At 50.3% G+C, this 227,923-nt stretch carries 230 protein-coding genes, 2 tRNA genes, 6 pseudogenes and 1 riboswitch (1 of these 239 cut by a window edge); of the genes and pseudogenes, 157 read left to right on the forward strand and 81 right to left on the reverse strand.

Annotation, left to right across the window (positions count from 1 at the left end):
* Positions 1–693: 693 nt before the first annotated feature.
* From C2M36_RS02585 to C2M36_RS16765, 6 genes are all read right to left on the reverse strand, one after another.
* On the reverse strand, positions 694–1,245 hold the full coding sequence (locus C2M36_RS02585) for a hypothetical protein (RefSeq protein WP_105253572.1): 552 nt from the start codon (positions 1,243–1,245) through the stop codon (positions 694–696).
* A gap of 133 nt (positions 1,246–1,378) precedes the next feature.
* Positions 1,379–2,362 (reverse strand): hypothetical protein, encoded by a 984-nt coding sequence (locus C2M36_RS02590; protein ID WP_105253573.1) that lies wholly within the window; start codon positions 2,360–2,362, stop codon positions 1,379–1,381.
* On the reverse strand, positions 2,355–2,900 hold the full coding sequence (locus C2M36_RS02595) for a hypothetical protein (RefSeq protein ID WP_105253574.1): 546 nt from the start codon (positions 2,898–2,900) through the stop codon (positions 2,355–2,357). Before C2M36_RS02595 ends, C2M36_RS02590 begins: the two co-directional genes overlap by 8 nt.
* 129 nt (positions 2,901–3,029) lie before the next feature.
* Positions 3,030–3,782, reverse strand: coding sequence for an abortive infection family protein (locus C2M36_RS02600; RefSeq protein WP_105253575.1), 753 nt, complete (start codon positions 3,780–3,782; stop codon positions 3,030–3,032).
* 35 nt (positions 3,783–3,817) lie between these two features.
* Positions 3,818–4,960 carry an RES family NAD+ phosphorylase gene (locus C2M36_RS02605; protein WP_105253576.1) on the reverse strand — a complete coding sequence of 381 codons (1,143 nt, stop codon included), beginning with the start codon at positions 4,958–4,960 and terminating at the stop codon, positions 3,818–3,820.
* A gap of 111 nt (positions 4,961–5,071) precedes the next feature.
* Entirely contained in the window at positions 5,072–5,428 is a 357-nt protein-coding gene (locus C2M36_RS16765) for a 4-fold beta flower protein (protein ID WP_138562977.1), read from the reverse strand.
* A 568-nt stretch (positions 5,429–5,996) separates the two neighbouring features.
* Between C2M36_RS16765 and lexA the strand changes: the two genes are divergently transcribed.
* The 5 genes from lexA (at position 5,997) to C2M36_RS02630 (ending at position 11,072) form a co-directional block, all read left to right on the forward strand.
* Positions 5,997–6,614, forward strand: a complete 618-nt coding sequence (lexA, locus tag C2M36_RS02610) for a transcriptional repressor LexA (protein WP_105253577.1) — start codon at positions 5,997–5,999, stop codon at positions 6,612–6,614.
* A gap of 316 nt (positions 6,615–6,930) precedes the next feature.
* The gene (gene coxB, locus C2M36_RS02615) at positions 6,931–8,064 is read left to right on the forward strand and encodes a cytochrome c oxidase subunit II (RefSeq protein ID WP_105253578.1); all 1,134 of its coding nucleotides are present in this window, start codon (positions 6,931–6,933) and stop codon (positions 8,062–8,064) included.
* Positions 8,061–9,635, forward strand: coding sequence for a cytochrome c oxidase subunit I (gene ctaD, locus C2M36_RS02620; RefSeq protein WP_105188077.1), 1,575 nt, complete (start codon positions 8,061–8,063; stop codon positions 9,633–9,635). Before coxB ends, ctaD begins: the two co-directional genes overlap by 4 nt.
* The gene (locus C2M36_RS02625; RefSeq protein ID WP_105188076.1) at positions 9,636–10,178 is read left to right on the forward strand and encodes a cytochrome c oxidase assembly protein; all 543 of its coding nucleotides are present in this window, start codon (positions 9,636–9,638) and stop codon (positions 10,176–10,178) included.
* Positions 10,179–10,196: 18 nt separating this feature from the next.
* Entirely contained in the window at positions 10,197–11,072 is an 876-nt protein-coding gene (locus tag C2M36_RS02630; protein ID WP_105188075.1) for a cytochrome c oxidase subunit 3, read from the forward strand.
* Here the strand turns inward: C2M36_RS02630 and C2M36_RS02635 are convergent.
* The gene (locus C2M36_RS02635; RefSeq protein WP_105188074.1) at positions 10,972–11,274 is read right to left on the reverse strand and encodes a DUF2909 family protein; all 303 of its coding nucleotides are present in this window, start codon (positions 11,272–11,274) and stop codon (positions 10,972–10,974) included. The genes C2M36_RS02630 and C2M36_RS02635 overlap by 101 nt on opposite strands.
* Positions 11,275–11,303: 29 nt before the next feature.
* Between C2M36_RS02635 and C2M36_RS02640 the strand changes: the two genes are divergently transcribed.
* Genes C2M36_RS02640 through C2M36_RS02660 form a run of 5 tightly spaced genes read left to right on the forward strand, consistent with a single transcriptional unit; the run spans position 11,304 to position 15,047 of the window.
* Positions 11,304–12,035, forward strand: coding sequence for an SURF1 family protein (locus C2M36_RS02640; protein WP_105253579.1), 732 nt, complete (start codon positions 11,304–11,306; stop codon positions 12,033–12,035).
* The gene (locus C2M36_RS02645) at positions 12,022–12,525 is read left to right on the forward strand and encodes a transmembrane cytochrome oxidase associated protein (RefSeq protein ID WP_105188072.1); all 504 of its coding nucleotides are present in this window, start codon (positions 12,022–12,024) and stop codon (positions 12,523–12,525) included. The genes C2M36_RS02640 and C2M36_RS02645 overlap by 14 nt, the downstream gene beginning before the upstream one ends.
* Before the next feature lie 10 nt (positions 12,526–12,535).
* A complete protein-coding gene (locus C2M36_RS02650) occupies positions 12,536–13,525 on the forward strand; it encodes a COX15/CtaA family protein (RefSeq protein WP_105253850.1) in 990 nt (329 codons plus the stop codon).
* An 18-nt stretch (positions 13,526–13,543) separates the two neighbouring features.
* On the forward strand, positions 13,544–14,452 hold the full coding sequence (gene cyoE / locus C2M36_RS02655; protein ID WP_105253580.1) for a heme o synthase: 909 nt from the start codon (positions 13,544–13,546) through the stop codon (positions 14,450–14,452).
* Positions 14,442–15,047, forward strand: a complete 606-nt coding sequence (locus tag C2M36_RS02660; protein WP_105253581.1) for an SCO family protein — start codon at positions 14,442–14,444, stop codon at positions 15,045–15,047. The genes cyoE and C2M36_RS02660 overlap by 11 nt, the downstream gene beginning before the upstream one ends.
* A 9-nt stretch (positions 15,048–15,056) precedes the next feature.
* On the opposite strand, the gene C2M36_RS02665 is transcribed toward C2M36_RS02660, so the two are convergent.
* Complete coding sequence (locus tag C2M36_RS02665; protein WP_199883006.1) at positions 15,057–16,088, reverse strand: polysaccharide deacetylase family protein; 1,032 nt, start codon at positions 16,086–16,088, stop codon at positions 15,057–15,059.
* Between C2M36_RS02665 and dinF the strand changes: the two genes are divergently transcribed.
* On the forward strand, positions 16,068–17,402 hold the full coding sequence (gene dinF / locus C2M36_RS02670; RefSeq protein ID WP_105253582.1) for an MATE family efflux transporter DinF: 1,335 nt from the start codon (positions 16,068–16,070) through the stop codon (positions 17,400–17,402). The two genes, C2M36_RS02665 and dinF, sit on opposite strands and share 21 nt — an antisense overlap.
* Here dinF and C2M36_RS02675 read toward each other — a convergent pair.
* Together C2M36_RS02675 and nfuA are read right to left on the reverse strand one after the other, a co-directional pair.
* Positions 17,347–17,643: a hypothetical protein gene (locus tag C2M36_RS02675; protein WP_234399077.1), complete on the reverse strand. Its 297-nt coding sequence runs from the start codon at positions 17,641–17,643 to the stop codon at positions 17,347–17,349. The genes dinF and C2M36_RS02675 overlap by 56 nt on opposite strands.
* Positions 17,621–18,196, reverse strand: coding sequence for a Fe-S biogenesis protein NfuA (gene nfuA, locus C2M36_RS02680; RefSeq protein WP_105253583.1), 576 nt, complete (start codon positions 18,194–18,196; stop codon positions 17,621–17,623). The genes C2M36_RS02675 and nfuA overlap by 23 nt, the downstream gene beginning before the upstream one ends.
* Before the next feature lie 150 nt (positions 18,197–18,346).
* On the opposite strand from nfuA, the gene C2M36_RS02685 reads away from it, so the two are divergent.
* Complete coding sequence (locus C2M36_RS02685) at positions 18,347–20,914, forward strand: M14 family metallopeptidase (protein ID WP_105253584.1); 2,568 nt, start codon at positions 18,347–18,349, stop codon at positions 20,912–20,914.
* A gap of 80 nt (positions 20,915–20,994) precedes the next feature.
* Here the strand turns inward: C2M36_RS02685 and C2M36_RS02690 are convergent, their stop codons facing one another.
* Positions 20,995–21,684, reverse strand: a complete 690-nt coding sequence (locus C2M36_RS02690) for a ComF family protein (protein WP_105253585.1) — start codon at positions 21,682–21,684, stop codon at positions 20,995–20,997.
* An 89-nt stretch (positions 21,685–21,773) separates the two neighbouring features.
* Here C2M36_RS02690 and bioH point away from each other — a divergent pair, with 89 nt between their 5' ends.
* Together bioH and C2M36_RS02700 are read left to right on the forward strand one after the other, a co-directional pair.
* Positions 21,774–22,520, forward strand: a complete 747-nt coding sequence (gene bioH, locus C2M36_RS02695; RefSeq protein ID WP_105253586.1) for a pimeloyl-ACP methyl ester esterase BioH — start codon at positions 21,774–21,776, stop codon at positions 22,518–22,520.
* A 63-nt stretch (positions 22,521–22,583) separates the two neighbouring features.
* Positions 22,584–22,892, forward strand: coding sequence for a hypothetical protein (locus C2M36_RS02700; protein ID WP_105253587.1), 309 nt, complete (start codon positions 22,584–22,586; stop codon positions 22,890–22,892).
* Positions 22,893–22,953: 61 nt separating this feature from the next.
* On the opposite strand, the gene C2M36_RS02705 is transcribed toward C2M36_RS02700, so the two are convergent.
* From C2M36_RS02705 to C2M36_RS02715, 3 genes are all read right to left on the reverse strand, one after another.
* On the reverse strand, positions 22,954–25,287 hold the full coding sequence (locus tag C2M36_RS02705; RefSeq protein WP_105253588.1) for a Tex family protein: 2,334 nt from the start codon (positions 25,285–25,287) through the stop codon (positions 22,954–22,956).
* 135 nt (positions 25,288–25,422) lie between these two features.
* The gene (locus C2M36_RS02710) at positions 25,423–26,001 is read right to left on the reverse strand and encodes a CBS domain-containing protein (protein ID WP_105253589.1); all 579 of its coding nucleotides are present in this window, start codon (positions 25,999–26,001) and stop codon (positions 25,423–25,425) included.
* A gap of 37 nt (positions 26,002–26,038) precedes the next feature.
* Positions 26,039–26,353 carry a hypothetical protein gene (locus tag C2M36_RS02715; RefSeq protein ID WP_105253590.1) on the reverse strand — a complete coding sequence of 105 codons (315 nt, stop codon included), beginning with the start codon at positions 26,351–26,353 and terminating at the stop codon, positions 26,039–26,041.
* A 76-nt stretch (positions 26,354–26,429) separates the two neighbouring features.
* Between C2M36_RS02715 and greB the strand changes: the two genes are divergently transcribed.
* From greB to envZ, 3 genes are all read left to right on the forward strand, one after another.
* Positions 26,430–26,912, forward strand: a complete 483-nt coding sequence (gene greB, locus C2M36_RS02720) for a transcription elongation factor GreB (protein ID WP_105253591.1) — start codon at positions 26,430–26,432, stop codon at positions 26,910–26,912.
* A gap of 100 nt (positions 26,913–27,012) precedes the next feature.
* Positions 27,013–27,732 carry an osmolarity response regulator transcription factor OmpR gene (gene ompR / locus C2M36_RS02725; RefSeq protein ID WP_105188058.1) on the forward strand — a complete coding sequence of 240 codons (720 nt, stop codon included), beginning with the start codon at positions 27,013–27,015 and terminating at the stop codon, positions 27,730–27,732.
* On the forward strand, positions 27,733–29,052 hold the full coding sequence (gene envZ / locus C2M36_RS02730; protein WP_105253592.1) for a two-component system sensor histidine kinase EnvZ: 1,320 nt from the start codon (positions 27,733–27,735) through the stop codon (positions 29,050–29,052).
* A gap of 150 nt (positions 29,053–29,202) precedes the next feature.
* Here envZ and C2M36_RS02735 read toward each other — a convergent pair whose 3' ends face one another.
* The 3 genes from C2M36_RS02735 to hslR form a co-directional block, all read right to left on the reverse strand.
* Positions 29,203–30,741: a phosphoenolpyruvate carboxykinase gene (locus tag C2M36_RS02735; protein WP_105188056.1), complete on the reverse strand. Its 1,539-nt coding sequence runs from the start codon at positions 30,739–30,741 to the stop codon at positions 29,203–29,205.
* A 270-nt stretch (positions 30,742–31,011) separates the two neighbouring features.
* Complete coding sequence (gene hslO, locus C2M36_RS02740; protein ID WP_105253593.1) at positions 31,012–31,860, reverse strand: Hsp33 family molecular chaperone HslO; 849 nt, start codon at positions 31,858–31,860, stop codon at positions 31,012–31,014.
* Positions 31,861–31,868: 8 nt separating this feature from the next.
* Positions 31,869–32,270, reverse strand: coding sequence for a ribosome-associated heat shock protein Hsp15 (gene hslR / locus C2M36_RS02745; RefSeq protein ID WP_105253594.1), 402 nt, complete (start codon positions 32,268–32,270; stop codon positions 31,869–31,871).
* 213 nt (positions 32,271–32,483) lie between these two features.
* On the opposite strand from hslR, the pseudogene gspC reads away from it, so the two are divergent.
* The 13 genes and pseudogenes from gspC to C2M36_RS02810 all read left to right on the forward strand — a co-directional run bounded on the left by gspC (position 32,484) and on the right by C2M36_RS02810 (position 44,555).
* Positions 32,484–33,406: pseudogene (gene gspC, locus C2M36_RS02750) on the forward strand (type II secretion system protein GspC).
* Between the two features lie 23 nt (positions 33,407–33,429).
* Positions 33,430–35,496, forward strand: coding sequence for a type II secretion system secretin GspD (gene gspD, locus C2M36_RS02755; protein WP_105253595.1), 2,067 nt, complete (start codon positions 33,430–33,432; stop codon positions 35,494–35,496).
* Between the two features lie 52 nt (positions 35,497–35,548).
* Positions 35,549–37,045 (forward strand): type II secretion system ATPase GspE, encoded by a 1,497-nt coding sequence (gene gspE / locus C2M36_RS02760; protein ID WP_442792638.1) that lies wholly within the window; start codon positions 35,549–35,551, stop codon positions 37,043–37,045.
* A complete protein-coding gene (gene gspF / locus C2M36_RS02765; RefSeq protein WP_105253597.1) occupies positions 37,045–38,277 on the forward strand; it encodes a type II secretion system inner membrane protein GspF in 1,233 nt (410 codons plus the stop codon). Before gspE ends, gspF begins: the two co-directional genes overlap by 1 nt.
* Positions 38,278–38,321: 44 nt before the next feature.
* On the forward strand, positions 38,322–38,744 hold the full coding sequence (gspG, locus tag C2M36_RS02770) for a type II secretion system major pseudopilin GspG (RefSeq protein WP_105253598.1): 423 nt from the start codon (positions 38,322–38,324) through the stop codon (positions 38,742–38,744).
* A 2-nt stretch (positions 38,745–38,746) separates the two neighbouring features.
* Positions 38,747–39,331 carry a type II secretion system minor pseudopilin GspH gene (gene gspH, locus C2M36_RS02775; RefSeq protein WP_105253599.1) on the forward strand — a complete coding sequence of 195 codons (585 nt, stop codon included), beginning with the start codon at positions 38,747–38,749 and terminating at the stop codon, positions 39,329–39,331.
* Complete coding sequence (gene gspI / locus C2M36_RS02780; RefSeq protein WP_234399078.1) at positions 39,328–39,735, forward strand: type II secretion system minor pseudopilin GspI; 408 nt, start codon at positions 39,328–39,330, stop codon at positions 39,733–39,735. Before gspH ends, gspI begins: the two co-directional genes overlap by 4 nt.
* Positions 39,736–39,740: 5 nt before the next feature.
* Positions 39,741–40,529 carry a type II secretion system minor pseudopilin GspJ gene (gspJ, locus tag C2M36_RS02785; protein WP_105253600.1) on the forward strand — a complete coding sequence of 263 codons (789 nt, stop codon included), beginning with the start codon at positions 39,741–39,743 and terminating at the stop codon, positions 40,527–40,529.
* A complete protein-coding gene (gspK, locus tag C2M36_RS02790) occupies positions 40,519–41,514 on the forward strand; it encodes a type II secretion system minor pseudopilin GspK (protein ID WP_105253601.1) in 996 nt (331 codons plus the stop codon). Before gspJ ends, gspK begins: the two co-directional genes overlap by 11 nt.
* Positions 41,511–42,716: a type II secretion system protein GspL gene (gspL, locus tag C2M36_RS02795; RefSeq protein WP_158678846.1), complete on the forward strand. Its 1,206-nt coding sequence runs from the start codon at positions 41,511–41,513 to the stop codon at positions 42,714–42,716. The genes gspK and gspL overlap by 4 nt, the downstream gene beginning before the upstream one ends.
* A complete protein-coding gene (gspM, locus tag C2M36_RS02800) occupies positions 42,713–43,183 on the forward strand; it encodes a type II secretion system protein GspM (RefSeq protein ID WP_105253603.1) in 471 nt (156 codons plus the stop codon). The genes gspL and gspM overlap by 4 nt, the downstream gene beginning before the upstream one ends.
* Before the next feature lie 2 nt (positions 43,184–43,185).
* Positions 43,186–43,950 (forward strand): type II secretion system protein N, encoded by a 765-nt coding sequence (locus tag C2M36_RS02805; protein WP_105253604.1) that lies wholly within the window; start codon positions 43,186–43,188, stop codon positions 43,948–43,950.
* Complete coding sequence (locus C2M36_RS02810) at positions 43,950–44,555, forward strand: UPF0149 family protein (protein WP_105253605.1); 606 nt, start codon at positions 43,950–43,952, stop codon at positions 44,553–44,555. Before C2M36_RS02805 ends, C2M36_RS02810 begins: the two co-directional genes overlap by 1 nt.
* A 34-nt stretch (positions 44,556–44,589) precedes the next feature.
* Here the strand turns inward: C2M36_RS02810 and C2M36_RS02815 are convergent, their stop codons facing one another.
* A complete protein-coding gene (locus C2M36_RS02815) occupies positions 44,590–44,787 on the reverse strand; it encodes a hypothetical protein (RefSeq protein WP_105253606.1) in 198 nt (65 codons plus the stop codon).
* Between the two features lie 6 nt (positions 44,788–44,793).
* Positions 44,794–45,135, reverse strand: a complete 342-nt coding sequence (locus C2M36_RS02820; protein WP_105253607.1) for a hypothetical protein — start codon at positions 45,133–45,135, stop codon at positions 44,794–44,796.
* Positions 45,136–45,348: 213 nt separating this feature from the next.
* Between C2M36_RS02820 and ccoG the strand changes: the two genes are divergently transcribed.
* Genes ccoG through C2M36_RS02840 form a run of 4 tightly spaced genes read left to right on the forward strand, consistent with a single transcriptional unit; the run spans position 45,349 to position 49,065 of the window.
* The gene (gene ccoG / locus C2M36_RS02825; RefSeq protein WP_105253608.1) at positions 45,349–46,782 is read left to right on the forward strand and encodes a cytochrome c oxidase accessory protein CcoG; all 1,434 of its coding nucleotides are present in this window, start codon (positions 45,349–45,351) and stop codon (positions 46,780–46,782) included.
* A gap of 1 nt (position 46,783) precedes the next feature.
* On the forward strand, positions 46,784–47,761 hold the full coding sequence (locus C2M36_RS02830) for a serine/threonine protein kinase (RefSeq protein ID WP_105253609.1): 978 nt from the start codon (positions 46,784–46,786) through the stop codon (positions 47,759–47,761).
* Between the two features lie 34 nt (positions 47,762–47,795).
* Positions 47,796–48,416, forward strand: coding sequence for a thiol:disulfide interchange protein DsbA/DsbL (locus tag C2M36_RS02835; RefSeq protein WP_105253610.1), 621 nt, complete (start codon positions 47,796–47,798; stop codon positions 48,414–48,416).
* Between the two features lie 16 nt (positions 48,417–48,432).
* Complete coding sequence (locus tag C2M36_RS02840) at positions 48,433–49,065, forward strand: thiol:disulfide interchange protein DsbA/DsbL (RefSeq protein WP_105253611.1); 633 nt, start codon at positions 48,433–48,435, stop codon at positions 49,063–49,065.
* 50 nt (positions 49,066–49,115) lie between these two features.
* On the opposite strand, the gene trmA is transcribed toward C2M36_RS02840, so the two are convergent.
* Complete coding sequence (gene trmA, locus C2M36_RS02845; RefSeq protein WP_105253612.1) at positions 49,116–50,213, reverse strand: tRNA (uridine(54)-C5)-methyltransferase TrmA; 1,098 nt, start codon at positions 50,211–50,213, stop codon at positions 49,116–49,118.
* A gap of 680 nt (positions 50,214–50,893) precedes the next feature.
* On the opposite strand from trmA, the gene C2M36_RS02850 reads away from it, so the two are divergent.
* From C2M36_RS02850 to C2M36_RS02870, 4 genes and pseudogenes are all read left to right on the forward strand, one after another.
* A complete protein-coding gene (locus C2M36_RS02850) occupies positions 50,894–51,949 on the forward strand; it encodes an OmpA family protein (RefSeq protein ID WP_105253613.1) in 1,056 nt (351 codons plus the stop codon).
* Between the two features lie 260 nt (positions 51,950–52,209).
* The gene (gene acnB, locus C2M36_RS02855; protein ID WP_105253614.1) at positions 52,210–54,807 is read left to right on the forward strand and encodes a bifunctional aconitate hydratase 2/2-methylisocitrate dehydratase; all 2,598 of its coding nucleotides are present in this window, start codon (positions 52,210–52,212) and stop codon (positions 54,805–54,807) included.
* A 233-nt stretch (positions 54,808–55,040) separates the two neighbouring features.
* The gene (locus C2M36_RS02865; RefSeq protein WP_105253616.1) at positions 55,041–55,673 is read left to right on the forward strand and encodes a 2OG-Fe dioxygenase family protein; all 633 of its coding nucleotides are present in this window, start codon (positions 55,041–55,043) and stop codon (positions 55,671–55,673) included.
* A 9-nt stretch (positions 55,674–55,682) separates the two neighbouring features.
* Positions 55,683–56,920: pseudogene (locus C2M36_RS02870) on the forward strand (cysteine desulfurase-like protein).
* A gap of 57 nt (positions 56,921–56,977) precedes the next feature.
* Here the strand turns inward: C2M36_RS02870 and C2M36_RS02875 are convergent.
* On the reverse strand, positions 56,978–57,682 hold the full coding sequence (locus C2M36_RS02875) for a 2OG-Fe(II) oxygenase (protein ID WP_105253617.1): 705 nt from the start codon (positions 57,680–57,682) through the stop codon (positions 56,978–56,980).
* Between the two features lie 28 nt (positions 57,683–57,710).
* Between C2M36_RS02875 and C2M36_RS02880 the strand changes: the two genes are divergently transcribed.
* Positions 57,711–58,115 (forward strand): acyl-CoA thioesterase, encoded by a 405-nt coding sequence (locus C2M36_RS02880; protein ID WP_105253618.1) that lies wholly within the window; start codon positions 57,711–57,713, stop codon positions 58,113–58,115.
* Here C2M36_RS02880 and C2M36_RS02885 read toward each other — a convergent pair.
* A complete protein-coding gene (locus C2M36_RS02885) occupies positions 58,112–59,047 on the reverse strand; it encodes a hypothetical protein (protein WP_105253619.1) in 936 nt (311 codons plus the stop codon). The two genes, C2M36_RS02880 and C2M36_RS02885, sit on opposite strands and share 4 nt — an antisense overlap.
* Before the next feature lie 50 nt (positions 59,048–59,097).
* Positions 59,098–61,923 (reverse strand): excinuclease ABC subunit UvrA, encoded by a 2,826-nt coding sequence (gene uvrA, locus C2M36_RS02890; RefSeq protein ID WP_105253620.1) that lies wholly within the window; start codon positions 61,921–61,923, stop codon positions 59,098–59,100.
* Between the two features lie 295 nt (positions 61,924–62,218).
* On the opposite strand from uvrA, the gene C2M36_RS02895 reads away from it, so the two are divergent.
* The 4 genes from C2M36_RS02895 to C2M36_RS02910 all read left to right on the forward strand — a co-directional run bounded on the left by C2M36_RS02895 (position 62,219) and on the right by C2M36_RS02910 (position 66,030).
* Positions 62,219–63,586 carry an MFS transporter gene (locus C2M36_RS02895; RefSeq protein WP_105253621.1) on the forward strand — a complete coding sequence of 456 codons (1,368 nt, stop codon included), beginning with the start codon at positions 62,219–62,221 and terminating at the stop codon, positions 63,584–63,586.
* A gap of 19 nt (positions 63,587–63,605) precedes the next feature.
* On the forward strand, positions 63,606–64,250 hold the full coding sequence (gene ssb / locus C2M36_RS02900) for a single-stranded DNA-binding protein (RefSeq protein ID WP_105253622.1): 645 nt from the start codon (positions 63,606–63,608) through the stop codon (positions 64,248–64,250).
* Positions 64,251–64,447: 197 nt separating this feature from the next.
* A complete protein-coding gene (locus C2M36_RS17055) occupies positions 64,448–65,521 on the forward strand; it encodes an EAL domain-containing protein (protein ID WP_105253623.1) in 1,074 nt (357 codons plus the stop codon).
* A gap of 5 nt (positions 65,522–65,526) precedes the next feature.
* Positions 65,527–66,030 carry an EAL domain-containing protein gene (locus C2M36_RS02910; protein WP_105253624.1) on the forward strand — a complete coding sequence of 168 codons (504 nt, stop codon included), beginning with the start codon at positions 65,527–65,529 and terminating at the stop codon, positions 66,028–66,030.
* On the opposite strand, the gene C2M36_RS02915 is transcribed toward C2M36_RS02910, so the two are convergent.
* Positions 66,014–66,922 carry a 1-aminocyclopropane-1-carboxylate deaminase/D-cysteine desulfhydrase gene (locus tag C2M36_RS02915; protein ID WP_105253625.1) on the reverse strand — a complete coding sequence of 303 codons (909 nt, stop codon included), beginning with the start codon at positions 66,920–66,922 and terminating at the stop codon, positions 66,014–66,016. The genes C2M36_RS02910 and C2M36_RS02915 overlap by 17 nt on opposite strands.
* Positions 66,923–67,321: 399 nt before the next feature.
* On the opposite strand from C2M36_RS02915, the gene C2M36_RS02920 reads away from it, so the two are divergent.
* From C2M36_RS02920 to tldD, 8 genes are read left to right on the forward strand one after another with little or no spacing between them, the layout of a single operon-like run.
* Positions 67,322–68,365 carry a rod shape-determining protein gene (locus C2M36_RS02920; RefSeq protein WP_105253626.1) on the forward strand — a complete coding sequence of 348 codons (1,044 nt, stop codon included), beginning with the start codon at positions 67,322–67,324 and terminating at the stop codon, positions 68,363–68,365.
* The gene (gene mreC, locus C2M36_RS02925; RefSeq protein WP_105253627.1) at positions 68,365–69,213 is read left to right on the forward strand and encodes a rod shape-determining protein MreC; all 849 of its coding nucleotides are present in this window, start codon (positions 68,365–68,367) and stop codon (positions 69,211–69,213) included. Before C2M36_RS02920 ends, mreC begins: the two co-directional genes overlap by 1 nt.
* Positions 69,206–69,682, forward strand: a complete 477-nt coding sequence (gene mreD / locus C2M36_RS02930) for a rod shape-determining protein MreD (protein WP_105188023.1) — start codon at positions 69,206–69,208, stop codon at positions 69,680–69,682. The genes mreC and mreD overlap by 8 nt, the downstream gene beginning before the upstream one ends.
* Positions 69,683–69,684: 2 nt before the next feature.
* Entirely contained in the window at positions 69,685–70,242 is a 558-nt protein-coding gene (locus C2M36_RS02935) for a Maf family protein (protein WP_199883007.1), read from the forward strand.
* A gap of 1 nt (position 70,243) precedes the next feature.
* On the forward strand, positions 70,244–71,716 hold the full coding sequence (rng, locus tag C2M36_RS02940) for a ribonuclease G (protein ID WP_105253629.1): 1,473 nt from the start codon (positions 70,244–70,246) through the stop codon (positions 71,714–71,716).
* Positions 71,716–75,543 (forward strand): YhdP family protein, encoded by a 3,828-nt coding sequence (locus C2M36_RS02945; protein WP_105253630.1) that lies wholly within the window; start codon positions 71,716–71,718, stop codon positions 75,541–75,543. Before rng ends, C2M36_RS02945 begins: the two co-directional genes overlap by 1 nt.
* Positions 75,540–76,370 carry a carbon-nitrogen hydrolase family protein gene (locus C2M36_RS02950; protein WP_105253631.1) on the forward strand — a complete coding sequence of 277 codons (831 nt, stop codon included), beginning with the start codon at positions 75,540–75,542 and terminating at the stop codon, positions 76,368–76,370. Before C2M36_RS02945 ends, C2M36_RS02950 begins: the two co-directional genes overlap by 4 nt.
* On the forward strand, positions 76,367–77,806 hold the full coding sequence (tldD, locus tag C2M36_RS02955) for a metalloprotease TldD (RefSeq protein ID WP_105253632.1): 1,440 nt from the start codon (positions 76,367–76,369) through the stop codon (positions 77,804–77,806). Before C2M36_RS02950 ends, tldD begins: the two co-directional genes overlap by 4 nt.
* Positions 77,807–77,862: 56 nt before the next feature.
* On the opposite strand, the gene yjgA is transcribed toward tldD, so the two are convergent.
* Positions 77,863–78,375 (reverse strand): ribosome biogenesis factor YjgA, encoded by a 513-nt coding sequence (yjgA, locus tag C2M36_RS02960; protein ID WP_105253633.1) that lies wholly within the window; start codon positions 78,373–78,375, stop codon positions 77,863–77,865.
* 181 nt (positions 78,376–78,556) lie between these two features.
* Here yjgA and pmbA point away from each other — a divergent pair, with 181 nt between their 5' ends.
* Together pmbA and C2M36_RS02970 are read left to right on the forward strand one after the other, a co-directional pair.
* Complete coding sequence (gene pmbA / locus C2M36_RS02965; protein WP_105253634.1) at positions 78,557–79,906, forward strand: metalloprotease PmbA; 1,350 nt, start codon at positions 78,557–78,559, stop codon at positions 79,904–79,906.
* A gap of 136 nt (positions 79,907–80,042) precedes the next feature.
* A complete protein-coding gene (locus C2M36_RS02970) occupies positions 80,043–80,459 on the forward strand; it encodes a VOC family protein (RefSeq protein WP_199883008.1) in 417 nt (138 codons plus the stop codon).
* 45 nt (positions 80,460–80,504) lie between these two features.
* Here C2M36_RS02970 and mgtE read toward each other — a convergent pair whose 3' ends face one another.
* The 12 genes from mgtE to C2M36_RS03030 all read right to left on the reverse strand — a co-directional run bounded on the left by mgtE (position 80,505) and on the right by C2M36_RS03030 (position 89,828).
* Complete coding sequence (gene mgtE, locus C2M36_RS02975) at positions 80,505–81,863, reverse strand: magnesium transporter (RefSeq protein ID WP_105253636.1); 1,359 nt, start codon at positions 81,861–81,863, stop codon at positions 80,505–80,507.
* 161 nt (positions 81,864–82,024) lie between these two features.
* Positions 82,025–82,291, reverse strand: coding sequence for an HPr family phosphocarrier protein (locus tag C2M36_RS02980; protein ID WP_105188013.1), 267 nt, complete (start codon positions 82,289–82,291; stop codon positions 82,025–82,027).
* Between the two features lie 5 nt (positions 82,292–82,296).
* Positions 82,297–83,142, reverse strand: coding sequence for an RNase adapter RapZ (gene rapZ, locus C2M36_RS02985; RefSeq protein WP_105188012.1), 846 nt, complete (start codon positions 83,140–83,142; stop codon positions 82,297–82,299).
* A 118-nt stretch (positions 83,143–83,260) separates the two neighbouring features.
* Positions 83,261–83,707 carry a PTS IIA-like nitrogen regulatory protein PtsN gene (gene ptsN / locus C2M36_RS02990; protein ID WP_105253637.1) on the reverse strand — a complete coding sequence of 149 codons (447 nt, stop codon included), beginning with the start codon at positions 83,705–83,707 and terminating at the stop codon, positions 83,261–83,263.
* A 1-nt stretch (position 83,708) separates the two neighbouring features.
* Positions 83,709–83,996: a ribosome hibernation promoting factor gene (gene hpf, locus C2M36_RS02995; protein WP_022945550.1), complete on the reverse strand. Its 288-nt coding sequence runs from the start codon at positions 83,994–83,996 to the stop codon at positions 83,709–83,711.
* A 25-nt stretch (positions 83,997–84,021) separates the two neighbouring features.
* A complete protein-coding gene (locus C2M36_RS03000; RefSeq protein WP_105253638.1) occupies positions 84,022–85,509 on the reverse strand; it encodes an RNA polymerase factor sigma-54 in 1,488 nt (495 codons plus the stop codon).
* 23 nt (positions 85,510–85,532) lie between these two features.
* Positions 85,533–86,258: an LPS export ABC transporter ATP-binding protein gene (gene lptB / locus C2M36_RS03005; RefSeq protein WP_105253639.1), complete on the reverse strand. Its 726-nt coding sequence runs from the start codon at positions 86,256–86,258 to the stop codon at positions 85,533–85,535.
* Entirely contained in the window at positions 86,255–86,785 is a 531-nt protein-coding gene (gene lptA, locus C2M36_RS03010; protein WP_105253640.1) for a lipopolysaccharide transport periplasmic protein LptA, read from the reverse strand. Before lptA ends, lptB begins: the two co-directional genes overlap by 4 nt.
* Positions 86,775–87,329, reverse strand: a complete 555-nt coding sequence (gene lptC, locus C2M36_RS03015; RefSeq protein WP_105253641.1) for an LPS export ABC transporter periplasmic protein LptC — start codon at positions 87,327–87,329, stop codon at positions 86,775–86,777. Before lptC ends, lptA begins: the two co-directional genes overlap by 11 nt.
* A complete protein-coding gene (gene kdsC / locus C2M36_RS03020; RefSeq protein WP_105253642.1) occupies positions 87,326–87,877 on the reverse strand; it encodes a 3-deoxy-manno-octulosonate-8-phosphatase KdsC in 552 nt (183 codons plus the stop codon). The genes lptC and kdsC overlap by 4 nt, the downstream gene beginning before the upstream one ends.
* Positions 87,877–88,845, reverse strand: a complete 969-nt coding sequence (locus C2M36_RS03025) for a KpsF/GutQ family sugar-phosphate isomerase (protein ID WP_105253643.1) — start codon at positions 88,843–88,845, stop codon at positions 87,877–87,879. The genes kdsC and C2M36_RS03025 overlap by 1 nt, the downstream gene beginning before the upstream one ends.
* 11 nt (positions 88,846–88,856) lie before the next feature.
* A complete protein-coding gene (locus C2M36_RS03030) occupies positions 88,857–89,828 on the reverse strand; it encodes a calcium/sodium antiporter (RefSeq protein ID WP_105253644.1) in 972 nt (323 codons plus the stop codon).
* Between the two features lie 203 nt (positions 89,829–90,031).
* Between C2M36_RS03030 and C2M36_RS03035 the strand changes: the two genes are divergently transcribed.
* Genes C2M36_RS03035 through murA form a run of 7 tightly spaced genes read left to right on the forward strand, consistent with a single transcriptional unit; the run spans position 90,032 to position 94,684 of the window.
* Entirely contained in the window at positions 90,032–90,826 is a 795-nt protein-coding gene (locus tag C2M36_RS03035) for an ATP-binding cassette domain-containing protein (RefSeq protein WP_105253645.1), read from the forward strand.
* Entirely contained in the window at positions 90,826–91,614 is a 789-nt protein-coding gene (gene mlaE / locus C2M36_RS03040) for a lipid asymmetry maintenance ABC transporter permease subunit MlaE (RefSeq protein WP_442792636.1), read from the forward strand. The genes C2M36_RS03035 and mlaE overlap by 1 nt, the downstream gene beginning before the upstream one ends.
* Positions 91,615–91,626: 12 nt before the next feature.
* Positions 91,627–92,181, forward strand: coding sequence for an outer membrane lipid asymmetry maintenance protein MlaD (mlaD, locus tag C2M36_RS03045; RefSeq protein ID WP_105253646.1), 555 nt, complete (start codon positions 91,627–91,629; stop codon positions 92,179–92,181).
* 5 nt (positions 92,182–92,186) lie between these two features.
* Complete coding sequence (locus tag C2M36_RS03050; protein WP_105253647.1) at positions 92,187–92,864, forward strand: MlaC/ttg2D family ABC transporter substrate-binding protein; 678 nt, start codon at positions 92,187–92,189, stop codon at positions 92,862–92,864.
* The gene (locus C2M36_RS03055; RefSeq protein ID WP_105253648.1) at positions 92,857–93,150 is read left to right on the forward strand and encodes an STAS domain-containing protein; all 294 of its coding nucleotides are present in this window, start codon (positions 92,857–92,859) and stop codon (positions 93,148–93,150) included. Before C2M36_RS03050 ends, C2M36_RS03055 begins: the two co-directional genes overlap by 8 nt.
* Before the next feature lie 5 nt (positions 93,151–93,155).
* Complete coding sequence (locus tag C2M36_RS03060) at positions 93,156–93,413, forward strand: BolA family protein (protein ID WP_105253649.1); 258 nt, start codon at positions 93,156–93,158, stop codon at positions 93,411–93,413.
* A gap of 11 nt (positions 93,414–93,424) precedes the next feature.
* On the forward strand, positions 93,425–94,684 hold the full coding sequence (gene murA, locus C2M36_RS03065; protein WP_105253650.1) for a UDP-N-acetylglucosamine 1-carboxyvinyltransferase: 1,260 nt from the start codon (positions 93,425–93,427) through the stop codon (positions 94,682–94,684).
* Positions 94,685–94,753: 69 nt separating this feature from the next.
* Here the strand turns inward: murA and C2M36_RS03070 are convergent, their stop codons facing one another.
* The 3 genes from C2M36_RS03070 to C2M36_RS03080 all read right to left on the reverse strand — a co-directional run bounded on the left by C2M36_RS03070 (position 94,754) and on the right by C2M36_RS03080 (position 97,866).
* Positions 94,754–95,836: a trypsin-like peptidase domain-containing protein gene (locus C2M36_RS03070; protein ID WP_105253651.1), complete on the reverse strand. Its 1,083-nt coding sequence runs from the start codon at positions 95,834–95,836 to the stop codon at positions 94,754–94,756.
* A gap of 104 nt (positions 95,837–95,940) precedes the next feature.
* The gene (locus tag C2M36_RS03075; protein ID WP_105253652.1) at positions 95,941–97,293 is read right to left on the reverse strand and encodes a DegQ family serine endoprotease; all 1,353 of its coding nucleotides are present in this window, start codon (positions 97,291–97,293) and stop codon (positions 95,941–95,943) included.
* 120 nt (positions 97,294–97,413) lie between these two features.
* Positions 97,414–97,866 (reverse strand): YhcB family protein, encoded by a 453-nt coding sequence (locus tag C2M36_RS03080; RefSeq protein ID WP_105253653.1) that lies wholly within the window; start codon positions 97,864–97,866, stop codon positions 97,414–97,416.
* A 100-nt stretch (positions 97,867–97,966) separates the two neighbouring features.
* Here C2M36_RS03080 and zapE point away from each other — a divergent pair.
* The 12 genes and pseudogenes from zapE to C2M36_RS03140 all read left to right on the forward strand — a co-directional run bounded on the left by zapE (position 97,967) and on the right by C2M36_RS03140 (position 108,566).
* A pseudogene (gene zapE / locus C2M36_RS03085) lies at positions 97,967–99,054 on the forward strand (cell division protein ZapE).
* Positions 99,055–99,299: 245 nt separating this feature from the next.
* Complete coding sequence (rplM, locus tag C2M36_RS03090; RefSeq protein ID WP_105187995.1) at positions 99,300–99,728, forward strand: 50S ribosomal protein L13; 429 nt, start codon at positions 99,300–99,302, stop codon at positions 99,726–99,728.
* A 13-nt stretch (positions 99,729–99,741) separates the two neighbouring features.
* Positions 99,742–100,131, forward strand: a complete 390-nt coding sequence (rpsI, locus tag C2M36_RS03095; RefSeq protein WP_105187994.1) for a 30S ribosomal protein S9 — start codon at positions 99,742–99,744, stop codon at positions 100,129–100,131.
* A 474-nt stretch (positions 100,132–100,605) separates the two neighbouring features.
* On the forward strand, positions 100,606–101,202 hold the full coding sequence (gene petA / locus C2M36_RS03100; RefSeq protein WP_105253654.1) for a ubiquinol-cytochrome c reductase iron-sulfur subunit: 597 nt from the start codon (positions 100,606–100,608) through the stop codon (positions 101,200–101,202).
* Positions 101,202–102,467: a cytochrome b gene (locus tag C2M36_RS03105; protein WP_105187992.1), complete on the forward strand. Its 1,266-nt coding sequence runs from the start codon at positions 101,202–101,204 to the stop codon at positions 102,465–102,467. The genes petA and C2M36_RS03105 overlap by 1 nt, the downstream gene beginning before the upstream one ends.
* Positions 102,464–103,201 carry a cytochrome c1 gene (locus C2M36_RS03110; RefSeq protein ID WP_105253655.1) on the forward strand — a complete coding sequence of 246 codons (738 nt, stop codon included), beginning with the start codon at positions 102,464–102,466 and terminating at the stop codon, positions 103,199–103,201. The genes C2M36_RS03105 and C2M36_RS03110 overlap by 4 nt, the downstream gene beginning before the upstream one ends.
* Before the next feature lie 141 nt (positions 103,202–103,342).
* Positions 103,343–103,969 carry a stringent starvation protein SspA gene (gene sspA, locus C2M36_RS03115; protein ID WP_105253656.1) on the forward strand — a complete coding sequence of 209 codons (627 nt, stop codon included), beginning with the start codon at positions 103,343–103,345 and terminating at the stop codon, positions 103,967–103,969.
* A complete protein-coding gene (locus tag C2M36_RS03120; RefSeq protein ID WP_105253657.1) occupies positions 103,969–104,454 on the forward strand; it encodes a ClpXP protease specificity-enhancing factor in 486 nt (161 codons plus the stop codon). Before sspA ends, C2M36_RS03120 begins: the two co-directional genes overlap by 1 nt.
* A gap of 220 nt (positions 104,455–104,674) precedes the next feature.
* On the forward strand, positions 104,675–105,193 hold the full coding sequence (gene aroK / locus C2M36_RS03125; RefSeq protein WP_105187988.1) for a shikimate kinase AroK: 519 nt from the start codon (positions 104,675–104,677) through the stop codon (positions 105,191–105,193).
* Positions 105,194–105,213: 20 nt separating this feature from the next.
* Complete coding sequence (gene aroB / locus C2M36_RS03130; RefSeq protein ID WP_105253658.1) at positions 105,214–106,284, forward strand: 3-dehydroquinate synthase; 1,071 nt, start codon at positions 105,214–105,216, stop codon at positions 106,282–106,284.
* Positions 106,284–107,582: an AAA family ATPase gene (locus C2M36_RS03135; RefSeq protein ID WP_105253659.1), complete on the forward strand. Its 1,299-nt coding sequence runs from the start codon at positions 106,284–106,286 to the stop codon at positions 107,580–107,582. Before aroB ends, C2M36_RS03135 begins: the two co-directional genes overlap by 1 nt.
* A gap of 105 nt (positions 107,583–107,687) precedes the next feature.
* Positions 107,688–108,566: a Dam family site-specific DNA-(adenine-N6)-methyltransferase gene (locus C2M36_RS03140; RefSeq protein WP_105253660.1), complete on the forward strand. Its 879-nt coding sequence runs from the start codon at positions 107,688–107,690 to the stop codon at positions 108,564–108,566.
* Here the strand turns inward: C2M36_RS03140 and C2M36_RS03145 are convergent.
* Together C2M36_RS03145 and C2M36_RS03150 are read right to left on the reverse strand one after the other, a co-directional pair.
* Positions 108,522–108,701, reverse strand: a complete 180-nt coding sequence (locus tag C2M36_RS03145; protein WP_105253661.1) for a DUF2970 domain-containing protein — start codon at positions 108,699–108,701, stop codon at positions 108,522–108,524. The genes C2M36_RS03140 and C2M36_RS03145 overlap by 45 nt on opposite strands.
* Before the next feature lie 12 nt (positions 108,702–108,713).
* The gene (locus tag C2M36_RS03150; RefSeq protein WP_105253662.1) at positions 108,714–109,022 is read right to left on the reverse strand and encodes a hypothetical protein; all 309 of its coding nucleotides are present in this window, start codon (positions 109,020–109,022) and stop codon (positions 108,714–108,716) included.
* 257 nt (positions 109,023–109,279) lie between these two features.
* Here C2M36_RS03150 and rpe point away from each other — a divergent pair, with 257 nt between their 5' ends.
* The 11 genes from rpe to speD all read left to right on the forward strand — a co-directional run bounded on the left by rpe (position 109,280) and on the right by speD (position 119,511).
* Positions 109,280–109,954: a ribulose-phosphate 3-epimerase gene (gene rpe, locus C2M36_RS03155; protein WP_105253663.1), complete on the forward strand. Its 675-nt coding sequence runs from the start codon at positions 109,280–109,282 to the stop codon at positions 109,952–109,954.
* Positions 109,951–110,613, forward strand: coding sequence for a phosphoglycolate phosphatase (gene gph / locus C2M36_RS03160; RefSeq protein ID WP_105253664.1), 663 nt, complete (start codon positions 109,951–109,953; stop codon positions 110,611–110,613). The genes rpe and gph overlap by 4 nt, the downstream gene beginning before the upstream one ends.
* A gap of 16 nt (positions 110,614–110,629) precedes the next feature.
* Positions 110,630–111,634 (forward strand): tryptophan--tRNA ligase, encoded by a 1,005-nt coding sequence (trpS, locus tag C2M36_RS03165; protein ID WP_105253665.1) that lies wholly within the window; start codon positions 110,630–110,632, stop codon positions 111,632–111,634.
* 69 nt (positions 111,635–111,703) lie between these two features.
* A complete protein-coding gene (locus tag C2M36_RS03170) occupies positions 111,704–112,285 on the forward strand; it encodes an anthranilate synthase component II (RefSeq protein WP_105253855.1) in 582 nt (193 codons plus the stop codon).
* Positions 112,286–112,295: 10 nt separating this feature from the next.
* The gene (locus tag C2M36_RS03175; protein WP_105253666.1) at positions 112,296–113,456 is read left to right on the forward strand and encodes an HDOD domain-containing protein; all 1,161 of its coding nucleotides are present in this window, start codon (positions 112,296–112,298) and stop codon (positions 113,454–113,456) included.
* A gap of 353 nt (positions 113,457–113,809) precedes the next feature.
* Complete coding sequence (locus C2M36_RS03180; RefSeq protein ID WP_105253667.1) at positions 113,810–115,009, forward strand: aspartate aminotransferase family protein; 1,200 nt, start codon at positions 113,810–113,812, stop codon at positions 115,007–115,009.
* Between the two features lie 106 nt (positions 115,010–115,115).
* Positions 115,116–116,135, forward strand: a complete 1,020-nt coding sequence (gene astA / locus C2M36_RS03185) for an arginine N-succinyltransferase (RefSeq protein WP_105253668.1) — start codon at positions 115,116–115,118, stop codon at positions 116,133–116,135.
* Positions 116,136–116,147: 12 nt separating this feature from the next.
* Positions 116,148–117,617: a succinylglutamate-semialdehyde dehydrogenase gene (gene astD, locus C2M36_RS03190; RefSeq protein ID WP_105253669.1), complete on the forward strand. Its 1,470-nt coding sequence runs from the start codon at positions 116,148–116,150 to the stop codon at positions 117,615–117,617.
* A 122-nt stretch (positions 117,618–117,739) separates the two neighbouring features.
* On the forward strand, positions 117,740–118,108 hold the full coding sequence (locus C2M36_RS03195; protein WP_105253670.1) for a DUF3802 family protein: 369 nt from the start codon (positions 117,740–117,742) through the stop codon (positions 118,106–118,108).
* Between the two features lie 93 nt (positions 118,109–118,201).
* Positions 118,202–118,609, forward strand: a complete 408-nt coding sequence (locus C2M36_RS03200; protein ID WP_105253671.1) for an OsmC family protein — start codon at positions 118,202–118,204, stop codon at positions 118,607–118,609.
* Positions 118,610–118,704: 95 nt separating this feature from the next.
* Positions 118,705–119,511 carry an adenosylmethionine decarboxylase gene (gene speD / locus C2M36_RS03205; RefSeq protein WP_105253672.1) on the forward strand — a complete coding sequence of 269 codons (807 nt, stop codon included), beginning with the start codon at positions 118,705–118,707 and terminating at the stop codon, positions 119,509–119,511.
* 17 nt (positions 119,512–119,528) lie between these two features.
* Here the strand turns inward: speD and C2M36_RS03210 are convergent, their stop codons facing one another.
* Positions 119,529–120,428: a phosphoribulokinase gene (locus C2M36_RS03210; protein ID WP_105187972.1), complete on the reverse strand. Its 900-nt coding sequence runs from the start codon at positions 120,426–120,428 to the stop codon at positions 119,529–119,531.
* A gap of 138 nt (positions 120,429–120,566) precedes the next feature.
* Here C2M36_RS03210 and C2M36_RS03215 point away from each other — a divergent pair, with 138 nt between their 5' ends.
* Positions 120,567–121,460, forward strand: a complete 894-nt coding sequence (locus tag C2M36_RS03215) for a hypothetical protein (protein ID WP_105187971.1) — start codon at positions 120,567–120,569, stop codon at positions 121,458–121,460.
* Here C2M36_RS03215 and C2M36_RS03220 read toward each other — a convergent pair.
* The 5 genes from C2M36_RS03220 to C2M36_RS03240 form a co-directional block, all read right to left on the reverse strand.
* Positions 121,457–122,131, reverse strand: a complete 675-nt coding sequence (locus C2M36_RS03220) for a hypothetical protein (RefSeq protein ID WP_105253673.1) — start codon at positions 122,129–122,131, stop codon at positions 121,457–121,459. The genes C2M36_RS03215 and C2M36_RS03220 overlap by 4 nt on opposite strands.
* A gap of 6 nt (positions 122,132–122,137) precedes the next feature.
* Positions 122,138–122,491, reverse strand: coding sequence for a DUF2750 domain-containing protein (locus C2M36_RS03225; RefSeq protein WP_105253674.1), 354 nt, complete (start codon positions 122,489–122,491; stop codon positions 122,138–122,140).
* Positions 122,492–122,497: 6 nt separating this feature from the next.
* A complete protein-coding gene (locus tag C2M36_RS03230; RefSeq protein ID WP_105253675.1) occupies positions 122,498–123,070 on the reverse strand; it encodes a glutathione S-transferase family protein in 573 nt (190 codons plus the stop codon).
* Positions 123,071–123,156: 86 nt separating this feature from the next.
* Positions 123,157–123,438: a peptidylprolyl isomerase gene (locus C2M36_RS03235; protein ID WP_105187967.1), complete on the reverse strand. Its 282-nt coding sequence runs from the start codon at positions 123,436–123,438 to the stop codon at positions 123,157–123,159.
* Between the two features lie 95 nt (positions 123,439–123,533).
* Positions 123,534–124,076, reverse strand: a complete 543-nt coding sequence (locus C2M36_RS03240) for a glutathione peroxidase (RefSeq protein ID WP_105253676.1) — start codon at positions 124,074–124,076, stop codon at positions 123,534–123,536.
* Positions 124,077–124,155: 79 nt separating this feature from the next.
* On the opposite strand from C2M36_RS03240, the gene C2M36_RS03245 reads away from it, so the two are divergent.
* Positions 124,156–124,647, forward strand: coding sequence for a GNAT family N-acetyltransferase (locus tag C2M36_RS03245; protein ID WP_105253677.1), 492 nt, complete (start codon positions 124,156–124,158; stop codon positions 124,645–124,647).
* On the opposite strand, the gene asd is transcribed toward C2M36_RS03245, so the two are convergent.
* Together asd and rsgA are read right to left on the reverse strand one after the other, a co-directional pair.
* The gene (gene asd, locus C2M36_RS03250; RefSeq protein WP_105253678.1) at positions 124,636–125,502 is read right to left on the reverse strand and encodes an archaetidylserine decarboxylase; all 867 of its coding nucleotides are present in this window, start codon (positions 125,500–125,502) and stop codon (positions 124,636–124,638) included. The genes C2M36_RS03245 and asd overlap by 12 nt on opposite strands.
* A gap of 116 nt (positions 125,503–125,618) precedes the next feature.
* Positions 125,619–126,677 carry a small ribosomal subunit biogenesis GTPase RsgA gene (rsgA, locus tag C2M36_RS03255; RefSeq protein WP_105253679.1) on the reverse strand — a complete coding sequence of 353 codons (1,059 nt, stop codon included), beginning with the start codon at positions 126,675–126,677 and terminating at the stop codon, positions 125,619–125,621.
* Between the two features lie 116 nt (positions 126,678–126,793).
* On the opposite strand from rsgA, the gene orn reads away from it, so the two are divergent.
* The 4 genes from orn to C2M36_RS03275 all read left to right on the forward strand — a co-directional run bounded on the left by orn (position 126,794) and on the right by C2M36_RS03275 (position 128,513).
* On the forward strand, positions 126,794–127,339 hold the full coding sequence (gene orn, locus C2M36_RS03260) for an oligoribonuclease (protein WP_105253680.1): 546 nt from the start codon (positions 126,794–126,796) through the stop codon (positions 127,337–127,339).
* Positions 127,340–127,546: 207 nt separating this feature from the next.
* Positions 127,547–127,622: transfer RNA gene (locus tag C2M36_RS03265), tRNA-Gly, on the forward strand.
* 133 nt (positions 127,623–127,755) lie between these two features.
* Positions 127,756–127,831: transfer RNA gene (locus tag C2M36_RS03270), tRNA-Gly, on the forward strand.
* A 259-nt stretch (positions 127,832–128,090) separates the two neighbouring features.
* Positions 128,091–128,513: a hypothetical protein gene (locus C2M36_RS03275; protein WP_105253681.1), complete on the forward strand. Its 423-nt coding sequence runs from the start codon at positions 128,091–128,093 to the stop codon at positions 128,511–128,513.
* Positions 128,514–128,550: 37 nt separating this feature from the next.
* Here C2M36_RS03275 and queG read toward each other — a convergent pair whose 3' ends face one another.
* A complete protein-coding gene (queG, locus tag C2M36_RS03280) occupies positions 128,551–129,717 on the reverse strand; it encodes a tRNA epoxyqueuosine(34) reductase QueG (protein WP_105253682.1) in 1,167 nt (388 codons plus the stop codon).
* 123 nt (positions 129,718–129,840) lie between these two features.
* Between queG and C2M36_RS03285 the strand changes: the two are divergent.
* The 18 genes and pseudogenes from C2M36_RS03285 to rplI all read left to right on the forward strand — a co-directional run bounded on the left by C2M36_RS03285 (position 129,841) and on the right by rplI (position 146,964).
* Positions 129,841–131,216, forward strand: a pseudogene (locus C2M36_RS03285) (NAD(P)H-hydrate dehydratase).
* A 7-nt stretch (positions 131,217–131,223) separates the two neighbouring features.
* The gene (gene tsaE, locus C2M36_RS03290; RefSeq protein ID WP_105253683.1) at positions 131,224–131,694 is read left to right on the forward strand and encodes a tRNA (adenosine(37)-N6)-threonylcarbamoyltransferase complex ATPase subunit type 1 TsaE; all 471 of its coding nucleotides are present in this window, start codon (positions 131,224–131,226) and stop codon (positions 131,692–131,694) included.
* Positions 131,687–133,027 (forward strand): N-acetylmuramoyl-L-alanine amidase, encoded by a 1,341-nt coding sequence (locus C2M36_RS03295; protein WP_105253684.1) that lies wholly within the window; start codon positions 131,687–131,689, stop codon positions 133,025–133,027. The genes tsaE and C2M36_RS03295 overlap by 8 nt, the downstream gene beginning before the upstream one ends.
* Positions 133,028–133,035: 8 nt before the next feature.
* Positions 133,036–134,865 (forward strand): DNA mismatch repair endonuclease MutL, encoded by a 1,830-nt coding sequence (mutL, locus tag C2M36_RS03300; protein ID WP_105253685.1) that lies wholly within the window; start codon positions 133,036–133,038, stop codon positions 134,863–134,865.
* A gap of 6 nt (positions 134,866–134,871) precedes the next feature.
* Entirely contained in the window at positions 134,872–135,789 is a 918-nt protein-coding gene (miaA, locus tag C2M36_RS03305; RefSeq protein ID WP_199883009.1) for a tRNA (adenosine(37)-N6)-dimethylallyltransferase MiaA, read from the forward strand.
* A 79-nt stretch (positions 135,790–135,868) separates the two neighbouring features.
* Positions 135,869–136,129, forward strand: a complete 261-nt coding sequence (gene hfq / locus C2M36_RS03310) for an RNA chaperone Hfq (RefSeq protein WP_105253687.1) — start codon at positions 135,869–135,871, stop codon at positions 136,127–136,129.
* Positions 136,130–136,147: 18 nt separating this feature from the next.
* Complete coding sequence (hflX, locus tag C2M36_RS03315) at positions 136,148–137,431, forward strand: ribosome rescue GTPase HflX (protein ID WP_105253688.1); 1,284 nt, start codon at positions 136,148–136,150, stop codon at positions 137,429–137,431.
* 145 nt (positions 137,432–137,576) lie between these two features.
* Positions 137,577–138,749, forward strand: coding sequence for an FtsH protease activity modulator HflK (hflK, locus tag C2M36_RS03320; protein ID WP_105187954.1), 1,173 nt, complete (start codon positions 137,577–137,579; stop codon positions 138,747–138,749).
* A gap of 2 nt (positions 138,750–138,751) precedes the next feature.
* On the forward strand, positions 138,752–139,630 hold the full coding sequence (hflC, locus tag C2M36_RS03325) for a protease modulator HflC (RefSeq protein ID WP_105187953.1): 879 nt from the start codon (positions 138,752–138,754) through the stop codon (positions 139,628–139,630).
* A gap of 63 nt (positions 139,631–139,693) precedes the next feature.
* Positions 139,694–139,888 (forward strand): DUF2065 domain-containing protein, encoded by a 195-nt coding sequence (locus C2M36_RS03330; protein ID WP_105253689.1) that lies wholly within the window; start codon positions 139,694–139,696, stop codon positions 139,886–139,888.
* A gap of 114 nt (positions 139,889–140,002) precedes the next feature.
* Positions 140,003–141,319 (forward strand): adenylosuccinate synthase, encoded by a 1,317-nt coding sequence (locus tag C2M36_RS03335; protein WP_105253690.1) that lies wholly within the window; start codon positions 140,003–140,005, stop codon positions 141,317–141,319.
* A 117-nt stretch (positions 141,320–141,436) separates the two neighbouring features.
* Positions 141,437–142,060 (forward strand): tetratricopeptide repeat protein, encoded by a 624-nt coding sequence (locus tag C2M36_RS03340; protein WP_105253691.1) that lies wholly within the window; start codon positions 141,437–141,439, stop codon positions 142,058–142,060.
* 121 nt (positions 142,061–142,181) lie between these two features.
* A complete protein-coding gene (rnr, locus tag C2M36_RS03345) occupies positions 142,182–144,623 on the forward strand; it encodes a ribonuclease R (protein ID WP_105253692.1) in 2,442 nt (813 codons plus the stop codon).
* Between the two features lie 12 nt (positions 144,624–144,635).
* Positions 144,636–145,370, forward strand: a complete 735-nt coding sequence (rlmB, locus tag C2M36_RS03350) for a 23S rRNA (guanosine(2251)-2'-O)-methyltransferase RlmB (protein WP_105253856.1) — start codon at positions 144,636–144,638, stop codon at positions 145,368–145,370.
* 177 nt (positions 145,371–145,547) lie between these two features.
* Entirely contained in the window at positions 145,548–145,889 is a 342-nt protein-coding gene (gene rpsF / locus C2M36_RS03355) for a 30S ribosomal protein S6 (RefSeq protein ID WP_105187948.1), read from the forward strand.
* 18 nt (positions 145,890–145,907) lie between these two features.
* Positions 145,908–146,237, forward strand: coding sequence for a primosomal replication protein N (gene priB / locus C2M36_RS03360; RefSeq protein ID WP_105253693.1), 330 nt, complete (start codon positions 145,908–145,910; stop codon positions 146,235–146,237).
* Positions 146,238–146,248: 11 nt separating this feature from the next.
* Positions 146,249–146,476, forward strand: coding sequence for a 30S ribosomal protein S18 (rpsR, locus tag C2M36_RS03365; RefSeq protein ID WP_010386263.1), 228 nt, complete (start codon positions 146,249–146,251; stop codon positions 146,474–146,476).
* Between the two features lie 35 nt (positions 146,477–146,511).
* Complete coding sequence (gene rplI, locus C2M36_RS03370) at positions 146,512–146,964, forward strand: 50S ribosomal protein L9 (RefSeq protein WP_105187946.1); 453 nt, start codon at positions 146,512–146,514, stop codon at positions 146,962–146,964.
* A 625-nt stretch (positions 146,965–147,589) separates the two neighbouring features.
* On the opposite strand, the gene C2M36_RS03375 is transcribed toward rplI, so the two are convergent.
* A complete protein-coding gene (locus tag C2M36_RS03375; RefSeq protein ID WP_105253694.1) occupies positions 147,590–148,555 on the reverse strand; it encodes a hypothetical protein in 966 nt (321 codons plus the stop codon).
* A gap of 558 nt (positions 148,556–149,113) precedes the next feature.
* Between C2M36_RS03375 and C2M36_RS03380 the strand changes: the two genes are divergently transcribed.
* The 8 genes from C2M36_RS03380 to C2M36_RS03415 all read left to right on the forward strand — a co-directional run bounded on the left by C2M36_RS03380 (position 149,114) and on the right by C2M36_RS03415 (position 157,550).
* On the forward strand, positions 149,114–149,677 hold the full coding sequence (locus tag C2M36_RS03380; RefSeq protein WP_105253857.1) for an RNA polymerase sigma factor: 564 nt from the start codon (positions 149,114–149,116) through the stop codon (positions 149,675–149,677).
* A complete protein-coding gene (locus tag C2M36_RS03385; RefSeq protein ID WP_105253858.1) occupies positions 149,670–150,161 on the forward strand; it encodes a hypothetical protein in 492 nt (163 codons plus the stop codon). Before C2M36_RS03380 ends, C2M36_RS03385 begins: the two co-directional genes overlap by 8 nt.
* Positions 150,162–150,170: 9 nt before the next feature.
* Positions 150,171–151,136 (forward strand): DUF4097 family beta strand repeat-containing protein, encoded by a 966-nt coding sequence (locus tag C2M36_RS03390; protein ID WP_105253695.1) that lies wholly within the window; start codon positions 150,171–150,173, stop codon positions 151,134–151,136.
* 136 nt (positions 151,137–151,272) lie between these two features.
* A complete protein-coding gene (dnaB, locus tag C2M36_RS03395; RefSeq protein ID WP_105253696.1) occupies positions 151,273–152,652 on the forward strand; it encodes a replicative DNA helicase in 1,380 nt (459 codons plus the stop codon).
* Between the two features lie 5 nt (positions 152,653–152,657).
* A complete protein-coding gene (gene alr, locus C2M36_RS03400) occupies positions 152,658–153,737 on the forward strand; it encodes an alanine racemase (protein WP_105253697.1) in 1,080 nt (359 codons plus the stop codon).
* Positions 153,738–153,938: 201 nt separating this feature from the next.
* Complete coding sequence (locus C2M36_RS03405; protein ID WP_105253698.1) at positions 153,939–154,919, forward strand: FHA domain-containing protein; 981 nt, start codon at positions 153,939–153,941, stop codon at positions 154,917–154,919.
* A 14-nt stretch (positions 154,920–154,933) separates the two neighbouring features.
* Positions 154,934–156,793: a serine/threonine-protein kinase gene (locus C2M36_RS03410; RefSeq protein WP_105253699.1), complete on the forward strand. Its 1,860-nt coding sequence runs from the start codon at positions 154,934–154,936 to the stop codon at positions 156,791–156,793.
* A gap of 19 nt (positions 156,794–156,812) precedes the next feature.
* Positions 156,813–157,550 (forward strand): tetratricopeptide repeat protein, encoded by a 738-nt coding sequence (locus tag C2M36_RS03415; RefSeq protein WP_105253700.1) that lies wholly within the window; start codon positions 156,813–156,815, stop codon positions 157,548–157,550.
* A gap of 7 nt (positions 157,551–157,557) precedes the next feature.
* On the opposite strand, the gene C2M36_RS03420 is transcribed toward C2M36_RS03415, so the two are convergent.
* The 4 genes from C2M36_RS03420 to C2M36_RS03435 form a co-directional block, all read right to left on the reverse strand.
* Entirely contained in the window at positions 157,558–158,106 is a 549-nt protein-coding gene (locus C2M36_RS03420; RefSeq protein ID WP_105253701.1) for a hypothetical protein, read from the reverse strand.
* Positions 158,107–158,208: 102 nt separating this feature from the next.
* A complete protein-coding gene (locus C2M36_RS03425; RefSeq protein ID WP_105253702.1) occupies positions 158,209–158,640 on the reverse strand; it encodes a secondary thiamine-phosphate synthase enzyme YjbQ in 432 nt (143 codons plus the stop codon).
* Positions 158,637–159,104, reverse strand: coding sequence for a chemotaxis protein CheX (locus C2M36_RS03430; RefSeq protein WP_105253703.1), 468 nt, complete (start codon positions 159,102–159,104; stop codon positions 158,637–158,639). Before C2M36_RS03430 ends, C2M36_RS03425 begins: the two co-directional genes overlap by 4 nt.
* A gap of 35 nt (positions 159,105–159,139) precedes the next feature.
* The gene (locus C2M36_RS03435; RefSeq protein WP_105253704.1) at positions 159,140–159,574 is read right to left on the reverse strand and encodes a transcriptional repressor; all 435 of its coding nucleotides are present in this window, start codon (positions 159,572–159,574) and stop codon (positions 159,140–159,142) included.
* Between the two features lie 114 nt (positions 159,575–159,688).
* Here C2M36_RS03435 and C2M36_RS03440 point away from each other — a divergent pair, with 114 nt between their 5' ends.
* The 6 genes and pseudogenes from C2M36_RS03440 to C2M36_RS03465 all read left to right on the forward strand — a co-directional run bounded on the left by C2M36_RS03440 (position 159,689) and on the right by C2M36_RS03465 (position 164,086).
* Entirely contained in the window at positions 159,689–160,297 is a 609-nt protein-coding gene (locus tag C2M36_RS03440) for a MarC family protein (protein ID WP_105253705.1), read from the forward strand.
* Positions 160,298–160,392: 95 nt separating this feature from the next.
* A complete protein-coding gene (gene dusA / locus C2M36_RS03445) occupies positions 160,393–161,397 on the forward strand; it encodes a tRNA dihydrouridine(20/20a) synthase DusA (RefSeq protein WP_105253706.1) in 1,005 nt (334 codons plus the stop codon).
* 143 nt (positions 161,398–161,540) lie between these two features.
* Entirely contained in the window at positions 161,541–161,744 is a 204-nt protein-coding gene (locus tag C2M36_RS03450) for a PspC domain-containing protein (RefSeq protein WP_105253707.1), read from the forward strand.
* 101 nt (positions 161,745–161,845) lie between these two features.
* Positions 161,846–162,322: a copper chaperone PCu(A)C gene (locus C2M36_RS03455; protein WP_105253708.1), complete on the forward strand. Its 477-nt coding sequence runs from the start codon at positions 161,846–161,848 to the stop codon at positions 162,320–162,322.
* An 8-nt stretch (positions 162,323–162,330) separates the two neighbouring features.
* Positions 162,331–163,317: a DUF2333 family protein gene (locus C2M36_RS03460; protein ID WP_105253709.1), complete on the forward strand. Its 987-nt coding sequence runs from the start codon at positions 162,331–162,333 to the stop codon at positions 163,315–163,317.
* Between the two features lie 11 nt (positions 163,318–163,328).
* Positions 163,329–164,086, forward strand: a pseudogene (locus tag C2M36_RS03465) (TIGR04219 family outer membrane beta-barrel protein).
* Positions 164,087–164,146: 60 nt separating this feature from the next.
* Here the strand turns inward: C2M36_RS03465 and C2M36_RS03470 are convergent.
* The 3 genes from C2M36_RS03470 to C2M36_RS03480 form a co-directional block, all read right to left on the reverse strand.
* Positions 164,147–164,707 (reverse strand): SRPBCC family protein, encoded by a 561-nt coding sequence (locus C2M36_RS03470; RefSeq protein ID WP_158678847.1) that lies wholly within the window; start codon positions 164,705–164,707, stop codon positions 164,147–164,149.
* A 188-nt stretch (positions 164,708–164,895) separates the two neighbouring features.
* Positions 164,896–165,681: an META domain-containing protein gene (locus tag C2M36_RS03475; protein WP_105253711.1), complete on the reverse strand. Its 786-nt coding sequence runs from the start codon at positions 165,679–165,681 to the stop codon at positions 164,896–164,898.
* A gap of 106 nt (positions 165,682–165,787) precedes the next feature.
* Positions 165,788–166,354 carry a PhnA domain-containing protein gene (locus C2M36_RS03480; RefSeq protein ID WP_105187923.1) on the reverse strand — a complete coding sequence of 189 codons (567 nt, stop codon included), beginning with the start codon at positions 166,352–166,354 and terminating at the stop codon, positions 165,788–165,790.
* 220 nt (positions 166,355–166,574) lie between these two features.
* On the opposite strand from C2M36_RS03480, the gene C2M36_RS03485 reads away from it, so the two are divergent.
* Complete coding sequence (locus C2M36_RS03485; RefSeq protein ID WP_105253712.1) at positions 166,575–167,192, forward strand: paraquat-inducible protein A; 618 nt, start codon at positions 166,575–166,577, stop codon at positions 167,190–167,192.
* On the opposite strand, the gene C2M36_RS03490 is transcribed toward C2M36_RS03485, so the two are convergent.
* From C2M36_RS03490 to C2M36_RS03500, 3 genes are all read right to left on the reverse strand, one after another.
* Entirely contained in the window at positions 167,189–168,676 is a 1,488-nt protein-coding gene (locus tag C2M36_RS03490; RefSeq protein ID WP_105253713.1) for a Ppx/GppA phosphatase family protein, read from the reverse strand. The genes C2M36_RS03485 and C2M36_RS03490 overlap by 4 nt on opposite strands.
* On the reverse strand, positions 168,663–170,741 hold the full coding sequence (gene ppk1 / locus C2M36_RS03495; RefSeq protein ID WP_105253714.1) for a polyphosphate kinase 1: 2,079 nt from the start codon (positions 170,739–170,741) through the stop codon (positions 168,663–168,665). Before ppk1 ends, C2M36_RS03490 begins: the two co-directional genes overlap by 14 nt.
* Positions 170,742–170,849: 108 nt before the next feature.
* Positions 170,850–171,350 (reverse strand): glycine cleavage system protein R, encoded by a 501-nt coding sequence (locus tag C2M36_RS03500; protein ID WP_105253715.1) that lies wholly within the window; start codon positions 171,348–171,350, stop codon positions 170,850–170,852.
* A gap of 314 nt (positions 171,351–171,664) precedes the next feature.
* Between C2M36_RS03500 and C2M36_RS03505 the strand changes: the two genes are divergently transcribed.
* The 10 genes from C2M36_RS03505 (at position 171,665) to C2M36_RS03550 (ending at position 182,612) form a co-directional block, all read left to right on the forward strand.
* Complete coding sequence (locus C2M36_RS03505; protein ID WP_105253716.1) at positions 171,665–173,896, forward strand: ABC transporter permease subunit; 2,232 nt, start codon at positions 171,665–171,667, stop codon at positions 173,894–173,896.
* Positions 173,897–173,912: 16 nt separating this feature from the next.
* A complete protein-coding gene (pstA, locus tag C2M36_RS03510) occupies positions 173,913–175,562 on the forward strand; it encodes a phosphate ABC transporter permease PstA (RefSeq protein ID WP_105187916.1) in 1,650 nt (549 codons plus the stop codon).
* 29 nt (positions 175,563–175,591) lie between these two features.
* Positions 175,592–176,416 (forward strand): phosphate ABC transporter ATP-binding protein PstB, encoded by an 825-nt coding sequence (pstB, locus tag C2M36_RS03515; RefSeq protein ID WP_105253717.1) that lies wholly within the window; start codon positions 175,592–175,594, stop codon positions 176,414–176,416.
* A gap of 59 nt (positions 176,417–176,475) precedes the next feature.
* Positions 176,476–177,177, forward strand: a complete 702-nt coding sequence (gene phoU, locus C2M36_RS03520; RefSeq protein ID WP_105253718.1) for a phosphate signaling complex protein PhoU — start codon at positions 176,476–176,478, stop codon at positions 177,175–177,177.
* Positions 177,178–177,443: 266 nt separating this feature from the next.
* Entirely contained in the window at positions 177,444–178,121 is a 678-nt protein-coding gene (locus tag C2M36_RS03525) for a TIGR00153 family protein (RefSeq protein ID WP_105253719.1), read from the forward strand.
* Positions 178,122–178,193: 72 nt separating this feature from the next.
* Positions 178,194–179,462, forward strand: coding sequence for an inorganic phosphate transporter (locus C2M36_RS03530; RefSeq protein ID WP_105253720.1), 1,269 nt, complete (start codon positions 178,194–178,196; stop codon positions 179,460–179,462).
* A gap of 99 nt (positions 179,463–179,561) precedes the next feature.
* Positions 179,562–180,476, forward strand: a complete 915-nt coding sequence (locus C2M36_RS03535; protein ID WP_105253859.1) for a hydrogen peroxide-inducible genes activator — start codon at positions 179,562–179,564, stop codon at positions 180,474–180,476.
* A 114-nt stretch (positions 180,477–180,590) separates the two neighbouring features.
* Positions 180,591–181,133 carry an RNA polymerase sigma factor gene (locus tag C2M36_RS03540; protein WP_105253860.1) on the forward strand — a complete coding sequence of 181 codons (543 nt, stop codon included), beginning with the start codon at positions 180,591–180,593 and terminating at the stop codon, positions 181,131–181,133.
* Entirely contained in the window at positions 181,126–181,731 is a 606-nt protein-coding gene (locus C2M36_RS03545; protein WP_105253721.1) for a hypothetical protein, read from the forward strand. The genes C2M36_RS03540 and C2M36_RS03545 overlap by 8 nt, the downstream gene beginning before the upstream one ends.
* Positions 181,728–182,612, forward strand: coding sequence for a hypothetical protein (locus C2M36_RS03550; protein WP_105253722.1), 885 nt, complete (start codon positions 181,728–181,730; stop codon positions 182,610–182,612). The genes C2M36_RS03545 and C2M36_RS03550 overlap by 4 nt, the downstream gene beginning before the upstream one ends.
* A 73-nt stretch (positions 182,613–182,685) precedes the next feature.
* Here the strand turns inward: C2M36_RS03550 and C2M36_RS03555 are convergent, their stop codons facing one another.
* Both C2M36_RS03555 and C2M36_RS03560 read right to left on the reverse strand, forming a co-directional pair.
* Positions 182,686–182,889, reverse strand: coding sequence for a hypothetical protein (locus C2M36_RS03555; protein ID WP_105187907.1), 204 nt, complete (start codon positions 182,887–182,889; stop codon positions 182,686–182,688).
* Between the two features lie 287 nt (positions 182,890–183,176).
* On the reverse strand, positions 183,177–185,678 hold the full coding sequence (locus C2M36_RS03560; RefSeq protein WP_105253723.1) for a two-component system response regulator: 2,502 nt from the start codon (positions 185,676–185,678) through the stop codon (positions 183,177–183,179).
* Positions 185,679–185,818: 140 nt separating this feature from the next.
* Here C2M36_RS03560 and queA point away from each other — a divergent pair, with 140 nt between their 5' ends.
* The 7 genes from queA to C2M36_RS03595 all read left to right on the forward strand — a co-directional run bounded on the left by queA (position 185,819) and on the right by C2M36_RS03595 (position 194,387).
* Positions 185,819–186,859 carry a tRNA preQ1(34) S-adenosylmethionine ribosyltransferase-isomerase QueA gene (gene queA / locus C2M36_RS03565; protein ID WP_105253724.1) on the forward strand — a complete coding sequence of 347 codons (1,041 nt, stop codon included), beginning with the start codon at positions 185,819–185,821 and terminating at the stop codon, positions 186,857–186,859.
* A 224-nt stretch (positions 186,860–187,083) separates the two neighbouring features.
* On the forward strand, positions 187,084–188,208 hold the full coding sequence (gene tgt / locus C2M36_RS03570; protein ID WP_105253725.1) for a tRNA guanosine(34) transglycosylase Tgt: 1,125 nt from the start codon (positions 187,084–187,086) through the stop codon (positions 188,206–188,208).
* Positions 188,209–188,288: 80 nt separating this feature from the next.
* On the forward strand, positions 188,289–188,627 hold the full coding sequence (gene yajC / locus C2M36_RS03575; RefSeq protein WP_105253726.1) for a preprotein translocase subunit YajC: 339 nt from the start codon (positions 188,289–188,291) through the stop codon (positions 188,625–188,627).
* A 13-nt stretch (positions 188,628–188,640) separates the two neighbouring features.
* Complete coding sequence (gene secD / locus C2M36_RS03580) at positions 188,641–190,500, forward strand: protein translocase subunit SecD (RefSeq protein WP_105253727.1); 1,860 nt, start codon at positions 188,641–188,643, stop codon at positions 190,498–190,500.
* A 12-nt stretch (positions 190,501–190,512) separates the two neighbouring features.
* Positions 190,513–191,457, forward strand: coding sequence for a protein translocase subunit SecF (gene secF / locus C2M36_RS03585; RefSeq protein WP_105253728.1), 945 nt, complete (start codon positions 190,513–190,515; stop codon positions 191,455–191,457).
* Between the two features lie 142 nt (positions 191,458–191,599).
* Positions 191,600–193,468 (forward strand): bifunctional diguanylate cyclase/phosphodiesterase, encoded by a 1,869-nt coding sequence (locus C2M36_RS03590; protein ID WP_105253729.1) that lies wholly within the window; start codon positions 191,600–191,602, stop codon positions 193,466–193,468.
* Positions 193,469–193,631: 163 nt separating this feature from the next.
* Entirely contained in the window at positions 193,632–194,387 is a 756-nt protein-coding gene (locus tag C2M36_RS03595; RefSeq protein ID WP_105253861.1) for a DUF2884 family protein, read from the forward strand.
* Between the two features lie 63 nt (positions 194,388–194,450).
* Here C2M36_RS03595 and yacG read toward each other — a convergent pair whose 3' ends face one another.
* From yacG to trmL, 9 genes and pseudogenes are all read right to left on the reverse strand, one after another.
* On the reverse strand, positions 194,451–194,690 hold the full coding sequence (yacG, locus tag C2M36_RS03600; protein WP_105253730.1) for a DNA gyrase inhibitor YacG: 240 nt from the start codon (positions 194,688–194,690) through the stop codon (positions 194,451–194,453).
* Between the two features lie 64 nt (positions 194,691–194,754).
* Positions 194,755–196,434, reverse strand: a complete 1,680-nt coding sequence (pilB, locus tag C2M36_RS03605) for a type IV-A pilus assembly ATPase PilB (RefSeq protein WP_105253731.1) — start codon at positions 196,432–196,434, stop codon at positions 194,755–194,757.
* A gap of 116 nt (positions 196,435–196,550) precedes the next feature.
* On the reverse strand, positions 196,551–197,144 hold the full coding sequence (gene coaE / locus C2M36_RS03610; protein WP_105253732.1) for a dephospho-CoA kinase: 594 nt from the start codon (positions 197,142–197,144) through the stop codon (positions 196,551–196,553).
* Positions 197,137–198,027, reverse strand: a complete 891-nt coding sequence (locus C2M36_RS03615; RefSeq protein ID WP_325050521.1) for a prepilin peptidase — start codon at positions 198,025–198,027, stop codon at positions 197,137–197,139. The genes coaE and C2M36_RS03615 overlap by 8 nt, the downstream gene beginning before the upstream one ends.
* Before the next feature lie 8 nt (positions 198,028–198,035).
* A pseudogene (locus C2M36_RS03620) lies at positions 198,036–199,263 on the reverse strand (type II secretion system F family protein).
* A 97-nt stretch (positions 199,264–199,360) separates the two neighbouring features.
* Positions 199,361–201,055, reverse strand: coding sequence for a type IV-A pilus assembly ATPase PilB (gene pilB / locus C2M36_RS03625; RefSeq protein WP_105253733.1), 1,695 nt, complete (start codon positions 201,053–201,055; stop codon positions 199,361–199,363).
* Positions 201,056–201,136: 81 nt separating this feature from the next.
* A complete protein-coding gene (locus C2M36_RS03630) occupies positions 201,137–201,583 on the reverse strand; it encodes a pilin (RefSeq protein WP_105253734.1) in 447 nt (148 codons plus the stop codon).
* Positions 201,584–201,955: 372 nt separating this feature from the next.
* Entirely contained in the window at positions 201,956–202,798 is an 843-nt protein-coding gene (nadC, locus tag C2M36_RS03635) for a carboxylating nicotinate-nucleotide diphosphorylase (protein ID WP_105253735.1), read from the reverse strand.
* 22 nt (positions 202,799–202,820) lie between these two features.
* Positions 202,821–203,285 (reverse strand): tRNA (uridine(34)/cytosine(34)/5-carboxymethylaminomethyluridine(34)-2'-O)-methyltransferase TrmL, encoded by a 465-nt coding sequence (gene trmL / locus C2M36_RS03640; protein ID WP_105253736.1) that lies wholly within the window; start codon positions 203,283–203,285, stop codon positions 202,821–202,823.
* 187 nt (positions 203,286–203,472) lie between these two features.
* On the opposite strand from trmL, the gene C2M36_RS03645 reads away from it, so the two are divergent.
* Entirely contained in the window at positions 203,473–204,336 is an 864-nt protein-coding gene (locus tag C2M36_RS03645) for a cation diffusion facilitator family transporter (protein ID WP_105188095.1), read from the forward strand.
* 132 nt (positions 204,337–204,468) lie between these two features.
* Positions 204,469–204,915: an REP-associated tyrosine transposase gene (locus C2M36_RS03650; protein ID WP_105253737.1), complete on the forward strand. Its 447-nt coding sequence runs from the start codon at positions 204,469–204,471 to the stop codon at positions 204,913–204,915.
* A gap of 33 nt (positions 204,916–204,948) precedes the next feature.
* On the opposite strand, the gene C2M36_RS03655 is transcribed toward C2M36_RS03650, so the two are convergent.
* Complete coding sequence (locus C2M36_RS03655; RefSeq protein ID WP_105253738.1) at positions 204,949–205,788, reverse strand: 23S rRNA (adenine(2030)-N(6))-methyltransferase RlmJ; 840 nt, start codon at positions 205,786–205,788, stop codon at positions 204,949–204,951.
* A 265-nt stretch (positions 205,789–206,053) separates the two neighbouring features.
* Here C2M36_RS03655 and zapB point away from each other — a divergent pair, with 265 nt between their 5' ends.
* Genes zapB through C2M36_RS03670 form a run of 3 tightly spaced genes read left to right on the forward strand, consistent with a single transcriptional unit; the run spans position 206,054 to position 207,594 of the window.
* Positions 206,054–206,275, forward strand: coding sequence for a cell division protein ZapB (gene zapB, locus C2M36_RS03660; protein ID WP_105253739.1), 222 nt, complete (start codon positions 206,054–206,056; stop codon positions 206,273–206,275).
* Entirely contained in the window at positions 206,275–206,565 is a 291-nt protein-coding gene (locus C2M36_RS03665; RefSeq protein WP_105253740.1) for a cell division protein ZapA, read from the forward strand. Before zapB ends, C2M36_RS03665 begins: the two co-directional genes overlap by 1 nt.
* Positions 206,566–206,601: 36 nt before the next feature.
* Positions 206,602–207,594, forward strand: a complete 993-nt coding sequence (locus tag C2M36_RS03670) for an MBL fold metallo-hydrolase (protein WP_105253741.1) — start codon at positions 206,602–206,604, stop codon at positions 207,592–207,594.
* Positions 207,595–207,652: 58 nt separating this feature from the next.
* Here the strand turns inward: C2M36_RS03670 and C2M36_RS03675 are convergent, their stop codons facing one another.
* On the reverse strand, positions 207,653–210,439 hold the full coding sequence (locus C2M36_RS03675) for a S9 family peptidase (protein WP_105253742.1): 2,787 nt from the start codon (positions 210,437–210,439) through the stop codon (positions 207,653–207,655).
* Positions 210,440–210,602: 163 nt separating this feature from the next.
* Between C2M36_RS03675 and C2M36_RS03680 the strand changes: the two genes are divergently transcribed.
* The 7 genes from C2M36_RS03680 to C2M36_RS03710 all read left to right on the forward strand — a co-directional run bounded on the left by C2M36_RS03680 (position 210,603) and on the right by C2M36_RS03710 (position 217,568).
* The gene (locus C2M36_RS03680) at positions 210,603–211,046 is read left to right on the forward strand and encodes a YaiI/YqxD family protein (RefSeq protein WP_105253863.1); all 444 of its coding nucleotides are present in this window, start codon (positions 210,603–210,605) and stop codon (positions 211,044–211,046) included.
* 23 nt (positions 211,047–211,069) lie between these two features.
* A riboswitch (TPP riboswitch) is annotated at positions 211,070–211,187 on the forward strand.
* Positions 211,188–211,316: 129 nt separating this feature from the next.
* Positions 211,317–213,266, forward strand: a complete 1,950-nt coding sequence (thiC, locus tag C2M36_RS03685) for a phosphomethylpyrimidine synthase ThiC (RefSeq protein WP_199883010.1) — start codon at positions 211,317–211,319, stop codon at positions 213,264–213,266.
* A complete protein-coding gene (locus C2M36_RS03690) occupies positions 213,266–214,270 on the forward strand; it encodes an FAD-dependent oxidoreductase (protein WP_105253744.1) in 1,005 nt (334 codons plus the stop codon). The genes thiC and C2M36_RS03690 overlap by 1 nt, the downstream gene beginning before the upstream one ends.
* A gap of 11 nt (positions 214,271–214,281) precedes the next feature.
* Positions 214,282–214,479 (forward strand): sulfur carrier protein ThiS, encoded by a 198-nt coding sequence (thiS, locus tag C2M36_RS03695; RefSeq protein WP_105253745.1) that lies wholly within the window; start codon positions 214,282–214,284, stop codon positions 214,477–214,479.
* Positions 214,480–215,271: a thiazole synthase gene (locus C2M36_RS03700; protein ID WP_105253746.1), complete on the forward strand. Its 792-nt coding sequence runs from the start codon at positions 214,480–214,482 to the stop codon at positions 215,269–215,271.
* A gap of 7 nt (positions 215,272–215,278) precedes the next feature.
* Positions 215,279–216,823 (forward strand): thiamine phosphate synthase, encoded by a 1,545-nt coding sequence (gene thiE, locus C2M36_RS03705; protein ID WP_105253747.1) that lies wholly within the window; start codon positions 215,279–215,281, stop codon positions 216,821–216,823.
* Positions 216,813–217,568, forward strand: coding sequence for a HesA/MoeB/ThiF family protein (locus C2M36_RS03710; RefSeq protein WP_267894652.1), 756 nt, complete (start codon positions 216,813–216,815; stop codon positions 217,566–217,568). Before thiE ends, C2M36_RS03710 begins: the two co-directional genes overlap by 11 nt.
* Before the next feature lie 69 nt (positions 217,569–217,637).
* Here C2M36_RS03710 and C2M36_RS03715 read toward each other — a convergent pair whose 3' ends face one another.
* A complete protein-coding gene (locus C2M36_RS03715) occupies positions 217,638–218,561 on the reverse strand; it encodes a manganese-dependent inorganic pyrophosphatase (protein WP_105253748.1) in 924 nt (307 codons plus the stop codon).
* A 128-nt stretch (positions 218,562–218,689) separates the two neighbouring features.
* Between C2M36_RS03715 and C2M36_RS03720 the strand changes: the two genes are divergently transcribed.
* Positions 218,690–219,178 carry a hypothetical protein gene (locus C2M36_RS03720; RefSeq protein WP_105253749.1) on the forward strand — a complete coding sequence of 163 codons (489 nt, stop codon included), beginning with the start codon at positions 218,690–218,692 and terminating at the stop codon, positions 219,176–219,178.
* A 6-nt stretch (positions 219,179–219,184) separates the two neighbouring features.
* Positions 219,185–219,994 (forward strand): bifunctional DNA-formamidopyrimidine glycosylase/DNA-(apurinic or apyrimidinic site) lyase, encoded by an 810-nt coding sequence (mutM, locus tag C2M36_RS03725; protein WP_105253750.1) that lies wholly within the window; start codon positions 219,185–219,187, stop codon positions 219,992–219,994.
* A gap of 73 nt (positions 219,995–220,067) precedes the next feature.
* Here the strand turns inward: mutM and C2M36_RS03730 are convergent, their stop codons facing one another.
* The 4 genes from C2M36_RS03730 to C2M36_RS03745 all read right to left on the reverse strand — a co-directional run bounded on the left by C2M36_RS03730 (position 220,068) and on the right by C2M36_RS03745 (position 223,679).
* Positions 220,068–220,559 (reverse strand): DUF3299 domain-containing protein, encoded by a 492-nt coding sequence (locus C2M36_RS03730; protein WP_105253751.1) that lies wholly within the window; start codon positions 220,557–220,559, stop codon positions 220,068–220,070.
* A gap of 7 nt (positions 220,560–220,566) precedes the next feature.
* Complete coding sequence (locus tag C2M36_RS03735; RefSeq protein ID WP_105253752.1) at positions 220,567–221,835, reverse strand: ABC transporter permease; 1,269 nt, start codon at positions 221,833–221,835, stop codon at positions 220,567–220,569.
* Positions 221,822–222,520, reverse strand: coding sequence for an ABC transporter ATP-binding protein (locus C2M36_RS03740; protein ID WP_105253753.1), 699 nt, complete (start codon positions 222,518–222,520; stop codon positions 221,822–221,824). Before C2M36_RS03740 ends, C2M36_RS03735 begins: the two co-directional genes overlap by 14 nt.
* Positions 222,521–222,602: 82 nt before the next feature.
* A complete protein-coding gene (locus C2M36_RS03745; RefSeq protein ID WP_234399080.1) occupies positions 222,603–223,679 on the reverse strand; it encodes a CDP-glycerol glycerophosphotransferase family protein in 1,077 nt (358 codons plus the stop codon).
* 400 nt (positions 223,680–224,079) lie between these two features.
* Between C2M36_RS03745 and C2M36_RS03750 the strand changes: the two genes are divergently transcribed.
* The 4 genes from C2M36_RS03750 to C2M36_RS03765 all read left to right on the forward strand — a co-directional run bounded on the left by C2M36_RS03750 (position 224,080) and on the right by C2M36_RS03765 (position 227,728).
* Positions 224,080–225,180, forward strand: a complete 1,101-nt coding sequence (locus tag C2M36_RS03750; RefSeq protein WP_105253754.1) for a phosphoribosylaminoimidazolesuccinocarboxamide synthase — start codon at positions 224,080–224,082, stop codon at positions 225,178–225,180.
* A 201-nt stretch (positions 225,181–225,381) separates the two neighbouring features.
* Positions 225,382–226,461 (forward strand): CDP-glycerol glycerophosphotransferase family protein, encoded by a 1,080-nt coding sequence (locus C2M36_RS03755; protein WP_105253866.1) that lies wholly within the window; start codon positions 225,382–225,384, stop codon positions 226,459–226,461.
* Positions 226,451–226,855, forward strand: coding sequence for an adenylyltransferase/cytidyltransferase family protein (locus tag C2M36_RS03760; RefSeq protein ID WP_105253755.1), 405 nt, complete (start codon positions 226,451–226,453; stop codon positions 226,853–226,855). The genes C2M36_RS03755 and C2M36_RS03760 overlap by 11 nt, the downstream gene beginning before the upstream one ends.
* A gap of 45 nt (positions 226,856–226,900) precedes the next feature.
* Positions 226,901–227,728, forward strand: coding sequence for a sulfurtransferase (locus C2M36_RS03765; RefSeq protein ID WP_105253756.1), 828 nt, complete (start codon positions 226,901–226,903; stop codon positions 227,726–227,728).
* A gap of 34 nt (positions 227,729–227,762) precedes the next feature.
* Here C2M36_RS03765 and C2M36_RS03770 read toward each other — a convergent pair whose 3' ends face one another.
* Positions 227,763–227,923, reverse strand: the final stretch of a protein-coding gene (locus C2M36_RS03770; protein WP_105253757.1) for a class 1 fructose-bisphosphatase. 808 nt of this gene lie beyond the right edge of the window; the window shows 161 of its 969 coding nt (coding positions 809–969); its start codon lies beyond the right edge, outside the window; it ends in the stop codon at positions 227,763–227,765.

The raw sequence follows: 227,923 nt of genomic DNA on the forward strand, positions 1-227,923 counted from the left end.
CCTGATAACTATCAATACTTCCAACGTGAGCTGGTGTTACTTTTGTTAGAGCGTTTGCCACTTAGGGAGCTAATAAAAGGGAATGAGTAAGGCTCAAGCCTGAACTGAATTAACTAAATGGTGTTATTTTCTAGAAAGCAAAAAGGGCAGTTTTCTATATGACCGAAACCTAAGCTATTCGTAATGGCTCTTATAAGGACTATTGCGGCACAAAAACGTCCATAATAGATCATATATAGCCTATTAGAGCGTCACGTAAATTTCTGGCTCGCACACGGCAATACCTCTTCATGTAACGAGCGCTTACTGCTATACGATTTCGCCTGCTGCATTGGAAAGCCAACTGGGAAAAGGCTTCTTATCCTCTATAATTCAAGCTGTATGGCTCTACCTTGGCGATACAGCCCCACCAGATACTGTCTTGATTGAGCCCTTTGCTGGTTTTCCTTTTCGCCTTCTTTCCTGTGCTTGTTTCTTTATCTTCTCAGCTTGCTTCTGGTTTCGATTTTGTCACGTTTCATAGCAACTAGTTTTATAGCTTCAGCCCTAGTAAGGTGCGGCTCTTTTATCATAATTCGCTCAACTGCATCGTCAATTTTTGCCACCCGTCATTCTCCAAATACAGCTAACGCCTAAATCAGGTTCGCCGTAGGCATCACCTGGATTTTCTTGTTAGGCATTTTTTGTGGGATTCTACTTCCATGAAGCACGAACATGTGTGCCATTGCCTTTTGGAAGGTTTTTCCTTGCAATTATCTGACTTTCAAAAGAGAAGTCTTCGTTTATTTTAACTATCAACAGTTTATTAAAGTTGCCAGAACGCTTAACTTTTACTTCATCTACTGCTTTTTCTGGAGAAATTGTTTTTATTTCAATAAAGTCATTGCCGAGTTTGCCATCAGAACCTTTGGTATGCGGTTTATGCCGCTTAATACCATAGTGAATTTCAGCAAAAAGTTCTCCCAACTCGCCCCAAATTTGTAGATAACGATTCGTTAATGAATGAAATACTGCCGCATTATGTACAAGGTCTTCAAATACTTCTATCAGTTCAGGATTAACATGTAGATTTTCATCTGTTAGTTCTGAATCATCTAACTTTTCCCATTCATCTGAACTAAAACCGAATTCTTCAAGATTGATTGAGTGATCATATGGGTTATATCCACAAGCCGCAGCATCTGCGATTTGATCAGGACTATAACCTTCATTGTGCATATCGTGTAAGAAATCCCAATCACTCATACTTCTCTCTTTTTACTGTGGATGTGAATAAAGTGCCTAACGCCCGCAATAAGGTGTGCCCCACGGAACTAACAAAGCGCACTGAACTTCATACCAAAACCGCCGAGTGTAACGCATCACCTTGATTGCTTTGTTATGTGGCATTTTCCTCAGCCAACAAATGAATCACCGTACCATGAATGTCACTGATCAAGTGTTCTTTCTGTTCAAAAATGCAACTTATATAGTCCTTAAATTCCTGTAGAGTATTCAGTTTTAAACTGATCGCTCGTAACACCGCATCTTGACACCTTGCAGTCCCCATCAACATGACTTGACTGTAGAAACAAAGTTGTTGTGGCGTATAATCAATTTTTCTTGATCCGTGATGTATTGAATCGTTGCGCAAAATCCTGATTTGTTCTAATGCGTCTGACAACCTTTTCCCTGTAATCGCATATTTATCATGACTCTCTAGCTTATCTTTTATGCCACCATCGAGATACTGACATGACTTTCCATTTGGAAACCCAAGAAACCACCTAATGTAGGGCGCAACGTTATCATTTTGGCCTTCTTTCAATAAAGCTTCCACGGCAAACCAATCAAAAATCACTTTGAGATGTAAATTTTTTTCATGCTTACTATGCCTAGACCAATGTAGTGATTTTTTATACCGCTCAGTTAACTCATTATCATGCAATAATACATATTGTGTTTGGTTACATGTTTGTACGATTGACGGTTGCCGTATAAACACATTCCCAAAATCATATGATTTTTTTCTAGTCAAGAGTTCAATTTTTGATGTTTCTAGGTTCTTAACAAAGCCACAGTTAGATAGAGCAAGGTTGCTCATTGTGTATTCCCGTGACTTTAAATCTAGTAATTCAGTAAATTTATCATCAGCAATAGATACCGCATCATTTATATTATTGGCGCGAACTATACAACAGATGCGCGCATTTAGCGCAATATCTAAATCTTGATTATTCTCCTTAATTGAATTCTCAATCAAAGCTCTTTCTTTATCAGTGTCAGCTTTTGGTGGTCTAATTTCAATATCACGATATACGAAAGTACTTGGTAAACACGGACCAGAATTTTCTAAAATCTTTACAACTAAAAAATTAGCCATTTGCAACTCTCACTAATTGATCACACAGCTTTTCATATGCTATTTTTTTAACATTAGTTTCAGTTTTTTGGTCCAACTTAAGACTATTTTTTCGTAAAAATATGAGCAAAGACTTTATATTTCTTATACTGCGGTTGAAAAATATCGATTCAACTAAAATAGGAAAGTAGCCCTTATCAAATTTCAATATTGGTAACAACTCGTTAATCGTAGCTTCTAAATAAATTGAGTGCTGAATAGAATAGAAATATTTGACCCTTAACTTTAATAACTCTTCTTTGCATTTTTTGTTTTTCGATAAGAAGTCATCGTACATTACTACATTTTTATAATTAAAAGATCTAATAGCAATTTCATAACCTAATGCGTGTACCTGACGGTGCTCAGGCTTGAGCATGAGTAACTCTTCTTGAAAAAAAGCCGCCTCAATTACCCTATCATTTTTCAAGAGAGACTTTATATAACTCGACAATAATATGTGTTTTTTCTTATCCCCCGAGCTGAGGTACTTACTTTCATGCCTCTCTATATCTTCCATATCATTCTCTCAAATTTCTTACTGATTAAACTCGCCACATAACGCCCTGTTAACAGGCTAAAAACAGTTGGTTTAAATTAGCGACAAAGGAGCAAAACCAACTGTTTTTTGTCCTTGTTTAACAGATTGTTAAGTTTCTATTGCGTCAAAAGTTGAGATTAAAAACAATGCCATTGTTCCTGCCAAGTTAACAGCTAACTCTGCATGTCTTGGTTTTGGTTTGACTGCTCTAGGACTTGAGCCATGCGCATCCCCATGTTTATTTCTAAGAGAACCTAAACCGTTTACTATACCTGAGCACCCTCCTAATATTTGTTTAAATATTTTTTCGGAATGTTGATCAGGAGAAAGATTAAGCTCTTTTGCAGTTATCTTATATAGCTCAGATAATTCGATATTGGTTTCATTAAAGTCAATATTTTTTGCATGCAATATATGCTTGCAAACTGACTCTAAAATACTTCTTGATATTGTTATTGCACCTTCCGGATCTTGAGCTTTTCGTTCTAATGCTTTTTGCCAAGCAAAATGAATACCATCAGAATCAAATTTACTTAAAACTTCATCAATACTTTTTGCTGCGGGTAAAGTCTGTTTAGTTTCTAGGTATTCTAGAAGTGGATTTATTTCATCATATAAGAATTGCCTTCTCTCTGCATAGGATGGGAATTTATTTTTAATGTATTGCCAAAATTGATCAAGGTTTCTATTGGTTTTTACCCAGCGAGGAAGAATTTCAGCATAATTGGGGTTAGACATCAGATGCTGACGCATCAATAAATAATGATTGTCATCAGCATCACCACCAGTCGCTCGCGCTAACAGTATGCTTTGAAAATATTCTGCACGCTCAAAATCATTATTAATGAATTCAATTTCCATTTACATCAATACTCCATGAGTAAGCTAATAACTTTTTAAGAATATATCTCATCATCTGAGATAAGCTTGAGTGTTTCTAATGTATATTTGACTTGTTCGACCTCGACAACTTCAGAATCTTCATTTGTATAACTAACTATTGAAGGGTCAAATAGAACAATATTTTCGCCATTGCCTACTGTGCTATTAAACATAATTCCATCAAAGCCCATCTGACGTATACAATCAGCTATTAATTGTGTAAAGGAGTATTGCTGCCTTTCTGACGGTGGGATTACTTTGTTCATAAAATTAGATAGGGTATTCAATGGAATATATGTATCCAAAGATTCATCAGATGAATAAAAGTGAAGTAATTGGCTTTCAGACAAGTTAAATATTTTAGCTTTATTTGATAATGCAAACTTACCAATTGACACTTGATCGCCAGGATGAGGTCGTACTTCTGAAACCGCAGTGTACTTATCAGTAGCACAATAAAAAAAAGCTACACCAGGTCGATTAATTCTTCCTGCACTTGCCATTAAGGGAGGAGGAGAGCCTATAGCACTTTCTGTATAAGGTGTGAAATGGTATTCAGTCTCAAAACCACCGCCTAAAGATCTTTTTTTGTCAGATATTCCTACACGTGCACGATAAAAAGTTGCCCCTTTTTCTAAACTAATTTTTGCTACATCAGCAAATTTAGCTAATATTTTTAAGAGTTCTTTTTCTACCTTAAAGTAATTTTCAGATTTTAATCTATTCGCCAATTTGACTAAGCTTATGTCGGACGATGATTTAATTGATTCCAACAACATATTTTGCATCCCATCAGGTCCATAACCTGCAAAAATAGAGATCCCTTTATCATAATCTTCATAAACAGGGCCTTCTGTTATCGAAAGAACCAACTCTTCGTAAATATCTTCAGACAAAGCTCTTTCTTGTTCAAAGAAAACATTGTCTTCTCCATAAAATAAGCACTCGAGTCCATCTCCTCCCCAATGCCTGTTGTATTCCCATTCAGAGAAATTAAATCGTAATACTGCTTTGACTAATGAAAAAAAATCACGGTCTTCGAAATCTATTGATAAATGTTCTTCTTCACAAAGGGTGCAAGTATTTTTTGAACCATTTTTTATTATTAATTTCTTTATATTTTTATCTTTAACGCACTCAACACATACTTGTGACACAGAACCTCCGAGAAACTTAACGCCCGCATAAGGGGCTGATAATAGTTTGCTAAAATGTGAAGCGAAGCGGAACCGAGCAAACTGTTAGCAGTCCCATGCTTAATGCGCTTGTTATGTGTTAAAGTATGTTGCTAGATCGCTTTGAGACCAACCACCACGTCCTGGTTTCCCTGGAGTACCACTAAATCCAGGACGCCCGGGTTTACCTGCAAACCCAGGAGTTCCTGGTGTGCCTCCCATACCCGGACGGCTTGGTAATGAACCAGTTGAATTACGTGTAAAACCTAACGCACTATTTCTATTATCATAAAGTACACCACCTTCGAACCAGCCAACATGTTGGCCGCGAAGTGTATAAACATTATTTCCACGAACCCAAGCGATTACTTGACCACGATTATTTCGAAAACAATCATCGTTGAAAATGATAGTGGCTTGTCCATTTCTTCCGAAAACCCAATCTGACATAAGAACTCCCTGACACATAACAATTTAATATCGAGCGATTGGGTCGTTTTTCTGCCGCAATTTGTCTCGTTTTTGTCCTATGACCATTGATAGCAAATTTAGGAAGTACTTACCAGCGTTGATGTTTCGCTACATTGCTCTAAACGTGGACACGACAAAAACGACCCATTGGGTCGTTTTCCTGACTATAGGATAAACTCAACGAGTATGGATGTATAAACAGTAATTTCGGTGGAAGGATGAACGTCAGCTTTTCCCCTTGCCTGACTATCACTACACCTAGCACCGCCGCGGCTTTCGATAGCTTAGTTCCAAGTATGGTAACAAACTAATAAGTTAGGTGGATAAGCATCAATTTCTCAACCATCCTTTAGTTAGAGCTTAAGTAGACCTAAGTCGCTAGATACCCCATCACTCTTTGAGCATTTAAAAGGTTTATTGTTAATGGATTTTTTTGGAAATAAATTAAACGCCACAAATGGGGGTGGCAAATTCCTTGAATTTATTTGCGATTTTCTGACAACTGTATATACTCACAGTTAAATGTACTGTATGGAAAACCAGTTGTATGCGCCCTTTAACTAAACGCCAATCGCAAATTTTAGAGCTGATCAAAGTCTTTATTAAAGATACCGGCATGCCGCCGACGCGCGCCGAAATTGCACAAACGCTGGGCTTTCGCAGTGCCAATGCCGCCGAGGAGCATCTGAAGGCGCTGGCCAAGAAAGGGGTGATCAAGATGAAACCCGGCGCCAGCCGCGGTATTCAGCTGGTTGAGGAAGAAGAGCCGGAGCAATTAGGTTTACCCCTGATTGGTCGCGTTGCCGCCGGTGAGCCCATTTTGGCCCAGGAACATATTGAGAGTCACTGCCAAATCGACCCTACGTTATTTAAGCCTGCGGCGGATTATCTGCTGCGCGTAAACGGCATGAGTATGAAGGATATCGGTATTCTTGATGGCGACCTGCTGGCGGTACACCGTGCTCAGGTGGCCGAGAGCGGTCAGGTGGTGGTGGCCCGTGTCGGTGAAGACGTGACGGTAAAACGTTTGGAAAAGGCCGGTCGCAAGGTGTTACTGCACGCTGAGAACGATGAGTTTGCCCCCATCGAAGTCGATTTAGAACATGAATCCTTTAATATTGAGGGTTTAGCGGTTGGTGTAATTCGAAACGCCGACTGGATGTAGGTTTTACCCCACTTTTAGCCCCCGATAGGCCGTTTATTGGGGGTTTTACGGCGCTTTTCTCCTTTCTTTCCTTACGCGCTAACAGATTGAATATCCCCCAAATATTTATTTAAAAAAGAAAAACTAAAACGCTTCATTTCTTGCTATTCACTCAATTCTTGACTAATTGGTTATATTACAGGCTTTGCTGGTTGCTTTTTGCGCACTTTGTTTGCAGTAAATTGAATCGGCCAGTCCAAGCATAATAATAACGAAGAATGGCTAGCAGTAATTGCCTCTTCCCTTTTTGCGTTGCGCGTAGTTAAGGAGATGGTACATGAAGCAGCTTTGCTCCCTCATGTTGCTGTGTCTGTTTGTTCCCCAGTTGGCCTTTGCTAACAGCAAGTACAACTTGCGCCCCGGGGTGACGGATATCAGCGAGAATGTTTACCAGTTGCATATGACGATATTTATCATCTGTTGTGTAATTGGGGTGATCGTATTCTCGGTCATGTTTTGGGCCTTGCTCAGGCACCGGAAATCCAAGGGCGCTACCGCCGCCACCTTCCATGAAAGCACCAAGGTCGAAATTCTTTGGACCGCGATCCCATTTTTAATTCTTATCGGCATGGCGGTGCCCGCGACCAAAACCCTGATTGCCATGGAAGACACCTCCAAGGCGGATGTCACCATTAAGATCACCGGCTCGCAGTGGAAGTGGCATTATGAATACATGGGCCATGATCTGGGCTTTTATTCGCTGCTGGCCACGCCCCAGGGGCAAATTAAAAACGCAGAAGCTAAGGGCGAAAACTACCTGTTGGAGGTGGATAAACCCTTGGTGATCCCCACAGGCAAAAAAGTGCGGTTCCTGATGACCTCGGACGATGTCATCCACTCCTGGTGGGTGCCGGACTTCGCGGTGAAAAAAGACGCCAACCCGGGCTTTATCAACGAGGCCTGGACCAAGGTTAACGAAGCGGGTATCTATCGCGGCCAATGTGCCGAGCTGTGTGGTCAGGACCACGGCTTTATGCCCGTGGTGGTTGAAGCGAAATCCCCTGAGGAGTTCGATACCTGGCTGGCGGAGCAAAAACAAGCGATGTTGGACCAGGCCGATGCCGATGCTGCCTTGCTCGACCAAACCCTGTCTCATGAGGAGCTCATGAGCACTGGTGAGCAGGTGTATATGACCCGCTGCGTAGCCTGTCACCAACCGACGGGTCTCGGCGTTCCCGGAGTATTCCCGGCAATCAAGGGCAGCCCAATCGCGACCGGCGAAATCAAAGACCACATCGATATCGTGGTACAGGGTAAACCGGGTACGGCCATGCAGGCGTTTGTTAGCCAGCTCACTATTAAAGAGCTCGCGTCCGTTGTTACTTACCAGCGTAATGCCTTTGGTAATGACACCGGCGATACGGTGCAACCGAGTGCGATCCAGGCCTTTATTGATGGGGAAGAACAATGAGTACAGCAGCTGCAACACATGAACATCACGGGCCTGCGACCGGCATTAAACGCTGGCTCTTTACCACTAATCATAAAGACATAGGCACGCTTTACCTGCTGTTTTCCTTGCTGATGTTTTTAACCGGCGGCGCCATGGCCATGGTCATTCGCGCCGAGCTATTCCAGCCGGGATTACAATTGGTTGACCCGCATTTCTTTAATCAGATGACCACGGTGCATGGCTTGATCATGGTCTTCGGTGCGGTGATGCCGGCTTTTACCGGCCTGGCCAACTGGATGATCCCCATGATGATCGGGGCGCCGGACATGGCCTTGCCGCGCATGAACAACTGGAGCTTCTGGATCCTGCCCTTCGCCTTTGCCATTTTGCTGATGTCGCTGTTTATGGATGGGGGCGGCCCGGCCTTCGGCTGGACCTTCTATGCGCCGCTGTCGACCACCTACAGCAATGACAACACCGCGCTGTTCGTGTTTGCCATCCATATCATGGGCGCCAGCTCCATCATGGGGGCGATTAACGTCATAGTGACTATTGTCAACCTGCGGGCGCCGGGCATGAAGTGGATGAAACTGCCGCTGTTTGTGTGGACCTGGCTGATCACCGCCTTCCTGCTGATTGCGGTGATGCCGGTGCTGGCGGGGGCAGTGACCATGGTACTGACGGATAAATACTTCGGCACCGACTTCTTTAACGCCGCCGGTGGTGGCGATCCCGTGATGTTCCAGCACATTTTCTGGTTCTTCGGTCACCCCGAGGTGTACATCATGATCTTACCGGCATTCGGTATTATCTCGACCATAGTGCCCACCTTCTCGCGCAAAAAACTCTTTGGCTACTCTTCCATGGTGTATGCCACCGCGTCCATCGCCTTGCTGTCCTTTGTGGTCTGGGCGCACCATATGTTTACCACCGGCATGCCGCTGGCCGGTGAGCTTTTCTTCATGTACTCCACCATGCTGATATCCGTGCCCACCGGGGTGAAGGTGTTCAACTGGGTGGCGACCATGTGGCGCGGCTCCATCAGTTTTGAAGCGCCCATGATGTTTGCCATCGCCTTTATCGTGCTCTTTACCCTGGGTGGCTTCTCCGGCCTGATGCTGGCGATTACGCCGGTGGACTTCCAATACCATGATACCTACTTCGTGGTGGCGCATTTCCACTATGTGTTGGTTACCGGGGCGGTGTTCTCCATTATGGCCGCGGCCTATTACTGGCTGCCGAAATGGACCGGGCATATGTACAGCACCACGCTGGCGAAGTGGCACTTCTGGATGTCGCTGATCAGCGTCAATGTGCTCTTCTTCCCCATGCACTTTGTCGGCCTGGCGGGCATGCCTCGTCGTATCCCCGACTATGCGCTGCAGTTTGCCGACTTTAACGCCATTATCAGTATCGGCGGCTTTGCCTTTGGTCTGTCGCAGCTGCTGTTTGTGGCCGTGGTGTTTAAATGCATTAAAGCCGGTGAAAAAGCACCCGCTAAGGTGTGGGACGGAGCCGAGGGCTTAGAGTGGCAAGTGGCCTCACCGGCGCCGTATCACACCTTTGAGACGCCGCCCGAGGTGAAATAAATGAACCATATGCCGCTGTTAAGAAAGCTGCTGTTAACTACCCTGGCCATGTTTGCCTTCGCCTTTGCGCTGGTGCCCTTGTATGACGTGTTCTGCGATGTCACCGGCCTCAATGGCAAGCCCTCCATGGAGCAGGCGCAGCAAAGCCAAAGTGTGGATAACAGTCGCGAGGTGACGGTGAGCTTTACCACCCATGCTCAAAGCGGCGCGCCCTTTAAGGTCAGCGCCCGGCAGCAGGCGGTGGTGGTCAAGCCCGGCGAGATGAGTGTGGTGACCTTTGCGGCGGCCAATACCAGCGATCAAGCCCGGGTGATGCAGGCCATTCCGTCTGTCTCTCCGGGGTTGGCGGCAAAATACCTGCATAAACTGGCGTGCTTTTGCTTTGACCAGCAAACCCTGCAGGCCAACGAACAACAAGAATATCAATTAAGGTTTTATGTCGATCCGGCGTTACCCCCCGAATACGAGGAGCTAACGTTGTCATATACGCTTTTTGATATCAGCGCCAAGCATCCCGAGTCGTTAGTGGCGTCGGCGCGATAACCCAAATGAGGCATGAATATGAGTGAACAGTATGAAAAGTACTATGTGCCGGCGCAAAGCCCCTGGCCGATAGTCGGCGCGGTGGCATTGTTTTTTATCGCCGCCGGCGCGGGGTTAACCGTGATGCAAATGGAGCAGGAAAGCAGCCATGGTCAGTACCTGTTATTTTTGGGTATTGCCGTGTTGCTCTATATGCTGGTGGGCTGGTTTCGTAATGTCATCAGCGAATCCCATGGCGGTCTTTATTCGATGCAGATGGACCGCTCCTTTAGACAGGGCATGAGCTGGTTTATCTTCTCCGAGGTGATGTTCTTTGCCGCCTTCTTTGGTGCCTTGTTTTACGCCCGCATGCTGGCGGTGCCCTGGCTCGGTGGTGATGGCAACAATGTGATGACGGGTGAAGTGTTATGGCCCGAGTTTACCGCCGTCTGGCCGCTGGAAAACACCCCGGGTGGCACCACCACTCAGGCCATGGGCTGGCAGGGGCTGCCCCTGATCAACACCATTATCCTTTTGGTGTCCTCGGTGACCCTGCAGTTTGCCCACACCGCCATAGAAAAAGACCAGCGTAAGCCACTGACCCTCTTCCTGCTGTTGACCATAGTTCTTGGTGCCTGCTTTCTGGGCCTGCAAGCCTATGAATATGTGCATGCCTATCAGGATTTAGGTCTGAAGCTGGATTCCGGCATATACGGCAACACCTTTTTCTTGCTCACCGGTTTCCACGGCCTGCATGTGACCTTGGGGGCCATCATGCTCACCGTGGTCTTTATTCGCGTATTGAAGGGTCACTTTAGTAGCGAAAAGCATTTCGCCTTTCAAGCGGCGGCCTGGTACTGGCACTTTGTAGATGTGGTGTGGCTGTGCCTGTTTGTATTTGTGTATGTGTTGTGATCGGTGATGGATTAAAGCGCAGCAGACCAAACTGCTGCGCCAGCAAAATAATGATGAGTACCAGGATGCACAGGGCGACGCGCTTGCCCAAATAGCGCGACATAGGCACCTTGTTATCGGATTTTATCATCGCCAGTAAGGCACGGAAAAGGGTGTAAATGACGAGCAACAACAGCGCAATAATTATAATTTTAATAAGCACGGTACGGATACTCCGAGGTTGGTGGTTGAGTGTTTACAGGTAAGCTTAGCGCAATTTTATGGACTGGGTTGGTTATCCTTGCGGTAACTGTTTGTACTCGCTTGGGTTTTTGGCAGCTTGAACGGGCGGACCAAAAGCAGGAGCGACAACAGCTGCTGGATTCCTGGTCGGCACAGGGGGTCATGCCTTTAACCAAGGCGCTGCGTTATATCGAAAGCGAAGACGCCACCGGTTTGCAGGTAGGCTTCGATGCCAAGCTGCAGCGTGAATACTGGCTGCTGGACAATCAGGTGTATCAGGGCCGGGTCGGCTACGATTTGCTGGCACTGGCCTTGGCTCCGGGCTCCAGCCACTGGCTGGTGGTCAATCTGGGCTTTGTGCCGGCGCCAAGTGCGCGCAGTGAGCTCCCCGCCATTGAACTGCCAGCGCAGATCACCCTGCGCCAGGCGCTGGTCAAAGAAGGGCCGCTGGCGCAGTTTACCCTGAGCGACAGCCAGGCGGAGCAGGGTTGGCCTAAACGCATTCAACAGATTACCATCACCCAGATGAGCGAGCAAACCCGCAAACCCATTCACCCTTTTATGGTCTATACCCAGCACCAAGTCGAGGGCATAGGCGCCATCCCCCATTATCAGCCGGTCACCATGTCGGCGGATAAACACAGGGCTTACGCCTGGCAGTGGTTTTTAATCGCCCTGGCGGCCCTGGTGATTGCCGTAAGTGCCTATTGGCGAGCAAGGAGAACGCATGCAGCTACCTAAACCCCTTCTGTTATTTATCGGCTGCTTTTTGCTGCCCATTGTGGCCGCCGTGGCGGTTTTGTATTCCGGCTGGTTGCCCGGCCATCAGAGCAATCAAGGCCGACTGATGAGCGAGCAGGTGGAGCTGAGCGACTGGCAGCAATACCCGCCGTCGCCCTGGACCATCGCCCTGGTCAATACCGACCCCTGTCAGGGCTGCGTGCAGCAATGGCAAGACTTGCAGTCCCTGTATGTAGCCCTGGGTAAAAATCAGGATAAGGTGCGTATTGCCGTGTTAGGGAAGGAGGCCCCCAAGGTGGGCACCATGCCCAGCATTCATATCAGCAGGGCACCGGCGCAGTTGAACGCCGGTAGCCTGTATTTAATCGATCACCATGGTTTGGTGGTCCTGGAGTATGACTATGCTCCGCAAGCCGACGCCAACCGCTTGGTACACAAGGGGTTGTTGAAGGACTTAAAAAAACTACTCAATTATGCGCGCAGCAGTTAAAGAGGCCAGTATGACAAAAAACTATAAATTTCTGGTGTTAAGTACGGCGTTATTGGCCGTGTTGGTGGTGGGTCTGGGTGCTTATACCCGTTTGAGCGATGCCGGGCTGGGGTGCCCGGATTGGCCCGGCTGTTATGGCTTTTTAACCGTGCCCGATAAGGCCCATGAAATCGCCGCGGTACAGGAAAACTTCCCCGGCATGGAGGTGGATCAGGGTAAGGCGCTCAAGGAAATGGTGCATCGCTACTTCGCTGGCACTCTGGGGCTGTTGATCCTCGCCATTGCCATGTATGCCTGGCGTCATGGCAAACGCATCCATATGCCGGTACGTTTGCCCACGGTGCTGTTGCTCTTGGTGATCTTTCAGGCCATGTTGGGCATGTGGACGGTGACCATGAACCTGCAGCCCCTAGTGGTGATGGGCCACCTGCTCGGTGGCTTTTCCATCGCCAGTCTGCTGTGGCTCTTGTATTTACGTTACTACAGTCGCCCCGTGCCCGGCGGCGATGCCGGTGCTAAGGCGCTGCAGGGCTGGAGCATGGCAGCCCTGTGCATGGTAATAGTGCAGATTGCCCTGGGAGGCTGGTTGGCGGCCAACTATGCCGCCGCTCACTGTGTTGGTTTTCCACTGTGTGAAGGCAGCGAGGCGTTCTCCCTGGCCGAGGTGTTCCACTTGCCTATGGAGCACGCCAATTACGAGTATGGGGTGCTCTCCTACGAGTCGCGCATGTCCATTCATCTGCTGCATCGCTTTGGCGCCTTGATGACCCTGCTGATTGTTGGCACCGCCATGAGGCGGGTATATAAGGGCGCTTATTCGCGCACCATTAAAAATGCGGCGCTGGCGGTCTGTGCCGCCTTGACGACTCAGCTTACCCTGGGAATTGCCCTGATCTATTTGCAGATCCCCTTGTTGATGGCGCTGGCGCATAACCTGATGGCTCTGCTGTTGCTGCTCACTCTGGTGCGGCTGTGCTATTTACAAAAACGAAAATGTTAGGCGCGAAGGAGAAGAATTATGAGTAAAGCAATAACCCTAACCCCCTCTCTGTCGCACTGTGCAAGCTGGCGCGACTACCTGGCCATGTGCAAGGGCAAGGTGGTGCTGATGCTGGTGCTGACCGCCTGGGTTGGCCTGGCCCTGGCGCCGGATACGGGCCGCTCCTGGATGCTGCAGCTGATCAGCCTGCTAGGCATTGGCCTGTTATCGGCGGCGGCGGCGGTGATCAACCATATCGTCGACCGTGAAATCGACTCCAAAATGGCGCGCACCCGCCACCGTCCGGTGGCGGTAGGTAAGGTTAGCGAGGGTCGAGGCTTTGCCTTTGCGGCGGTGATCGGTGGCATTGGCTTTGTTGCCCTGGTCGGCGCTGCCAACTGGCTGACCGCGCTGCTGACGCTGCTGGCCTTGGTTGGCTATGCGGTGGTCTATACCCTGTTTCTGAAACGGGCGACGCCACAAAATATCGTGATTGGTGGTTTGGCCGGTGCTATGCCGCCGTTATTGGGCTGGGTTAGTGAAACCGGGCAGTTGGCCGCCGCGCCTTGGCTTTTGGTGATGATCATCTTTGCCTGGACGCCGCCGCACTTTTGGGCCCTGGCCATTGCCCGTGAAGCGGATTACCGCCGCGCCAATATTCCCATGCTGCCGGTCACCCATGGCATTGATTTTTGTAAAACCTGTGTGCTGGGTTATACCGTATTGCTGGCTTTGGTGTGTGTGTTGCCCTATCTGATTGGCATGTCCGGGCTCTTCTATTTAGTGGCGGCGTCGGCGCTTAACCTGATGTTTATCGCCTATGCCTGGCGTTTAAAGCGCGAGCCTCAGCATCAGTCGGCAATGCGTGTTTTTAAGTTCTCTATCCTGCATTTAATGTTACTCTTTGTCGCATTATTTATTGATAAGTGGGTATTTTATGTCGCTTAAATGGTGTCTGATCGGAGCGCTGACGGGATTGACGCTGGGTTGCTCTAAGCCGGAGTTACAGGTCGAAGCCTTGGTCTATGAGCAACCGCGGGTCATTAATGCCTTTAGTTTGGAAGATCAGCATGGTCAGCCCGTGGGCGTGGTCGATCTGCAGGGCCAGTGGGACTTGCTGTTCTTAGGCTACACCAGCTGCCCCGATGTCTGCCCCATGACGCTGGCGAAACTGCGCCAGGTCGACACGCAAGTAAATCGCAACGACCTTAATGTGTGGTTTGTCTCCGTGGATCCCCAGCGTGATACCGCCGCCAAACGCCGCCAGTACATCACCTACTTTAACCCTCAGTATAAGGCGGTTTCGGCGCCGCATAAGCAGCTCTACCCCTTTGTGCAGAACCTGGGGCTGATGTATGCCATTAGCGAACAGCAAGAGGGCGATTATCTGGTGGACCACAGTGCGTCTGTGGTGCTGGTGGACCCGCATGGGAAGATCCGCGCCATCTTTAAGCCCGAATTTGTCGCCGGCTCGGTACCGACCATCAATACCGAGGTCATGGTACGCGAGCTAAAGGCGATTATTGACTATTACCCCGGTTAGCACTCGGTATCAGCCCTGGGTGATCACCCAGGGTTGCGAAAACCATAAATAGCGTCCCGATTTTTGCTGCGAGGGCGCGGTGCAGTTATAGCGGGCGCGGCCGGGTTTTAAATCCTGCTTGGCCTGTACCATCACCCGATTACCATCCAACCAGGTCAGCTCGGCTCGGCCCTGGCCGGAAACATAACAAGCAAACTGATTGTTATGAAAGCCCTTTTTGGCAAACTCCAAGGTGACTTTGGGGCGCGGCTCGGCGGTCACCGTATCGCTGTAGTCGATCTTTGCCAGGGCAAAGGGCAGGGAATCCAGCTTGGTCGCCAGGGTTTCCAGGTCGGCATAAAATCCCGATGCGGGAAAGCGCGGCAAACGGGTAAAATCATTATCTGGGCCCAGGGCGCCCGAGTGCTGACCTATGCCGACATAACCCAATTCCTTCACCAGCTGCTGCAGTGCCTTGTCGAACTCGCCATAGGGATAGGCCAGGTATTTCAGGCTGTAGCCTATTTCTTCTTCGATCCGCTTTTCGGCACTGGTGAGGTCGGTTTTAATGCGACTACGCCATTGCTCTTCGCTTTCACCCTCGAGGCGATGATGAAGATAATCATGGCGACCGCTGTGGTTGGCGATCAGAGCGCCCTGCTTGCTGAGCTCCTTGAGTTGGGCCCAGGTCATCACATAGCCCTGCTGTTCGTCGATCAGGGCGGGATTGACGAAGATGGTGTAGGGGTAGCCAAATTCCGCCAGTATCGGGGCGGCCTGTTCGATATTATTGTCATAGCCGTCATCAAAGGTGATGGCCAGGGTTTTATCGTCAAAGGTTTGCCCTTGTTGCAGGCCGCTTAGCAGTGCATCCAGGGCAACCACCTTATAATCGTGTTGCTGCAAATACTGTAAATGGGCGCGAAAAGTATCGGCTTCGACACTGGTGACCTTGGGCAGGGTTTTACTGACGTGATGATACTGTAAAATAACCGCTGCCTGGGCAGAGGCGCCAACCAGGGCGCATAAAGAGAAGAACAAATGGGACAATTTTCTATACATAACAACACTCACCATAAAAGCTTATTGCTGCTCGCCGGGCCCATGATTCTATCTAATATCACGGTGCCTTTGCTAGGCCTGGTTGATACCGCAGTGATCGGCCATCTCGGCAGCGCCCATTATTTAGCAGGTATTGCCCTGGGCGCAACGGTTATTTCCATGTTGTTTTGGCTCGCCGGCTTTTTGCGTATGAGTACCACCGGGCTTATCGCCGCCGCCTTTGGCGCCGAACACAAGCAAGAGCTGGTGCAGGCGCTGCAAAAAAGCCTGCTGCTGGCGCTGGCGGTGGCGCTGCTTCTCCTGCTGCTGCAAAAACCCCTGGGGGCGCTGATGGCAGTGTTGGCCGATGCCTCGGAGCAGACCATGGAGCAGGCCTTTAATTATTTTTATATTCGTATTTATAGCGCCCCAGCGGCCTTGGCGAACCTGGTGCTGCTGGGTTGGATGCTCGGCGTGCAATACGGGCGCGGGCCATTTTTACTGGTGCTGCTCACCAATGTCGTTAACATCGCCCTGGATATTCTCTTTGTGGTTGGCTTTGGCTGGGGCGTTAAGGGGGCGGCGCTGGCCTCGGTGATCGCCGATTATTGTGCCCTGGCCTTTGCCCTGTGGTTGGTGTCGCGATTGTTTGCCAAGCTGCATCTGCGCTGGTGTTGGTCCTTTGGTGCCCGCTTGTTACAACTGGGTGCCTTGTTGCGCCTCAATGGCGATATTTTCCTGCGCTCCTTAATGCTGCAGCTGTGTTTTAGCTTTATGACCTTTTACGGTGCTCGCTTAGGGGATGTGGTCTTGGCCGCCAATGCGGTGCTGATGAACTTTCTGCTGTTGATCAGCTTTGCCATGGATGGCATTGCCTATGCCGCCGAGGCCAAGGTGGGGCAGGCAAGAGGGGCACAGTGTGTACGCCGAATTAAAATGTGGGTAAGTATTAGCTTACAGTGGGGCGCATTATTTGCGGTTCTTTACGCCCTGGGCTTCTATGTTTTTGGGGAGCAGGTGATCCGTTTGCTGACCGATGTGCCCGAGGTCAATAGCCTGGCCATCGCCTATTTGCCCTGGCTGGTCCTGATGCCGTTGATCGCCATGAGTTGCTTCTTATTCGACGGGATTTTTGTTGGTCTGATGCGCGCCAAGGATATGCGCAATACCATGATGCTTTCCGCCGCGGTGGGTTTTTTCGGCGTCTTTGTGTTAACTCAAGGCTGGGGCAATCACGCCCTATGGGCGGCCATGACCGCCTTTATGGCGCTGCGCGGCATTAGCCTGGCGGTGCGTTATCGTCAGTTGGTAAAGGCGGATGCGTTGCTGCAATAACCTGAGCGAAGCGATTGGCAAAAATGCCGAGATACCCCCAGATTGCGAAAAATAACGCCACCACGAGGAATAACAGGCCGGGAATTTGCCACCAGGGCTGATAAAAGTAGCCCAGTGCAATAAAGGCGACGGCAAGGGCAAACAGCCCAAGGCCAATCAGGAAGCGTTTGAGGCTGCGCTTGGGCTCTGAGCCCAAGCGATAAATCAGCGCTGCAAACTTAGTAGTAGGAGTGGTCGCCACGGTTGTGTTCGGTAATATCACGGACACCGGTGATTTCGCTGAATTTAGCGATCATTTCCTTCTCGATGCCCTCTTTTAGCGTGACATCGATCATAGAACAACCATTACAGCCGCCGCCAAACTGCAGCACGGCAATGCCTTCTGCGGTGATCTCAACCAACTGCACCTGACCGCCGTGGTTAGCCAACTGAGGGTTTACCTCGGTTTGCAGCATGTGCTCAACCTGCTCTTCCAGCGAGGCATCGTCTGATAGCTTACGGGCCTTGGCATTAGGTGCCTTAAGGGTCAATTGCGTGCCCATTTTATCGGTTACGAAATCGATTTCCGCTTCTTCTAGAAAAGGCGCACTTTCTTTGTCTACTACCGCATCAAAACCGTTGAAGTTAAGACGAATGTCATCTTCTTCAACCGCATCGGCCGGGCAATACGACACGCCACATTCGGCTTGAGAGGTACCAGGATTGACAACGAATACACGGATATTGGTGCCATCTGCTTGTTCTGAAAGCAGTTTTGCAAAGTGACTTTGCGCGGTTTCTGAAATTGTGATCATAGTAACAACACTATACTTGACTGTTTTACTCGGTTAATGGCTATAATACTCCGCTCGTCGCGTTGTCGCCAGTGTTGAACGTAAAAAGTTGGCTTAATTTTAAGCCGATGGTAGCGTGAGAATATGGTTTTTTAAATTCACTGTTATCTAATGCGCCGAATTCTATTTTTATTGTTAACGGTCTTTGCTTCATCCCTGGCGGCACAGCCGCTGAGCTATTACTTTGGTGATGAGGTTCAATTTGATCCCAAGGTGCCGACCCCGGCATCGGTGTTAGGTTATGAGGTTGGCCAGTGGCATGTGCGCCACGACCAGCTGGTTTATTATATGCGCGAGCTGGCCGAGCACAGCGATCGCGTGCAAATTCAAACCATAGGCTACACCCATGAGCAGCGTCCTTTGGTGATGCTGACCATAGCCGCTCCGGAGCGCTTGGCCAATATTGAACAGGTACGACAGGCGCATCTGGCCCGAGTGACGGGTGAAAGCAGTGATGCATCTGCAACTGCACCCGCAGTTGCACCGGCAGTCATGTACATGGGTTACAGTGTCCATGGTAATGAACCCTCGGGCAGTAATGCTTCGCTTCTGGTCGCCTATTATCTGGCCGCAGCACAAGATACGCGCGTTGAGCGCCTGTTGCAGGAAACAGTGATCCTGCTCGACCCCTCGTTAAACCCGGACGGACTGGCACGCTTTGCCAACTGGGCCAATTCGAATCGCGCCATGGTGCCGAGCGCCGATCCCAATACTCGCGAGCACAATGAAAACTGGCCTAGCAGCCGTACCAACCATTACTGGTTCGATCTCAACCGCGACTGGTTATTGCTCCAGCACCCGGAATCGCGCGCCCGTATCGCCCAGTTCCAGGCCTGGCAGCCCAATGTGCTGACCGACTTTCATGAGATGGGACCAAACAGCACCTTCTTCTTCCAGCCGGGCATTCCAACACGTAAAAACCCGCTGACGCCGGAGAAAAACGTGGGTTTGACCAAGGCCATCGCCGAGCACCACGCCCGTATTCTCGACAGCCATGATCGCCTCTATTTTACCGAGGAAGCATTCGATGATTTTTACGTGGGTAAGGGCTCGACCTACCCGGATGTAAACGGCAGTGTGGGTATCCTTTTCGAGCAGGGCAGCAGCCGTGGTCATGTGCAAGACACCATTAATGGTCGCTTGGAGTTTCCATTTACTATTAAAAACCAGCTACTGACTAACTTCTCTACCTTTGATGCCGTGCTCGAAAAGCGCGAGCAGTTACTCGACTACCAGGCGGACTTTTTCAAGCAGGCGACGAAACTGGCCGATAAGGACAAGGTAAAAGGCTATGTGGTCAGCGCCCCTAAAGATTCGACGCGCCTGCATAGTTTCCTGGCGATTTTGGCGCAGCATCAAATCCAGGCTTATGCCCTAGAGGAAGACGCGAGCATAGACAAACAGCGCTTCAGCGCACAGAGCAGCTACTTTGTGCCCTTAGCGCAGCGTCAGTATCGCTTGATCAAAAGCATATTTAGCGAGCAGCAGAACTTTGTCGATAACACCTTCTATGATGTTTCCGGCTGGACCTTGGCCCATGCCTTTAACCTGGAATTTAAGGCGCTCGAGAGCGTTCGTGGTGTGGATGTTGCGACACAGCCCTGGTCACCGCGCAGCAGTGCGTCGCAACAGGAGTTGCAGCCCCATTACGCTTTTGCCTTTGAGTGGTTCGACTATCACGCCCCTAAACTGCTAACCAAGCTGTTGCAGCAGGGGATTGAGGCGCGTGTCGCCCTGGCGCCCTTTACCGCCAGCAGTGACGGCCAAAGCCGTGATCTGGCCGCCGGTTCCATAGTGGTAGCCGCCGGTCTGCAGCAGCGCGATGACTGGTTAGCAGTCTTAAAGCAAGTCAGCGCCGAATTTGATATTGATGTGTACGGCATCGACTCCGGCTTGACCAGTCGTGGTGTCGACCTGGGTTCGCGCCAGCTCGCCCCGGTGAAGTTGCCTAAGGTCCTGCTGGTAGGCGGTGAGCAGAGCAGCCAGTATGAAGTGGGTGAGCTCTGGTATTACCTTGACCGTCATGTGGGCCTAACACCGAGTATTATTGAGGCCGATGAACTGACCAAGGTCGATCTTAATGCCTACACCCATATCGTTTTTGCCAACGGCCGTTACGGAACTCTGGAAAAGTCATTTAAAGCCGAGCTGCATACCTGGGTACGCCACGGCGGTGTGGTCTGGGGTCATAAGGGCGGGGCGCAATTCCTGGCCGATGAGCAGCTGTTAAAGGCCAGCTACTTGTCACGTAAGGATATGGCTGCGGCGTTTTCCACCGAGGGCCTGCATTATGGCGACAGAGATATGTTGGCGGGCAAGCAGCGTATTGCCGGCGCTATCTTCAATACCAAAATCGATCTCAGCCACCCCCTTAGTTATTCACTAACTAGGGATGAGTTGCCGGTGTTTAAAAACAGCACCTTCTTGCTCGAGCAAATGCCCGCGCCCTTCGTCAATGTGGCGACCTACACGGAAAAACCCTTGCTAGCCGGCTTTACTCATGAGCAAAATCTGGCGCAAATCGCCAAGGGCGGCGCCATCTTGGCCCACAGCTATGGCCGCGGTGCCGTGGTGGCCATGACAGACAATCCGGTATTCAGGGGCTTTTGGTATGGCACCAGCCGTATTTTCAGTAATGCCTTGTTCTTTGGCGTCCACATAGACGCCAATGCCGAGTAAACTTTATTCTTAAAGTATTGGTACTCTCCTAAGTAAAAGCCGACGTCCTAGTCGGCTTTTTTATATTAAGTGAATGGGTATTATGTCTTGGCGGTCAGGCAGACGACCCAGGCCGACACCGAGCGTGCCCCTGCCGCCTTAAGCTGCTTGGCGGCGCTATCCAAAGTCGCTCCCGTGGTCAGCACATCATCTACCAAAGCAATATCAAGGTTGCGCACATCGGCGTGTACACTAAAAGCATGGGCCAGGTTTTTTCGCCTTTGCCGAGCATTGAGCTTGGCCTGCGTCCGGGTGCCGTGGCGCCGCCGTAATAGGTTAGCGGCAAATAATGGCTGTGGCAGGGCGTCTTGCCACAGTCGCACCACCTGATTAAACCCCCGCCAGATTAGCCGCGAGGGTGCCAGCGGAATAGGGGCGACCAGGTGTGGCCAATGCCAGTCTGGCAGGCTGGCCAAGCGAGCAAAGTGATGGGTCAATAAGGCGGATAGCGCTACTTGGCGATACATGCGTTGCTGGTACTTATATTGTTTTAACCAGGTCGACAGGGGCGGGCGATACCAGTCCAGTGCCTGCAAGCTGTCGATATGGCGCAGTGGAAATTGTCGTTGAATATCGGCGCGCAGAAGTAAATCTTCCTGCAAGGCGGCGTTGATGCCAACAAAGGCATTGATGCAATGACTGCATATTTGTTGTCCGGCCCCAAGGGGCTGAGCACAGAGCTGGCAGTATTGCGGGAACAGCCAGGCACAGGCTTTTGTGAATGCGTCCATTGCATAAGCCTTTATTCGCGTTAATAATGCAGGTGTCGGCGCGTAATGCGCGACGGGGCTTTAATAATAGTGGATGCGGAACAGCTTAAATGCAAAAACAACTGGTGTTGCTTCATGGTTGGGGTATGAACCGTGAAGTATGGGAATTGATCAGCCCAGAGCTTAACTTTATTTTTGACGGCGATGTGCGGGCGCTCGACTTGCCCGGCTATGGTCATGCCCAACCGCCACAGGGCGAAGGGTTTCACTCGGATCTGCCGACCATGGCCAAGCAGCTAGCGGATCAACTGCAAGACGGTTCCATCCTCGCCGGTTGGTCTCTCGGTGGTCTGGTTGCCCTGTATCTGGCCCATTTTTATCCGCACAAGGTGAGTAAGGTGATTTTAATCGCCTCAACGCCATTCTTTAGTCAAAGCCCAAACTGGCCGGGGATCAAGAACTCGGTGTTGGAGCAATTTAATCAGCAGTTAATCGAAAACAGTGCCAAAACCATAGAGCGTTTCCTTGCTATTCAGGCCATGGGCAGCGAGTCGGCACGCCAGGATATCAAACAACTGAAGAAGCTGATCCAACAGGCGCCCAGTACCTCGGAGCAGGTGTTGAAGCAGGGGCTGGAAATTCTGGAATATCAGGATCTAAGGCAAGAATTTGCGCACCTGAAGCAGCCCGTAGGGGCTATTTTCGGGCGCCTGGATGCCCTGGTGCCTTACAAAGCCATCGAGCAAATGCAGAAATTACGACCGCATTTGGAAATCGAAGTGTTGGACAAGGCGTCGCATGCTCCTTTTATCTCCCATAAGGACGAGTTTGTTGCGGCCCTAAAAGCCATGCTTTAGTCGGGTTTTATTCGCACGTTTTTTGCGCAACAATAGCCAAAGGAGCAGCCTTGGAGAAAGTTGATGGCGGTAGCAATGATTTTTAATGCGGGAGTGGACGGTTTTGCCCGTGCACAGCAAGACGCGACGCAGGCCAGTGCCAATATTAACCGCGCCACCACTGGCCAGCTAGATGCACAGCAATTGCAGCTGGGGCGTCAACCTCAGGGCGCCAGCAATGGCGAAACCCTGATAGCTCCTGTGGCAGAAACGCCCCGTGTTGAGCAGGAACTGGTGAATTTACAGGTCGCCGAGTTGCAGGCCAAGGCCAGCGCCCGGGTGATTAGCAGCGCCGATGAGCTATTGGGCACCATTATCGATATTCGCGCTTAGCAGCCAATTACAAGCATAAAAAAACGCAGCCTAGGCTGCGTTTTTTCGTTGTTTTATGGCATTACTTTTTCAGCTTGGCAAAGGCTTCGGCAAAGGCGTTGCCCATGGCGGCATTGCCCTGATCCTTATTGCGGTTGCGATTATTGCCCTTGTTGCTGCTGGTCGCGGCCTTCTTCGCCGCCGGCTTAGACGTGCTCTTGGCACCCGCGCCGGCACCCGCAGCAGGCAACTCGTCATTAAGACGCATGGTAAAGCTGATACGCTTACGAGCACTATCGACTTCCATCACCTTCACCTTAACGATATCGCCGGCCTTCACCACTTCGCGGGGATCGCTAATAAACTTGTCGGTCAGTGCCGAGATATGCACTAGACCATCCTGATGCACACCGACATCGACAAAGGCACCAAAGTTGGCGACGTTCGACACCACGCCCTCAAGCACCATGCCCGGTTTGAGATCGTTGATGGTTTCTACACCGGCTTTAAACGCCGCGGTTTTAAACTCGGGACGCGGATCGCGACCGGGTTTATGCAGTTCGCTGATGATGTCGGTGACCGTCGGCAGACCGAATTGCTCATCGGTGTAGTCCGCCGCATTTAAGCTTTTCAGCACCTCGGCATTGCCGATCAAATGGGCGATGTCCTGATCGTTCGCGGCACAAATATTCTTAACCAAGGGATAGGCTTCCGGGTGCACCGCAGAGGCATCCAGGGGATCGGCGCCACCGACGATACGCAGGAAGCCGGCGCTTTGTTCAAACGCTTTGGGTCCTAAACGCTCAACCTTTTTCAGCTCGCTACGTTTAGCGAAGGCGCCATTGCTATCGCGGTATTTGACGATATTCTGCGCCAGGGTTTTGTTTAAGCCGGAAACGCGTGTGAGCAGAGGTACCGAGGCGGTGTTCACATCAACGCCAACGGCATTTACACAGTCCTCAACCACGGAAGTCAGGGTTTGTCCTAGCTGGCTTTGCGAGACATCGTGCTGGTATTGACCCACCCCTATTGATTTAGGCTCGATTTTTACCAGCTCAGCCAGGGGATCCTGCAGGCGACGGGCGATGGATACGGCACCGCGCAGGGAAACATCAAGATCCGGGAACTCCTGAGCGGCGAACTCGGATGCCGAATACACGGAAGCACCGGCTTCGCTGACCATGATCTTGCTTAATTTTAACTCCGGCGCTGCCTTGAGCAGCTCGGCGACCAGTTTATCGCTTTCGCGACTGGCGGTGCCGTTACCTATGGCGATCAGCTCAACCTTGTGCTGGCGGCACAATTGCTCCAGCGTACGCAAGGATTTATCCCATTGGTTTTGCGGCGCATGAGGGAAGATGGTGCAGGTACCCAGGAGCTTGCCCGTGCTATCGACCACGGCAATCTTACAGCCGGTACGTAGACCCGGATCCAGGCCCAAGGTGACCTTGGCACCCGCCGGGGCCGCCATAAGCAGATCTTTAAGGTTTTTGGCGAATACATCAATGGCGCCGGTTTCGGCCTGCTCGCGCATATTGGCAAGAAACTCATTTTCCAAATGCAGCGCCAGTTTCACCTTCCAGGTCCATTGGGCTACCTGTGCCAGCCATTTGCTCGCCGCCTTGCCTTCGATGGCGAGATCGAAATGACGGGCAATCATGTTAACGCACAGGGCATGACCGTCTTCGCTTTGTGCATCCGGGTTAATGCTCAGCGCTAACACTCCCTCGTTACGGGCACGTAACATGGCCAAGGCGCGGTGTGATGGAATACTGGCGATGGCTTCGCTGTGTTCAAAATAATCCTGATATTTGGCACCGGTTTTTTCCTGGCCGGCGATCACGGCACTGCTGATATGACCATGCTGTTTGATATGGCTGCGTAGTTTGGCCAGCAGTTTGGCGTCTTCGGCAAAGCGTTCCATCAGGATATAGCGGGCGCCGTCGAGGGCCGCTTTGCTATCGCTTACGCCCTTGTCGGCGTCGACAAAACGAGCGGCTTCGCTTTCTGGCTCCAGGTTGGCGTCGTTAAGCAAGGCATCCGCAAGCGGCTCAAGGCCCGCTTCAATGGCTATTTGACCCTTGGTACGGCGCTTGGGTTTATAAGGAAGATACAGGTCTTCAAGTTCGGTTTTGGTCGCGGCGGCGGCAATGTCGGCGGCCAATTGCGGCGTTAACTTATCTTGTTCGCTAATGGTTTTAATGATGAATTGGCGACGCTCTTCGAGTTCGCGCAAATAACCCAAACGTTGCTCCAAGGTGCGCAGTTGGGTGTCGTCCAGGCCACCGGTGACTTCTTTACGGTAGCGGGCAATAAATGGCACCGTAGCGCCTTCATCTAAAAGCTTAGTTGCTGCTAGCACTTGCTGTTCTTGCGCTTGTAATTCCTGCGCCAGAACGGTGGTGAGATTAGCCATTAATAACCTTATATCTTGATGCCCGTATAAGGGCGAATACGAGTAAAATTAACTGGATAATATCACAGCTTGGCACGAACGGCAGGGCAAATTTGTCGTTCGTGCCGTGCATTTTGAGCGGGCTAAAACGCCCTGTTAGTGAGGGTGTTCAACGCTGGCAACCACGTCCTGAAATGACTGTGCCACCGGGGTAATATCCAAGCCCATATTCAGGGTCTTGGCGATTTTACGGGCGCAGAGAATACCGCGGATTTGCTCATTCTCGGTTACCAACAGATAGAAGCTACCGGTTTGCTCCATGGTGCTAAGCACGTTGCCTAACGACGTATTGCGCACCGCCAGCATGGAAATGCAGGGCAACACATGCAGGGAGCGCATTACATCATGCACCATCAGCTCGCTGGGTTTTAGCCCGAGTTGCAGGGCTTGTGTGGTTACGCGAATACTTTGTAGCTCGACGCTGGAAGTGACCCCGATCACCTGGCCTTGCTCGTTCAGCACCATCAAGGCATCGGTGGGTGTGTTGCTGGCCAGTTTACGTGCCGCTGTGAGCGGGGTGTTGGCTTGAACACAAATGGGGCTTTGCAAGGTGAAGTCTTGTAAAAGGCTTAATGCGCCGCTATTAGCATCGAGTTGTAAATGTGGTTCATTTGCGGTCGCCAATTGAGCGCCGTCGACAACATGGTGAGTACGTAGTGATTTAAAATTAGTCATGATCTTTCTCCAAAAAAATTGTAAATAAAACAGTTTCTTAAGAGAAGTAGGGCGGTGCTCTTTGTTGTGCTACTGTGATCACGCGACGATTAAGCACAACGCTAGGCACAACAACCACAGGCGTATTAACTAACGCATGTTGCTTGATTGAGGGTGCTAACGGATACTCGGGGTCGTGATCATTGTCACTATCATGATTGATATTTTGTGCCGTATCGACCTTGATGGTAAGGCTATACTGGTCACTGGTATTGGCGGCTGAGGTAAAGAGGTGTTGGCTTGCGAGCAGGCCGGTTAAGGCGAATAACGCAAACACAAATAGCAGGTTGTACTTTAAGTTGTACTTTTGCATACCACTACCTGCCTTTAAAATTACCACATAGGGTAAATATGACCCTTTTTATATGAACGAAAACTGAACATTATTTATGAAAACGAAATTAATCACCCGTCGCGGCTATCAACAACTGCAGAGCGAACTCGATCATTTATGGCGCAGCGAGCGCCCCGAAGTGACCAAAAAAGTGGCTTGGGCGGCAAGCCTTGGCGATCGCTCTGAAAATGCCGACTATCAATATAATAAGAAGCGATTACGAGAAATTGATCGCCGAGTCAGATACTTACGCAAGCGCTTAGATGAGCTTAGGGTGGTGGATTACAGTCCACAGCAAGAGGGTAAGGTGTTTTTTGGCGCCTATGTGGAGGTTGAAGACGAGCAAGGCGAAGTGCTGGCCTTTCAAATCGTCGGCCCAGATGAAATCTACGATAACAAGGCCGTGGTTTCCATTGATGCCCCCATGGCTCGCGCTTTGTTGAAAAAGGAAGTCGATGACGAGGCCTGGGTGAACACGCCTAATGGTCGAAAGTTGTGGTATATCAATAGTATTCGCTATCAGCAAGGTGAAGAGTAAGGCGGAAAACAAATGTAACAATCTTCTTAACCTTGGGCGTTTCCCAACTCGGGTATTTCGCATATAGTTAAGGTTACAACAAGAACAATTAAGCAAGAACATGGGACAAGAAACCACCAAAATCCTCGTTGTCGATGATGATATGCGTCTGCGCAGCCTGTTAGAAAGATACTTGGTTGAGCAGGGCTTTATTGTGCGCAGTGCCGCCAACTCCGAACAGATGGATAAGCTGCTGGAGCGAGAAAACTTTCACCTCATGGTGCTTGATTTAATGCTGCCGGGTGAAGATGGCCTGTCGATCTGTCGTCGTTTACGGCAAAAGGAAAACGAAATTCCAATTGTCATGCTGACGGCGAAAGGGGACGAGGTGGATCGCATTATCGGGCTCGAGCTTGGTGCCGATGATTATATCCCTAAGCCCTTTAATCCCCGTGAGTTATTGGCCCGTGTAAAGGCGATTTTGCGTCGTCGAGCCAAAGAGGTACCCGGTGCTCCGTCCGCCGAAGAAAACCTGGTGAAATTCGGTGAATTTGCCCTTAATCTCGCGACCCGTGAGATGACCCGAGGGGATGAAGTGATTTCCCTGACCAGTGGCGAGTTCGCGGTACTCAAGGCCTTGGTATCGCATCCCCGTGAACCATTAAGCCGGGATAAGTTGATGAACCTGGCCCGAGGTCGTGATTACAGCGCCCTGGAGCGCAGTATCGATGTGCAGGTGTCGCGCCTAAGACGAATGATCGAGGTGGACGCCGCCAATCCGCGTTATATCCAAACCGTGTGGGGGCTAGGTTACGTCTTCGTACCCGACGGCAATAAATAGATGCATTTACTTCCTCGCAGCGCCTTTGGACAAACGGTTTTCCTGGTTGGCGCCCTGTTGCTGATCAACCAGGTGGTGTCCTATGTGGCGGTGAGCTTCTATGTGGTGAAGCCGACCATAGAGCAAGTGAATATCATGCTTGCCAAGCAGGTAAAAACCGTGTTTATTGGCGTTAATGATGGCGTTGAGGTAAGCGATAAGGTGTCTAAGCGTTTCCTCGAGGAAACCGGCATCGAGATCTTAACCCAGCGCGACGCCTACATTAATGGCTTAGGTGAGGCGCGGGAGTACTCCATGCTCTCAAACATCATGTCGCAACAGCTCAATGGTTCGGCGCGGGTGCGTATCAGCCAAACCGACCCCTTGGTTTATTGGATAGAGCCGCCACAAGCGCCCGGTTATTGGGTGCGGGTGCCGCTCTCCGGCTTTACCGAAGCCAATATCGAGTTTTTAACCTTCTACTTGACCAGTATCGGCTTTCTCAGTGTGCTTGGCGGCTGGCTCTTTGCCCGTCACCTCAACCGCCCGTTAAAGGCTTTGCAAGAGGCGGCGATCAAGGTGAGTAAGGGCGATTTCAGTACCGAGGTCGATGAGCAGGGCTCCACGGAAATGGTGGAAGTGACTCGGGCGTTTAATAAAATGTCCCGCGGCATTGCCGCCCTCGAGCAGGACAGACGCTTATTGATGGCCGGTGTGTCCCATGATTTGCGCACCCCCCTAACCCGGATTCGCCTGGCGACGGAAATGATGTCCGACGACGAAGACTACCTGCGTGAAGGCATTATTCATGATATCGAAGACATGAATGCCATTATCGATCAGTTTATCGAATACCTGCGTCACCACGATAAGGGTGATTATCAAAGCGAAGACCTTAACGCCCTCGTGGAAGAAGTGGTGCATGCGGAGCAGCAGCATGGTCGGGTGCAGGGGCGGGAAATTAGCGCTCATCTTAACCCCAGTTTGCCCAATGTGCCCATGAGTCATGTGGCCATTAAGCGGGTGCTGACCAATATGATCGAAAATGCCCTGCGGTACTCCGATGACGATATCCAGGTGGTGACCCACTATAACGCCCGGAAGACCCATGTGTGTGTAAGCGTTAAGGACAGAGGCCCTGGCATTCCCGAGTCGGAGCTGGAAAAGGTGTTTGCACCCTTTACCCAGGGCGATCAGGCTCGTGGCAGTGAGGGCAGTGGCCTTGGCCTGGCGATAATTAAGCGCATTATTACCATGCATAATGGTCGGGTGGAGTTAAGAAACCGCAAGGAAGGCGGTTTGTGTGCCACCATCTACCTACCCATAAAAACGTCTGAATAAAGTCGTTTTTACACCCTCTTTGCTTCCTTTTGCCCTTGCGCCGGGCACTCCTTCCACTGATTGCGCCAGAGTCTAATAACAAAAACGCCAGCATAAAGCTGGCGTTGGTGCGAATTCTCAGCGCAATGGCTAAGTTAAAGAAGTTGACCCTTAGCTATTAGGGCCAGCTTGCTTAATGGCATCAGATACGTCGTACTTAGCAAAGTTCTCGTTAAAGTCGTTCGCTAGTTTCTGTGCGTATTCTGCGTATTTCTCTTTGTCGTTCCAAGTGTTGATTGGGTTTAGAACCGCGCTATCAACGCCAGGTACGGCTACCGGTACGTCTAGGTTTAGTACGTCGATGTGCTGAGTTTCAACGTCGGCTAGTGCGCCCGATACGATGGCATCAACAACGGCACGGGTAGTCGGGATGTCGAAACGCTTACCAACACCGTAAGGACCGCCAGTCCAACCTGTGTTTACTAGGTATACCTTGGCACCGAACTCACGTACGCGCTTCATTAGAAGCTCTGCGTATACGCCAGCTGGGCGAGGGAAGAAAGGTGCGCCGAAACAAGTAGAGAAGGTTGATTCGATATCAGACGTTGAACCGATTTCAGTTGAACCTACTTTCGCAGTGTAACCGCTTAGGAAGTGGTAAGCCGCTGCTTCTTCGCTTAGTACAGAAACAGGAGGTAGTACACCGCTTACGTCACAAGTAAGGAATACCACGGCCTTAGGCTCACCGGCACGGTTTTCTTCTTTACGCTTGGCTACGTGCTCAAGTGGGTAAGCGGCACGAGTATTTTGCGTAAGTGATGAGTCGGTGTAATCAGGAGTACGCTTGTCATCAAGTACAACGTTCTCAAGGATGGTGCCGAAGCGGATAGCATCCCAGATCACTGGCTCGTTTTTCTGTGACAGGTCGATACATTTCGCGTAACAACCGCCTTCGATGTTAAATACGCTGCCAGGTGCCCAACCGTGCTCGTCATCACCGATTAGGAAACGGCTTGGATCCGCTGATAGAGTTGTTTTACCAGTACCAGATAGACCGAAGAATAGGGCGGTGTCGCCAGCTTCGCCTACGTTTGCAGAGCAGTGCATTGGTAATACACCTTTTGCTGGAAGTAGGAAGTTCTGTACTGAGAACATAGATTTCTTCATTTCGCCCGCGTAGTGCATACCAGCAAGTAGTACTTTACGCTCTGCGAAGTTGATGATTACCGTTCCGTCACTGTTAGTACCGTCACGCTCTGGCTCACATACGAACGAAGGTACATTAAGGATTTGCCACTGTGGCATGTTGGCCTTGTTGAAGTGCTCAGGCTGGATGAACATGTTTTTAGCGAAAACATGGTGCCAAGCAGTTTCAGTGGTTACAACGATTGGTAGGTAGTGCTCTGGGTCTGCACCTACTTCAAGGTGAGAAACGAAGTGGTCGTTTTGAGACACATGATTCTCAACTCGCTCCCAAAGGGCGTTGAATTTATCGGCATCGAAAGGACGGTTTACGTTACCCCATTGGATATCGTTCTCGGTGCTAGGCTCTTTAACGATAAAACGATCGTTAGGAGAGCGACCGGTACGACGACCAGTTTTGGCCACGAAAGCTCCGTTAGCAGCAAGAGAACCTTCACCACGGCGAATTGCCTGCTCGATTAGTTCTGCGGTTGTAAGATCAACAAAACGAGTAGCGCTTGAAGTCATTTTTTTACCTAAAAGTTGTGAGAGATTGAACGGTTAATCTAAAGCTGTGTGAGAGTGCTTTATATGCAAATTATAGTAACAGATGGTTTGTGCATATACGAGCTTTGAAGTCGCTAAAAATGCCCGTTTTAGGTGAAAAAACATGAATAATTTCAGTGATACCGGTGTCATGAAAAATGCATGTTTTATTGATACCGGTGTCATATTTACCCATAAAAAAACTCGGGTTTGGCCGACCCGAGTTTTTTTATGGGCTCTAATTAGCCCGGATTAATTAAAAATCGCTTTGATTTGTTCTTCGTTAAAACGGTAATCGGTTAAGCAATAATGACAGCTGATCACTATCTCGCCGTTTTCCTTCACGTCGGCGAGCAGCTCATCCTGGCCGATGTTAACTAGGGCATCCATGGTCTTTTCACGGCTACAGGTACACTTAAAACGAACCGGCTGGGGTTCGAACAGCTGCGGGTTGTCTTCGTGATACAGGCGGGTCAGCACGGTCTGGGCATCGAGGGTCAGTAGCTCCTCGTCGGTGACTGTGTCGCTGAGTGTTTCCAAATGGCTGAAATCGGCTTCCGATTTATCTCCCTGATGCACAGGCAATACCTGTAAGAACAAGCCTGCGGCGCGCTCGTGTCCTTCGCTCACATCGGTGGCAAACCACAGACGCGTGCGCAGTTGTTCAGACTGAGCAAAATACTGCTCAACACATTTAGCCAGGGTCTCGTGCTCCAGCGGCACTATGCCCTGGTAACGCTCGCCCTTGACCGGGGTGATGGTGATGATCATATGACCCTTACCCATCAACTCAAGCAGGTTGTCGCCTTTTACCTCGCCCTGCATACGGGCAACGCCGCGCATATTTTGCTCGTGGTCACCATTAATAGCGGCAAATTTAACCGGGCCATCGCCTTGGATTTGCACATTAATATGGCCTTGAAACTTTAAGGTTGCCGTGAGTAAAGAAGTCGTTACAAAGAGCTCGCCCAACAGCTTTTTAACCGGGTCCGGGTAGTTGCGTCCTTCCACCATTTTGGTGAAAGCGTCACTTACTTGCACCAACTCGCCGCGTACGTCGAGTTGCTCAAAAATATATCGATATAATAAGTCTTGCTGCATGTGTATCTCTATCTGGCTTTAAACTTGATCAGTTCACGGCGCTGTTTTTTATCCGGCTTGTGATCTGGATGCGGTGCAAAGAAGGCGTTATTTTTCCGGGCTAGCGCGTTTTCTTCGCGTTGTTGCTTACTTTGCTCTGTTTCCTCATAGCAAGTCACTGCAATGGGGGCGGCCACGCGTTTTTCAAGTAATTTAAGCACCGTAATTTGCTTTTCATCGAAGCCTTGGGCAAGGCGAATTTTCGCGCCTACTTCAACCAATTTACTCGGTTTACAGCGTTGCCCGTTGTAATGCACTCGGCCGCCTTGCACCATCTCGCGAGCAAGGGCGCGGGTCTTATAAAGACGAACCGCCCAGAGCCACTTGTCTATGCGTACCTGGTCGGCTTTTTGTTCGGGGGTTTTAGTCACTGTGTTTGGCCTAATTGCAAGCCCATATAAAGAGGGGCAAAGTTAACATATAAGCAAGTGTAAAAAAAGTTGGCAAGATTGTAATACAGATGCCTTACTTAGTTTATATAGTCGTTGCCCAATTTTACATATTGCTACAGTACGCGCTTGTTGAACGCAGGTGATGAATGTACTATGTGGCGTTAGTTAACATAATGATAATAGTGAACAGTTTTGGATTTAGCCCAACTACAACAAAGGCTTAAACAGCTTCCACAGACGAAGATTGTGACTGCTATAGTGCTGGCTACGACAATATATTGTGGCTATTTAGCGGCTTCGTTGGTGTGGTTACTGTGGCCACAACCGCAAGTTACGGCGGTTATGCCGCCGGCGACGGCCTCGTCGACGGCAAAAAATGGCGTCAATATTGCCGCTATCAAGGCGGTGAAATTATTTGGTGATGCTGCGGCGGTAGTGCAGGAGCAGCCCAAGCAAGAAGTCATCAGCACGCTCCCGAAACACGTTTAAGCATTAATCTGACCGGGGTTGTGGCGGCCACCGATGATAACAGTGCCGGTTTGGCCATTATCGAATCGCAAGGCAGTCAGGAAACCTACGGAATAGATGATGTGATCAAGGGCACCCGAGCGAAACTGGCGAAGGTTATGCCCGATCGTGCCATTTTGGACGTTAATGGTCGTTTTGAAACCCTGATGCTTGATGGTATCAGTTTTACTAAAACGGTCAGTATGCCGGTTCCGGCAAGCAAGGAGCCACAACGCTCCGGTCCTAGCCGGCAGCAGGCAAAGCAAAGTGTTAATGCCACCACCAATCCCGAGCTCAAAGCAGCGATAAAACAAAAACGCGAAGAGGTATTGGCGGATCCTGGCAAGCTAACGGACTATATTCGTGTTAGTCCGGTGCGCAACCAAGGGCAGTTGCAGGGATACAAGTTAAGCCCGGGTAAAGATCCCCAACTGTTTAAGCAGATGGGCTTAGAGAATAATGATATTGCTGTTGCGATTAATGGCTATCAACTCACCGATATGAAACAAGCAATGGCGGCTTTGCAGGAGCTTCGTTCAAGTACAGACGCGGCGATTACGGTCAACCGTAATGGTCAGCTTATCGACGTGCAATTTAGCCTGCAATAATCACAAGTGTGGAGAGAAGAATAATGGGCGCGAAATTTCGCACAAAAATTTTCAAAGGGCTGGCCAAATACGGTGCGCTCTTTTTTGCCGCTGGTATTAGTTTAAACCTGTATGCAGTTGAGTATGCGGCAAATTTTAAAGGAACGGATATTAATGAATTCATTAATATCGTTGGTAAAAACCTCAATAAAACCGTAATCATCGATCCCAATGTTAGGGGTAAGATCAATGTCCGCAGCTACGAATTAATGGATGAAGAGCTGTATTATCAATTCTTCCTCAATGTACTGGAAGTGCACGGTTTTGCTGCGGTTGAAATGCCAAACGGTATTCTTAAGGTAGAAAAAAGCTCGGACGCGAAAAAGTCTAATGTTCCGGTGATCGGCGAACAAGACGGTATCGGCGGCGATATGCTGGTGACTCGCGTGGTGCGAGTGAAAAACGTAACCGTGCAAGAGCTGGGCCCGCTTATTCGCCAATTCAGCGACCAAAAAGACGGCGGCCATGTTACCAACTTCAACCCATCGAACGTTATGATGCTGACCGGCCATGCCGAGTCGGTTAACCGTCTGGTAGAGATCATTCGCTTGGTTGACCAAGCCGGTGATAAGAGCGTTGACATCGTCCGCCTTAAGCACGCGACCGCCGGTGATGTGGTGTCTGTGGTCGACAATATTTTTAAAGACAACGGCAAGGGCAGTGTGCCGGACTTTCTAATCCCGCGGGTAGTGGCCGATGAGCGTACCAATAGCGTGATCGTCAGCGGCGAGGGCCAGGCCCGTACCCGTGCCATCGAATTGGTAAAGCGCCTTGATAACGAGCTGGAAAGCACGGGTAACACCAAGGTGTTCTACCTGAACTACGCCAAGGCCGAAGACTTGGTCACCGTACTGCAAGGTGTGAGTAAATCACTGACCGAAGAACAACAGGGCGCCGCCACCAACCAACGTGCATCGCGCCGAAGCCGCGGTGACATCAGCATCGAAGCCCATAGCGATTCTAACTCATTGGTTATTACCGCGCAGCCGGATATGATGCGCTCGCTTGAGAAAGTGATAGAGCGCTTGGATATCCGCCGTGCTCAGGTCTTGGTTGAAGCCATTATCGTTGAAGTATCGGAAGGCGACGGCATTAACTTTGGTCTGCAATGGATCACCGAAGAAGGTGGCATGCTGCAGTTTAATAACGGTACTACTGTGCCCGTGGGTTCATTGGCCGTGGCCGCCGAGCAAGCGCGAGATGAAACCATTATTGATAACGTGATTGGTTCAGAGAATGGCACGGTTACACCGATTGAACGTACGCAAGAAGGTGATCTAGGCCCATTGGCCGCGCTGCTAGGCGGTATCAATGGCCTGGCCATGGGTATTGTCCGAAACGACTGGGGCGCCATTGTGCAAGCGGTATCCAATGATACCAACTCGAACATTCTGGCGACGCCGTCGATCACCACCATGGACAACGAAGAAGCGTCCATGATCGTGGGTCAGGAAGTTCCGATCATCACCGGCTCATCCACCGGCAGTAATAACGATAACCCATTCCAGACCGTAGAGCGCCAGGAAGTGGGTGTGAAACTGAAAGTAACACCACAAATCAACGATGGCTCGGCGGTACAACTGACAATCGAGCAGGAAGTATCGAACGTGGCCGGTTCTACCGCAGTGGATATCTCTATCAACAAGCGTGCCATCACTACGACCGTACTAGCCGATGACGGCGGCATGGTGGTGCTAGGCGGCTTAATCGATGAAGACGTGCAAGAGAGTGTTTCTAAGGTGCCATTGCTGGGTGATATTCCGGTGCTGGGCCACCTGTTTAAGTCGACCAGTACGGCCAAGCGTAAGCGTAACCTAATCGTCTTTATTCGCCCGACCATCTTACGCGACAGCGAAAGCATGAACCGCCTTAGCCACAGCAAGTATAACTTTATTCGCGGCGAGCAGTTAAAGCAGGACGATGATGGCATCGACCTTATGCCATTCGAGAAGGTACCTATGCTTCCTGAGTGGGACGACGCCCTGGTGTTGCCACCGACGTACGAAGAATACCTGAGAGAACAGAACAAGGCTGAGCGTAACAATGACTGAGCAAGTGGCCAATGATGCCTCACCTGAGGCGCTGGTTAGCGACGAAGAGCTGATGGAAGTATCCGAGGTGCTCGCCGCAGCGCCTTTGCGACTTCCCTTTGCTTATGCTCGGCGCTTCCTGGTGTTGCTGGTCGAAACTGACGAGCAATTGGTGTTGTACTACGCCAATGAACTGGACGCACAGGTGATGTTAGAAGTGCGCCGCTTCGCCGGCCGCGGTTTTGTGGTGGAAAAGCTCGCAGAAGATAAATTTGAGCTGCTGTTGGAAGCGTCTTATCAAAGAGACAGTTCTGAAACCCAGCAGATCATGGAAGATATCGGCAACGAGGCCGATCTTTTCTCCCTGGCCGAAGAGCTGCCGCAAACCGAAGATCTGTTGGCCGGCGACGACGATGCACCGATCATCAAGTTGATCAATGCCATGCTCGGCGAAGCCATTAAAGAAGGTGCCTCGGATATTCATATCGAAACCTTTGAGCAGGATCTGGTGATTCGTTTTCGTGTCGATGGCGTGCTCAAAGAAGTGCTTAAGCCAAACCGTAAATTGTCGTCGCTACTGGTGTCGCGTATTAAGGTTATGGCCAAGCTGGATATCGCCGAAAAGCGGGTGCCACAAGATGGCCGTATTAGTTTACGAATTGCCGGACGTGCCGTAGATGTGCGGGTATCAACCATGCCATCAAGCTTTGGCGAGCGTGTGGTACTGCGTTTATTAGACAAAAATAACGCCCGCCTGAATTTGCACGATCTAGGCATGACGGAGCGCAATCAGGAGTTGTTTGCCGAACTTATCCGCAAGCCACACGGTATTATTCTCGTTACCGGTCCAACGGGTTCAGGTAAGAGTACGACTTTGTATGCTGGGATGAGCGCCATCAACAGTAAAGATCGTAATATCTTAACCGTTGAAGATCCTATCGAATATGAAATTCCGGGTATCGGCCAGACACAGGTTAATCCTAAGGTGGATATGACCTTTGCTCGTGGTCTACGTGCGATTTTGCGTCAGGATCCGGATGTGGTGATGGTTGGTGAGATCCGTGACCTAGAAACGGCGCAGATCGCCGTGCAGGCCTCATTAACAGGTCACTTGGTATTATCGACCCTGCACACCAACACTGCCGCTGGTGCTATTACCCGTATGGAAGACATGGGCGTTGAGTCCTTCTTGCTTTCTTCTTCCTTGCTTGGAGTCTTATCGCAGCGCTTAGTGCGTACCTTGTGCAAGAGTTGTAAACAGCCGCATCAGGCCGATGCCAATGAATGCCAATTGCTAGGTGTAAGTGCCGAGCAGGCGCCCATCATCTACCGCGCCGTCGGTTGTGAAGAATGCAATTACAACGGCTACAAGGGCCGAACCGGTATCCATGAGCTATTGATTGTTGACGACCATATTCGTGAGCTTATCCACAATGGTAAGGGCGAACAATCGGTTGAGAAATACATTCGCCAGTATAGCCCGAGTATTCGCGGCGACGGGTGTACCCGTGTACTGGCCGGCAAAACCACTCTCGAAGAAGTATTACGGGTTACCCGTGAGGAGCAATAGTGGCGGCGTTTGAATATCGAGCTCTGGATGGCAAAGGCAAAGAAAAAAAAGGCATTTTAGAGGCCGATACCGCAAAACAGGTACGTCAACAACTGCGCGATAAGGGCTTGATGCCTTTAGCGGTTGAGCTGGCGGCCTCGCAGGAGAAAGCCAGTGCTGCAAAAACTGGCATGTTCAGCGGCCTGTTTAAGGCGAAAATCGCCACTGCAGATTTGGCCCTTATCACCCGCCAGTTGGCGACCCTGATTCAATCGGCACTGCCTGTAGAAGCTGCGGTAATGGCGGTGGCCGAACAGTGTGAAAAGCCTCGTCTAAAGAAGATGCTGATGGCGGTCCGCTCCAAGGTGGTCGAGGGGTATACCCTGGCCGATGGACTGGCGGAGTTTCCTCATGTTTTCGATAACCTCTATCGTTCCATGGTGGCCGCAGGGGAAAAATCCGGACACTTGGATCAGGTGTTGAATCGCCTGGCGGATTACACCGAGCAACGTCAGTATATGCGCTCGCAAATCGTGCAGGCCATGGTGTATCCCACCATACTGGTGGTGTTTGCCATTGCCATTGTCTCTATCTTGCTAGGTACCGTGGTGCCCGAGATCTTAAAGACGTTTGAGAAATCCAAACAGGCCCTGCCCTGGACCACGGAATGGGTTATGGCGGCCAGTGAGTTCGTACAGAATTACTGGTTGTTGACCCTGGTGGTTGTGGTGGCGATCGTGGTGACCATCAAACAGGCGTTGAAGCGTCCGCATATTCGCTTTTGGTACCACGCCCGATTATTGGCCATGCCCGGCTTAGGCAAGGTCAGTCGCGGCTTGAACACGGCGCGTTTTGCCCGCACCTTGAGTATTCTTTCTTCCAGTTCGGTGCCCCTGCTTGAAGGCATGAAGATCTCCGGCCAGGTGTTGGAAAACGATAAGATTAAACAGGCGGTGGCAGAGGCGGCGACCCGGGTCAGTGAAGGCGCCAGTCTGCGCGCTTCGTTGGAACAGTCTAAACTCTTCCCGCCAATGATGCTGCATATGATTGCCAGTGGTGAGAAATCCGGTGAACTGGAGCAAATGCTGGAGCGTGCCGCCGACAACCAGGACCGCGAGTTTGAGACCATGGTGAATGTGTCATTAAAACTCTTAGAGCCGGCAATGATAGCCAGCATGGCGCTTATTGTGCTATTTATCGTAATGGCAATATTGCAGCCAATCATGGCAATGAACAAGGCAATTGGCTTATAGTGGCCAAACAAACACAGATTTCAGTAAATTTAGAGGTACGAACAATGAGAAAGCAGTCTGGTTTTTCATTACTTGAAGTGATGGTGGTATTGGTCATCATAGGTATGATCATGTCGATTGTAGCCCCGAATATCATGGGCCAAAAAGAAGAAGCCGATCTGGATAAGGCGCACCTGGATATTCAACAAATTGAAGACGCGCTAAACATGTATAAGCTGCGTGTTAATACCTATCCAACAACGGAGCAGGGCTTGGAAGCGTTAGTAACCAAGACCAGCATTGAGCCGATTCCAAAGCGTTTCCCTGAAGGCGGCTTTATCAATGAATTGCCGTTGGACCCTTGGGGTAATCCTTATCAGCTAATCTACCCAGGTGAAATCGGTAAGATCGATGTGTTTTCTATGGGCCCGGACGGTGAAGCGGGCACCGAGGACGATATCGGTAACTGGGACGAAGAAGAGCGCTAAGCATGAAGGCGGTGAATCATCGAGCCGGTTTTACCTTAATCGAAATCCTGGTGGTGCTGGCAATTATTGCGTTCAGCGCCAACATGATTGTGTACAGCATTGATGATTCACGCCACGACGAATTAGAACAAACGGCGTTTGCTTTGCAAACCAGCATTAACTTTGCTTCCGAATACGCCATCCTTAATCAGCGTCAGCTCGGCTTGTTTATCGATGACGACAATGGTTATGAGTTTATGGTTTATGGCGAGCAAAAATGGCAGCCGTTGGATGACAGTGACGGCGTGCTTAAAGGTAAAAAGCTGGAGCCCGATTTCTCTCTGACTTTGAATCAAGAAGACCTTCCCTGGGCGCAGGATAGTCTGCTCAATGAGGTTGATTGGCAGCAGTTATTGGGAGCCGACGATGATGACTTTCTTGAGCTGCAAAAAATGCAAATTCCCCAAGTGATGATCCTCTCCTCCGGTGAAATCAGTCCATTCCAACTGCGCCTTGCCTTACAGAATACGGATGAAGATCTTGCCCCTTACATTATTGAAGGGGAATTTATGGCGCCGGTAAGCCTGTACCAAGAAGAGCTGCAATGATGGCTCAGTATATTTCTCGTCTGGCCAACCGCTGCGGTGGCTTTACTCTTATTGAGGTCCTGGTGGCACTGAGTATCTGCGCCATGGCCGGGATCGCCGCCATGCAGATCAGTGGCGAACATATTAATCACCTCGGTGCCATTGAAGAGCAAACCTATGGCTCCTGGGTGGCGGAAAACCAGCTGGTGGAAATTCGCGCCCAAGGGGATAACTGGAACGCCAAAAGCGGTGCCAAAGGTAAAACAGAGCTGGCCGGGTTGACCTGGTATTGGCAACAGGAAGTCATACGCACCGCCGACAGCAGCTTTGTGAAGGTGGTGATCACCGTATTTACCGATGAACAGCATGAGCAATTTGCCTACGAGCTTGCCACCTATATCGATAAAGAGGCGAGCCGGACGTGATGAGAATGCAGAGCCGCTCAGCCAGTGGCCATAGCCAACGGGCTTTTACCTTGGTCGAGGTGCTTGTGGCGCTAGGGGTCATGGCCTTCATTATCGCTGCCACTCATCAGATTTTTGAGGTCAGCACGCGCACCAAGGATATGTCAGAAGAGACCCTGGACCAGATATCGCGTTTGCAGACGGTTTTTCGGGTGATGGAGCAGGACTTTAGTCAGATTAGTAAGCGCAAGGTGCGCAATGAAGCCGGCGATTTTCAGGAAAAATACCTGTTACACGAACGTTTTTTATTCGGCAGCGAACTCGATGGCATTGCCTTTGTTCGCAATGGCTGGACCAATCCCGGCTATTTATTACCTCGCAGTGAATTACAAGCGGTAGCCTACCGCGTGCAGGAAGGGCGTTTAGAGCGCTTATATCGCCTTTATGTCGACCAGCTGGATAGCAGTGAGCCACGCGTGCAGGTGCTGTTGCAGGACGTCGAAGATTTTAGCTTTGAGTTCTTCGACGGCCAGTCACAAAAATGGCAGGAGCAGTGGCAGCAAGAGCAGCTGCCCAAGGCGGTAGCGGTGGATCTGCTCTTAAAAGAAGGTGACCCAATTCGTCGTCTATTTTTACTGGCGGGTCAGGGAGCGGATATCCCAGTGCAGCAAGGCGGCTCAGGAAACAATTCAGGCGCTGGTAACCAGGGTGGCGGCCAAGGCGGTAGCCAGGGTGGTTCTCAGGGCGGAAATAATAATCAAGGCGGCAATAACCGAGGTAACGGTGGTTCGACGGGAGGCTCTTATGGCAGCTAATCGTCATAACCGCGGCGCGGCCCTGATAATTGTTTTATTTATTGTGGCACTGGCCGCGACCATTGCCGCACAAATGAGCATTAACCTTATGGTTCAGGTGCAAAAGTCTTCGAATCTCAACGACTTTCGCCAGGCTAAATGGTATGCCTATGCGGCGGAGGCCCTGGCGCAAAAGGTGTTGCGCGAAAGTATCGAAGAAGAGCCGGATAAAATGCACCTGCAGCAAAGCTGGGCGTTGGCGGCCAACACCCCGTTCCCGGTGGATAACGGCACCATTGAGGGTGAAATAAAAGACTTGCAGGCCTGTTTAAACTTAAATGCGCTACGGGCTGAGCCCCAGTCGCAAAACGGTGGTTATGTAAAATCTAATCCGGCCCATAAGGCCCTGCTCGAGTTATTAAAAGAAATTGATGATTTGCCCAGTGATGAGTCCGAAGAGGCGATGGCCGACAGTGTCTTCGATTGGGTGGATGAAGACAGTATTACCATGCGCTCAGGTGCCGAGGAAGACGAATATTTATCGCGGGATGTGCCTTATTTAACCGCCAATAACTTTTTTGCCGACATTTCCGAGCTGCGCTTGGTTAAGGGCTTTAACCCCCTGGCAATGCGCAAATTGGCACCCTATGTGTGTGTGATCCCGGGCAGTGAGGTATTTGCTCTGAATGTAAATACCATTAACGAAGATCAGGCCTTGCTTCTTGCTGCTATGATTGAAGGGTTGGACGAGTCATCGGCGCAGTCGGTGATCAGTGCTCGCCCGGAAAAAGGCTTTGATTCGCTGAGCGACTTTGTTAACGAGGTAACCCAGCAAGGGGGCCGAAATGTTGACGCGGATAATGGTCAGTTTGTGCTGAAAAGTTCGTATTTTCAATTACAAACAACCGCAACTTTTGTCGAGTTTGAGTTTACTATGACGTCGCTATTACAAATAAATAATAAAGAAATTTCAATTATGGCGCGAAAATTTGGAGGCGTGCAGTGAGAGAATCCTTACTGATCCACGTGGGCGAGCGCCCAGACCAGCCCATTCACTGGCTGGTATATAATCCCGCAGAGGATGAAATTATCGCCAGCGGCCACTTGGTCGATGCCGCAGCCTTATCCGGACTTACGGACAAGGCGCGCAATCGCGATTGCACTTTGGTGGTCCCCTGCGCTCAGGTACAGCTGCAAAGCGTTAAACTGCCGGCAAAGTGGAACCGCAAGCTGGCACAGGCCTTACCATTTATGGTGGAAGAGCAGGTTACGGTCGATATCGACAGCCTGTTTATCGCTCATGGTAATGCCTATAGCGAGGCAGAAAACCATTTTATCAATATCGCCTTGGTCAATAGACAGTGGTTGCAAAACTGGTTGGAGCTATTTGCCGAGGCCGATATAGAGGTGGCAAATGTGTACGTTGATGCCCTGTTGCTACCCGAGCCCGCAGCGCAAAGAGCCAGTGCGATAGCCATTAACGATGACAGCTTCTTGGTGCGCAGTGGCCAGTGGCAGGGGGCACAATTGGAACCGGGCTGGGCGGCGAGTTACTTGACCGCGGCCGGGGTGGAAGTCCTGGATTTATTCAGCCCATTACCTAGCGGCGAATTGGCGGTGGAAACCCAAAGCCATGAAGATAAATTCGAATTGCCTTTGGCCATGTTTGCTAAGGCCACGTCACCTCTCAATCTGCGTCAAGGCGCGTTTGCCTACAAGAAAAAAAGCAGCGGTTGGATAAAGATATGGCGTCCGGCCATGGTGGCAGCAGCTGTGACCTTGGTCTTTATGCTTGGCGTAAAGGGTGCGCAGTGGTACCACTATGCCACCCAGGCCGAGTCGGTGCAGCAACAGGTGGTAAGCAGCTATGAGTCGGCCTTCCCCGGCACAAAGGTGCGCCCACACCTTATTCGCAACCAGATTAAAAATGCGCTAGGCGGTCAAAGCCAGGATGGCGGTGCCGAATTCCTGATGATGTTGCAGGATTTCGCCGATATTGTGCAGCAGAGCAACGAGTTTGTGACGCAAACGCTGCGTTTTGACCAGCGCCGGAATGAATTACGGGTTGGCGCCAGAGCCAAAGATTTCCAAAGTTTTGCGCAGGTCAAAGGGCGATTAGAGCAGCGTGGTTTTAGCGTTGATCAGGGATCTTTAAATAACGATGGCGAAAGCGTGGTGGGTGAGTTACGCATAAGGGGCGAACAATGAGTGCATTAACGAATTATTGGCAATCATTGAAGCCACAAGAACAGCGCTTGCTAAGCATTGCCGGTGTTATTTTTATTATCTTCTTCTTTGTTATGGTGATCTATCGACCGCTCAATAATGCCGTTGCCGACGCCAAACAAGAACTGAGTAAACAACAAGAGCTGCTGCAGTTTGTGCAGCAAAGTGTGGTTCAAATTAAGGCTAAGGGCGGCTCCGTTAAAGCCGTGTCTGGTGGCAATGTTACCCAGGTGGTGAACAGCACACGTTCGCGCTATCAAATTGAGATAAGCCGAATGCAGCCCAGTGGTGAAGGTTTGCGTCTAAATATAGACAGCGTGCCCTTTAATCAACTCTTGGCCTGGTTGGACGACATAGTCAAGAATCATGGCGTGACCATTAGTAATATCGAGCTGTCTTTGGACCCTAAACCGGGCTATGTCCGCGTAAGTCGTATTGTTCTGGAGTAACTATGTCTGTTAAGAAAATCAGCGGTCTAGCCGTTGTATTTGTAGTATTTTTGCTGGTTTTCGCCATCGCTTTGTTACCCGCGTCGGTGGCCTTGGAATGGTTTAAAAAGGACCTACCCCCAGGCTTGCAATTGGGGCCGGCCACGGGAACCATCTGGCAGGGCCAGGTGCATGGCGTGCGCTATCAGGGTCAGTATGTGAGTACAGTGAGATGGCAGGTGCAGCCGCTGGCGCTGCTGCAGACTAAGCTTAATACGGACCTGGTGCTGGGTAATAAGCGTAATGCCAATGAGCTTTCGGCTCAGGGTCAATTGGTTTATGGCCTGTTTAACAAAGAGTTGCAACTGCATGATGCGCAAGCGCGATTATCGCTCGAGCAAGTGTTACAAAGAGTGCGCCTACCCATACCGACAGAGGCCAAGGGGCGCGTGTTTGTGGAGTTGGATAACTACCAGCTTGGTGAGCCCCATTGCCAGGCCTTGGCCGGTACCATCAGCTCTGCGGATATCAATGTGAAGGGTCGTAACGGTTGGTTTAGTATTGGTGAACTTGAAGGTGAACTTGGTTGTGTGAATGGCGCTGCTAAGGTGACCGTTACCAAGGAAAACCGTCTGGGCTTACAGGTTGACGCCGGCTTTGATGAGCGTGGCCAGTTTAGCGTTAACGGCTTTATTAAGCCGGATGCTGGTCTGCCTAAAGACGTGCATGATGCGGTACAGTTCCTTGGAGCGCAGGGCGCCGATGGTCGTTATCGGATCAATTTCTAATGAATGATGAGTTGTTAACGTCTTTGCGCGAATACCTTAGCGCGGCCGACAATGCCATGCCATTGGCTCAGGTTCAGGGTTATCTCTTTGCCCTGGTTTGTGCGCCAGCTCCCATCGAAGAGGAGGTGTGGCTGCGCGAGGTGCTCGGCGGCGATGCCCTCGCATGCGATGAAACTGTGCTATTTGCGCTCATGGGTCTGCATCAAAAAGTAAGCGAACAGGTGTATGAGAGCGGCTTTAAACTCACCGAGAATATTCAGGTGGCACAGCGCTGGCAGGACAATCTGCTTGCCGATGCCGACTTGCATCAGTGGGCGAAAGGTTTTGTGCTTGGTGTGAATTATTACCTCGAGCCCCTGCTCAGTGCACCTTCTTGCCCCGAGCAATGCAAAGAAATGCTCGCTCAGGCGGTCACCGTACTTGGGCTCTTTGCCGACGCCGAACAATTTAGCGCGCACGCGGCAAGCAGCGGTCAGGGTGAGCAAGCGTTTAACGATGCGCTTGTTGATATGATGGCCGACTTTAGCCTGGGATTCGCTGAGCTCATAGAGCTTACCGCGGTACAAAGTGGTTTATTTGATGACGAGCCGCACTGGGAAGCTTAACCCCGCCATTTTCGCTATGTCTTCTTGTGGGAGCTTAGCCGAGTTGCAGTAACAGGTCGGTGCAGCCTTTCGCGCAGCGGGCCCTGGCATAGCCAGGCTCGGCAAGTTGCAGGCTAATGACGCCCTGGCATCGCTTACAGAGTACGGTTTTACCCTTGCTCAGTTGCTGCAGCAAACGCTTTTGCTCAGCAAACGAGTCGCCTTGCTTTTTATTGAGTGCTGAAAAGTCCATGCTTACCTAGTGTGTCGCGGCGATAATGGTGCAGCTTTGCAGTAGGTCGTCACCATAGAAGAACTGATTTAATTCCCTATTTTTACAATATTGCTTTTCCCAGTTATGCATACTGCGGACCGTTTTAAAGCTTTCGGCTAGGTGGGCGTCTTGCTCTTTGTTTAAGTTGAGTTGCGAGCGGATCTCGGTCAGTGCATGCTTTGCCTTCACTTCCCGCTGGACCTGAGTCGAGTCACTTAAATCCGACACCACCGTGCCAAGAATTTTATCACGGGGATTTTTGATCAACGGATGATCAACACTCAGCAGTGCTAACAAAATAACGACCAACAGTAATAACTTCTTCATGAGTAAACCTTGATCTAGGTGGCTACGGGTACGCTGATAGTGTAGTAAACTCTGTGTTTTAAAGGCAAGCTTTATAAGGCGCTTAGGGCGAAATATAACGCCTTACCTGCATCATTTTGGCGGTTGAATTGATATACTTGCCCCAAAGCACCAGCCTAATTACCGATTAGGCGAGTTTGCCCATTCCTATATCCCTGGCGTTGAGGAACTAAGATGGAAAAAGAGCAGCGGATCAAGGTAAAAAACATACCCAGTGACGTGAAAATCGAAAAGCCCAGTGAGGCCGAATACGATAGATTTAATCCCCGCAACCGCATTTATGTCCGAGCCGTCACCGGATTACACCAGTTGCTAAGGCAGCGTATCGGCCTGGTCGGCATGCTTGCCTTTATGTTGTTGCCATGGATTAACTACAACGGCCAGCAAGCGGTGCTCTTCGATATTGGCAATCAGCAGTTCAGTATCTTTGCTCTGACCTTCTGGCCGCAAGACTTAACCATCTTAGCCTTTATCTTTATGATCGCCGCCTTTGCGCTGTTTTTGGTCACCACCTTTTATGGCCGTGTCTGGTGTGGTTATACCTGTCCGCAAACGGTGTGGACCTTCATCTTTATCTGGTTTGAAGAAAAATTCGAAGGCACCGCCAACCAGCGTAAAAAACTGGATCAGCGTTCTATGGACTTTGATAAGTTCTGGCGCAAAATGGCCAAGCATGGCAGCTGGCTGCTATTCTCCTTGTATACGGCCATCACCTTTGTCGGATATTTCACGCCTATGCGTGAACTGGTGCCGGACTTTGTGACCCTGTCGGTGGGCGGCTACGCGCTGTTGAGTATTGTCGTGTTTGCCCTTTGTACCTATGGTAATGCGGGCTGGATGCGGGAAATTATGTGTTTGCATATCTGCCCCTATTCGCGTTTCCAGTCGGCTATGTTCGACAAAGACACCTTTACCGTAAGCTATGACGCTAAGCGTGGTGAAAACCGCGGTCCTCGTGGGCGTAAACAAGACCCCAAAGAGCTGGGTCTGGGTGATTGTATCGATTGTAACCTGTGTGTGCAGGTATGTCCGACCGGCATCGATATTCGTAATGGTCTGCAATATGAATGTATCAACTGCGGTGCCTGTATCGATGCCTGTGACGGGGTTATGGACAAAATGAACTACCCTCGCGGGCTTATCTCCTATACCACGGAGCGCAACCTTGAGGCTTCTGCCGAGAAAACCAAGCCGGTGCGCGGCAAGTTGGTGGGTTACTCGATTATTCTCTTTATTCTTATTGGTGCGTTGGCCGCCAATATCGCTATGCGGGTACCCATGGATCTGGATATTATTCGCGACCGCAATCAGCTGTTCCGCGTTAATGTCGATGGTCTGGTGGAAAATACCTACACCCTTAAGGTGTTAAACAAGGCCCAGGTGGAGCAGCAGTTCCGGGTTGAGGTTGAAGGGTTGGAGCATTATCAGGTAATAGGTCAGCTGGAGTTTACCGTCGCACCGGGACGCTCTCATGATGTGCCTCTATCCGTGGTTATTGATCCCTATGACCTGAAAAAGCCGATGACGGAGTTTAATTTTGTGCTTTATCCGGTGGCTGACCCCGAGACGCAAATTAAACAAAGCAGCAACTTCTTTAAAGGTCGTTAAGGTGAGTGAATTTAGTTTTGCCTCTTTAACCCCGGATACCATTTTGGATGCCTTCGATGAGGTGGGCATCTACGCCGAGTCGGGCCTGTTGGCGCTCAATAGCTACGAAAATCGCGTCTATCAGTTTATGGCCGAGGACAAGCGTCGCTACGTCGCAAAGTTCTACCGTCCCGAGCGTTGGAGCAACGAGCAAATCCTGGAAGAGCACAGCTTCAGTGCCGAGCTTCAAGAGGCCGAGGTACCCGTGGTGGCGCCGCTGAGCATAGAAGGTCAGACACTGTTTGAACATCAGGGTTATCGCTTTACACTATTTCCCAGCGTCGGGGGGCGCCAGTTTGAGATGGATAACCTCGACCAACTTGAACAGCTTGGGCGTTTAATCGGCCGTATGCACAAGGTCGCAGCAGCAAAACCCTTTGCTTCGCGGCCGGTACTTGGGTGTGACGAATACCTTCATCAAGCCAAGGTTCATTTGCAGCACAGTAATTTGGTAAGTGAGGCAATGTCTTTACCTTTTTACACCGTGCTCGAACAGGTTATCGACAAAGCTAGCCGCTTATACCAGAGTGTTGATACTATACGCTTGCATGGCGACTGCCATGCTGGCAACATTCTCAGGTCTGCTGATGATATGCTGACCTTTGTTGACCTGGATGATAGCCGTCAGGGTCCGGCAATACAGGATCTATGGATGATGCTCAGTGGTGATAGGCACAGTCAGCTGATTCAGCTTGATACCCTGGTCAATGCCTATGAGGAATTCGCTCATTTTGAGCACGGCCAGTTGCGCTTGATAGAGCCGATGCGCGCCATGCGTATGGTGCATTATATGGGCTGGATTGCCAAACGTTGGCAGGACCCGGCATTTGAACGGAACTTTTCTTGGTTTGCACAAGACAAATACTGGGAGCAGCAAACTCTGGCATTAAAAGAGCAACTGGCGGCGTTGGACGAGCCTGCGCTTAAATTGATGCCATAAGCGCGCAGCCAAATTGAATTTAAAAGAGACGATTATGATAAAAACACTAACACGTTCGTTATTACTACTTTGTTTACCCGTAGCCGCCTGGGCTGCGGACTTTAAAGCCGGTGAGCATTACCAAGTGCTCGACACCAAGGCTTCAGAAAATGACAAGGTAACCGAATTCTTTTCTTTTTACTGCCCTCATTGCTATCGCCTTGAGCCGGCGGTCGATGCGCTAAAGGGCGCCTTGCCAAAAGACGTACCTTTGATTAAAAGCCATGTAAACTTTTTACGGTTAGACAAAGCGGCGCAAAATCGCCTGACTACGGCTTACCTGATTGCCGAACAAGAAGGTAAGGGCGAGCAGGTTGCCGCCGCTATTTTCAAAAGTATTCACCTTCAACGTGAGCCCCTGCAATCTCAACAAGCGGTAGAAAAATTACTGGCAGAGCAGGGAATTAGCGCCGAGCGTTATGCCATGCTTTCGACCAGCATGCCGGTATTAGCCGGTGAGAAAGCGGCGCTGGAAGCACAAGAAGCCTATACCAAGGCTGGTGCCCTAACGGGCGTGCCTACCATTATTGTTAACGACAAATACAAGGTGCACGTACACACTGTGAAGTCGCAACAAGAGCTTAATGAGCTCGTTAACCACCTTTTAGAAAAATAATTTGGAGAATAAAGGTATGAAGAAGTTTATCGCCCTAGCCCTAATGGTGCTGGCATTACCTTTGACAGCATTGGCAGCTCAGTTCGAAGAGGGTACTCATTATGAAGTGGTCTCCGAGCGTGCCAGCCGTAAACCGGAAGTAAAAGAGTTCTTTTCTTTCTATTGCCCGGCTTGTAACGCCTACGAGGGCTTGCTTAAAGATGTTAAGCCTAAAATTAACGAAGGCGTGAGCTTTAAGCGCAGCCATGTAAACTTTATGGGTGGCCGCACCCCGGAAAACCAGGATATGCTTTCACAAGCGCTGGCAACGGCCAGTGTTTTACCAGAAAAAGAATTATTGGTTGCCGCCATCTTTAACCATATTCACAACAAGCGCTCCAAGTTTAATGAAGTGGCCGATGTGAAAGACGTATTTGTGGCCAATGGCGTTGATGCCGAAAAGTTCGACAAGTTATTTGAAGGCTTTGCGGTACGCACTAAAGCCTCAAAGATGCAGCGCGATCAAGAATACTATAAAGAAAAGGGTGCCCTTAAAGGCGTGCCTACCTTTATCGTAAACGGTAAATATCGTTTGATCTTAGGCCGTGATTCTGGCGTTACCGAGCCGGAAGATATTGCCGAGCTGATCAACTTTTTAGCCAAGAAGTAAGTACAGCCCATGATAAAAAAACCGCATCTTGATGCGGTTTTTTTATGTCTTTATTTACGTGTTAGGTAGACCCCGGATTCCACATGATGGGTGTAGGGGAATTGATCAAAAATAGCAAAACGGGCGATTTCATGGGTTTGCGTCAGTATCTCCAGATCGCGTTCCAGGGTCTCCGGGTTACAGGAAATATAGATGATATTGTCGTACTCGCTGGTAAGCTTACAGGTCAGCTCATCCATGCCGGCCCGCGGTGGATCGACCAATATGGTTTGGCAGTCATAGCTATGCAGGTCGATATTGCCCAAGCGGGTAAAGGTGCGTTCCTTACGCATTGCCTGGGTAAACTCTTCGCTACTCATACGGATAATATCCAGGTTCTCGACCTTGTTGGCGGCAATATTATATTGCGCCGAGTGTACCGATGACTTGGAAATTTCCGTGGCCAGTACGCGATTAAACGAACCAGCCAGGGCGATTGAGAAGTTACCATTTCCACAGTAGAGCTCAAGGAGGTCATTGCTCAAGGGGGCGCAGATATCCTGAGCCCAGGCCAACATACGTTCATTAACCTTGGCATTGGGTTGGGTAAAGCTGTTTTCTACCTGCTGATAGGTATAGCTGTGACCATTAACCTCAAGTTCTTCAATCACGTAATCAGTGGCCAGTACCTGCTTTTGTTTGCGGGCGCGACCAATAAGCTCGACATTAAAGCGTCGCTGCAGTCGGGTTTGCAACTCCTGTGCTGCGGCTAGCCACTGCTCATCTAACGGCTTGTGGTAGAGCAGGCTGATCAGAGCGTTACCGCTAAGGGTAGTTAGATAATCGATTTGAAACAGCTTACGGCGCATCACCTCGTTATCTTTGAGCTCGGCGATCATAGCGCTCATTAGCTCATTGATCAGCTCGGCACCCGGGTCGAAGCGCTCAACGCGCACTTTTTCTTTGCTCTGTTGATCGAACATAATGTGGTAAAGGTCATCGCCATCGTGCCAGACGCGGAATTCCGCACGTTGCCGGTAATGTTTCGGGACCGAGGCAAATACTTCTAACTTATTGACACCAAAGCGAGAAAATTGGGCAAGAATGCGCTCTTCTTTTTCTGCTAATTGCTGATCGTACCCTGACTCGTCGATTTCTATTACTGGCATGAAAACCTCTACTAATGTATGTGCGCCGCTATTGTAGGTAGCTGCGCCCAATTGTCCAGTAACAAGTGCCATATTCTTGTGCGTTTTTTCTACAGTTTTGTTTTCGAACCCAAGGGCTGAAGGGTTTAGCAAGGGCCTTATCCTACCTGAACACCTTGCGTGTAAACTAATGTGTCGAAATGCATTTAATGAATAAACCTGGCAAACGGGTCTAATCGCTATTAGCCGTTATTACCTCCGTTAGGTGCATGTTTTCAAATTTGGTACTGAGGTTTAACGGCTGCGGTTAAATAAACCCCAGTTCTTGGACAGGGCCGGTGATAAGTGGCTTTGCTCATAAATTGCACTTTGCAAAGTGCCGGGATTTTTACTACTTTTATACTAAAATCATCTTATATTCAGGAACATAATGCTTTAATATAACCTACCTGATTAAGTTAAGAAGCGAAGTTACTTAATTAGTCTACAATGTAGATGTGTTGGAACCTGTTAGCTCGGATCTAGACCTGGTGTGTATAGCACCTGCGATAAAAGCAAGAAATGTCGGCTGATAGATTAATGAATCATCGGAATATAACTAAGTAAGAGGCACAAGATGGACCCCTTACTTGGCGCATTAAGCATGTAAATGACCTTGCCTTAATGTGCATAATCGATAATCGTAAAATGGGATGGAAACAATGAAAATCAAATCACTTTCTGCAGCTATCGTATTAGCAATGGCATCACAAGCGGCCGTTGCTGAAGAACATAAAAACCCTCACGAAGGTATCCACATTGGTGTGTTTGCCGATTACTTCTGGGCTGACTGGGATAACATTCAGGGCGCAACCCCTGCCAATGTAGCTCTTGGTGAGTCTTTCGGTTCAGGTATCGAAGTAGGCTACCGCTTCAACGAGTACTGGACTGCACGTCTAGAATTTGCAGCCCTGGAACTTGATAAAGAAAACACAAATAACCATAAAACCGGTGAGCGTTACGGTGCCGATGTACTGTACCACTTCAACGACACTTTCTATGGTGTACTAGGTGCGAAGAAGTTTGACGTATATGACGACTTTAACGCGGCGAACCTAGGTTTCGGTTTCCGTAACCACTTTCTTTACAACTGGGCATTCTTCGGTGAAGCCAATTACTACGAAGGCTTAAACCAGAACCACTCAGATTTCGGTCTAAAACTGGGCGTTAGCTACCACTTCGGTGACAAGCCCGAGCCTAAAAAGGTAGAGCCAGCACCGGTAGTTGTTGCTCCTAAGCCAGAGCCAAAAGACACGGACAAAGACGGCGTACTTGATGCCAACGATAAGTGTGCAAACACACCTATGGAAGATGCAGTAGATGCGTCTGGTTGTACTCGTTACATGGAAAAGGGTGACAAGGTTAGCTTGTTAGTGCGTTTCCCGCACGACAACTCTGACGTAAACCAGCGTTACTTGGATGATATCCAGAAAGTAGCTGATTTCATGAATAAGTACCCGCAAACTAACGTACTACTTGAAGGCCATGCTTCAGCGGTAGGCGATGCCGGTTACAACAAAAAGCTTTCTAAGAAGCGTGCTGACGGCGTTGCTAAGCAACTAATCAATGATGGTATCTCGGCTTCTCGTGTTGAGACCGTTGGTATGGGTGAAGAGCGTTTGCTTAACCCTGCAAACACCAAAGAAGCTCACGCTGAAAACCGTCGCGTTGAAGCGCACATCTCAGTTACTGAGCGTGTAAGCATCAAACGTAACTAATAGTAGGTTATTACCAACCTATAATGAAAAGCCCGGCGGATGCCGGGCTTTTTGCAAATAATTATTACTCAACATTCACAGGTATATAGTTTTCCTGCCTCTTACATTCACACCATTTATAGCGACTATTTTGCTACTAGGCGGCGACGCCAATTTTCTTCTATCTTTAAAGCCTTTATAATTGCTATCGTGTCAAAATTCTATAAGTAGTATGGACGCGTCGAAGTCTGCTACTTTCACGTCACCAAGAGGGCATAATTGTGCTTCAAGAATATCGTAAACATGTTGAAGAGCGTGCAGCCCAAGGTATTGTGCCTGCACCATTAGATGCTCAGCAAACTGCTGACCTGATCGAATTAATCAAAAATCCACCTGCCGGTGAAGAAGAGTTTATCCTAGACCTTCTTGTTAACCGTGTACCGCCTGGCGTAGATGACGCCGCCTATGTAAAAGCGGGCTTCCTAGCCGCCGTTGCAAAAGGTGAAGCGCAGTCGCCACTAATTAATAAAGAAAAAGCGGCAGAGCTACTTGGCACCATGCTAGGTGGTTACAACATCGAGCCTATGGTTGGTCTGTTAGACGACGCTGAGCTAGCGCCGATCGCCGTTAAAGGCCTATCACACACCCTGCTTATGTTTGATGCCTTCTACGACGTAGAAGAAAAAGCCAAAGCGGGTAACGAATTTGCTAAGCAAGTCATCGAGTCTTGGGCAAACGCCGAGTGGTTCCTTGAGAAGCCGGCTGTGCCAGAGAAGATCTCTGTAACCGTGTTCAAGGTAACCGGTGAAACTAATACAGATGACCTTTCTCCTGCTCCAGATGCCTGGTCTCGTCCGGATATCCCACTGCATGCACTGGCTATGCTTAAGAACGAGCGCGATGGTATCAACCCAGATAAAGCCGGTGAAATCGGTCCAATCGCCCAGCTTGAAGAGCTTAAAACCAAGGGTCTACCACTAGCGTACGTAGGTGACGTTGTAGGTACGGGTTCATCACGTAAGTCGGCGACTAACTCGGTACTTTGGTTCATGGGTGATGATATTCCTCACGTACCAAACAAGCGCGTTGGCGGTGTATGTCTAGGCGGTAAGATCGCTCCTATCTTCTTTAACACCATGGAAGACTCAGGTGCACTACCTATCGAGTTGAACGTTGATGACATGAATATGGGTGATCAAATCGATATCTACCCGTATGAAGGTGTGGTTAAGCGTCACGGTACCGACGAAGTTATCTCTACGTTCAAGATGAAGTCAGACGTGATCCTTGATGAAGTGCGCGCCGGTGGCCGTATTCCACTAATCATCGGTCGTGGTCTAACAGACAAAGCACGTGCATCTCTAGGTATGGAAGCCGAAGACATCTTCCGTAAGCCTGCTCTTGTTACCGATTCTGGTAAGGGCTTCACCCTGGCTCAGAAGATGGTTGGTAAAGCATGTAACATGCCTGGCGTTCGCCCTGGTCAATACTGTGAGCCTAAGATGACCACGGTTGGTTCGCAAGATACCACAGGTCCTATGACTCGTGACGAACTGAAAGACCTTGCTTGTCTTGGCTTCTCTGCTGACCTAACTATGCAGTCTTTCTGTCACACGTCTGCGTATCCTAAGCCTATCGACGTAAACACGCACCACACACTACCTGATTTCATCATGAACCGTGGTGGTGTATCGCTACGTCCAGGTGACGGTGTAATCCACTCATGGCTAAACCGTATGCTTCTTCCTGATACCGTAGGTACAGGTGGTGACTCGCATACTCGCTTCCCTCTAGGTATTTCATTCCCAGCGGGTTCTGGTGCGGTTGCATTCGCAGCGGCAACAGGTGTTATGCCACTGGATATGCCAGAGTCGGTACTAGTACGTTTCAAAGGCGAAATGCAGCCGGGCATCACACTACGTGACCTAGTACACGCAATTCCTTACTACGGTATCAAGCAAGGCCTGCTTACCGTTGAGAAGAAGGGTAAGATCAACGAATTCTCTGGTCGCGTACTAGAGATCGAAGGTGTTGAGCACCTAACCGTTGAGCAAGCGTTCGAGCTGTCAGATGCCTCTGCCGAGCGTTCAGCCGCAGGTTGTACCGTTAAGCTAAGCAAAGAGTCTATCTCTGAGTACCTAGAGTCAAACATCGTTATGCTTAAGTGGATGATCGCTGAAGGCTACGGTGATGTACGTACTATCGAGCGTCGTATCAACGCGATGCAAGAGTGGTTGGCTAACCCTGAGCTTATGGAAGCCGACAAAGACGCAGAATACGCGCACGTAATTGAAATTGACCTGGCGGAAATCAAAGAGCCAATTCTTTGTGCTCCTAATGACCCGGATGACGCACGTCTTCTTTCAGACGTAACTGGCGAGAAGATCGACGAAGTATTCATCGGTTCATGTATGACTAACATCGGCCACTTCCGTGCCGCTGGTAAGCTGCTAGACAACTTCGGTGGTCGTCTACCAACCCAACTTTGGGTTGCACCACCTACTAAGATGGATAAAGACCAACTTACCGACGAAGGTTACTACGGTATCTTCGGTCGTGTAGGCGCGCGTATCGAAACTCCAGGATGTTCATTGTGTATGGGTAACCAAGCACGTGTTGCTGATAAGGCAACGGTTGTTTCTACCTCTACTCGTAACTTCCCTAACCGTCTAGGTACAGGTGCAAACGTATTCCTTGCGTCTGCCGAGCTTGCAGCGGTAGCCGCAATTCTAGGTAAGCTGCCTACACCTGCGGAATATCAAGAATACGCGGAGAAGATCAACGCAACAGCGGCTGATACGTACCGTTACTTGAACTTCCACAAGATGCCTCAATACACGAAGAAAGCGGATAACGTGATTATCCAGCAAGCCGTGTAATCAGCATTGGTGATAAAAGCCCGCTTACCTGGCGGGCTTTTTTATGTTTAAAATTCGTTAAAATAGAATATGGTTTTTCGTAATTTTTAATATTGTTAATGTGTAATTCTTTAAACTTAAATTTAAAGGTTTTTTTATTCAAATTGATATCAAAATTGTCGCTAAATGAAATCAAACCTGCGACGGAAATAGCTTAAAATCCCCGCCAATTTTCTTATCAAGGCAGGATCTTTATGACTTCGTTAAATAACCAGAACCTTCTGCAACTTCGTTTCATTGACCAGTCTCATATTGACGCGGTAAAGCCTTCTTTCGACCATCTTCCCGATAACCCCTATGCCGATGGTGCCTTCCGTAAGCGTCGTTATTCAGTGATCAAGGTGCAACAGGGTGAACTCACCCTTCAGCCTACTAAAGCCTTTGTACAAGATGATTCCATCAATACCTTCCAGGGCAATGTTGAGCGTACCTACGAAAACCTCGACGCAGACTTGCTCGCCAGCGAAGGCATGAAGCGCATTGTGGCCGAGTTTATTGCCATGACAGGTATCGACGCCGATCGTGATATCGAAATTCACCAGTTCCGTATGTTGGCCATCGACAGCGATACGCCGCCGGCTCCAGAAGGTATTCATCAGGATGGCTTTGACCATGTGTGTATATGCGGTGTGTCTCATGAAAACATCGCCGGTGGCGAGCTATTGGTGTATGAGCACAAAGAAGCCAAGCCGTGTTTCAAGATGGAAATCAAAGACGGCATGTTCGCACTTATCGACGATCGCCAGGTGTGGCACAACGCCACCCCCATGAATAAGCTGGATGAGTCGAAGATCGGCTACCTTGATTGTTTTGTGCTGACTGCGTAAGGAATGATGATGAATCTAGTCTCTCTACGTAGCCAGTTTCCAGCCTTAATGCAGCAAGTAAACGGCGAATCGCCAATCTTTTTGATGGCCCGGGTGGCGCACAAGTCCCCCAATCGGTATTGGATGCCATGGCGGCTTACCTGGGTTTTTACAATTCAAACCTGGGCGGCGCGTTTTTCTCCAGCGATAAAACCGTGGCGGTGATGAGCCAAGCCCGTCAGGCCATTGCCGACCTGCTTAACAGCCCAAGCCCGGAGCAAATCGTCTTCGGCGCTAACATGACCAGTTTGACCTTTAGTTTTAGTCGCGCTATTTCACGCGGCTGGCAAAGTGGCGACGAGATCATAGTGACCAATGCGGATCACTTCTCCAATGTGTCTTCGTGGCGTCAGGCCGCCGAGGATAAAGGAGCCACTGTGCATGCGCTGCGTATTAACGAAGCGGATTGCACCCTGGATATGGCGCACTTCGAGTCATTGCTTAATGCCAATACCAAGCTGGTCGCCGTAACCTATGCGTCGAACACCACGGGCTCAATCAATGATGTGAAGCGTATTATCGAGTTGGCGCATCAGCATGGCGCCTTAGTGTACGTGGATGCGGTTCACTATGCTCCACATGAGCTGGTGGATGTGCAGGCACTGGATTGTGATTTCCTTGCCTGCTCGGCCTATAAGTTCTTCGGCCCCCATGTAGGCATTGTTTATGGTAAGCGTGAGCATTTGGAAAACTTCACCCCATACAAGGTAGAGCCGGCGAAAGATGTAGTACCGGGTCGTTGGGAAACGGGTACGCAAAGCTTCGAAGGCCTGGCCGGTGTGGTTGCCGCTGTTGACTATATTGCTTCGTTGAGCGGCCTGGATGCGCAACTGCCGCGTCGTCAGCGTCTTGAAGCGGCATTTGCCAACAGCAAAGAGCACGAAATGGCATTAAGCAAGCACTTCCTTGCACGGCTAAAAGAATTTCCGCAGATCAGTCTATTCGGTATTGATGATATGGAGCGTTTGGCCGAGCGTACGCCGACCTTTGCCCTTACCTTTGATGGCTTAGAGCCACGTCAGGTATCCAAGTTCTTAGGCAAGCAGCATGTCTGTGTATGGGACGGTAACTTCTATGCCCAGGGTTTGTGTGAGCAATTAGGTGTAATGGACAAAGGCGGTGTGGTACGTATCGGTTGTATGCATTACAACAGCATCGAAGAAATCGACCGCTTATTTACCCTGTTCGGCGAGCTACTCGGCTCATAGCGCTGCGCTCTGTTAAAAAGGCTGCCTAGGCAGCCTTTTTTGATCTTGGGCGGTGGGTTATTTTTGTGGTTGGCCGTAGATTTGCTCGGCGCGATTAAATAACACCCAAGAGGTAAGAATGTACTTATCATTCGACAAGGGCTTATTACCCCTGTGGGTATGGGTAAAGTAGGCCGGTGCGACCACCATGGTGCCGCGTTTTGGGGCGATTTTACGGTTTTGATAGTAAAACTCGGTTTCGCCGCCTTCGCTGACATCGTTCAAGTAGAACATAAACAGCAGTACTCGGTGCAAGGCTTCGTTGTGGCCGGTTTGCGGATAGACCTCACTGTGCCAGTAAGGATACCCGCCCTTATTGATCTCGTATTTCTGCGCTTGAATACTGCCTAAACGAAACAGCTGTTGCATCAAGGTGCCCAGTTGCGGTTTCGCCACTTCTTCAAAGTTGTCCTGGTTCAGGGCCACCGGTTTACCGGTTTTTGGATGGAAGACCTGTAAGCCAAAGGCGCCAATCATCATAAACAAATGTTCTTCAACATAGCGCATCACGTGTTGTGCGGTGACCTGCTGAATGTGCTGCAAGTGCTGCTGGTACTCTGGGTGAGCATTGAGGTAAAGGTCTTTACTGTCTTTTTTACTTAAATCTATGCCCCCAGAGGTGGTACCCTGCTTCAAATGCGGGCTCTGCTCGAACAGGTCGATAAACTGACTACAAAAAGTGTCACTAAGCGCGTTATCATAAACGCCAATGAAGTCTGTCATGACTGCAACCTTACCTATTGGAATTATTATGCTTATTGAAAAAGTTCAGCCCAGATTTAGTGAAACGGATGTCCTCGGGCACATTAACAATACAGTACTACCGGTGTGGTTTGAAGCCGCCCGCACGCCTATTTTTAAAATCTTTACCCCAGATCTTAATCCACATCAATGGCGCTTGATTGTTGCTAAGGTGGAAGTGACCTTTTTGGGCGAGCTTTTCTATGGCCAGGAAGTGGAAGTGAAAACCATGATCGAGCGCATCGGCTCCAGCTCTTTTGTGATCAAACAACAAGCTTGGCAGCATGGGCAGTGTTGTGCCGAGGGTAAGACGGTGATGGTGCGTTATAACTTCGAAAACAAAGCGTCACAAGCCTTAAGCGAAAACGAAAAGTCGCAACTTAGTCAGCATCTCGAGACGGCGCAAGAGCGTTAGGGAGTGGCGGGAAAGGCCGGAGACACACACCGTTTTGTTTCAAAGCGAACACCATACTGCGCTTGCTCATCCTCGAAGAGCTCAACAATTTCATAATCATTGAGCTCAACCACCTTACTATTTTTGCTTTTCGCGCAGCGCGAGAAGCTGTCTGCCTCCCAATTGTAGGCAAACTGGGCAACCAGGATTTTGATCCATTTGTCGGAATCCTTGCCCGGCTCGGCAATGTTTGCTTCAAGGTGCATGGTCGCCGGTGCCTCTTGTGTTTGTTCTGCATTGGGTTCTTGCTCCTTACTCATCTCTTTTTCAAAGCTCGCACTGACCTGATCTATGACATCACCCGCATTGTTGAAATCCCCTGAGGTTACCACTAGGTTGGCCGTGACAAGAACACATAAAACAAAGCGGGCTATGGCGGTTTGAATGGGTCGTTTCGTGCTGTCCAAGAAGTGCAAGCCAAAGCGCTGGAAAGGTCGGAGTAAGAGTAACACCAAGATGTAAAGGGGAAGCACCAGCTGGAGAAGAAGCAAGGCGATAACCGAAAGCGCTAACATCCAACTGGGCAGGTACAGCAAGATAGCAAAGTTATGGGTATAGTCGAAATGGCTTGCCGCCACGCCGGTGACTTCATTTACCGTGCCAGCTGCATTCGCCAGCACAAAATTGGCTATGGTACCGTAAAACAGTAAGAGAATGGCTTTACCGGGAAGTGAGTGAAAAAGCTGAAGAAAGCGCGGCCAGAACTCAATGGTTAAAGCCGCCACTGTGCATGCCGTTGTCAGCCAGATACTGACGGGAGAGAGCAACAAAGCGACCGCGTACAGGCGTTGTGCCAGGGTCAATGCTTGCCAAAATTTTTTAAAGCCTAGTTTAAGGTTTCTCGTATTTCGGGCTGTTTTTGCTTTGAGGCGTAATAATAAGGGGGCCGTCATGATAAGCCTGAATATTTTCTTTATTTATTCAGACTTTACCCCTTAATTGCTTATTTTGCCAACAATGGCTTGAGATAGTGCCCGGTATGGGAGCGCTCATGTGCAGCTACCTCTTCCGGGGTACCGGCGACGAGAATTTCACCGCCACCGCTGCCGCCTTCCGGCCCCAAATCAACAATCCAGTCGGCGGTTTTGATCACATCCAGGTTATGCTCAATCACCACTATGGTATTGCCGTGGTCGCGCAGGCGGTGCAATACCGTCAGCAGTTGCTGAATATCATGGAAGTGCAGGCCGGTAGTGGGCTCATCCAAGATATACAGGGTTTTACCCGTGTCGCGCTTGGACAGCTCTCGGGCCAGTTTCACACGCTGCGCCTCACCGCCGGATAAGGTGGTTGCCGCCTGTCCCAGGCGAATATAGGACAAGCCCACATCCATCAGGGTTTGCAGCTTACGATTGATAGCAGGAATGGCATCGAAAAATTCGCGCGCGTCTTCCACCGTCATTTCCAGCACCTGATGGATGTTTTTACCCTTGTAGAGGACTTCCAGAGTTTCGCGGTTATAGCGTTTGCCCTGACACACATCGCAAGGCACATACACATCCGGCAGGAAGTGCATTTCCACCTTGATCACGCCATCGCCCTGACAGGCCTCACAGCGTCCGCCCTTAACGTTAAAGCTAAAGCGACCTACCTTGTAGCCACGCGAGCGTGACTCTTGAGTGCCGGCGAAAAGTTCACGTATGGCGGTGAAAATACCCGTATAGGTGGCCGGGTTTGAGCGTGGCGTACGGCCGATAGGGCTTTGGTCGATATCGATAACCTTATCGAAATGATCCAGGCCGGTAATTTCTTTATGCGGCGCCGGCTCAACCGCGGTGGCGCCGTTGAGCTCGGTGTGTGCCACCTTAAACAAGGTGTCATTAACCAGGGTCGACTTACCCGAACCGGAGACTCCGGTAATACAGGTCATCAGGCCGAATGGGATGCGCAAGTCGACATTCTTGAGGTTATTGCCGGTGGCGCCAAACAGTTCCAGCCATTTCTCGTTAGTCGGGTGGCGCTCCTTGGGCACGGCGATTTCCTTGACGCCGCTGAGGTATTGGCCGGTTAACGAGTCCGGATTATTCATGATGTCGTCGCGCGAGCCTTCGGCCACCACGTGGCCGCCATGGACACCGGCGCCCGGGCCGATATCGATAATGTAGTCGGCGGCGCGAATGGCGTCTTCATCGTGCTCCACCACTAGTACTGTATTGCCGAGGTCGCGCAGGCGCGTCAGGGTTTGCAGCAGGCGGTCGTTATCGCGCTGGTGCAAGCCGATAGAAGGCTCGTCCAACACATACATAACCCCGACTAGGCCGGCACCTATCTGGCTGGCTAGACGAATACGCTGGGCTTCGCCCCCGGAGAGGGTATCGGCACTGCGCTCCAGGGATAAATAGTTCAGGCCGACATTGACTAAGAAGGATAAGCGGTCGCGAATTTCTTTAAGGATCTTATCGGCAATCTGTGCTTTTTGGCCACTGAATTCCAGGCTGTCGAAATAGTCGAAGGCCTGGCCTATGCTCATCAGGGTCACCTTAGGCAGGTTAGTCTCGTCGATAAAGACGTTACGTGCTTCCTGACGTAAGCGTGAGCCGCTGCAACTGGGGCAGGCCTGTGAGGTTTGATACTTGGCCAACTCCTCACGCACCGAATTGGACTCGGTTTCATGGTAGCGGCGCTGCATATTATTGAGCACGCCCTCGAATTCATGATTACGGGTGATTAGATCGCCGCGGTCGTTACGATAATGGAAGGCGACCTTGTCCTTGCCAGAACCCTCCAGTACCACCTTTTTGGCCTCATCACTTAAATTTTGGAAGGGCGTATCCAAATCAAATTGATAATGCTCGGCCACAGATTGCAGCATTTGGAAATAGTAGAAGCTGCGCTTGTCCCAGCCCTTAATGGCACCACCGGCGAGGCTTAGCTCGGGGTTATGCACCACACGGTGAGGGTCGAAATACTGGCGTACACCTAGACCATCACAGGTTTGACAGGCACCGGCCGGGTTATTGAAGGAGAATAGTCTTGGCTCAAGCTCGCTCATGGCATAGCCGCAGCTTGGGCAGGCAAAGTTGGCGGAGAACACCAGCTCTTCTTCAAGGGAATCATCCATGGCGGCCACCTGGGCAACGCCACCGGAGAGCTCCAGCGCGGTTTCGAAGGACTCGGCTAAACGTTGTTGCTGCCCTTCTTTCACCTTTAAGCGGTCAACCACCACTTCTATGGTGTGCTTTTTATGTAGCTCTAACGGCGGAGGATCGGACAGGTCACAGACTTCACCATCGATGCGAGCGCGGATATAGCCTTGTGCTGCCAGTTGCTCAAGCAGCTTAACATGCTCACCCTTACGGTTTTTCACCACGGGTGCCAACAACATCAGCTTGCTGCCCTCGGGCAGGGCTAGGACGTGATCCACCATCTGGCTGATGGTTTGCGCCGCCAACGGCAGGTGATGGGTTGGACAGCGTGGCTCGCCAACGCGGGCAAACAACAAACGCAGGTAATCGTATATCTCGGTGATGGTGCCCACGGTTGAACGCGGGTTATGGGAAGTCGACTTCTGCTCGATGGAAATAGCCGGCGACAGGCCTTCAATATGATCCACATCGGGCTTTTCCATCAGCGACAAAAACTGACGCGCGTAGGCCGATAAGGACTCCACATATCGTCTTTGCCCTTCGGCATACAGGGTGTCGAAGGCGAGGGACGATTTGCCCGAGCCCGATAATCCGGTAATGACGATCAACTTATCCCGAGGTATGGTTAGGTTGATGTTTTTGAGGTTATGGGTGCGTGCACCGCGAACTTCGATATTATCCATTCTCCGCCTGTTTCCCGAGCTGCTTATTAACCTGTAAGTATCGCATAGTTTGGCATTACTTAGCGACGCTTTCTTGTCCTTTCGTCTGGCCGACACGCGCTTAGCTTATAAGCAAGTCCGGGAGATTTGGATCACTCTTGAATGATCCGGGTGGCAACTTAAGGCGCCGCAAAGCGGCTCTTATTCATGCCTTGGCTCTGGCTAAATTCGTTGCCAGGCATGTCCTAATGGCGGGCGATTATGCTATCATCGCCGGCCAAGATAGTATTTGTCATCAGCTGATTATTAATCCGTCATGTCTGCATCCCATTTAAATAGTGTTGAAAAGCGCGCCGCGCTGTCGCTGGCGAGCGTCTTTGCCTTTCGTATGCTTGGCCTCTTTATGTTGATGCCGGTGCTGGCCATTTATGGTCAGGATCTCAGTGGCTTTTCGCCTTTGTGGATCGGGCTTGCCATCGGCGCTTACGGCCTCACGCAGGCGCTGCTGCAAATTCCTATGGGCTGGCTATCCGACCGCTTCGGTCGTAAACGCATTATTATTGCCGGATTAATTATCTTCACTCTGGGCTCAGTGATCGCGGCTTTAGCAGAGTCCATGTATATGCTGACCCTGGGGCGAGCGCTGCAGGGCATGGGTGCTATTGCCAGTGCCTTATTGGCCTTGGCCGCCGATTTAAGCCGCGACGAACAGCGCCCCAAGGTGATGGCGGTGATTGGCATGAGCATCGGCATGAGCTTTGCGATAGCCATGTTGCTCGGTCCCATGGTGGCGGCCAGCTTTGGTGTCTCCGGTATTTTTTGGTTAACGGCAGCACTGGCGCTGGTGGGAATGGCCATTGTTGTGTGGCTGGTACCGAGTGCGGTTAACCGGGCCCCAAAGGGGGAAACCTCGGTGACCTTGGCGGATGTGGGTAAGCTGATCCGTCATCCGGATCTGGCCCGTTTGGACTTGGGGGTGTTGTTTTTGCACCTAACCCTGACCACCATTTTTGTATCCTTGCCGCCGCAGCTAATTAAAGACGGTTTACCAGCTGCTCAGCATTGGCAGCTGTATATTCCTGTGTTTATTTTATCTTTTGTGCTTATGGTGCCTATGATGATAGTAGCGGTGGCCAAGCAAAAGGAAAAAACACTGTTTTTGGTGGCCATCCTGATGTTGACTGCCAGTATGCTGGGCTTGGTGATTGGAGCCAGCTCTGTCTATATGATAGCCCTGTGTATGGTGTTGTATTTTATCGCCTTTAACTTTTTAGAGGCGACCATGCCTGCCCTGGTATCGCGTCAGTCTCCGGCTAACCAAAAGGGTTCGGCCATGGGCGTGTTCTCATCATCCCAGTTTATCGGGGCCTTTTTGGGCGGTATTCTGGGTGGTTTTGTGGCTCAGCGTGGCACCCCTGAGATGGTGTTTGCGGCCGCCGCCTTGGTTGGGTTAATATGGTTCGTCATTGCTGTAAAAATGCGAGTACCGCCGCGTAGTAAAATTATCAGTTTGCTAAGTGCAGTTGGCAGCGAACAGGATGCACAACGATTAGCGGCGCAATTGGTGGAGCTACCGGGCGTGCTTGAAGCCACGGTGGTATGTGATGAAAACCGTAGCTACCTTAAGGTAGACGAGAAGAAATTTGATTTACAGGCGGCTCAAGAGCTGGTCGCCTCAGCGTAAAAAGTAGGAGTATATATCCATGGCGCGCGGTATTAATAAAGTGATTTTAGTGGGCAACCTGGGTCAAGACCCTGAAGTTCGCTACATGCCTAACGGCAATGGCGTTGCTAACATTAGCATCGCGACCAGCGACAGCTGGAAGGATAAGAACACGGGTCAAATGCAAGAGCGTACCGAATGGCACCGCGTGGTATTGTTCGGTAAATTGGCCGAGGTAGCCGGCGAGTACTTACGTAAAGGCTCACAGGTTTATATTGAAGGTAAATTACAAACTCGTAAATGGACCGACCAAAGCGGTCAGGAAAAATACACCACGGAAATCGTGGTCGACGGTTTCGACGGCAAAATGCAGATGCTGGGCGGTCGTGGTGAGAATCCAGGTGGCGGCCAAGGCGGTTACCAAGGTGGTCAACAGCAAGGCGGCTTCGGTGGCGGCCAGGCACAAAACCAGGGTGGCCAGCAAGGTGGTGGTTATGGCCAATCACAACAGCAAGGCTATGCACAGCAGGGTAACCAAGGCATGCAGCAAGCTGCTCCACAACAAGGTGGCCAGCAAGGTGGCCAACAAGGCGGCTTTGCTCCTAAGCCACAAAATGCTCCTCAAGGTGGCGCTGCTAACCCAATGGAACCACCAATCGATTTCGATGACGATATTCCGTTCTAAGGTGAATCGGCTTGCTTAAGCAAGCTTATTGAAATCTAGATAGTTTCTTCTGAAGGCCCCGTAATACGGGGCTTTTTTATGGTCTCGCACTTGAGCTTCCCCTATACATGGACAACACTTTAGTCATGAGTAACTAAGACTAATAGACCTTGGGTTTGTCCATTTTTACAAAGTATCAAAGGCTTGGCTTAACCTGCATGATTGGAGCACTGGTGATGGTGTTGATCAACGCCATTTTGGTGTGGGCCTTGATGCAGGAACGGCAATCACAATTACAGCAACTGGAAACACGGCTTGAGCAATTGGGCAGTGTCAGTGAGCAGGTTGTGTCCTCGGCCTTGGAGCCTTATGGCTTATCGAGCAAGGCGCAAAAGGGCAGCTTTGTGATGCCGGTGCAATTTGATCTGGCATTGAGCTCAGGGTCGCTCAAGGTTTACAGTAAGCCATTGTGGCTGCAGCACAGCCATTGGTTTATTGCCATTAATGTCTTGTTGCTTATTTTCTTATGGCGCACGGTACATTGGCTGCGCGAGACCGAGTGGCGTTCGGCCAGGGCGCTGACTCGTAACGGCGGACAGAAAAAAGAAGCCGCTGATAAAGACACGCCCCCGGCCAGTGCCAATATGTTGGGAGTCAACCAGCTTCATCAGAGCGTTTTTGCTATTGTTTATTGCCAGCGTTTGAGCTCGGTGGCGTCCGGGATTGCCAGTTTATTCGAAGCCCTGCTGCAAGAACAGTTGCAGCATCAGCAACGGGTGTCGGTGAGCATACTTAATTCGGGTTGCTTTGCCATTACGGTTAAAGAGGTGGCCTATAAGCAGCTGGAGAGTCACCTGCAAAATTTCAGTGCCATGGCGCTAAAATGCTGCCGTAGTCTATTGCCCGATCTACGTCGTTCCGAGGTCAAAGTCGGTCTCTGTAACTATCGCAGTGGTGCCGATCAGGCGGTGGTGTACCAGCTTTGCCAATCGGCACTAGCACTGGCTCGCCAGAGTGAACATAAACATTGTTACCGCATTCCCTTTAGTCATAATCACTCCATGTTACTGGCCGCCAAGTCGTGTTCCTTGGTCGATGCCATCAACAACGAGCAATTCGTGTGTTTCTTCCAGCCGGTGTTCGACTTGTACAATGAGGAAATTATTCATCACGAAACCCTGCTGCGCATTCGCCACCCTCAGCTTGGGCTTATTTCTCCCGAGTATTTACTCAGTCACAGCACGCCCGAAAGTGCCGCGCGCAGCGTGGATATTGCCGTACTCAGGCGTTAGAAACCATGCTTAAGAGCGAGCAGCTCCTGGCCGATATTAGTTTAAATATTCACCCCAGCTCCTGGCTTGATGACGATTTTTGGCGGCGTTTAGGGGAGTTTTTAGAGCAACACCCCAGGGTCTGCTTGGAATGCCCGGCGGCCTTGTTGGCCAAACAACCCAGGCTGATCGCTAAGCGTTTAAAAAGTACTCCGCCCTGCCAGCGTGGCGTTATTGTTGATCAGTTAAGCAAGTGGCCCACCGATGCTTTAAACACCCTGAAGGTGCCCATTAAGGCGATTAAGTTGGCTAGCGAATTGATCAGTCATGTGGATACGGACAGGCATATTCTGCGCCGGGTTTTATCTTATGTCGCCAATGCTCAGCGTTTGGGGATCACTGTTTACGCGGTCGGCATTGAGCGCCATCAACAGGCCGAGGTACTTAAACAGCTGGGAGTGCAAGGCGCGCAAGGTTTTTATTTTACCGGCACCATAAATCAACTTAGCGCCTTCAATTTGCCCCAATAAGGCCGCGATACCTGAGCCCGTCCTTGCCCTGCAAACCACCAGTATGAATGGCAATAATATGACTGCCACTGGGAAAGTAGTCCTGCTCTATCAATTGCCAGAGGGCATAGAGCATTTTACCGCTGTAGATGGGCTCGAGGGGCACCTTGTGGGTGCGTTCGAACCATTGGCAAAAGCGCCATAGCTCGGGGCTAAAACGTCCATAACCAGCATCGTGATGATCACAGAGTAAACGCCAATCGCAGTTGGGACTAGGTTGCAGCTTGGCGATTTGCGTTTTTAGGTATTCGGCATTTTTCAATACCGCTATGCCCATGACCTGGGTCTGTGTTTGCCCGGACAGCAACCCCGCCAGGGTGCCGCCACTGCCGGTGGCACAGACTAAAAACTGATGTTCCGGCAGGCTATTGGCCAGCTCAGCGACCCCCTTTAAGGCAGCGGCATTGGTTCCGCCTTCGGGTAGGATAAAAGCCTTGGTAAAGCGCTGCTGTAATTGCTCTAGATACTCCGGGCTATTGCGCTGGCGATATTCGATGCGAGTGACTGGATGCAGTTGCATGCCGCAGGCCTTGGCGAAGCGTAGCGTCGGGTTACGTTGATCCAATTGCGGGCCGCGTACTATGGCTCTCGTTGAAAGGCGGAATATTTTGCCGGCGGCAGCACTGGCGTAAAGGTGATTGGAAAAGGCGCCGCCAAAGGTCAGCAGTTCCGATTTTCCGGAGTGAGCGAAGGCGACCAGGTTGTACTTTAACTTACGCCACTTGTTGCCATGGATAATGGGGTGCAGCAAATCGTCACGTTTAATACTTAAGCGAACACCGTGTTTGGTTAGCAACGCATCCTGAATCTGCTGCAGGGGGGATTCGGGGATTGTATTTTCGACCAGGTTCATGGGTAACCCTGTTTACTCGCTATGGGTATTTACAATGTGGATGCTGCGCTATTATCCGTTGCAACCAGGGTAAAAGCCAGTCTCAACCTAGGATCCGACACTTTTATCCCAGAGTCAGCTACTGTTAAGCGCAGAGGTGGACAATGGGCGCCCAATGGCGGCGCCTGCGCTGAAGAAGTAGAGCTGTCGTGCATTGCTTTGCGCAGCTTGTCGCAGGCGGGTCAGCACTATACTACTTTATGCGTATGTCGCCAGATGCCGTCAAAGTTGTGCACATACGGCGCTTAACGCGCTGTTTTTTAGAAACCAAAGCAAGCTTTATGTTGCCGCGACGCAGTTGCATTGGTAAAGTGTCCCAAGCTTTCAGATAATAAGAATTTTCAAAGGTCAACCAGTCCCATGTTCAAGAAACTCCGTGGTCTTTTCTCCAACGATCTATCGATCGACTTGGGTACAGCGAATACCCTGATTTATGTAAAAGAAGAAGGCATCGTCCTTAACGAACCTTCGGTAGTAGCCATTCGCCAAGAACGTGCTGGTGGACCGAAAAGTGTGGCTTCGGTGGGAACTGAAGCAAAACAAATGCTAGGGCGTACTCCGGGTAATATTAAAGCCATTCGTCCCATGAAAGACGGCGTTATCGCCGATTTTTATGTGACCGAAAAAATGCTTCAGCACTTTATTAAGCAAGTGCACAACAATAATTTCTTGCGTCCTAGCCCACGAGTCCTAATTTGTGTGCCCTGTGGCGCTACTCAGGTTGAAAAACGTGCTATTCGCGAGTCGGCCATGGGAGCCGGTGCCCGCGAGGTGTACCTTATCGAAGAGCCGATGGCGGCAGCCATTGGTGCCGGATTACCGGTATCTGAAGCAACGGGTTCTATGGTGGTCGATATCGGTGGTGGTACCACGGAAGTTGCCATTATTTCATTGAACGGTGTTGTGTATTCATCATCGGTGCGCATCGGTGGTGATAAGTTTGATGAAGCCATTATCAACTATGTACGTCGTAATTTTGGTAGCCTGATCGGTGAAGCCACGGCGGAGCAAATCAAGCATGAGATCGGTTCGGCCTTTAAGACCGACGAAGTGAAAGAAATCGAAGTACGTGGTCGTAACCTGGCCGAAGGTGTGCCGCGTTCGTTCACACTGAACTCGCACGAGATCCTAGAAGCCCTACAAGAGCCGTTAATGGGCATAGTGAGTGCCGTGATGGTGGCGCTGGAGCAATCGCCGCCAGAGTTGGCATCGGATATTTCTGCACACGGCATGGTCTTAACCGGCGGTGGCGCACTACTGAAAGATTTGGATCGCTTACTGATGGAAGAAACCGGCATCCCTGTAGTGGTGGCCGACGATCCTCTGACCTGTGTGGCTCGAGGCGGCGGTAAAGCCCTGGAAATGATCGATATGCACGGTGGTGACGTATTTAGCTACGACTAATGAATCTATTATTTGGTCGCACTATTTCAATGCAACTGCGATTAACCATCGCAGTTGTGCTTAGTGTCATACTTATCCTTGGGGATCGCTACACCAGCGGCGGAACCGCAGTCCGTACCTCGCTTAATACCCTGGTCAGTCCTTTGCTTTATCTGGCTAATCTTCCCTATGAGTTGCTTTCGACCAGCGCTAAAAATCTGACCTCCCGCGATCAACTGCTAAAAGAAAACGAAGCCCTAAAAAACAAGCAATTATTGCAAAGCGAACAGTTGCAGCAATATGCCTTCTTGGCCCAGGAAAACGAAAAGCTGCGCGCCTTATTGGGTTCAAATCCACGACAGCAGCAAGGTAAACTGGTTGCCCAGGTGTTATCCGTACACTCGAATCCTTACAGTCACCAGGTGGTGATCAATAAAGGGACCTCGGATGGTTTGCGCGAAGGCCTGGCTGTTATCGATGAGCTGGGTGTGGTTGGTCAGGTGATCCAGGTCGGCGCTAGCACCAGCCGCGTCTTGCTGATCACCGATACCACCCATGCTACCCCGGTGCGAGTGCTGCGCAACAATGTGCGCACCGTGGTTGAGGGCATGGGTAAGATCTCCAGCGTTAAACTCTCTCATGTCCCCCATAGCTTGGATATTCGCATTGGCGATGTGCTGTTAAGTTCGGGACTTGGGGAGCGCTTTCCCGAGGGCTATCCGGTTGCTGTGGTAACCCATATTAATCGTGATGAGGGTCGCCCCTTTGCGCAAATCTACGCGCAGCCAGTGGCGCAGCTCGATCGCATTCGACTATTGCTGGTGTTAACCGATACACCCCAGATGCAAGAGGTAAAGATCGATGAGTAAGCAGTATGGGCTCATTGTCTTAAGCGTCTTTTTCTCCTTGGTGATGGCGCTGATGCCCTTGCCGATTTCCATGGAATCGTTTCGTCCCGACTGGGTACTTCTGGTTTTGATGTATTGGTCTTTGGCCCTGCCACACCGCGTCAATATCGGTGCAGCCTGGGTAACCGGGTTGATCATCGACCTGGCTACCGGCTCTCCGCTTGGGGTGCACTCGCTCACCTACGCGGTGACCATCTACATCACCGCCAGCAATTACCAAAAGCTGCGTAATTTTTCGATTTGGCAGCAAGGCTTATTAGTGGCCGTATTCCTGGCCTTGCATCACCTGTTGCAGTTCTGGCTCCATCACTTTCTTTTGGATGTCTACTTTTCGCCACAATACCTGTGGCCGGTATTAACCGGTGCCATTTGTTGGCCCTGGCTGTTTTTGCTGCTGCGTAAATACCGACGTCATTTTCGGATCCGTTAATCATGAAGCCAATCTATCTTGCCTCGCAGTCGCCTCGGCGCCGCGAGCTTTTAGCGCAACTGGGCGTTGAATTTGAACAGTTTTCCGTGGATGCCGACGAGCGCCCCCTGAATGGCGAAAGCGCCTTGGCACTGGCCGAGCGACTGGCTCGCCTCAAGGCTGAAACCGGCGTTGCTCTTGGCTATCACGACCGCCCGGTGCTGGGCAGCGATACCGTGGTGGTATGCGACGGGCAAATCATGGGTAAACCGCGTGACTTTGACGACTTTGCAGGCATGATGGGCCAACTCAGTGGCCGCAGTCATGAGGTGCTGACCGCGGTGGCCCTGGCGGACACAGAGCACACTAGGAGTGTGGTGGTACGCACTCAGGTCACCTTCAAGCAACTGAGCGAAGCGGAAATAGCCGCCTACTGGCACAGTGGCGAACCGCATGACAAGGCCGGAGGCTACGGCATTCAAGGGCGCGCGGGGGCTTTTGTCACCCACCTTAGCGGTAGCTATTTTGCGGTGATGGGGTTACCTTTGTATGAGACACAAAAATTACTAGCTGAATTTTAGCATGAGCTCAGAATTACTTATTAATGTGACTCCCAGTGAGAGTCGCGTCGCCTTAATCGAAAATGGCGTGCTGCAAGAAGTCCAGGTTGAGCGTATTGGCAACCTGGGTATCGTGGGTAACATTTATCTTGGCAAGGTGAGCCGCGTATTGCCCGGCATGCAGGCGGCGTTTGTCGACATCGGCCTTGATAAGGCTGCATTTTTACATGCATCGGACATAGTCAACAGCGCCTCCTTTGAGGACGGGCTCGACGAACAGCCGGTGAAAAAGGTGCAGGACATTCGCGAGCTGGTACGTCAGGGCCAGCATATTATGGTGCAGGTGGTCAAAGACCCCATCGGCACCAAGGGCGCTCGATTAACCACTGACATCACCATACCCTCTCGCTACCTGGTGTTTATGCCGGACGCTACCCATGTGGGTGTTAGCCAACGCATCGAGAGCGATGAGGAGCGCCTGCGTCTTAAAGACATAGTCGCCCAGTACAATGATGAAAACGGTGGTTTTATCGTGCGTACCGCTGCCGAAGGGGCGAGCGAGCATGAGCTTAAGCATGATGCCGAATTCCTCAAGAAGCTTTGGCAGAAGATCGTTGAAAAGCGCAAGAAAACGCGCAAAGAAAGCATACTCCACGAAGATTTAAAGCTGGCGTTTCGGACCTTGCGTGATTACGTCGGCGAGGACATGGAGCGCATTCGTGTCGACTCCAAGCTGACGTATCAGGAGTTGGTGAACTTTACCGAAGAATTTGTGCCCCACCTTCACAAGGTACTGGAATATTATCCCGGTGAACGCCCCATTTTTGACTTGTTCGACGTTGAGAATGAAATTCAAAAGGCACTGCACCGCAAGGTAGAGCTGAAGTCCGGTGGGTATCTTATTATCGACCAGACCGAAGCCATGACCACGGTGGATGTGAATACCGGCGCCTTTGTCGGCCACCGCAACCTCGAAGAAACCATTTTCAACACCAATATTGAAGCCACTAGTGCTATCGCCCGCCAGTTGCGGTTGCGTAATCTTGGCGGCATCATCATTATCGATTTTATCGATATGATCTCCGATGAGCACAAACGACGGGTATTGCACTCTTTAGAGCAGGCGTTGTCTAAGGATAGAGCCAAGGCCAATATCAATGGCTTATCGGCGTTGGGGCTGGTTGAAATGACCCGTAAACGCACCCGCGAGAGCCTGGAGCATATTCTCTGTGGCGTGTGCCCTTCCTGTGCCGGTCGTGGTTCGTTAAAAACGGTGGAAACCGTGTGTTATGAAATCCTCCGTGAGATTGTGCGCGTTAATCGCGCCTATGATGCCGACAAATTTATGGTGTATGCCTCGGCGGCCGTCAGTGAAGCGCTAATCAACGATGAATATCACAATCTTGCCGAGTTAGAACTCTTTATTGGTAAGCAAGTGATTATTCAAACCGAAAACCTGTATAGCCAAGAGCAGTTCGATGTGGTGATGATGTAGTGAACGCCAGGTCGGTTTGCTTTTTTTGCGTCACAAAAATTTGGCAACTCAGCGCCATTATTTTGGTGCTGTTGGCCGTGCTTGTATCGCTATTAAAATACAGTTTGCCCTATGCCAATGACTACCGAGTCCAGGTCGAGCAGTTTCTTGGCGAGCAGCTTAACGCCGATATCTCTATAGGTTCACTGAGCGCCAGTTGGCAGGGCAATGGCCCGGCCCTGGTCGTCAATGAAGTGGGCTTTGCCGATAACGCCGAAGCGCCGATCAGCGTCAGTGTGGGGCAAACCCGCCTCCATATCAATTTGTGGCAATCCCTGCTGCACAGACAATTACGTTCTAATTATTTTGTCTTGAATGGCTTTAAGGCCAAAATCGACGCCCGACAGTTATTTACTAACGAGCAAAGCAGTAATAACTCTCAGCAACAAGCGTTGATAGAAAGCCTGTTCCTCGGTGCCTCCGGGCACTTTGCCATAGAAGACAGCGAACTTAATATCATCAGCCTGGATAACCGCAACCACCGCATTTTGTTAGAAAACCTGGTGTGGGAAAACCGCCTCGATGGGCATTATGCCGAGGGGCAGGTAAGCCTGCCCGGGATTGAGCAGAACTCTTTGGAGGCGCGGCTCAAATTATCCGGTGAAACTCTCGGAGGGGTGTACGGTGACCTCTATGTGCAGGCGCAAAGCCTGGATGTTTCGGGTTGGCTAAACGATTACCTGCGCCCCGAGCTTGAGGAACTGCAATCGGATTTGAATATTGAATCCTGGCTGCATTTTGCCGGTGGACGCCTGACCGACGTGCAGGTATTAACCCATCCTAGCAAGTTGTCCTGGCGCAACGGTGAACAAGAGGAATACCTTGAGTTGCAGCAAGGCATGGTGCGAATTCACCCTCAGGCTAAGGGGTGGCGCGTACGCACATCCGGGTTGCAGCTCAGTGACGAGCAGTTCCAGTGGTCACCGCTGATCTTCGATGGTTTGTTTAGCGATGAGCAAAAGGTATGGGTGCAGGATTTGGATATCTCCATGGTCTCCACCTTTGCCCGTCTGGCCAAGGGGGAAGCCTTGCAGGGGTTGCTGTCTATCCAGCCTCAGGGTTTTATCAACGAGGGCTTCTTTCACTGGCAAAACACCGATCAGTGGCGCCTGTGGTTTGCTGCCGAGCATCTGGGGTGGTCTGGTATTCATGGTATTCCCGGGGCGCAGGATCTTAGCGCGACGGCACATATCACCAATGAAAAAGGGCTCTTAAGTGTGCAAGGGAGCGACAACCACCTGCTCACCGGTGATACCTTTAGCCAGCCTCTGGCCTATCAACAACTGATAGCGGAAATAGCCTTTTATAACCATGGTGATTATTGGTCAATTGAAAGCGACAACGTACGTTTAAGCAATGATGATCTGCAACTGGTGAGCGAATTTGCTTTGCGTCTTGAGGCGCAGCCTAACCTGGACTTATACGCGGAAATCAGTGGTGGCAGTGCCGCCAGTGCCGGGGCCTATTTCCCCGTGCCCTATATGCACAAAAATTTGATCGACTACCTTAACGGCGCTATTAAGGGGGGTGACATGCGCTTTGCCCAGGTGCTGATGCAGGGGCCGATCGCCGAGTTCCCATACACCGAAAACCAGGGCCGCTTTATTGTTAAGGCCGAGGTCGATAACGCCAAATTCGCTTTTGCTCCCCAATGGCCGGCGCTGGATGAAATAGGCGTTAGCCTGAACTTCGACAACCAGCGCATGGATATCTACAGCCGGGAAGGGGAGTTGTTAAATTTAAGCCTGGACAGCAGTGTGCATGTCTACCTGGAAGACTTGCTCAATGCTGAGACCCTGTTTATTGATATTAACGAGCAGGTCGACGCGCCCGAATTACAACCGTTTTTTGCCGACACGCCCTTGGCCAAGCCGCTGGCAACCGTGTTCGAGGTGATCCAGGCCCAGGGCAGCCTAGCCGGGCAGTTACAACTGCAAATCGACCTTAAGGGCGGTGGTGTGCTGGCAAAGGGCGATGTTGAGTTTGCCGGCAATCCGGTGTATCTGGCGCAGCCCGGTTTGAACCTGCAAGACTTACGTGGTCGTTTGAGTTTTGCCAACGATCGTATCGAGATCAAAGAAGCCAGCGCTCGTTGGCAGGGAATGCCGCTCACCATTAGTTTGCTGGGGGCGCAAGAAGGCGACAGCTATAACACGGATATCGAGCTTACCCTGGAAGCGGATACGGCCAAGCTGGAGCAAAGCCTGAATGGCCTGCTGGCGCCGCAACTTAAGGGTAAAACGCCATTGAATGCTCATCTACAACTGAGGTTTGACGAACAGGGCTTTAATTACGAGGCCCATGTGCAAAGCGACCTTATTGGCATTAGAAGCAGCTTACCTGCGCCTTACAATAAACAGGCGCAAGAGGTATTACCCCTTAATGCGCTGATCCAGGGTGATGATATCTCCAATTTGATCATGGCCGAGCTCGATGGTCAGCTGTATTTCAACGGTATTTTAGATAATGGCAGCGGGCGGATGAGCAATGCTCACCTGATCGTCGGCGAGCAAAATCTGGGCCTGAATCAACAAGGTTTCGATGTGTCTATAAACCTGCCGCAGGCGGATGTGCTGCAGTGGCAACCGGTGATAGACAATATTATTAGCGTCTCGAGTCGTCCTGCAAGCGGCGCCTCCGTGATGCCTCAATTACATAAGGTGGCAGGACAAATTGGTCAGGCGCAGTTAGGTCCTGTGCCCTTTAACGAACTGGAATTTACCCTGGTGCCGACCCCAGGGGCGATGGATCTAAAGCTGACCGCCAAGGAATTACGGGCGCGAGTGGACATCCCAACCGGTGAGCAGCCCAGAGATATTCATATTCAAGCCGATTACCTGCGCGCTAATGTGCCTACGGCGCAGGAGCCGGATAGCGAGCAGGTCGCAGAAGAGCCTGAGCAAGATTTAAGCTGGCTGGGGCGCCTGCCGGCGGTGCGCTTTGAGTGCAGCGACTGTCGCCTCAATCAGTATCAACTGGATAAGGTGACGATGGCCTTCGAGGGCGACGGGCAGCAGCTTAATATTAAAAGCCTAGTCGTTGATAAGGGCGAGCATATCTTACGTGCCGATGGTATCTGGCGAGATGGTCAAACGGCACTGCAAGGCGAGTTTAACAGCGATGATATCGGCGAGTTGTTCGATGAATTCGATATCACCTCTACGGTTCAGGACTCGAATGCCAGCATGGATTTTGCCTTGCATTGGCAAGGTGCACCCTATGACTTCGATATCCCCAGTTTGGGTGGCAATATCGAATGGCGCCTCGGAGACGGGCATTTAAGCGAGATCAGTGATGGCGGTGCTCGGGTCTTTTCACTGCTGAGCTTGGACTCACTGGTGCGTAAGCTGAAACTGGACTTCCGTGATGTATTTGCCAAAGGCTTTTTCTACAACAGCATGGAAGGCAGCATGCAGTTGGCCAGCGGTATTGCCTATACCAAGGACACTAAAATGGACGGTGTGCCCGCGGATTTAACGATTCAAGGTTATGCCGATCTTAACAGCCAAACCCTTAATTATGATCTCTCTGTGGCGCCCCAGGTCACATCCAGCCTGCCGGTTATCGTGGCCTGGATGGTCAATCCGGTGACCGGCCTGGCGGCCTTAGCGCTGGATAAGGTGATCCACTCAGCAAGGGTGATCTCCGAGATTAAGTTTAAGATCAGTGGCCCCATGAGCGACCCACAGGTGATAGAACTTGACCGTAAGAGCCGTGAAGTGACCTTACCCCAGGCGGCCCAAAACGAACCGCCGGAAGATGGCGATCTGGAGCCTCAGCCACAGTGATTATTCATGCCCTGCAACTATGCGCCCAAAGCGACGCCGAAGTGAACTTCGCTGCGGTGCAAACCTTGATAGCCAAATTGCCGCCGCAGCGTCCCGCTCTGGTGTGTTTACCGGAGAGTTGGCTGTGCTTTGCCAAACACAGCGAGCAGGTTCTGGCCGTGGCCGAACAGCATCAAGCCTGGCGCCAACGTTTGGCTGAGCTGTGTCGAGAGCAAGGTATTTGGCTGGCCGCCGGCACCCTACCCGTGATGAGCGTCAGCGGTCGCTATTATGCCGCCTCTTTGCTTATTGACGATCGGGGCGTTGAGCGTGCCCAGTACAATAAAATCCACCTCTTCGATGTCACCGTCGCCGACAGCACAGGCAATTACCGCGAGTCTAAGCATACCCAGCCCGGCGAGCAGGTCGTGGTGGCCGACACGCCTTTTGCGCGGCTGGGACTCAGTGTGTGTTATGATATGCGCTTTAGTGAATTATATCGGGCGCAAGTGCAACAAGGCGCCGATGTGCTGCTTATTCCCAGTGCCTTTACCGTGCCCACCGGCCGTGCCCATTGGCATACCTTGTTGCGGGCCCGAGCCATTGAAAGCCAGGCCTATGTGGTGGCCGCCGGTTTATATGGCCGTAATGGCACCGAGCACAATCATGACAATGGCCGCGAAACCTATGGCCACAGTGTGATAGTGTCGCCTTGGGGCGAGATCCTTGCCGAGCGCGACCATGGTCCAGGTTGGATTAGCGCCACCCTGGATAGCAACGAATTAAATCAATGCCGTGAGCGTATGCCGATGGCCGCTCACCGCCAAGCGAGAAAAGTAATTTTATGAGCCAAGTAGAGCACAATCTCTTAACCCAGAGTCATATTGACCGTGATGATCTCGCCAAAGCCCTTGCCTATATTCACCAGCACAAGGTGGATTATGCCGACCTGTATTTTCAATCGAGCTATAACGAGTCCTGGGTATTGGAAGATGGCCTGGTAAAAGAAGGCAGCTACAACATAGAGCGTGGTGTTGGCGTGCGCGCTATCAGCGGTGAAAAAACCGGTTTTTCCTATTCCGATGCCATTAATCTTGAGGCTATTAATAATGCCGCCATGGCCGCGCGCAGCATTGCCGATGCCGGTCAGGATGGCAAGGTGCAGGTCTTTAGCGAGCAGGATGTAAAGCGCCAGTTTGAACCCATGCAGCCCATCCAAAGCATGAAGGATGCGGACAAGGTAGCCCTGCTTCATGAAGTGGAAGATTATATCCGTCAACTGGCCCCAGAGGTTGAGCAGGTGGTTAGCTCCATGTCGGCGGTTTATGAAGAGGTGTTGATTGCCGCCAGTGATGGCACCTTTGCTACGGATATTCGTCCGCTGGTGCGCTTGAACTGCTCTGTATTGCTGACCAAGGGCGAACGCCGTGAGCGCGGCGGTGCCGGTGGCGGTGGTCGCACAGATTTTCATTACTTTAAAGAGTTGGTTGAAGGTAAGCCGCGCTGGATGCACTACGCTGAGGACGCGGTGCGCATGGCGCGCGTGAATCTTGAAGCCATAGATGCTCCTGCGGGCACCATGCCGGTAGTGTTAGGCGCAGGCTGGCCGGGCGTGCTGCTGCATGAAGCGGTAGGCCATGGCCTGGAAGGCGATTTCAACCGTAAAGGGGCGTCGGCCTTTAGCGGTAAGATAGGTCAACAGGTGGCTTCAGAGCTCTGCACCGTGGTTGATGATGGCACCATGGCCGATCGTCGCGGTTCTTTGAATATCGATGATGAAGGGACGCCTGCCGGTTATAACGTGCTGATTGAGAAGGGTATCCTTAAGGGCTATATGCAGGATAAGCATAACGCCAAGTTGATGGGGGTAGCGCCTACCGGTAATGGTCGCCGTGAGTCTTATGCTCACCTGCCCATGCCGCGTATGACCAACACTTATATGTTGGCCGGTGAGCATTCACAGGCGGATATTATCGCCTCGGTCGATAAGGGCATCTATGCGCCTAACTTCGGCGGCGGTCAGGTAGACATTACCTCGGGTAAATTCGTGTTCTCCGCTTCGGAAGCCTACTTAATTGAAAACGGTAAGATCACCACACCGATTAAGGGCGCGACCCTGATAGGTAACGGCCCGGAGGTGATGAAGCAAATCTCCATGGTCGGTAACGACCTTGAGCTCGATAAGGGCGTGGGCGTGTGTGGTAAGGACGGTCAAAGCGTGCCGGTTGGCGTGGGTCAGCCGTCGCTGAAAATTGACCAGCTTACCGTGGGCGGCACGGCTTAAGATAATAAAAAAGAAAAAGGCAGCCTAGGCTGCCTTTTTTCGTTTAGGCCTCAGGCCTAAAGCATTAAATCTTTAAGGATCTGGAATAGCTCTTTAAAGGCCTTGCCCGGCTTTTCCTGTTTAACCTCTTTTGCCGCCTGACGAATAAGCTGGCGCATACGTTGGCGCTCCAGCTGCGGGTATTCCTCTAGCAGGGCATTAAGACTGGCATCGCCCTGGGCGATTAGATCATCACGTGTTTGCTCGATATGATTGATGATCACGTCTTTTTGGTTGTTCTTATTGGTAATAATGGCCATTGCCTGATGAATGTCTTCGACATTGGTGGTGCTACGCAGGGTTTTGGCAATATAGTTTAAGTGTCGACGGTAGGCGTCCTTTTTATCCTTCAAACGGTCGGCCAGGTCCATCGCAGCTTCCAAGTCGGGACTAAGCGGAAGCTTCTCGCGTTGCTTTTTCGATAGATTAGCAATCTCTATGCCTAGCTCATGGTACTCCATGGCATCGCGCTTAAGCTCGCTTTTAGATACGTAAATAATCTCTTCTTCGGGTTGCGGTTTTTTGGCCATACTGGTCTCGACTAATGCACTTTGTCGTTATTATACCAATTCGTTTGGGTAAGTGGTTGGAAAATTGCGCGAGGCTGGTTAACACCGTGAGCAAAGTGCTGGCGGCTAGGCATGATATCACTAAATTAGTGGGATGCTTTGTGGTAGGCTAGGGTCATTAGATCCAAGAGCGAAACGAATTATGCAAGAAAACGAATCTGCGGCGATTTACCAGCAAATCGACGAAGTAAAAGACGCCGTCAGTGAAGTCTTAGAGCAGGCCAAAAAGCTTGGAGCCACGGCCGCCGAAGCGGCGATGTCGAGCACCAGTGGTTTGTCTGTGAGCACCCGCTTGGGCGAAGTCGAGACCATCGAATTTAACCAAGATGGCGGCTTGGGTGTGAGTGTTTATGTGGGCAACAAGAAAGGCTCGGCATCAACCGCAGACCTTAGCCCACAAGCCTTGCGCTCGGTGGTAGAAAAGGCCATTGAAATTGCCAAGTACACCTCGGAAGACCCATGCAATGGCCTTGCCGATGCCGAGCTATTGGAGATGAGCCCGCCGGATCTGGATCTTTACCATCCTTGGCAGGTGACGCCGGAGCAAGGCATTGAAATTTGTCAGGAAGCGGAGCATGCAGCGCTGAACTTTGATGCGCGCATCGTCAACTCAGATGGCGCCAGTTTCAGCAGCCATCAGGGCCTGCGCGTATATGGCAACAGCCATGGTATGTTGGCTGGTTTCCCGCGTACCCGTCATAGCATCAGTACCATGGTGATAGGTCAGGAAGGGGAGCACATGCAGCGAGACTCGGCCTACACCATAGCCCGTGAGCAAAGCGGCCTGAAGGCGGCCAGCGAGGTGGGCCTGGAAGCGGCCAGCGAAACCCTGGCCCGCTTAAATAGTCAAAAGTTGGGCACCATGAAGGTACCGGTGATTTTCCGTGCCGATGTGGCCAACTCATTGTTTGGCCATCTCGTTGGGGCCATAGGTGGTGGCGCCTTGTATCGTAAATCCAGCTTCTTGCTTGATAGCCTAAATACTAAGGTGTTCAGCGATATAGTTAATATTAGTGAGCGCCCACACTTGCTTAAAGGCTTTGCGTCGTCACCCTTTGATTCTGAAGGGGTAAAAACTCAGGACCGTGAAATTATTCACGGCGGTGAGCTAAAAACCTATCTCCTGGCCAGCTATGCAGCTCGCAAAATGGGTATGACGGCAACCGGTCACGCCGGTGGCATTCATAACTGGCTGGTGGAACAAACTCACCAGGACTTAAAGGCACTGCTGAAACAGATGGGACGCGGTTTATTGGTGACCGAGTTGATGGGTCAGGGTGTTAATACAGTGACCGGTGATTACTCCCGCGGCGCTGCCGGTTTCTGGGTTGAAAACGGCGAAATTCAGTATCCGGTGAGTGAAATTACCATAGCCGGTAACCTTAAAGATATGTTTAAGGGTATCGTCGGCATAGGTGGCGACATCGACCCGCGCGGTGGGGTACTCACCGGCTCAGTGCTGATTGAGCAAATGCAGATAGCCGGCGAATAATCCCAGCATCTATTTCTCGAATAGCTTTAAAGCGCCTGATGGGCGCTTTTTTTCATTTTATGCTTTACCTTAACTTAAGTTGAGGTTTTACAGTCTTTCCTAAGTTAAATAATGAAAACCAAATTAGGAGAGAGTGATGTACTTAGAACATGTGAATTTAGTGGTCACGGATATCAATGAATCGCTGCGCTTTTATCGCGCTGCCTTCCCGCACTGGCAGGTACGCAGCAAGGGCGAAGGGACTTGGTCCGGTAAACCGCGTAATTGGCTGCATTTTGGCGATGAGTATCACTACATTGCCTTGAGCGATAACGGCGAGGGTGAAAATCGTGACTTAGCGGGGCACCAGCCCGGCTTGGCGCATTTCGCCTATGTCACTCAGGATATCGAAGGGGTGATAGAGCGCTTGCAGCATGCGGGCTTTGCTATCGCCAAAGACGGGATGGATAACCCCTATCGTCGCAATGTGTATTTTATCGACCCCGCGGGTTTTGAAGTGGAGTTTGTGCAATACCTGACGGATATTCCAGAGCTGCGTAATAATGAACTGTGAACTCGCACAAAAAAGCCCAGCATGTCTGGGCTTAGGCTCTATATGCTAGATCAGGAACCAGGTCGCGGTGCCGAGGAAGGCGAAGATACCGACGATATCCGTGACCGTGGTAAGGACCACATTACCCGCCAGGGCCGGGTCGATATTCATGCGCTTGAGAATCAGCGGGATCACCGCTCCGGCGATACCGGCGGCCAGCAGGTTCATAAACATGGCAAAGGCAATCACCAGGCCTATGGTGATATCCCATTTCCACAGGGCAATGGCGCTGCCTATGAGTATCGCCCACAGCACGCCGTTAAGAGCACCGATGGCCAGCTCCTTGGTCAGGAGGAACTTTTGGTTAGTGTCGTTGATATGACCCAGGGCCAGACCACGAATAACCAGGGTCAGGGTCTGCGAGCCGGCAACGCCACCCATGGACGGCACTATGCCGTTAAGCACGGCTAAGAAGGGTAAAATACCCAGGGTGGTTTCGAAAAAGCTGGCCACAAAGGCCGCCAACATGGCGGTAAGCAGGTTGACCCCCAACCAGATAGAGCGTCGCTTGGTACTTTTTACAACCGGGGCAAAGGTATCTTCTTCATCGTCAAGACCGGCGAGACTCAACATGCTGTGCTCGGCGCCTTCGCGGATGACGTCAACGATATCATCGATGGTAATACGACCCAGCAGGTGCGCCTGATCATCCACTACCGGGGCTGAGATCCAGTTATGACGTTCGAACAGTTGCGCCACTTCCGACTCGTCCATGGTAATGGGAATGACTTCGCATTCCTCGTCCATCACCTCGCGCACTATGGCATCGGGCATGGTGGTGAGTAGCGAGGTAAGCGGCAGTGAGCCTAAAAAGCAATTGTCTTTGTCGACCACATAGAGTTCATCCGTGCCCTCGGGCAGCTCGCCCTTTAAACGCAGGTAACGCAACACCACATCGATGGATACGTCCGGGCGGATGGTCACGGTATCCGTGTTCATCAAAGCCCCGGCAGAACGCTCCTGATAGGAAAGCGCCGTGGTTGCCCTGTCTCGATCCTGGCTATCCATGGCGTCGATTACGTCTTTATATACGGGCTCCGGCAGGCTTCGTAGTACTTCACCGAGGTCATCGTCGTCCATGTCCTCGGTCGCCGCGGCAATGTGTTCCGGCTCCATGCGCGCAATAATGCTAAGACGCACGTCTTCGGACAGTTCTTCGAGTACGTCACCCTGAACGTCGGGATCGACTAAGGTCCAGAGTTTAGAGCGCGTCTTATGGGGCGATGATTCGAGTAAAAGGGCGGTGTCGCAGGGAGCCGTTTTTGCTAGAAGCCGACGTACATGAACAAATTGACCGCTATTGAGTGCTTCAGTGATCTCTTGAAGTGGTTGGAGCGGGTTTTCTTGTTCAAAGGCTTCAGGCATAGGCATCCCTTATCAAAATATTTCTGCGGATGGATAACGTCCTGATAAGCAGGCACTTACAGGCGCCACATTAGTTTACCTTAACTCCCCTTAAGTTACCAAAGTAAATAACCGCTAGGGCCTGAACCGAGAGTGCTTATTTCGTATTACAGCGTGGTGAATTACTCTTGCTCGTGGAATTTTTCTGCGATGAGCTGGCCAATGGCGGCGAGCGCGCCTTCTTCGTCACTGCCTTCACATACGACTTTAACTTCCTTGCCCTGGCCGCTTTCAAGTAGCAACAAGGCCAGAACACTGTCTGCTTCGGCGCTTTTCTCGCCCTGATAGAGGGTGATCTTGGCGTCGAAGTTCATTGCTAATTGCGCCAGTTGTGAGGCGGCGCGGGCGTGCAATCCTAGCTTGTTTTGAATAACAAAGGTGGCTTCCATCAAGTCTAGCCCTCCTGCTCGCGGTGGCGAATTTTCACGTTAGAGTAGGTGTCCATAAAGCGCTCCCCCAGGGTTTGTGCCAAATAGACGGAGCGGTGCTGACCACCAGTACAGCCGATGGCGATGGTTAAATAACTGCGGTTATTGCGCTCCAAATGGGGTAACCAGGTTTGCACAAAGGTTTGAATTTGCCAGGTAAATTTTTGCACTATGCTGTGGCTGGCCAGGTAGTCTTTAACCGGTTGGTCGAGGCCCGTCAGGGGCTTGAGCTCGGGCTCCCAGTGCGGGTTAGGCAAAAAACGGGCATCGAAGACATAGTCGGCATTTTTTGGGATGCCGTGTTTAAAGCCGAAAGACTCGAAGGTGATCAGTAATTGTTTGTCTTTTTTACCCAGTACCTTTTCGCGGATCATCTCCGCCAACTGGTGCACGCTTAACTCACTGGTATCAATGATAAAGTTGGCATGGGTGATCAACACATCCAGCAACTGCTTTTCTTCACGAATGGCCAGATCCAGGGGCAGGTTTTGCATCGACAGCGGGTGCAGGCGTCGGGTTTCCGAGAAGCGTTTGATCAGGGTTTGCTCGTCACTGTCGAGATAAAACAGGGTCGGTTGCGAGAATTCCGGCAAGTAGCCGAGAATATCGCTAAATTCTTGTTCTTCTTTGGGAAGGTTGCGAACGTCTATGCTGACGGCAATTTTATCGTAGTTGTCGGATACGCTGCGCACCAGGGCGGGCAATAGGTTGACTGGGATGTTATCGACACAATAGTAGCCGAGATCTTCTAACACATGCAGGGCGACGGATTTACCGGAACCAGAGCGCCCACTGACAATAATCAAATCCATTTATCCACACCCCTTGCCGAGCCTTTACGCCGGCATCAAGTTAAACACCCGAGCTATTTGAGCCTATCATCCTGGTTGAACTGCCGAGCTGTTCCGTCGAGCTTTGGGTAACTGCGCCTTAGGCGACCATTAACTGGTAAAGCTCTTGATCACTGGTGACCGCTCTTAACTGCTTACATAGCTGTTTATCTTTAAGTTTATCAGCAATTTTCGCTAAGGTCTTGAGATGTTGTTCACATTGATTGCCTGGTACGAGCAGTGCCACAAAGATATCTACTGGGCGGTTGTCGATGGCATCAAAATTGATCGCTTCACGGTTGGTAACAATAATGGCCACGGTTTGCTCTATGCCATCAAGACGACCATGAGGAATGGCAACCCCTTTCCCTATGCCTGTGCTGCCAAGCTTTTCACGGGCCAGGAGCGAATCCAGTATGGCTTGTTCGCTAAGGTGGGGGATATGCTGGTGCGCTACCTGAGAGAGGTATTCCAACATTCTTTTTTTGCTATTAAAAAGGACCGCAGCTTTGCTGCAGTCCTTGGAAAAAAGTAAATCTAAGCTCATTTTAATGACGAGACAATTTCTCTTTATGTTTGATTACCTGGCGGTCTAATTTATCAATTAAGCCATCGATCGCCGCATACATATCCTGGTGCTCTGCGGTGGCAAACAATTCGCCGCCGTTTACATGAAGTGTTGCTTCTGCTTTTTGTGTGAGTTTCTCAATATCAAGAATGACATGCACATTATTAATATGGTCAAAGTGACGCTCTAGTTTAGCAAATTTACTATTCACATAGTTGCGAAGAGAGTCTGTGATTTCTACATGACGACCGGTAAGATTTAATTGCATAAGCATTTTCCTTCTTGTCTAACGTCTATATCAAGCTTTTACGTTGATTTGACGGTGGAATGGCCAACGATTCACGATATTTTGCAATCGTTCGTCGAGCCACTTTGATTCCTTGCTCTGCTAGTATGTCGGCAATCTTGCTATCGCTTAACGGCTTGGCAGGATTTTCCGCGGCTACTAGCTTTTTGATCAATGCTCGAATCGCGGTGGATGAGCATTCACCTCCATTCTCGGTATTCACATGGCTGGAGAAAAAGTACTTTAACTCAAAGATCCCACGTGGCGTGTGCATGTATTTTTGTGTGGTAACGCGAGAGATTGTTGACTCATGCATTTCCACCATTTCTGCAACGTCATTGAGGACCATAGGTTTCATTGCTTCTTCGCCATGTTCAAAGAATGCCTGTTGTTGCTGAACAATGCAATTAGTTACTTTAAGTAAGGTGTCATTGCGTTGTTCCAGGCTCTTAATAAACCATTTTGCCTCTTGCAAGTGAGAGCGAATAAATTGGCTGTCACTTTGTGATTTGCAGTTGCGACCTAGAGATGCGTAGTGATCGTTCACACGTATCTTTGGCATGCTGTCGGGATTTAACTCCACCTTCCAGCGCCCCTTGACCTTCTTCACCGATACATCCGGGATCACATATTCCGACTCTTCACGCACTATGGTCGCGGCGGGCTTTGGATTCAGGCTGTGTATCAGTGTCATCACCTCTTTCAACTGCGCTTCTTTAAGCTTAGTCTTTTTCATTAAGGTGCGATAGTCACGGTTACCAAGCAAATCAATATAATTACAAACTACCTCTTTCGTCTCGTTAAGCCAAGGGGTTTGAGGTGAAAATTGATTGAGCTGGATCAACAAGCATTCTTGTAGTGAACGGGCGCCAATCCCAATGGGATCAAACATTTGGATGCGCTTTAGCACGGCTTCGATTTCGTCTAGCTCGATCTCTTCTTCCTGCTCATCATGGCTGATACTTTCGAGCAGTTCTTCGGTGCTAAGGGTAAGTAAGCCGTTGTCGTCGATGGCTTCGATAATTGCGGTGGCAATGGCTTCATCGGTGGCGCTAAAGGGCGTCAGTCGCAATTGCCACATCAGATAGTCGTGCAGGGTTTCCGTGGTCTCCCCCTGATAGATGGACTCATCATCTGGCATTGGGGCCGATGAAGCGACCGGGGCGGCGCTGATGTACTCGTCCCAGGATACGTCCATGGGCAGTTCGTCGCTGATCGAGTCATTATTTAGTGCGTCGGAACTTTCAACTTCGTCTTGATTGGTTGCGCTGTGTTCGCTTTGGCTGTCGCTGTCGGCCGCCGAGTTTTTATCGCGCGGCAGGTCGCTGTCGCCGTAATGCTCTTCTTCGATTTCGAGCAAGGGGTTCGCATCAAGTGCTTCTTGAATTTCTTGTTGGAGATCCAAAGTACTGAGCTGCAACAGGCGAATGGCCTGCTGCAATTGTGGGGTCATTGTTAATTGCTGGCCTAAGCGCAGCTGTAATGATTGCCTCATGTACTCTAACAATCCTTTTGTGATTAAAGCCTAAACTGCTCACCTAAATACACATCGCGTACGGTTTGGTCTGCTAATACCTGCTGGGGAGTTCCTGATGCGATCAATTCGCCATGGGAGACGATATAGGCAGTTTCACATACGTCTAATGTTTCGCGCACATTGTGGTCGGTGATAAGGACGCCGATGCCACGGTTGCGGAGGTGTTCAATGATTTTCTTTATATCTAGCACCGAAATGGGGTCAACACCAGCAAAAGGTTCGTCGAGCAGGATAAATTTCGGGTTAGCGGCCAAGGCGCGAGCAATTTCCACGCGTCGGCGTTCGCCGCCGGACAGGGCCATGCCTAATGAGTCGCGAATATGCTGGATGTTAAATTCGTCCAGCAAGCCTTCCAGCTCGCTTTCACGGGCGCTTTTATCAAGCTCCTTGCGCGTTTCCAAAATCGCCATCAGGTTTTGATAGACGGTCAATTTACGGAAAATCGACGACTCCTGTGGCAAATAGCCTATTCCCAAGCGAGCGCGCGAATGCATTGGCAGCAGGGTGATGTCCTGCTCGTCGATACTGATCATGCCCTTGTCGCTCGGCACCAGGCCCACAATCATGTAGAAGGTGGTGGTTTTACCGGCACCGTTAGGGCCAAGCAGACCGACTATGCTGCCGGCTTTGACTTCCAGACCCACGTCCTTGACCACTTCACGGCCCTTATAGCTTTTCGCCAGTTTGCGCGCCTTCAGCGTGGTCATGGTTGTTCCTTCTCTTTCTTTTCGTCGGTTTGTGGCGTTAGTGTGGTTCGCACTCGGGTGCTCGAATCTTTATCTTTTTCGGCACTGATTAGCTGCTTGTTTATATCATAGCTGATCGTCTCGGCAACGATCTGTTGGTCGGCCATTGCGATTTTGGCGGTACCCGAGATTTGCAGCATTTGCGTGGCCACGTCGTAGCGAATTTCCTTGGCAGAGGCGGTGATCTGGGTGCCATCGGCCATGGTTTCACTGTAAATAGCTGGATTGCCGGTGGCGATAAGCAGCTGCTTGTTATCACCTAGCTCCGGGCGACGGTGGGCCTCAAGGCGATCCGCCTTGATCTCTCGTTGACCATGAACAATGTGCACATTTTTATCAAAAATAGTGATGTTTTCTTTGATCAGCGCTTGTTGTTTATCGGCGTCGATCTGTACTTCCGTCACCGCGCTTGGTTGCTCTGCCCAGGCATTTACAGCGCCTAGTCCGAATCCCAAACCTATGATTAATGCTTTGAATTTACTGGTCATAATATACCGTTCGCGTATGTTTTATTAGTTCCACTATCTCTGTATTGATATCTGCTTTCAAGCCCTGACCGGTGATCAGTAGATCCGGTCCCCTGAGCTCAACACTTTGTTCCGATTCCATACGTTGGGCATCAATGTCTATTTGGATAGCTGCTGCTTGGACCTTTTCGATCATTGCCCCTGGTATTAAGTTGGTGGCGATGACGTTGTTTTCCAAGATCAAAATATTGTTATTGTAGAGCGTTGCCTCGTCGGCGGTGACACGCCAGCGTTCACCGTCGTTATACAGGGTAAACACAGGTTTTTTGAAGTGGGTAAAACCCAGTTCGTCGAAGAGCTCCATATGTTCAGCATATACGGTGTGGCTTAACGCGCCCTGATCGTTGTAGCTGCTTTGTCGCAGCCCGGTAGCAATGTAATCCGGGATGGCAATGGTGTCGCTGGTACTTTTTACCGTTTTTTCCGATTGCATATAATAGGGCGCCCACAGCCAGGCCATGAGCGCAATAAAAACGATGGATATCAGCACCCGCGCCATGTTCATGAGCTAGTGCCCTCGGTGCCCAGGCTACCGCCCTTGGCCAGTATCAGCAGGTCGGTGAGTTCGCGTACCGCACCAAAGCCGCCTGGCAGCATAGTGGTGTAATGGGCAACACGTTTCACCAAAGGGTGCGCGTCATTCACGGCCACGGCAAAACCCACCTTTTCCATTACCGGCAAATCCGGACCATCATCGCCGATATAAGCGACCTGTTCGTCATTCAGATTGAGGGTTTGCTTGAGTTCGGCGTAGGCGTCGAGTTTATGTTCACGGCCCTGATAGATATAAGGGACGCCCAGGCTTTCCATACGGGTTTGCACTATCTGAGACTGGCGTCCGGTGATCACCGCGACTTGGGTGCCGCTATTCAACAAGGCCTTAATGCCAAAGCCGTCTTTGGTGTTGAAGGCTTTGAGCTCTTCACCCTGATTGCCGAGATAGATGCGACCGTCGGAAAACACCCCGTCGATATCACAGATCAGTAACTTGACCGCTTGCGCTCGTTGCCAGGCATCCTGATCGATGGGCTGATACAAATCGGAAAATTGCATTAGATCACTCCCGCTCGTAGTAGGTCTTGCATATTCAGGGCGCCTACCGGGCGACGGGCCTGATCGATGACGATAAGGCCGTTGATACGCTTTTGCTCCATGATATTAAGCGCCTCGGCGGCCAGTATATTGGCGTTGGCCGTGGTGCAGTTCGGTGTCATCACCTCGAGCAGGGCGGTGTTATGAATGTCGATGCGTTGCTCCAGCACGCGGCGCAGGTCGCCATCGGTAAACAATCCAACCAGTTGTTGGTCGTCATTGATCACCGCGGTCATACCCAGACCTTTACTGGAAATTTCCAATAAGGCTTCTCTTATGCTTTGTGATTGGTGCGAGCGAGGCACGCTATCGCCGCTGTGCATCACGTCGTTGAGCGTCAGCAATAAACGTTTGCCTAGACTGCCGCCGGGATGAGACAGGGCAAAATCATCGGCGGTAAAGCCTTTGGCTTCGAGCAGGGCGACGGCGATGGCATCGCCCATGGCCAAGGTTGCCGTGGTACTAGCGGTAGGGGCCAGGCCCAAGGGACAGGCTTCCTGAGAAACGCCGATACAGATATGCAGATCCGCTAAAGTGGCCATACTGGACTGGGGATTGCCGGTCATTGCCACCAAGGCGGCGCCAATGCGTTTAATCACCGGGATAATACTGACAATTTCATGGGTCTCGCCGGAATTCGAGATCAACAAGACCACATCCTGTGCCGTGATCATGCCCAAATCGCCATGACTGGCCTCTCCCGGGTGCACAAAAAAGGCCGGGGTGCCGGTGCTGGCCAGGGTCGCGGCAATCTTGTTTCCTATATGACCGGATTTACCCATGCCGACAACGATAATGCGTCCGGCGCAGGCTTTCATCAGTTCACAGGCCTGAATAAACTGCTCGTCTAAATGCTGTAGCTGCTCTTTAAGACCAAGAACTTCGGTCTCTATCACCCGTTGGGCGGAAGCGATGTAGCTTTGTGTCATATACGCTTACTCTATGCTATCTGACTAAAAATATATCCTTGGTAGGCAAAAAATGCGACCAGCAACATGCCTCCTTCTAACCTGTTGATGCGTCGGGCACCACGAAAGTTCAAACTCATAGCGATTAACACTAGGGTCGCGGCGATCATTACCAGGGCGTCGCGGTTGGCCGCAGCAGGGTCAATGACCGCAGGGTTGAGAATACCGGCGATGGAAAGCACGGCAAGGATATTGAATAGGTTTGAACCGACGATATTACCCAGCGCCAGGTCGTCTTCGTTTTTCAACACCCCGGCCACGCAGGCGGCCAGTTCGGGCAAGCTGGTGCCAATGGCGATAATGGTGAGGCCGATTACCAGGTCACTCAGGCCAAAATATTGGGCAATTTCCACCGCCGATGAAACGATAAAATGGGAGCTGAGCGGCAGTAAGATTATGCCGACGACCAGCCATAGGGCGGCGTTTTTGGTGCTTACGCCTTTCGGGATTTCATCGCAGGCTTCGCTGACAAAGGGGTCTTCCTGAGCGTTTTTTTGCTGGCGTGAAATGACGATAAGAAAGGCGATAAAGGCGACAAAACCCACCAATAACAACCAACCTTCGAGCCCAGAAAAATAATTGTCGGTAAACATGTACCAAGCGACGAGGGACACCACCAACACCAGGGGCATTTCACGTTTAAGGGTCACCGAGGACACGGAAAGGGGTCGCAATAAGGCGGTAATACCCAGCACCAGGAGAATATTGGTAATGTTTGAGCCCACTGCATTGCCGACCGCAGTATCTGTTTTATCGGCCATCGCTGCCGATGCTGACACCATCATTTCCGGGGCCGATGAGCCCATGGCGACTACGGTTAAACCTATGATTAAAGCGGGTACGCCAAGGTTACGCGCCAAGGCCGCGGCGCCAAAGACAAAGCGGTCGGCACTCCAAACGAGGGCGACAAAACCGGCGACGAGAATGGCAAAAGAAGTGAGCATGAGTGCAAAGCCAATGAGTTAGAAAAAATACTGGCGCAAATAGTAACAAAAGCCGTTGTAATTGTGTAAAAAAACGCACGTAAATTGTCGCTATTACAGCTTTGTTGAATGATCTTACAAATTTTTACAGATTCTTTTTTCCCTCGGCGCAAAAAAACTTTAAAATGCCGGGTCACATGATAGAAAAATAGTGGGAGAGCGACTTGTCGCAACCAATCGTTGAAATCAAGGATGTTACCTTCAAACGCGCGGAGCGCGTTATCTATCAGAATATGAGCCTAAACATCCCCAAGGGGAAAATCACCGCCATCATGGGGCCCAGCGGCATAGGTAAAACCACCTTGCTGCGACTGATCGGCGGTCAGCTCAAGCCAAATAGTGGCGATATTCTCTTTCAAGGTCAAAGCATTCCCAGCATGAATCGTGCGGCTCTCTACAAGGCGCGCACAAAAATGAGTATGCTGTTCCAAAGTGGCGCCTTATTTACCGATATGTCGGTGTACGACAACATCGCTTTTCCGCTGCGCGAGCATACCCAACTAAGTGAAGAATTAATCCGTCTTATCGTCCTGATGAAGCTGCAAGCCGTGGGTTTGCGTGGTGCTAAAGACTTGATGCCGGCCGAGCTTTCGGGTGGTATGGCTCGTCGTGCCGCACTGGCGCGTGCCATCGCCCTGGACCCGGAATTTATCATGTACGACGAGCCCTTTGCCGGGCAAGACCCTATCTCCATGGGGGTCTTGGTGAAATTGATTAAGTCGCTCAATAACGTGCTGGGCCTGTCTTCTTTGATCGTAACCCATGATGTGCCCGAGGTGATGAGCATCGCCGATCACGTGATTATCATCGCCGAAAAAGGCGTGATCGGTGAGGGCAGTCCGGACGAGCTACGAAAGCATGAATCGCCCTTGGTACAACAGTTTTTACAGGGCTTGTCCGATGGCCCTGTGCCATTTCATTTTGATGCTCAGCCTTATGAGCAGGAGTTATTGTCATAATGTCAGCTTTGCTCGAATTTTGGCAGCGCCTGGGGCATAAAACGCTAAGCCGCTTCGCCTCCATGGGTCGCGCTACTTATATGCTGTTGGGCGCCTTGTTGAGTATGCCCAATTTTCGCAAGGGCACACCGCTGTTGATCCGCCAGCTTTACATGGTGGGTTTTTTATCCCTGATTATTATTGTTGTATCCGGTTTGTTTATCGGCATGGTGCTGGCGCTACAGGGCCATAACGTGCTGGTCGATTATGGTGCCGAGGACAGTTTGGGGCCGCTAGTGGCACTGAGCTTACTGCGTGAATTGGGTCCTGTGGTAACGGCCTTATTATTTGCCGGGCGCGCAGGCAGCGCGCTGACCGCAGAAATTGGCTTAATGAAGGCCACCGAACAGCTTACCAGTTTGGAAATGATGGCAGTGGACCCATTAAAGCGGATTATTGCGCCGCGCTTTTGGGCAGGCATGATCAGCATGCCCGCGCTGGCACTCATCTTCTCTGCGGTGGCCATCCTTGGCGCGCACCTGGTCGGCGTTGATTGGCTTGGTGTTGACCGCGGTAGTTTCTGGTCAATCATGCAAGCCCAGGTTTCGTTTGAGAAAGACATACTCAACGGCATCATTAAAAGCTGTGTATTTGCCTTGTTGGTTACCTGGATAGCCTTGTACAAGGGTTATGACTGCGTACCTACTTCGGAAGGGATCAGCAAAGCGACAACGGAAACCGTTGTCCATTCTTCACTGGCCGTGCTTGGCTTCGATTTTATTTTGACCGCCGTGATGTTTGGCGGCTAAAGGATTAACACCATGAATTCGAGAAAAATTGAAATTTTGGTCGGCTTATTTGTCTCTCTGGGCGTTGCCGCGTTGGTTATGTTGGCACTGAAAGTGGCCAATGCAGGTCTAACCGGCAGTAATGGCACTTATTCATTGCAGGCTAAGTTTGAAAATATAGGATCACTAAAAACCCGTGCACCGATCAAGGTGGGTGGGGTAGTCATTGGCCGTGTTGAAACAATCCAGGTACATCCGAGTGAGTTTGTACCCGTGGTCTATATGGCCATAGACAAAGCCTATGAATGTAAGTTCTCTGATGCCACTTCGGTATCGATTCTTACATCGGGAATTTTAGGTGAGCAATATTTGGGTCTTAACCCGGTGATTGCCAGCAATCAGGCGCAACAAACCTGTTTGGGTAATGCCGTGGCTGAGTCCCAACAAGATGATGAGTTATCGATTGATGCCATCTTTGGAGTGCAGTCAAAAGCGTTAAAGGACGGCGATATGATCACCGATACCAAGTCGGCCTTGGTATTGGAAGAACTAATCGGCCAATTTCTATTCAATCAAGGTAGCGAGTAGTAGTTATGGATAAGGTTTTTAGTTTCTTAGCAGGGTTGTTTTTACTGCTTGCGCCCCAGGTGCAGGCGATGGAAATCGATTTAAGCGACCCTTATATCATGGTGCGCCAGGTTGCGGATAAAACCTTTAAGCGTATTGAGCATGACCAAAGCAAGATTGCCGCCGATAAAGAATACCTTAAGGTGATCGTGGAGGAAGAGCTGCTTCCTTACATCGACTATAAGTATGCTTCTTACCGTGTGTTGGCAAGCTATATCCAAAAAGCCCGTAATATCGAAGATCCGCAAGAGAAAAAGCAGGCCATCGAAAATATTAAGCGCTTTATGGACGTGTTCAGGGATTACCTGGTGACCACCTATGCCGGTGTGTTTACTCAATACACCAACCAAACCGTGGAATTCGATACGGCTAAGGAGTTTGGCGACAATTCGGTGGTGGTGGTGAAAACCACGATTAAAGACCCAGGTAAGCCAGACATTGATATTGGCTTCAAAGTGCGTAAGGATAATAGCAATCAATGGCGCGCTTATGACATGATAGCCGAAGGCATTAGCTTGCTTGATGCTAAACAAAGTGAGCTACATGGCATTTTGCGTCAGGAAGGCATTGAACATGTCATTGATTTACTAGAGAAGAAAAGTAAACTGCCAGTTCAGTTTCGTGGTGAAGGTGGCGATGAGTAGCCTGACCTTATCACAACAAAGTGATGACCAATTTACACTCAGCGGTGAATTAACCCGTTATAGTGTTGCCGATAAAACCTTGGTACAGCAACTGCTCACCAGTAGCAGTGCAACGGTGGCACTGGATTTAAACGACGTGAGTCACGTTGATACCGCTGGGTTGGCCTGGTTGTTAGACAGCTTGTCGCAACTTCATAAGCAAGGTAAAGAGTTGCGATTGCAGCATATCCCTGAACAATTGCAAAAGTTGATGCAGTTGGGTCAGGTCGACAATATATTTGAGTGAGAGTAATGCAAAGCAGTCAAGTTGAAGCTTTATTGAAAGAAGAGCTAGGGCTCGAAGAAGTAATCGTTAAAGTTGAAGGTACCCACTATCAGGTGATTGCCGTGGGTGACTGCTTTGACGGGTTAACCCCGGTCAAAAAACAGCAGTTAGTGTATAAGCCGCTGATGGAACAAATCTCAGACGGTACCATCCACGCTGTTTCTATTCGTGCCTTTACGCCGGATCAATGGCAGCGCGAACGCAAATTTATCCTACCGCAATAACGGGCTTAGCAATGGACCATTTTATTATTCAAGGTGGCACGCCGTTAAGCGGTGAGGTGACCATTTCCGGGGCGAAGAATGCCGCCCTGCCGATTCTTTTTGCGGCCCTGTTAGCGGACTCCAAAAGCTGTTTTAGCAATGTCCCTAAATTACGCGATATCAATACCACCGAAGCCCTGCTTAAAGAGCTGGGTGCCGAGGTGTATTGGCAAGACGATAATCTGATTGTCGACGGTGGCACTGTTGACAACATCTTGGCGCCGTATGAACTGGTAAAACAGATGCGAGCTTCGGTATTGGCGCTAGGCCCCTTATTGGCCCGTTTTGGCAAAGCTCAAGTGTCTTTGCCCGGCGGTTGTGCCATCGGTGCCCGCCCCGTCGATATCCATATTCAAGGCATGCGCCGCATGGGTGCGCAGATTGAGGTGGAAAATGGCTATATTCACGCCCAGGTAGACGGTCGCCTAAAAGGGGCGGAAATCTTTATGGACACCGTGAGCGTTGGAGCTACGGAAAACCTGCTGATGGCGGCAACTCTGGCGGAAGGTAAAACGGTATTGGAAAATGCCGCCCGAGAACCCGAAATCAGTGATCTGGCAAAATACCTTAACAACATGGGTGCTAAGATCAGCGGTGCCGGCACCAGCCGCATCGAGATTGAAGGGGTTGAGCGTCTAGGCGGTTGTGAACATGCCATCTTGCCCGATCGCATCGAAACCGGCACCTTCTTGGTGGCTGCGGCCATGGCTAAAGGCGATATCCTGTGTAAGAACACGGATTACATGAGCCTAGAGCCGGTCATTGAAAAGTTACGCGAAGCCAATGCTCATATAGAGGTCACAGAGAATACAATTTATCTGGATATGCGCGATCGCGAATTGAAAGCGGTAAACATTAAAACCTTGCCGCATCCGGGTTTCCCGACCGATATGCAGGCCCAGTTCACCGCTTTGAACGTGGTTGCTAAGGGCAGCGCTACCATCACGGAAACTATCTTTGAAAACCGCTTTATGCATGTGCCTGAGTTACAGCGTATGGGCGCTGACATTCGTCTTGAGGGCAATACCGCTATTTGTGGCGATACCCCTAAGTTGAGTGGTGCACGGGTGATGGCCACGGATCTACGCGCCTCGGCCAGTTTGATCCTGACCGGCATCATTGCCGAAGGGGAAACCCGAGTCGACCGCATCTATCACGTTGATAGAGGCTATGAGCATATCGAAGACAAGCTTACTGCGTTAGGCGCCAACATCAAGCGCGTAAGCGAGTAACAGTAAGACAATAAAAAAAGCTGCCAGATGGCAGCTTTTTTTATATCAATAGCATTAGATGCGTGGCTATTACATGCGCGTTTCGAGCTCGGCCACGGTAACCGTAAGCTTATGTAGCTCGCCATCACGGTAGAGCTCAACCTCAAGCTCGGTGCCCGGGTTGGTATTGGCGATACGCTCCAGGCTTTGCTGGATATTACTGACCGAGTGACCGCCCATACGAATCACGATATCGTCTTCCTGTATACCCGCCTGCCAAGCTGGCCCTAAGGGGTCGAGCTTATTAATGCGCATACCGGCGATGGCCATTTTATTATTGGTAACGTCGCGCCCTTGTTTATCGACGGCGGTCACATCCATGCCCATATAACCGCGCACCACGCGGCCATAGCGGATCAGCTTGTCCATTACATCCTTGGCCAAGGAATAGGGCACCGCAAAAAAGATACCTTGAATATCCAGGTTACTGCGGGTCTTAAACTGGGCCGAGGTAATACCGACCAGATCGCCATGGGAGTTAACCAAGGCGCCGCCGGAGTTGCCGACATTAATGGCGGCGTCCATCTGCAAGAGACTGGAGTGCGAGCTGTCGGTGAGGCGTTGCTTACCCGTGGCACTGATGATGCCCTGGGTAATGGTCTGCCCTAGGTTTAGTGGATTACCTATGGCCAGGACCACATCGCCTACCTGGGGTGAAAAGGCTTCATCGATGGGAATGGTGGGCAGGTTTTGTGCTTTTATTTTTAATAAGGCCAGATCGGTGACGGTATCGAAACCCACCAGTTGTACATCACTAAAGTGGCGGCCATCGCTTAGCATCACCATGATCACATCGGCGCTGTTGATAACGTGATAGTTGGTAAGAATATAGCCATCGGTGCTCATCAATACACCAGAACCAATTTCCGACACCGTGCTTTGCTGTTGCATATAGCGTGGCTGGGTGGAAATACGTTCGGAATACACAGTGACCACGGCGGGAGCCGCGCGCTTTACGGCGGTGGCATAGCTCATATGCGAGCCGCTAAAGCCGTCGCTTGCCAACAGCGGCAGTAGGGCATCCCGTAGCGAGGGGGTAGCCAACACCATAATAAAGGCGAGCCCCAAACCGCTTAGCAGCGGCACGAGCACAAATCTGATTTGTTTTAGCACGTAATTAATAATTATTATTAGTTAGTTGAATTAACAATGATGGCACAGAAGTAACAACAGCGGCAAGGGCGCCGCTGTTGAATTGTGATATGTAGAGACCGTACTTATTGTATTGGTGCGAAGAAGGTGCTGTTACCGCGCCGCACCACGAGGACGATATTGCCGCGGATCTCGGCAATGGTACTGCTTAACTCGCGCACCGTTTCCACGCGCTGACGATTCACCTGGGTGATGACATCCCCTTCCTCTAAGCCGATACGGGCGGCTACCGAGCGGGGGTCGACGCTGTTGACTATCACGCCTTTAACGCCGTTACGTTTGCCGGACTCGAGCTCGGCACCGGCCAGGGCCGGGTGCACTTCCGCCGCTTCTTTGGCAATATCACCGGCGGCGGCCAGGGTGACCTCCACCTCGATTTCATCGCCATCACGATAGAGGCCGATTTCCACTTCTTTACCTTCACCCAGGGTTGCAATCTTGCCCTGTAACTCCTGGAAGCTGCGAATATCATTGCCGTTTACGCTGATGATCACGTCGCCGGCCTTAATGCCTGCTTTTTCTGCTGCCGAGTCTTCGACCACGCGTTCCACCATGGCACCGCGCTTCACATCCAGGTCCAGTGCTTCGGCGTAACCGGCATCCAGCGTGCGTCCGGAGATCCCCAGTGAGCCACGGCGTACCTGGCCAAACTCAATAATTTGATCGACCAGATTTTTCATCATGTTCGAGGGAATGGCAAAGCCGATGCCCACGTTGCCGCCTGAGGCACCGAGGATGGCGGTGTTGATGCCGATCAGCTCACCCTTAAGGTTCACCAGGGCACCACCTGAGTTACCCTGGTTGATGGCGGCATCGGTTTGAATAAAGTCTTCGTACCCTTCGATATTAAGACCACTGCGGCCCAGGGCGCTGACGATACCCGAGGTGACCGTATGGCTCAAACCAAATGGGTTACCTATGGCCACGGAGAAGTCGCCGACGCGTAATTTGTCTGAGTCGGCCAGTTTAATTTCGGTCAGGTCTTTGCCCTCAATTTGCAAGAGGGCAATATCCGACTCCTTATCGGCCCCGATCAATTTGGCGGCAAACTCGCGACCATCTTCTAAGGTCACCAGCATTTCTTCGGCATCGTCAATAACATGGTTGTTGGTGACGATATAACCGTCGTCGGCATCGATAATTACGCCCGAGCCTAAGCCACTAAAGGGGCGCTTTTGTGAGCGGGGCTGCGGGCGGCCGAAGAAAAAGTCGAATGGGTCGACACGACCACGAACTTCCTTGGAGCCGGAGACACGAATACTGACAACACCCGGTGTGACACGCTCCAGCATGGGTGCTAGGGTGGGGAGTTGTTGGCCATCAACGGCGACGGGTAATTTTGCCTCGGCAAGACCGGGCTGCATAAAGAGGGTGGCCGATAAAATTGCGGCGCTAAGAACGGATAACTTCATTTTCATAGTATAGACAAACTCCAAAAGAGAGGGCTGCGGGGCAGCCCGGTACCTATAAAGCTATTTTCTATACTGACTATGGGGACGCTGATTTAGTTCCTCAAGGGTAGAACGACTGCTTAATTATCAAGCAGATTGTCTTTGTTCAGTGTCTTTTTTCTCGCCTCGAAACAGTCCGGATTCACCGGCGGCATAGTCGGTTGGTTGACTGTCGTGAACTATGTTGCTTGAATGGCGCTCGGGGCGTTGACTCAAGGACGCCTGCAACTGCTCCGTGGTTTCTTTGGAGAAAAACGGCTGACTATCATCCAGGTCTTTTTTGCTCAGCAATAAATGATCGCTTTGCTGTACATGGTGAGCTAACTGCTCATAGTTGTCTTTAAGCTTATTGATCAGTTTGTTGGTGCTGTCTAGGTGATCGGCAACATCCTGGCGATATTGCTCCAGCTCACTTTGTGCTTTTTCAGCTTGTTGTTCCAATTCTTCCTGTTTAAAGCGTTTTTTTGTAAACCAGCCGCCAACAAAGAAGCTGCCTGCGGCGATAATGATTACCACCCCTATCCAAGTGATTGTGGACATAGATTTCCCCTTATGAAAACTTTCCTAGCCAAATATACGCTTTGTTATGAGCCGTGTTAAGATAGCGCGAAAATTTACCTCTTTGTACGCCGTTACTATCATGACACCTTGGCAAAAATACCAACAAGACTTACAGCGTGACGACTTTCTCTATGATGCCGCTCAGGAAAATGCCGTAAGGCACCTGCAAAGGCTGTTCGATGATATGGTCGCGCAACCGTCAAAGCCGGCCGGTTTATTCGCAAGACTCTTCTCCAAGGATAGCACGAAGACCATTAAAGGGCTTTATTTTTGGGGTGGCGTTGGCCGTGGTAAGACCTACCTGGTAGATACCTTTTATGAAGCCTTGCCCACGGAACGCAAAATGCGCGTGCACTTTCACCGCTTTATGCACAGGGTTCATCATGAATTAAACAATTACAAGAGGTTAAGAATCCTCTTTTGGTGGTGGCCGATAAGCTTAAAAGCGAAACGGATATCATTTGTTTTGATGAATTTTTCGTCCAGGATATTACCGATGCCATGCTTTTGGGGGGCTTAATGGAGGCCTTATTCGAACGCGGTATCATCTTGGTGGCGACATCGAATATTGTCCCCGACGACTTGTATAAAAACGGTCTACAACGAGCGCGTTTCCTGCCCGCCATTGAGTTGGTAAAAGCCAATACCGAGGTGGTAAACGTTGATTCTGGGGTCGATTACCGTTTGCGTACCCTGGAACAGGCGGAGATTTTTCACAGCCCCTTGGACGAACAGGCGGATAAAAACCTCTTTGCTTATTTTGAGCAGCTGTCGCCGGAACCCGGACGCGCCGATGAAGAAATCGAAATCGAAGGGCGGATGATACGCACCCGCATGGTCAGTGACTGTATCGTGATGTTTGATTTTGAACAGTTGTGCGAGAGCGCACGTTCACAAGTCGATTACATGGAGATCTCGCGCTTGTATAACACGGTGCTATTGGCTAATGTGAAGCAGATGGGCCAGCATAATGACGATGCGGCGCGCCGCTTTATCGCCCTGGTCGATGAATTTTATGAGCGCAACGTCACCTTGATCATCTCCGCAGAGGCGCCCATCGAGCAGCTATACAGCGATGGGCGACTGAACTTTGAGTTCAAACGTTGCATTAGCCGCTTGCAGGAAATGCAGTCGCACGAATACCTAAAACGCCCTCATTTGGCCTGATCTCGGCGGCGTGTTATGTCGCCGCTACCTTTCGCCTAGAAAGCGCACAAAAAAACAGCGAAGCAGTGGTAATCCTTAAGGTGCTCTGGTATACTCCCGCGCCTACCACTTGCCGTTCTACCTCGGTATGTTTAGCCACTACTGAGGGTTAAGTCTTAAACTCGAAGGGGTTGAAGCACATTTAATAGAGCAGCAGAAAGATTTCTGCTTGTGGTTTTATAATTGTAAACATTGGATTTTTATAAATGAAAACGTTTGTTGCTAAGCCAGAATCAGTAAAACGTGACTGGTACGTAGTTGACGCTGAAGGTAAAACTTTAGGTCGTATCGCTACTGAGATCGCTCGTCGCCTGCGCGGTAAGCATAAAGCTGAGTATACTCCTCACGTCGATACTGGTGATTACATCATCGTTATCAACGCGGAAAAAGTAACCGTAACTGGTAACAAGACTCAAGACAAAATGTACTACGCACACACTGGCTTCCCAGGTGGCCTTAAGTCTATCAACTTCGAGAAACTTCAAGCTAAAAAGCCTGAAATGATCATCGAAAAAGCTGTTAAAGGCATGCTTCCACGCGGTCCTCTTGGCCGTGCAATGTACCGTAAGCTTAAAGTTTACGCAGGTACCGAGCATAACCACGCTGCACAACAGCCTCAGGTTCTAGACATTTAAGGAGCACTAACTCATGGCAAATCAATACTACGGTACAGGTCGTCGTAAAAGTTCAAGTGCTCGCGTTTTCTTACGCCCAGGCACTGGCAACATCGTAATCAATCAACGTTCTATCGAAGAATATTTCGGTCGTGAAACTTCTCGCATGGTTGTTCGTCAGCCTCTAGAGCTAGTTGAAATGATTGAAAAGTTTGACCTTTACATCACTGTTGAAGGTGGTGGTACTACTGGTCAAGCTGGTGCTATCCGTCACGGTATCACTCGTGCGCTTATGGAGTTCGATGAGTCACTTCGTCCTACTCTACGTAAAGCTGGCTTTGTTACTCGCGACGCTCGTAAAGTTGAGCGTAAGAAAGTGGGTCTTAAGAAAGCACGTAAGAAAACACAGTTCTCGAAGCGTTAATTTATTACGTATCCAGAATTACAAAACCCGGCTTTGCCTTTGGCAAACCGGGTTTTTTATTGCCTGTGGTAGGCTAAGGGACAACTTCATTCGCGTCCCCCGCGAATATTTCATAAATTCCCCGATTTAATGCAAATCTAGCCGATAATCTTGAGAAAATTTTGCTACAATTGCCGGGCAAATAAACTAATGAAGTGATTTTAAACTACTTTGCTGACTGGACCTTGATCTTTATCAGCGTCGGTGGCGAGTGTTTGCGATAACATAAACGGCACTGCTTGATAATCGAATACGCTTTTTAACCCTGACTCAGTCGCTGAGTGGGTGCTTATTCGACTGTGAAACAGTGAATAACCTTGTTTTAATCAAGGCTTTTATTTATGATCGCTTCTATTTTGTAACTTCAAAAATTAACCTGCTGTAACTGATGTTCTCAATATAGCAAGTGTTGAGAATCATAGTGGAGATAAGTGGATGAGCAATGCGCCTGTAGACAACAGCCGACGCCGCTTTTTGACCATTGCTACCTCTGTTGTAGGTGGTGTGGGTGCGGTTGGAGCTGCTGTTCCTTTTATTGCGTCTTGGAACCCTAGTGAAAGAGCTAAATCTGCGGGTGCCCCCGTAGAAGTGGATATTTCTAAGCTAGAGCCAGGACAACTAATCCGTGTTGAATGGCGAGGAAAACCTGTTTGGGTTATCTCGCGTACGCCGGAAATGCTAGAACAACTAAAAGCACACGAAGACAAACTTCGTGATCCTCAGTCTGTAGAACCGCAACAGCCTGAGTTTGCTAAGAACGAATTCCGTTCCATCAAAGAAACTATCTTTGTGGCAGTGGGTATTTGTACTCACCTGGGTTGTTCTCCTAGCTTCCTACAAGGTGGCTTTGGTGAGAAAGTGGAAGGCACAGACGATGGTTTCTTCTGTCCATGTCATGGTTCTAAATTTGATATGGCCGGTCGTGTATTCCAGTCGGTTCCAGCTCCGCTAAACCTAGAGATCCCTCCTTATTACTTCATTGATGACACTACTATTCTAGTTGGTGGTGAGAAAGGCGAAGGGGCAGCATAATGTTTGGCAATATTATCAACTGGATTGATGAACGTATTCCCATGACGCGCGTCTGGAATATGCACATCGCACAATATCCCGCACCGAAAAACTTTAACTTCTGGTACTTCTTTGGCTCGCTAGCCATGCTAGTACTAGTAAACCAGATCGTTACTGGTATCTGGCTAACCATGAACTTCGTTCCTTCAGCCGAAGGTGCGTTTGCTTCCGTTGAATACATCATGCGTGACGTAGAATACGGTTGGTTGCTGCGTTATCTCCACTCTACTGGCGCCTCGGCGTTCTTCGTAGTGGTTTATTTGCACATGTTCCGTGGCATGATCTACGGTTCATACCAGAAGCCGCGTGAGTTACTGTGGCTATTCGGTATGTTTATCTTCCTTGCACTAATGGCCGAAGCCTTCATGGGTTATCTGCTTCCTTGGGGTCAGATGTCATTCTGGGGTGCACAGGTAATTATCTCACTATTTGGTGCGATTCCGGTGATCGGTGATGACCTAACACTGTGGATCCGTGGTGACTACGTAATCTCGGGTGCGACGCTTAACCGCTTCTTCGCCCTACACGTAATCGCGCTACCACTTGTACTTGTTATCCTAGTGTTCTTACACATTGTTGCGCTGCACGAAGTGGGTTCAAACAACCCAGACGGTGTTGAAATCAAGCGTAAGAAAGGTACGGTTGCCGAAGAAGACAAGCCTAAATTCAAGTTCCACGAATATTACACCAACAAGAAAGACATTGTTGATGCGATTCCTTTCCACCCGTATTACACGGTGAAAGATATCGTTGGTGTGGTTGGCTTCTTAATCCTGTTTTGTTACGTGGTGTTCTTCGCGCCGGCGATGGGTGGTTTCTTCCTTGAAGCGCCTAACTTCGAAGCGGCTAACCCACTGAAGACGCCTGAGCACATCTTCCCGGTTTGGTACTTCACGCCTTTCTATGCGATTCTGCGTGCGATTCCAGACAAGCTGATGGGTGTAATCGCCATGGGTGCGTCAATTGTAGTGCTAGCGCTTCTACCTTGGATTGACCGTGGTAAGGTTCGCTCTATTCGCTACCGTTGTGGTTTCCACAAGCTGAACATCGCTCAGTTCGTTGTAACCTTCGTTATCCTTGGTTGGGTAGGTGCTACGCCACAAACTGACTTCAAAACGATTTTGTCGCAGATTTGTACAGTTACTTACTTTATGTTCTTCGTGCTACTGTTCTTCTACTCTAAGAACGAGAAGACTAAGCCATTGCCAGAGAGGTTGACGAAGTGATGAAAAAACTAGTTATCGGTTTATTCGCATTGCTGCCAACACTATCAATGGCAGCGGGTCCTGCGATGCCTTTGCAAGAAGCAAACATCGACCTAACGGACCAAGCATCATTACAACGCGGTGCTAAGCTATTTATGAACTACTGCCTTGGTTGTCACCAGATGCAGTACCAGCGTTATGAGCGTACTTTCCGCGATATCGGTATTCCTACCGATATCGGCCAGGAATCGCTTATTTTCGATGGTTCGAAAGTAGGTAGCCATATCAAGAACGCGATGGATAAAGATGACGCAGCCAAATGGTTTGGTGCTGCGCCACCGGATTTAACACTGATTTCACGTGTTAAATCACCTGACTACATCTACACGTACTTAAAGTCGTTCTATAAAGATGAGTCACGTCCATTTGGCGTAAACAACATCGTGTTCCCTTCAGTAGGTATGCCACACGTTCTGCAAGAGCTTCAGGGCCTACCAACGCCGGTTGTTGAAGAAGTAGAAGAACATGGTAAAACAGTAACGAAAGTGGTTGCGACCGAAACCGATGGTAGCGGTGAAATGAGCGTTGACGAGTACGACCAAGCTGCTCGTGACCTTGCTAATTTCATGGCCTACGTCGGTGAGCCTTCGCGATTAGATTCAGAGTCATTAGGTATCAAGGTAATTGGTTTCCTAATCATCCTCTTTATCTTTGCTTTCTTACTGAAGAAAGAATACTGGCGTGATGTTCATTAATTAGAATAATCAACCAGTTAACTCAATAGGGGCGCATGCCCCTATTGCCGTTTAAAGTCATTGCTGTGAATTTAGCCAGGCTAGGCACAAAGATGACGCAAAAAGTATGTTGTACTTTGTGATTTTTTAATGGAGGTAGGCATGGCCGTTGCTGCCAATAAACGCCCTGTAATGACGCTGTTTTCCGGCGCGAATTGTATGTACAGCCATCAAGTTCGTATTGTTTTGGCTGAAAAAGGGGTGAGCGTGGATATCCATTTGGCGGAGAAAGATAACCTGCCAGAAGCATTACACGAAATTAACCCATACGGTACAGTTCCTACTTTGATCGATCGTGAGCTAGGTCTATACCAGGCTAACATCATCATGGAATATTTGGATGAGCGCTTCCCGCACCCTCCATTAATGCCTGTATACCCTGTTATGCGTGGCCGTAGCCGCTTAATGATGCACCGCATTGAAACCGACTGGTATTCGCTAGCCGCGAAGATCATGGCCGGTGGTAGCGATGCCGAGCAAGCGCGCAAAGAGTTGACCGAAGCATTATTAGCGGTAGCACCTATTTTCAATGAAGCACCATACTTTATGAGCGAAGAGTTCAGTCTAGTAGACTGCTACCTGGCGCCACTATTATGGCGTTTACCTGAGCTGGGTATTGAGCTCGGTGGTGCCGGCAGTAAAGAGCTGAAAGAGTACATGATTCGCTTGTTCGAGCGTGAATCGTTCCAAGCATCATTGACTGAAGCAGAACGTGAGATTCGTCTCTAATGACACCTAACAGACCTTATCTGCTACGTGCCTTTTACGATTGGATAGTCGACAACCAGTGCACACCGCACCTGGTTGTTGATGCCGAGTTCGCTCAGGTGCAAGTGCCGACCCAATTTGTTCAAGATGGGCAAATTGTGTTGAACATTAGCCCGAGCGCCGTAACGCAATTTTCCATGGATAACCGAGCCTTGACCTTCAACGCTCGCTTTGGTGGTCAGCCCATGCAGGTCTATGTGCCCATGGGAGCAGTGTTGGCCATCTATGCCCGTGAAAATGGCGAAGGCACCGTATTTACTCAAGAAGAGTTATACGAGGAGCAGGATCGTTCTGATGAGGCAGTACAATCAACTGCCGAGTCTGAGCCGCAGCAACCGCAGGCCGGGCTCGAGGCAATTGACAATCCAAACCCACACGCAAGCCGTGATAACAGTCAGGAAGACGGCAAAGGCAAAAAAGCGAATCACTTAAAAGTGATTAAGTAGCCTGATCATCAGCGGCAAAAATAACGATCCATGGTCAGCCCGGCACACCGCCTAAGACTATGGATTGCTATTTAACTGACCGACCGCCCACTGTGATTATTTGCAGTATTATGCTTGAAAACAGGCATAAATTACTGAGATAATCTCCCCCTTGAATTTTGGGGCCAGTCGCGAGGCGGGGTTTTATTTCAAATTTTAGAGTTCGTTTGTACTAAAAGATATGGCTGAGAAACGTAATATATTTCTAGTGGGTCCTATGGGGGCCGGAAAGAGCACAATTGGTCGCCACATTGCAGACCAACTACACCTTGAGTTTTATGACTCGGATAACGAAATTGAGCGCCGTACCGGTGCCGACATCGCGTGGGTGTTTGATATCGAAGGCGAAGACGGTTTCCGTCGTCGCGAAGAAGCGGTGATCACAGATCTAACCGAGCTTCAGGGTATCGTATTAGCAACAGGTGGTGGCTCAGTAGTCAGTAAAGAAGTACGCAACAAACTGTCTGCACGCGGTATCGTGGTATACCTTGAGACCCCAATTGAAAAACAAGTCGCTCGTACCCAGCGTGATAAACGACGCCCGCTACTGCAAACAGAAGAAGCGCCGCAACACGTGCTGGAGCGTCTAGCCGAAGAGCGTAATCCGCTATATCAAGAAATCGCCGACTTTGTTGTGCGTACCGATGAGCAGAGCGCGAAAGTCGTGGCTAACCAAATCATCGAGAAGCTTAACTTCTAAATATCCAAGGAGAATTGCGCATGCTGGAACTCAATGTTGAACTCGGTGAGCGCAGTTATCCCATCTTTATTGGTAACGAGTTAATGTGCGACGGTGTGCGCTTGCAGCAATATGTGGGCGAACGTCGCGCAGTTATCGTTACCAATGAAACCATTGCCCCTTTATACCTCGACACCCTGATTGCCAGCCTGGCAGATAATGATCCTCTTGTGTTCGTAATGCCCGACGGTGAGCAATACAAAACATTGGAGTGGTTTGAGCGTATTAATGCCTTTTTACTTGAGCATAATTGTGGTCGCGACACCACTTTAGTCGCCCTGGGCGGCGGGGTGATTGGCGATCTTACCGGTTTTGTGGCCGCTTGTTATCAACGTGGCGTGCCTTTTGTGCAAATCCCCACAACCTTGTTATCCCAGGTTGATTCATCCGTGGGCGGAAAAACCGCTGTTAATCACCCGCTGGGCAAGAATATGATCGGCGCCTTCTATCAGCCGCAGGCGGTGTTTATCGATACCGCTGCGCTGGCAAGTTTACCTGCCAAAGAATTCGCCGCCGGTATGGCCGAGGTCATTAAATACGGCTTGATCCACGATCTCGAGTTGTTCGAGTTGCTTGAGCGCAATGTCGAAGAAATCAAAGCGCTGGATGCACAGCTCTTACCTCGGGTGCTCCAACGTTGTTGTGCCATTAAGGCGGAGATAGTGGCGGCAGACGAAAAGGAAGCCGGGCTAAGGGCCTTGCTTAATTTAGGCCACACCTTTGGGCATGCCATTGAGGCACAAATGGGTTATGGCGCCTGGCTTCATGGTGAAGCGGTCGCGGTCGGCATGGTGTTGGCGGCGAAGTTGGCGCACAGCCGTGGCAAGCTCATTGAAGGCGAACTTAAGCGCATTATTGCTCTGCTGCAAGCTTATGATTTGCCAGTGCAAATACCCGATGATATGACCCCTGCGCAGTTTATTACTCATATGCGCAAGGACAAGAAAAACAAAGCTGGTCGTATCCGCTTTATTCTTCCAAGTCAGTTCGGACGTTGTGAGCTGGTCGACGATGTCAGCGACGCCGAGCTAGAGACCTTGCTCGTCCACTAATGCAATCGCCAATTCTGCCATCACGGGCGGCGCTGGCGAAGCGCATCGCCTTACAGTTCAGCTATGGACAAAACCTTATTCACCTGGTGGGCGGCAGTGGCTTAGGAAAAAGCTACCTGCTGGAACATTTCGTTACCGACCACTATGAGTCCTTCTATAAGGCGTATATTCAAGTTACCGCACACAGCAGCGATGACCAGCTGCAAACCCAAGTGCTAGAGCATAGCTTTGCGTCGCCGTTGATCGATTTGGCGTTGCCACTGCGCGAGAACTTTTTGCGTCTGCTCGAGGAGCAGGGCGAGCGGCCGCTTTTATGGGTGTTTGATAACGCCAAACAGCTGTCGGAAGAGTTTATCGCCGAGTTGCACTATCTGGCGCGCTCGGCACCGGGAACCCTCTATATTCTCTGTGCGTCATCGCAAGCTGGGTTGCTCAGCGAGGCCATAGATATCCACTTGGAGCCTTTATCCGGGCATGAGAGCGAGCGCCTGTTAGGTTACTTTTATGGGCAGTTACCCCGTCCAGAAGACCCTGTTTTTGCAGAGTTTTTGCGTCAATGTAGTGGCAACCCAGCGTTATTATTGCAATGGCAAAATGAGCAGCAAATGCCAACGCAGACGCCGAAAACCTCCCTATGGTGGTGGCTGGCTCCGGCGATAGGTGTGGTGCTGATACTGGCCCTTGGGCTTGGCTATCGTTATTGGCCCAGTGCCGCAAGCGAGGGGGAGCAGCCCGCTGAGGTATTGGCCGACAGCAGGGTTTCCACTGCGGTCCTTGCTTCTACGCCATTGCCCCACACAGTGTCAGCCGACCTGGCAGAGCCCGAATTGGAAGCGCCGGTAGAAGTTGATGAGCCACCCAGCGATAAACACAGTACCGAGTCCACGAATGCGGCCGCCGTACTCCTGGCCTTAGAGAGCCCAGAGGCACTTAACACGCCGAAGAGCGAAGACCTGGATGCAGAACCTCAGGCGACAGAGACAGAGCTGCCATTCGATCATCAATGGTATCTAGCTCAGGACGAACAGCTTTGGGTGTGGCAGTTGACCATTATGTCGCAACCGCAACAAATCGAGGCCTATATTCGCCAGCACCAGCTTATAGATGAGGTGCACCATTATTATCGCGCCGATAAAGGCTGGCATATTGTTACCTGGGCACAGGCTGTACCCAAAGAACAGCTTGATCAGCAGTTAAGGGCGATACGCGCAAAAATTGATGGCGCACAGCCTTACGGCAAACAAATAGCAAAGATAAAAGCGGAGATAAACTCGCCACAAGCCCCAGAATTGCGGTAGAATTTGGCGTTGACCCAGGCGTATGTGATAACACATGAGGAAACGCATATGCTATCACTGGGAGTAAGATAATAATTAACCTCGATAGATGAGCTAGTAGAATAGATGCAAAAGAAAACCCGTGCTTTCCTGAAATGGGCGGGCGGCAAATACAGTTTGGTCGAAGATATCGCCAAGCGTTTAGATCAAGCTCAAGAGCTCACCGGTGGCTCTGCATCTACGCTCGTTGAGCCCTTTGTGGGCGCCGGCTCGGTATTTCTTAATACCAACTTTAAGCATTATGTGCTTAATGATATTAATGCCGATCTTATCAACCTCTATAAAGAATTGGCCCATGCTCCGGATGAGTTTGTTAGCGATGCGCGCAAGCTGTTTACCGATCTCAATAATGACGCCGATGTGTACTACGGCTTACGGGCACGTTTTAACGAAAGCCGTGACGCTTATGAGCGCGCCATTTTATTCCTCTATATGAATCGCCATGGTTACAACGGTTTGTGCCGTTATAACCTCAAAGGCATTTTTAATGTGCCCTTTGGAAAATATAAGAAGCCCTATTTCCCCGAAGCGGAAATGTACTTTTTTGCCGAAAAGGCGCAGCAAGCCACTTTTACCTGCTTAAGCTACCGCGAGGTTTTTGCCTCATTACCGCAAGATGCCGTGGTGTATTGCGATCCTCCCTATGTGCCGCTCAGTAAAACAGCCTCCTTTACCAGTTATGCCAAGGGCGGTTTTAACTTGGACGATCAGGCTAACCTGGCCAACCTAGCGGAGTACGCCGCCGGTACCCAGCAAACTTCGGTGCTGATCTCCAACCACGATACACTGTGGACACGAAAGATCTATGAGCAGGCGGATATTGATGTGTTGCGGGTAAAACGCACCATTAGTCCCAAAGGCAATGGCCGTAATAAGGTGAACGAGCTGATGGCGATGTATTTATCCGGCCGCCAATACCAGTTGAACCAAGCCAAACACGGCTAAGACAAAGAGAATAAACAGCACTATGGCAAGGGCGATGATGACCTTGGGGTTATGATTGCTAAAGTCTTGTTGACGCTTGGCGTTGCTTTGTACACCAAAGAAAGCCGCGACCACAGTTTGAATTTGTGACCACATAAGCCTGTCTGCTTAGTAAGAGCGGCTGGAGAATTGCCGTGCGTTTTCCTTGTTGTCATTACGACTAAGTAATTCCAACAAGTCTAAGTAATGAAACTGGGCACTGCGACTATCGCCTGCGAACCAAGAATACCAGGATTGCTCCCCTTCGGGGTTAGCGCAATCTTGCGTGCGTTCGCCGTAACCATTTGTATCACAAATACATTGGCTGTAAGTGTCAGAGTTTAGTGAGGAGCCAGATTGGATGCCATAGGTGCCAACAATGACAGCAGCAGTAGTAACACCTGCTAACAACGTATGTTTTTTCAGCCCTAACAACATATCCTTCTCCGATCCATAAGTAGTCCCTAGAGCTTACTCAAAGTTGTACAAAAAAACAACTGAACTTTTAGAAATAATTAAACTTTTTACTTTAAAAACAAGGGTGTAATGTTTATTTTATGTTAACAGGATGCCGTTAACGTTTTGTTTCTTAATAACTCACAGAGATCGAAGTAATCCTACGCAAAGATAAACATACGCTAACAAAAATGCCTATTTTTCGTTAAAGTATAGGCCCCGTTCAAAGGAGCAGTATTATGAAAGACTACCTGATCGCGCCCTCGATCCTTTCCGCCGATTTTGCCCGTCTTGGTGAAGACGTAGAGCGAGTTATCTCATCCGGTGCCGATGTGGTGCATTTTGATGTGATGGACAATCACTATGTACCTAATTTGACGTTTGGTCCCATGGTATGTAAGGCGCTGAGAGATTATGGTATCACCGCGCCAATTGATGTGCATTTGATGGTGAAACCGGTTGATAGCCTGATCCCCGAATTTGCCAAGGCCGGTGCCAGCATTATTACCTTCCATCCCGAGGCCAGTGAGCATGTGGATCGTACCCTGGCTCTGATCAAAGAGCATGGTTGTCAGGCAGGTCTGGTATTCAACCCGGCAACGCCCCTGCATATTATTGAGCATGTGATTGATAAGCTTGATGTTATCTTGTTGATGTCGGTAAACCCTGGATTTGGCGGTCAGAGCTTTATTCCTCATACGTTGGAAAAGCTTAAGCAGGTTCGTGCCATCATAGACGCCAGTGGTCGCGATATTCGCCTCGAGGTCGACGGTGGCGTAAAGGTGGATAACATTGCCGAAGTGGCAGCCGCCGGTGCGGATATGTTTGTAGCCGGCTCGGCTATTTTTAACCAGCCCGACTATCAGGTTGTGATCGAGCAAATGCGTGCCGAATTAGCCAAGGTAGCCCAGTGAAATACCAAGCACTGATATTTGATCTTGATGGCACCTTGGTTGACAGCGTGCCAGACATGTATATGGCGGTGAACTTAATGCTCACCGACCTCGCCCGTCCGGTGATCACCCATGCCATGGTCAGCCAGTTTGTCGGTAATGGCATAGATAAGTTGGTCGTGCGCGCGCTCAGCGGCGATATGGAGCCAAATCCGCTGCTAACGGAGCAGGAAATTAGCCGTGCTAACGAGCTGTTCTGCAATCACTACCTTGCCGTGTTGGGGCAGTACTCGCAGCTTTATCCTCATGTTGAAACCGTGTTGGCGGCCTTTGCCACAACGCCCAAGGCCCTGGTCACTAATAAGGCCCGATGTTTTACCGAGGCGTTACTCCAACAGCTAGGGATTGCCAGTCATTTTCAGGCGGTTGTCTGTGGCGATGATGGTGAGAAAAAGCCATCGCCCCAGCCCCTGCTTAAGGCATGCCAACAGCTAGGCGCAGACCCTTCGCAGTGTCTAATGATAGGGGATTCGAAATCGGACTTGTTAGCAGCACAAGCGGCGGCGATGGATGCTCTGGCACTGACCCGTGGTTATCACCAAGGTGAGGATCTGCGCCAGTACAATCCACAGTACCTCTGTGACCAATTCTTAGATATAATCACCGCCATTAATCGATAAGCAATAAAGGAACATCATGAGTAAACCAGTAGTGTTAAGCGGCATTCAGCCAACAGGTGGTATGACAATCGGCAATTATGTTGGCGCCATTAACCAGTGGCTTAGCTTGCAAGAGCATCATGAAAGTTACTTTATGCTGGTTGACCTGCATGCCATCACCATTCGCCAGGAGCCGGAAGTGTTGCGCTCGCGCGTGCTAGACGGTGTGGCCCTTTATGCAGCCTGCGGCATTGACCCGGAAAAAGCAGCGTTATTCGTGCAATCTCAGGTGCCGGAGCACGCGCAACTGGCCTGGGTATTGAACTGTTACGCGCAAATGGGCGAACTTAACCGCATGACCCAGTTCAAGGATAAGTCGGCCAAGCACGCCAATAACGTGAATGTCGGCCTGTTTGCCTATCCTGTGTTACAGGCGGCCGATATCCTCCTGTATCAAGCAGATCAGGTGCCTGTGGGTGAAGACCAAAAGCAACACCTGGAGCTGACCCGAGATATTGCCACGCGCTTTAACAACCTCTACGGTGAAGTGTTTAAGCTGCCAGAGCCGTATATTCCTGAGTTTGGTGCCCGGGTAATGAGCTTGCAGGACCCGTTGAAGAAGATGTCCAAGTCGGATGAAAATCCAAACGGTTACATCATGCTTCTGGACGAGCCGAAGAAGATCGAGAAAAAGCTGAAAAAAGCGGTGACCGACTCTGACGAGCAGGCACGTATTTACTTTGACCGTCAAGAAAAGCCGGGCGTATCAAACTTGTTGACCTTACTATCGGTAGCAACCAAGCGTTCTATCGATGACCTAGTACCCGAGTACGAAGACAAGATGTATGGTCACCTGAAAAAGGACACCGCCGATGCGGTGGTGGCCATGATCGAGCCGATTCAACAGCGCTTTAAAGAGATCCGTGCTGATCAGACGCTCTTGGAGCAGATTATGCGCAGTGGCGCCGAGAAAGCCAGAGCCAAAGCCGAGCCTACCTTGAAGGCGGTATACGATGCCCTTGGCTTTATTCCACGTCCCTAAGCGTTAGGGATGTGAGAGAGTAAATCAAAGCCAAGCGCGATAATGCTTGGCTTTTTAGTGGAAGATTCCATGTTATTAATGATCGACAATTACGACTCATTTACCTTTAACTTGGTGCAGTATTTCCAGCGTATTGACCAGGAAGTTTTGGTTAAACGCAATGACGAGCTCACCCTGGCCGATATTCAAGCGCTCAAGCCCGAGCATATCGTGCTTTCTCCCGGGCCGTGCAGTCCGAATGAAGCCGGTATCTGTCTTGACGTAGTGCGCCGCTTTCAAGGCGCTATTCCCATCCTGGGTGTGTGTCTGGGCCATCAGACTATAGCCCAGGCCCTGGGCGCTGAGGTGGTGCGCGCTAAACAGGTGATGCATGGTAAAACCTCAATGATACGTACCACGCAACAGGGCGTTTTTAGCGGCTTAGATGAACGCATTGAGGTATGCCGTTATCACTCCTTGGTGGTGGCGCCCGAGACCTTGCCCAGTGAATTGCAAATTACCGCCTGGACCGAGAACGAGCAGGGAGAGCTGGACGAAATCATGGGGCTATTGCATAGCGATAAGGCCTTAGAAGGGATTCAATTTCACCCGGAAGCCATTTTAACGGCGCACGGCTTGGACATGTTAAAACACTTTATCGACGCTCATTAACGACCCGCTCATGGAAACTCACGCACAGCAAGTCAGTCAGCAGATTAGCGCCCTAGAGCGACGCGGCAATGATCTATTGCTGGGGCATGGGTTCGCCCAGCAGCAACTGGGCTTGAGTACAGCCATGAATGGTCAACCTGGGGAGCCCCTGTTACAGCGTACCTTGCTGGCGGTGGAGCAGGTCGCCTTGGCGCAAAGGCAAAAGACCAGCTCAAAGTTAGAAGTGTTACGAGCGAAGGTGAACACTAACTTACATGCCTTAATTGAAGAAGAAATTGAGGCACAACTCGATGAGCTCGATCACCTTTACACCCAGGTGTTAGGCATAGAAGATGCGGCGGTGGCACTGATTGATCTGCTTGCCAGTAAGGGTGCCAGCATTAACCGTTTAGAACCCTTGGTGAAGCACCTGAGCTGGTTGGCTCGGGAATTAGTCACCTTGGTGAATCAATCACACCTGCGTCAGGACGCCAATGAGCGCGCGGTAAAAATTGATACTCCGGCATTGGCCTTGCGTTATCTGGGCCTGGAAAAACTGAAGTGGACCCTGCCCAAATTTGCCCTGCGCCATTGGCTTCCTCATAGCAGTGAACCCTTTCCCCTGCTGAAGCGTAAGCTCGGCGATGCGGCCTTGAGCCGCGCTACCTGCGCGTTTGAACTGGCCGAACTGGAGCAGCAAAACAGCTATGCCGCCTATGTGGGGGCACTCTTAATGGAGCTGGGTAAGGTGGCGCTGACGCGTCTTTATCTGCGTATATTTCAGCAGATTTGGCAACATCAGGTGAGTCTGGCCCACGGTGAAGGCAAAAAAGCCCTGCATGATGCGCTGCTCGCCATAGAGCCGGACCCCCTTTATTTGCGTAACCTTTTTAGCGAGCGGGCCCTGGAGGTCACTCGGCGCTTAATCGAAAAAATGGGCTTAGAGCACCTCAACCTGAACGCCGTGTTCGATGACCTGGCCCTGGTCGAACCGCATCAACTTAGTGGTGTGGCCAAAATTCTAGTGCAGGCCGACGGCTATTGTCAGGCGCATTGGTTACAGCAACATCAATTACTTGCAGCCGACGAGCGGCAGTTATGGTTCAGCTATCTGGGCCTCAAACATTCGCAACTCACCCACTTAGCAACTATCAATTTTAGCGGTTTGACCCAGCAAATTGATGCAAAATAAGTCGTTGCTGAAAATATTTTGTAAATTTTTTACGTATATTCATTCAAATACCGTTCAGCATGCCCTTTGACGGCCGCTACTCGCGCTATATGGCTTCTCCCTTAATCACGCCAAAATAGTTATTCACTCAAGGTGAAAATCTACCCTCAATGCCTGTGTTTACGCGGTCTGCATGAAAGCTTTGCATGAGACTTTATGGGCTTTTTCTGAAATAATGAGGGTATTCATGTAGTGCTTTGTCCGTCGCCACTAAGGCGGATTTCATAGCCTTGTTAAGGGTGTCGCATCGGCTCTAAGGTCCCCAGACTCGCGCTCGGCCTCTCCCTTAACGCCAGACTCAATGAGGAAATAAGATGACAGTTAATCGCGCTTTATTTGATGAAGTAATGGTCCCTAACTACAACCCATCGGAAGTGATCCCGGTACGCGGCGAAGGTGCCCGAGTATGGGACCAGGAAGGTCGTGAGTTTATCGACTTTGCCGGTGGTATTGCGGTTAACTGTTTAGGCCATTGCCATCCGGCCCTGGTTGCTGCATTAAAAGAGCAGGGCGAGAAGATCTGGCACCTGTCGAATATCTGGACCAATGAGCCGGCGCTGCGTTTAGCCAAAAAAATGACCGACGCCACCTTTGCCGAGCAAGTTTATTTTGCTAACTCGGGTGCCGAGGCTAACGAAGCAGCATTAAAACTCGCCCGCCGCTGGGCGCTTGATAACTTCGGCGCACAGAAATCAAAAATTATCGCCTTTAACAAGGGCTTCCACGGTCGTACCTTCTTTACCGTAACCGTGGGTGGTCAGGCTGCTTATTCGGACGGTTTTGGTCCTAAGCCGGGCGACATCGTGCACTGTGATTACAACGACTTAGAAACATTCAAGTCGCTGATCGACGACAATACCTGTGCGGTTATGATGGAGCCACTGCAGGGCGAGGGCGGTATCATCGCTCCTGAAGACGACTTTGTGAAGGGCGTTCGAGAGCTGTGTGATAAGCACAATGCACTCCTTATTTTCGATGAAGTACAAACGGGCGTTGGCCGTACCGGTGAGCTTTATGCTTATCAGGGGCTGGGTATCACTCCAGACATCATGAGCTCGGCGAAAGCCTTGGGCGGTGGTTTCCCAATCGGTGCCATGCTAACGACCAAAGAGATTGCTAAACACCTTAAGCCGGGTACCCATGGTTCAACCTATGGCGGTAACCCGCTGGCGTGTGCAGTAGCAGAAGCCGCTTTCGACACCATTAACGACCGTGCTGTTCTTGATGGCGTAAAAGAAAAAGAAGCATTATTTAAGCAACTTCTAAATGACATCAATGCTAAGTACGATGTTTTCAGTGAAGTACGTGGCCAAGGCCTGCTTATCGGTGCGGTAGTGAACGATAAGTTCAAGGGTCGTGCCCGTGAATTCCTTGTTGCCAGCATGGAGCAAGGTTTGATGTCACTGGTTGCCGGTGCCGACGTGGTGCGTTTTACCCCGTCATTGGTGATCAGCGAAGAAGACATTCGCGAAGGTATGGCGCGCTTTGAAAAAGCGGTTGCCAGCTTAGTTTAAGCACTTCACTGCGGCGTAATGATTACGCCGGTCAATTAGAAGCCCGGTGCCGCGTGGGCGGTGCCTGGCTTGTTATGGTTTTAACCTTTAGGGAGTAAGCGGATCTATGATGGTTCTTCGCCCAATCCGACAACAAGATTATCAAGAGCTGCTCGTTATTGCCGAGGAGTCGGGGCATGGTTTTACTTCGCTGCCACTGAATGAAGAGTTGTTGCAGAATAAGATCACCCGTTCTATTGAATCCTTCGCTAAGCCGACCGCAAAAGCCGGTGATGAGGGCTACTTGTTTGTTCTAGAAGATAGCGAAACCGGCGAAATTGCCGGCACCTGTGGCATTGAAGCTGCGGTGGGCTTGGATGATGCCTTTTATCACTACCATCTCTCCAAGGTGATCCACTCGTCACGCACCCTAGGGGTGTACAAGGCGGTTGATATCCTTACCCTGTGTAACGATTACACCGGCGCCACCGAACTGTGTACGCTGTTCCTGAAGGAAAAATATCGGCAAAAATTTAATGGCAAGCTACTGTCGAAGTCACGTTTCTTGTTCATTAACCAACATCGTGAGCGTTTTGCCGACACGGTGATCGCCGAAATGCGTGGGGTATCGGACGAGCAGGGCAGCAGCCCGTTCTGGCAGTGGCTTGAAGAGCATTTCTTCTGCATGGATTTCCCGACCGCAGATTACCTAACCGGTATCGGCCAGAAGGTGTTTATCGCCGAGCTGATGCCGAAATACCCAATCTACGTCAACTTGTTGAGTAAAGAAGCGCAGCAGGTTGTAGGTCAAGTGCATACCAATACGCGTCCGGCCATTGAATTACTGAAAAGCGAAGGGTTCACCTTTAACGGCTATGTCGATATTTTCGATGCCGGTCCCACGGTGGAAGCCAAGGTCGACAATATTCGTACCATTATCAATAGCGGCCTGCGCACCGTAGTGATCGGTGAAAGTCAGGGCGACAGCGCGGTTATGGTGGCCAATCAAAGCATCGAAGACTACCGAGCCCTGGTGATTGAGGTAGATCTTGATGGTGGCGATGACGCCGAAATTATTTTAACGCAAAGCACCGCCGATGCGCTCAAAGTACAGAGCGGCGATCAGGTGTGCGTGGCAGCATTATAAGGAGTCATATTTATGTCTCATCCAGCACAATTTATTAATGGTCAGTGGCTTGCGGGCCAAGGCCATGCGGTTAGCTCGGTAAACCCGGCTAACAACGAACAGCTTTGGCAGGCCAACAGCGCCACCGCAGAGCAGGTCAATGACGCCGTTGTGGCGGCGCGTGCCGCTTTTATCCCTTGGTCGGATAAAAGCTTTGCCGAGCGCCTAGCCGTAGTACAGGCCTTCGCCGAGCAGCTTAAGGCGAACAGCGAAGAGCTGGCGGTTATTATCGCCCAAGAAACCGGTAAGCCGCTATGGGAAACGCGCACCGAAGCCGCCGCCATGGTGGGTAAGGTGGCGATTTCAGAAAAAGCGTATCAGGAGCGTACCGGCACGGTAGAAAATGCCATGCCGGTAGGTAAAGCCGTTATTCGTCATCGTGCCCACGGTGTGGTAGCGGTATTTGGCCCTTATAACTTCCCAGGTCACCTGCCTAACGGTCACATTGTACCTGCGCTATTGGCGGGTAATACCGTGGTGTTTAAGCCATCGGAGCTGACTCCGGCAGTAGCCGAGTTTACCTTGAAGCTATGGCAACAAGCGGGTCTGCCCGATGGTGTCATCAACCTGGTACAGGGTGAAGTTGAAACCGGTAAGGCCTTGGCGTCACACCCAGGTATCGATGGTCTATTCTTTACCGGCTCATCGCGCACCGGTCATATCCTGCATGAGCAGTTTGCCGGTCAGCCGGGCAAAATCCTGGCCTTGGAAATGGGTGGCAACAACCCGCTTATCGTTAAAGATGTGAGCGATATCAAGGCGGCGGTGCACGATATTATCCAGTCGGCGTTTATTTCCAGTGGCCAACGTTGTACCTGTGCGCGCAAGCTCTTCTTGCCTGAAGGCGAGTTGGGTGATGCCATTTTGGCGCAGCTGCTTAGCGCCACTAAAAACATCAAGGTTGGAGACTATGACGCCGCCGAGCAGCCGTTTATGGGCTCGATGATCTCCGAGGCGGCGGCCAAGGGCATGGTGGCGGCGCAGCAGCAGCTCATTGAGCTGGGTGCTCAGCCTTTGCTAGAGCTTACCCATACCGCAGGCACCGGCTTTGTTACTCCGGGTATTATTGAATGTACCTCGGTAAGCAATTTCCCGGATGACGAGCACTTTGGTCCACTGCTTAAGGTTTTCCGTTACACCGACTTCGATAGCGCCATCGAGAAAGCCAACGATACCGCCTATGGTTTGTCTGCCGGCCTACTGGGTGATAACGAAGCGGATTATGAATACTTCTTGCGTCGTATTCGTGCCGGTATCGTCAACTGGAACCGTCCTATCACCGGCGCCTCAAGTGCGGCACCCTTCGGTGGTATCGGCGCCTCGGGCAACCACAGAGCGAGTGCCTACTATGCCGCCGATTACTGCGCCTACCCGGTTGCCTCGGTCGAGCTAGAGCAGCTTACCCTGCCGGAAAAACTAAGTCCGGGCCTAAGCCTGGATTAAGAGCGCATTCTAAATGAATGAAAAAGCAGCTTAGGCTGCTTTTTGTCTTTTTGGGGCACGCTGGCTTTTGCCTGGGCTTTCTGGTTAAATCTAGAACATTTCTTATAAGAATTAGGTGCTTAATGGTAGTCGAGCAACCCGGGTATGATGAACTGATCATGTACCTAACACAAAATTTAGCCTTATTTGAAAAGCCCGGAGTGGTGGAAGCGAATGCGCCGAGCGTTATGGCCTTAATAGAGGACGTGATAGCCGAGCATGTGATGCTGCTGTGTCAGCAGCACAGTGGGCTAGATACCGAGCAACGCGGGCAGATAGTTCGTGAGGTGGATGGCATCGTCTATGACCTGCAGGAGGTGTTGAGCCGAGTGGTGAATCAGCCGGTGACCAAAGAGCAGCGTGCCTTTATCGATGAATTTGCCGGCTTGGTCAAAAACCTCTTCGATAATGCCATTGCCGCCGGGCTTGATAACAGCTCATCCTGCGCTTAGGCGCAATCATCGCAGCAGTGATAAATGTGGGTTTGCATCATCGGCGTGCTGCTTTACAATCGCTGAGATTTTAATTTAAACAACGAGGTTAACATGCAAGCAAACGTAAAGTGGGTCGAGGGCGACACCTTTATCGGTACTTCACATTCTGGCCACAACGTGGTGTTTGATACCGGCAGTGATCCTAAGGCGCCATCGCCAATGGAAATGGTATTAATGTCGGCCGGCGCATGTTCATCGGTGGATGTAGTGAGCATTCTAAAAAAAGCACGCCAGCAGGTAACGGGTGTGCAGGTACAGCTCAGTGGAGAGCGTGCTGAGACTACACCACGGGTGTTTACCAAGATTAATTTGCACTTTATTGTGACCGGAACTGAGGTGAGCGAGAAGCATGTTGAGCGTGCCGTATCCCTGTCCGCAGATAAATATTGCTCGGTGGCAATTATGCTGGAAAAGTCGGTGCAAATAACCCATAGTTTTGAAGTACAAGAAATCGTTTAAAAAGTGCTTTTTAAGGGGACCAAATTGGGCTAAAATCCGCGCTCTTTTTTGAGTCCCTGAGTGGCTTTTGTGACTAGGTTTGAGGTTGGTTTATAGTGAACAAGCCCTTTGATAAAATTAAGCTCCATGGTTTTAATAACTTAACCAAAAGCTTAAGTTTTAGTATTTACGATATTTGCTATGCAAAAACAGAGCAACAGCGTAAAGAATACATCGAATATATTGATGAGCAATACAGTGCTGATCGTCTTACGGACATTCTTGGTGAAGTCGTTGACATTATTGGCGCCAATATTCTTAATGTTGCCCGTCAGGATTACGACCCTCAAGGGGCCAGTGTAACTATTCTGATCTCGGAAGAACCGGTAGACGAACAGAGCTTTGACAGCGAAGAAACGCCGGGGCCTTTGCCCGAGTCTGTGGTTGCGCACTTGGATAAAAGCCATATTTGTGTGCACACCTATCCGGAGTCGCACCCACACGATGGTATTTGTACCTTCCGTGCCGATATTGAAGTGTCGACCTGTGGCATTATTTCGCCGCTAAAAGCGTTGAACTTCCTGATCCACTCGTTGGAGTCGGACGTGGTAACCATCGACTACCGTGTACGTGGTTTTACCCGTGACGTGAACGGTGTGAAGCATTATATCGACCATGCCATTAATTCGATTCAGAATTACATGACCGACGATACCAAAGAGTTGTATCAGATGATGGACGTGAATGTGTACCAGGAAAACCTGTTCCACACCAAGATGATGCTTAAGGAAACGGATCTCAATACTTACTTGTTCGGTGTTACCACCGATGAGCTTGAAGAAAGCGAGCAGGAAGAAATCCGTGAGCGTTTAAACCGCGAGATCCAGGAGATCTTCTACGGTCGTAACCTTCCTGACGCATAAGTCACTTAGAGCACCAGCTAGATAGGTAAATCGGCTGGTGCTAAATGCTCTAAGGCACGCTTTTTAACTAACAACTCTTTGATCAGCGGCGTCAGCAACAACTCCATCGCCAAACCCATCTTACCACCGGGCACCACCAGTGTGTTCATTCGCGACATAAAGCTGCCATCTATCATCTGTAGAAAATAAGGGAAGTCGACGCTGTCGATACCGCGAAAACGGATCACCACAAAGCTCTCATCCAGCGAGGGGATATCTTTGGCACTAAAAGGGTTGGAGGTATCGACGGTGGGCACGCGCTGAAAGTTAATATGGGTGCGCGAGAATTGCGGGGTGATGTGATTAACATAATCATCCATGCTGCGCAGTATGGAGTCCATGACCGCCTCTCGGGAATGGCCTCGCTCCGAGGTATCGCGGATCAGTTTTTGTATCCACTCTAGATTGATGATGGGCACCATGCCAATCAAGAGGTCAACATGTTTAGCCACGTCATGCTCTTCATCCACCACACCGCCGTGTAAGCCCTCATAGAACATCAGGTCGGTGCCGCTTTCTAAATCCTGCCAGGGCGTGAAGGTTCCCGGTAGCTGGTTGTAGGGTACGGCTTCGTCGAAGGTGTGTAGATAACGACGGACCTTGCCGCTGCCGGTTTCACCGTAGTTGGTAAATAGCTTTTCAAGGGCGGCAAAATCATTGGCCTCGCGGCCGAAATAACTGATATGCCGGCCCTGTTGCTCTGCTTCGCGTATTTTTTTATCCATTTCGGGACGGGTATAGCGGTGGAAGCTATCGCCTTCGATAAATGCGGCATTGACGTCTAGGCTGCGGAAAATATGCTTAATGGCATTGGTGGTGGTGGTAGTGCCAGCACCTGAAGAACCGGTAATCGCGACAATGGGATGTTTGGCCGACATAAGATTAATCGTTTGTTAACTCAAATACCCTTTATAAAGGGGGTTCCCTGTTAAATCAAGGCCGCGGTTTGCCGAAAGCGGATTTCACGCTAGTATAGGGCGGTAAGTTTAAGAGCAAAAACAAGAACGAAAACACTAATGAAATTAACAACTTTAAAGGCATTAAGCCTGCTGTGCTGCAGCCCGTTGGCCCTGGCCCAGAGCCAAATACTGCTGTTGCAACAGGATGAACAGGGACAGCCCGAGGTGCTGGCGGTGAGCGAGCGCGGGACTTACAGTAATCAGCCGGCGATAAGTAAAGATGGCGTCTACTACAGTTTTGAAATAGGCAGCGATGAGCGGGCGCAAAAGGAAATCTTCTTTTATGACTTCGCCACCCAGGGTCGCCGCAATATCAGTAATACCCCTGCTTACAGCGAATATTCGCCTACCCTGGTGCCAGGTTTAAATGCCTTGTCGGTCGTGGTGCCCGGTTTAAACGCCTTGTCGGCCGTGGTAGTTGAACCCGATGGCAGCCAAAAGTTGTGGTACTACCCCCTGGGTGAGTCGGCGCCAAGCACACGCATCCTGGATAACGGCCTGACCATAGGTTATCACGCTTGGGGAGCGCGGCAGGACTTGCTGGTGTTTGCCCTAGGTGAACCGCATAGCGCTCAGTACTTTACTCTGGCCGAGCCGGAGAATATCCATCATGTGGCCGATAACCCGGGTCGTGGCTTTAGCTATAATCCTGCACTGGGAGCCTTTACCTTTACTCAGCAGCTAAAACAGCAAAACTGGTTCAGCACCTTTGCACCGGACACAAAAACCGTGACCCAGCTATTTCGTTTGCCGCAGGGGGTGCAGGACTACACCTGGGTCAAGGAGGACACAATCGCCTATGCCTACGGCGGGCGGGTGTATCAAAAGCAGCTGCAAAGTCCCAAGGCGGCCAGCCTGTGGCATGATTTAAGCGGCTACTGTGAAGGTAATATTACCCGACTGAGTTATTTACCCGAGGGCGATAAGCTGGCGTTTGTGTGTGAGGATTAACTCCGAGCGCAAAAGCGTCGCCAATGGCTATGGGCGTTCACTATGCGTACCCCGCGCACAATTTTTTGCAGGGTGCGCAGATCGGCAAAATCATCCTGGGGGTAATCTTTTAGCCCCATCAGGTAGTAAAAACCCGGTTTGCAGTTAAGCTGCATGGCGCTGATGCGAATGCTTTGCTCAAAATTAAGGCGCAGGCTGCTGAGCGCTGTTTTGTGGCCTTGTTGATCCACGGTCGGCAGGTGACATTTTTGCATATAACCGGCGCGCTCGCCCTCACCGGAAAACCAAATGCGGGCCTTTTCACTGTAACGTCCCGACTTAGCCGGTAGGTCGAACAACAAGCGGCTGTGCCGCTGGGTCCTGACGAAATCTATGTACTCGCTCAGGCCGCAGGCAAATAAATGCGGGTGAATAGGAATTTTACGGGCCTTTATCTTGCCATGGGTATGCAGGTGTAAAACTGGGATGGTGCTGTCGATATCGACATCACCCAACTCTAAGGAAGCCAGTTCGTCGCTAAAACCACCGCTGTAATAGGCCAGCAGTGGCAGCCAAAAATGCCAATGCTTGGGCTGCTCACGCGCTTGCTTGTCATCACCATAGACATACCCGGAAAACAGGGTATGCAACTCCATACTGGTAAATGGCCGCCGGCCTAAATGGGTTTTCACAACGTATTAATCGGTTAATGCGCTCACCAAGGACTTGGCCGACAGCTCGGTGCAGACCTGATTATCCCAATTGATACCGACCATGACATTGTCGTCTATCAACTGAGGGGCAAAGTCCTCAAGGACCTCATCTAGGGATAAGGAAAACGGGGTAAATCCTTGCCAATCACCAGTGCATTGGGCCTGAGCCAGCTCTTCACTGTGCCACATAAGCAACACATCCTGGTTGTCGTCGTAGGCAGAGCTGACCGAGGCGATACCGCCGTCATCACTACCGAGTAACCACACCTCTTGGCTTTGTTGCACCTGCTCGCAGAACAACTCCCACTGCGATTCAATTTCAATGTCGTCATGTGCCATGTTTTATTATCCCTGTCTTGGATCGGTTGCTTGTGCTTGTGGCGAGGCTTGCAGCGCTTGCCAAAAAGCGATGAGTGCCGGGTAGGGCGTTAAATCATGCAGCTCCCTGAATTGTAGCCAATCGAGCAAGCAAAAGAGACTGGCACGTACATAGGCATGCTCAATGATACCAGCTTGTTGTTCTAAGGCCTTTAGGCACAGGGTAATGCGCTGTTTTTGTAAGTCGAAAAACAAACGCTCTTCGTTGGTATCAAAGCCCGAACGCTGACTCAATAGCAGCTCGATGGCCGAGTCATTGGCGGCGTTGATCATGGTGAGTTGATTACGTTCATCCCAGCTCATGCCGGGTAGCTTAAAGTGTGCCGTTAGGTATTCATAAATGACATTGGAGTCGTAAATAACCTGCTCGCCATCGACCAAAAAAGGGATCTTAGCCACAGGGCTGTGCGCCAAAAGGAATTTTCTGCCGTCGGGCGAAAAAATATCAAGATGTTGATAAGAAACCGCTAAATTGTGCTGTTCACACCAGATGCGTAAGCGACGAGCGAAAGGAGACGTGTTGGAGCCATACAATTGCATTGCCAAACCTGCCGTAAGCGTGAGTCTGTGTTCGAGAGCTCCAACATAGCAGGCTTAGCGGTCAATGCAACTGAATTTTAAAGGAATTAATCGCTTCGGCTGGTGACCTCAAGAAGGTGGTAGCCGAATTGGGTTTGTACCGGGCCCTGGACCACATTAAGGGGCGCAGAAAATACGACTTTATCAAACTCGGGCACCATCATGCCGGGTCCAAACTCACCGAGCGCACCGCCGTCTTGCGAACTCGGGCACATCGAATGTCGTTTTGCCAGTTCCGCAAAGTCAGCGCCTTGCTCAATTTGCTCCTTCAGATCGAGACACAGGGCCTCGTTGTCTACCAGTATGTGACGCGCACTTGCCAATGCCATGTTTACACTCCATATATTCTTTATAATCAAAGAGACAAGACTAGCCTGCCAACCTTAAGTTGGCCACCGTAATTGTAGCTAAAGTTTGGCCTTTGTCATTCTAGCGCCTGCTCAATTGCCGCGGTTAGTTCGCTCGACAGCGGCTTAGTGCGGCTGTTAAAGCGTTGCACCTGTTGCCTGTCCTTACTCACCAGGTATTTGTAAAAATTCCAATTCGGTGAACTGGTTTGCTCATTCAGAAACTGAAAAACAGGGTGAGCATCGGAGCCGCGCACCGACACCGGCGCCATCATGGTAAAGGTGACCCCATAGTTGATAAAGCACACCTTGGCGGTGTCTTTTTCCTCATCTTCTTCCTGAAAGAAATCGTCGGATGGGAAGCCGAGAATGACAAGGCCCTGCTCCTTATACTTCTGATGTAGCTGCTCGAGCTCTTTAAATTGAGGCGTAAAGCCGCAGTTGCTGGCGGTGTTCACTATCAGCAAGGGAGAGTCCTTGAATTGGCACAGGTTGATACTTTGCTCGGAGCGCAGTTTGCGCACGTCGATATCGGTAAAGTCGCCACACTCTTGGTTGTCATTGGCATACGCCAGGCCTGAGCCCAAAGACAGCAGGGTGGCAAGAAATAATTTAAACATGTTCGCTCTCGGAATATTGTTAGTTTTAATTTATAGGTTAGTATCGGCACATTAGATCACCCGGACTTGTGGCTGAATTATGTTTGTACCCGCTCAGATTGAAGACTTACCCAGTATAGTCGCCATTTATAATCAAACCATCCCCAGTCGTATGGTCACCGCCGACACGGAGTTGGTAACTGTGGAGTCGCGCCAAGAGTGGTTTTTATCCCATAACGATAAGCGCCCCATCTACGTGTGCAAAGACGGGGAGCGTGTGGTCGGCTGGGTCAGTTTTAAGTCCTTCTATGGTCGCCCCGCCTACGAGCAAACCGTGGAGGTCGCCATATATTTGTGTGAATCGGTGCGTGGTCGCGGCTTAGGAAAACAGAGCCTGGCATTTGCCGAGCAGCAGGCGAAACGCTTGGGCGTGACTAATCTGCTGGCCTTTATATTCAGCCATAACATACCGAGTATTCGTTTATTTAAACAGGCCGGGTTTAGCCATTGGGGGGAGTTGCCTAAGGTGGCCACTATGGATGGTCAGCATTATAACCTGACCATCCTGGGTAAGAGCAGCTTAGTCGACTAATTTCGCAAAAGGTGTGCCCATGCGAGTGACAGCTTCGGGCACTTGAGTGCTAAGGAAGTCGGCCTGGTTGGCACCCCAAGCCAGGACCACGGTAGAGCCCAGCTTAAAGCGGCCCATTTCGTCACCCTTTTTCAGGTGCACTGCACGGTCGCCGGTGCTGGGATAGTCCCAACTGAATACGTCTTTACCCGCTGGTGGCGTTACCGTGCCGGCCCAAATGGTTTCGATACTGGCTACTATGGTGGCGCCGACCAAGACCATGGCAAGCGGGCCTATTTCGGTGTCGAAGATGGCTACCACACGCTCGTTGCGAGCGAACAGGTTAGGCACGTTTTGCGCCGTTAACGGGTTAACCGAAAATAGATCGCCAGGCACGTAGATCATGCGTTTAAGGGTGCCATCGACGGGCATATGGATACGGTGGTAATCTTTGGGAGCCAGGTAGATGGTGGCAAATTTACCGCCTAAGAATGGCTGGGCATCCTCGGCCTTACCGCCTAACAGAGCTTCAAGGCTGTAGTAATGACCCTTGGCCTGCACTAATTGACCGTCGAGAATATCACCTAATTGGCTAATGGCGCCATCGACCGGGTGGGCGATAATGTTCGCATCCTCGGCTAATGGGCGAATGCCTGGCTTGAGTGGACGAGTGAAAAACTCATTAAAGGTTTGGTAATGCTCGGGGGCTTCATGCAATGCTTCGCTCATATCAATTTTGTATTGTTTAATAAACAACTTGATAAGGGCGGTCGTTAGTTTGCCGGCTTTCGCGGCGGCAAGCTTACCAACCAGGCGGGAAACGCCGTGTTTTGGCAATGCATATTGAAAAGCAATTTTTACTTTATCTAAGTTCACTGTGTAATTCTCAAAATATTTTTACGAATGTTAGCTAAATCAAGGAGTAAAAACCATAGCCTACTAATCGGGCAGCGCCTTGATTGGGCATGATAGCACGGCCTTATGCGCTCGCTTTACACTCTTGGATTACGGGCTCCGGCGCGGCCATCCGCCATGGACTCGATAATACGGTGGTAGTTTTCGAAGCGAAACTCGGCGATATCGCCATTATCAACGGCTTCGCGTATTAAACAACCCGGGTCGTCCAGGTGCTTGCAGTCTCTGAACTTGCAGCCGCCTAAATACTGACGAAACTCTTTAAAGCACCAGGCCACACGCTCTGGCTCTAAATGCCACAAACCGAATTCCCGAATTCCCGGCGAGTCGATCAGATTACCGCCGCTTGGCAGGTGGTGGAGGCGTGAGACCGTGGTGGTGTGTTGCCCCAGGCCACTGTTTGAGGACACTTCCTGGGTGAGGATCTCGGCATCTGGAAGCAGGGCGTTCACCAGGCTTGATTTACCGACGCCACTTTGGCCCACGAAAATACTGTTTTTATCGACCAGCTCAGCCTTGAGATTATCCATGCCTTCGCCACTGTGACTGCTTACCAGGTGAATGTCGTAGCCTAGCTCATGATACTCGGCGAGTATTTCCATAAACATGTCGCGGTCTTCATCATCAAGCATGTCGACCTTGTTTAACAGCAATACCGGGGCAATGCCCATGTCTTCACAGGCGACGATATAACGATCGATAATTTGTGTGCTGAACTCGGGCACCACCGCCGACACCATCATGATCTGGTCGATGTTGGCCGCCACAACTTTAACGCCATCATAAAAGTCCGGGCGGGTAAGCTGAGAGCGACGCTCTTCAACCAGCTCAACCACACCGGCAATATCGCCATCGCTGACGTTGGCACGACGAAACAGCACCTCATCGCCACAGACCAAACTGGTTACGGTGCGGCGAATATTACAGCGCAGCACTTCGCCGTCGGGCGTTTCTATGTCGGCATGCTGGCCAAAGCGACTGACTACAACCCCTGGCTCTTGAGCGCCTAGGTTATCGTTATCGAATTCGGTTGTTTGGGTGTCGGCTGAGCTTTCTTTGGCGCGTTGTAAGCGCTTTTGATGATTCGCCCGAATGCGTCGAGCTTGGCCTTTGGACAGTTTTTTCTTTTTTGCCACGCGGTCTCTGTACTTAGCTGGTCTAAACCTTTTTAAAAAAGCTTTAGGTCTATGAGTTAAGCTAATATGATATATCTTATTGCGTTAAACCGAAAGTAAAGCAGGGTTGGGTTGAGATGGCCGTGAACGATAAAAATTTAGTGTGGTTAGATTTGGAAATGACGGGGTTAGACCCGGAGCATGACCGAATTCTAGAAATAGCGACCATAATTACCGACAGCGAGCTCAATATTCTTGCTCAGGGCCCGGTGATCGCCATTAAACAAAGTGATGAATTGCTCGATGGTATGGATGAGTGGTGTACTAACCAACACGGTAAGTCGGGATTAACGGCACGGTGCAAAGCCAGTGAGATAACGGAGCAAGAAGCCATGGCTGAAACCCTGGCATTTTTAGAGCAGTGGGTACCCAAGGGGGCTTCACCCTTGTGTGGTAACTCCATCGGTCAGGATCGCCGTTTTCTAGTGCGTTATATGCCCGAGCTCGATAACTACTTCCACTATCGCAATATCGATGTCAGTACCATTAAAGAATTAGCACGACGCTGGCAGCCCGAGGTTCTTGATAAGGTAACCAAGCAGGGATCACACCTGGCTTTGGACGATATTAAGGACTCGATCATGGAATTGCAGGTTTATCGTACAGAAATCTTCAAAATTTAAAAAAATCCTTAAAAAGGGCTTGCAAACAAGGGGCAATATTGTAGAATCCTGCCCCGCTTAAGACGAACAGCATTGTTTGTTATTTAAGCCCTTGTGAAGCAGTTTTATTTTGCTGCTGACCTGTGAAGCGGCACTAGCTCAGCTGCTAAATTGCAAAGCCGCAACCTCAGGTTGCGACCAGCGATAAAACAAAGAGCGACCTATGAAGCGGCACTAGCTCAGCTGGTAGAGCGCAACCTTGCCAAGGTTGAGGTCACGAGTTCGAACCTCGTGTGCCGCTCCAAATTTTCACTCGTTTAGCTCAACGTTTGAATCTTAATTCAGAGCATTTATGAAGCGGCACTAGCTCAGCTGCTAAATTGCAAAGCCGCAACCTCAGGTTGCGACCAGCGATAAAACAAAGAGCGACCTATGAAGCGGCACTAGCTCAGCTGGTAGAGCGCAACCTTGCCAAGGTTGAGGTCACGAGTTCGAACCTCGTGTGCCGCTCCAATTTTCCTCACAAAGATTTTTCAGACATAGATCCCCAATTCTCTTTGACCGATTCCCAATTTAGTGTTTGGTACTTTCTGCTGTTAATTGTCCACCTGGATTTGCTGCTGTTAATTGTCCACCTGGATTTGCTGCTAATACTATTGTGCTAGCTGCTTAGGCACTGCCTTATTCGGGGGTCGGATAAACTGACTCCTCATAGCTGCTGCTTTACTTTTATTGACTATAGTTACACAAGCTTAAGCAAGAGAGTGTAGAGATGGCGGGGCAAGGGGTGTCAAAGGACGGTGAAACGAATTCGGCGCTTAATTACGCTGTGCATATCGACCAGTTTGGTGAGCCGGCGCAATTAGGTGCGGCCCTGATCGATGCCGTGCAGGAGTTGGGATTGCAAAGTAATGTCGAATTACGTTTGGGCGGAACGGTGTTGCACCTGGCCCATGCGGGGACCTGCTCTCCCATAGTTATCGAACTATTTGATATGTTGAAAGGGCGGGGTCGCTTGCAGGAGTTTTCTCAGCATTTATTGGTTAATTATGACAAAGTCAGTCTGCTTATTTTGACCATGCCGGAGCAGGCGCCGCAACGCCACGCCAATCTCCGCGAGCAGTTGTGTGCCCTAGTGGCAGTGACCGATAAACGGTTATCCCAGTTATGTGATCAGCTCGGCGGCCTTAGTTAGGGGATGACGCAAAGCGCCTCTATCTACGCGTCCCGAACTACGCGTCCCGAACCAAGCCTTTTTCCACGGCTCGAATAAGGCGCTGGGTCTTCTTCTCGGTGCTAATAACCTTGACCTTTATGGTCTGTGCTTTGTTTTGCTGTTGTGCCAATGCCCAATGAATATGCTCGCTAACCAGCTCATCTGCCTCGCTCAGTCGCGCCTCAAGAGCCTGCACTATGGTTTTATCGTAAGGGGCATTACCCAAGGCTACGGCAATATTACGAAGCCAGCGCTGATGGCCAATGCGGCGGATAGGGCTGCCCTCGGTGTTCTTTAAGAAGGTTGCTTCATCCCAGCTAAAGAGGGCAAGCAGGCTTTGGTCGCGCAGTTGTGCCCGGGCATGAAAGTCTTGCTCGGCGGTAATTTGGCCATAGCGGTTCCAGGGGCAGATCAGCTGGCAATCATCACAGCCATAAATACGGTTGCCCATGGCCTGGCGGTATTGCTCGGGAATGGCACCTTTAAGCTCTATGGTCAGGTAGGAGATACATTTGCGGGCATCGACCACAAAGGGTTCAACGATGGCGCCGGTTGGACACATGGTCATACAGGCCACGCAGTTGCCACACTCGCCCTGGCTGGCCAGGCGTTCGGCCGGGTCGTCTACCGGTAGGGGGATATCGACAAACAGCTCCCCGAGGAAAAACCAGGAACCGGCCTGCTTATCGATAATTAGGCTGTGTTTGCCGGTAAAGCCAAGACCGGCCTTGGCGGCCAGCTGACGCTCCAGAACCGGAGCTGAGTCGACAAAAGGACGAAAGCCAAGGTTCTCTACCCGTTCGCTAATGCGCTGACCTAGCTTCTTAATGCGGTTGCGCATAAGCTTGTGGTAATCGCGGCCCAGGGCATAGCGACTGATATAGGCCAGGTTTGGGTCCTTTAAGGTTTTTGCGAAGCCTGCATCGGGGGGCAGATAGTGCATTTTTAGGGAGATCACCCGCTGCGTGCCCGGCACCAGTTCGTCCGGGCGAGAGCGCTTGGTGCCATGCTCGGCCATAAAGTTCATTTCGCCGTGATACCCCAAGTCGAGCCAACGTTGCAATTGGGCTTCATGCTGGCGCAAATCGATATCACAGATTGCGGCATCGGCAAAACCCAGTTCGCTTGCCCATTGCTTAATTTGTTGGGCTAGTTCAGGATAATTGATAGTGTCTTGAGGCAAAAGTAAACAACCATGGATCTTAGCTACAGTACTAATTTACCACAGCAGGCTTACAGCCCCCAACAGTTAAGAGAAAACGAGGCGCAAGCAGCCAAGCACTGCGGCATAAGCATGACCGAGCTGATGGAAACCGCCGGTGGTGCGGTAGCGGCTTGGGTGCAGGCGCATTATGCCAACAACCAGCGGGTGCTGGTGGTGGTTGGCAGTGGCAATAATGGTGGTGACGGCTTTGTTGTCGCCGAGCAGTTAAGGCGTGCCGGTTATTCGGTGCAGGTGTGGCCTCTGCTGTCTTTGGCCCATTTGGGTCGCGATGCCAAAGAAATGATGCAGCGCTATCGGCGCGGCGGTGGCGAGTGTGTGGCCAAACCCAATCTGCATCAGTTCGAACTGATCATAGATGCTGTGTTCGGTATTGGCTTGGACCGCCCCTTAAGTCAGCAGCTGCAAGACACCTTTACTCACCTCAATGAACTGCCTGCAGTGCGCGTTGCCATCGATGTGCCCAGTGGTGTTAATGCTAAAACTGGTGAAGTTTATCAGGGGGCGTTTGCCGCGCACCACACCCTGACCTTCATCGGTTTAAAACAGGGCATGCTTACCGGGCGTGCTAAAACGCAATGTGGCCTTCTCTGGTTCGCACCCCTGGGGGTAGATCAGGCGTTTGCTCATATCTGTATGCCCAAGGCGCGCCGTCTCGTCCATGATGAGATGATGAGAAAGCGCCCGCAGCGCCAGCCCTGCGCCCATAAGAACAATGCCGGCCATGTGTTGGTGATAGGTGGTGGCTTAGGCATGGCCGGAGCCGCGCGTTTGGCCAGTGAAGCCGCACTGCGCTGTGGCGCCGGTCTGGTCAGTGTGGCCACCCATCCCCAGAACGTAATGGCGGTCTTACAGGGGCGCTATGAGTTGATGGTGCATGGGGTCGAGAGCCGCGAACAGTTAACGCCGCTTATCGATAAGGCCTCGGTGCTGGTGGTGGGGCCAGGACTGGGTCAATGCCAATGGGCTCAGAAGATGCTCCGCCAGGTCTTAGAGCAGGGCAGGGATAAAGTTAAGGTACTTGATGCCGATGCCCTAAACTTGCTGGCAAAAAATCCTCAGGAGCTCAGGGCGGCGGTGCTGACGCCGCATCCAAAAGAGGCGGCCAGGCTGCTCAATATTAGCGTGAGTGAGGTCGAAGCCAATCGCTTTGTTGCCCTGAGAGAAGTGGCAAAACGTCATCAAGCGAGCGTATTGTTAAAAGGGCCGGGTACCTTGATCGGTTGTGAGCAAAGGCAGTGGATCAACAGCAGTGGCAGCGAGGTACTAGCAAGCGCTGGATGGGTGATGTATTATCTGGTATTATTGCTGCTTTGTTAGCCCAGGGACTCAGTGCCCAGGATGCCACTTGCCTTGGTGCCTACTTGCATGGTTTCGCTGCCGAGCAGGCGGCGGCACAAGGCGGCAAGGGGCTATTAGCCAGCGATTTATTCCCAGTTTTAAGAGCATTAGTAGGATAAGCAATAGATGAGTCATGTATATCACCAGTATTTAGCCGATGAAGCGGCCACCGTGGCCTTTGGCAACAGCCTCGCAAAATTAGTGGCAGGTGGTGTGGTGATTTATCTCTATGGCGATCTGGGGGCCGGTAAAACCACCCTAAGTCGGGGCTTAGTGCAAGGGCTGGGCCATAAAGGCAAGGTTAAGAGTCCCACCTATACCTTGGTGGAACCTTATGAGCTCCCCGAGGTCAATATATATCATTTTGATTTATATCGATTAGCTGATCCCGAAGAGCTGGAATTTATGGGTATCAGGGATTATTTTGATGACAGTGCCGTGTGTATTCTAGAGTGGCCCAGTAAGGGGGCCGGGGTGATCCCCCGCGCCGATTTAAAAATCACCTTAGAATATAACGGTGAAGCGCGTGAGATCAGCGTCCTTGCCGATACCGAGCGAGGCGCTGACATAGTAACGAAGTTAAAAGGCAATGCTTAAAACAATTACAACCGCGAGCAAGATTACCTTAAGTTGCATACTACTGTTGTGGGCTGCGGCCGTTTCGGCTCAAAATAAAATTGAAGGCGTGCGGGTTTGGCCGTCGCCGGATAGTACCCGCATCGTATTCGATATGGCCGAGAAGCCGGATTACAGCTTTTTTATGCTGAGTAATCCGCGCCGGCTGGTGGTGGATATCAATAACACCGCCCGACATAATGATTTTCCAAAGATAGAAAGAAAACACCAGCTTGTTGATGTGATCCGTGCCAGCAAGCCCAAAAAAGCCGGTTCTACCCGGGTGGTGTTTGAGCTGCTTAAACCAACAAAACCCGTGCTCTTTGCGCTGGCGCCGACCGGCCCCTATAAAGACCGTTTAGTGATCGATTTATACGATAAAAGCGACGGCCAAAGCACCGAGAAAACCCCAAAAAACCGTCTCCTTGAAACGAATCGTGACATAGTGATCGCCATTGATGCCGGTCATGGCGGAGAAGACCCGGGCTCCATAGGCCCCAGTGGCACCTATGAAAAAGACATCACCTTGAAAATCGCTAAGCGCTTGGAGCGCCTGATCAATGCTGAGCGTGGTATGAAGGCCCATTTAGTGCGCAGTGGCGATTACTTTATCAAGGTGAACTTGCGCAGCGCCAAGGCGCGTGAGCGTAAGGCCGACTTTCTTGTGTCTATTCATGCCGATGCCTTTACCAGCCCGCAGCCTAGAGGGGCCTCGGTGTGGGTGTTGTCACTACGCCGCGCCAACTCTGAAATTGGTAAATGGATTGAGGACAGGGAAAAACACTCGGAATTACTCGGTGGTGCAGCGGATGTCATTCGCGATACCGCCAGCGAGAAATACCTTGCGCAGACGCTGCTTGATATGTCCATGGACCACTCCATGAAGACCGGCTTTAAGGTTGCCGAGGAGGCGGTTAAAGAGCTCAGCAAGGTAGCCAAAATGCATAAACGCTACCCGCAGGCGGCAAGCCTGGGGGTATTGAAGTCTCCGGATATTCCGTCAATCCTGGTGGAAACCGGCTTTATCTCCAACCCCCACGAAGAGCGACTGTTACTTTCTGCGGGGCATCAGGAGAAACTGGCGCAAGCGGTGTTTAAGTCGATCCGCAGGTATTATCAACAGAACCCACCGGATGATTCCCTGTTCGCTACCATTAAGGCGCAGAGTCCAACCCGTCATAAGATTTCTCGCGGTGAGTCGTTAAGTGTGGTCGCCAGTCGCTATGGCGTTTCGGTCAATGCCCTGAAACAGGCTAACAAACTTAAATCAGATCGGGTCTATATCGGCCAGGTACTGACCATCCCCAGCACCTAAGAGAGCTTATGAGCATAGAGATATTACCGGCGCGTTTGGCTAACCAAATCGCCGCCGGTGAGGTTGTTGAGCGTCCCGCCTCGGTGGTTAAAGAGTTGGTAGAAAACAGCCTGGATGCCGGGGCAACTCGTATTCGGGTCGATATTGAGCGTGGCGGCCATAAGCTCATTCGTATCAGCGATAACGGTGCTGGCATAGCCAAGGACGAATTGACCCTGGCGTTGTCGCGCCATGCCACCAGTAAGCTAAAAAGTCTCGATGATCTGGAAAATATTTGTTCGCTGGGCTTTCGCGGCGAAGCCTTGGCGTCCATCAGTTCGGTGTCTCGGCTTACGCTGAAGTCCAAGCCAGCGGCGCAAGCCGAGGCCTGGCAGGCCTTTGCCGAGGGCCGGGATATGGCGGTGCAGGTGCAGCCAACGGCGCACCCGGATGGCACCAGCATAGAAGTAAAGGATCTATTTTTTAATACGCCGGCACGACGCAAGTTTCTACGCACCGAAAAGACCGAGTTTAGCCATATCGATGAGTTGCTTAAGCGCATCGCCCTCAGCCGCCTCGATATTGCCCTGACCTTAACGCACAATGGCAAGGTGGTGCGTCAGTATCGCCCGGTCAGCGAAGAGCAGGCGGTTAAGCGCATTGCGCAGGTGGCCGGTAAGGGCTTTGCCGAGCAGGGCATGCACCTGCAAAGTGGCGAACAGGGGTTGTATTTGCACGGCTGGATCATGCCGCAGGAAACTCAAACCGAGCCGCAATACACCTATGTGAATGGCCGCATGATGCGCGATAAGTTGATCTTACATGCAATTCGTCAGGCCTTTGAAGAGCATGTGGGCGCCACCCATGTACCAGCGTTTGTCCTGTATTTGGATATAGATCCTCGTCAAGTGGATGTTAATGTGCACCCGGCCAAACACGAGGTGCGTTTTCATCAGGCGCGCTTGGTACACGACTTTATTTTGCAGGCGGTGCAGCAGTTAATCGCCACCGAGCAAAGCCTGTTTGGCGAACGAGAAACGCCAGCTCAGACACAAGCCTCCCATACACCCATGGAATATGGCGATTATCCAAAGTCCCATTTGCAGCCCCAACTGATGCAGCCGAGCCTGGACGGTCAGTCTAGGGGGGCGGCATCGTCTAACGGCTCTGCCGGCAGCGCCGCAGCGAATAGCAGCTATACCCGTTCCGCGCCCAAAGCGGCGCAAATTGAACAGGCTAATCGCTTCTACCAAGGCATTAGCGAGGCGCAGGCGCACAACTTTACCCAAGCCGCCCAGCAGGCCGCGCCGTCAGAGGGTATGTCGCTAACAGGCCAAGCCGTTGAGCTTCTGCCTTTAAATCAAGGGCGCTGCGCCCTTAGCCTGGAAGGCGAGCTGTACCTCGGGCATTGGCGCAGTGTGTTACAACCGGCCTGGCAACAACAACTGCAAGCAGATGCCCAGTTACCCGGACGGGCGTTGTTACTGCCGGTGCGGGTGGCCATCAATAAAGAGGAATTTGCCCAGTTAGAGCAAAGTCACTCCTGGTTGGCGGTGCTGGGGTTTGATCTGGAGCTGGCAAAGCAGCATGTAATGGTTAAACGTTTACCCAGTTGCTTGTACAGCTTGGATGCCAAAGAGGTGGTCGAGCGCCTGTTAGCAGCGCCGCTAAGTGAAGAAGATGGTGAGCAGCCCTGGTTAGAATGGCTGGCGACCCAGGTACCGGCGGTTTATTTTGATGGCCAGGATTTTCTTTCTTGGCAGTTGGAGTTGCAAAAATGCCCAGAGATAATGCAGCACTTGCGGCAAAAAGCCGTTAAAATAGACGTATCCGAGCACCTCAATCAAATAAGCGTTTAAAGTCCTGTGAGTACACTGCCAGTTATATTTTTAATGGGGCCGACGGCCTCGGGAAAAACCGATCTTGCCATCGAGCTTTGCCAGCACTTTGATACCGAAGTGATCAGCGTCGACTCGGCCTTGGTATACAAGGGTATGGACATAGGTACGGCCAAGCCCACAGCCGCAGAGCTGGCAAAGGCACCTCATCGGCTGATCGATATCATCGACCCGGCTGACAGTTACTCCATGGCGGATTTTCGCAGCGATGCCCTGGCCCATATCAAGGAGTTACACGCTCAAGGCAAGGTGCCTCTATTGGTGGGTGGGACCATGATGTATTTCAAAGGCTTGCTTGAAGGCTTATCGCCCTTACCCGAGGCGGATGAAGCGGTGCGGGCCGAGTTGGACAAAGAGGCCAAAGAGCAAGGCTGGCCGGCTTTGCACCAGCAGTTGCTGGAAATAGACCCGCAGGCCGCCGCCAAGATCAATGCCAACGATTCGCAGCGTATTAACCGCGCCTTAGAGGTTTATCGTATAAGTGGTAAAACCATCACGGAGCTGCAGCAAACCAAGGCACAAGCTCTTGATTTTCCTGTTTATCAGTTTGCGATTGCGCCAAGTGATCGCAAGGTGTTGCACCAGCGCATTGAGAAAAGATTCAAAATAATGCTGGAGCAGGGGTTTGAAAATGAAGTTTTGTCCTTATATAAAAGGGATGATTTGCACCCCGATTTGCCCTCGATACGTTGTGTCGGCTATAGACAAATGTGGGATTACATCGCCGGTGAAATTGACTATGATGAGATGGTCTTTCGCGGCATTGCGGCAACCCGCCAGTTAGCAAAACGTCAGCTAACCTGGTTGCGCGGTTGGCCGGACCTCACCTGGCTTGAAAGTGGGGATAGAGAAAACTTGCAACGTATAGTAAGTTCGCTAAGCTAATATTATTGGGACGATTTTTCTTTTAAGTATGTTCCAGATATAGTTACATAATAACACCTAAAAACTAAGGAAAATAACAATGGCAAAAGGCCAATCGTTACAAGACCCATTTTTGAATGCGTTACGTCGTGAGCGTGTTCCTGTTTCTATCTTTTTAGTTAACGGCATCAAACTGCAAGGTAAAATTCAGTCATTTGACCAATTTGTGATCTTGCTTGAAAACACAGTAAACCAAATGGTGTATAAGCACGCGATTTCGACCGTCGTGCCGGCCCGTTCAGTGAATTTCCACGGTGCGCAAGGAACAGACGCGCCTGAGTCAGAAGAAGGGAACTTTTAATCAGTAGGAGCAGTGTGCTTGTTTGACCGTTATGAAGCCGGCGAACAGGCAGTCTTAGTACACATAGAGTTTCCCCATGAAGGTGATAGAGAAGACCTTCAAGAGTTGGAAATGCTGGTGTCTTCTGCAGGTGTTAGTAGTCTGATGGTTGTGCAAGGCAGCCGTCAGGCGCCACACCCCAAGCTATTCGTCGGCACGGGGAAAGCAGAAGAAATCGCTGAGATTGTCCAATCCCACAACGCAGATGTCATTATATTCAATCACGAATTAAGCCCATCACAAGAGCGCAATCTAGAGAGAGTGTGCAAATGCCGCGTGCTCGATAGAACCGCGTTGATTTTAGATATTTTCGCCCAGCGGGCGAGAACCCATGAAGGTAAACTCCAGGTTGAGCTGGCGCAGTTGCGTCATATTTCTACCCGTTTGATCCGAGGCTGGACGCACTTGGAGCGACAAAAGGGTGGTATAGGTCTACGTGGCCCGGGTGAAACCCAGCTTGAGACCGACCGCCGATTGCTGCGTGCGCGTATTAAAAACATCCTTAAACGTCTTGATAAAGTAGCGAAACAGCGTGAACAAGGGCGTCGGGCGCGAAATCGCAATGAAATTCCAAGTGTTTCTCTGGTTGGTTATACCAACGCCGGTAAATCGACCCTGTTTAACCGCCTTACCGAGTCGGATGTGTATGCCGCGGATCAGCTGTTCGCGACTCTGGACCCCACTTTGCGTAAGCTGGAAGTGCCGGATATCGGCAGCGTGATCCTTGCCGATACCGTGGGCTTTATTCGTCATCTTCCCCATGATCTGGTGGCGGCCTTTAAGGCGACCCTGACCGAGACTCGTGAAGCGGATCTGCAACTGCATGTGATCGATGCCGCCGACTCGCGGCGTAAAGAGAACATCGAGCAGGTGCAGGAAGTGCTTGAGGAAATCGAGGCTAACGAGATCCCGCAATTGCTGGTGTACAACAAAATTGACCAGCTCGAAGACGTTGAGCCGCGTATCGACAGAGACGACGAAGGCAAGCCGCGTCGAGTCTGGTTATCAGCCCAGCAAGGCCAAGGGGTTGAGCTGTTAAAGCAGGCGATCAGTGAATTGCTGGCGAAGCAGATGCTCAACACCTTACTGTGTGTGCCGCCTAGCCAGGGGCGTTTGCGTGGTGCGCTATACAACCTCAACAGCATCAATAAAGAAGACTATGATGAGCATGGCAATTGGTTGCTGCAGGTGAAGGTACCCATGAGCGAGTGGAATAAGCTGAAAAAGGAAATCGGCGAACAAATCGATAGCTACCTTACTTAGCATGGGAAAATACGCTAAAGTAGCACCAGTAAAGATTTTCTTGTGCCACATGCGGGTCGAGCTCGGCCACAGCATGTGACAACGCAGGTAATGCTAAGCTAGCATTGCCCCGAGTAACGAATATTGACAACTATGGAGTAGAGCTATGGCCTGGAACGAGCCGGGTAACAATGGCAACGGCAAAGACCCTTGGGACAATAAAGGTGGTCGCGACCAAGGCCCACCGGATTTAGACGAAGTACTGAAAAAGTATTCCGATAAGTTTGGCGGTCTGTTTGGCGGCAACAAGGGCGGCAACCGAGGTGGCGGCGTCGGTGGCGCTGGCATCTTTATTGTGGTGATCATTGCCCTGATTATTTGGGCCTTGAGTGGCTTTTATACAGTAAAAGAAGCGGAACGCGGCGTGGTCTTACAATTTGGTAAGTTTGCCCGTATCGCCGAGCCGGGCCTGCGTTGGAAAGCAACCTTTATCGAAAACGTGATCCCCGTTGATATCGAAGCGGTACGTTCGCTGTCTGCGTCTGGCTTTATGCTGACCGAAGACGAGAACGTAGTAAGCGTTGAATTCGAAGTGCAGTATCGCGTCGTTGACCCGTATCTATACAAGTACAGTGTCACCGATGCCGATCACAGTCTTCAGCAAGCCCTAGATAGTGCACTGCGCTACGTAGTCGGTCATGCGGAGATGGATCAAGTATTGACCACAGGTCGTGAACTGGTGCGTCAAAGCACCTGGGAAGAGCTGAACGGTATTATCGAGCCCTATAACCTAGGTTTAGTGGTTACCGATGTGAACTTTAAAGACTCTCGCCCGCCGGCGGAAGTAAAAGATGCCTTCGATGACGCCATCGCCGCGCAGGAAGACGAAGAGCGTTTTATTCGTGAAGCGGAAGCTTATGCCCGTGAAATCGAGCCTCGTGCCCGTGGTCGCGTTACGCGTATGACCCAGGAAGCCGAAGCCTACCGCGAGCGTGTAACCCTGGAAGCTCAGGGTGAGGTAGCGCGCTTTGAAAAGCTGTTACCTGAGTATCAAAGCGCTAAGCAGGTAACACGTCAGCGTTTGTATATTGATGCCATGGAGCAGGTGCTAGGCAACAGCTCTAAAGTCTTGGTTGACGTTGAAGGCGGCAACAACATGATGTATCTGCCTTTGGATAAAATCATGGAGCAGCATTCGTCAGGTAAAAAAGTAACTTTACCAAATTCCAATACCATCCAGGATTTACGTAACAAGCTAGGCACTAATTCATCGCAAAACAGCCAGGTAAATTCTGCCAACGACCGTTTTGCTAAAGACCGCTTTAATGGAGGACGATAAGGGTGAGAAATTTTAGTTTAATCCTCATTATTGCCGCGGTGCTCTTGTCTTTCTCTTCGGTATTTGTGGTACCGGAAGGACAAAGAGCCATTGTTTTGCTGTTTAGCAAGGTGCAAAAAGACGACAGTGACAATGCCGTGGTTTACGAGCCAGGACTGCACTTTAAGGTGCCTTTTGTTGCCCAGGTGCGTAAGTTGGATGCACGTATTCAGACTTTGGATGGTACGCCGGATCGCTTCGTAACCAGTGAGAAAAAAGACTTGATCGTTGATTCTTATGTGAAGTGGCGTGTTCAGGACTTCAGTGATTATTACCTGCGTACTCGCGGTGATAAGAACTATGCCGAAACCCTGCTTAAGCAGAAGGTGAACAACGGCCTTCGTACCAACTTTGGTGCCCGCACCATTCGCGAAATCGTCTCCGGTGAGCGTAGCGAGTTAATGGCTGACGCCCTGGTGCAAGCCTCTGAAAGCGCGAAAGAGTTGGGGATTGAAGTGCTTGATGTACGCGTTAAGCAAATCAACCTGCCGGACGAAGTGAGCAGTTCTATTTACCAGCGTATGCGCGCCGAGCGTACTGCGGTAGCTAAAGAACACCGCTCACAGGGTCAGGAAAAAGCCGAAGAACTGCGCGCCGAAGTCGATCGTCGCGTAACGGTCATGCTGGCGGATGCCGAGCGTAATGCCCGTTCTGTACGCGGTCAAGGTGATGCCCAGGCGGCAAAAATTTACGCCGAAGCTTACAATAAGGATCCGGAGTTTTTCGGATTCGTGCGTAGCCTTGATGCGTATAAAAACACCTTTAAAGATAAGCAAGACGTGATGGTTATCGAGCCGAACAGCGAATTCTTCAAATATATGAAGAACGCGTCGGCGCAATAATCGCTCTTGTTAGAAAAGCCCTGAGACCTTGTCTTGGGGCTTTTTTTTGCCTTGGGAGGAGATATGAACTGGCAATTATTTTTAAGCGCTGTGGCATTAATGCTAATATTTGAAGGCCTGGGACCGGCGTTATTTCCAAAAACCTGGCGCGCTTATCTGCTGCAGATAGTGCAGACCGATGAGCGTACTCTCAAGGTGATCGGCATTGCTTTAATCCTGGTTGGCGCGCTGTTATTTCACTTTGTGCAGCCGGGATAGACCTCTGAGCTAAAAGTAAAAATACTATTAGCGGAAAAAATAGCCAAAACGGGGTGATCTATGGCCCTCTTTTCTGATAAAATCTGCGCCTAATTTTTTCTAAGTGAATTTGCAATGGGTAAAAACGTCGTTGTATTAGGCACCCAGTGGGGTGACGAAGGGAAAGGGAAGGTTGTTGACCTTCTTACAGATAAAGCATCTTTAGTAGTACGCTACCAAGGTGGTCACAATGCTGGTCACACGCTAGTGATTAATGGTGAGAAAACCGTACTGCACTTGATCCCATCGGGTGTACTGCGTGACAACGTTAAATGTATCATCGGTAACGGTGTTGTACTTGCTCCTGACGCATTAATGAAAGAGATCGGCATGCTTGAAGAGCGTGGCGTACCAGTGCGTGAGCGTCTTCTTATTTCTGAAGCTTGTCCGCTAATCTTGCCTTATCACGTAGCTCTTGATGTTGCGCGTGAAAAAGCACGTGGCGCCAAAGCTATTGGTACTACTGGTCGTGGTATCGGTCCTGCCTATGAGGACAAGGTAGCACGTCGTGGTCTGCGTGTAGGTGATTTGTTCAACCCAGAGCAATTCGCGAACAAGCTACGTGAGATCCTTGAGTACCACAACTTCACTCTAGAAAATTATTACAAAGTTGAGCCTGTTGATTTCCAGAAGACATTCGATGATGCAATGGCTGTAGCTGAGATCCTTAAAGCTATGGTTGTTGACGTTACCGAGATGCTTGACCAAGCGCGCGAGAACGGCGAAAACATCCTGTTCGAAGGTGCCCAAGGTACGCTTCTTGATATCGACCACGGTACCTACCCGTATGTAACCTCTTCAAACACCACAGCTGGTGGCGTTGCAACGGGTGCCGGTTTTGGTCCGCTAAACCTGGACTACGTGCTTGGTATCGTAAAAGCCTACACCACGCGTGTTGGTTCAGGTCCATTCCCTACCGAGCTATACGACGGCCTTGATAAGCAAGACCCAGTTGGTAAGCACCTGGGTGAGAAAGGTCACGAGTTTGGTGCTACAACGGGTCGTCTACGTCGTACCGGTTGGTTTGACGCCGTGGCTATGCGCCGTGCGGTACAAATCAACAGCATCTCAGGCTTCTGTATGACTAAGCTTGACGTACTTGATGGTCTAGAAACCATTAAGATCTGTACTGGCTACCAGCTTGAAGATGGCACGGTTACCAACGTAACTCCGCTTGCAGCCGAAGGCTACGAGAAGGTAACGCCGGTATACGAAGAAATGCCAGGCTGGAGCGACAACACATTCGGTGTGACGCGCGTTGAAGACCTGCCAAAAGCGGCAATCGACTACATTAAGCGTATCGAAGAAATCACAGGCGTGCCTGTTGATATCATCTCTACCGGTCCTGACCGAGTTGAGACCATGATCGTACGCAACCCGTTTGGTGAGTAATCAGCAAACGCGCTAGAAAAAGCTGCCTCGGCAGCTTTTTTTGTGCCTGAAGAACACATTTTGGCACCGCTTTTGCTGTAAAATGGCGTCTAGACGAACAAGTGTCAAAGGAGCGTTATGCGTTTTTTACTTACCAGTTGTGTATTGCTTGCCTCTGTAATGGGCGTAGCCAAAGCCGCCGAGCCGTTGGAAGCGGTGCAACTGTATAGCCAGGATGAGCTGGTAAAACTGATCCGTAAGAATACGCATTTAAAACGTGTAAAAGACGATGATTGCCAGCTGGTGCAAGATATTGCCGCTCGAGCCAGCAAGATGCAATTACCCACCTATCAGTTCCTCTATGGTGACATGCTCGCCTATAACGTCTGTGTTGAACGCGATGTGGAGTTAGGGGTGTATTACATGCGTCAGGCCGCCAAGCAGGGTCTGGCTGAGGCGCTGGAGCAGTTGGGGCGCTATTATGATATCGGTCGCCTGGTGCAGGCGGACAAGGGCATGGCCATTATCTATTTACGAGAAGCCGCCGCTCAAGGCAATGTGCCGGCGCAAATGCGTTTGGTGAAGCTCTATAATCAGGGGCATGGTAGCCCACAGGACTACGAAGATGCCTATCGCTGGCTTTTCCATGCCTCCGTGGCGGATAGGGCTCAGCACAATAAAATCGCTCGGCAATTAGCCTTACTCGCTAAAAAAATGCCGGACTCGGTCGTTGCCCGGGCGCGCTTACCCGTGGATAACTAACGGTTATTGGCATCAATTTGATTTAAAAGCTCAATCGACCCAAAACTTTAACAGTAATTCCCTGTTGCCTTTTTCTTATATGGGTTAAAATAACAGCATAAATCATAGTATAAGTTAATGAATGACCAAACAGGATCCATACCTCGATAGAGAACAGCAAAAATACGACAATCCCGTCCCCAGCCGAGAGTTTATTCTCGACCACATAAAGAAACGCTCTAAACCTGCCACCTTTAGCCAACTTTGCGGCGAACTCGAAGTGTATGAAAGTGATCGTCAAATTGCTTTTAAACGTCGTTTGCGTGCCATGGAACGTGAAGGCCAGGTGCACTTTAATAAGCACAAGTGTTACGTCATCCCCGAGGATAGCGCCCTGGTGAAAGGCAAGGTGATCGGTCACCGTGACGGCTTCGGTTTCTTACAGGTAGAGGGTGAGCCCAAAGACTGGTTTATCCCGCGCCACCAGATGAATCTGGTGCTGCACGGCGACGTGGTGTTGGCCAAGGCCGGCTCGCGTGGCCAAGGTGGCAAGGTCGAAGCGCGTATCGTTCGAGTGCTGGAAAACGAACGGGCGCCGATTGTTGGTCGTTATTTTGTTGAACACGGTATGGCCGTGGTGGTGCCGGAAGACCCGCGTCTGACACAAGACATTATTGTGCTGCCCGGGGCAGAAAAGGGCGCGCGCCACAACCAGATGGTGCAAATTGAGATCACCCAAAACCCGACTCGTCATATGAATGCGGTAGGCAAGGTCACCGAAGTGCTGGGCGATCACCTGGCGCCGGGCATGGAAATCGAAGTGGCACTGCGCAACTACGAAATTCCCCATCAGTGGCCCGAGGCCGTTGAGCGTCAGGTTGCCCCTCTGGGCGAGTTTGTTGAAGAAAAAGATAAGCAAGGCCGCATCGACTTACGTCATCTGCCATTGGTCACCATAGATGGTGAAGATGCCCGAGATTTCGATGACGCCGTCTATTGTGAGCGTAAGAAATCTGGGGGCTGGCGCCTATGGGTAGCCATTGCCGATGTCTCTCATTATGTGCCAAAGGGCTCGCCGCTGGACCAGGAAGCCATCAACCGGGGTAACTCGGTGTACTTCCCCGAGCAGGTGATACCCATGCTGCCTAAAGTGCTTTCCAACGGCCTGTGTTCCTTGAACCCTAAGGTGGACCGCCTGTGTATGGTGGCGGAAATGACGGTGTCCGATGCCGGTCAGTTGTCGGGTTATCGCTTCTACGAAGCGGTGATGAATTCCCATGCCCGTTTAACCTACACCAAGGTGCATGGTATTTTAGAAGGCGACGAGCGCCTGTGCGAAGAATATGAACCCTTGGTGGGCTATCTAAAAGACCTGCAGCAAATGTATATGGCATTAAAAGCGGCGCGTCAGCAGCGCGGTGCCATTGAGTTTGATACCCTGGAAACTCGCTTTGTTTTTAATGCTCACCGCAAGATAGAGTCTATTGTACCTGTGGTGCGTAACGACGCTCATATGCTGATTGAAGAGTGTATGATCCTGGCCAATGTCGCCGCGGCTCGCTTGTTAGAAAAGCATGAAGCCAGCGCCTTGTATCGCGTGCACGATGAGCCAGACGGTGAAAAACTGGGGCATTTCCGTGAGTTTTTAGGTGAGCTAGGGGTAGAACACCCCTTTGGCGACTCACCCGAGCCTGGCGAGATCACCGCCGCTATTAATAAGCTGGCGGAGCGTCCGGAAATCGAGCTGATCCAAACCATGTTGCTGCGCGCCATGAAGCAGGCCGTGTATCAGGCCGACAACATAGGTCACTTTGGCTTGGCCTTGCCGGCCTATGCGCACTTTACCTCGCCTATTCGTCGTTACCCGGATTTAGTGGTGCACCGCGCCATTAAGGCCATTTTAAAGTCGCAGGGCCAGCAAACCAGCGGCGCGCATGAATACAGTGCCGATGAAGCGGATCAACTCGGTGAGCAGTGCTCCATGACCGAGCGCCGCGCCGATGATGCCACCCGCGAAGTGGCGGATTGGCTAAAATGTGAATACATGCAAGATCATGTGGGCATGCAATTCGGTGGGGTGATCTCCTCGGTCACCAACTTCGGCATTTTTGTGCGCCTAGATCATCTGCAGATCGATGGCCTGGTGCATATTGCCAGCCTGGGCGACGAGTTCTTCCATTATGACGGAGCCAAACACTGTTTAGTGGGTGAGCACACCAATAAGGTGTATCGCATGGGCGATAAGTTGCGGGTGCAGGTGGCCTCTGTGTCGCTTGAGGAGCGCCGCATTAATATGGTGCTGGCCAGCGACAGCGAGGACAGATACAGTCGCCGCCGCGCTAAACCTTCGGTGCGTGAGCAGCTAAAATCTGGAGAGATCCCAGAGAAAGGCAAAAAGCCCAAGTCAGGGGCAAGGTCGGGCGCTAAGCCCGGAGCCAAGTCAGGCGCTAAACCAGCGGGCAAGGGTAAGCCTAAAAAAGCCGGCGACAAAGACAAAAAGGGGGCCGTGGCGAAGAAAGCCAAGGCCAAGAAGGCAAAGAAAAAGCAGCGTGCAGGTAAAAATGTCCGCAACAAAGCAAAATAGTAGAGAGTGTTTGTGAGTAACGAACTAATTTTTGGCTTTCACAGCGTTGAAGCCATCTTAAGCAAAGAGCCTGAGCGCTTTTTAGAAATTTACGCACTCAAGGGCCGTGAAGACAAGCGTCTTAATGACGTGATCAATCAGGCCCGCAAGTTTGGCATTTCAATCCAGTTTATGCAGCGCAAGGCCCTAGACGATAAGGCCAAAGGCGAGCAACATCAGGGAATTATCGCCCGCGTGCGCGCCGGTAAGCAGTACAGCGAAAAAGACCTGGACGATATTATCAAACGCGAGCAAACGCCGTTTTTGTTGGTGCTTGATGGCATTACCGACCCGCATAACCTAGGAGCTTGTTTGCGCAGCGCCGATGCCGCAGGTGTGCATGCTGTGGTGGTACCTAAAGACAAATCAGCCAAGCTTAATGCCACGGCTCGTAAGGTGGCCTGTGGTGCGGCAGAAACCGTACCCCTGGTGCAGGTAACCAACCTGGCGCGCACCCTGCGTGAGATTAAAGACGCTGGTGTGTGGGTGGTGGGCACCGCAGGTGAAACAGATACGACCTTATTTGAGGCCAACCTGACCGGTCCGATCGCCATTGTGATGGGCGCCGAAGGCGATGGTATGCGCCGTTTAACCCGTGAGCACTGTGATGTGTTGGTAAAAATTCCCATGGTGGGCACGGTTTCAAGCCTCAATGTATCGGTGGCAACCGGCATCAGTTTGTTTGAAGTGTTGAGACAGCGCGCTTAACCTATCGAATGAGCATCAAGCCCGCATTATGGCGGGCTTTTTATTGCCTGTTAGATATTGATTAATTTGCCAACAATGCGTAGAATACGCGCTCATTTCGACCGTTTAACATTAATTCCTTGCCTTAAACCGAGTGGTCGAAACGGTGGAAGGCTATATTAACCGTAAGGAATACCCATGCGTCATTACGAAATCGTATTCATGGTTCATCCAGATCAAAGTGAACAAGTAGCTGGTATGATCGAGCGTTATACTGGTTCTATCACTGAAGCTGGCGGTAAAATTCACCGTCTAGAAGACTGGGGCCGTCGTCAACTGGCTTACCCAATCGAAAAGCTTCATAAAGCACACTATGTTCTAATGAACGTTGAAGCACCAACTGAAGTAATCAACGAGCTTGAAACTTCTTTCCGCTACAACGATGCAGTGCTTCGTAACCTAGTTATGCGCACTAAAGATGCAGTAACTGAAGCTTCTCCTCTTGCTAAAGAAGAGAAAAAAGAAGCTGCTGAAGCTTAATCGTTCTGCGTGGTTGTAATGGCTGATACGCCTAGTGAGCAAGCGCTCAACTTAGTCGAACTTGGTGGCATTATTTGTAAGGCCCCAAAATTCAGTCAAAGCCCGGCCGGTGTGCCACACTGTATTTTCGTGCTTGAGCATCGTTCAATACAGTTAGAAGCGCAACTTAACCGACAAAGTTATGTTCGCATTCAAGTGGTCGCAAGCGGTAAAGAGCATCAACCTGCAACACAATATTTGCAAGTTGAGCAACAAGTACGAGTGAGGGGATTTTTAAATCGCCACCAAGGTCGAAATGGCCTTAGTCAACTGGTACTGCACGCTCAGCAAATTGAAAGAATTAATTGAGGAAAATACTCATGGCACGTTACTTCAGACGTCGTAAGTTCTGCCGCTTCAAAGCGGAAGGCGTACAACAAATCGATTATAAAGATCTAGCTACTCTTAAAAACTACGTTACAGAAAGTGGCAAAATCGTACCTAGCCGTATCACAGGTACTAGCGCTAAGTATCAGCGTCAGCTAGCAACCGCTATCAAGCGTGCTCGCTACCTAGCCCTTCTTCCATACACTGACTTACACAAGTAAGCAGCGGATTAACAGTTTTTAAAAGGTGTAGAGACATGCAAGTTATTCTACTAGACAAGATCGCAAACCTAGGTGGCCTAGGTGACCAGGTTTCAGTTAAATCTGGTTTCGCACGTAACTTCCTTTTCCCGAAAGGTAAGGCAGTTCCTGCAACTAAAGTTAACATCGAAACTTTCGAAGCACGTCGTGCTGAGCTTGAAGCGAAAATCGCTGAAGAGCTAGCTGCTTCACAAGCACGCGCTGAGAAACTTGAAGCACTTGCAGAAGTGACTCTTGTTTCTAAAGCAGGTGACGAAGGTAAACTATTTGGTTCAATCGGTACTCGTGACATCGCTGACGCGATCTCTGCAACTGGTATCGAAGTAGCTAAATCAGAAGTTCGCCTACCTACCGGTACTATCCGTGAAACAGGTGAATTCGACGTAGCAATCCAGGTTCACTCAGAAGTTACTGCAACTATCAAAGTGATCGTTATTGCTGAAGCTTAATCGCTGATTAGCTTTATGTGAAAAACCGCGCCAAGGCGCGGTTTTTTTATGCGTGCTGTAGGTCAATGTTGTGGGCGAGGGCGATATCTGTAGGTCAGGTTTCAACCTGACACCTGACGATGTTGTAGGGCCGCCGACAATGCGGTTGTAGGTCGGTGCTTTGCGCCCACAAGGGTGCTCTTGGCAAGATTTTTGTCGGGCCGCCGACAGCGGTGGTTACTGATAGATTTTGTCGCGTTGGCGACGGCAACCAAAGAGGGAGTGATTCGACTCCCTCTTTGGAAACTCCGCGAACCCGTGATTCGCTAATGCTTACGAACTCAGGTTTTTGTTAAACGTTCCGCTTAGCTTTCAACACGGTTTAACTCGTCGTCCTGACTCGGTAAACCTAGCTCGATATCCCTATCTCGCTGTCTCAAGCACACTGCACAACAAAACCTGATTTCTGCAGCGCGAATCAAAACGGGAGAGAGCGATACCTGTTAGAGTTGAGTATCTGAATATGCCAACGCCCAATTAAGGGGTGAGCAACGCTACCACCGAACCTAAAGCATTGTGCCGTAACCACTAAATTTGAAGTAGAAGCAAAAATGCCAAGCGTTGGGAATCCCTCTTAAATTGTTTGTTATATTTCAAGCACGACAGAGTCAATAGACAACCTCGAGTTATCAGAAATATCCTCAACAAACTCAGCCCAAGTACCTCTCTCGACTCTGCGACTACAATAATGCGAAGTAGCCCTAATGAAGCCAATAGAGACGTCGTACAAATCTTGGATAAACTCTTCTATAGTAGCTTCGTTGTTGTCACCGTAGGACAAAAATATAGAGTCACGATAGTTCGCTTTACCACGGTATCTAAATGCCTGAATAAGGAAGTTAACTTGTCCTTTATCTAGTGCACGATCGCGAACCTCGCGAGCAGCTTTCGTGCGAAAGTTGTCAACACCAAGAGCTTTGAAATCACGAGAAGTTTTTACCCTCTCTTCTGTTTCCCACTTTTTATACCCATGAGTCCCCTTTAGATAGGAAACCAGTGCACCATGAGCAGTTTCATTGTCATAAGCTCTGTCATTCAGATCGAAACGGTTAGCACCTCTATATGCAGCAATCTCAGCATCAGCAGTTTTTGAAACTAAGCTAGTTAAAAAGAGGTTAAATGGATATGGGATAAGTTCTTTCTCCGCGATATCTGACTGCCAAACTTTTGCTGTGGCTGTATGCGTCTCTTGAATAGAGCCAGAAGATGCTGCAACCATCGCGCTAGCGGAAAAATAGACGCTGTAATACCAAGAAATGATGGCTGAACGGCATATGTCATATTTATCTTCGACATCTTCATTCATGCTTTTCAGAGATGAAAGATTATGTAAAGCCATCATTGCGTTCTCAAACACAAGCGTATCAGCTTCACGATTGACAGGTCTACGTTGTACCCGAGCATATAAATCATTTAATTGGTCATCGGCACAAGCGCCATCGTTAACGACTTCGGCAAGAGCCCTCATCCAGTTTACAGTCCCCTGAAACGCAAAGCGGGGCTCAGCCTGATCACCAGCTTCAAATAGCCTGTCTAATAGCCACTTACTCATGATAAACCTCCTGAAATATAACAACTTATTAGTGAGACCTTGTAAGGTAGGCTACCTTGCAAGCTTGGTGAAAACAATAGATTAGTGAGTGTCCGTTACTTGCACTCTAAAACTAATCCATCAACATTAGAAGACGCATGAAATTAACTCGGTGTATCAGCTAAATCCCCTTACATTGCATCTGAAACACGCTACGAGAAGAGTAATCGCCCTTTGGACTAAGGGCGAAAACATGCCTAGGGCATGGACGCCCTATGCATGTTGGTTACGTTCACTTCTCGTGGCGCGTTAAGGAAATTATGCAATGTTGGGGCGCCTCGGGGTTCTTAGGGGCGGTTGGCGTAAACCGCCCCTAAGGTGCCGTCGCCACCGCGACAAGAACTCAATTCAAAGTGCCATCGTCACTAAGATCAGCTAACTTTAAAACCAGCCAAAAATCCCCACTCCTTGCCATTGAAAAATAAATTAAAAATTTTTTTAAAACCATTTAAACCCTTTGTACTTTGGTGCGCGTCTAATACAGTAACAAAGCAAATAAACAACAACAGGATGACGCAGATGTTGGTTAATGCCGAACAGGCATTCTCACAAACACAAACGGCGCAACAGGAACTACAAACCATCGAGAAAGCCCAGCAGGGTGACCAAGATGCCTTTTATGTCCTGTACCAATGCCACGTAAGGCGTGTGTATGCGCTCTGTCTTCGCTTGGTGGCCGATCAGGCTCAAGCGGAAGATGTGACCCAGGAAGTGTTTGTGCAGTTGTGGCAAAAAATAAACAGCTTTGATGGTAAGTCGCAATTCAGTACCTGGTTACACCGGGTCGCCAGCAACATAGCCATCAGTTATCTGCGCAAGCAAAAAAATTGGGTACAGCGCGTCGTCAGCAGTGAAGAGACGGGTATGGAGCACGAGCAAGCGGCGCAATGTCAGGAGCTTAATGGCCTCGACAAATTAATAGTGCGTTTGCCCGAGCGAGCCCGGCAGGTATTTGTACTGCACGCGGTGGAAGGCTATCGCCACGAAGAGATAGCACAAATGATGAATATGGCGGTGGGATCGTCAAAATCCCAGTATCACCGCGCCCGAGGGTTGTTACAGGAGTGGTATGAAAATGAGTAAACCAGACTTCGACCAATTTTTAGAGCAGCAACTGCAATCGCAAGATAAGGAGTTGAGCCCAAGTCGCGACCTTTGGCCCGGTATTGAGCATGCAATTAATTTGCAGCAAAGCAAGAGCAAACGTAATTGGGTGAAACCGGCCTTCGGCAGTGCCGCCGCAGCGATCCTGGTGGCCGTGGTGGGCTTAAATATGCCGATGCAGCAAGACGCCGAGCAAACTCAGTTTGCATTGATCAGCGATGTGTTTGAGCAACAAAAGCAAAGCCTGCTGGTGCAGTATCAGTCGCAACCGGCATTAACCGATAACTGGCAACAACAACTGGCCGAGCTTGAGCAAGCCGAGAAGGCAATCAAAACCGCGCTCGAAGACGACCCAAATAACCGCGCACTGCTTGGCATGTTAGCGCAAGTATACCAACAACAACTTGATTTAATTAATAAAGTGCACCAGCCCAAGCAGGGCACTGTATTACAGCATATTTAGGAGAAGAAGATGAAAGCACTAGCATATACCCTAGCCATGGTTCCTTGCTTAGCATTGGCTGGCGAGAAGATAGATGAGCAAATTAGCGTACCGGCCGATGGTCGTATCTTTATCGATAACCAGCGCGGTGACATCATTATCAAGGGCTGGGATAAGGCCAGTCTGCAAATCAAGGGTGAGCTTGATGATAGAGCCGAAGGCTATACCCTTGAGACCCGTGGTCAACGCACCGACTTTATTGTCAAAATGCCGAAGAACTACAACAAGGGTTGGGGCTGGGGCAACAACAATGATGATAATGGTGAAGGCTCAAAGCTGACCATTTATATGCCGATGCAAAGCGCCCTCAGCCTCGAAGGCATCAATGTGGACGTGGATGTGAGTGAGCTTAGCAGCGACAGCCGCATTGAGACCGTCAACGGCGATATCGATGCCAAGGACCTCTCGGGTAAGCTGATTTTTGAAACCGTCAATGGCGATGTCAGCGGTACCAACTTAAACGGCGATATTCGTTATCAAACGGTCAATGGCGATATCAATGACGTTGATTCGCAGGGCCAGCTGCGCATGACCCTGGTAAACGGCGATGTCACCAGCACCACCAAGTCAGAAGACATTCGCTTTGAGAACGTCAATGGTGATTTAACGTTGCGTGCTCACACGCTTGGCAGCCTAAAGCTTAATACCGTTAACGGCGAGCTGGAGGTGTATGTGAAAGAGCTGAAAACGAACGCGCAAATCCGCGCCGAAAGCGTCAGCGGTGACTTCGATTTATACCTGCCAACGAATGTCTCGGCACGTTTTGACTTAGACGCCCATGCCGGTGGTGATATCCGCAACGAGCTAAGTAAAGACAAGGCGGTTGAAGCCAAATATGGTCCGGGCGAGAGCCTAAGCTTCACTCTGGGCCAGGGCGAGGCAGAAGTGGAAGTGACCACCATCAGTGGCAACACTAACTTACGTAAAAACGACTAATTAACGCGACTAGCAAAAAAACAACTCCCAACTTAGCGGGCACTTAGCCCGCTTCTTTTTTAAAAATGCCACGCAGTTGTTGCACTGCCATACTAAGCCGATAGAATAAGGCAATTCGCTCCCCTTTAGAGTAACTATGGCAAAGATAGATAAACAGGTTGATAGCCTAAAAGTACCCCCGCATTCCATTGAAGCCGAGCAGTCCGTGCTTGGTGGCCTAATGCTTGATAATGAAGCCTTTGACCGTGTGGCCGAGATAGTTGTATCTCAGGATTTCTATACCCGCACCCACAGGTTTATTTTCGAGGCCATGGAACGCCTGGTGGAAGCAGGCCAGCCGATCGATCTAATTACCATCTCGGAGTCGCTGGAGAAAAACAACCAGCTTGAGAGCATAGGTGGCTTTGCCTACTTAGGGGAAATTGCTAAAAACACGCCAAGTGCGGCGAATATTTCCGCTTATGCGCATATCGTTCGTGAACGTGCGGTAGTGCGTGAAATGATCGGTGTGGCCAATGAAATTGCCGAGGCGGGCTTTAACCCGGAAGGGCGCGGCAGCCATGAACTGCTCGACCTGGCCGAGAGCAAGGTGTTTAAAATCGCCGAACAGCGTACCAAGAGCACCGAAGGTCCGCAGAACATCCATACTATTTTGGAAAAAACCGTCGATAAGATTGAAGAGTTGTATCAGTCACCACAAGACGGTGTGACCGGGGTGAGCACGGGCTATTCCGACCTAGATAAGATGACCGCGGGGCTACAGCCTTCGGATCTGATCATCGTCGCCGCCCGTCCGTCCATGGGTAAAACCACCTTTGCCATGAACCTGGCAGAGCATGCGGCCATGACCCGCGATAAGCCGGTAGTGATCTTCTCCCTGGAGATGCCCTCGGAACAGATCATGATGCGTATGCTGGCATCATTAGGGCGTATTAACCAAACCAAGGTACGTACCGGTCAGCTGGACGATGATGATTGGGCGCGCTTGTCGTCCACCATGGGTCTGCTGATTGAAAAGGGCAAGATGTACGTCGATGATGCCTCAGGGTTAACGCCTACCGATGTACGCTCACGCGCCCGTCGTATCGCCCGCGATCACGGTGGTATCAGTATGATCATGGTCGATTACCTGCAGTTGATGCGGGTGCCAAGCTTGTCTGATAACCGGACCTTGGAAATCGCCGAAATTTCACGCTCTCTAAAGGCCTTGGCCAAAGAGCTGGAATGCCCTGTGGTCGCCTTATCGCAGCTTAACCGTACGCTGGAGCAGCGTGCCGATAAACGCCCGGTAAACTCGGACTTACGTGAATCGGGCTCAATCGAGCAGGATGCCGACTTGATCATGTTTATCTATCGTGACGAAGTGTATAACGAAGACAGTAATGATAAGGGCACCGCAGAGATCATTATCGGTAAGCAGCGTAACGGCCCTATCGGTAAGGTCAGGTTAACCTTCCAGGGGCAATACTCACGTTTCGACAATTATGCCGGACCGGCAATGGATGATGAGTACTAATAATTATGGCGCTGGCTACGGCAACTATTGATTTTTCTGCGCTGCGAGCCAATCTCGCCCGGGTTAAAGAGCTGGCTCCCAGCAGCCAGGTGATGGCGGTGCTTAAAGCCAATGCCTATGGTCATGGCCTGGTACCTATAGCCCAGCAACTGGCGGGTGCGGATGCCTTTGCCGTGGCCCGTATCGAAGAGGCGCTGGCGCTGCGTACCGGCGGTATTACCAAGCCCATTGTCTTGCTTGAAGGCTTTTTTAAGGCCAGCGATATCGACATCATGCTGGCCAACAATTTTCAAACCATAGTGCATGACGAGTATCAGTTAGCGGCGCTGGAGCAGGCGCAGTTAAATGGGCAGATCAAGGTGTGGCTAAAGGTCGACACCGGCATGCATCGTCTAGGCGTTGAGCCGGAGCAATTCGAGCAGTTTTATCAGCGCCTTAAGGGCTGTGAGAATGTGCATGAACAGCTTCATCTAATGACTCACTTCGCCTGTGCCGACGAGCTCGAAAACAGCTATAACCAAACTCAGCTGGCCACCTTTACCAGCCTGGTCAGCGACAAGCAGAACCCTTTATGTCTGGCTAACTCTGCCGCCATTATCAATTATCCGCAAAGTCATGGCAATTGGGTGCGCCCCGGATTAATGCTATACGGAGTGTCACCAGTGCAGGGTAAAACCTCCTTGGAGCTTGGCTTAAAGCCGGTGATGAGTCTGACCAGCGAAGTCATAGCCGTGCGCCGGGTGAAAAAAGGTGAGCCCGTGGGTTATGGCGGTCATTGGCATGCCGATGCCGATACCCAGTTAGCGGTTGTTGCCATAGGCTATGGTGACGGTTATCCGCGGCATGCCGAAAATGGTACCCCGGTGCTTATTAATGGTCGCCGCTATCCCTTGGTGGGAAGAGTCTCCATGGACATGATCAGTGTTGATATTGGGGCCGACAACCAGGACGTGGCGGTCGGTGACGACGCCATTATGTGGGGCGCCGAGCTCGGTATTGAAGAAATTGCCACCTGTGCCAGCACCATAGCCTATGAATTGCTGTGCAATATCACGCCACGAGTGACCTACCAATACCTGAACTAGGCGGCACCGAAGCCGCCTTATCCGCCATTTGCTGCTCCGGAGCAAATAAAAACTATCAATATGATTTATAAGTGAAAACTGTGCCTTTCCTGCAGGGTTGCGGTCAACTTGTAAAGCAGTTGTTTATTTTTGCTAAAAAAAAGCTCAGAATGACTTATAACTTCAACAATATTGTTACAGGGATAGGTGCTGGGAGCGGATATGGCTTACCTTATCGAACTAGACACAGACAATGTGATCTACCTGCATGCCCACCATAGTTTTGGTCGCTTTCAATATAGCGTCGATACCCTAGTTGTTGATCCCAGCGTGTCGAAAATTCACTGCATTATCGAGTGGCAGGGGAGCCACTGGCAGGTGCGGGATCTCAGTCGTAATGGCACCTGGCTGAACTCTAAGCGCTTGGAAAAAGATCGCCCCGAGATACTGCATTGCAATGACTTACTCACCTTTCCCGGCAATAGCAGCCGCGGTTATCGTATTGCGAATCTCGACAAGCCCGAGGATATGCTGATTATCCTCGACGCCATGCAGCGACCGACCGAGCAGCATATACCCCTTAGCAGTTATAACCTGATCCCCGACGCGCAGCCGGAAATCGCCGTGTTTATTCAGCGTGACAGCGGTCTTTGGTGCTTTGAGCGCCTCGACGGACCGCTGCTGGAGCATACCATCATCATAGAGCACGACAGAGTGAGCGATAGTCGCCATACCTACCAGTTGCACCTGAGTCACAGCGAGGCGGCCACCGCTATGCGCGAGGTGGCCAGCGTGAAACTGGCCGATCTTAACTTTATTTTCCATTTAACCCTGGATGAAGAGTCGGCGGAGCTGGTCATCAAAGGCCCCAATGAAGAGGTCGACCTGGGTGAGCGCTGCCACCATTATCTCACTCTTAACTTAGCGCGCTACAGGGCTCAGGATGCGGCCAGTGGTTTACACGAATTGAGTCAGGGCTGGGTCGATACCGAGGTGATAGCCAAAGACTTGGGCATAGATTCCCGCTACCTCAATATTCAAATCCATCGCGCTCGCAAACAGTTTAGCGATGCCCTGGCCCATGTGGAAGGGGCCGACCATGTTATTGAGCGCAAGCTGCGTAAGGTGCGCTTTAACGCCAGTAACTTCGAGATTTATAAGGGTCATCAGCTAGAGGGCGCCATTAACCGCGCCTCTAATTAGCGGGCCAAGTGGTAATGCAGACGTTAGCCCACTATGAGCTCAAACGGCAGGTATACCAAGGCGCCATGGGCACCGTATATGAGGCCTTCGATACCAAGCTGGAGCGCACCGTTGCTCTTAAGGTGCTGGCCCAGGCCGAACTGAGCGCTGCAGACAGTGCTACGGCCCTCAATGAAGCCCGATTTCTAGCTCGCCTAAATCACCCCAATATAATTCAAGTCTTTGACTGTGCTGAAGATCAGGGAATTCACTTTCTGGTCATGGAATTTTGCCGAGGCAAAAACCTGTTGCAGTATCAAAAGCAGCATTTACTCAGTCTTGAGCAAAAGCTCTCCCTGTTGATCGATATTGCCAAGGGCTTGGAGCATGCCCATCGCAACGGGATTATTCATCGGGATTTAAAACCCAGCAATATTCTGATCAGCGAATCGGGGGCGGTAAAAGTCGCCGATTTCGGTATTGCCGAATTTATTGGTGCCAATGCTAAGGCCAGTGCCAGTGTCGGGACTCAGGGCTACATGGCGCCGGAGCAGATCAGTTCTCAGGCACTGAGCAATAACAGTGACTGGTTTTCCTTTTGTGTCCTCGCCATTGAGTTACTGACGGGGCAGCATCCTTTTGGCGGGCAAGGCAGTGACAAAGACTTGGCCGAGGCTATTTGCACCGGTCAGTCGATGGATTTGAGCGGGTTTTCCGAGTATTTGCCGCAGCCGCTGATCCATATTCTCGGGCAGGGTTTGGCACTGGAGCCGGCAGAGCGTGTTAATTTACGACGCGGGGCGCTGAGCACCCAGCTTGAGCAAATATTGCAGTTGCAGGTGCAGCAGGCCATTTTGGCCCAGCAGACCGAGCCGTTAGAGGCGCCGACCCAAGGCGAGGGCAATGAAGAGGCTACCCTTGCGGATGAGCCTGACGGCGAAACTAAAGCTGGTTCAAAACGCGCGCAGCAGGCCTGGTATTATGGCATTACCCTGACCCTGATCGGCGCCTTGCTGGTGGCCCTCTACCTGTTTCGCGATTACTTTATCAAGGCGCCGGTGGTGGTCATCTTACCGACTCAGGTGCAGATCGAATCCCCCGAGTTTGCCTACTATCAGGGCACGCTCAGTGGTTCCATTCAAAGTGCGTTGTGGCAGCAATTGGCGTCGCAAAATGAACATTTGGTAAGTCATACCGAATTGCTGATGCTGGCCAAAGGGGTTGAAGCGACGCGCTTACAAGACCCAAAAAGCTATTTTCAAATGCTCGCCGATTACACCGGCGCAAGTGTCTTTATTACCAGCTCGGCTTCTTGTCAGCAGCGCTACTGCAACATTGAAATCAGTCGGTTAGAGGCACCCGAGTGGCAGCTCGTCGCTACCAGGCAGTGGCAAACGGACCTGATCGACACCCGCAACGTCCATGAATCGGCGCGCTTTTATGGTGCCAGCCTGTTTGCTCACCAAGCCAGCTTTGATGAGCAGGAAAAACAGGTGCTGCAAGAGCAGTTCTTTAATTATTACAACCGCTATTATCATGACGGCGAGATCAGTGAGCCCTTGTTTAACGATATTATGGCGCTACTGAACACACAGCCACACTTTGATGCGGGCTATACACTGGCGCGGGAGCTGGCGCTGCAGCTCAATGATATTACCGGCCAGGGTGATTACGTGAAGCAGGTGCTGCAGTTACTGAACCAGGCACCACGGCAATATCAACGCCGGCCAAGTTATTTGAGCAATCGCATTTTATTGGCCTTAGCCCAGGGAGAGGTTGAAGAGGCGTACCATTACCTGGTGCAATTACGTCAGGTTAGGCGGGGTAGAGGCGGAGTTTTTAAACCTGCAAGCTTCCTGGTATCTGGCGCAAGGGGAGCGGGTAAAGGGGCGTGAAGCTTTGGAGCGCTCCTTGATGATGCGTCCGAACCTGAATGTGCAGAAGAAGCTGGCCACCTTGCTCTATAGCATGGGGGATAGCGACTCGGCGCAATCCCTGCTCGACGATGTGGTCAATAAGCTGCCGCTGGACTCAGACGCGCAAAAGCTACTGGCTGTGCTGGCGCTGACCCGCGGTGATTTTGCCACCGTGATCCAACATTATGAGGCGACCATCAAGGAATCTTTGGACCCTAAGGACGTCGCCAACACCACCATACTGGCGAACCTCGCGCTGGCCTACTTGTACTCGCAACAATATCAGCAGGCGCACACCATGGCCGCTCAAGCGCACAGTCTGGCGCCAAATAACTCGGCCATTACCTTAAATTATGCGGATGCCCTGACTCTGGCCGGGCAACTGGCCTTGGGACGTAAGTATTATCAGCAGGTGATCGATGTGAATAACGGCCAACAGTCGGCCTACTCTTGGTCGGACCGAGCCCAGGCCTATGCCCATTTGGGGGATTATCAACGGGCAACTACCGCCATCAACACCAGTTTGGAACTGGGCCAGGAGCTGGCCGATATTCATTATGCGGCGGCCATCGTCTATGCCGCCACCGGCGATGAACATTCGGCGTTGTATTATGTGCAAAAGGCAATGCAGGCGGGCTACAGTGCCAATTGGTTTGTCTTACCCTGGTTTAAACCGTTATGTGCTTACCCGCAATTCACGGCGCGTTTAAGCCAGCCACAACGGCTTTGTAAATAGGGCCGGGTTACTGCTCTTTAGGACGCTCGACAATAATACGTGGGTCCTGAGACATGTAATAACGCCCGCTACTCAATTGCTTGGCGGTATAACGAAAGCCAATGGTTAATGGCTGGGCCGAAGGCGATGGCGTGACTTCAATCACCTTATCAAGAGGGCCGTTGTCACTGCCGGCATAGTTAACGGTTGGCTCTACCTGGCGCAATACTATGGTTAGCTGCTTCTTATCGTCGCTCAACTCTGAGTCGACGTTGTAATTACAATTGCTGTTATTTTTAACGTATTCGACACCATTACCGAAAAACTCCCAATCCGGGTCTTCAATATGAACGACAAACCTTGCCTCCTGGAGCTTTTCTAGACTGGGATCGCTGGGATTGTTGGTGAAGTTGACGTTAAAGTCGTCGTTGTTAGGGCCGCCGAGGCTTTCGCCGCTTTCGCTAAGCTGGGTTATCCAGCGCTGTGAGGTGCTGGGGGTGAGCATAAAGCTTTGTTGCGCTGTGTAGTCGTTGGGCTCGCAGGGAACGATCAGGGTGTTATTATTGGGTGTTAGCATTATTGTTCCTTATTAGTTCAGAGGCCTATTAACTATAGCCGCAGTTTTAGTAAATAAGGAATAGTTGTAATTTATTGTAAGAAAAGGGCTTTTTTGTTTTTGTTAGGGGTACATTTGACCCTGGAAAGTGGCAATGATGCGACGCTTACCACCGGCATCACGGTGCTCACCTAAATAAATGCCCTGCCAGGTGCCAAGTACCAGACGTCCGTCACGTATTGGCAGGGTAAGCTCACAGCCCAGAGTGCTGGCCTTGATATGCGCCGGCATATCGTCATCCCCTTCATAGGTATGGCGATAGAAGGGCTGGCGTTCGGGGGCGGCCCAGTTAAAGTGAGCTTCCATATCCTGGCGCACCGTGGGATCGGCGTTTTCATTAATGGTTAAACTGGCCGAGGTATGCAGCAGCAGCAGGTGCACCATCCCCACCTGGTACTGGCCGATTTGCGGCAGCAGTCGTGCCAGTTCGTCATCGATAAGATGGAAGCCGCGCGCTTTGGCACTGAGGGTGATTTGTTGTTGTTGCCAGCTCATAGGGTATCAAAGCTCACTTCAATATGGGCCTTGCCAGCGGCCGAGTTAAAAGGCATTAGCAGGGTTTTGCCCTGACATTTGTGACTGAGATGGTGTCCTTTACCGGCCACAACTACGGGGGTGGCCATCTCAAAATCATAGCCCTTGTCACCGAGCAGGTTTTTAGCGCCACCGGTCACCATGTTGGTGATCTCACCCACCATGTCGGTTACTTCTTCATTTACGTTGGCTGGGCGCTCGCCGAGCATGCGCTGCATTATGTCTAAGGCCAAGGCTTCATCGAAGGTGATCGACATCGAGCCCTTAGTTTGTGGGCCGACCATGCCTATCATTCCAGACACATCGCCCAGCGCCACCTCGGAGTTTTTGATACTTGGCTGCCCCGGCTCGAGCCGAGTGTTGGCCATGGTAGCCAACACATTTAACAGGGAAGAAAGAAAGGGATTAATAAATTCGACATTCATAAAGATGATTAAACTCGGCGTACTGCTGCTGAAGATTAAGATTGACAGTTTTTACAAATGCCATGGGCTTCTATGGTTTGTGAGCTGACGCTAAAGCCATGCTCCAAGGCGAGGGCACTTAATTCGTGGGAAAGGACACTGGAATGCAGCTCGGCCACATGACCGCATTGATCGCAGATCAGCAATTGCACCGGGTGAATCGACTCAAAGTGATGGCACAGCATAAAGGCATTGGTGCTTTCGATTTTATGGATAAACCCCTGCTCCGCCAAAAAGTCTAAGGCGCGATAGATGGTGGCCGGTTTGGCGCTGCTTTCGGTGACCTTGAGCTGCTCCAGTAAATCGTAGGCACCGACACCGCTTTCGGTGCTCGCCAGTAAGCGAAAAACCTTTTCTCTGATGGGGGTGAAGCGCGCGCCCTTGCTATCACACATTCTTTTCGCTTTATTGACCAGCGCATCGACGTTCATAGGTTACCTTTTAGATCTTCTTGCCACCCCTATTAGCATACTATGGTCGCGAAAAATTACTATCTCTGAATTGTCGCCAACGGTATAATTTTGTTTTCATAACTGGGAGTTAGCGTGAACGAGTTAATCGCCACATTTATCTTCTTTTTTGCGGTTATCGACCCGGTGGGCACCATTCCGGTATTTATCGCCGTTACCCGCGGCGAAGACGCTGCCTTTAAGCGCAAGGTAGCCTATAAGGCCGTTGCCGTTTCAGCCCTGGTGTTGCTCTTTTTTGTGGTGGTCGGCGAGTTATTACTGAATGCCATAAGTATTCCCCTGGCCGCTTTTCAAATCGCCGGTGGCATCGTTCTGCTGTTATTTGCGTTGACCATGATCTTTGGTGAAGGTAAACCGGAGTCCGAGATCAAAAGCATGCGCGACTCTACCGAAACCGCCATTTTCCCTTTGGCCATACCATCCATAGCCAGCCCTGGAGCCATGCTGGGGGCAGTGCTGATGACCCGTAATGAAGAATTTACCTGGGTCGAACAGGCGATCACTTCTTCTGTGATGCTGGGAGTGCTGGTGCTGGTACTCTTGCTCTTGCTGCTTGCCCGTTACGTGCATAACTTTATCGGCGACAGCGGTGCCAGCATTATTTCCCGGGTTATGGGTCTGATCTTAAGCTCGGTGGCGGTGGCTAATATCCTCGGTGGCATTAAAGACTACTTTGCTCTTTAGCAAGAGGATGCTTTGATGGCGTGAAATTTATGCTGGAGTTGCGTATAATTCGCGCCCTTATTGCTCAGAAGCAGTGCATAGATAGGTAATCAGCCATGACAGACACAATCATCCACACGCCGACCCCGACTTGGCAGCAAGACACTTTCCGTCGCTTTAGCGTCGCGCCCATGCTGGATTGGACCGACCGTCATTGCCGTACCTTTCATCGCCTGATGAGTAAAGAAGCGGTGCTTTACACCGAGATGATCACTACCGGTGCCATTATTCATGGCAAGGGTGATTACCTGCATTTCAACCAGCACGAGCAACCAGTTGCTCTGCAGCTGGGTGGTTCAAACCCCGAGGAGCTGGCCCATTGCGCTAAGCTGGCGGCCCAGCGCGGTTATGCGGAAATTAACTTAAACGTGGGTTGTCCTTCCGACCGGGTGCAAAATGGTCGCTTCGGTGCCTGTTTGATGGCGGAGCCGGAACTGGTGGCCGAGGGCATTGCGGCGATGAAGGCGGTGACCGATATTCCGGTGACGGTCAAAACTCGCATCGGTATTGACGAGCAAGACAGCTATGAGTTTCTGCTGGCGTTAATCGATGCCAACCATAAAATCGGCTGTGATGATTTTATTATTCATGCCCGCAAGGCCTGGTTGCAGGGGTTGAGCCCGAAAGAAAACAGGGAGATCCCGCCGCTGGATTACCCTCGTGTGTATCAGCTTAAAAAAGACTATCCGCACCTGCATATCAGCATTAATGGCGGCATTAAAACCATTGCCGAGTGTCAGCACCATTTGCAGCATGTTGATGGTGTAATGATAGGCCGTGAAGCCTACAGCAACCCTTATTTGCTGGCGCAGGTAGATGCCGAGCTCTACGGTCAGCCAGGCTGCACCCTGACTCGTCATCAGATAGCCGAGCAAATGCTGGGTTATATCGATGATGAAATGCGCCAAGGGGCCCGTTTTTGGCATGTGGCGCGTCATATGCTGGGGCTTTTCCAGGGCATGCCAGGAGCGCGAGGATACCGTCGTCACCTGTCTGAAAATGGTCACAAGCGTGAAGCCACGGCGCAAACCCTGGTAGAAGCCCTGGCCTTTGTCAGCTAGAAGTAGGCAAATACACCATAAATTAGTCTGTACGGCGAATTGATATTCGCCGCTTACACTGAATAATCATTTAAATTCAATGGCTTGCTTTTTGGCATGTAACTTGAGAGTCATGGAGTAGTTCCACTACTTAGGAGTACACCATGGCTAAATCAAGCAGCACTTATTACCGCGATGCCCTGGATAAGAAAATCTCTGGCGTCTGCGCCGGTTTTGCCAAACATCATCATTTGCCAGTGTGGCTGGTTCGCCTGGCAGTGATCATTATCTTCCTCAATGCCCCCATCATCATGGCGGCGGTTTACCTTGTTTGTCACCTGCTCTTTGAAGAGCAGATCCTTGTTTAATCCCATCCCGATGGGGTTTAGGTCGCTGATTTTACTAAAGACACTCAGTTGTCATTAAGTTATATTAGGGTACCTTCAAGGGATAAATTCAAGGAAGCATTATGTTGCGTATTTTCAATCGGGCCTTGCTTGCGGCAATGGCCCTTTGTGCTTGTGCCTTTAGTTACGCCCAGGATGGGCTGATGCTCAGCGATGCGAAAGTTCGCCAGTTTTTGCCGGCGGCCAACAGTTCGGTGGGCTACTTTGCGCTGGAAAATCACTCTGAGCGTGAGCGCATCCTTAAAGCCGTCGAGTTAGAATCGATAGGGCGCGTGGAAATCCACACTCATGAACACAGCGATGGCATGATGAAAATGCGTAAATTAGACAGCCTCACTATCGGCGCAAATAGCCGCGTAGTGTTGCAACCGGGTGGGCTACACTTAATGTTATTTTCGCCACAGCAAGCCCTTAGCGTCGATCAGACTCTGAAAATGACATTGATCTTCGCCGATGGCGAACGTGTAAACGGCCAGGCACGTGTTTTTAGTTTAATCGAGCAAAAGCGCGACAGTGGCAGTGAGCACCACCACAACTAGGAGTTGATATGTCACAGCATAAAGGAAAGATCGCAGCGGCCATCGCCGCGGTATTATTGTTATTCTATTTAATTGCCGTGTATTGGAGCATAGAGCCGGACCGCTTTGATGTGCTTGAGAATGCCAAACAGCAGGCCAGTGAACGCAACGAGCAACTGGTGACCGGCTATGTGACCACCTCGGCGTTGATCACCGTGACTCAATCTTTACTCGACAAACCCGGTGGTTACCTCAGCAACGATATGATGCCGCCGAGCGTCATGATGGATAATATGCCCGCCTGGGAATACGGCGCACTGGAGATGGCTCGGGATATGGCCTTATCCATGCGTAAAGACTTCAGCCGCTCGCAATCTCAATCGACCGAGCACCCATCGCTGAAAAAAGCCCAGCCGCAATTTAATATCAGCAATACCGCCTGGATGTGGCCAAGCGCCGAGGGCGAGTACCAAAAAGGCATCGAGTTACTAATAGAGTACCGCTCGCAAATTGCCGACAGCAATGATCGTCAAAGCCAGTTTTATGCCCGCGCCGATAACCTGCGCGCCTGGGTAAAAGAAGCGGAAAAACGCCTTGGCAGCTTAAGTCAGCGCCTCAGTGCCAGTGTCGGCCAGGAGCGCTTAAACACGGACTTAGCCGGAGACCGTGAGGCTCATCAAGCCACCTATGCACCTCATGAGCAAATGGTACGCACCTCCTGGTGGAAAATCGATGACACCTTTTATGAAGCCCGTGGCGCCACTTGGGCGTTGCTGCATTTTCTAAGTGCCATTGAGCATGACTTTGCCGACGTGTTGGAAAAGAAAAATGCCAAGGTGAGTGTGCAGCAGATCATCCGTGAACTCGAGGCAACTCAGGAGCCGGTATGGAGTCCCATGGTCTTAAATGGCAGTGGTTTTGGTTTTGTGGCCAATCACTCTTTGGTGATGGCTAATTATATTTCGCGTGCCAATGCGGCACTGATTGAACTAAGCGAGTTACTCGCACAAGGATAATAGGGGATAAAATGAAAAAGTACGTTCTAGCGGCAGCAGTATCGTTAGCAACCATGGCACCAGTAGCCCAGGCCGATACGTTATTAGGTTTATACGTAGGTGCCGAAGGCTGGCAGGCAGAGCCGGAAGGCAGCTTTGGTAGTAAAGGCAATGCCCAACAAGATTTCTCGTTCGAAGATGAAACCTTAACCAGTTACTACGTAGCCCTAGAGCACCCAGTACCACTTATCCCTAACGTGAAACTTCGTTACACGGAAATGGATGTAACCGGCGACACCACCCTAGTCGACGGCTTTGAGTTCCAGGACATTAACTTTGGCGCCGGTACCCAGTTGTATACCGAAACCGACCTAACTCATATCGACTATGTGTTGTATTACGAAATCTTCGATAACGATACCTTGTCGATCGACTTGGGTTTAAGCGCCAAGCAGTTCGATGGTGACTTCTACATCACTGATACCAACAGTGACGCCATGTTCGCACCGATTTCTCTGGCTTTGTACCGCTAGCCTATGGTCGTGCTCAAGTAGGCCTGCCATTCACCGGTCTGAGCGTATTCGCCGAAGGCAGCATGTTTGCCCTGGACGACAGCTCGGTACATGACTACCAGGTTGGCGTTGAGTGGGAAGTGATCGACAATCTGGCGGTGGATGTAGCCGTTCGTGCTGGTTACCGCAGCATGCTGATTGAGCTGGACGATATCGACGATATCAACACGGATATCGATGTATCCGGACCGTTCGCCGGTTTGCAGGTGCACTTCTAAGCATTTGAGTGCATAAAAAAGCGCCTTTCGGCGCTTTTTTTGTGTTTGTTGAAAGCCTGGCTAGGCGTCGCTGGGCTGCTCGTCGCCCTCCTTCAGATCAGGCAGTTCGGCCAGCGTTCTCAAGTTGTTCAGGCTGTGGGTGATGGTGTTCTGCAGTTGATGCTCGGCAAACCAGGCCAGATAAGGACCTAAAACCGGAATGGCGATTTCCCCTTGCTGTTGCCAGATGACCCGGCAGCCCTGGTCATATCCTTCAATACGGATCACGCCTTGGGAGAGGTATTCGTTGTTGACCAGCACCTGAAACTCCAGGTGCTCGGCGCTGCTTTGGGTAATGCTGAGCTCGCCGCCGGAGTTCTCACCCAACCAGTTAATGTGTGCCCCCACGCCTTGCGTCTTACCATAGACCTGCAACTGGGCCTGATCTTCAATTTGTTTTACGGCCAGCCATTTTGGCCAGTTATTTAAATCCTGCAACCAAGGGGCTAGCTGCGCCGTGGAGCGATTGATATCGACACTGCGCTGGACCTCGTAGCTGGGGGTGAGTACCAGGCCAAAAAAGATGATGACAAGTATGATAAGCACCAGGATTTTTATCAATTTTTCTAAGGCTGTCAGCACGCGATAGGGCCTCTTACTGTAAGTCACAGGTAACTATAAAGAATTAGAATATCCTGTTCGCGGCAAATTTACCATGTTTGGTGTTTTCAATTTGGGAACTTGGGTGTCGCTGCGCCCGGTTCGAAAAGATAAGAGCTAGGGCCAAATGGGGGAGGAGGTTGCGGCGCGTGAGCACCGCAACATCAGGGTTATTTTAGGTGCACGGCCTTGAAGATTGCCAAGGCGTCGCCTTGCTCGTTTTTCAAGGTTAGGGTGTCACCCTTAATGCGGTATGAGAAGGTGTCGGCAAGCGCCTTGCTCAGCTGCTGTTCTTGCTCCATCAACTCCATACACATTTTTTGGGTGCTGGCTAAAGACTTAAAGCGTAAACCAAAGTATTGACCCTTAACATACTGGCCCATGGTCTGGTTGCAGCTTAAGAAGCCGCTCATGCGACCATCTTGATGTAAGGTGATGTGTGGCTCACGCTTATTGACAACCACTTCCTTACCACCAAGTTTGACCGCTTTCCAATAGGTATTGACCAGGCTTTCGTCTGGCATGGCAACGCGCTCCATCATCACCTTAATCGGACTTTGCGTTTGCGTGGTACCAAAGGGGTCGTTATTTTGCGTGGTGATATAACGCAGCTCGCCATCAAGCATTATTTTGGCGCTGACACTGTAGCGCATGCGCTCTTTCAGTGCATCGGCAGCGTAGGTCAGGGTGAGATCATACGGCGGTGCGCCATCCAGGGTAATGGTTTCGCTGGCAATGACCTCGGCCGCCACATCCATTTTAGAGACATCGGAAAGGGTGACCGTTAATTGCGAGCCGGGAGGTTGCAGACTGCGGTCTTTGTACAAGACTTGCACCTGCATGGTTTTCATTTGTTGCTCAGCGGTAGTTTCTGCGCTTTGCTCCGGGGTATTGCTGCAAGCACCCAATAATACGCTGGTAAGGGCTAGGGCCGAAAAAGTAATCTTTTTGCTCATATTATTAACTCCTTTAATACTGCCAGTACTTTAAGTAAATATGTATTAATTACGCCTTAATACATGGACTTATACTGCGACCCTCGCGCTTATCATGTGCGGGTCGCTATTTCTTTACGAATTTAGTAAGAATGACAATGCGCTGGCCTTCAACGCGCCCTTCGATATGCTCCGGGTTTGACGTTAGGCCGATATTACGTACCGCGGTGCCACGCTTGGCTACTAGGCTACTGCCTTTGACATCCAAATCTTTGATCAGGGTAACCGTATCACCCGCGGCCAAACGCACGCCGTTGGAATCGAGATGCACCACATCTTCGTCTTCGGCAATGGCAGCCTCGGCCCATTGTTGTGTTTGCTCATCAAGGTATAGCATATCGAGCATATCGCCGGCCCAACTGTGTTCGGCGCTTAATTTATTAAGTAGTCGCCAAGCCACTACCTGTACCGCAGGCACCTGGCTCCACATGCTGTCATTAAGGCAGTGCCAATGGGTGTCGCTCAACTGGTCTTGGTTTTGTAATTGCTCGGCACAAAAACCACAAACCAGGATAGATTTGTCGGAGTGGGCTTCACCTTCTGGCGGTACAGCGTAAACGCTTAGGTTGTCGCTGCTGGCGCATAATTCGCATTGGTTGTTGCTACGATCTCGTAATGTTTGTTCTATGCTCATAAAAATCAGTACTTAAAGAGTAGAAGAAAGCTCAATTATAACCAATATACCCACACAAAAGGTATTGTTTTAGGAACTGTTGCCTTTACAGTAAACCCTTAGGGCAAGCTGTTCCTAGTTAATTCGTGTACATATATGTACAAAAAGGGCCATAATAACAAGGTATTGCGAGACAGCGCGGCCCGCATGTTGCGCTTTTTGACTCTCTTGGAGGAATGCCGTGCGTCGTTTTTTGATTAGTCTACTGCTGATTTTTTCCCTGCTGTTGTTGGCTTTTGCGGTCACCGAGCCGGCATTGACCATAGAAGCGAAAATAGCCAAGTCAGAGCTGGCCAACAGTGCCGTGGAAGCCATCACCGAGGACAGCGACAGCCAAAGTCGTTATATGCTCCATACCTTGTCGCAAATGCTCGGTTTGGACCGTCTCGAGGGGCATATTGAGGCCTATGGTAAAACCCGCAGCATCTGGGGTACTGTGGTGGAGTTATATCAACATGATAATGTCCTGGTGGCCGTGCTGGTGGCAATGTTTTCCGTGGTGGTGCCGCTGTTTAAATCCAGCTTGCAATTTGCCGTCTTGCTGCTCGGGCCAAGGCCTGTAGCAGAACGTATGCAAGGGCTTAGCGCAAAGCTGAGTAAGTGGAGCATGGCCGATGTGTTTGTGTTGGCGTTGATCATCACCTACCTGGGCGGCAATGCAGATGGCCACTTTGGTCAGTTGGTGATGATGGAGGCGCAGTTACATCAGGGCTTTTGGCTGTTTCTCGTTTATTGTCTGGTGTCGATTATCACCAGTATTGTTTTACATCAGCAGCGCCAGCATTGGAAGAGGGCTTAAAACACCTGCAGTTTTAAGCCCAACTTTTGCCATTGTCTTTGCTCCGTTTCCAGGTCGGCGGCGAACAGGCTGTGCTCCCTGAGCCACTTATCCCTAAACTCCAGGCATAATGAATGGCCATCCACGGTAATAGCAAACTGGGGTTTGCTGAGCGCCTGACGCTTACGATTAAGCAGCACCGCCAGACGAAACAGCGCTATTAGTCTATACAGCGTGGCCTGTGGCAGGTGGATAAAGTCGGGCATGTCTCTGAGCTTAATTTTCTTGCGATAGAATCGGGTTAAGGTTGCCAGCAGCCGCTGTTGCTCCTGGGTAAAGCCGGGGAGTTGGCTGTTGGCAATGATATAGGCGCTGTGTTTATGTAATCCGGAGGAATTGATGCTCAGGCCCACCTCATGCAGTTGCGCGGCCCACTTCAGGGTGGCTAAATCCTCTTCACTCAATTGCCACGGCGTGGCAAGGTGAGGAAACAGCCATTGTAAGGAGTCACAGACATTGGCCGCATGCTCGGTATCGACCACATAGCGAGCACTTAGGCTGGCTATGGTGGTAACGCGAATATCCTTGTCTGTGAGTTTTTCATGCAATTCGTGCAGCAGGCCCTCACGTAGCGAGTAATCGCAATAATTGAGTTTATCCAGGTGCAATGAGCGCATCACAGCGATCAGTATGGCCAGGCCACCGCAAAAGGTGGCGCGACGTTCGGCGACCAGCTCGCTATAGGGGAGATGGTCGATATGACCGGCTGCACAGCTACCGTTCATCAGTTGCAGTAAATCGTTCAGGGTCAAAGCCTGATTCAAGTCACCCTCATGGCATATGGCGGTGAGGACTTTGGCTGTGCCCGAGGTGGCAAGCACATGTTGCCAGCCTAACTGGCCATAAGTATTGGTGATCGACTCCAACTCCTGTTCGGCACGCAAAATGGCGCGTTGAAAGCGCTTTTTGCTGATCCGGCCATCAGCAAAAAACTGCTGCGAATAGCTGACGCAGCCCATGTTGCGGCTACTGAGCGCCAAGTGCTGATGGTGTTCGCCGATCACCAGTTCGGTGCTACCACCACCTATGTCTATGACCAAGCGGCGACCATCATGATGCAGATGTTGAGCCACTCCTTGGTAGATAAGACGTGCTTCTTCCTGACCGGAAATCACATCGATATGAAAGGGAAAAATGGCCCGTGCACGTTGCATAAAGCGTTTGACGTTGCGTGCCCGGCGCAAGGTATAGGTGGCTACCACCTTAACATTGGCGGCGGGAAAGTCAGCCAGGGTCTGGGCAAATTGCTTAAGCACGGCCACCGCCCTGTCTATGGCCTCGTCGCTCAGACAGGCGCGCTGATCTAAACCGGCGGCGAGGTAGACTCGCTGTTTTTCCTTGTGTAAGACCTCGAAGCGGCCATCAACTTCACGGGCCAACAGCAGATGAAAGCTGTTCGAGCCTAGGTCAACGGCGGCATAGGTGGTGGGCTCATTGGTTGGCACGGCTGCTTTCCCATTTTTTCAGGTAATCATGTATGGCTATTTGCGAGCGGATCTTCTTCTTATTGCCGCGACGCACATAGTGATTTTGTTGTTGCGCATCAATAATACGGGCTTTACTGCGGTCGCGCCATTGCAGCTCGAGAATATCGATGATCACTTGTTGCAGCGCCGGGCTATAAATGGGCACGCCCACTTCAACACGATGATCCAGGTTGCGGGTCATCCAGTCGGCGGAGGAGATAAACACCTTGCTTTGCTCATATTTCCCGAACACCATGACTCGTGGGTGCTCTAAAAAGCGATCCACTATGCTGATCACCTTAATATTGTCGCTGAGGCCTTTAATGCCGGGGACCAGGGAGCACATGCCACGAATAATCAGGCGTATTTTGACTCCTTGTTGTGAGGCGAGATAGAGCTTATCGATCAGCTCTTTATCAACCAGGTTGTTGATCTTAATAAGAATGCTTCCATTGCGTTTAAGCTGACACTGCTCTTCAATCAAGCTGTAGATGCGTTCACGGGCATTCACCGGTGACACCATCAGGTGCTCGAAATTAAACGGCTTGTAGCTGTGTTCGATAAACTTAAAAACATTATCGCATTCGTCACAAATGGCAGGATCTTTTGTGAACAGGCTAAAGTCGGTATAGATCTTCGCGGTTTTCTCGTGGAAGTTACCCGTGCCTATGTGGGCATAGGAAACAATTTGCCCCTGCTCCTTACGGTGGATCACACACAACTTGGAATGCACCTTCAAAGACGGAATACCAAAGATAACCTTGATCCCGGCTTCGTCGAGGGATTTGGCCCACTGAATATTGTTCTGCTCATCGAATCTGGCCTTGAGCTCCACCATCACGGTCACCTTCTTGCCGTTTTTGGCGGCATTGACCAAGGCCCCAATCAAGCGCGACTGGTTGGCAACGCGATAAATATTGACCTTGATATGCACCACATCCGGATCGAATGATGCTTGGCGCACATAGTTCAAAAAATGGTTAAAGGTGTGATAGGGGTAGTAGAGCAAGATGTCTTCATGGCTGATGGCATCAAACACGCTGCTAAAGCGCTCGAAGGCATGGGAGCGAAGGCTTGGCAGCGGGCTGTTTTCCAAATAGCGACGCCCCACATTGGGAAAAGCCAAAAAGTCGCGGAAGTTACGATAACGGCCACCGGGAATAAGGGCATCAAAGCGGTTGATACCCAAACGCTTACGCAGCGCCTTGTGCATTTCGCTGGGCATGGTGTGGTCATAAACCAGGCGCACCGGCTCGGAGCGTAGGCGCTGTTTCAGGCCCTTGGACATCTTATCCAATAAGCCCTCTTCGATTTCATCATCCAGGTTGTACTCGGCGTCGCGAGTCAGCTTTATGGCGTAGCCACGAATGGTATCGAAGTGAAAAAAGTTGCCGAACACGTCTTTGAGAAAATAAAGAATAATATCATCGAGCAGCACTATGGTTTTCTGGCGTCGGGTTTTTTCCGCCGGCAGCACCACAAAGCGGGGCAGGCGGTTGGTGGGCACCTCCAGCAGCGCATAGTGATTTTTATCATCCTGCATTTCCACAAAAAAATAGGTCATGGTGTCGTTAATGTGACCAGAGTAGTTCTTGTTTTGGTCCACTAGGATAGGCGATAAGTGCTCGAGCACCTCGGCCTTAAAGTAGTCGCCGAGCCACTGCAAATGAAAAGGGCTAAGTTGCTCCGGACGTTTCACATGAATATTGTGCTCGGTCAAGGTGTTGAGGATGGCATCATAGGCAAGATTAAAATCATGGCCCAGAGTTAACACCTTGTCCTGAATTTGCTGCATTAAGGCTTCATCTTCGTCGAAATTGGCGTCAGGCAGCTTATTAAGAAGAATACGGCGCTTTACGTCGGCAACCCGTACCTGGAAGAATTCATCGAGGTTATTGGAGAAAATTCCTAAAAAGCGAATGCGCTCGATAATGGGGTTATTGGTATCCCTGGCTTCTTGCAATACCCGCTCGTTAAACGATAGCCAACTCAGCTCCTTGGGATAATAGCTGGTGACGTGCAGGTCGACTGGTTCCATGTTCATAACACACTCAGATTAGAGGCTGGCTAAGTGCGTTAATTTATTGCGGAAATATGACCGGAATATGACATGGGCACTGGCCAAGGCTATTCCGGTCGCAGGTGTTTGAGGCTAGTTTTCGATATCCACTATGACATCTGGGGTAATGGACTCAAGGGCTTCAATGACCACGTCTCGGCTCATTCCCGGCGGCAGTGAAACGGTCGCCATGGCACTGAAAATGGGCACTCCCCAGTTCGGCGCACTTTGCTGTTTTGAGGTGAGATGGGTGATATTCGCTCCCTTATGGCGGATCACCGTGGCTAGCTCTTGCACTATGCCGGGGCGGTCATTGCCGGTGATCACCAGATTAATCTGTTCGGCGGTTGTAGCATCGGAGAGCTCACCAGATTCAACGCGAATTTCCAAATGAGCGATGCTGTGCAACGAATCTTGTAACTCGCGCAGATGCTCTTCGGCCACTTCGACCTGGACGATTCCGGCAAACTTACCGGCTAGATGGGAAAGGTTACTGGCCAGCCAGTTACCATGGTGACTAAGGATAATGGAAGCAAGGTCTTCTAAGAGGCCGGGACGGTCTTGGCCGATTACGGTTAAAACTAACTGCTGCATAGGTTACTGTCTCTTTATTATTGTGAGTGAAAAGCCCATTTAAGGGAGCATATATAAACCTCAGTAAAATCGTTAAGGTAATGTTTATTATGAAGTTTTGAAATGGTTTGAATATTTATTCAAATCTTACATCAGCAAGTATTGACCCCATTTTTAAGTTTGTCCAATTGTTTGCAACAAGTTGCTTAAATCCTGAACACTGTGTGCGGCAGGGATGAAAATTAAGCTTTTCGTAGCAGTTTTGGCGCCATGTAACAAAACTGTCATTTTGATGAAATATAATCCGCGCATCGTAAAGATCTAAGGGTAAGTTGATGACTTCCAATCCGCAAAAACTGTCATTTAGCACGGATAGAAGCCGTCTGTTTAAAGACAAAATAGCTCAGTTTAGTATTACCTCTGGCGGGGTGATGGTACTAGTTGCGCTGTTGCTGATATTTTTCTATCTCCTCTACGTGGTGCAGCCAATTTTTGAATCGGCTCATGTGCAAGAACGTTCAAGCTTCGCAGTAGATCAACAAGAGGTTGTTGGTCTTGGCCTGGAAGAGCAAACCGAAATTGCGTATTTGCTAAAGCGCAGCGGCGCTGTTGATTTTTACAATATTCAAGAGCAAGGTTTTGGTGCCCAGATTGCCGAGCTGACAACGGATTTACCGGCCGCGGTATCCAGCTTTGCGACCAGCGCTCCTCACCTGGGCCTGTACGCCTATGGTTTGGACAGCGGTGAGGTAATGATCGTTAAGCCGAGCTTCAAGGTCAGCTTCCCTAATAACCAGCGTCAGATGACCCCTGTACTTAACTACCCCTTAGGCAGTGAGCCGCTCACGGTTGACGAGCAGGGTGAAGCGATCAAGCGCTTTGCCTTTGCCAAGAGCGAAGACAAGGTCGTAATCGTGGCACTGACCGCCGACAAGCGCGTGGTATTTAGCGCCTATGTGGGTGAAGAAAACTTCATGACCGGTGAAGTGGAGTGGGTTGCCGAGCAAACCGAGCTGGATATCGACGGTCGTATTGATGAGTTGTTGATTTCTCCTGATGGCAGTCGCGTTTTTGTGCGCTCAGCCAACCAAATCTATATTTTCGATAGCCGTTACGCCGATGATGTGCAACTGACCCAGGTTCTGGCGGCGAACGAAGAAAACGCCAATATCGTCTCTGCGCAGCTACTTGCCGGCGCCAACTCACTGATGTTGGCCAATGACAATGGCGAAGTATCGCAGTGGTTTGAGGTCAATACCGATGAGGGTAAGGAATTTAAGAAAATTCGCGCCTTTGAAACCTCAAAGCAAAAAGCCATTAATATATACTCTGAATTCTATCGTCGCACCTTCTTCACTACCGGTGCCAACGGTGAGCTAGGCCTGTATTACACCACCAGTGAAGCCAAGCTATGGCAGGGCAAGGTGGCCGAAGGAGCCATTAAGAACTTTGCCGTTGCTCCGCGTGCCAATGCGGCGTTAATTCTTGCCGATAACAAGGTGAGCGTGCTGGAAATTGAAAACGAGCACCCTGAAGTGACCTGGTCTGGTCTATGGCAAGAAGTTTGGTATGAAGGCTACCCTGAGCCGGATTACATCTGGCAGTCAACGTCGGCCAGTGATGACTTTGAATCTAAATTCTCTTTGGTGCCTATTTCATTCGGTACCTTAAAAGCGGCCATGTACGCCATGCTGTTCGCGGTGCCTATCGCGCTGTCTGCGGCCATTTATACCGCCTACTTTATGTCGAGCGAGCTCCGTAAGGTGGTTAAGCCTACGGTTGAAATTATGGAAGCCTTGCCAACGGTTATCTTAGGTTTCTTGGCCGGTCTGTGGTTGGCGCCGTTAATCGAGGAAAACCTTCCGGCCATTATCGCTCTGCTGGTCTTACTGCCGATAGGTATCCTGGCCACGGCCCTGTTATGGACCAAGCTGCCTGAGCATATTCGCCACCGTATTCCAGAGGGTGCGCACTCGATTATTCTTATTCCTGTGGTCTTGTTTATCGGTTGGTTGTCATTTGCCATGAGCGGTAACCTGGAAGCCTGGTTATTTGGTGGCAACGTGCGTCAGTACATCACCAACGAGTTAGGCATGACCTTCGACCAACGTAACTCTTTGGTTGTGGGTATCGCCATGGGCTTTGCGGTTATTCCGACAATTTTCTCGATTGCCGAAGACGCGGTATTCAGCGTGCCTAAGCACCTGTCTAACGGCTCATTGGCGCTGGGTGCTACCCAATGGCAAACCCTGGTGCGCGTAGTATTACTTACCGCCAGCCCGGGTATCTTCTCGGCTATTATGATGGGTCTGGGTCGTGCCGTGGGTGAAACCATGATCGTATTGATGGCCACGGGTAACACGCCAATTATGGATTGGAGCATTTTCCAGGGTATGCGTACCTTGGCGGCCAACATCGCGGTAGAAATGCCGGAGTCAGAAGTAGGTAGTTCGCACTACCGAATTCTTTTCCTTGCCGCCTTTGTGCTGTTTATTTTCACCTTTGTCTTTAACACGCTAGCTGAGTTTGTTCGTCAGCGCCTGCGTGAAAAGTACAGCTCACTGTAATTAGAGGAGAAACGACATGATAAGACAGTGGTTTAAGTCTGGTTCTCCTTGGATTTGGATGACCGGTGGTGCGGTAAGCATCAGTTTAATTTCGGTAATCGGCCTGTTGGCTTTGATAGCATGGCGCGGTTTAGGCTTCTTCTGGGCCTCACCGGTACACGAATTTCATATTCAGGGCTCGGTAGAGCAGCATACGGTAATAGGTGAAATCTATGACCGTGAAGTGGTGCCGGCCAGTCGTGTACGTCAGTCCGGCGTTGACCTGGGCGACTTTCAGGGTGAAGAGCTAACTCGTTACCTGATCAAAACTGGTAACCGTGAATATGTGGAGTTGGATTTCCGTTGGATTTTGGAAACCGATATCCAAAGTCAATCGACGCCTCACAATTTGGCGGTATTCGAGCGTTCTAAAAACGGTAACTTCTACGGCTATATCGAGCAGGTGATCGAAAACGGTCAGCCGGTACGGGGCGACAAGGTCGAAAAGCTTGAAGAGCTGGTTGAACGTGCGGTGGAGCTTAATGAACAAGCCCTTGATCTGCAAAATGGCGACATTGGTCATATTAACTACGAGCTCGAGCGCTTACGTCTAAAAGAGCGCGCCTATGAACTTGATAACGAGCTGACTCACGAACGCGCGGCAGAACTGGAAGCCCAACGTCAGGCGTTGCGTGATCAGTATAAAGAGCTGGAAAAAACCTTATTCCAACTACGTGATGACGCCAAGCGCGACCAGGTTGTGGTCAAAGACATGCGCGGCGAAATGGTCACTTTGCCTCTTTATCAGGTGCTGGATTTCTGGCTACCAAACGACATGGGCTTTTTCGCTAAGGTCGGCCATTACTTTGGTCAATTAGGCAAGTTTATTGCCGACGACCCCCGTGAAGCAAACACCGAGGGCGGGGTGTTCCCAGCCATCTTCGGTACCGTATTTATGGTTATGCTGATGGCGGTGATTGTGACACCATTCGGCGTGGTTGCGGCCATTTATCTGCACGAATATGCGGCGAAGAACGCGGTGACCAAGATGATCCGTATCGCGGTTATTAACTTGGCCGGTGTACCTTCGATTGTATACGGTGTATTTGGTCTGGGTTTCTTCGTTTACATGCTAGGTGGCAGCATCGACCAATTGTTCTACCCAGAGGCCTCGCCAAGCCCGGTATTCGGTACTCCGGGCGTGATCTGGTCGGCCTTAACCTTGGCCATCCTGACCTTGCCGGTGGTGATTGTTTCTACCGAAGAAGGTTTATCACGTATTCCAAGTCAGGTACGTCAGGGCTCCTTGGCGCTAGGCGCGACCAAGGCGGAAACGCTATGGCGCATTGTGGTGCCCATGGCCAGCCCGGCCATTATGACGGGTCTGATCCTGGCGGTTGCCCGAGCGGCTGGTGAGGTAGCACCACTGATGCTGGTGGGTGTAGTAAAAATGGCACCGACCTTACCGCTTGATGGTAACTTCCCTTATGTGCACTTAGACCGTAAATTTATGCACCTGGGTTTCCATATTTATGATGTTGGCTTCCAGAGCCCGAACGTAGAAGCTGCGCGCCCACTGGTATATGCCACCGCATTCTTGTTGGTAACAGTGATTATTGCTCTGAACATCACGGCAATTGGTATTCGTAACCATTTGCGTGAAAAGTTCCGCGCGCTAGACAACTAATGTAAAGAATTGAGATAGGTAAAAACGTTATGATTACAGTTGCACCCGAAGTAAACGCAGCGAACACGCAAAAGTTGGACTTAACTAATCTGACGCCAGAGCAAACTGCATTACAGATTAAAAACCTCGATCTTTACTACGGCGACAAGCAAGCGCTTAGCGATGTCAGCATGGATATCCCTAAGGGCCAGGTAACCGCCTTTATCGGTCCATCGGGTTGTGGTAAATCGACACTTTTACGTTGTATTAACCGCATGAACGATCTGGTTGATACCTGTCGTATCGAGGGTCAAATCCTGCTGCACGGTGAGAACATTTACGACAAGCGCGTCGATGTGGCGGCACTGCGCCGTAATGTCGGCATGGTATTCCAGCGTCCGAACCCGTTCCCTAAGTCGATTTATGAGAACGTGGTCTATGGCCTGCGTCTTCAGGGTATTAAAGACAAGCGTAAGCTGGATGAAGTGGTAGAGAAATCACTGCGCGGCGCGGCCCTGTGGGATGAGGTAAAAGACCGACTGCACGACAGCGCCTTCGGTTTATCCGGTGGTCAGCAGCAGCGTCTGGTGATTGCCCGCTCTATCGCGATTGAGCCAGAAGTATTGCTTCTGGATGAGCCGACCTCTGCTCTTGACCCCATTTCGACCTTGGTGATTGAAGAGCTGATCAGCGAATTAAAGAACAAATTTACCGTGGTGATCGTTACTCACAACATGCAACAGGCGGCTCGTGTTTCGGACCAGACCGCGTTTATGTACATGGGTGAGCTGATTGAATATGCGGATACCAATACGCTGTTCACCACCCCGAGCAAAAAGAAAACCGAAGACTATATCACTGGTCGTTACGGTTAAGCTGTGATGGGCGTAGCAATGCTTGCTATCATTACTAGGTAAGAATTAAGAAGGCCATTATGGAACACAATATCAATAAGCACATTTCTGGTAAGTTCAACGAAGAGCTGGAAAATGTGCGTAATCATGTACTAAGCATGGGTGGTTTGGTTGAACAGCAACTAAACAGTGCCTTAGACGCCGTAGCCAAAGGCGACGGCGAGCTGGCGAAGAAGGTAAAAGAAAACGATTACCGCGTAAACGCCATGGAAGTGAATATCGATGAAGAGTGTACGCGCATCATCGCCAAGCGTCAGCCGGCGGCGAGCGATTTACGCTTGGTGGTAGCCATTGCCAAAACCATCGCCGATTTAGAACGTATCGGCGATGAAGCCGAGCGTATCGCCAAAGTGGCCTTGGACTCATTCACCAAAGACCAGCAGGGCTTGTTGGTGAACATGGAAAACATGGGTCGCTTGGTATCAAAAATGCTGCACGATGTGCTTGATGCCTTTGCCCGTATGGACGCGCAAAAAGCGTTTGAAGTGCACAAGGCCGATGAAAAAGTCGACCGTGAGTATGAAGCGCTGACGCGTCAGATCATGACCTACATGATGGAAGACCCACGCTCAATTCCACGTGTAATGGAGCTGATCTGGTCGGTACGTTCACTGGAGCGTATTGGCGATCGTTGCCAAAATATTTCCGAATACGTGATCTACTTCGTTAAGGGTAAAGACATTCGCCACGTGTCACAGGATACGATTGCGAAAACCATCTAACGGCTAGAACGGATACCAGGGCAGAAAGGACTTTTGCCCTTTTTTATGCGCATATTTTTCATTGTCTTTGAGTTGGCAAAACAATGATGAATTGGGCATGAAAATTCATGCGTTTGGGTGATTAATAAGGTAAAATTACGCCCGAAGCATAAAGATGCAAATCGAAAATAAATTTACATTAGCCGCGATTCTAGGAGTTATCCTAAGACGCTTCTATGACTTATTTATGACGATTTTATTGCAAACTAAGATTCAAAGGGTCAGTTATGCCTAGTAATGCGTTTTTAGGGGTTTTTGCAAAATCACCTATTAAACCAATCGAAGATCATATTAAAAAGGTGCATAAAGCCAGCGCCATGCTTATTCCGTTTTTTGAACATGTGTTTGAAAAGCAGTGGCATGAAGCGGAAGAATTGCGCCTTAAAATTCGCTCACTAGAACGTGAAGCGGACGAGTTAAAACGTGAAATCCGTCTTAACTTGCCACGTGGTTTGTTCCTTCCAGTTGAGCGTACCGATCTCCTCGAGCTGATCACTCATCAAGATAAGATTGCTAACAAAGCAAAAGACATCGCTGGACGCGTTGTTGGTCGTGAGATGACAATCCCTGAGACCATCCAAAAAGACTTCTTGCAGTACTTATCTCGTTGTGTGGATGCAACAAAACAAGCATCAAAAGCTATCAATGAACTTGACGAGTTGTTGGAAACCGGTTTTCGCGGTCGCGAAGTAACCCTGGTGGAAAAAATGCTTGTCGAGCTTGATGCTATTGAGCAAGACACGGACGACATGCAAATCAGATTGCGTCATGAATTACGTCGCATCGAAGACACAATGAATCCCGTTGACGTGATGTTCTTATACAAGATCATCGAATGGGTGGGTGATTTAGCAGATATCGCTGAACGAGTAGGTGCTCGTTTAGAAGTACTGTTAGCCCGTTAACATTGCCAGGATTTAACCCAGTGAAAGGCTTGGTGTTAAATCACACAAAGTTAAAAAAATAAGGTTTTTCTGATGGATATTATTTCGTCCTACGGTACCGTGTTAGTGCTTGTAGCCGCAGCGGTAGGTTTCTTCATGGCTTATGGTATCGGTGCAAACGATGTTGCCAACGCCATGGGTACTTCTGTGGGCTCTAAAGCTCTAACGATCAAACAAGCAATCATCGTTGCGATGATTTTTGAATTTGCCGGTGCCTACTTGGCTGGCGGTGAAGTAACATCAACGATCCGTAAAGGTATTATTGATGCCGCCCCATTTGCTGATATCCCTGAACTCATGGTTCTGGGTATGATTGCCGCGCTCTTTGCAGCGGGTAGCTGGTTATTGATCGCCTCTTTCCTGGGCTGGCCGGTATCGACTACTCACTCAATCATTGGTGCCATCATTGGTTTCGCCCTTGTTGCCGTGGGCAGTGAAGCGATTCAGTGGACTAAGGTTGCAGGTATAGTGGGTAGCTGGATTGTCACCCCGGCGATATCTGGCTTTATTGCTTACCTTATCTTTATGAGTGCGCAAAAGCTGATCTTTGATACCGAGAAACCGCTTGAGAACGCGAAGCGTTTTGTACCTCTGTATATGGGTCTGGCCGGTTTTGTTATGTCACTCGTGACGATCAAAAAAGGCTTAAAGCACATAGGTATTAACATGGGTGCAGTGGAAGGTTATCTGCTTTCTATCGGCATTGCCGTTGTTATTGCCATTATCGGTAAAATCGTTATCCAGCGCTTAAAGATGGACCCTAAAGCCGACAAGAAAATGCAGTTCAACAACGTTGAAAAAGTGTTTGCGGTATTAATGGTTCTGACCGCCTGTTGTATGGCCTTTGCACACGGTTCAAACGACGTAGCTAACGCTATTGGTCCACTTGCTGCGGTAGTTAACATTGTTGAAAACAATGGTGAAATCGCTAAGAAAGCAGCTCTTGCCTGGTGGATTCTACCTCTTGGTGGTATTGGTATCGTTGTTGGTCTTGCGCTCCTAGGTAAGAAGGTAATTAAAACTATCGGTGAAGGCATCACTCACCTAACGCCTAGCCGTGGTTTTGCTGCCGAGCTTGCCGCTGCCTCTACCGTTGTTATTGCCTCGGGTACTGGTCTTCCTATTTCTACCACGCAAACCTTAGTTGGTGCGGTATTAGGTGTAGGTATGGCCCGCGGTATTGCTGCACTTAATATGGGCGTAATAAGAAATATCGTTGTTTCTTGGGTAATTACATTGCCTGTTGGTGCTGCGCTTGCTATTGTAATCTTCTACGTATTACGAACAGCATTTGGCGTATAAAGCGTAGGCGTCAATCGCCTACCACGACTAAACAGTCTTTTAGCTTGAAAAGATCTCAACGCCCTAGGTGTTGGGGTCTTTTTATTTATGGGCATAAATATGACGAACCTACCCAGTATTAAACAGCTTCAGTATCTCTTAGCCGTACACCAGCACCAGCATTTTGGCCGCGCCGCCGCCGCTTGTTATATCGGTCAGTCGACCCTCAGTAGCGCCATTCAGAACCTTGAGGAAAACCTCGGGGTGCAGCTTATCGAGCGGGAAAACCGCAGCCTGATGTTTACCGCCATTGGCGAGGAAGTGGTCGAAAAGGCGAAGAAGATTATCGATGACACCATGAGTGTTAAAGAGCTTACCCGCAGTCATTTACACCCGCTGAGCGGCTCACTCACGATTGGTATTATTCCCACCATCGCCAGCTTTATTGCCGCGCCCTTGCATTGCTATTGCAAGGCCACCTTTAAAGATCTGGACTTGGTGCTGGTAGAAGACACCAGTGACAACCTGCTCGATAAACTCGAACATGGCCATATTGATATTGCCTTGCTGGCATTGCCCTATGAAACCGGTCGTTTTCATACCCAGGTTCTCGCTAAGGATAAATTTTATCTGGTACATCATAAGGATTACCACCTTGACTCTGAGGTCGATTACAACCAGTTGCCGGAGCACAGTGTCTTCTTGCTCGAACGCGAACATTGTATGACGGGTCATGCCCTCAGTGCCTGTAACTTAGAGCGTGCTAGCTGTATTAATCCGTTTGAGGCCAGCAATCTCCATACTCTGCTTTCCATGGTGGAGTACAAGCTTGGCGTAACCTTCTTACCGCAAATGGCGTTGAATGCCGGGATTTTAGATTCTAAACCTTTGCTGGCGGTGAGTTCGGGCTCCGATGCCCACCGTGATGTGGGTTTAGTTTGGCGTAAAACCACTGGACGTATCGGCGACTTCCGTCTCTTCAGTGATAAGGTCGGCGAGTTTCTTCGCACCTGCTGCACTGTGGGCAGCGAATAATATTTTCAAAAGCGGCTTAGGCCGCTTTTTTTATAAATAAATTAAATTTTTTCAAACTTTTTCCAACTGCCTTGCAACTAACCTAATAACACAATCCATTGATTGCTTAATTACGTGATATTTGACTCAGAACAACGGCTAATAACAAAAGCGCAAAGCGGCAGCAATAAAGCCTGGCTGACCCTGGTGAAACGCTATGAGAAAAGGCTGTATAACCAGTGCCTCAGGCTGCTGCAGCATCCCGACGACGCCCTCGATGTGATGCAGGAAACCTTTATCAGTGCCTATCAAGGTCTGGGTCAGTTTAATGGGCGTAGCCAATTGCATACCTGGTTGTTTCGTATTGCCTATAACAAGTCCGCGGAACATTTTCGCCGTCATCGTCAGCATCAGAATATGGATGAGGTGGTTGAGCCCAGCAGTAACGTACTGCATATGGAGCGCCCGCTAATACAGGCACAGCAAAATCAACACTTGTTAGCCGAGCTCGCTAAATTGCCATTTGAGCAAAGGGTGGTCGTTGAAATGAAGTTCTTCCAGCATTGCACCTTTGAAGAGATTGCTCAGCAGTTGGAGATATCGGCCAATACGGTCAAAACACGTTTGTATGCGGCTTTGGGTCGTTTAAAGCCGCAGCTGGAGGTGAATGATGGCTAAGCAAAATTATCTAGAAGCACTTTTTGTCCGAGCCTTAGAGGGCGAGCAGTTGAGTGCGGATGAAATGGCGGCGTTGGCTGAAGACCCTGTTTTTGGCCCCATGCTCACACAGGCCGAATATTGGCAAGGAGCCGCCAAGCAGTTTGCTGCCCAAGAGGTCCCTCAACACTGGCAGCCAGAGCGACTCTTTCCTGCAGTAACGGCTTCAAGCCAATATTTTCATTGGGTGGCCGCTGGGGTGATGAGCATTGCCATGCTTTTTGGCGGCTACCAGGTTTACGGCACTAATCAGCAGTTGGTGGCGCAAATTCAGCAGCAACAGCAAACGCTGGCAGTCCAAAAACAGCAGATGCAGCAGTTGAGTGATGCCTTGCTGGCGCAGTCGCAGTGGCAAAAGGAAGCCTTGGCAGATATCGCCACTCAAACCGTGGATATTGCCCGCAGCGAGCGACAGAACGCGATGGCTACCCTGGTTGATTACATCAATGCCCAGCGCGCCGAAGATAGCGCCTATTTACGTATGCAGCTCAATGATATTGCAGAACAAATTGAACAACAGCCGCCTTATAGCACGGCTTACAACACAGAGAGTAAATGATGAAAAAATACCTTATAGCAAGCACCGTTGCGCTCGGTGTGTTTTCCTGCACAGGCGTTGCCCAAGCCGGTGAGTTTGATCAGGTACAACGCCAAATTGGCATAGTGGAAAATATCCTTGGCACGGCGTTGAAGCAGGATTTAGAGCAACAGTCGGTGCAGGTGTCGAGTACTTATTTGGCCGAGCAAGGAGTCTTATACCGCATTCGTTTGGATAATCACTTTGTGTTTGTGAGTGAATTTGAGGATATCCCCATACCACCGCTACCATCCGAGGTGGTGATCACCGCAGATTCTGTGACCATGAATGATGGTCATATGGAATTCGTCAATGGCGAAGTCGTCGGCACCGAAACGAAAGAGGTCATTATTTCATTAGACGATATCCGCGAGCAGTCGGAGCAAATGCGTGCTGCCGCAGAGGCGCAAAGAGAGCTGAGCTTTCGCATTCGTGAATTAAACCGTGAGCAGCGTGAGCTGAAAATGCAATCCAAGCTGCAGGACAATGACCAGGAATTTACCGAGCAGTTGCAAGAAATAGAGCGTGAAGTCGTGAAGTTGCGTGAACAGAAAGATGCACTCGATGCTAAAAATAAGGTGCTGGTAAAAGAGGTGAAAGAGAAGCGTTTAAAGCATAAGGAAAAACAAGCGCAACAGCAGCAGGAACAATTACGGAAAGCACTGACCAGTGTCGCGCGAAGCCTCTGTGATTATGGGGTAGGGATGCGTGATATCAGCGACGAGCAATTTGTGAATGTGCAGTTTAGCCAGTCGCGTAATCAGCATATGGCGGTGTTTAAAAAGGCCGATATCAACCGTTGCGTTAGCGGTAAGCTGGACCATAAAGACTTGCTGAGCAGAGCTAAGCAATACGCTTTATAGCAGGCAGGTATGAGTTGCACGCATCAATGATGTACACCCAGACTCAGTACCAAGCTTAACACCCTGTAGTGCGCTACAGGGTTGTTTTTGAGCCAAACTGGTGTTTTTCCAACGCTGGTAAAAACAGCAAGTACACCCATACCACTAAATTAAAGTAGGGCACCAGACCCAGGGCGAGAAAGAGCTTAACTGGATAGCCCTTGCGCTTGGCATGCATATAGCACTGCCCGGCGATAAAGAGGTTGACGCATAAAAGTAGAGTAACTAAAAAAAACATGCCGATTTCCTTTATTAGTAGTCTTCCACACCCCTGAGTACAGGCGGCGACGCGGAGTTCCTGAACCAGTAAACTGGTTTTGCCACATTCCATTGTTGGGCCATTATTAGTTTTATGCCGTGTCACCTTGGCAGCTTGGCCTTTGACACGATTAGCGCATTGATGGTCGCCTTGGTGTCTACCTCGGCAAGTGCCGAGCGTGAGCTCAGGCGGACCATGAACTACTCAGTATAGACAAGCGGCTGCAGAGCAACAGGAATGCTAGCTAAAAAATAGCCAATTGGCACTTAGCCTGATGTTTTTGCAGCGATTATTTTTTGGTTGTTTTCGAGGGCATGAAGGGGGGCTGGCTTGGCAATAAAGTACCCTTGAGCATAATCTACGCCTATTTCTTTAAGCATGCCGTAGATTTCTTTATTTTCCACATACTCGGCAACCGAGCCTTTATCGAGGGAGGCGGCGATGTCATTAATGGCTTTTACCAAGGCGTAGTCTATGGGATCGCGTTGCATGTCGCGGACAAAGGAGCCATCGATTTTAACATGCTGGGCCGGCAGGCGTTTAAGGTAGTCGAAGGTACTAAAGCCGGTACCAAAATCGTCGATTGAAAAATCACAGCCCAGGGCGTTGAGGGCGAGGATCATCTCCCGTGTGGCTTCTAGATTACCCACACTGGCGCTTTCTGTGATTTCAAAAATCACCCGCTTGGGGTCAACGCCGTGGTCATAAAGCATGGTTTTAATATGTGGTAAGAGACGGTCATCGAGTAGAGATTGGGCCGACAGGTTGATAGCAACGCGCTGAATTTCTGGATGTTCGCTTAAATCGCGAATGGCCGAGCGCACCACACATTGATCCATCAGATAGCTGTCATTGAGCATTTCCAGGGCAGGAATAAAGTGGTTGGGGTAGATCAGCTCACCGTCAATACGCAGGCGCAGCAAGACCTCGTAGTAGGCGATGCGCGAGCGCTTGATATCCCAAACCGGTTGATAGTGCAGTTCGATATTGTCCTGCTGCAAGGCTGAGCGTACATTGTGACCCCATTCCAGCCCCGATTGCATGGCATTGCTATGAGAATCGCTGGCATCGTAGCAGTGCACCAGGTTACGGCCTTGGCTTTTGGCTATGTACAAGGCGATATCGGCCTGTTTTAAACACTCGTTGGCATCGTTGTTCTGCACCGATATCTGGGTCACGCCAATGGAGCAGCTGATGGAGTAAATTTGCTCCTGGCATTGAAACTGATGACCGTCAATGGCGACACAGATACTTTCGGCGACCATATGGGCATCAAGCAAGTGAGTGTTGGGCAGTAGGATGGCAAACTCATCGCCGCCGATGCGAAAAATCAGATACTGCTCTTCGATATGCTGTAAAAACAGCTCAGCCACTTCTTTGAGCACGGTATCGCCTTCCTGGTGACCCTTACTGTCGTTGATAATCTTAAAGTGATCCAAGTCGATATAGATCAGCGCATGAAGGTCATCGCCGGCGGTGGCTTGGCACAGGGCGCTGAGCTGCAAATCGAAGTAATAGCGGTTATGCAGCCCGGTCAGGGTATCGTGGAGCGCCAAGTGTTGTAGCTTAAGCTCTGCCTGTTTGCGCTCTTCGATATTATCGATAGAGGCGGTGATCACGGCGCTGTGATTATGATCGCTGACATGCTGAAAACGGCACTCAAACCAAATCAGTTGGCCATTACTGGCCTGCAGCTGTAGCTCTATTTTACGCCGTTTTGCTTGCGCCTTAAACACGGCGTTTAGGGCGGTCTTGAGTCTGGGTTTATGGCCCTCAGAGCAGTAATCTTCTAAGCGCGTGCCAATGCTGTGTTTCAGGCCAAAGCCGGTGTTTGCTTCCCAGGCCGGGTTGAGGAAACTGATGCGCCCGTGCTCGTCGAGTTCCATCACCACGGTATTGAGGTGCATGAGGATGCGCTGGTGCGCTGAGTAGAGTTCTTTGTACTTTTGCTGGCTTTGGCTGAGTTGCGCCACCTTCTTTTCAAATTCGCCGTAGCTGGCGATAAAGTCTTCACGACGAGCGGCATGATCGCATACCTTCATCAATAAAGCGTTATCGTAGGGGCGACGAACGAAGTCGGTCACGCCACTTAAAAGCAGCTGTTCGGCATAATCCGCGTCCTGGCTGTCGATTATGGTCACTATGGCCTGGCTGGGGTTGTGGGCAAGAATGTTCTGCACCAGGGTGTTGGCGCTGGCAGTGTTGGCTACACTGGCGTCAAGTAGAACGATGGCATAATGCCCCTGAAGGTATATATCGAGGGTGTGGGTGGCGCTATCGCACACCTGCACCGCAAAATTAAGTGCGAGGGCATCGCTCATTTGCTGGGCCTTGGCGGCATCGGGCTCTAACAGTAACAGTTTTAATCTGCTCGACTTTTCCAATTGGGTCGAAAGTACCTTGGCCAGGGCCTGTGGTAGTAAATCCTGACGCTCTATGGGCACCACGGCATCGATGCCATAACTGCGCGCCGTGGTTTCGGCAATACGTTCGCAGTAAAACGGAGGTGTCAACACTATGGGGGTATGCTTGGGGGTTTTTAACAGCCCGGAGCGCACCATGCGGGAAAAGCGCCAGCCATCAATTTTGCCCACATCAAGGCCGGTGATCACTAAGCTGACGGGGCGCTCTTTCAGTAGTTGCAGGGCTTGTTGCGAGTTACTTTGTTCAATCACCTCAAAGACATCTAAGCTCCCTAAAGTGCGCTTGACCACCTCGCGCTCGGCGGCGTTGGCATTGATGATCATTAAACTAAGTGGCGTCGCCATGGATACTACCTAAGAGACTTAAATATATGTAAGAACTGTAGGTTATAGTGAATCAAAAGCCTAGACAAGTTAGTGCGCTTGATTTCGGATTGGGGAATCACTAGACTTGGCGCGATTTTCAGCACCCTGGAGAGCCCGACATGCGTGTGGCCGATTTTAGTTTTGATTTACCCGAAGAGTTAATTGCCCGTTTTCCACAAAAGGAGCGCAGCCAAAGCCGCTTGCTTAAGGTGGATGGTAACAGCGGTGCGACCTCTCATCATATTTTCAAAGACATTATCGACTTTATCGAGCCTGGCGATCTTTTGGTGTTTAACAATACCAAGGTGATCCCGGCGCGCATGCACGGCAATAAGGCTTCCGGCGGTAAGGTGGAAGTGCTGGTTGAGCGAGTTTTGGATGATAAGCGGGTTTTGGCTCATGTGCGCTCAAGCAAGTCACCTAAGCCTGGCACCATGCTGCTGCTTGAAGGCAAAGCCGAAATGGAAATGCTCGGCCGCCAGGGAGAGCTTTTCGAACTGGAATTAAAGGGCGAGGGTTCGGTGCTGGAGACCTTGGAACAAATTGGTCATATGCCTTTGCCGCCTTATATCGACCGTCCGGACAATGACGAAGATAAGCAGCGCTATCAGACCGTTTACGGTGAAAAACCCGGTGCCGTGGCGGCGCCGACCGCTGGCTTGCACTTTGATGAAGCGCTGATGCAGCAGCTAAAAGACAAGAATGTTGAGATGGCCTTTGTCACCCTGCATGTGGGAGCTGGCACCTTTCAGCCGGTGCGCGTAGAGAGCGTTACCGATCACCATATGCACTCGGAATACATTGAAGTGCCAGAAGAGGTGGTGGCCGCAGTGCAGGCCGCTAAAGCGCGCGGCGGTCGAGTTATCGCCGTGGGTACAACCTCGGTGCGTTCTTTGGAGTCGGCGGCGAAAATCGGTGGCGGCGAGCTTAAAAGCTACTTTGGCGACACAGATATCTTTATTTTCCCTGGCTACCAATTCAATGTGATCGATGCCATGATCACCAACTTCCACTTGCCCGAGTCCACCCTGATCATGCTGGTCAGCGCCTTCTCGGGGCAAACGCATATTATGGATGCCTACCACGAGGCCATCAAAGAGCGTTATCGCTTTTTCAGTTATGGCGATGCCATGTTCTTAACTAAAAAAACCGCTTCTTAAGAGCGGTTTTTTATTACCCAAAAGTAAGGCCAGGCGTACACCAGGAATTACCCACTATGCAAAGGCCGGTGACTCGCTGGTATTTCTCCCCCTTTTATTTTTTCGATTTGCCCCAATTCATAGTATTGCCGTGCCAAAAAAGGTAGAATCGGACGGTTAAATTGCGCCTGAGTTCGCAACAGTTAAGTAGAGTTGGACTGTTTTTCCGATCGATTGAGGATCACATGAAATTTGAATTAGATACAACCGACGGCAAAGCCCGTCGTGGTCGCTTGATTTTTGACCGTGGTGTAGTGGAAACACCGGCATTTATGCCTGTGGGCACTTACGGCACGGTTAAAGGCATGACTCCTGAAGAGCTAAAAGGCACGGGAGCACATATCTGTTTGGGCAATACTTTCCACCTGATGTTGCGCCCAGGCACTGAGATCATCAAACAACACGGTGATCTGCACGACTTTATGGGCTGGGATAAGCCTATTCTGACCGACTCAGGCGGTTTCCAGGTATTCAGCCTGGGTGCCATGCGTAAAATCTCTGAAGAAGGGGTGTTGTTCAGCTCTCCGGTGAATGGTGAGAAAATTATGCTCAGCCCGGAAAAAGCGATGCAAGTGCAGCGCGATCTGGGTTCTGACATAGTGATGATCTTTGACGAATGTACGCCGTATCCTGCGACCGAAAAGCAGGCGAAAGATTCTATGGAACTGTCGCTGCGTTGGGCAAAACGTTCCAAAGAAGGGCATGGCGATAACCCGTCGGCCTTATTCGGTATCATCCAAGGTGGCATGTATCCAGAGCTGCGTGCGCAATCGCAAGCAGGCCTAGAAAAAATTGGCTTTGACGGGTATGCACTGGGCGGCCTTTCTGTAGGTGAGCCAAAAGAAGACATGATCAACATTCTGGATCACTGTGCCTACAAGATGCCGGAGCAAAAGCCGCGTTACCTAATGGGTGTGGGGAAACCAGAAGACATCGTTGAGGCGGTACGCCGTGGTATCGATATGTTTGACTGTGTTATGCCAACCCGAAATGCCCGTAACGGCCACCTGTTTATTACCGATGGCGTGGTGAAAATTCGTAACGCCGTGCATAAAACAGATACCGCGCCGTTGGATAGCGAGTGTGATTGTCATACCTGTACCAACTTCTCACGCGCGTATTTGCATCACCTAGACAAGTGTAATGAGATCCTAGGAGCGCGCCTGAACACCATCCACAACCTGCGTTATTACCAGCGTCTGATGGAAGGGCTGCGTGAGGCCATTGCCGCGGGAGAACTTGACGCATTCGTGGCGGACTTTTATGCTCGCCGTAATATGCCGGTTCCTGAACTCGCTGAAACAGAATAACTGCCAGCCCGCCTTTGAGCGGGCTTGCGTGTAAATTAAGACATTAAAATTAATAGTTACATACTGAAGGGGAACACCTGATGAGTTTATTTATTGCAAACGCTCATGCCAGCACAGCTGGTGCCGCACCTGCTGGTGGCGGTTATGAAATGCTAATCATGCTGGCTATTTTCGGCTTGGTATTTTATTTCCTAATCTACCGTCCACAGGCTAAGCGTGTAAAAGAGCACAAAAACCTAATGAGCGCCCTGGCCAAGGGTGACGAAGTACTTACGCAAGGTGGTTTAGTGGGTAAAATCACTAAGGTAGCCGAAGACAAAGACTTCGTAACCATCGCCTTAAACGACCAAGCTGAAGTGACTGTACAGAAAGCCTCAATTTCTGCAGTGCTACCTAAAGGCACCATGAAGTCACTATAAAAAGGAAAGATACGTGTTAAATAAGTATCCTTTATGGAAGTATTTACTCGTGCTTTTAGTGCTTGCGGTAGGGGTGCTCTATGCCACCCCTAACATCTATGGCCGTGACCCTGCTATTCAGGTAACGGGCGCCAAAGGTGCCGACGCAACACTAAGCGCATTGGATTCGGTAAATACCATCCTTAGCGAAAATAAAATTGAAACCAAATCGAGCAAGCTCGAAGACGGGCAAATCCTGGTTCGCTTTAAGAACGTAGAACAACAACTAAAAGCTCAGGACATCTTGCGCGACAATTTAAGTGAAGACTACATCTCAGCCATTAATATGGCCCCGGCGCAACCCGAGTGGTTGAAGTCGATTGGCGGTAACCCGATGAAGCTGGGTCTTGACTTAAGTGGTGGTGTGCATTTCACCATGGAAGTAGACATGGTGACCGCAATGGACAATGCACTGAACCAGATGGAGCAGGACTTCCGCGCGGATTTACGTGAAGAAAAGCTACGCTATCGCACCATACGCCGAGTTGCGGGCAGTGATTCTGTGCAGGTTGTTATGCGCAGCGAAGAGGATAAAGGCGCGGCGGAGAAATTCCTGCAAGGCCGTTATCAGGGCTATCTGTTTAGCGACGATAGCAACAACGACAGTGGTTTTGTCGTAACCATGAGCGAGCTGCGCATAAAAGAGCTGCGCGATTACGCCATCAAGCAAAATGAAACCATTATTCGTAACCGTATTAACCAAATTGGTGTGGCCGAGCCAAACGTACAACGTCAGGGTGCTGAGCGTATTATCGTCCAGCTCCCGGGTGTACAGGACACGGCACGAGCCAAAGAAATCCTAGGTGCTACGGCTACTCTAGAGTTCCGCGAAGTAGATCAAGATGCGGATCCGGGCTTGGCCATGCAGGGTCGCGTGCCGCCGGGGACTGAGATCATCATGGACCGTACGGGTCGTCCCGTGGTGCTTAAAAAGCGTGTGATCTTAGAAGGTAGCCATATTACCGGTGCACAATCGAGCCTGGATGAATACCAGCGTCCACAGGTAAATATCTCACTCGATTCTAAAGGTGGCGCCAAGATGGATGCCTTCACCAAGCGTGCTATTGGCAAGCCGATGGCCACGGTATTTATCGAGTACAAGCCATCCGGTGAAGTGGATGCCAACGGTAAAGCCCTGCCGCCGATCAAGGTGGAAGAGGTAATTAACGTGGCCACCATTCAGGCGCGTTTAAACCGCAGCTTCCGTATTACCGGTCTGGATAGCCCGGCTGAAGCCCATAACCTCAGCCTGCTGCTGCGTGCCGGTGCTCTGGTTGCACCGATTCAAATCGTTGAAGAGCGTACCGTAGGTCCGAGCCTGGGTCAGGAAAACATCGAAGCGGGGATGACAGCGGTCGTTCTTGGTTTTGCCTTCGTGCTGGCCTTTATGTTGCTGTACTACAAGGGGTTCGGCATGGTTGCCAACCTGGCGCTTGCTGCCAACCTGATTATGATTGTTGGTGTTATGTCGATGATCCCAGGCGCAGCCCTGACTTTACCTGGTATTGCCGGTATCGTACTGACAGTAGGTATGGCGGTTGATGCCAACGTACTTATTTTTGAGCGTATCCGTGAAGAGCTGGCCGATGGCCGCAGTCCGCAACAGGCGATTCACTTCGGTTACGACAGCGCCTTTAGCACCATTTTTGATGCCAATATTACCACCCTGATTGCTGCGGTTATTCTGTTTGCAGTGGGTACTGGTCCGATAGCTGGCTTCGCGGTAACGCTAGCGATTGGTATTTTGACCTCAATGTTTACGGCGATTGTCGGTACCCGTGCGGTGATCAACTTGATCGTTGGCGGTAAACGCATTGAAAAGCTGTCGATATAGGAGCAACTGAGCATGCAATTATTAAAAGTAAAAGGCACCTTGCCATTTATGAAAGCACGCAAATTGGCGATGGGTTTCTCCATCTTGCTGATTTTTGCTTCTGTTGCGTCGTTTTTCGTTAAAGGTCTTAACTTTGGTTTGGACTTCACCGGCGGTACCGCCGTTGAAGTCGGCTTCTCGCAACCGGCGGAGTTAAGCAATGTACGTAAAGTACTTGCTGAAAATGGCTTTGCAGAGGCTTCGGTGCAGTTATTCGGTTCCAGTAAAGACGTACTTGTGCGCCTTCCACCTCAGGGTGAAGGCGTAAAGGCCGAAGTGATTGGTAACCAGGTGATGACGGCACTAAAACAAGCCGATGCCGATGCGCAAATGCGTCGCATCGAGTTTGTTGGCCCAAGTGTGGGTGAAGACCTTAAAGAGCAGGGCGGTTTGGCCATGTTAACGGCGCTTATCTGTATCTTGCTTTATGTGGCGATGCGCTTTGAGTGGCGCTTTGCCCTAGGTGCGGTATTCGCGCTTTTCCACGATGTGGTGTTAACCATGGGCTTATTCTCACTGCTCGGTCTTGAGTTTGATTTAACCATCTTAGCGGCCATCTTGGCGGTAATAGGTTATTCACTCAACGATACCATAGTTGTATCCGACCGTATTCGTGAAAACTTCCGTAAAGTGCGTATCGACGATACCTTGCAGATCATCGATATTTCACTGACGCAAACCCTGAACCGTACCTTGGTAACCTCAATCACCACCATCTTGGTATTGATTGCCTTGTTTGTATGGGGCGGACAGACCATTCACGGTTTTGCTACGGCATTGCTATTTGGTGTGTTCATCGGTACTTACTCTTCAGTATACGTTGCCAGCTCGGTAGCCGTGGCGCTGGGTGTAAGTAAAGAAGACTTGATCCCGGTAGAAGTAGAAAAAGAAGGCGCGGACTTAGACGCCATGCCTTAATCGCCTTTACCGCGATAACTCAAAAAAATGCCGCTTTTAAGCGGCATTTTTTTTGTTAAGGGCTCGACGGGAGAAAACTCTCTCGGAAAAATGGCCGAGCCTTGTTCTGATTCGATGAATATGTGGAAAAATCAACCTTTTCATGCAGTTGTCATATTTGACTGCTAGCCTATGCCACCGTTTGTGCTTTTGGTGTAGTAGGCCGGTGAATACGGACTTGATAGCAGAATTAACCTTGATATTGCGGCAGCGGTCGATCACCACCGTATTTCAGCCTATTTTCGATGTGACGAAACAACGAATTATAGGTTATGAGGCCCTAAGTAGAGGTCCGCAAGACAGCCCTTTACACGCTCCTGCCGTGTTGTTTTCCTGTGCCCAACAGGCACAGAGACTCTCTGAGTTGGAATTACTGTGCCGTGAGGCCGCCATTGCAACCTTTGCTGAGCTACAACTCGATGGTAAGTTGTTTTTAAATGTCAGCCCCAATACCTTGCTTGACCCCGCACACCCCAAAGGGCAAACGCTGCAGCTATTGCGAAAATACGGCTTGGGGCCCCAACAGGTAGTCATAGAGCTCACCGAACAAGACAAGGTCGAAGACGCAGATCTCTTGCGCGTAGCGGTGGAACATTATCGCGAACTAGGTTTTCATATTGCTATTGATGATCTGGGAGCCGGTTACTCGGGGTTAAAGCAGTGGTCAGAAATTCAGCCCGATATCGTCAAAATAGATAGGTATTTTATCGATCATTGTGATTTCAGCCCGGTCAAACGAGAATTTTTAAAATCCATTATCGATCTGGCCAAGGCCACCAACACCCAAGTGATTGCCGAAGGCATTGAGCGTTTTGAGGAATTCCAACTGGTGACCCGCCTGGGGATAGGTAATGTTCAGGGTTACTTTTTGGCGTGCCCAAGTGTCCAACCGGAACGTCACTACCGGCATCAACATATGCACGAGTCATGGCAGGCATGCGATCGGCGCGACCAGTCCTTAAGTATAGGCTGGTTGGCGGAGGCCAAACAGGTGTTGTGCCAGCATACCTGTTGCCGTGAAGCGCAGCAGTTTTTTGCCGAAGACAAAAGCGTTTTCAGCGTGGTGGTGATCGATGCCGACCGTCGTCCGGTCGGGCTGCTTTATAAAGAGCAGCTCTGTGAGCTATTTGCAACTCCCTATGGGCATGCACTGTATGATAAGCAGCCGGTCAGCGCCCTGATGGATTGCTCCCCCCTGGTTGTTGATGAGAGTGAGGCGCTGGACAGCGTCAGCCAGCAGATCACCGAAGGTGAGCTGGATATTCGTCGCCATATCATTGTCACTCGTGCCCAGGAATATCTCGGGGTGGTGCCGCTGCGCCTGATTCTCAAGCATATGACCGAGGAAAAGGTGCGCCATGCTCAGCATGCCAATCCGTTAACCATGTTGCCCGGAAATATAGCCATCAATGAGGCCATCGAACAACGTCTCCACACGGGCAGCTCCTTTACTTTGGCATATTTTGACCTCAATCATTTTAAGCCCTTCAATGACCTGTACGGTTATGCCAACGGCGATGGCGTAATTAAGTTGGTTGCGGAGCTAATACGGCGCCATACCCAGGCTGTTCCCTGCTTTGTCGGCCATATCGGTGGCGATGACTTTATGGTGGTGTTCGATGATGCCCAGGCGCAGGCAATTTGTGCCGCGGTTATCGCTGATTTTGACCGCCAGATTGTCAGTTATTTCAGCACCGAGCACATCGCTGCCAAGGGGTATTGGAGTTGTGATAGGCAGGGACGGCGCCAGTTTATACCCTTGCTCTCATTGGCGGTTGGGTTAGTATCCCCCGATGTAAACTGCTGCCACAATGCTCATCAGGTCGCGACCTTGGCCGCCGATGCCAAAAAGGAAGCTAAGCGCCAGCTAGGGAGCCATGTGTTTTGCTGTCAACGCCGTAAGCCGGCAGCCCCCTTATATCGCTTACATCAGGATGAACTTGATGCTCAGCGCCATAGCCTAGGGGGTTAGGCGAGCTTATTTTTAAGGCCTGGACTCATACCAAGCAAGGGGTGTTCATAAATTTAGCTATTTGCTTATTAGCCGCTGTTTGATAATCTGTGCCGCAGTTGAATCGAGGGTTGTTATGAAGCTGCGCTTTTTGGGTTTTACAGTTGGGTTACTGGCCGCATCCATGGATGTTAATGCTCAAGGAGTGGGTGAGCAAAGCACTATGCGTGGGCACTGTGATGTCGAGCTGACACATGGCCTGATCATCACTCAGGATACCATCCGCATCGTCGATAATAATCAAACTCGAGTACAGATAAATCAGGGCAATCAATTGCTGGTAAGAGGTCAGTGGATTGAGCTCGATGCAGCAGAAACGGAAATTCTTGAGCAATACAACCAGATGATCCGCGATACCGTCCCCGAATTGGTAGAGCTGGCCACTGATGGCGTTAATATCAGCCTGAGCGCGATAGAGAATGTGGTTAGCGGCCTTTCAGACAAAGAGCCTGAGGTGCTCAAAGCACAGCTTCAGTATGTGGAGCAGGCGTTACGTAATAAATTCAAACGGGGTGATGACTTCTTTTATATAGCCCCCCAATCCTTGTCTAAGCTCGATGACTTTTTTGCCCAGGAAGTATCAAAAAAAATTCATACCGCTATTCAGGGCTCGCTTGGCGCCATGTTGGTGGCATTAGGGGATGCGCTCGATTCCCGCGAGGGCAACATTGAGGAGCGTATCAGTGATGTTGGTGCGCGCATGGAAATCATTACCGCAGAAATCGATAAGTCTTTGCAAAAGAAAGCCGAGCAGTTGGCACTGAAGTCGGAAGAATACTGCAATTGCTTGAATATGCTTAACAACACCGAATCCAAGCTGCAAAAGCTGGTCCCCGAGTTAGCCGACTTTGACTTAGTGAAAATTAAGTCAGACAGTTAATCCCGAGGCATTCGAGCTGGCAAACCAAGAGAAGGGTCTGCGCCTCAGCTTGAGACGCTGCCCCTATTCTTTAAAGAAGCTCTCTTCATTTTGGGCCAACATGGCCTCGATTTCTTCGATAAAAGCACTGGCGTCCGCACTCTGAGGCTCATTACTTAGAGGCGTGGAAATGCTGTTTGACTCGGAAGACCACTCTCCCAAATCTATGAGTTGGCAGCGTTTGCTACAGAAGGGTCGATAAGGACTTTGGGGACCCCACTCGACCGCTTGTTGACAGGTAGGGCAGTTTACTTTCGCAGGCATCTACACTTGCTCCGCATAATCTTAGATGCGAGCAAGTGTAGCTAAGCACGAAGGCAATTGAAAGTTACAACAGTGTAACCCGGTTTATTTCGGTCAGAGAGGTGATACCAGCGGCAGCCTTATGAAGGCCTGATTCTCTAAGTGTGGTAAAGCCGTCCTTCATGGCGATCTCCTTTATCTCCATAGAGGTGGCGCCGTTCATAATAGCCTGAGAGATTTTTGGGCTGATCGGCAACAGCTCGTATAGGCCGATACGACCCTTGTAGCCTTCGGTGCACTCATCACAACCGACGGCTTTATACAGGGTCAGGTTTGCGATTTCTTTTTCGCTGTAGCCTTGGTTCAGCAACTCGTCGACCGGTAATTGCTCTGGCTCCTTACAATGCTTACACAGTCGTCTGGCAAGACGTTGGGCTATGACCAGGGTCACCGAGCTGGCGACATTATAGGCGGGCACACCCATATTAAGCAGCCGGGTAATGGTTTCTGGCGCCGAGTTGGTATGCAGGGTCGATAGCACCAAGTGACCCGTTTGTGAGGCCTTAATGGCGATTTCGGCGGTTTCCAGATCTCGCACCTCGCCCACCATCACCACATCCGGGTCTTGGCGTAGAAACGCGCGCAGGGCGTTGGCAAAGGTTAGATCGGCCTTGGGATTAATTTGTACCTGGTTAATGCCTTTAACGTTGATTTCCACAGGATCTTCCGCGGTAGAAATATTGCGTTCGGCCGTATTTAAAATGCTGAGGCCGGTGTACAGAGACACCGTCTTACCCGATCCGGTAGGTCCGGTAGCGAGGATCATGCCATAGGGCTGAGCAAGGGCTTGCAAATATAATTGCTTTTGCTGCTCCTCAAAGCCCAAGCTGTCGATCCCTAGGGTGATATCCGAGGCGTCGAGTACCCGCATTACGATTTTTTCACCCCAGAGTGTCGGCAGGGTGCTCACACGGAAATCTATCTTACGATGCTGCGACAGACTCAGCTTAATACGTCCATCCTGAGGCTTACGCTTTTCGGAGATATCCAGCTTGGCCATCACTTTAATACGCGCGGCGAGACGATTGGATAAATTAAACGGCGGATGGGCCATTTCATGTAAAACACCATCGATGCGAAAGCGAATGCGATATTCGCCATCATAGGGTTCAAAGTGCAGATCCGAGGCCTCACGATGAATGGCATCGCGCAGGATTTTATTGATGTAGACAATGATGGGAGCGTCGTCATCTCGGGTTTCATGCTCATCGGCTGCATGATCGTCGTCTTCATGATGGATTTGACCCAGATCTTTGGCGTCTTCCTCGGAGATTTTTAAGGCATGGGTGGCATCGAAGAGGTTTTCAATGATCTTATCGATTTGCTGATAATCACACAGCACCACATCACATTGCATGCCGGTACTGAACTCGTAGTTTTCCAGCGCTCCGTAATCGGTAGGGTCGGAAACGGCCAGCATTAGCCTATTCCCCTTTTGCGCCAAGGGAATAACGTGATGGCGGCGGATCAAACGCTCTTTGAGCAGGCTTTTATCTATGCTTTGTTCATCAAACTGGCTGAGATCAAAATAGGGAACCCGAAAGAGTTCAACGCACTGAGTTAAAAGTTCATTTTGACTCATATTACTGCAGCGCACGATAAGTTCGGCGGCACTGCGACAACGATCCTGTTCAAGCCTCACCTTGTCATTGTCAAGGCGCCCCAAGGTTATAAACTTTCGGATCAAAGGAGAGTTAATGTTCATAAATTACCGATATAACGCAAGCTGGATGTAATTATAATAAGCTTTTAACAAACTAAGTTATTACAGGTTATATCGTTATTGTTGCCTATCTGCACGAGAATGCAACTTAACTCTGTTTAATAACTGTAATGGTAGCGCTGCACCTTGGTCTTTAGTGCCGATAATGTGCCGGAATTACTAATAATATCATCGGCTTTTTTCACTTTGTTGCTACGACTCATCTGCGCGGCGACTATGGCTTTTGCCGCTTCTAATGTCAGTTTATCACGTTCGCAGGTGCGCGTTAATTGCAGCTCTAATTGCACATCAATCAACAATGTGCGCTGACAGTATTTTTCCAGCCCATTTTCAAACAGCAGGGGCGCTTCTAAAATTACATAAGGACTTTGCGCATTGGCTAGCTGAGTGAGCATCTCGGTGCGGATTTGGGGATGAAGCAGGTTATTGAGCCAACGCTTCTCCTTGTCATCGTTAAAAATGATTTTACGGAGTTTGGCTCTGTCTAGGGAGCCGTCACTACCGAGAATGCCTTCCCCATGGCGCTTAGTTATGGCTATTAACGCCGGGCTGCCTGGCTCGACAACCTGACGGGCAACCCGGTCGGCATCGACCACCTCGATGCCGAGCTCGGAAAAAAATTTACTAGCGCTTGATTTTCCGCTGCCAATACCGCCGGTCAAGCCCAAGACCCAAGGGGGTGTGTTAGCCAAGGATCATACTCATATAGCTGGCCTGCAATTGCTCGCCCCAGAGCATGGCTATCCAGCCGGCGATGGCAATATAAGGACCAAAGGGAATTGGAGTGGCCTTATCGCGCCCTTGAACTGTCAGCAAGATAATCCCCAGTACCGCACCAACCACGCTGGAAAGCAGGATAATCATGGGTAAAGCTTGCCAACCCAGTAAGGCACCAAACACCGCCATCAGTTTAAAGTCGCCATAACCCATGCCTTCCTTACCGGTTACCAGTTTAAACAGCCAGTAAACGCTCCAGAGACTTAAATAACCGGCGGCAGCACCGATAATAGCTTCGCTTGGGGAGATGGTGATGCCAAGAACGCTGGCCAAAAGTGCTAACCAGAGCAGCGGCAAGGTGATTTGATCCGGCAGCAGCATATGGTCAATATCAATAAATGTCAGGGCCACCAGACACCAGGTCACGGCGATATATAAAAGCGCCAGTTCACTGGCGCCAAGTTGCCAGGCAACTAGGGTTCCCAGGAGTGCGGTGGCGAGCTCTACTGCCGGATAGCGCACCGAAATAGGGGTTTTGCAATTGGCGCATTTACCGCCGAGTAAAAGCCAGCTTAGAACGGGAATATTTTGCCAGGGCTTTATCTTGCTTTTACATTTAGGGCAGGTGGAGCTTGGCGTAATAAGGTTAAAAGTGCCTTGATTTTCCGGAGCATCCCCTTGAGTCAATTCATCGGCCAACAAGAGTCGGCATTCTCCTTGCCACTGCATTTGCATCATTTTTGGCAATCGATAGATGACCACATTTAAAAAGCTGCCAATGGCTAAGGACACGAAAAAAGCCGTGGTATAAAAAAACCACGGCTGTGCTTGCATTAAGCTTTGTACTTCTGAAAACATATGTTTAGTTAGCCTACAACTTTACCTAGCTGGAATATTGGTAGGTACATGGCAACAATTAGGCCGCCTACTAGAATGCCTAAAACTACCATAATCATGGGTTCAAGCAGGCTGGAAAGGCCGTCTACGGCATCATCGACTTCTTGCTCATAAATAGTCGCCACCTTGGCAAGCATGTCGTCTAGCGAGCCTGATTCCTCACCTATGGCCACCATCTGAATCACCATATCTGGGAAGATATTTGAATTACGCATGGCCCAGTTCATTGGATTGCCCGAGCTGACTTCTGCCTTTATTTCTAATATAGCATCTCTGTATACGGCATTACCCGAGGCCCCTGCAGCCGAGTCTAGCGCATCGACCAGTGGCACACCGGCGGCAAAGGTGGTTGATAAAGTACGGGCATATCGCGCTACCGCCGCCTTATTTAGAATCATACCGACTACGGGGATTTTTAAAATGACCTTGTCCACCTTATCGCTAAAGTCTTTGTTATAGGTGCGAGCTTGGGAAAAGGCATATCCAGCAGCAACTAGAGCTATGAGTATTACCCACCAAAACTTCTGCATAAATTCAGAGATACCTATAACCATAAGCGTAAACGCGGGAAGTTCGGCACCAAAGCTGTCAAAAATGTCTTTAAATTGAGGTACAACAAATACAAGTAATATTGATGTAACTATGATGGCGACAACAATCACGGCGATAGGGTAAAAAAGTGCCTTTTTGATCTTAGACTTAAGCGCCTCGGCCTTTTCTTTATAGAGCGCCACACGATCAAATATTCGATCTAGGGCACCGGACTGCTCACCTGAAGAAACCAAATCACAATAGAGGTCATCAAAGTATTTAGGGTGCTTACGTAGCGCAGAACTAAGCGGGTGGCCCGCCTTTACCTCTTCGCCTATATTATTCAGCAGGGTTTTTAACACTGGGGTTTTCCGAGCCATCGGCAATCATGTCTATCGCTTGAACCAGGGAAACACCAGCCAATAACATGGTAGCTAGTTGGCGCGTCAATATCGCGATATCTTTAGCGGTGATCTTTTTCTTATCTGAGCCAAATAAAGCCTTGGGCTTACGTTTTACCTTGGAAGGAGTAATACCTTGCTTACGCAACTGTGCCTTAACCAGAGCAACACTGGTGCTACTTAGCTCTCCTTCTAGCTTTTTACCTCGCGAGCTTACTCCTACCCATTGGAAGGTGTCTTGCTGACTTTTTAATTGTTTTGCCATTTTTTTATCCACAATCCTGTTGAACTACATTAATAGTAACATGATGATTACGTTCCGCTTACTTTTAGTGTAGAGCATAGAGGTTAAAAATTGTTATCTAAGCATTGGTAACACGGTTTACTTCAACCAAACTAGTCACCCCCTGAGCCACCTTTTTTAGGCCGGAGGCGCGCAGATTATTAACGCCCTCTTGCGTCGCTACCTGGGCAATCTCTAATGAGTTGCCACCGCGCATAATAATTTCTGCTATTTTTGCTGTAATAGGCATCACCTCATAAATACCCACACGGCCCTTATAGCCTTCGGTACACTCATCACAGCCTTTTGCCTTAAAAATAGTGAGCTCAGTTAGCTGCTCATAGTCAAAACCTTGCTTAAGCAGCTCTTCCTGAGGTAATTGCTCCGGCTCTTTACAGTTATTGCACAGGCGTCGTGCCAGACGCTGAGCAATAATAAGGCTAACCGAGCTGGCAATGTTATATGAGGGAACGCCCATATTCATTAATCGGGTCAGGGTTTCCGGTGCCGAGTTGGTATGCAGAGTTGAGAGCACCAAGTGACCGGTTTGTGCCGCCTTAATGGCAATTTCTGCTGTTTCTAAATCTCGGATCTCACCCACCATGACCACATCCGGGTCCTGGCGTAAGAATGCACGCAGGGCGTTGGAAAAGGTCATATCGGCGCGCATATTAATTTGCACTTGGTTTATGCCTTCCAGGTTAATTTCCACCGGGTCTTCGGCGGTGGAGATATTACGCTCGGCGGTATTCAGAATATTTAAGCCTGTATATAGGGAGACCGTTTTACCCGAGCCGGTAGGGCCGGTCACCAGTATCATGCCCTGAGGCTGGGCTAATGCATCAAGATAAAGCTTTTTCTGCTCAGGCTCATAACCCAGTACATCGATCCCCAGCATGGCGCTTGAGCTGTCGAGAATACGCATTACTATTTTTTCACCCCAGAGGGTGGGCAGGGTACTCACTCGGAAGTCGATGCTTTTCTTTGCATTAATTTTTAGCTTAATACGACCATCCTGGGGCTTTCGCTTTTCCGCCAAATCCATATGAGACATCACCTTAATACGGGCGGCAATACGGCTTTCCAGGTTGACCGGTGGCGAGGCGATTTCATGAAGCACGCCATCGACGCGAAAACGGATACGGTAACGTTTTTCATAAGGTTCAAAGTGTAAATCGGAAGCACCGCGCTTAATGGCATCCATTAATATCTTGTTGATATAAACTATAATGGGCGCATCATCTTCTTTACTATTAACATCTGTGGCTATACTTTTTTTGACATGTCCTTCATCGGCTTCAACACCGTCCAGCTCTTCCATATCGCCATCTGTAATTCCTAACCCGGAAGCGCTGTCAAAAAGTGAGTCTATTGTTTTATCAAGGTCATCATAGCGAACTACAATCGCCTCGGTTTGCATCCCGGTATTAAATTCATAATCTTCAAAGGCACTAAAGTCGGTAGGATCAGCTGTAGCTAAATAAAGCGTCTTACCTTTTACGGCAATAGGAAGTAGCCTATGCTTTTTTATCAGTTTTTCATTTAGATACTCTGGCTTGGGGAAACATTCAGGATCAAATTGCGATAAATCAAACTGAGCGACATGAAATATTTGGCTGGCGCGGGCTTGTAACTGTTCAGGCTTTAAACCAGAGGCTTGACATAATACTTCTGGAAGGCTCGAGTTATTTTCCGCTTGATGACTTTCAAGTTTTTTTATATCGAAGACACCTAGGTTAGCAAGCCTACGTGTAAGAGGGGTATTTAAATTCATTTAGTTATTTTGCTTAAATAACAAAGAGAAGCTGGCAGCTCCTCTTTGTAGTAATTGAATCAATGTTAATTTAACATTGAATTAGCACAGTTCAGTGTTGGTATTTGAGCAAGTCTCAACCCAGTTTACTGAAAGGTCTGCAGCTACCGTGCCTGCAAGAGTGTAAGTTTCAGTAGTATTAGGTGAGTTTGTTGGAGCTGTAGCCACGATAGTCATGGTATCGCCTGCAACCACAGGGGCTGATAAAGAAGCAGTAAATGTAAGACCTACTACATCAGCTGCAGCTGTTACGTCTGCTGGAATACCACCGGCGCCTGCAGCACAAACGGCTGGGTTGGTCTGATAACAAACCATAGCGGCTGTTTTGATGTTTGTTGCAGCTAGTTTCGTTTCCGTAAACTCAGCGCGTCGTGTGTAATCCTGGTACGCAGGCAGAGCTACCGCTGCAAGAATACCGATGATCGCAACTACGATCATTAATTCGATTAGGGTAAAACCCTGTTGTTTGTTGTGAGTCATTTTTTCCATTTTCCTCTCCTAAAGGATTTTTTGGGCAAAGTTAAGGTAACCAGAGCTACTGCTTTAATCTAGTTTAGCGCCGGTTGGTTTTCAATGTTAATAGCTTTAAATAATTTTAAAAGTCATTAACACAAAAAATGCCGGCACCGCTAATGTTCGGTTAAATTGTAGCCTAATTTTAAGGAGCTACGAACTTAACCCGCATTTTTTAAAAGTGTACGCTGCCGATGTTACAGTTTCATTGATTTATAACAAAGTATTACTTTATTTTATAAACCTCATTCTTTGAAACTAGATGCTATCACGGTGATTTTATTTTGGGTAGCCCTTTTTATAACATTGTGTAACATTTGTATCGGCGTCAAATCGCTTGGCTCTGTTTTAGAAACGCATTGATAAATCAATAGCTTTGACATGCTTAGTGAGGGCGCCGCTGGATACAAAGTCAACGCCAACGTTAGCATATTGTTGCAAAGTTTCGAAGGTGATATTCCCGGACACTTCCAGCTTGGCACGCCCTGCCGTGCTCTCTACCGCAGTGCGTACATCTTCTAAAGAGAAGTTGTCGAGCATAATGATATCGCTGCCCGCCGCCAGCGCTTCTTCCAATTCGCTGAGGTTTTCAACTTCCACTTCCACCGCTTTATCTGGGTGGTTTTTACGTGCTTGAGCTATTGCAGCACTGATACCACCACAAGCGCTGATATGGTTTTCTTTAATTAGAAAGGCATCGAACAGACCGATACGGTGATTGCGCCCGCCGCCGCATTTTACCGCATACTTTTGCAGCGCGCGCAGGCCGGGAATGGTTTTACGTGTATCGAGGATTTCGGTGTTAGAACCGGCCAGTACTTGGGCATAGCTGTGCGCCGCAGTGGCGGTGGCACTGAGCGTTTGTACAAAGTTTAAGGCGGTGCGCTCGGCGGTAAGTATGGCTCTGGCATTACCTTGGGCGGTAAATAAAAGCTGATCCGGGCTCATTTGTTCGCCGTCGGCGATGTAAAAGGTCAGCTCTACGCTTGGGTCAACCTGTTGAAATACTTCGATTACCAGGTCTTTACCACAGAATACACCAGCTTCGCGGGTGATCACCTTGGCATCGGCCTGTTGCTCGGCGGGGATAAGTTGCGCGGTGATATCGCCCTCAAGGGCGCTTTGTCCGTCTAAATCTTCCGCAAGTGCTTGCGCCACCAGGCGGGTGATAAGTTCTGGAGTTGGGGTCATAAATTAGTACCTATTGGAAGAGTTAAACGGCACCGGCGAAATCGAGCTGGCGCCAGGATTCAAACACAAACACCGCGACCGCGTTGGACAGATTCATGCTGCGGCTATTGGCCTGCATGGGAATACGCACCCTTTGTTGTTCGGGCAGGGCGGCAATAATGTCATCCGGTAAGCCTCGGGTTTCCGGACCAAAGAGCAGGGCATCGCCGGCCTGATAGTTCACCTCGTGGTGGTATTTTTTGCCCTTGGTGGTGCAGGCAAAGATCCGCTTCGGTTGCTGTGAGTCGATATAGCTTTGCAAATCGCTATGGCGCTGCACCTGAGAAAACTCATGGTAATCCAAACCGGCGCGTTTAATGCGTTTGTCATCCCACTCAAAGCCCAAGGGCTCGATTAAATGCAGGCGATACCCGGTATTGGCGCAGAGGCGAATAATATTGCCGGTATTGGGTGGAATTTCCGGTTGAAATAAGATGATGTCTAGCATGGTGTTTATCGACAATCTAAGGTGCTAAGCCAAAATTGGCCTAAGTATATCAAACTTGGTTACAATAACGCACATCAAAGCGAGTGAATCAGAGTGAGTAAAAACATTGGCCAGTGCAGCACCGACGCCAAAGGCAGGAAAAGGATATAATTTTTGGGTGCGCTTTGCCAGCGTCAGCACCCTGGTTATGGTGAGCGTGATGATTGCAGCCAAGGCGTGGGCCTGGTTGGCCTCAGGATCGGCGGCCATGTTGGGCTCATTGACCGACTCGCTGTTGGATATCAGCGCTACCTTGATGAACTTCTTTGTGCTTAGCTATGCCTTAAAACCCGCCGACGATGATCACCGTTTTGGTCATGGCAAGGCCGAGGCCTTGGCCGGTCTCGGGCAATCGGCATTTATTGCCGGCAGCGGTTGTTTACTGGCGTTTCATGCCATAGAACGGATTTTTAATCCGGTACCCATTACTCATTCCCTGCTCGGGGTTTGGGTAAGCGTGTTTGCCATCTTTTGTACCTTGGTGGTGGTGTTTGTGCAATATCAGGCGTTGCAGCGTACAGAGTCGGTGGCCTTGAAAGCCGATTCCTTGCATTACAAGGGCGACTTGTTTCTTAACCTGGCGGTATTGGCGGCTCTGTTGTTAGCCTATTATGGAATGTCAGGAGCCGATCCTTACTTCGCCATTCTGGTTGCTGCCTACTTGTTGTATAACGCCTGGCAGATCGCCACCGAAAGCGCTGGCCACCTAATGGATAAGGAACTTCCCGATGAAGAAAAGGAGCATATAGTGGCGGTGGCTTGCTCTCATGATGCGGTCCATGGTGTGCATGCCTTGCGCACCCGCCAAGGCGGTAAGGTGCGCTTTATCGAGTTTCATTTAGAGCTGGATGACCATATTCCATTAGTTCAGGCCCACCGCATAGCCGATGAAGTTGAGCTGATGGTAAAAGATGCCTTTAGCCTGCAAAAGCACCCCGAATTCGGCGGTGAGGTGGATGTGTTGATCCACCAAGATCCAGTTTCTGCGGTAGCCAAAAACCCTCAAGAATGACGCGCTTCATAATTATTTCTATGCGTTTATAGCGCGAATCTAGGGGCTCGACTTCGCGCTACAAGCCTACTTTTCTCCAACGGACCTGGTTGTGTACTACAGTTAATAATCTTGTATGCAAAGGAGTTGGATATGAGTTTAAATAAATTGTCCCAAGGAAGAGGTGACCGCCTGCGTGGCGAGTACTTTATCACCATCAATTGTTATCAACGCATTCCCTTTTTTCAGCGCTTCGAACTGGCAACGTTATTTTGTTGGCATTTACATCAGCATGAGCTGAGTTGTCGCTGCGCCTGGCTCACCTGGGTACTCATGCCGGATCATTTTCATGGTTTATTACGGCTGGAAAAGGATAATTTGCACGAGGCGGTAGGGCGCTTAAAGGGAGCTGCAGCGGCGGATATCAACCGCAATCTAAGGCGCAAAGGAAAGGTGTGGCAGCCCGGCTATTTTGAACGTCAACTTACGATTGAAGACGACCGCCTGCAAATTGCCCGTTACATTGCTGCTAACCCACTGCGCAAACACCTCGCCTCCAGCCTTGGGGAGTACCCATTTTGGAACTCCCGCTACTTGTAGGCTGAGGTCGAGGAGAGCTGTTTGAAGCTGTCGCTATTCCTCGACCAGTTGGGTGGCGCGGTAAAAGCCGCTGCTGTCGCTCAATAAGGTGACCAGCTCTGGCAGCACTTGCTCCATAGTATGAATCAGGGTGTAGGGTGGGTTGATGGCTATCATGCCCGAGGCGGTCATGCCATGGGTATCGGTATCGGCACTGGTGGCCAGTTCGAACAGTTGAATATTCTTGATACCGCTTTGCGTTAAACGTTGCTCGATACGGTCGATGCGCTCGCGATCCACCACGGGATACCAAAGCAAATAGGTGCCGGTGCTAAAGCGTTTATGGGCCTTAATAAGGCTGTCGACGGCTTTGTCATAATCGCTTTTTATCTCATAAGGTGGATCCATCAGTACGCAGGCGCGGCGAGAAATGGGCGGTACTAGGCCCAATAAGCCGGTAAAGCCGTTCTCACCTTTGACTCGCAGTGAGCGCTTGCCGGCCATGTTTTTCTCAAGCAAGGCCAAGTCCTGTGGGTGCAACTCAAAAAACCAGCCCTTATCTTGCTTGCGCAGGTAATGCTCGGCGACCTTAGGTGAGCCGGGGTAATGGGCTAAGGTCGTCCCTTGGTTCATGCTTTTAATGAGCGCTACATAGTCGCTTAAAGCTTCAACATTACCCTGGTAATCCCAAAGCTTGGCAATCCCGTCGGCGTACTCCTTGGTTTTTTGCATATCGGCATTGTCGAGGGCAAAAAAGCCCGCACCCGAATGGGTATCGATATAATCAAAGGGTTTGTCTTTTTTCACCATGTGCTTAAGCGCTTGAGCCAATACCAGGTGTTTGACGACATCCGCCGGGTTGCCAGCGTGGAAGGAGTGACGATAACTGAGCATAAATAATCCAGACCAAAAAGTTGCGCCGCCATTTTACTCTTTATTGTCAGTGATAAACAGTCGAGCGTCCTTAAGGCACCCTTCAAGGCCGGTGTGCATAAAAAATATGCTGACAACTTAAACCGGCGCTGAACTTAAGTCGGTTGAAAATGAACCCGCTGTTAATACTGGAAAAATTTACAGGAATTAGCGTGTAACCCCTAGCATCCCTGGGCATATTGCTTTACATTTGCACACTCTAATCAACAGTTTAAAGAGCGCATTTATGAATCAAGAAACCCTTTCCCAACTCGAACAACTGGTCGATAAACTAATTGCCCGTAATACAGAGCTAGGCCAAGAAGTGTCGGCGCTGCGTGAAAGTAATGCCAAGTTACAAGACGAAAATGAAACCTTGCAACTGGAAGTACTTGAAAGTGAAGAAAAGCAAAAAGAAACCAGCACTACATTAACGTCGCTACTAGAGAAACTACAAGCGGCTAGCTAATGAGTGACAAAGGGCACAGCGTCAAGGTAAACCTGCTTGGTAAAGAGCATCAGTTTGCTTGTCCCCAGGGGCAAGAGCAGGCGCTACTCGCTGCGGCCGAAAACTTAAATGCTAACGTAGAGCGAATGCGCTCGCGCTCGGCAATTCGCAATGATGACAAGGCCTTGCTGCTAGCGGCGCTGACCTTGTCACATGAATTACTCGAGGCGAAGGCGCAGTTACATCAGCAGTCGGTACAGCAGCACGCTCTGTGTAACAAGCTGGAAGCTGCCTTGCAGCAAGAAGATTAAGGCGCCCTTGAGCGCCTTTTTTACGGAGACTCAATTATGCGTCAATACCTAAGTGCCCTTGTTTTATGTCTGAGTGCGACCGGCCTGCAAGCTCAGCAGAGCTGGCAAACGGTCAGCGAGCATGTGGACTTTATTGAGCAACCCGCAAAGTTGCGCTTTTATGATTCCAACCAAGCGCTGATCCAAGGGGATCGGTGTGCGCTGCTGGTCGATGCTCCGGGGGAGTTTACACAAACTCAAGTGTTTATTGCGCAACTGCGCAAACAATTGCGCGTGCCCCTGTGTTATGTGCTGGCCTCCCATGCCCATGATGACCATTTACTTGGTTTGGCCCTGGTACAAAAGCACTTCCCGGATGCGCAGCTCATCGTGCATCAATCCCTTGGTGATAATTTTCACCTCGCCCATGAGCAGTTAAACGAGCGTTTGGATGGCTTTGTTAAAAGTATCGCCCTAAGTACGCAACGTATGGAAAAGTTGCCGGAGCAGGAGCAACAAGTTTGGCGGGGAAAGATAGCCCGGGCCCAGGCGCGGTTTAAGCAGTGGCAGTCGCTGGCGTTTTCAACGCCTGACAAGGTGATATCCCAGGCCACCGAGCTTGATTTGGGCAAGTTAAATGTCGAGCTACTGCCTTTTGCTGCGCACACCCAAGGTGATATTGCCGTATTGGTAAGGGATGATAAATTGCTGATTGGCGCCGATATGGTCGATATGTTGCCCTACCCAGGCGAGGGCAACTACCAGGCTTGGCTGCAGGCCTTGGATGAGTTATCACAATTGCCTGTAACTCAGGTATTGCCGGGTCATGGCAGTGTCCTTGTAACGTCTGACTTAACAACGCCCAAGGCCTGGCTTGAGGCCATAGTGGCTCATGTTAAGGCGAACCCAAGCACCGATGTTGCCACCTTGGTTGAAACCTTTCCCAAGCGGTATCAGCCTCAGGATGATGAGCTGGCTCAACGTGCCTATGTCATGTTTTTGGAAGCCGGCATTAAACGCGCGAAACAAGCCGCAACAACAAAAGACTAGCCCTTATTTAGGGGGCTTAAAAAGAAAAAGGCAAACCTGAGGTTTGCCTTTTTCCTTGTTATTCCTCGTAAAAAGGAATCCCTTCTTGCATCCACTGCGGCGCGGCTTTGCCTTTAAGGTGATGGTCAAAGTACTGCATCATGCGAATCGAGAAGTCGACCTGATTCGGGAATTGCTTCAGGTGATGAGGTTCGCCCTCGTATTCTAGGAAAATGACATCCTTACCGGCACGGCGCAGCGCCAGGTAGTATTGAATGCCTTCTTGCCAAGGCACGGCACCGTCTTCATTGCCAAACATCACCATAATAGGGGTGTTCACCTTGTCGGCGAAAAACACCGGTGAGTTTTCAATGTAGAGCTCGGGGGCCTCGTACAAGGGCTTACCTATACGGCTTTGACCCGTTTCGTACTGGAACTGGCGAGCCAGACCCGATTTCAACCGTATGCCGCTGTAGGCCGAGGTCATGTTCGATACCGGGGCGCCAGACACCACGGCCTTAAACATATCCGTTTGCGTGACCATAAAGGCGCTTTGATAACCTGCCCATGAGTGGCCCTGCAAGCCGATGGCATCCGGGTCGGCAACGCCCATATCAATAAGCTTTTGCGCCGCGTTGATCATGGTCTTGGTTGACGACGGTCCTGGATGGCCTACTTCAAAGCGAATATCCGGCAAGAAGATGGCATAGCCGTTCGAGGTAAACATGGGGAAGTTGGGTCTGTGATTCAGCTCCATCTTCGGGAAGTCGTAGCGACGCTGGCTCATATAGCGATAGAAGTAGATCACTACCGGTACTTTTTCGCCCTCGACATAGTCGGCTGGCTTGATCAGTACACCCTGAAGGTCTTCACCATCATAGCCCTTGTAACTGACCAGCTCGGGTTTTTGACCCCATTTAAACTGATCTATTTGCGGGTTTAGGTCAGTGACCTGTTTGGCATTGGCCAGGTCTTTATCGGCCTGCCAGTAATCCGGGAATTGCGAGTAGCTTTGCTGGGTAAACAAATACTTCTCCGCATGTTTGGCTTTTTTCACCAGATCAAAACGGGCTTCGCCGTCGAGCAAGGTTACTAAAGACTTATCCGTCAGGTTGAGCTGAGCCACTCCCGCTTGCTTGTCTTTTAAATCAAACACGCGCAGCAACAGGGTTTCATCTGGATTAAACCCGAGCTTGTCTCTGTCGAGGTTAATCACGCGATATTGTTTGTTGTTGGCCTTGCCCTGGGTCAGTGCCTGGGCTTCCCCGCTGCGGGTATCAAACGCCCAAATATCATGCTTGGAGTTAATTAACACCTTGGAGCCGTCTCGGTACCAGCCGGCGACACCATAATCGCTGACAGGAGACGGGTAGTCGTGTTGATCATCGGCAAAGATGGCATTAATGGCCTTGCTTAGGGGGCGAACCTTGTTGCTGCCCAGGTCTTTTAATTGCCAAACGCCCTTGTCAAAGAAGACCGCATGTTTGCCAGTGGGTGACAGGCTGGGGCGGTGAGGGTGCTCGGCCACGATCAGTTGCTTGTTACCCGTTAGTACATCGACCGCATAGTAGTCGCTATAGAAGCCCTTGTAGGTGATTTGTGCCAGGTAATCCTGATTGTTGTAACCAAGCAGGTGATCGGCCTTTTTATTCAGGTTGAGCTCGGGAACCTGGACATCGGCGAGTTGCACCACCTTATTGCCATCAAGGTGATACACGGCCTGATAATGACGGTGCTTATTCTCTTCACCCCATTGTTGCTCTTCACGAGGCTTGATTTCATCGTCTTGATGGTGCCATAGATTAAGCTTGGCCTGCGCCATTATGGTGTCGTAATCACGCAGTGACTCGGCGTCCTGGTATTTTAGCTCTTTGGGTTTGGCGGCAAGGGTAGGACGGGCGGTGAAATACAAGCGCTCGCCATCTTCAGACCAGCTTAGCTTGCCTTTTTTACCCGCCTGCCATTGGCTATCCAGGTCCTGTAATTTGTTTTGCTCAACATGCCAAAGCATGGTGCGATAGTCGCGGCGGCGCTGGTCATCATTCACATAGTTGCCGACATTAAAGGCCACCAGGTTTTGCATTGGATGCCAGTCGATAGCGCTGAGGGTTACACCCGGCTCGTCGATAAGTACATGGCTCTGGCCGCTGTTTAAGTCCAGGTAACTGATCTCGTTTTCGCTGCCGTCTTTACTTTGCGTATTGAACAGCAAGCCTGCACCTGTGTGGCTAAAGGCGAATTTGAGCACAGCGTCCTGGCTGCTGCTGGCACCCGAGTTCAAGTCCACCACAACCAGCTCTAAGACCTTGTCTTTTTTATCGGCCTTAATGGCGTCTTCGGTTTTGCCTGAGCTTTCTGCACCGTTTGCTGGTGCATCAGTTTCTTCGCTTTTATCGTTCGCTTTGTTTTCTTCTTGCTCATGGCGATAGGCAAGCCAGCGACCATCATCGGAGATTTGATAGTCTTTAACGGCGGCAAACTCTTGTTGCTCACCGCTTTGGGTATTGACCAGTACGAGTGTGTTTTTTAGTTTTTTCTTGGCTTTTTTATCTGTGGTTTCTTTCTCTAACAGGGAAGGAACTTGCAAAAACGCGGCCCACTGGCTGTTTTTATTGATGCTGGCCTGGGTGCCGCGCTCAACGCTGGCAAGCAAGGTGTTGCTCTCAAGGTCATACACCAGACCCTGGGCGTCGCCGCGATAGGGCGTAGCGCTAAAGGCCAATACCTTGCCTTGCTCACCCAGCACGGTGGATTTGGGGTATTTAAAATCAAAGACATCGCTAAATTCGAGTGCCTCTTGGGCATAAACTTGGGTGCCAAGCGTCGCGAACAGCGCAGCGCTGAGTACTGTCAGTGCAGGTTTCATAACAATTCATTCCTGTATCGTTTTTTGCCCATTGTAAGCGCTTAAATGTGCAGCGCGACTAAATTCGATAAGCCGTCCGTTATTGCCGTTGAATCGCACCTTGGCGGTTTTTCTTCGACCTAACCCCGCGTATACTGATGTTTTCCTTTAGCAGATCATGATTATGAGTATTTGGGTTGATGCCGATGCCTGCCCGGTGGCCATTCGCGAGATAATTTGCCGCGCCGCGGTGCGCACCAAAACCAAGGTGGTGTTTGTTGCCAATCAGTATATTCGCCTGCCGGCCTCGGAATATTTACGCATGCAGCAGGTGATGCCGGGCTTTGATGTGGCCGACAACGAAATTGTGAAGCAGGTGCAAAGCGGTGAGCTGGTGATCACCAGTGATATTCCCCTCGCTTCGGAGGTGATCGATAAGGGCGCACTGGCACTGAATACCCGCGGCGAGCTCTATACCAAGGAAAATATCAAGTCACGCCTGAATATGCGCGACTTTATGGATACCCTGCGCAGCAGCGGTATTCAAACCGGTGGGCAGGCGCCGCTGAGCGCCCAGGATAAACAACAATTTGCCAATCATCTCGACCGCTGGCTTGCGCAGCAGTGAGTTTCTAGGCTAGACTGCGCCACGAACACTTGTCGGAGTGCCCTAACTTACCATTAGGTATCAAGGGGCTGAGATCGCAATTGCGGGATCCGTTAACCTGATCAGGCTCATACCTGCGTAGGGAACAAGCTTGCCTCGGCACGCTTGTGCTAACTTGGCACAAGTTCGGCCCAGCCTAAGCGGCGCGTACGCGCACGGACCAAAGGCACAGACCAGCAAGGTCTTTGCACCTCCAGACAAGACACACTCAACCAATTAATGAGAAGCGTCATGTCAGAATCGAACAAACCTAGCCGTCGTCACAATCGCGAAGCGGCGTCGCACTATATTCATAACCTTACCGGTCAACCCTTTCCAAATTCGCAAAAAGTCTATGTTGAAGGTACCTTGCCCGGCGTGCGCGTGGGCATGCGGGAAATAGCTCTGAGCGACAGCTTTGTCGGTGGCACCGAAGACAACCCCATCTATGAAAAAAATGCCCCTATCCGCGTCTACGACACCTCGGGCCCTTACACGGATCCCGACTTTGAGCTCAATGTACGCAAGGGTCTACCTAAGTTTCGTCAGGCCTGGATAGAAGGGCGTGACGACACCGAGTTGCTAGAGAGCAAAAGTTCACAGTTTGCCCAGCAACGTATGGCCGATGAAGGCCTGGATCATATTCGCTTTGAGCACTTGCCCCAGATCCGCCGTGCCAAAGCCGGTCAAAATGTGACGCAAATGCATTATGCGCGTCAGGGCATAATTACCCCGGAGATGGAATACATTGCCATTCGCGAAAACATGGGCCGTGCCGAGGTACGTGAGCAGTTACTTAAGGAACAGCACCCGGGCCAGTCTTTTGGTGCCAGCATTCCCGAGTTTATTACGCCTGAATTTGTGCGCGACGAGGTTGCACGTGGCCGCGCGGTGATCCCTAACAATATAAACCACCCGGAATCCGAGCCGATGATCATTGGCCGTAACTTCCTGGTCAAGGTCAACGCCAATATCGGTAACTCCTCGGTGACTTCATCCATCGAGGAAGAGGTAGAAAAAACCGTATGGTCGACGCGCTGGGGTGCCGATACCATCATGGATCTATCCACCGGTCGTTATATTCACGAAACCCGTGAGTGGGTGATTCGTAATTCACCGGTACCGGTAGGCACAGTACCCATTTATCAGGCGCTGGAAAAGGTCAACGGGGTGGCCGAGGACCTGACCTGGGAAATCTTCCGCGATACCCTAATTGAGCAGGCGGAGCAGGGGGTGGATTACTTTACCATCCACGCCGGTGTATTACTGCGTTATGTGCCTATGACCGCTAAGCGGGTAACCGGCATCGTCTCGCGCGGTGGCTCTATTATGGCCAAATGGTGTCTGGCGCATCATAAGGAAAACTTCCTCTACACCCACTTTGAAGAGATCTGTGAAATCCTCAAGCAGTACGATATCTGCTTCTCCTTGGGCGATGGTCTGCGTCCAGGCTCGATTGCCGATGCCAATGACGAAGCTCAATTTAGCGAGTTGCGCACCCTGGGCGAGCTGACAAAAATTGCCTGGCAGCACGATGTGCAGGTGTTTATCGAAGGCCCGGGTCATGTACCCATGCATATGATCAAGGCCAATATGGACGAGCAGCTGGAACATTGTGGTGAGGCGCCGTTTTACACTTTGGGGCCGCTGACCACGGATATCGCCCCGGGTTATGATCATTTCACTTCGGGTATCGGTGCGGCGCAAATCGCCTGGTACGGCTGTGCCATGCTCTGCTATGTGACGCCAAAAGAGCACCTGGGTCTGCCCAATAAGGAAGACGTAAAAGAAGGTTTGATCACCTACAAGATAGCCGCCCACGCGGCGGACTTGGCCAAGGGTCATCCTGGCGCCCAAGAGCGCGATAACGCTCTGTCTAAGGCGCGCTTTGAGTTCCGCTGGTTGGATCAATTCAACCTGGGTCTCGACCCGGATCGTGCCCGTGAGTATCACGATGAAACCCTGCCGCAGGAATCCGGCAAGGTGGCGCATTTTTGCTCCATGTGCGGACCTAAATTTTGCTCCATGAAGATCACCCAGGAAGTGCGTGACTATGCCAAGGACTTAGAAGCCAAGGGCATAGACCCGAATAATTTGGGCGAAGAGATCAGCATCCGCATGGTCGATGTGGAGTCTGAAATGAAGGCTAAGTCGGCGGAGTTTAAGGCCGCCGGCAGTGAGCTGTATCACAAGGCCTACTAATGGGTAAAAAAATAGCCATAGTGGGCTTCGGCTTGTGCGGCCGGGTGGCCGCACTCTTGCTGGCCAAGCATTACCGGCTCGAAGTCTTCGACAGCGGTGACGCCGAGGGCAGCGGCAGTGCCGGTTCAGTGGCCGCGGCCATGCTGGCGCCCTTAGCCGAGTCGGTACTGTGCGAGCAGGATTTGGCGGAGCAGGGGCTGGAGTCTCTGGCGCTATGGCCACAATTGCTGGCGTTGCTCGACACTCAGGTGCATTTTCAGCGCCAAGGCACCGTGGTTGTCGCCCATGCCCAGGATCAGGGTGCGATGGCGCATTTTCAAAAGCAGCTGAAGCCCTTGGCCGGTTATGAGCCGGAGCAGTTAACAGCGGCGCGCCTGCGCCAGTTGGAGCCGGAGCTGGCGGGGCGCTTTGGCGGCGGGCTTTACCTGCCCAGTGAGGGGCAGCTGGATAACCTCGGCTTTTTCCACCATAGCTATGCGCGTTTAAAAAATGCCGGGGTGCGTTTTCACTTTCACACCCAGGTGCAGCCGCTGGAGCTGGCCCAGCAGGACTATCTGGCGGTGCTTGATTGTCGCGGCATGGGCGCCAAGGGCGAGCTGCCCTTGCGTGGTGTTCGCGGCGAGGTGGCTCGGGTGGTGGCCCCCGAGGTTTTCCTGCAGCGCCCGGTGCGCCTGATGCATCCGCGTTACCCCATTTATATTGCTCCGAAACCGGGCAATCGTTATGTCATCGGCGCCACGGAAATTGAATCTCAGGATCAGCGCCCAGTCACGGTGCGCAGTGGTTTGGAGCTATTGAGTGCCGCATTTAGCGTACACAGTGGTTTTGCCGAGGCTCATATTGAGGCCTTGCAGGTGGGCTTGCGTCCGGCACTGATGGATAACCGCCCCAGCGTCAGTCGTCAGGGCAAGGTGCTCAGTATCAACGGCCTGTACCGTCACGGTTATATGCTGGCTCCCGCCGTGGTGCGCTCGGCCCTGGCCGAGTTTAATACCGCATTTTAAGGTAATGAATTATGCAGATTTTTATTAATGACAGCGCCTTTGAGGTGCCGGAAAAGGCCAGCGCAGAGCAGGCCCTGGCTAGCTTTGGGGCCAAGCCGCCCTTTGCCTTGGCCGTCAATGGCCAATTTGTGGCCCAGGGGCAATATCCGCATCTTGCGCTGCAAGACGGCGACAGGCTGGATATTCTGTCACCCATACAAGGGGGTTAGATGAGCGATAAACTGACTATTTACGGCCAGGAGTTTAGTAGCCGTTTACTCATAGGCTCGGCACTTTATCCGTCACCCAAGTGCATGCATGAGGCGATTCTTGCCAGTGAAAGCGAAATCGTCACCGTATCCCTTAGACGACAAAACTCTCAGGCCGCAGGCGATGATTTTTGGCAGCTCATTAAGGACACCGGCTTGACCGTGTTGCCCAACACCGCGGGCTGCCACAGCGTGCAAGAGGTCTTGACCCTGGCACAGATGTGCCGTGAGGTCTTCGCCACCGACTGGATTAAGCTTGAGCTTATTGGCGATGACTATAACCTGCAGCCGGACCCGGTGGCCTTGCTTGATGCCGCCGAGCAATTGCTGGCCAAGGGCTTTAAGGTCTTGCCCTATTGCACCGATGATCTGGTGATTTGCCAGCGCTTGGCCGCTCTGGGCTGTGAAGTGATCATGCCTTGGGCGGCGCCCATAGGCACGGGCAAGGGTATTCTTAACCCTTATGCGTTGCAAAGTATTCGCGAGCGTCTGCCCCATGTCACCTTGATTGTCGATGCTGGGCTGGGGGTGCCGTCGCATGCCTGTCAGGCCATGGAGCTGGGTGCCGATGCGGTGTTGTTAAACTCCGCCATCGCCGGCGCCAATGACCCAGTATTGATGGCGCGTGCCTTTGCCAATGCCACCTTGGCCGGTCGACAAAGCTATTTGGCCGGACCCATGGCGGTAAAATCTACCGCCGTGCCTTCAACACCGACCCTGGGTATGCCAGTATGGCACCAGTTTAACGAGTGAGAGCAGTATGAGCGAAATAGTTTGGACAATTGCCGGTTCGGATAGCGGAGGCGGTGCCGGTATTCAAGCCGATTTACAGGCCATGCGCAGCTTTGGCGTACATGGCTGTAGCGTTGTCACGGCGCTGACGGCGCAAAACAGCGTTGCCGTTGAGGCACTGAACCCGGTGGATTTGGCGGTTATCGAGTCACAATTACAGGCCCTGGCCCATGACCTGCGCCCTCGGGCGATAAAAATAGGCATGCTTGCCAATGTCCAGCAAATTCAGTTGGTTGCCGAGCACTTACAGTATTACCGCGACAACTGGGAGACGCCGCCCCAGGTTGTCTACGACCCGGTGGCTATTGCCAGCAGCGGCGATAGCCTGATTGAGGAAGACGCGCAAAGCGAGATTGCCGACGCCATAAAAACGCATCTGTTACCGCTGGTGGATGTGATCACCCCCAATGTGCACGAAACGCAAATGCTTACCGGGGTGTACCTGATAGGGCCGGATGCCCTGCGTGATGCCGCCAAACGCCTGCAAGAGTGGGGCGCCAAGAGCGTTATTATCAAGGGTGGCCACTGGGATTATCCGCAAGGTTACTGCGTTGATTTTTGCCGCCACGGCGAGCAGGAGTACTGGCTGGGAAATGAGAGCGTTGTCACGCCCCATACCCACGGCACCGGCTGTACTTTGTCCTCGGTGCTGGCATCCTGTCTGGCCAAGGGGTATCCCCTTAAAGATGCCTTTATCCTTGGTAAGGCCTATATCAATGCAGGGTTAAAAGCTGCTGGGCGTTATGGCGAGGGCGTAGGCCCGGTTGCTCATACCCAGTTCCCGGTGAATTTGGCCGACTTTCCCCAGGTGATCGAGCCGGGTAGTTGGCTGGGCGATGCCCTAGATTTTGATTGTGTCAGCGATTTTAATTATGCCGCCGGCTTCGCTCCTTGCCCCGAACGTCTTGGTCTGTATGCCGTGGTGGATTCCCTGGATTGGTTGGAACTGTGTTTGCAAAACGGCATTAAAACAGTGCAGTTACGGATTAAGGATGCCGAGGCCAGCAATCTGGAGCAGGATATTCTCCGCGCCATTGAGTTAGGCAAAGTTTATCGGGCACAGGTCTTTATTAATGACCACTGGCAGTTGGCGCTTAAACATGGCGCCTATGGCGTGCACCTGGGCCAGGAAGACTTACACACCGCAAACCTAAAGGCTATTCAAGAAGCCGGCATGCGGTTGGGCTTATCCACCCATGGCTTCTATGAAATGCTGCTGGCGCACAATTATCGTCCCAGCTATATGGCCTTTGGTGCCATCTACCCGACTACCACTAAGGATATGAGCGGGCAAATACAGGGCCTAGAGAAGCTGCGCCATTTTGTGCCCCTGATGCAGCCGCATTATCCCTGTGTGGCCATTGGCGGGATTGATTTGATGCGTATGACCGAGGTAGTGGAAACCGGCGTTGGCAGCGTTGCCGTGGTACGCGCCATTACCGAAGCGGCCGACCCGCTAGCGGCCATTGAAGAACTGCAGCAGGTTATGAGTGGAGCACCTGGTGAGTGTTGAAGAGCTAAGCGCTAAAGAGCAGATCCGCTACTCTCGCCAGCTGATGTTGGATGGTTTTGGCATCGACGCCCAACTGCGGCTAAAAAACGCCACCGTGCTGGTGGTTGGCTGTGGCGGTTTGGGCAGCCCGGCGCTTATGTATCTGGCCAGTAGCGGTATTGGTCGCCTACGGCTGATGGATGATGATCTGGTAGAGCTCAGCAACCTGCAGCGTCAGGTGCTGTTTAAGGTCAATCACCTGGGTCAGCCCAAGGCCAAAGCGGCGGCCAAGGTACTGGCGAGCCTAAACAATGAGATTGCAGTAGAAGCGATCGTGACACGCGCCGATGCCAACAATCTGGATGAGCTGGTAAACGACTGTGATCTGGTGTTGGACTGCAGCGATAATTTTGCCACCCGCTACGCAGTTAATCGCAGCTGCTATGCTCAGAAGAAGCCATTGGTAAGTGCTGCGGCTTCTGGCTTTAATGCGCATCTGGCCTATTTTGACTTTCGCCGCGCGGCATCCCCTTGCTATGAATGTGTCTTTCCCGAGCGCGAAGATAACCCCAGTGATAATTGCGCGACTCAGGGGGTGATAGCGCCTTTACTTGGCATTATTGGGGCGCAGCAGGCCTTGCTGGCTATTCAGTGTCTTCTTGGGACTGGTGAGACGGGAGTAGTGCACAGTTATAATGCTCATACCCTAGGGCAAAAACAGTTTAAACTGCCTAAAGACCCAGACTGTGACTGCTGTGGAAAATAAAAAAGCCAAGCGATGCTTGGCTTTTTTTGCCGCCCAGAAAGGCGGTATTAGAGCAATCTAGGTCGGGCTTTAGCCCGCGAATGCGTCCTGCAGCGGCGGCACTACCTGTTTCTTGCGACTTAATACGCCATCTAACCATACTTTCGAGTCGCTGATCTCGGCGTCATAGGCTTTGGCTACTATGCCTTCATCGTCAGAGGCGATCAGCATTTGTGAGCCTTCCTTCATGATGTCGGTTAGCAGTAGCAATACGCTGTGGCGGTTGCCTTCTTCTTTAAGCTTTGCGATATCCGCTTCCAGATCGGCCTTGATATCGTCAAATACAGCAAGGTCAATCACTTCCAGCTGGCCGATGCCAACCAGGTTGCCATTCATGTTGAAGTCTTTGAAGTCACGCATAACCAGATCGCGCGCCGGAGTGCCTTCAACGGCAGATTTTACCTTGAACATTTCCATGCCCAGCTCTTTCGGGTCGTCGATGCCAGCGATTTCCGCCAGGGCTTCAACGCATTTGATATCGGCCGTGGTACAGGTTGGCGACTTGAAAATGACGGTGTCGCTCAGGATGGCGCACATCATCAGGCCGGCGATGCCTTTAGGGATTTCGACGTTGTAGAAGTCATACATCATTTTGATTATGGTGTTTGAACAACCAACCGGGCGGATCCAGCACTCAAGCGGGGTCGAAGTGGTCAGATCGCCAAGTTTATGGTGGTCTACCACGCCCACTACACGGGCCTGATCGATATCATCGGGAGCCTGAGTTTTCTCGGTGTGATCGACGATATACACATCTTCACCGGCATAGCTCATTTTTAGCTCTGGGGCTTCAAAGCCGAAACGGTCAAGGATAAATTGTGTTTCCGGTGATACCTCGCCTAAACGGGTCGGGATCGCCTCTTCACCGATTTGGTTTTTAAGGTACGCCAGTGCAATCGCACCGCAGATAGAATCAGAATCAGGGATCTTGTGTCCCACTACATACATGGCCATTGTGACTCTCCAAAATACTTTGCCCCTATTGTAACAATAATTAACCGCCCTGGGGTAGCGGCAAATGGGCTGATTGAGGGCGACTTTTTGGTTACACTGAGGGTCAGGATTTTAACTAGGGGCCCGCAATGGCGGTTATTAAGTTATCGCGTAAGGCATGGAACAACCTGCTGATTTTTTCCATGTTGATAATGATCTTTGTATTCAATGGTTTGCACCATAAACTTGGTGGTAATAGCGAGCCCGAGGGGCCACAGCCGTTATTGCCCGAGCCAAGTTATATTCTTGCTTTGGAATATCCAGGTGTGCGTATTGAACGCATCGGCAGCGGCTGGCGCTTGCAGGGGATGCCCGAGGCAGGTTCTGAGCAGGTGGATGTGGCGGAGCTGGCGACGCGCGTCCAGGCCTGGCAGAGCATGCAAGCCGAAATAGGAGCGCAAATTAACGCCGAGCCGTTATTAGTGGCAACCCTGAGTCTTGCCGGAGAGACTCAGCCCTGGGTTTTTGTGCTCTATAAGGATGCCCAGCAGTACCAGCTTTTTGATAAACATCAACAGCGTTGGCTTAGGCTTACACAGGCACAAGCGCAACAGCTATTTTTACAATTAGAAGGGTAATTTAGTATGCCTGAACTTCCAGAGGTCGAGGTTAGCCGTTTAGGCATAGCGCCTCATGTAGAAGGGCGCATCATCACCAAAGTGAGTATTCACCAGGGGCAGTTGCGTTGGCCGGTCAGTGAGCAAGTTTATGAACTGGCAGGAAAAATCATTGAATCCGTGAGCAGACGAGCAAAGTACCTGCTAATGCACACCGACGAAGGGGCGGTGATCCTGCATTTAGGCATGTCCGGTCATTTGCGCGTGGTGCCCATTAATGAGCCGCTGAAAAAGCATGACCATGTGGTGTTTGAGTTCGATAACGGTCTGAGTTTAAGGTTAAACGATGCTCGCCGTTTTGGCGCCTGTCTGTGGCAGGAGCTCGACAGCCTGCATTCGGTGTTTAGCAAGCTAGGCCCAGAGCCTCTGACCGATGATTTCGATGCCAACTGGTTGTTTGCCAAATCGCGCAATAAGAAACAGCCTATTAAGCAGTTTTTAATGGATAACCAGGTGGTGGTCGGGGTGGGTAATATCTACGCCAATGAGTCTTTGTTTAAGGCCGGAATTAACCCCAAGCGCGAAGCCGGGAAGGTAAGCCTGGCGCGGTATCAAAAATTGACGCCCATCATCAAGGAAACCCTGGCCGCGGCCATTGAGCAAGGTGGCACGACCCTCAAGGATTTTGCCCAAAGCGATGGCAAACCGGGTTATTTTGCTCAGCAATTACTGGTATATGGGCGTAAGGGTCAGCCTTGTGTCGAGTGTCAAAGTGAGTTGATGGAAATTCGTCTGGGTGGGCGCAGCACAGTGTATTGCAAGCGCTGCCAGCGCTAAATGTAGCATTCAGGTTGATGCAAAACTAAGCCCGCGGTTGCGGGCTTAGTAACGTTAGCATAGCACTTAGCCTTTACAGCTCAAAGGGTGCCACACCAATACCTTTAATTTTATAGCCGGTTTTGGCGATATCACCGCTCCAGCTTTCGGCACTCATGACTCCGGTCACGACGATGGCATCATACAGGCTCTCGATAGGCACGCCGTCGGCCATGGTGACGTGCACAATTTGATTCGGTGGCGGTGGCGGCACATGAATACAGGCACCGAAATAAGGCACCAGCAGAAACTCGGTGATCACCTCGCTGTCGCCTTCAAGGGGAACCACAAAGCCCGGCAAGCTTACTGTTTTACCATTGTATTTTTGCACCACGGGTGCGTCTAAATTTGGTTGCACCCAGTTTTGATCGGCGCCTTCGTGACTGGCGGCGGAATTACGGGTATCGACGGTCACATGCCCCTCGGGCAGTAAATCTTCCCAGAAAATTTCCACGGGTTCATTGGCGAAAGAAGCCACACTCACACAGGTGAATAGTACGGCTAGAAAACGATTAAATAGACTCATAATAATCCTAGGTCTTAACACTCATCCCATCGTGCAGGGAGTAAAAATAGGCACGGACGGCGGGGATTAAGCCGACGATCCAGGCTGCCGCCATAATAACGGCGATCAGCATAAGTTCATAGCGTGAGATGCCTTGAAGACCGATATTGATACCGGCCTGAGCCTGTAATTGCGGCTGTGCCAGCGCCAGTAAAAGATAACACAGGGCGACCCCAAAGGTGGTGCCGAGCAGGCTGATCAACAAGGATTCCATACTCATTAAGGAGAATATATGCCAGGGTTTTGCCCCCACCGAGCGCAAAATGGCCAACTCACGGCGTCGCTGCGACAGATTGGCCAGTAAGGTGGTGAGCATGCCCAGCAGGCTGACGACTAGCACCACTACGGAAAACAACAGCAGCAGCTTTTCGACCATGGCCAACATACCCCATAATTCCCGCAAGGTGACCCCAGGCATAATGGCCATCAGCGGCTCGGCCTGATAATTATTAATGTTTCGGCGGACCTGCAGGGTATAGAGGGGGCTGTCAAAACCCAGTAAAAAGGCGCTGATCTGTTTGGGCTCACCTATGAGGTCGTCAGCTTCCTGATGGTGCTGCTCGTGATCTGAGTGTTCATGGTGTTCTACTTGCACCGCCTCGGCACCGTGCAATTGTGCGATGGCAATCAAAGGCACATGCAGGGTTTTATCTACTGGGGTGCCGGTGGCGGCGAGAATGCCCACCACAACCAGTGGTTTGTCATCATGGTGATGAAAACTGGTTTTGCCCATGCCATGGGCGACGACAATTTTATCACCCAAGCCATAGCCCAAGCGTTTTGCCACTTCGGCGCCCAACACCACTTCATTGGCTTGGGCAAAGGGGCCGCCGGCACTAAAGCTGAGATGCTGTTTTTTGCCGAATTGAAAGTAGTGAAAATAATCACCGCTGGTGCCAAGGACTGCATAGCCCTTGTGGGTATCGCCCAAAGACAGTGGTAGCGCCCATTTAATGCCTTTTTTGCTGCTGATATCCTGATAGCTTTGCCAGCTCACGCCATTATTCATATGACCGATGCGAAATACCGAGGCCAGCAGCAATTGAATATCGCCGGTACGGGCGCCAACGATCAAGTCCGTGCCCGACACCGTGGCGGCAAAGCTTTCCTTGGCCTGCATGCGCACCCGCTCTATGGTGAGCAGCAGCATCACGCTAATGGCTATGGTTAGCAGGCTTAACAACACGCTGGCGCGGCGATTGAGCAGGCTTTTGCTGGCTAATTTAAGCAAGATCATCGGCCCCTCCCTGTAATTCATCCAGATGCACCACCTTGGAAAACAGCGGCGCCAGGCTTTGTTCGTGGCTGACAAACACCACGGTGGCGCCGGTCTTATCCGTTTGCGCAAATAACAATTCGATAAAGGCCTGTCGATTGGCTTCATCCAGCGCCGAGGTCGGTTCATCGGCAATGATGATTTCCGGGTCGCCAATTACAGCGCGGGCGGCCGCGACCCTTTGTTGCTGACCTATGCTCAGGGTATTGACCGGCTGTTGATGAAACTGCGGCGCTAACCCCAGCTGGGTAAGCAAGGTATGGGCGACCTCATTGAGCGACGTCTGGTGGGCCAGAGCCCGCTGGCGGCGCAGTTTGGAAAAGGCGCAGGCCAAGGTCACGTTTTCAATGGGGCTTAAATAGGGCAGTAAATTAAAGCTTTGGAAGATATAGCCCAGGTGGTCGGCGCGAAATTGATCGCGCTGGGCCGCACTTAAGGTCTCGATGGCGGTGCCGTTGAGGCTGATGCTGCCGCGCTGTGGTGTTTGAATCCCGGCCAGCAAGGACAACAGGGTTGATTTACCACTGCCGCTGGGGCCGTGTAAAAAAAGATGCTCGCCCTTGGCGATATGCAGGGCATCTATGCTCAAGGTGGGTTGGCCGGTATGGCCCTGCCAGGAAAACCACAACTTATCTATGTCTATCATTGGCGCCGTTATTTCTTTTTGGTCACTGCACTTAGCTTATCATGAGCGTTTGGGCGAAACAGTGGATTGCGATTAAGCGCCGTTACCAGCGCCAATAGGAGAGCTTTTTACGCATTTTAAACTGGCGCAGCAGGTTAAGTGGTTTGCGCTTGAGCTCCTTGCCACCGGAGTCGATAAGGTCGTTGGCAGCATCTAGCACTCGGGCACTGGATTGCCCATCCTGATAGGGGTGCAGTTGTTGGCAAAAGGCCTCGATATTGGCCATCAACTCTGGTGGATGGCTAAGCGCTTCGGCAATGGCATGGCCTACCTGCTCCGCCTCGGTGACATTAAGCAAATGCGCCGCCGGGGTCTGGTTATTAAAGGTGACGACCGGGCGACGCAATAATAAAAACATCAGCAGAATAGAAGAGGTATCGCAGAGCATCGCATCCGCCGCCTGCAGCAGCGGGATAACATTGTCGGTTTCAACAAAGGTCAGGTCGCTGTTTTGTAGCGCCTTGTATTGGTCGACTATGTCTTTAGCCATCTTAGGGTGGAACTGCACCAAGATGCGGTATTGACCGCTGTCGCGCAGTGTCCGCACTGTATCGAGTAATTTCGGTGCTAATGATAAGCGCCAGGAAAAGGTGGAACAAATCAGTATGGTTTTTCTGTGGTCGCTGGCATCGATATAGGGATTATCCGGATTGGCTTCAAACAGGGTGTCCATCGCCGGCCAACCGGTTTCTCTGACGCGAAAATACTTATGCTGAGCGGCCAGTTGCTCGAAGGTTTGCGTGGTGTTGGGGCCCTGGGTGCAATACAAGTCAAAGCAACCACGAATGGCAAAATGACCGGGCTGGCCGCGACGTACGCGTTTACCGGCATTAAAACCATGGAATACGGCGACTTTTTTACCGGGAATAAAGTTGGGAATAACATTACCCGGCACAAAGCTGGCATGGGGCTGCCATTTGCGCACGTCCTCTATGCTGTGTAAACGTTGTTCATCCTGTTGCAGGTAGTCGGGGTTAACTTCTTCGCCTTCGAGGAACCACCTTACTTCACCGCCATTATTAAGGATCTCTTGCTGCAATGGGCGCAAAATCGCATAGGAGTAATTTTGCGCAATATACATTAAATAACGTTTACCCTGAGTGCTGCGTGCTAAATCCACTTTGAGACCCTTAAGTGAAGAAGATGTTCTTTAGTTTACAGCAAGATGAAGAATGATTGACAGGGGTAAGCAAGGAGTTTTGGGAGGGATTGAAAAAGATAGGACAAAAGTCCGCTTAGCGCGGCGTTTTTCTTTATCTTCGAGCCCAGCTAGCTTATTATAGCGCGCCTAATACCAATTCTGTTAAGTATGTGATCAGATATAGCGCTGGATAAATGAGATGCTAACAAGGCGGAGTTTTTCTTATGTAGTATTCTACATAGAAAAACTCCAACACAGTGAGCATGATATTTAGCCCGCTAGAATGATTAGCTATTTAAGAGAATTGGTATAAAGTCTTGGTTGCCATGAGCGCTGCCAAGGCCAAGCATTAGCCTCTCAAGCCCTTGTTGGAGTAGCCATGAGCAATTATAAAGTCTTAGACATTAATGACGATTTACCTATTCGTACCAAAGGACCCGTGCACAGCGGCAAGGTTCGTTCGGTATATTGGTTAACCGAGCAAGACAGTGCACGCTTAATTGCCGAGAAGGGTTATGCCGTGCCTGAAGGCACCGAGCTGGCGATCATGGTGATCTCGGATCGTATTTCTGCATTTGACTGCATTTGGCAAGGCGAGCAAGGCCTAAATGGCGTGCCCGGCAAAGGCATCGCACTTAACGCGGTGGCCGCACACTGGTTTAAGCAATTTGATGCAGCCGGCTTGGCGGGCAATCATATTGTTGATATTCCACACCCTTATGTATGGATTGTGCGTAAGGCGAAAACCGTTAAGGTCGAAGCCATAGCGCGTCAATATATTACCGGCAGCATGTGGCGCGACTATGCCAAGGGCATTCGCAACTTCTGTGGTATCGACTTACCGGAAGGCCTGCAAGCGAACCAAAAATTGGATGAAGTGCTGATCACGCCGTCAACCAAGGGCATTATTGAAGGCCTTGACGATGTGCCGGCGGTGGACGATGTGAACATCACCCGCAAGAACATCACGGATAACCTTGAGGCCTTTAACTTCAGCTGCGAAGCCGATGTTGCCAAGTATGAGCACCTGCTGACTCAGGGCTTTGAGTTAATCAGTGCCGAGCTGGCAAAATTGGACCAGATCTTTGTTGATACCAAGTTTGAGTTTGGTTATGTGGAAGATATGGACGGCAATGAGCAGCTTATCTACATCGATGAAGTGGGCACACCCGATTCTTCACGTATCTGGGATGGTCCGGCTTACCGCGATGGTAAAATCATTGAAAACTCGAAAGAAGGTTTCCGTCAGCTGTTGATCAACAACGTGCCGGACAGCGATGTGCTTTTGAATAAAGACCGCATGGATGAGCGTGAAGCCTTGGCCAAAGAGTATAAATTACCGGTAGAGGTGATGATGCAGGTATCGCAAACCTATGTAGGTATCGCCAGTAAGATAGTTGGTACGGAAATTCAAATACCAAGCGATCCGCGCAGTGAAATTATTGCCATTCTTACTGACGAATATCAGTTAATCGACTGATTCCCCCTCTTTTTAGAAAATACCGCTCACCCTGGTGCAGCGGTATTTTTGTATTCCCTCTGCTTAGCGACAGATAGGTCGACACCCCAATACGCAAAACGCTCATAGCACTTATTTCCTGTATTTCAACGCTTGGCTAGAATTTTTGTTGTAATTTCTAGTATGATGCGTGACCAATGTTAACACCGCGTGATGTATTTGATGAAAGTCTTCTTTGATGTTTTACACCTTTACTATCTGCCGCAATATTTACCCGTGTATAAACACTTGGTAGATCAAGGGACTGCGGTGTGCTTTGTGTTCTACGCAAATCAGGATAAGGCCTTGGTGGAGGCATCTCAAAAGGCGATTGACGAAGAAGAGTTACCGGTGCACTGGCTCGACAGTGATAAAGACGCCCTCGACTTTTATCGCCAATGTGATGGCGATTGGATCATCTTCGGTAAAGCCTTTGCACAAATGCAACTGCTTAACCAAAGCAAAAAAACCGCGTTAATGCAGCATGGCATCGGCCCTAAGGCCTGTTATTACGATGCCTCAAATAATGCTGCTAGCGTGCGCTTCGTTGAAGGTGAGCACCGTTTGCAGCGCCTTGAAAGCCTGTACCCGGATGATCGCTTCGTTGATACCGGATACGCTAAGCTCGACCCGCTATTGCACAGCGGGGCTTTGGCATCGCAACCCAGTCTGGAAGGCTTGGGTTTGGACTCCACTAAGCCAACCTTGCTTTATGCGCCCACATTTTATCCTAGCTCCATAGAAATGATGGATAAAAACTGGGTGGATGAATACGCCCACTGCAACATCATTATCAAGCCGCATTTCTTTTCACTAACGAAAAAGAAATACAAAAAGCAGCAACAACTGCTTTCTCGTTGGGCACAGCGGGAAAATGTTTATGTGGCGGGCGTCACCGATTATAACTTGGTGCCCTTTATGGCCTTGGCCGATGTGCTGATATCGGATGCATCGTCGGCGATTTTTGAGTTTTTTGCCCTTAAAAAGCCGGTTATCTGGTGCAACTTTTATAAATTACGGTGGTCGTATCGAGGTCCCTTTGCCTATCGATTTAAGGCTCGGTTAGACTCGGATATCGACTATTTCAATGCCTTAACTTTCAAAGTCGATAAAGTGAAACAATTGCCAGGAGCGATTGAGCAAGCTTTATCGCAACCGCAGGCAAAACATAATCAAGACAACATAAAAACAATAACAAAGCTCGCAGGGAAGCTGGATGGGCTAAGTTCTCAGCGAATAGTAAGCTTCTTATATGACAATTAAAGTAATTACGTTTGGAACATTTGATGTGTTTCATGTCGGCCATGTAAACCTGTTACAAAGGGCCGCAAAACTGGGTGATGAGTTGATCGTCGGAGTTTCCTCCGATGCGCTTAATATACAGAAAAAAGGGCGTGCCCCCGTGTATTCGCAACAAGACCGTTTGCGTATCATTGCCGCTATGTCGGATGTTAACCGGGTGTTTGTGGAAGACTGCCTAACGCTTAAGCGCCGATATATCAAAGAGCATGGCGCCGATATCCTGGTTATGGGTGATGATTGGCGCGGTAAGTTCGATGAATTTAGCGACATTTGTGAGGTGATTTACTTGCCACGCACTCCGAGTATTTCTACCACAGAAATCATTGAAGTGGTGCGACAACCGCAGTTCTGCTAACGTCCATGTTATTGTTGCAATAATTACCCAATGACAAGGTGACGTATGAGCCAGCAAATCACCGCGGCACAGCTTAATGCGCAGTTACACAACCCCAGATTAAAGATTTTCGATGCCGGCATGGTACTGCCGGGTAAGTCAGGTGAATATGCGCCGGCTGCGGTCATTAAAGGCGCGTTGCGTTTTGATATTAAAACCGCCCTTGCCGATGGCGCCAGCCCCTGGCCGCATACCTTGTGCAGTGCCGAACAATTCGAGCGTCAGATGCAAGCCGCCGGGGTAAATCAGGACTCGGAAGTCGTGGTCTATGACGATCAGGGCTTGTTTAGCGCCGCCCGTGCCTGGTGGATGTTCAAGGCCTTTGGTTTTGACAACGTCAAAGTGTTGCGCGGTGGTTTACCGGCCTGGCGTATGGCCGAGCTGCCGGTGCAACAAGGCTGGCACAGCGCCGAAGCGCCGGGGAATTTTACCGCCTCGCCACAGCACGATTGCTTTATCACCACCGAGCAGGTATTGGCGGCGATTGATGATGCCTCCACCTTATTACTCGATGCCCGCCCGGCACAGCGTTTTAGTGGCGAGATGGCCGAACCCAGAGAAGGCATGCGCGCCGGGCACATTCCCAATGCCAAGAGTTTGCCTTATGCGGACTTGATTATAGATGGTGAGCTACTTCCGCGGGAGCAGTTACAGCTGGCCTTGGCGCACGTGCTTGAACAAAATACTCAGGCGATGCAGTTTAGCTGTGGCTCGGGCATTACCGCCTGTATTTTAGCGCTGGCAGCCTATGAATGTGGCTACAGGGATTTGCAGGTTTATGATGGTTCATGGAGCGAGTGGGGCGCCCGCCATGAATTACCGCTAGAGAAATAAGCAAATAAAAAGGGCAGTAATAACTGCCCTTTTTTTATTTGTGGTAGCTTAAGCAGGCTTCCACTTCTTCTTTTGAGCCCAAGATCACCGCCACACGCTGGTGAATTTGCTCTGGCTCGATATCCATGATGCGCTCATAGCCGGTTGAGGCCAGGCCACCGGCTTGCTCGATAAGCATGGCCATAGGGTTGGCTT

The organism is Pseudoalteromonas sp. T1lg75, from assembly GCF_002964705.1.
In the GTDB taxonomy this organism is placed as follows: Bacteria; Pseudomonadota; Gammaproteobacteria; order Enterobacterales; family Alteromonadaceae; genus Pseudoalteromonas.

Excerpts from the sequence above, each read along its gene's own strand:
- C2M36_RS02585 (WP_105253572.1), bottom strand. The coding sequence starts at position 1,245 with ATGAGTGATTGGGATTTCTTACACGATATGCACAATGAAGGTTATAGT.
- C2M36_RS02590 (WP_105253573.1), bottom strand. The coding sequence starts at position 2,362 with ATGGCTAATTTTTTAGTTGTAAAGATTTTAGAAAATTCTGGTCCGTGT.
- C2M36_RS02595 (WP_105253574.1), bottom strand. The coding sequence starts at position 2,900 with ATGGAAGATATAGAGAGGCATGAAAGTAAGTACCTCAGCTCGGGGGAT.
- C2M36_RS02600 (WP_105253575.1), bottom strand. The coding sequence starts at position 3,782 with ATGGAAATTGAATTCATTAATAATGATTTTGAGCGTGCAGAATATTTT.
- C2M36_RS16765 (WP_138562977.1), bottom strand. The coding sequence starts at position 5,428 with ATGTCAGATTGGGTTTTCGGAAGAAATGGACAAGCCACTATCATTTTC.
- lexA (WP_105253577.1), top strand. The coding sequence starts at position 5,997 with ATGCGCCCTTTAACTAAACGCCAATCGCAAATTTTAGAGCTGATCAAA.
- coxB (WP_105253578.1), top strand. The coding sequence starts at position 6,931 with ATGAAGCAGCTTTGCTCCCTCATGTTGCTGTGTCTGTTTGTTCCCCAG.
- ctaD (WP_105188077.1), top strand. The coding sequence starts at position 8,061 with ATGAGTACAGCAGCTGCAACACATGAACATCACGGGCCTGCGACCGGC.
- C2M36_RS02625 (WP_105188076.1), top strand. The coding sequence starts at position 9,636 with ATGAACCATATGCCGCTGTTAAGAAAGCTGCTGTTAACTACCCTGGCC.
- C2M36_RS02630 (WP_105188075.1), top strand. The coding sequence starts at position 10,197 with ATGAGTGAACAGTATGAAAAGTACTATGTGCCGGCGCAAAGCCCCTGG.
- C2M36_RS02645 (WP_105188072.1), top strand. The coding sequence starts at position 12,022 with ATGCAGCTACCTAAACCCCTTCTGTTATTTATCGGCTGCTTTTTGCTG.
- C2M36_RS02650 (WP_105253850.1), top strand. The coding sequence starts at position 12,536 with ATGACAAAAAACTATAAATTTCTGGTGTTAAGTACGGCGTTATTGGCC.
- cyoE (WP_105253580.1), top strand. The coding sequence starts at position 13,544 with ATGAGTAAAGCAATAACCCTAACCCCCTCTCTGTCGCACTGTGCAAGC.
- C2M36_RS02660 (WP_105253581.1), top strand. The coding sequence starts at position 14,442 with ATGTCGCTTAAATGGTGTCTGATCGGAGCGCTGACGGGATTGACGCTG.
- dinF (WP_105253582.1), top strand. The coding sequence starts at position 16,068 with ATGGGACAATTTTCTATACATAACAACACTCACCATAAAAGCTTATTG.
- C2M36_RS02665 (WP_199883006.1), bottom strand. The coding sequence starts at position 16,088 with ATGTATAGAAAATTGTCCCATTTGTTCTTCTCTTTATGCGCCCTGGTT.
- nfuA (WP_105253583.1), bottom strand. The coding sequence starts at position 18,196 with ATGATCACAATTTCAGAAACCGCGCAAAGTCACTTTGCAAAACTGCTT.
- C2M36_RS02685 (WP_105253584.1), top strand. The coding sequence starts at position 18,347 with ATGCGCCGAATTCTATTTTTATTGTTAACGGTCTTTGCTTCATCCCTG.
- C2M36_RS02690 (WP_105253585.1), bottom strand. The coding sequence starts at position 21,684 with ATGGACGCATTCACAAAAGCCTGTGCCTGGCTGTTCCCGCAATACTGC.
- bioH (WP_105253586.1), top strand. The coding sequence starts at position 21,774 with ATGCAAAAACAACTGGTGTTGCTTCATGGTTGGGGTATGAACCGTGAA.
- C2M36_RS02700 (WP_105253587.1), top strand. The coding sequence starts at position 22,584 with ATGGCGGTAGCAATGATTTTTAATGCGGGAGTGGACGGTTTTGCCCGT.
- C2M36_RS02705 (WP_105253588.1), bottom strand. The coding sequence starts at position 25,287 with ATGGCTAATCTCACCACCGTTCTGGCGCAGGAATTACAAGCGCAAGAA.
- C2M36_RS02710 (WP_105253589.1), bottom strand. The coding sequence starts at position 26,001 with ATGACTAATTTTAAATCACTACGTACTCACCATGTTGTCGACGGCGCT.
- C2M36_RS02715 (WP_105253590.1), bottom strand. The coding sequence starts at position 26,353 with ATGCAAAAGTACAACTTAAAGTACAACCTGCTATTTGTGTTTGCGTTA.
- greB (WP_105253591.1), top strand. The coding sequence starts at position 26,430 with ATGAAAACGAAATTAATCACCCGTCGCGGCTATCAACAACTGCAGAGC.
- ompR (WP_105188058.1), top strand. The coding sequence starts at position 27,013 with ATGGGACAAGAAACCACCAAAATCCTCGTTGTCGATGATGATATGCGT.
- envZ (WP_105253592.1), top strand. The coding sequence starts at position 27,733 with ATGCATTTACTTCCTCGCAGCGCCTTTGGACAAACGGTTTTCCTGGTT.
- C2M36_RS02735 (WP_105188056.1), bottom strand. The coding sequence starts at position 30,741 with ATGACTTCAAGCGCTACTCGTTTTGTTGATCTTACAACCGCAGAACTA.
- hslO (WP_105253593.1), bottom strand. The coding sequence starts at position 31,860 with ATGCAGCAAGACTTATTATATCGATATATTTTTGAGCAACTCGACGTA.
- gspD (WP_105253595.1), top strand. The coding sequence starts at position 33,430 with ATGGGCGCGAAATTTCGCACAAAAATTTTCAAAGGGCTGGCCAAATAC.
- gspE (WP_442792638.1), top strand. The coding sequence starts at position 35,549 with ATGGAAGTATCCGAGGTGCTCGCCGCAGCGCCTTTGCGACTTCCCTTT.
- gspG (WP_105253598.1), top strand. The coding sequence starts at position 38,322 with ATGAGAAAGCAGTCTGGTTTTTCATTACTTGAAGTGATGGTGGTATTG.
- gspH (WP_105253599.1), top strand. The coding sequence starts at position 38,747 with ATGAAGGCGGTGAATCATCGAGCCGGTTTTACCTTAATCGAAATCCTG.
- gspI (WP_234399078.1), top strand. The coding sequence starts at position 39,328 with ATGATGGCTCAGTATATTTCTCGTCTGGCCAACCGCTGCGGTGGCTTT.
- gspJ (WP_105253600.1), top strand. The coding sequence starts at position 39,741 with ATGCAGAGCCGCTCAGCCAGTGGCCATAGCCAACGGGCTTTTACCTTG.
- gspK (WP_105253601.1), top strand. The coding sequence starts at position 40,519 with ATGGCAGCTAATCGTCATAACCGCGGCGCGGCCCTGATAATTGTTTTA.
- gspM (WP_105253603.1), top strand. The coding sequence starts at position 42,713 with ATGAGTGCATTAACGAATTATTGGCAATCATTGAAGCCACAAGAACAG.
- C2M36_RS02805 (WP_105253604.1), top strand. The coding sequence starts at position 43,186 with ATGTCTGTTAAGAAAATCAGCGGTCTAGCCGTTGTATTTGTAGTATTT.
- C2M36_RS02810 (WP_105253605.1), top strand. The coding sequence starts at position 43,950 with ATGAATGATGAGTTGTTAACGTCTTTGCGCGAATACCTTAGCGCGGCC.
- C2M36_RS02815 (WP_105253606.1), bottom strand. The coding sequence starts at position 44,787 with ATGGACTTTTCAGCACTCAATAAAAAGCAAGGCGACTCGTTTGCTGAG.
- C2M36_RS02820 (WP_105253607.1), bottom strand. The coding sequence starts at position 45,135 with ATGAAGAAGTTATTACTGTTGGTCGTTATTTTGTTAGCACTGCTGAGT.
- ccoG (WP_105253608.1), top strand. The coding sequence starts at position 45,349 with ATGGAAAAAGAGCAGCGGATCAAGGTAAAAAACATACCCAGTGACGTG.
- C2M36_RS02835 (WP_105253610.1), top strand. The coding sequence starts at position 47,796 with ATGATAAAAACACTAACACGTTCGTTATTACTACTTTGTTTACCCGTA.
- C2M36_RS02840 (WP_105253611.1), top strand. The coding sequence starts at position 48,433 with ATGAAGAAGTTTATCGCCCTAGCCCTAATGGTGCTGGCATTACCTTTG.
- trmA (WP_105253612.1), bottom strand. The coding sequence starts at position 50,213 with ATGCCAGTAATAGAAATCGACGAGTCAGGGTACGATCAGCAATTAGCA.
- C2M36_RS02850 (WP_105253613.1), top strand. The coding sequence starts at position 50,894 with ATGAAAATCAAATCACTTTCTGCAGCTATCGTATTAGCAATGGCATCA.
- C2M36_RS02865 (WP_105253616.1), top strand. The coding sequence starts at position 55,041 with ATGACTTCGTTAAATAACCAGAACCTTCTGCAACTTCGTTTCATTGAC.
- C2M36_RS02875 (WP_105253617.1), bottom strand. The coding sequence starts at position 57,682 with ATGACAGACTTCATTGGCGTTTATGATAACGCGCTTAGTGACACTTTT.
- C2M36_RS02880 (WP_105253618.1), top strand. The coding sequence starts at position 57,711 with ATGCTTATTGAAAAAGTTCAGCCCAGATTTAGTGAAACGGATGTCCTC.
- C2M36_RS02885 (WP_105253619.1), bottom strand. The coding sequence starts at position 59,047 with ATGACGGCCCCCTTATTATTACGCCTCAAAGCAAAAACAGCCCGAAAT.
- uvrA (WP_105253620.1), bottom strand. The coding sequence starts at position 61,923 with ATGGATAATATCGAAGTTCGCGGTGCACGCACCCATAACCTCAAAAAC.
- C2M36_RS02895 (WP_105253621.1), top strand. The coding sequence starts at position 62,219 with ATGTCTGCATCCCATTTAAATAGTGTTGAAAAGCGCGCCGCGCTGTCG.
- ssb (WP_105253622.1), top strand. The coding sequence starts at position 63,606 with ATGGCGCGCGGTATTAATAAAGTGATTTTAGTGGGCAACCTGGGTCAA.
- C2M36_RS17055 (WP_105253623.1), top strand. The coding sequence starts at position 64,448 with ATGATTGGAGCACTGGTGATGGTGTTGATCAACGCCATTTTGGTGTGG.
- C2M36_RS02910 (WP_105253624.1), top strand. The coding sequence starts at position 65,527 with ATGCTTAAGAGCGAGCAGCTCCTGGCCGATATTAGTTTAAATATTCAC.
- C2M36_RS02915 (WP_105253625.1), bottom strand. The coding sequence starts at position 66,922 with ATGAACCTGGTCGAAAATACAATCCCCGAATCCCCCCTGCAGCAGATT.
- C2M36_RS02920 (WP_105253626.1), top strand. The coding sequence starts at position 67,322 with ATGTTCAAGAAACTCCGTGGTCTTTTCTCCAACGATCTATCGATCGAC.
- mreC (WP_105253627.1), top strand. The coding sequence starts at position 68,365 with ATGAATCTATTATTTGGTCGCACTATTTCAATGCAACTGCGATTAACC.
- mreD (WP_105188023.1), top strand. The coding sequence starts at position 69,206 with ATGAGTAAGCAGTATGGGCTCATTGTCTTAAGCGTCTTTTTCTCCTTG.
- C2M36_RS02935 (WP_199883007.1), top strand. The coding sequence starts at position 69,685 with ATGAAGCCAATCTATCTTGCCTCGCAGTCGCCTCGGCGCCGCGAGCTT.
- rng (WP_105253629.1), top strand. The coding sequence starts at position 70,244 with ATGAGCTCAGAATTACTTATTAATGTGACTCCCAGTGAGAGTCGCGTC.
- tldD (WP_105253632.1), top strand. The coding sequence starts at position 76,367 with ATGAGCCAAGTAGAGCACAATCTCTTAACCCAGAGTCATATTGACCGT.
- yjgA (WP_105253633.1), bottom strand. The coding sequence starts at position 78,375 with ATGGCCAAAAAACCGCAACCCGAAGAAGAGATTATTTACGTATCTAAA.
- pmbA (WP_105253634.1), top strand. The coding sequence starts at position 78,557 with ATGCAAGAAAACGAATCTGCGGCGATTTACCAGCAAATCGACGAAGTA.
- C2M36_RS02970 (WP_199883008.1), top strand. The coding sequence starts at position 80,043 with ATGTACTTAGAACATGTGAATTTAGTGGTCACGGATATCAATGAATCG.
- mgtE (WP_105253636.1), bottom strand. The coding sequence starts at position 81,863 with ATGCCTGAAGCCTTTGAACAAGAAAACCCGCTCCAACCACTTCAAGAG.
- C2M36_RS02980 (WP_105188013.1), bottom strand. The coding sequence starts at position 82,291 with ATGGAAGCCACCTTTGTTATTCAAAACAAGCTAGGATTGCACGCCCGC.
- rapZ (WP_105188012.1), bottom strand. The coding sequence starts at position 83,142 with ATGGATTTGATTATTGTCAGTGGGCGCTCTGGTTCCGGTAAATCCGTC.
- ptsN (WP_105253637.1), bottom strand. The coding sequence starts at position 83,707 with ATGAGCTTAGATTTACTTTTTTCCAAGGACTGCAGCAAAGCTGCGGTC.
- hpf (WP_022945550.1), bottom strand. The coding sequence starts at position 83,996 with ATGCAATTAAATCTTACCGGTCGTCATGTAGAAATCACAGACTCTCTT.
- C2M36_RS03000 (WP_105253638.1), bottom strand. The coding sequence starts at position 85,509 with ATGAGGCAATCATTACAGCTGCGCTTAGGCCAGCAATTAACAATGACC.
- lptB (WP_105253639.1), bottom strand. The coding sequence starts at position 86,258 with ATGACCACGCTGAAGGCGCGCAAACTGGCGAAAAGCTATAAGGGCCGT.
- lptA (WP_105253640.1), bottom strand. The coding sequence starts at position 86,785 with ATGACCAGTAAATTCAAAGCATTAATCATAGGTTTGGGATTCGGACTA.
- lptC (WP_105253641.1), bottom strand. The coding sequence starts at position 87,329 with ATGAACATGGCGCGGGTGCTGATATCCATCGTTTTTATTGCGCTCATG.
- kdsC (WP_105253642.1), bottom strand. The coding sequence starts at position 87,877 with ATGCAATTTTCCGATTTGTATCAGCCCATCGATCAGGATGCCTGGCAA.
- C2M36_RS03025 (WP_105253643.1), bottom strand. The coding sequence starts at position 88,845 with ATGACACAAAGCTACATCGCTTCCGCCCAACGGGTGATAGAGACCGAA.
- C2M36_RS03030 (WP_105253644.1), bottom strand. The coding sequence starts at position 89,828 with ATGCTCACTTCTTTTGCCATTCTCGTCGCCGGTTTTGTCGCCCTCGTT.
- mlaE (WP_442792636.1), top strand. The coding sequence starts at position 90,826 with ATGTCAGCTTTGCTCGAATTTTGGCAGCGCCTGGGGCATAAAACGCTA.
- mlaD (WP_105253646.1), top strand. The coding sequence starts at position 91,627 with ATGAATTCGAGAAAAATTGAAATTTTGGTCGGCTTATTTGTCTCTCTG.
- C2M36_RS03050 (WP_105253647.1), top strand. The coding sequence starts at position 92,187 with ATGGATAAGGTTTTTAGTTTCTTAGCAGGGTTGTTTTTACTGCTTGCG.
- C2M36_RS03055 (WP_105253648.1), top strand. The coding sequence starts at position 92,857 with ATGAGTAGCCTGACCTTATCACAACAAAGTGATGACCAATTTACACTC.
- C2M36_RS03060 (WP_105253649.1), top strand. The coding sequence starts at position 93,156 with ATGCAAAGCAGTCAAGTTGAAGCTTTATTGAAAGAAGAGCTAGGGCTC.
- murA (WP_105253650.1), top strand. The coding sequence starts at position 93,425 with ATGGACCATTTTATTATTCAAGGTGGCACGCCGTTAAGCGGTGAGGTG.
- C2M36_RS03075 (WP_105253652.1), bottom strand. The coding sequence starts at position 97,293 with ATGAAAATGAAGTTATCCGTTCTTAGCGCCGCAATTTTATCGGCCACC.
- C2M36_RS03080 (WP_105253653.1), bottom strand. The coding sequence starts at position 97,866 with ATGTCCACAATCACTTGGATAGGGGTGGTAATCATTATCGCCGCAGGC.
- rplM (WP_105187995.1), top strand. The coding sequence starts at position 99,300 with ATGAAAACGTTTGTTGCTAAGCCAGAATCAGTAAAACGTGACTGGTAC.
- rpsI (WP_105187994.1), top strand. The coding sequence starts at position 99,742 with ATGGCAAATCAATACTACGGTACAGGTCGTCGTAAAAGTTCAAGTGCT.
- petA (WP_105253654.1), top strand. The coding sequence starts at position 100,606 with ATGAGCAATGCGCCTGTAGACAACAGCCGACGCCGCTTTTTGACCATT.
- C2M36_RS03105 (WP_105187992.1), top strand. The coding sequence starts at position 101,202 with ATGTTTGGCAATATTATCAACTGGATTGATGAACGTATTCCCATGACG.
- sspA (WP_105253656.1), top strand. The coding sequence starts at position 103,343 with ATGGCCGTTGCTGCCAATAAACGCCCTGTAATGACGCTGTTTTCCGGC.
- C2M36_RS03120 (WP_105253657.1), top strand. The coding sequence starts at position 103,969 with ATGACACCTAACAGACCTTATCTGCTACGTGCCTTTTACGATTGGATA.
- aroK (WP_105187988.1), top strand. The coding sequence starts at position 104,675 with ATGGCTGAGAAACGTAATATATTTCTAGTGGGTCCTATGGGGGCCGGA.
- aroB (WP_105253658.1), top strand. The coding sequence starts at position 105,214 with ATGCTGGAACTCAATGTTGAACTCGGTGAGCGCAGTTATCCCATCTTT.
- C2M36_RS03135 (WP_105253659.1), top strand. The coding sequence starts at position 106,284 with ATGCAATCGCCAATTCTGCCATCACGGGCGGCGCTGGCGAAGCGCATC.
- C2M36_RS03140 (WP_105253660.1), top strand. The coding sequence starts at position 107,688 with ATGCAAAAGAAAACCCGTGCTTTCCTGAAATGGGCGGGCGGCAAATAC.
- C2M36_RS03145 (WP_105253661.1), bottom strand. The coding sequence starts at position 108,701 with ATGTGGTCACAAATTCAAACTGTGGTCGCGGCTTTCTTTGGTGTACAA.
- C2M36_RS03150 (WP_105253662.1), bottom strand. The coding sequence starts at position 109,022 with ATGTTGTTAGGGCTGAAAAAACATACGTTGTTAGCAGGTGTTACTACT.
- rpe (WP_105253663.1), top strand. The coding sequence starts at position 109,280 with ATGAAAGACTACCTGATCGCGCCCTCGATCCTTTCCGCCGATTTTGCC.
- trpS (WP_105253665.1), top strand. The coding sequence starts at position 110,630 with ATGAGTAAACCAGTAGTGTTAAGCGGCATTCAGCCAACAGGTGGTATG.
- C2M36_RS03170 (WP_105253855.1), top strand. The coding sequence starts at position 111,704 with ATGTTATTAATGATCGACAATTACGACTCATTTACCTTTAACTTGGTG.
- C2M36_RS03175 (WP_105253666.1), top strand. The coding sequence starts at position 112,296 with ATGGAAACTCACGCACAGCAAGTCAGTCAGCAGATTAGCGCCCTAGAG.
- C2M36_RS03180 (WP_105253667.1), top strand. The coding sequence starts at position 113,810 with ATGACAGTTAATCGCGCTTTATTTGATGAAGTAATGGTCCCTAACTAC.
- astA (WP_105253668.1), top strand. The coding sequence starts at position 115,116 with ATGATGGTTCTTCGCCCAATCCGACAACAAGATTATCAAGAGCTGCTC.
- astD (WP_105253669.1), top strand. The coding sequence starts at position 116,148 with ATGTCTCATCCAGCACAATTTATTAATGGTCAGTGGCTTGCGGGCCAA.
- C2M36_RS03195 (WP_105253670.1), top strand. The coding sequence starts at position 117,740 with ATGGTAGTCGAGCAACCCGGGTATGATGAACTGATCATGTACCTAACA.
- C2M36_RS03200 (WP_105253671.1), top strand. The coding sequence starts at position 118,202 with ATGCAAGCAAACGTAAAGTGGGTCGAGGGCGACACCTTTATCGGTACT.
- C2M36_RS03210 (WP_105187972.1), bottom strand. The coding sequence starts at position 120,428 with ATGTCGGCCAAACATCCCATTGTCGCGATTACCGGTTCTTCAGGTGCT.
- C2M36_RS03215 (WP_105187971.1), top strand. The coding sequence starts at position 120,567 with ATGAAATTAACAACTTTAAAGGCATTAAGCCTGCTGTGCTGCAGCCCG.
- C2M36_RS03225 (WP_105253674.1), bottom strand. The coding sequence starts at position 122,491 with ATGGCACATGACGACATTGAAATTGAATCGCAGTGGGAGTTGTTCTGC.
- C2M36_RS03230 (WP_105253675.1), bottom strand. The coding sequence starts at position 123,070 with ATGCAATTGTATGGCTCCAACACGTCTCCTTTCGCTCGTCGCTTACGC.
- C2M36_RS03235 (WP_105187967.1), bottom strand. The coding sequence starts at position 123,438 with ATGGCATTGGCAAGTGCGCGTCACATACTGGTAGACAACGAGGCCCTG.
- C2M36_RS03240 (WP_105253676.1), bottom strand. The coding sequence starts at position 124,076 with ATGTTTAAATTATTTCTTGCCACCCTGCTGTCTTTGGGCTCAGGCCTG.
- C2M36_RS03245 (WP_105253677.1), top strand. The coding sequence starts at position 124,156 with ATGTTTGTACCCGCTCAGATTGAAGACTTACCCAGTATAGTCGCCATT.
- orn (WP_105253680.1), top strand. The coding sequence starts at position 126,794 with ATGGCCGTGAACGATAAAAATTTAGTGTGGTTAGATTTGGAAATGACG.
- C2M36_RS03275 (WP_105253681.1), top strand. The coding sequence starts at position 128,091 with ATGGCGGGGCAAGGGGTGTCAAAGGACGGTGAAACGAATTCGGCGCTT.
- tsaE (WP_105253683.1), top strand. The coding sequence starts at position 131,224 with ATGAGTCATGTATATCACCAGTATTTAGCCGATGAAGCGGCCACCGTG.
- C2M36_RS03295 (WP_105253684.1), top strand. The coding sequence starts at position 131,687 with ATGCTTAAAACAATTACAACCGCGAGCAAGATTACCTTAAGTTGCATA.
- mutL (WP_105253685.1), top strand. The coding sequence starts at position 133,036 with ATGAGCATAGAGATATTACCGGCGCGTTTGGCTAACCAAATCGCCGCC.
- hfq (WP_105253687.1), top strand. The coding sequence starts at position 135,869 with ATGGCAAAAGGCCAATCGTTACAAGACCCATTTTTGAATGCGTTACGT.
- hflK (WP_105187954.1), top strand. The coding sequence starts at position 137,577 with ATGGCCTGGAACGAGCCGGGTAACAATGGCAACGGCAAAGACCCTTGG.
- C2M36_RS03330 (WP_105253689.1), top strand. The coding sequence starts at position 139,694 with ATGAACTGGCAATTATTTTTAAGCGCTGTGGCATTAATGCTAATATTT.
- C2M36_RS03335 (WP_105253690.1), top strand. The coding sequence starts at position 140,003 with ATGGGTAAAAACGTCGTTGTATTAGGCACCCAGTGGGGTGACGAAGGG.
- C2M36_RS03340 (WP_105253691.1), top strand. The coding sequence starts at position 141,437 with ATGCGTTTTTTACTTACCAGTTGTGTATTGCTTGCCTCTGTAATGGGC.
- rnr (WP_105253692.1), top strand. The coding sequence starts at position 142,182 with ATGACCAAACAGGATCCATACCTCGATAGAGAACAGCAAAAATACGAC.
- rpsF (WP_105187948.1), top strand. The coding sequence starts at position 145,548 with ATGCGTCATTACGAAATCGTATTCATGGTTCATCCAGATCAAAGTGAA.
- priB (WP_105253693.1), top strand. The coding sequence starts at position 145,908 with ATGGCTGATACGCCTAGTGAGCAAGCGCTCAACTTAGTCGAACTTGGT.
- rpsR (WP_010386263.1), top strand. The coding sequence starts at position 146,249 with ATGGCACGTTACTTCAGACGTCGTAAGTTCTGCCGCTTCAAAGCGGAA.
- rplI (WP_105187946.1), top strand. The coding sequence starts at position 146,512 with ATGCAAGTTATTCTACTAGACAAGATCGCAAACCTAGGTGGCCTAGGT.
- C2M36_RS03375 (WP_105253694.1), bottom strand. The coding sequence starts at position 148,555 with ATGAGTAAGTGGCTATTAGACAGGCTATTTGAAGCTGGTGATCAGGCT.
- C2M36_RS03380 (WP_105253857.1), top strand. The coding sequence starts at position 149,114 with ATGTTGGTTAATGCCGAACAGGCATTCTCACAAACACAAACGGCGCAA.
- C2M36_RS03385 (WP_105253858.1), top strand. The coding sequence starts at position 149,670 with ATGAGTAAACCAGACTTCGACCAATTTTTAGAGCAGCAACTGCAATCG.
- C2M36_RS03390 (WP_105253695.1), top strand. The coding sequence starts at position 150,171 with ATGAAAGCACTAGCATATACCCTAGCCATGGTTCCTTGCTTAGCATTG.
- dnaB (WP_105253696.1), top strand. The coding sequence starts at position 151,273 with ATGGCAAAGATAGATAAACAGGTTGATAGCCTAAAAGTACCCCCGCAT.
- alr (WP_105253697.1), top strand. The coding sequence starts at position 152,658 with ATGGCGCTGGCTACGGCAACTATTGATTTTTCTGCGCTGCGAGCCAAT.
- C2M36_RS03405 (WP_105253698.1), top strand. The coding sequence starts at position 153,939 with ATGGCTTACCTTATCGAACTAGACACAGACAATGTGATCTACCTGCAT.
- C2M36_RS03410 (WP_105253699.1), top strand. The coding sequence starts at position 154,934 with ATGCAGACGTTAGCCCACTATGAGCTCAAACGGCAGGTATACCAAGGC.
- C2M36_RS03415 (WP_105253700.1), top strand. The coding sequence starts at position 156,813 with ATGATGCGTCCGAACCTGAATGTGCAGAAGAAGCTGGCCACCTTGCTC.
- C2M36_RS03420 (WP_105253701.1), bottom strand. The coding sequence starts at position 158,106 with ATGCTAACACCCAATAATAACACCCTGATCGTTCCCTGCGAGCCCAAC.
- C2M36_RS03425 (WP_105253702.1), bottom strand. The coding sequence starts at position 158,640 with ATGAGCTGGCAACAACAACAAATCACCCTCAGTGCCAAAGCGCGCGGC.
- C2M36_RS03430 (WP_105253703.1), bottom strand. The coding sequence starts at position 159,104 with ATGAATGTCGAATTTATTAATCCCTTTCTTTCTTCCCTGTTAAATGTG.
- C2M36_RS03435 (WP_105253704.1), bottom strand. The coding sequence starts at position 159,574 with ATGAACGTCGATGCGCTGGTCAATAAAGCGAAAAGAATGTGTGATAGC.
- dusA (WP_105253706.1), top strand. The coding sequence starts at position 160,393 with ATGACAGACACAATCATCCACACGCCGACCCCGACTTGGCAGCAAGAC.
- C2M36_RS03450 (WP_105253707.1), top strand. The coding sequence starts at position 161,541 with ATGGCTAAATCAAGCAGCACTTATTACCGCGATGCCCTGGATAAGAAA.
- C2M36_RS03455 (WP_105253708.1), top strand. The coding sequence starts at position 161,846 with ATGTTGCGTATTTTCAATCGGGCCTTGCTTGCGGCAATGGCCCTTTGT.
- C2M36_RS03460 (WP_105253709.1), top strand. The coding sequence starts at position 162,331 with ATGTCACAGCATAAAGGAAAGATCGCAGCGGCCATCGCCGCGGTATTA.
- C2M36_RS03475 (WP_105253711.1), bottom strand. The coding sequence starts at position 165,681 with ATGAGCAAAAAGATTACTTTTTCGGCCCTAGCCCTTACCAGCGTATTA.
- C2M36_RS03480 (WP_105187923.1), bottom strand. The coding sequence starts at position 166,354 with ATGAGCATAGAACAAACATTACGAGATCGTAGCAACAACCAATGCGAA.
- ppk1 (WP_105253714.1), bottom strand. The coding sequence starts at position 170,741 with ATGAACATGGAACCAGTCGACCTGCACGTCACCAGCTATTATCCCAAG.
- C2M36_RS03500 (WP_105253715.1), bottom strand. The coding sequence starts at position 171,350 with ATGCAGCAGTTAGTTTTAACCGTAATCGGCCAAGACCGTCCCGGCCTC.
- C2M36_RS03505 (WP_105253716.1), top strand. The coding sequence starts at position 171,665 with ATGACTTCCAATCCGCAAAAACTGTCATTTAGCACGGATAGAAGCCGT.
- pstA (WP_105187916.1), top strand. The coding sequence starts at position 173,913 with ATGATAAGACAGTGGTTTAAGTCTGGTTCTCCTTGGATTTGGATGACC.
- pstB (WP_105253717.1), top strand. The coding sequence starts at position 175,592 with ATGATTACAGTTGCACCCGAAGTAAACGCAGCGAACACGCAAAAGTTG.
- phoU (WP_105253718.1), top strand. The coding sequence starts at position 176,476 with ATGGAACACAATATCAATAAGCACATTTCTGGTAAGTTCAACGAAGAG.
- C2M36_RS03525 (WP_105253719.1), top strand. The coding sequence starts at position 177,444 with ATGCCTAGTAATGCGTTTTTAGGGGTTTTTGCAAAATCACCTATTAAA.
- C2M36_RS03530 (WP_105253720.1), top strand. The coding sequence starts at position 178,194 with ATGGATATTATTTCGTCCTACGGTACCGTGTTAGTGCTTGTAGCCGCA.
- C2M36_RS03535 (WP_105253859.1), top strand. The coding sequence starts at position 179,562 with ATGACGAACCTACCCAGTATTAAACAGCTTCAGTATCTCTTAGCCGTA.
- C2M36_RS03545 (WP_105253721.1), top strand. The coding sequence starts at position 181,126 with ATGGCTAAGCAAAATTATCTAGAAGCACTTTTTGTCCGAGCCTTAGAG.
- C2M36_RS03550 (WP_105253722.1), top strand. The coding sequence starts at position 181,728 with ATGATGAAAAAATACCTTATAGCAAGCACCGTTGCGCTCGGTGTGTTT.
- C2M36_RS03555 (WP_105187907.1), bottom strand. The coding sequence starts at position 182,889 with ATGTTTTTTTTAGTTACTCTACTTTTATGCGTCAACCTCTTTATCGCC.
- C2M36_RS03560 (WP_105253723.1), bottom strand. The coding sequence starts at position 185,678 with ATGGCGACGCCACTTAGTTTAATGATCATCAATGCCAACGCCGCCGAG.
- queA (WP_105253724.1), top strand. The coding sequence starts at position 185,819 with ATGCGTGTGGCCGATTTTAGTTTTGATTTACCCGAAGAGTTAATTGCC.
- tgt (WP_105253725.1), top strand. The coding sequence starts at position 187,084 with ATGAAATTTGAATTAGATACAACCGACGGCAAAGCCCGTCGTGGTCGC.
- yajC (WP_105253726.1), top strand. The coding sequence starts at position 188,289 with ATGAGTTTATTTATTGCAAACGCTCATGCCAGCACAGCTGGTGCCGCA.
- secF (WP_105253728.1), top strand. The coding sequence starts at position 190,513 with ATGCAATTATTAAAAGTAAAAGGCACCTTGCCATTTATGAAAGCACGC.
- C2M36_RS03590 (WP_105253729.1), top strand. The coding sequence starts at position 191,600 with ATGCAGTTGTCATATTTGACTGCTAGCCTATGCCACCGTTTGTGCTTT.
- C2M36_RS03595 (WP_105253861.1), top strand. The coding sequence starts at position 193,632 with ATGGATGTTAATGCTCAAGGAGTGGGTGAGCAAAGCACTATGCGTGGG.
- yacG (WP_105253730.1), bottom strand. The coding sequence starts at position 194,690 with ATGCCTGCGAAAGTAAACTGCCCTACCTGTCAACAAGCGGTCGAGTGG.
- pilB (WP_105253731.1), bottom strand. The coding sequence starts at position 196,434 with ATGAACATTAACTCTCCTTTGATCCGAAAGTTTATAACCTTGGGGCGC.
- C2M36_RS03615 (WP_325050521.1), bottom strand. The coding sequence starts at position 198,027 with ATGTTTTCAGAAGTACAAAGCTTAATGCAAGCACAGCCGTGGTTTTTT.
- pilB (WP_105253733.1), bottom strand. The coding sequence starts at position 201,055 with ATGAATTTAAATACCCCTCTTACACGTAGGCTTGCTAACCTAGGTGTC.
- C2M36_RS03630 (WP_105253734.1), bottom strand. The coding sequence starts at position 201,583 with ATGGAAAAAATGACTCACAACAAACAACAGGGTTTTACCCTAATCGAA.
- nadC (WP_105253735.1), bottom strand. The coding sequence starts at position 202,798 with ATGACCCCAACTCCAGAACTTATCACCCGCCTGGTGGCGCAAGCACTT.
- trmL (WP_105253736.1), bottom strand. The coding sequence starts at position 203,285 with ATGCTAGACATCATCTTATTTCAACCGGAAATTCCACCCAATACCGGC.
- C2M36_RS03645 (WP_105188095.1), top strand. The coding sequence starts at position 203,473 with ATGGTGAGCGTGATGATTGCAGCCAAGGCGTGGGCCTGGTTGGCCTCA.
- C2M36_RS03650 (WP_105253737.1), top strand. The coding sequence starts at position 204,469 with ATGAGTTTAAATAAATTGTCCCAAGGAAGAGGTGACCGCCTGCGTGGC.
- C2M36_RS03655 (WP_105253738.1), bottom strand. The coding sequence starts at position 205,788 with ATGCTCAGTTATCGTCACTCCTTCCACGCTGGCAACCCGGCGGATGTC.
- zapB (WP_105253739.1), top strand. The coding sequence starts at position 206,054 with ATGAATCAAGAAACCCTTTCCCAACTCGAACAACTGGTCGATAAACTA.
- C2M36_RS03665 (WP_105253740.1), top strand. The coding sequence starts at position 206,275 with ATGAGTGACAAAGGGCACAGCGTCAAGGTAAACCTGCTTGGTAAAGAG.
- C2M36_RS03670 (WP_105253741.1), top strand. The coding sequence starts at position 206,602 with ATGCGTCAATACCTAAGTGCCCTTGTTTTATGTCTGAGTGCGACCGGC.
- C2M36_RS03675 (WP_105253742.1), bottom strand. The coding sequence starts at position 210,439 with ATGAAACCTGCACTGACAGTACTCAGCGCTGCGCTGTTCGCGACGCTT.
- C2M36_RS03680 (WP_105253863.1), top strand. The coding sequence starts at position 210,603 with ATGAGTATTTGGGTTGATGCCGATGCCTGCCCGGTGGCCATTCGCGAG.
- thiC (WP_199883010.1), top strand. The coding sequence starts at position 211,317 with ATGTCAGAATCGAACAAACCTAGCCGTCGTCACAATCGCGAAGCGGCG.
- C2M36_RS03690 (WP_105253744.1), top strand. The coding sequence starts at position 213,266 with ATGGGTAAAAAAATAGCCATAGTGGGCTTCGGCTTGTGCGGCCGGGTG.
- thiS (WP_105253745.1), top strand. The coding sequence starts at position 214,282 with ATGCAGATTTTTATTAATGACAGCGCCTTTGAGGTGCCGGAAAAGGCC.
- C2M36_RS03700 (WP_105253746.1), top strand. The coding sequence starts at position 214,480 with ATGAGCGATAAACTGACTATTTACGGCCAGGAGTTTAGTAGCCGTTTA.
- thiE (WP_105253747.1), top strand. The coding sequence starts at position 215,279 with ATGAGCGAAATAGTTTGGACAATTGCCGGTTCGGATAGCGGAGGCGGT.
- C2M36_RS03715 (WP_105253748.1), bottom strand. The coding sequence starts at position 218,561 with ATGGCCATGTATGTAGTGGGACACAAGATCCCTGATTCTGATTCTATC.
- C2M36_RS03720 (WP_105253749.1), top strand. The coding sequence starts at position 218,690 with ATGGCGGTTATTAAGTTATCGCGTAAGGCATGGAACAACCTGCTGATT.
- mutM (WP_105253750.1), top strand. The coding sequence starts at position 219,185 with ATGCCTGAACTTCCAGAGGTCGAGGTTAGCCGTTTAGGCATAGCGCCT.
- C2M36_RS03730 (WP_105253751.1), bottom strand. The coding sequence starts at position 220,559 with ATGAGTCTATTTAATCGTTTTCTAGCCGTACTATTCACCTGTGTGAGT.
- C2M36_RS03735 (WP_105253752.1), bottom strand. The coding sequence starts at position 221,835 with ATGATCTTGCTTAAATTAGCCAGCAAAAGCCTGCTCAATCGCCGCGCC.
- C2M36_RS03740 (WP_105253753.1), bottom strand. The coding sequence starts at position 222,520 with ATGATAGACATAGATAAGTTGTGGTTTTCCTGGCAGGGCCATACCGGC.
- C2M36_RS03750 (WP_105253754.1), top strand. The coding sequence starts at position 224,080 with ATGAGCAATTATAAAGTCTTAGACATTAATGACGATTTACCTATTCGT.
- C2M36_RS03755 (WP_105253866.1), top strand. The coding sequence starts at position 225,382 with ATGAAAGTCTTCTTTGATGTTTTACACCTTTACTATCTGCCGCAATAT.
- C2M36_RS03760 (WP_105253755.1), top strand. The coding sequence starts at position 226,451 with ATGACAATTAAAGTAATTACGTTTGGAACATTTGATGTGTTTCATGTC.
- C2M36_RS03765 (WP_105253756.1), top strand. The coding sequence starts at position 226,901 with ATGAGCCAGCAAATCACCGCGGCACAGCTTAATGCGCAGTTACACAAC.